The organism is Streptomyces sp. NPDC048278 (genome assembly GCF_040652195.1).
Taxonomy (GTDB): domain Bacteria; phylum Actinomycetota; class Actinomycetes; order Streptomycetales; family Streptomycetaceae; genus Streptomyces.
Genome location: NZ_JBEZLP010000008.1, coordinates 1 through 168,918 on the forward strand (window position 1 = coordinate 1; position 168,918 = coordinate 168,918).

The 168,918-nt window shown below is 71.2% G+C and carries 140 protein-coding genes, 1 tRNA gene, 1 rRNA gene and 1 other RNA gene; 92 read left to right on the forward strand and 51 right to left on the reverse strand.

The genetic code is table 11. The features are described from left to right. A 5S ribosomal RNA gene (gene rrf, locus AB0D74_RS16185) occupies positions 1–95 on the forward strand; the annotation flags it as partial. 102 nt (positions 96–197) lie between these two features. Here the strand turns inward: rrf and AB0D74_RS16190 are convergent. Genes AB0D74_RS16190 through AB0D74_RS16210 form a run of 5 tightly spaced genes read right to left on the reverse strand, consistent with a single transcriptional unit; the run spans position 198 to position 5,895 of the window. Further along, positions 198–1,508, reverse strand: a complete 1,311-nt coding sequence (locus tag AB0D74_RS16190; protein ID WP_362586041.1) for a DUF58 domain-containing protein — start codon at positions 1,506–1,508, stop codon at positions 198–200. Continuing rightward, entirely contained in the window at positions 1,508–2,497 is a 990-nt protein-coding gene (locus AB0D74_RS16195) for a MoxR family ATPase (protein WP_362586830.1), read from the reverse strand. The genes AB0D74_RS16190 and AB0D74_RS16195 overlap by 1 nt, the downstream gene beginning before the upstream one ends. Beyond that, positions 2,497–3,693, reverse strand: coding sequence for a DUF4350 domain-containing protein (locus AB0D74_RS16200; RefSeq protein ID WP_362586043.1), 1,197 nt, complete (start codon positions 3,691–3,693; stop codon positions 2,497–2,499). The genes AB0D74_RS16195 and AB0D74_RS16200 overlap by 1 nt, the downstream gene beginning before the upstream one ends. Then, positions 3,690–4,493 (reverse strand): DUF4129 domain-containing protein, encoded by an 804-nt coding sequence (locus tag AB0D74_RS16205; protein ID WP_362586046.1) that lies wholly within the window; start codon positions 4,491–4,493, stop codon positions 3,690–3,692. The genes AB0D74_RS16200 and AB0D74_RS16205 overlap by 4 nt, the downstream gene beginning before the upstream one ends. Before the next feature lie 4 nt (positions 4,494–4,497). Then, positions 4,498–5,895 carry a hypothetical protein gene (locus AB0D74_RS16210; RefSeq protein WP_362586049.1) on the reverse strand — a complete coding sequence of 466 codons (1,398 nt, stop codon included), beginning with the start codon at positions 5,893–5,895 and terminating at the stop codon, positions 4,498–4,500. Positions 5,896–6,035: 140 nt separating this feature from the next. Between AB0D74_RS16210 and mtnA the strand changes: the two genes are divergently transcribed. The 7 genes from mtnA to AB0D74_RS16245 all read left to right on the forward strand — a co-directional run bounded on the left by mtnA (position 6,036) and on the right by AB0D74_RS16245 (position 15,011). After that, positions 6,036–7,175: an S-methyl-5-thioribose-1-phosphate isomerase gene (mtnA, locus tag AB0D74_RS16215; protein WP_362586051.1), complete on the forward strand. Its 1,140-nt coding sequence runs from the start codon at positions 6,036–6,038 to the stop codon at positions 7,173–7,175. Between the two features lie 217 nt (positions 7,176–7,392). Then, entirely contained in the window at positions 7,393–8,082 is a 690-nt protein-coding gene (gene mtrA, locus AB0D74_RS16220; RefSeq protein ID WP_015659998.1) for a two-component system response regulator MtrA, read from the forward strand. Between the two features lies 1 nt (position 8,083). Further along, positions 8,084–10,126 carry an MtrAB system histidine kinase MtrB gene (gene mtrB / locus AB0D74_RS16225; protein ID WP_362586054.1) on the forward strand — a complete coding sequence of 681 codons (2,043 nt, stop codon included), beginning with the start codon at positions 8,084–8,086 and terminating at the stop codon, positions 10,124–10,126. Further along, positions 10,116–11,954, forward strand: coding sequence for an LpqB family beta-propeller domain-containing protein (locus AB0D74_RS16230; RefSeq protein ID WP_362586057.1), 1,839 nt, complete (start codon positions 10,116–10,118; stop codon positions 11,952–11,954). Before mtrB ends, AB0D74_RS16230 begins: the two co-directional genes overlap by 11 nt. Before the next feature lie 196 nt (positions 11,955–12,150). Next, entirely contained in the window at positions 12,151–13,047 is an 897-nt protein-coding gene (locus tag AB0D74_RS16235) for a phosphoribosyltransferase family protein (protein ID WP_362586060.1), read from the forward strand. A gap of 281 nt (positions 13,048–13,328) precedes the next feature. Beyond that, positions 13,329–14,054, forward strand: coding sequence for a ribosome-associated translation inhibitor RaiA (gene raiA, locus AB0D74_RS16240; RefSeq protein WP_362586063.1), 726 nt, complete (start codon positions 13,329–13,331; stop codon positions 14,052–14,054). Between the two features lie 207 nt (positions 14,055–14,261). Further along, positions 14,262–15,011, forward strand: a complete 750-nt coding sequence (locus AB0D74_RS16245) for a response regulator transcription factor (RefSeq protein ID WP_362586066.1) — start codon at positions 14,262–14,264, stop codon at positions 15,009–15,011. Between the two features lie 41 nt (positions 15,012–15,052). Here AB0D74_RS16245 and AB0D74_RS16250 read toward each other — a convergent pair whose 3' ends face one another. Together AB0D74_RS16250 and AB0D74_RS16255 are read right to left on the reverse strand one after the other, a co-directional pair. Next, positions 15,053–16,270, reverse strand: coding sequence for a crosslink repair DNA glycosylase YcaQ family protein (locus AB0D74_RS16250; protein WP_362586069.1), 1,218 nt, complete (start codon positions 16,268–16,270; stop codon positions 15,053–15,055). 49 nt (positions 16,271–16,319) lie between these two features. Then, a complete protein-coding gene (locus AB0D74_RS16255; RefSeq protein ID WP_362586072.1) occupies positions 16,320–16,895 on the reverse strand; it encodes a GNAT family N-acetyltransferase in 576 nt (191 codons plus the stop codon). 291 nt (positions 16,896–17,186) lie between these two features. Between AB0D74_RS16255 and secA the strand changes: the two genes are divergently transcribed. Next, positions 17,187–20,030, forward strand: a complete 2,844-nt coding sequence (gene secA / locus AB0D74_RS16260) for a preprotein translocase subunit SecA (protein ID WP_362586075.1) — start codon at positions 17,187–17,189, stop codon at positions 20,028–20,030. 130 nt (positions 20,031–20,160) lie between these two features. Here the strand turns inward: secA and AB0D74_RS16265 are convergent, their stop codons facing one another. After that, positions 20,161–20,640, reverse strand: coding sequence for an Rv3235 family protein (locus AB0D74_RS16265; protein ID WP_362586078.1), 480 nt, complete (start codon positions 20,638–20,640; stop codon positions 20,161–20,163). A gap of 357 nt (positions 20,641–20,997) precedes the next feature. Between AB0D74_RS16265 and AB0D74_RS16270 the strand changes: the two genes are divergently transcribed. The 3 genes from AB0D74_RS16270 (at position 20,998) to AB0D74_RS16280 (ending at position 27,823) form a co-directional block, all read left to right on the forward strand. Beyond that, complete coding sequence (locus tag AB0D74_RS16270) at positions 20,998–21,513, forward strand: hypothetical protein (protein WP_362586081.1); 516 nt, start codon at positions 20,998–21,000, stop codon at positions 21,511–21,513. A 111-nt stretch (positions 21,514–21,624) separates the two neighbouring features. Then, positions 21,625–22,290 (forward strand): HAD family hydrolase, encoded by a 666-nt coding sequence (locus AB0D74_RS16275; protein WP_362586085.1) that lies wholly within the window; start codon positions 21,625–21,627, stop codon positions 22,288–22,290. Between the two features lie 595 nt (positions 22,291–22,885). Then, complete coding sequence (locus tag AB0D74_RS16280; RefSeq protein WP_362586088.1) at positions 22,886–27,823, forward strand: NAD-glutamate dehydrogenase; 4,938 nt, start codon at positions 22,886–22,888, stop codon at positions 27,821–27,823. A 67-nt stretch (positions 27,824–27,890) separates the two neighbouring features. Here AB0D74_RS16280 and AB0D74_RS16285 read toward each other — a convergent pair whose 3' ends face one another. Next, positions 27,891–28,796, reverse strand: coding sequence for an ABC transporter ATP-binding protein (locus AB0D74_RS16285; protein ID WP_362586833.1), 906 nt, complete (start codon positions 28,794–28,796; stop codon positions 27,891–27,893). Between the two features lie 22 nt (positions 28,797–28,818). Then, positions 28,819–29,736: an ABC transporter permease gene (locus AB0D74_RS16290; RefSeq protein ID WP_362586091.1), complete on the reverse strand. Its 918-nt coding sequence runs from the start codon at positions 29,734–29,736 to the stop codon at positions 28,819–28,821. Between the two features lie 401 nt (positions 29,737–30,137). Here AB0D74_RS16290 and AB0D74_RS16295 point away from each other — a divergent pair, with 401 nt between their 5' ends. From AB0D74_RS16295 to AB0D74_RS16305, 3 genes are all read left to right on the forward strand, one after another. Continuing rightward, the gene (locus AB0D74_RS16295) at positions 30,138–30,776 is read left to right on the forward strand and encodes a TetR/AcrR family transcriptional regulator (RefSeq protein ID WP_362586094.1); all 639 of its coding nucleotides are present in this window, start codon (positions 30,138–30,140) and stop codon (positions 30,774–30,776) included. 79 nt (positions 30,777–30,855) lie between these two features. Next, the gene (locus tag AB0D74_RS16300; protein ID WP_362586096.1) at positions 30,856–31,233 is read left to right on the forward strand and encodes a DoxX family protein; all 378 of its coding nucleotides are present in this window, start codon (positions 30,856–30,858) and stop codon (positions 31,231–31,233) included. Positions 31,234–31,336: 103 nt separating this feature from the next. Continuing rightward, on the forward strand, positions 31,337–32,269 hold the full coding sequence (locus tag AB0D74_RS16305) for an RNA polymerase sigma-70 factor (RefSeq protein WP_362586099.1): 933 nt from the start codon (positions 31,337–31,339) through the stop codon (positions 32,267–32,269). 77 nt (positions 32,270–32,346) lie between these two features. On the opposite strand, the gene galE is transcribed toward AB0D74_RS16305, so the two are convergent. Further along, complete coding sequence (gene galE, locus AB0D74_RS16310) at positions 32,347–33,327, reverse strand: UDP-glucose 4-epimerase GalE (protein WP_362586102.1); 981 nt, start codon at positions 33,325–33,327, stop codon at positions 32,347–32,349. A 52-nt stretch (positions 33,328–33,379) separates the two neighbouring features. Then, complete coding sequence (locus AB0D74_RS16315) at positions 33,380–34,597, reverse strand: glycosyltransferase family 87 protein (protein ID WP_362586836.1); 1,218 nt, start codon at positions 34,595–34,597, stop codon at positions 33,380–33,382. Between the two features lie 316 nt (positions 34,598–34,913). Here AB0D74_RS16315 and AB0D74_RS16320 point away from each other — a divergent pair, with 316 nt between their 5' ends. Beyond that, on the forward strand, positions 34,914–36,524 hold the full coding sequence (locus AB0D74_RS16320) for a glycosyltransferase family 39 protein (RefSeq protein WP_362586105.1): 1,611 nt from the start codon (positions 34,914–34,916) through the stop codon (positions 36,522–36,524). A 40-nt stretch (positions 36,525–36,564) separates the two neighbouring features. Here AB0D74_RS16320 and AB0D74_RS16325 read toward each other — a convergent pair whose 3' ends face one another. After that, complete coding sequence (locus AB0D74_RS16325; RefSeq protein WP_362586108.1) at positions 36,565–37,053, reverse strand: MarR family transcriptional regulator; 489 nt, start codon at positions 37,051–37,053, stop codon at positions 36,565–36,567. A gap of 136 nt (positions 37,054–37,189) precedes the next feature. Here AB0D74_RS16325 and AB0D74_RS16330 point away from each other — a divergent pair, with 136 nt between their 5' ends. Beyond that, positions 37,190–37,606: an organic hydroperoxide resistance protein gene (locus AB0D74_RS16330; RefSeq protein ID WP_362586111.1), complete on the forward strand. Its 417-nt coding sequence runs from the start codon at positions 37,190–37,192 to the stop codon at positions 37,604–37,606. Here the strand turns inward: AB0D74_RS16330 and AB0D74_RS16335 are convergent. The 9 genes from AB0D74_RS16335 to AB0D74_RS16375 all read right to left on the reverse strand — a co-directional run bounded on the left by AB0D74_RS16335 (position 37,596) and on the right by AB0D74_RS16375 (position 55,277). Beyond that, positions 37,596–39,167: a hypothetical protein gene (locus AB0D74_RS16335; RefSeq protein WP_362586114.1), complete on the reverse strand. Its 1,572-nt coding sequence runs from the start codon at positions 39,165–39,167 to the stop codon at positions 37,596–37,598. The two genes, AB0D74_RS16330 and AB0D74_RS16335, sit on opposite strands and share 11 nt — an antisense overlap. Before the next feature lie 72 nt (positions 39,168–39,239). After that, positions 39,240–40,646, reverse strand: a complete 1,407-nt coding sequence (locus AB0D74_RS16340) for a hypothetical protein (RefSeq protein ID WP_362586117.1) — start codon at positions 40,644–40,646, stop codon at positions 39,240–39,242. Continuing rightward, positions 40,643–42,886, reverse strand: coding sequence for a CDP-glycerol glycerophosphotransferase family protein (locus AB0D74_RS16345; RefSeq protein WP_362586119.1), 2,244 nt, complete (start codon positions 42,884–42,886; stop codon positions 40,643–40,645). Before AB0D74_RS16345 ends, AB0D74_RS16340 begins: the two co-directional genes overlap by 4 nt. 2 nt (positions 42,887–42,888) lie before the next feature. Next, on the reverse strand, positions 42,889–45,081 hold the full coding sequence (locus tag AB0D74_RS16350) for a bifunctional glycosyltransferase family 2 protein/CDP-glycerol:glycerophosphate glycerophosphotransferase (protein ID WP_362586122.1): 2,193 nt from the start codon (positions 45,079–45,081) through the stop codon (positions 42,889–42,891). 124 nt (positions 45,082–45,205) lie between these two features. Beyond that, positions 45,206–47,467: a bifunctional glycosyltransferase family 2 protein/CDP-glycerol:glycerophosphate glycerophosphotransferase gene (locus AB0D74_RS16355; protein WP_362586125.1), complete on the reverse strand. Its 2,262-nt coding sequence runs from the start codon at positions 47,465–47,467 to the stop codon at positions 45,206–45,208. A gap of 155 nt (positions 47,468–47,622) precedes the next feature. Next, positions 47,623–48,462, reverse strand: a complete 840-nt coding sequence (locus AB0D74_RS16360; protein WP_362586128.1) for a carbohydrate ABC transporter permease — start codon at positions 48,460–48,462, stop codon at positions 47,623–47,625. Beyond that, complete coding sequence (locus AB0D74_RS16365; protein WP_362586131.1) at positions 48,459–49,790, reverse strand: sugar ABC transporter permease; 1,332 nt, start codon at positions 49,788–49,790, stop codon at positions 48,459–48,461. Before AB0D74_RS16365 ends, AB0D74_RS16360 begins: the two co-directional genes overlap by 4 nt. A gap of 7 nt (positions 49,791–49,797) precedes the next feature. Next, entirely contained in the window at positions 49,798–51,174 is a 1,377-nt protein-coding gene (locus AB0D74_RS16370) for an ABC transporter substrate-binding protein (RefSeq protein ID WP_362586134.1), read from the reverse strand. Between the two features lie 173 nt (positions 51,175–51,347). Beyond that, positions 51,348–55,277, reverse strand: coding sequence for an FHA domain-containing protein (locus AB0D74_RS16375; protein ID WP_362586137.1), 3,930 nt, complete (start codon positions 55,275–55,277; stop codon positions 51,348–51,350). Positions 55,278–55,708: 431 nt separating this feature from the next. Here AB0D74_RS16375 and AB0D74_RS16380 point away from each other — a divergent pair, with 431 nt between their 5' ends. The 4 genes from AB0D74_RS16380 (at position 55,709) to AB0D74_RS16395 (ending at position 61,645) form a co-directional block, all read left to right on the forward strand. Then, positions 55,709–57,457 (forward strand): serine/threonine-protein kinase, encoded by a 1,749-nt coding sequence (locus tag AB0D74_RS16380; protein WP_362586140.1) that lies wholly within the window; start codon positions 55,709–55,711, stop codon positions 57,455–57,457. Positions 57,458–57,607: 150 nt separating this feature from the next. After that, entirely contained in the window at positions 57,608–58,843 is a 1,236-nt protein-coding gene (locus AB0D74_RS16385) for a serine/threonine-protein kinase (RefSeq protein ID WP_362586143.1), read from the forward strand. 591 nt (positions 58,844–59,434) lie between these two features. Then, positions 59,435–60,541, forward strand: coding sequence for a peptide chain release factor 2 (prfB, locus tag AB0D74_RS16390; protein WP_362586146.1), 1,107 nt, complete (start codon positions 59,435–59,437; stop codon positions 60,539–60,541). 303 nt (positions 60,542–60,844) lie between these two features. Beyond that, on the forward strand, positions 60,845–61,645 hold the full coding sequence (locus tag AB0D74_RS16395) for a hypothetical protein (protein WP_362586149.1): 801 nt from the start codon (positions 60,845–60,847) through the stop codon (positions 61,643–61,645). Between the two features lie 110 nt (positions 61,646–61,755). Here the strand turns inward: AB0D74_RS16395 and AB0D74_RS16400 are convergent, their stop codons facing one another. After that, a complete protein-coding gene (locus AB0D74_RS16400) occupies positions 61,756–61,950 on the reverse strand; it encodes a hypothetical protein (protein WP_351718154.1) in 195 nt (64 codons plus the stop codon). A gap of 257 nt (positions 61,951–62,207) precedes the next feature. Between AB0D74_RS16400 and ftsE the strand changes: the two genes are divergently transcribed. The 6 genes from ftsE to AB0D74_RS16430 all read left to right on the forward strand — a co-directional run bounded on the left by ftsE (position 62,208) and on the right by AB0D74_RS16430 (position 67,669). After that, positions 62,208–62,897, forward strand: a complete 690-nt coding sequence (ftsE, locus tag AB0D74_RS16405; protein WP_187749347.1) for a cell division ATP-binding protein FtsE — start codon at positions 62,208–62,210, stop codon at positions 62,895–62,897. A 22-nt stretch (positions 62,898–62,919) separates the two neighbouring features. Beyond that, complete coding sequence (ftsX, locus tag AB0D74_RS16410) at positions 62,920–63,837, forward strand: permease-like cell division protein FtsX (protein WP_362586153.1); 918 nt, start codon at positions 62,920–62,922, stop codon at positions 63,835–63,837. A 68-nt stretch (positions 63,838–63,905) separates the two neighbouring features. Then, complete coding sequence (locus AB0D74_RS16415) at positions 63,906–65,075, forward strand: S41 family peptidase (protein ID WP_362586156.1); 1,170 nt, start codon at positions 63,906–63,908, stop codon at positions 65,073–65,075. 83 nt (positions 65,076–65,158) lie between these two features. Next, entirely contained in the window at positions 65,159–65,701 is a 543-nt protein-coding gene (smpB, locus tag AB0D74_RS16420) for an SsrA-binding protein SmpB (protein ID WP_362586839.1), read from the forward strand. A gap of 111 nt (positions 65,702–65,812) precedes the next feature. Continuing rightward, positions 65,813–66,199, forward strand: a transfer-messenger RNA (tmRNA) gene (gene ssrA, locus AB0D74_RS16425). A 168-nt stretch (positions 66,200–66,367) separates the two neighbouring features. Continuing rightward, complete coding sequence (locus tag AB0D74_RS16430) at positions 66,368–67,669, forward strand: hypothetical protein (protein ID WP_362586159.1); 1,302 nt, start codon at positions 66,368–66,370, stop codon at positions 67,667–67,669. Between the two features lie 22 nt (positions 67,670–67,691). On the opposite strand, the gene AB0D74_RS16435 is transcribed toward AB0D74_RS16430, so the two are convergent. The 6 genes from AB0D74_RS16435 to AB0D74_RS16460 all read right to left on the reverse strand — a co-directional run bounded on the left by AB0D74_RS16435 (position 67,692) and on the right by AB0D74_RS16460 (position 75,550). Further along, positions 67,692–68,705: a LacI family DNA-binding transcriptional regulator gene (locus AB0D74_RS16435; protein ID WP_362586162.1), complete on the reverse strand. Its 1,014-nt coding sequence runs from the start codon at positions 68,703–68,705 to the stop codon at positions 67,692–67,694. Continuing rightward, on the reverse strand, positions 68,705–70,957 hold the full coding sequence (gene yicI, locus AB0D74_RS16440; RefSeq protein ID WP_362586166.1) for an alpha-xylosidase: 2,253 nt from the start codon (positions 70,955–70,957) through the stop codon (positions 68,705–68,707). Before yicI ends, AB0D74_RS16435 begins: the two co-directional genes overlap by 1 nt. Before the next feature lie 11 nt (positions 70,958–70,968). Further along, positions 70,969–71,790 (reverse strand): carbohydrate ABC transporter permease, encoded by an 822-nt coding sequence (locus AB0D74_RS16445; RefSeq protein ID WP_362586169.1) that lies wholly within the window; start codon positions 71,788–71,790, stop codon positions 70,969–70,971. After that, positions 71,787–72,674: a sugar ABC transporter permease gene (locus AB0D74_RS16450; protein WP_362586172.1), complete on the reverse strand. Its 888-nt coding sequence runs from the start codon at positions 72,672–72,674 to the stop codon at positions 71,787–71,789. Before AB0D74_RS16450 ends, AB0D74_RS16445 begins: the two co-directional genes overlap by 4 nt. Continuing rightward, the gene (locus tag AB0D74_RS16455) at positions 72,671–73,957 is read right to left on the reverse strand and encodes an extracellular solute-binding protein (RefSeq protein ID WP_362586175.1); all 1,287 of its coding nucleotides are present in this window, start codon (positions 73,955–73,957) and stop codon (positions 72,671–72,673) included. The genes AB0D74_RS16450 and AB0D74_RS16455 overlap by 4 nt, the downstream gene beginning before the upstream one ends. 111 nt (positions 73,958–74,068) lie before the next feature. After that, positions 74,069–75,550, reverse strand: a complete 1,482-nt coding sequence (locus AB0D74_RS16460; RefSeq protein ID WP_362586178.1) for an MFS transporter — start codon at positions 75,548–75,550, stop codon at positions 74,069–74,071. An 84-nt stretch (positions 75,551–75,634) separates the two neighbouring features. Here AB0D74_RS16460 and AB0D74_RS16465 point away from each other — a divergent pair, with 84 nt between their 5' ends. Then, the gene (locus AB0D74_RS16465) at positions 75,635–76,615 is read left to right on the forward strand and encodes a LysR family transcriptional regulator (RefSeq protein ID WP_362586181.1); all 981 of its coding nucleotides are present in this window, start codon (positions 75,635–75,637) and stop codon (positions 76,613–76,615) included. A gap of 927 nt (positions 76,616–77,542) precedes the next feature. Here the strand turns inward: AB0D74_RS16465 and AB0D74_RS16470 are convergent. Continuing rightward, on the reverse strand, positions 77,543–78,016 hold the full coding sequence (locus tag AB0D74_RS16470; RefSeq protein ID WP_362586183.1) for a hypothetical protein: 474 nt from the start codon (positions 78,014–78,016) through the stop codon (positions 77,543–77,545). Positions 78,017–78,160: 144 nt separating this feature from the next. On the opposite strand from AB0D74_RS16470, the gene AB0D74_RS16475 reads away from it, so the two are divergent. From AB0D74_RS16475 to AB0D74_RS16490, 4 genes are all read left to right on the forward strand, one after another. Then, a complete protein-coding gene (locus AB0D74_RS16475) occupies positions 78,161–80,263 on the forward strand; it encodes a glycosyltransferase (protein WP_362586842.1) in 2,103 nt (700 codons plus the stop codon). After that, the gene (locus AB0D74_RS16480; RefSeq protein WP_362586186.1) at positions 80,260–81,450 is read left to right on the forward strand and encodes an acyltransferase; all 1,191 of its coding nucleotides are present in this window, start codon (positions 80,260–80,262) and stop codon (positions 81,448–81,450) included. The genes AB0D74_RS16475 and AB0D74_RS16480 overlap by 4 nt, the downstream gene beginning before the upstream one ends. Positions 81,451–81,535: 85 nt before the next feature. Beyond that, positions 81,536–81,949, forward strand: coding sequence for a hypothetical protein (locus AB0D74_RS16485; protein WP_362586189.1), 414 nt, complete (start codon positions 81,536–81,538; stop codon positions 81,947–81,949). Then, complete coding sequence (locus AB0D74_RS16490) at positions 81,946–83,163, forward strand: hypothetical protein (protein WP_362586192.1); 1,218 nt, start codon at positions 81,946–81,948, stop codon at positions 83,161–83,163. The genes AB0D74_RS16485 and AB0D74_RS16490 overlap by 4 nt, the downstream gene beginning before the upstream one ends. 71 nt (positions 83,164–83,234) lie before the next feature. On the opposite strand, the gene AB0D74_RS16495 is transcribed toward AB0D74_RS16490, so the two are convergent. Continuing rightward, positions 83,235–83,702: a hypothetical protein gene (locus AB0D74_RS16495; RefSeq protein ID WP_362586195.1), complete on the reverse strand. Its 468-nt coding sequence runs from the start codon at positions 83,700–83,702 to the stop codon at positions 83,235–83,237. A 28-nt stretch (positions 83,703–83,730) separates the two neighbouring features. After that, positions 83,731–88,317 (reverse strand): RHS repeat-associated core domain-containing protein, encoded by a 4,587-nt coding sequence (locus AB0D74_RS16500; RefSeq protein WP_362586197.1) that lies wholly within the window; start codon positions 88,315–88,317, stop codon positions 83,731–83,733. A gap of 372 nt (positions 88,318–88,689) precedes the next feature. Between AB0D74_RS16500 and AB0D74_RS16505 the strand changes: the two genes are divergently transcribed. The 6 genes from AB0D74_RS16505 to AB0D74_RS16530 all read left to right on the forward strand — a co-directional run bounded on the left by AB0D74_RS16505 (position 88,690) and on the right by AB0D74_RS16530 (position 92,993). Continuing rightward, positions 88,690–89,352 carry a hypothetical protein gene (locus AB0D74_RS16505; RefSeq protein ID WP_362586200.1) on the forward strand — a complete coding sequence of 221 codons (663 nt, stop codon included), beginning with the start codon at positions 88,690–88,692 and terminating at the stop codon, positions 89,350–89,352. Positions 89,353–89,423: 71 nt separating this feature from the next. Then, positions 89,424–90,386 carry a hypothetical protein gene (locus AB0D74_RS16510; protein WP_362586844.1) on the forward strand — a complete coding sequence of 321 codons (963 nt, stop codon included), beginning with the start codon at positions 89,424–89,426 and terminating at the stop codon, positions 90,384–90,386. Positions 90,387–90,616: 230 nt separating this feature from the next. Then, a complete protein-coding gene (locus AB0D74_RS16515; protein ID WP_362586203.1) occupies positions 90,617–91,072 on the forward strand; it encodes a hypothetical protein in 456 nt (151 codons plus the stop codon). A 64-nt stretch (positions 91,073–91,136) separates the two neighbouring features. Then, complete coding sequence (locus AB0D74_RS16520) at positions 91,137–91,808, forward strand: hypothetical protein (RefSeq protein WP_362586206.1); 672 nt, start codon at positions 91,137–91,139, stop codon at positions 91,806–91,808. Further along, the gene (locus tag AB0D74_RS16525) at positions 91,796–92,440 is read left to right on the forward strand and encodes a hypothetical protein (protein ID WP_362586209.1); all 645 of its coding nucleotides are present in this window, start codon (positions 91,796–91,798) and stop codon (positions 92,438–92,440) included. The genes AB0D74_RS16520 and AB0D74_RS16525 overlap by 13 nt, the downstream gene beginning before the upstream one ends. Positions 92,441–92,777: 337 nt before the next feature. Next, positions 92,778–92,993, forward strand: coding sequence for a hypothetical protein (locus AB0D74_RS16530; protein ID WP_362586212.1), 216 nt, complete (start codon positions 92,778–92,780; stop codon positions 92,991–92,993). 22 nt (positions 92,994–93,015) lie between these two features. Here the strand turns inward: AB0D74_RS16530 and AB0D74_RS16535 are convergent, their stop codons facing one another. The 3 genes from AB0D74_RS16535 to AB0D74_RS16545 are packed head-to-tail and all read right to left on the reverse strand — an operon-like array spanning position 93,016 to position 94,704. Then, on the reverse strand, positions 93,016–93,651 hold the full coding sequence (locus AB0D74_RS16535; protein WP_362586214.1) for a hypothetical protein: 636 nt from the start codon (positions 93,649–93,651) through the stop codon (positions 93,016–93,018). A gap of 4 nt (positions 93,652–93,655) precedes the next feature. Continuing rightward, complete coding sequence (locus AB0D74_RS16540; protein WP_362586216.1) at positions 93,656–93,841, reverse strand: DUF397 domain-containing protein; 186 nt, start codon at positions 93,839–93,841, stop codon at positions 93,656–93,658. Between the two features lie 11 nt (positions 93,842–93,852). Beyond that, positions 93,853–94,704 (reverse strand): helix-turn-helix transcriptional regulator, encoded by an 852-nt coding sequence (locus tag AB0D74_RS16545; protein WP_362586219.1) that lies wholly within the window; start codon positions 94,702–94,704, stop codon positions 93,853–93,855. Positions 94,705–94,924: 220 nt separating this feature from the next. Between AB0D74_RS16545 and AB0D74_RS16550 the strand changes: the two genes are divergently transcribed. The 3 genes from AB0D74_RS16550 to AB0D74_RS16560 all read left to right on the forward strand — a co-directional run bounded on the left by AB0D74_RS16550 (position 94,925) and on the right by AB0D74_RS16560 (position 96,095). Further along, positions 94,925–95,404, forward strand: a complete 480-nt coding sequence (locus AB0D74_RS16550) for an ATP-binding protein (RefSeq protein ID WP_362586221.1) — start codon at positions 94,925–94,927, stop codon at positions 95,402–95,404. 86 nt (positions 95,405–95,490) lie between these two features. Continuing rightward, entirely contained in the window at positions 95,491–95,847 is a 357-nt protein-coding gene (locus AB0D74_RS16555) for a hypothetical protein (protein ID WP_362586224.1), read from the forward strand. After that, entirely contained in the window at positions 95,844–96,095 is a 252-nt protein-coding gene (locus tag AB0D74_RS16560) for a hypothetical protein (RefSeq protein ID WP_362586227.1), read from the forward strand. Before AB0D74_RS16555 ends, AB0D74_RS16560 begins: the two co-directional genes overlap by 4 nt. Positions 96,096–96,129: 34 nt before the next feature. On the opposite strand, the gene AB0D74_RS16565 is transcribed toward AB0D74_RS16560, so the two are convergent. The 3 genes from AB0D74_RS16565 to AB0D74_RS16575 form a co-directional block, all read right to left on the reverse strand. Further along, a complete protein-coding gene (locus AB0D74_RS16565; protein ID WP_362586230.1) occupies positions 96,130–97,293 on the reverse strand; it encodes a uroporphyrinogen-III synthase in 1,164 nt (387 codons plus the stop codon). An 87-nt stretch (positions 97,294–97,380) separates the two neighbouring features. Beyond that, positions 97,381–98,748 (reverse strand): nitrate/nitrite transporter, encoded by a 1,368-nt coding sequence (locus AB0D74_RS16570; protein ID WP_362586233.1) that lies wholly within the window; start codon positions 98,746–98,748, stop codon positions 97,381–97,383. A 159-nt stretch (positions 98,749–98,907) separates the two neighbouring features. Next, a complete protein-coding gene (locus AB0D74_RS16575; RefSeq protein ID WP_362586236.1) occupies positions 98,908–99,807 on the reverse strand; it encodes a hypothetical protein in 900 nt (299 codons plus the stop codon). 128 nt (positions 99,808–99,935) lie between these two features. On the opposite strand from AB0D74_RS16575, the gene AB0D74_RS16580 reads away from it, so the two are divergent. After that, a complete protein-coding gene (locus tag AB0D74_RS16580) occupies positions 99,936–100,280 on the forward strand; it encodes a hypothetical protein (RefSeq protein ID WP_362586239.1) in 345 nt (114 codons plus the stop codon). A gap of 237 nt (positions 100,281–100,517) precedes the next feature. Continuing rightward, the gene (locus AB0D74_RS16585; RefSeq protein WP_362586242.1) at positions 100,518–101,204 is read left to right on the forward strand and encodes a helix-turn-helix transcriptional regulator; all 687 of its coding nucleotides are present in this window, start codon (positions 100,518–100,520) and stop codon (positions 101,202–101,204) included. Here the strand turns inward: AB0D74_RS16585 and AB0D74_RS16590 are convergent. Further along, the gene (locus tag AB0D74_RS16590) at positions 101,155–101,691 is read right to left on the reverse strand and encodes a peptidoglycan-binding domain-containing protein (protein WP_362586245.1); all 537 of its coding nucleotides are present in this window, start codon (positions 101,689–101,691) and stop codon (positions 101,155–101,157) included. The two genes, AB0D74_RS16585 and AB0D74_RS16590, sit on opposite strands and share 50 nt — an antisense overlap. Positions 101,692–101,995: 304 nt before the next feature. Here AB0D74_RS16590 and AB0D74_RS16595 point away from each other — a divergent pair, with 304 nt between their 5' ends. The 6 genes from AB0D74_RS16595 (at position 101,996) to AB0D74_RS16620 (ending at position 109,104) form a co-directional block, all read left to right on the forward strand. Beyond that, positions 101,996–102,592, forward strand: coding sequence for a CGNR zinc finger domain-containing protein (locus tag AB0D74_RS16595; RefSeq protein WP_362586248.1), 597 nt, complete (start codon positions 101,996–101,998; stop codon positions 102,590–102,592). A gap of 394 nt (positions 102,593–102,986) precedes the next feature. Continuing rightward, on the forward strand, positions 102,987–103,508 hold the full coding sequence (locus AB0D74_RS16600) for a sigma-70 family RNA polymerase sigma factor (protein WP_010039908.1): 522 nt from the start codon (positions 102,987–102,989) through the stop codon (positions 103,506–103,508). Then, positions 103,508–104,329, forward strand: coding sequence for a zf-HC2 domain-containing protein (locus tag AB0D74_RS16605; protein WP_362586251.1), 822 nt, complete (start codon positions 103,508–103,510; stop codon positions 104,327–104,329). The genes AB0D74_RS16600 and AB0D74_RS16605 overlap by 1 nt, the downstream gene beginning before the upstream one ends. A gap of 180 nt (positions 104,330–104,509) precedes the next feature. Continuing rightward, positions 104,510–106,741 (forward strand): UvrD-helicase domain-containing protein, encoded by a 2,232-nt coding sequence (locus AB0D74_RS16610; RefSeq protein WP_362586847.1) that lies wholly within the window; start codon positions 104,510–104,512, stop codon positions 106,739–106,741. A gap of 378 nt (positions 106,742–107,119) precedes the next feature. Continuing rightward, on the forward strand, positions 107,120–108,523 hold the full coding sequence (locus tag AB0D74_RS16615; RefSeq protein WP_362586254.1) for an NAD-dependent malic enzyme: 1,404 nt from the start codon (positions 107,120–107,122) through the stop codon (positions 108,521–108,523). 299 nt (positions 108,524–108,822) lie between these two features. Next, a complete protein-coding gene (locus AB0D74_RS16620) occupies positions 108,823–109,104 on the forward strand; it encodes an HU family DNA-binding protein (RefSeq protein WP_189268239.1) in 282 nt (93 codons plus the stop codon). 176 nt (positions 109,105–109,280) lie between these two features. Here the strand turns inward: AB0D74_RS16620 and murA are convergent, their stop codons facing one another. Beyond that, the gene (gene murA, locus AB0D74_RS16625) at positions 109,281–110,627 is read right to left on the reverse strand and encodes a UDP-N-acetylglucosamine 1-carboxyvinyltransferase (protein WP_362586258.1); all 1,347 of its coding nucleotides are present in this window, start codon (positions 110,625–110,627) and stop codon (positions 109,281–109,283) included. A 251-nt stretch (positions 110,628–110,878) separates the two neighbouring features. Here murA and AB0D74_RS16630 point away from each other — a divergent pair, with 251 nt between their 5' ends. From AB0D74_RS16630 to AB0D74_RS16680, 11 genes are all read left to right on the forward strand, one after another. Then, positions 110,879–111,451, forward strand: a complete 573-nt coding sequence (locus tag AB0D74_RS16630; protein ID WP_217545775.1) for a YqgE/AlgH family protein — start codon at positions 110,879–110,881, stop codon at positions 111,449–111,451. A 52-nt stretch (positions 111,452–111,503) separates the two neighbouring features. Further along, positions 111,504–111,782: a DUF3039 domain-containing protein gene (locus tag AB0D74_RS16635; protein WP_362586261.1), complete on the forward strand. Its 279-nt coding sequence runs from the start codon at positions 111,504–111,506 to the stop codon at positions 111,780–111,782. Positions 111,783–112,016: 234 nt separating this feature from the next. After that, a complete protein-coding gene (locus tag AB0D74_RS16640) occupies positions 112,017–113,309 on the forward strand; it encodes an extracellular solute-binding protein (protein ID WP_362586264.1) in 1,293 nt (430 codons plus the stop codon). Then, a complete protein-coding gene (locus AB0D74_RS16645; protein WP_362586267.1) occupies positions 113,306–114,262 on the forward strand; it encodes a sugar ABC transporter permease in 957 nt (318 codons plus the stop codon). The genes AB0D74_RS16640 and AB0D74_RS16645 overlap by 4 nt, the downstream gene beginning before the upstream one ends. 5 nt (positions 114,263–114,267) lie before the next feature. Beyond that, positions 114,268–115,113, forward strand: coding sequence for a carbohydrate ABC transporter permease (locus tag AB0D74_RS16650; RefSeq protein WP_362586270.1), 846 nt, complete (start codon positions 114,268–114,270; stop codon positions 115,111–115,113). Positions 115,114–115,126: 13 nt separating this feature from the next. Further along, positions 115,127–116,749 carry a beta-N-acetylhexosaminidase gene (locus tag AB0D74_RS16655; protein ID WP_362586273.1) on the forward strand — a complete coding sequence of 541 codons (1,623 nt, stop codon included), beginning with the start codon at positions 115,127–115,129 and terminating at the stop codon, positions 116,747–116,749. Positions 116,750–117,035: 286 nt separating this feature from the next. Further along, the gene (locus AB0D74_RS16660) at positions 117,036–117,929 is read left to right on the forward strand and encodes an FAD binding domain-containing protein (protein WP_362586276.1); all 894 of its coding nucleotides are present in this window, start codon (positions 117,036–117,038) and stop codon (positions 117,927–117,929) included. After that, positions 117,926–119,671: a 2Fe-2S iron-sulfur cluster-binding protein gene (locus AB0D74_RS16665; protein WP_362586279.1), complete on the forward strand. Its 1,746-nt coding sequence runs from the start codon at positions 117,926–117,928 to the stop codon at positions 119,669–119,671. The genes AB0D74_RS16660 and AB0D74_RS16665 overlap by 4 nt, the downstream gene beginning before the upstream one ends. After that, a complete protein-coding gene (locus AB0D74_RS16670) occupies positions 119,668–121,980 on the forward strand; it encodes a molybdopterin cofactor-binding domain-containing protein (protein ID WP_362586282.1) in 2,313 nt (770 codons plus the stop codon). The genes AB0D74_RS16665 and AB0D74_RS16670 overlap by 4 nt, the downstream gene beginning before the upstream one ends. Before the next feature lie 38 nt (positions 121,981–122,018). Then, the gene (locus tag AB0D74_RS16675; RefSeq protein ID WP_362586851.1) at positions 122,019–122,519 is read left to right on the forward strand and encodes an AAA family ATPase; all 501 of its coding nucleotides are present in this window, start codon (positions 122,019–122,021) and stop codon (positions 122,517–122,519) included. A gap of 144 nt (positions 122,520–122,663) precedes the next feature. After that, on the forward strand, positions 122,664–123,833 hold the full coding sequence (locus AB0D74_RS16680) for an SUKH-4 family immunity protein (protein WP_362586285.1): 1,170 nt from the start codon (positions 122,664–122,666) through the stop codon (positions 123,831–123,833). A 21-nt stretch (positions 123,834–123,854) separates the two neighbouring features. Here the strand turns inward: AB0D74_RS16680 and AB0D74_RS16685 are convergent, their stop codons facing one another. Genes AB0D74_RS16685 through AB0D74_RS16695 form a run of 3 tightly spaced genes read right to left on the reverse strand, consistent with a single transcriptional unit; the run spans position 123,855 to position 126,645 of the window. Beyond that, complete coding sequence (locus AB0D74_RS16685; RefSeq protein WP_362586288.1) at positions 123,855–124,628, reverse strand: response regulator transcription factor; 774 nt, start codon at positions 124,626–124,628, stop codon at positions 123,855–123,857. After that, a complete protein-coding gene (locus AB0D74_RS16690) occupies positions 124,625–125,809 on the reverse strand; it encodes a histidine kinase (RefSeq protein ID WP_362586291.1) in 1,185 nt (394 codons plus the stop codon). The genes AB0D74_RS16685 and AB0D74_RS16690 overlap by 4 nt, the downstream gene beginning before the upstream one ends. After that, complete coding sequence (locus AB0D74_RS16695; RefSeq protein WP_362586294.1) at positions 125,806–126,645, reverse strand: type II CAAX endopeptidase family protein; 840 nt, start codon at positions 126,643–126,645, stop codon at positions 125,806–125,808. The genes AB0D74_RS16690 and AB0D74_RS16695 overlap by 4 nt, the downstream gene beginning before the upstream one ends. A gap of 239 nt (positions 126,646–126,884) precedes the next feature. Here AB0D74_RS16695 and AB0D74_RS16700 point away from each other — a divergent pair, with 239 nt between their 5' ends. Beyond that, the gene (locus tag AB0D74_RS16700) at positions 126,885–127,442 is read left to right on the forward strand and encodes a DUF3566 domain-containing protein (protein ID WP_362586297.1); all 558 of its coding nucleotides are present in this window, start codon (positions 126,885–126,887) and stop codon (positions 127,440–127,442) included. 1,459 nt (positions 127,443–128,901) lie between these two features. Beyond that, the gene (locus AB0D74_RS16705; protein WP_362586300.1) at positions 128,902–130,524 is read left to right on the forward strand and encodes a DUF6119 family protein; all 1,623 of its coding nucleotides are present in this window, start codon (positions 128,902–128,904) and stop codon (positions 130,522–130,524) included. Positions 130,525–130,640: 116 nt separating this feature from the next. Here the strand turns inward: AB0D74_RS16705 and AB0D74_RS16710 are convergent, their stop codons facing one another. Together AB0D74_RS16710 and AB0D74_RS16715 are read right to left on the reverse strand one after the other, a co-directional pair. Continuing rightward, positions 130,641–131,888, reverse strand: coding sequence for an XRE family transcriptional regulator (locus AB0D74_RS16710; RefSeq protein ID WP_362586303.1), 1,248 nt, complete (start codon positions 131,886–131,888; stop codon positions 130,641–130,643). A gap of 158 nt (positions 131,889–132,046) precedes the next feature. Then, positions 132,047–132,382, reverse strand: coding sequence for a winged helix-turn-helix domain-containing protein (locus AB0D74_RS16715; protein ID WP_362586306.1), 336 nt, complete (start codon positions 132,380–132,382; stop codon positions 132,047–132,049). 429 nt (positions 132,383–132,811) lie between these two features. Here AB0D74_RS16715 and AB0D74_RS16720 point away from each other — a divergent pair, with 429 nt between their 5' ends. The 16 genes from AB0D74_RS16720 (at position 132,812) to AB0D74_RS16795 (ending at position 145,332) form a co-directional block, all read left to right on the forward strand. After that, positions 132,812–133,189 (forward strand): RNase adapter RapZ, encoded by a 378-nt coding sequence (locus tag AB0D74_RS16720; RefSeq protein WP_362586854.1) that lies wholly within the window; start codon positions 132,812–132,814, stop codon positions 133,187–133,189. Positions 133,190–133,374: 185 nt separating this feature from the next. Further along, positions 133,375–133,665 carry a hypothetical protein gene (locus tag AB0D74_RS16725; protein WP_362586857.1) on the forward strand — a complete coding sequence of 97 codons (291 nt, stop codon included), beginning with the start codon at positions 133,375–133,377 and terminating at the stop codon, positions 133,663–133,665. Next, positions 133,662–134,015: a hypothetical protein gene (locus tag AB0D74_RS16730; protein WP_362586309.1), complete on the forward strand. Its 354-nt coding sequence runs from the start codon at positions 133,662–133,664 to the stop codon at positions 134,013–134,015. Before AB0D74_RS16725 ends, AB0D74_RS16730 begins: the two co-directional genes overlap by 4 nt. After that, positions 134,012–135,130: a conjugal transfer protein gene (locus AB0D74_RS16735; protein WP_362586313.1), complete on the forward strand. Its 1,119-nt coding sequence runs from the start codon at positions 134,012–134,014 to the stop codon at positions 135,128–135,130. Before AB0D74_RS16730 ends, AB0D74_RS16735 begins: the two co-directional genes overlap by 4 nt. Further along, on the forward strand, positions 135,127–135,741 hold the full coding sequence (locus AB0D74_RS16740) for a GGDEF domain-containing protein (RefSeq protein WP_362586316.1): 615 nt from the start codon (positions 135,127–135,129) through the stop codon (positions 135,739–135,741). Before AB0D74_RS16735 ends, AB0D74_RS16740 begins: the two co-directional genes overlap by 4 nt. Further along, on the forward strand, positions 135,738–136,079 hold the full coding sequence (locus AB0D74_RS16745) for an RRQRL motif-containing zinc-binding protein (RefSeq protein ID WP_362586319.1): 342 nt from the start codon (positions 135,738–135,740) through the stop codon (positions 136,077–136,079). Before AB0D74_RS16740 ends, AB0D74_RS16745 begins: the two co-directional genes overlap by 4 nt. Positions 136,080–136,163: 84 nt before the next feature. After that, positions 136,164–138,395, forward strand: coding sequence for a cell division protein FtsK (locus tag AB0D74_RS16750; RefSeq protein WP_362586322.1), 2,232 nt, complete (start codon positions 136,164–136,166; stop codon positions 138,393–138,395). A gap of 141 nt (positions 138,396–138,536) precedes the next feature. Next, positions 138,537–138,788, forward strand: a complete 252-nt coding sequence (locus AB0D74_RS16755) for a hypothetical protein (RefSeq protein WP_362586325.1) — start codon at positions 138,537–138,539, stop codon at positions 138,786–138,788. Positions 138,789–138,806: 18 nt separating this feature from the next. Continuing rightward, positions 138,807–139,001 (forward strand): hypothetical protein, encoded by a 195-nt coding sequence (locus AB0D74_RS16760; protein WP_362586328.1) that lies wholly within the window; start codon positions 138,807–138,809, stop codon positions 138,999–139,001. Between the two features lie 20 nt (positions 139,002–139,021). Next, a complete protein-coding gene (locus tag AB0D74_RS16765; protein ID WP_362586331.1) occupies positions 139,022–139,489 on the forward strand; it encodes a hypothetical protein in 468 nt (155 codons plus the stop codon). Between the two features lie 16 nt (positions 139,490–139,505). Next, entirely contained in the window at positions 139,506–139,796 is a 291-nt protein-coding gene (locus tag AB0D74_RS16770) for a hypothetical protein (RefSeq protein ID WP_362586334.1), read from the forward strand. Between the two features lie 201 nt (positions 139,797–139,997). Continuing rightward, positions 139,998–140,645 (forward strand): DNA methylase, encoded by a 648-nt coding sequence (locus AB0D74_RS16775; protein WP_362586860.1) that lies wholly within the window; start codon positions 139,998–140,000, stop codon positions 140,643–140,645. Further along, a complete protein-coding gene (locus AB0D74_RS16780; protein ID WP_362586337.1) occupies positions 140,642–141,520 on the forward strand; it encodes a bifunctional DNA primase/polymerase in 879 nt (292 codons plus the stop codon). The genes AB0D74_RS16775 and AB0D74_RS16780 overlap by 4 nt, the downstream gene beginning before the upstream one ends. A 331-nt stretch (positions 141,521–141,851) precedes the next feature. Next, the gene (locus AB0D74_RS16785; RefSeq protein ID WP_362586863.1) at positions 141,852–143,396 is read left to right on the forward strand and encodes a YfjI family protein; all 1,545 of its coding nucleotides are present in this window, start codon (positions 141,852–141,854) and stop codon (positions 143,394–143,396) included. 340 nt (positions 143,397–143,736) lie between these two features. Then, on the forward strand, positions 143,737–143,964 hold the full coding sequence (locus tag AB0D74_RS16790; RefSeq protein ID WP_362586340.1) for an excisionase family DNA-binding protein: 228 nt from the start codon (positions 143,737–143,739) through the stop codon (positions 143,962–143,964). Positions 143,965–144,048: 84 nt separating this feature from the next. Then, positions 144,049–145,332 carry a site-specific integrase gene (locus AB0D74_RS16795; RefSeq protein ID WP_362586344.1) on the forward strand — a complete coding sequence of 428 codons (1,284 nt, stop codon included), beginning with the start codon at positions 144,049–144,051 and terminating at the stop codon, positions 145,330–145,332. Between the two features lie 82 nt (positions 145,333–145,414). On the opposite strand, the gene AB0D74_RS16800 is transcribed toward AB0D74_RS16795, so the two are convergent. Further along, positions 145,415–145,486: transfer RNA gene (locus AB0D74_RS16800), tRNA-Cys, on the reverse strand. 180 nt (positions 145,487–145,666) lie between these two features. Between AB0D74_RS16800 and AB0D74_RS16805 the strand changes: the two genes are divergently transcribed. The 5 genes from AB0D74_RS16805 (at position 145,667) to dapE (ending at position 152,807) form a co-directional block, all read left to right on the forward strand. Next, positions 145,667–147,103 (forward strand): MFS transporter, encoded by a 1,437-nt coding sequence (locus AB0D74_RS16805; protein WP_362586347.1) that lies wholly within the window; start codon positions 145,667–145,669, stop codon positions 147,101–147,103. A 134-nt stretch (positions 147,104–147,237) separates the two neighbouring features. Further along, positions 147,238–149,046, forward strand: a complete 1,809-nt coding sequence (locus AB0D74_RS16810) for a DEAD/DEAH box helicase (protein ID WP_362586350.1) — start codon at positions 147,238–147,240, stop codon at positions 149,044–149,046. A gap of 358 nt (positions 149,047–149,404) precedes the next feature. Next, positions 149,405–150,046, forward strand: a complete 642-nt coding sequence (locus AB0D74_RS16815) for a helix-turn-helix domain-containing protein (RefSeq protein WP_362586353.1) — start codon at positions 149,405–149,407, stop codon at positions 150,044–150,046. 275 nt (positions 150,047–150,321) lie between these two features. Further along, entirely contained in the window at positions 150,322–151,755 is a 1,434-nt protein-coding gene (locus tag AB0D74_RS16820) for an amino acid permease (protein WP_362586356.1), read from the forward strand. Next, positions 151,752–152,807, forward strand: a complete 1,056-nt coding sequence (dapE, locus tag AB0D74_RS16825; RefSeq protein ID WP_362586359.1) for a succinyl-diaminopimelate desuccinylase — start codon at positions 151,752–151,754, stop codon at positions 152,805–152,807. Before AB0D74_RS16820 ends, dapE begins: the two co-directional genes overlap by 4 nt. On the opposite strand, the gene AB0D74_RS16830 is transcribed toward dapE, so the two are convergent. Continuing rightward, on the reverse strand, positions 152,785–154,332 hold the full coding sequence (locus AB0D74_RS16830) for a helix-turn-helix domain-containing protein (RefSeq protein WP_362586362.1): 1,548 nt from the start codon (positions 154,330–154,332) through the stop codon (positions 152,785–152,787). The genes dapE and AB0D74_RS16830 overlap by 23 nt on opposite strands. A 117-nt stretch (positions 154,333–154,449) precedes the next feature. On the opposite strand from AB0D74_RS16830, the gene AB0D74_RS16835 reads away from it, so the two are divergent. From AB0D74_RS16835 to AB0D74_RS16845, 3 genes are all read left to right on the forward strand, one after another. Beyond that, a complete protein-coding gene (locus AB0D74_RS16835) occupies positions 154,450–155,226 on the forward strand; it encodes a chorismate synthase (RefSeq protein ID WP_362586364.1) in 777 nt (258 codons plus the stop codon). Then, positions 155,223–156,332, forward strand: coding sequence for an o-succinylbenzoate synthase (gene menC / locus AB0D74_RS16840; RefSeq protein ID WP_362586367.1), 1,110 nt, complete (start codon positions 155,223–155,225; stop codon positions 156,330–156,332). The genes AB0D74_RS16835 and menC overlap by 4 nt, the downstream gene beginning before the upstream one ends. 99 nt (positions 156,333–156,431) lie before the next feature. Continuing rightward, on the forward strand, positions 156,432–157,220 hold the full coding sequence (locus AB0D74_RS16845; RefSeq protein WP_362586370.1) for a S16 family serine protease: 789 nt from the start codon (positions 156,432–156,434) through the stop codon (positions 157,218–157,220). Between the two features lie 109 nt (positions 157,221–157,329). Here AB0D74_RS16845 and AB0D74_RS16850 read toward each other — a convergent pair whose 3' ends face one another. Further along, positions 157,330–157,806 carry an Lrp/AsnC family transcriptional regulator gene (locus AB0D74_RS16850; protein WP_362586373.1) on the reverse strand — a complete coding sequence of 159 codons (477 nt, stop codon included), beginning with the start codon at positions 157,804–157,806 and terminating at the stop codon, positions 157,330–157,332. Between the two features lie 121 nt (positions 157,807–157,927). On the opposite strand from AB0D74_RS16850, the gene hppD reads away from it, so the two are divergent. Beyond that, positions 157,928–159,076, forward strand: coding sequence for a 4-hydroxyphenylpyruvate dioxygenase (hppD, locus tag AB0D74_RS16855; RefSeq protein ID WP_362586376.1), 1,149 nt, complete (start codon positions 157,928–157,930; stop codon positions 159,074–159,076). 128 nt (positions 159,077–159,204) lie between these two features. Here the strand turns inward: hppD and AB0D74_RS16860 are convergent, their stop codons facing one another. After that, positions 159,205–160,698, reverse strand: a complete 1,494-nt coding sequence (locus tag AB0D74_RS16860; protein ID WP_362586378.1) for a tetratricopeptide repeat protein — start codon at positions 160,696–160,698, stop codon at positions 159,205–159,207. A gap of 92 nt (positions 160,699–160,790) precedes the next feature. Between AB0D74_RS16860 and AB0D74_RS16865 the strand changes: the two genes are divergently transcribed. Beyond that, positions 160,791–162,197, forward strand: a complete 1,407-nt coding sequence (locus AB0D74_RS16865) for an FAD-linked oxidase C-terminal domain-containing protein (RefSeq protein WP_362586381.1) — start codon at positions 160,791–160,793, stop codon at positions 162,195–162,197. Positions 162,198–162,215: 18 nt separating this feature from the next. Here AB0D74_RS16865 and AB0D74_RS16870 read toward each other — a convergent pair whose 3' ends face one another. Continuing rightward, a complete protein-coding gene (locus tag AB0D74_RS16870; RefSeq protein ID WP_362586384.1) occupies positions 162,216–162,629 on the reverse strand; it encodes an SsgA family sporulation/cell division regulator in 414 nt (137 codons plus the stop codon). Positions 162,630–162,895: 266 nt separating this feature from the next. On the opposite strand from AB0D74_RS16870, the gene AB0D74_RS16875 reads away from it, so the two are divergent. Both AB0D74_RS16875 and AB0D74_RS16880 read left to right on the forward strand, forming a co-directional pair. Further along, the gene (locus AB0D74_RS16875) at positions 162,896–164,263 is read left to right on the forward strand and encodes an RDD family protein (RefSeq protein ID WP_362586387.1); all 1,368 of its coding nucleotides are present in this window, start codon (positions 162,896–162,898) and stop codon (positions 164,261–164,263) included. 132 nt (positions 164,264–164,395) lie between these two features. Continuing rightward, the gene (locus AB0D74_RS16880; RefSeq protein ID WP_362586390.1) at positions 164,396–165,130 is read left to right on the forward strand and encodes an RDD family protein; all 735 of its coding nucleotides are present in this window, start codon (positions 164,396–164,398) and stop codon (positions 165,128–165,130) included. Positions 165,131–165,214: 84 nt separating this feature from the next. Here AB0D74_RS16880 and AB0D74_RS16885 read toward each other — a convergent pair whose 3' ends face one another. Then, entirely contained in the window at positions 165,215–165,508 is a 294-nt protein-coding gene (locus AB0D74_RS16885) for a hypothetical protein (protein WP_362586393.1), read from the reverse strand. 424 nt (positions 165,509–165,932) lie between these two features. On the opposite strand from AB0D74_RS16885, the gene AB0D74_RS16890 reads away from it, so the two are divergent. Together AB0D74_RS16890 and AB0D74_RS16895 are read left to right on the forward strand one after the other, a co-directional pair. Continuing rightward, on the forward strand, positions 165,933–168,296 hold the full coding sequence (locus tag AB0D74_RS16890) for an immune inhibitor A domain-containing protein (protein ID WP_362586396.1): 2,364 nt from the start codon (positions 165,933–165,935) through the stop codon (positions 168,294–168,296). Positions 168,297–168,417: 121 nt separating this feature from the next. After that, positions 168,418–168,747, forward strand: coding sequence for a hypothetical protein (locus AB0D74_RS16895; RefSeq protein WP_362586399.1), 330 nt, complete (start codon positions 168,418–168,420; stop codon positions 168,745–168,747). The last annotated feature ends 171 nt before the right edge of the window (positions 168,748–168,918 follow it).

Sequence of the window (168,918 nt, forward strand, 5' to 3'; positions counted from 1 at the left end):
AAACGCCCGGTTACATTCCGAACCCGGAAGCTAAGCCTTACAGCGCCGATGGTACTGCAGGGGGGACCCTGTGGGAGAGTAGGACACCGCCGAACAATTCTTGGGGAAGGCCCACGCCGTATGGCGTGGGCCTTTCTGCATTTAAGGACTCGGAGCGAAATCGGCAGGGGCCGGTCGCGGCCCCTGCCATTCGGGAATCAGAGTCGGCCCGCTGCTTTCAGGGCCAGATACGCATCCGCCAACGCAGGAGCGAGATCATCAGGCGTCGCGTCCACGACCGTCACACCGTGCCGGCGGAGTTGTTCCGCGGTCCGATGCCGTTCGCTCTGGGCCTGTGCGGCTGCCGCTGCCTCGTACACCGCGTCGGCGTTTCCGCGGGCCGTCGCCATGCGGGCGATGTGCGGGTCGGCCACTGAAGCGAGCAGAACTGTGTGCCGTTGGGTCAGTTGGGAGAGCACGGGAAGCAGACCCTGTTCGACCGGAGCGGTGTCGAGCGTCGTGAGCAGGACGATCAGGGAACGGCGTGGAGCTGTTCGGAGCGCGGTTGCGGTCAGGCCGCGGGCGTCCGTTTCGACGAGCTCGGGCTCCAGCGTGGCCATTGCGTTGACCAGGGAGGGCAGGACGTCGCCCGCGGCGCGGCCCTGGACCAGAGCGCGGACCCGGCGGTCGTAGGCGAGGAGATCCACACGGTCGCCCGCCCGCGAGGCGAGGGCCGCGAGGAGGAGTGCGGCGTCCATGGATGCGTCCAGGCGCGGCGCGTCGCCGACTCGGCCGGCGGAGGTGCGCCCGGTGTCGAGGACGAGCAGGATGCGCCGGTCGCGCTCAGGACGCCAGGTGCGTACCGCGACCGCGGACTGCCGCGCCGTTGCCCGCCAGTCGATGGAGCGGGTGTCGTCGCCGGGGACGTACTCGCGGAGGCTGTCGAATTCCGTGCCCTCGCCGCGGGTCAGGACGCTGGTGCGGCCGTCGAGTTCACGCAGTCGGGCGAGTTTCGACGGCAGATGCTTGCGGCTGGTGAAGGGGGGCAGAACCCGTACGGTCCAGGGCACTTTGTGGCCGCCCTGGCGGGAGAACAGGCCGAGGGGGCCGTAGGAGCGGATCGTGACGCGGTCCGCCTGGCGGTCACCGCGGCGGGTGGGGCGCAGGCGGGTCGTGACGCGCCGGCGTTCGCCCGGGGGGACGGTCAGCTGGTGGCGTGAGGCCTCGACCTCCGTGCCGGGCTGCCAACTACTGGGTGGCCAGCCGTCCCTGAAGCGGGCCCGGAGAGGGCGCCCGGACGGGTTGGTCACCGTCAGGGTGACGTCCGCGGTCTCGCCCAGGCGGGCGGACGTGTCGCCGGAGCGGGTCAGTACGAGGCGTCGTACCGGAGCCGCCAGGGCGAAGTCACAGGCGCAGGCCAGAGCCAGTGGGCCGTCGACGGCGAGGATGCCGGTCCAGCTCGGCCCCCAGATGCCGATGGGGATCGAGCCGATGGCCGCGATGAGGGCGGCGCGTCCGGTGAGGGGCATCAGCGGGGGACCGGGACGTGGGCGAGGATCGCGTTGATGACGGAGTCGGCGGTCACGCCCTCCATCTCGGCCTCGGGGCGGAGTTGGACGCGGTGGCGGAGGGTGGGCAGGGCGAGGGCCTTGACGTCGTCGGGGATGACGTAGTCGCGGCCGGTCAGCCAGGCCCAGGCGCGTGCGGTGGCGAGGAGGGCGGTGGCGCCGCGCGGGGAGACGCCGAGGGTGAGGGACGGCGACTCGCGGGTGGCACGGCAGATGTCGACCACATAGGCGGTGATCTCGGGCGAGACATTCGTCTTGGCGACGGCCGCGCGGGCGGCTTCGAGGTCGGCGGGGCCCGCGACGGGGCGTACGCCGGCGGCGCGCAGGTCGCGTGGGTTGAAGCCCTCGGCGTGGCGGGTGAGGACGGCGATCTCGTCCTGGCGGGAGGGGAGCGGGATCGTCAGTTTGAGGAGGAAACGGTCGAGCTGGGCTTCGGGGAGGGGGTAGGTGCCCTCGTACTCGACGGGGTTCTGGGTCGCGGCGACCAGGAAGGGATCGGGGAGCAGGCGCGGGACGCCGTCGACGGTGACCTGGCGTTCCTCCATGGCTTCGAGGAGGGACGACTGGGTCTTGGGCGGGGTGCGGTTGATCTCGTCCGCGAGGAGGAGGTTGGTGAAGACCGGGCCGGGCTGGAAGGAGAACTCGGCGGTGCGGGTGTCGTAGACGAGGGAGCCCGTGACGTCGCTCGGCATGAGGTCGGGGGTGAACTGGACGCGCTTGGTGTCCAGTTCGAGCGCGGATGCGAGGGCGCGGACGAGCAACGTTTTGGCGACTCCGGGGACTCCTTCAAGGAGAACGTGTCCGCGGCAGAGGAGAGCGACGACGAGACCGGTCACGGCGGAGTCCTGGCCGACCACGGCTTTGGCGATCTCCGTGCGCAGGGCCTCCAGGGAGGCCCGGGCGTCGGCCGGGTTCCCGGTGTTCCCGGCGTTGTCAGTGGTCGGGTCCATCATGGACGGCGTACCTCTCTTTCGAGGGCGTCGAGCTGGTCGGTGAGGGTGATGAGGGCCGCGTCGTCGCCGGGCGGCGGTCCGAAGAGCAGGGCTTGCAGGGTCTGTCCGTCGCCGTGCAGATGGGCGGAGAGGGCGGGGAGCAGGGCCTCGGGCGCGTGCGCCTGGGAGACGGGGACGCCTACGAGGGGGGCGAGGCGGGTGCGGGTGGTGGAGCGAAGAGCGCCGGCCGCGCGGTCGCGGGCGCTGGCCTTGCGGTAGAGGCGGGCGCGGCCTTCGACGGTTTCGGAGGCGCGGATCGCCACGGGGAGTTTCTCGGGCACGAGGGGGCCGAGCCTGCGTGCCCGCCAGAAGGCGGCGAGGGCTGCGGCGATGAAGAGCTGCAGTGTGCCCCAGAGCCAGCCGGACGGGAGCAGGTCGAACAGGGATTTCTGGTCGCCGGTACCGGTGGCCGTGGCGTCGGAGAGCGAGGGGAGGTACCAGACCAGATGCGGGCGGGAGCCGAGGAGTTGGAGGGCGAGCGAGGCGTTGCCCTGCTTGTCGAGGCGGTCGTTGAGCAGGATGTCGGGCGCGCCGAGGACGACGGTGTCGCCGCTTCCGGAGGCCGCGGGGATGCGCAGGAGCGTGGCCAGGCGCTGGCTGGGGTAGCAGGAGTCGGCGTCGAGGTGGGTGGTGGTGTAGCGGATGCCACCGGTGTCGGCGCTGCCCGCCCGCCGGGCCGCGGCCAGCGTGCAGTGGGGGTCGAGCGTGGACCGGACGCTGTTGGCTGGGTCTGCGGTGACGCCGGGAGCGAGCCGTTCGACGGACGTGCTGCCGGCGGCGACCAGGACGGTGCGGCCACCCGACCGGGCCGTCGACTTCTGCAGGAGCGACTGCTGATGCGGGGTCAGCAGGTCCGGGACGGCCACGAGAAGCGTGGTGTCGCGGCCGGCCGCGGCGCGTGCCTCGGTCAGCGTGGTGACCACGCGGGTGTCCACGCCCCGGTCGGCGAGGAGTTCGGCGACGGCGCGGCTGCCGTAGGGGTCGGCGGAGCGTGGGTCGAGGTCGCCGTGCCTGGTGTCGGAGCGGATGACGGCGATCGCCACGGCACCGGCGAGGATCAGCACCACGGCGAGGACGATGCCCCGGGTCCTGGTCCACACCTGGCGGGTGGTGGGCGCGGTGGAGGTGGCCGGGATGGCGACGCCGGTGGTCATTCGGCGGCTCCCTGGCGGCTGTTGTGGGTCGTGCTGTCGGTGCTGCTGGAGCTGTTGACGCTGCCGGCCAGGATCGGCTTGGCGCGCTCCAGGTCGCGGTCGAGGTCGGCGATGCGCTCGTACGACGCCTGGGTAGCCCGGCGCCCGCCGTACGTCACGTCGTCGAACTCCCGGGCTGCGGTGCGCAGCCGGTCGGTGTGGGCGGGCAGGGCGCGGCCGGCGTCGGCGGCGGCCTCGTCGGCGGTGCGGCCGGGGCGGACGTCGAGGAGGGCGCGTTCCTCCAGGGCGCGGACGACGGCGCGCATGCGTTCCTGGAGGGCCTGGTTCCAGTGGCCTTGGGCGGCGTGTGCCTCGGCGGCTGCGCGGTGTTCGGCGGCGCTGCGGGGGCGGTCGTCGAACAGGGTGGCGGCGGAGACGGGTTGGCGGCGGGGGGCGCCCAGGCGCCACCACAGGGCGCCCAGCACCGCGAGGACGGCCAGGACGACGACGACCAGGCCCAGTGCGCCTCCGGGTGTCGCGGACGCGGCGGCGGAGAGCAGGCGGTCGACCCAGTCCAGGACGGCGTTCAGGGCGCGCTGGAACAGGCCGGGGTCGTTCTCGTGGTACATCCGCTTGGCCAGTTCACGCCGTGCCGCCTTCTGCGCCGGGTCGCGTGGGATGGTCACGGGCGGTTGGCCGTCCGAGCCGGTCAGCGCCAGCAGTGCCGTGTCCCGGACCCGCGACAGGCCTCGTACGGCCTCGTCGGCGGCGCGTGGCAGGGTTGCGGGCACCGCTGTGAGGACTCCCCCCGTCGGGCTCACCGCATCAGCTCCCCGGGACGGTGCCGGGGGTGCCGGCGCCGTAGTTCTCGACGCCTGCGGCGCGGGCCAGTTCGAGGTCGAGGGCCTCGCGGCGGATGCGCTGGTCGATGTAGAGGAGCACGGTGACGCCCGCGTTGATCGGGAAGGTGAGCATGGAGCCGATCACCGAGCCGATGCCGCTGATGACGAGGAACGTCCAGCCGTAGTTGTCGTTGGTGTTCTCCAGGAAGCCGGTCAGGCCGTGGCCGCCGGCGTAGGCCCCGATCAGGGTGAAGGGGACCACGGCGAGCGACGAGACGATGTTGGCGATGATCGAGGCGAGGAACTGGATGCCGAAGACCCGCCACCAGGTGCCGCGGACGAGTTTGGTGGAGCGGCCCAGCGACTTGGTGATGCTCTGCTTCTCCAGCATCAGCGCGGGCGAGGCCAGCGAGAAGCGGACCATCAGCCACACGGTGACGACGGCACCGGCGAGGATGCCGAGGACGAGCAGGGCGGCGATGGCGCCGCCCGGGCCGCCGGCGATCGCGACGACGATGCCGGGCAGTGCGCCGACGAGCAGGACGCCGACCGCGATGAGCCCGGTCAGGAGGATGAGGCCGCACAGCTTGAGGACCTGCGGGCGGGCGTCGCGCCAGGCCTCGGCGATGGTCACGGACTTGCCGAGCACGGCGCGGCTGGTGACGGTCGTCAGCAGGGCTGTCGCGATGATGGTGCCGACCAGGGTGATCAGCAGGACGGCGCCCGAGCTGAGGGCGACCTCTCCGGCGGCACGGCTGATCTCGGTGAGGGAGGCGCTCGGGTCGTTGAGGGCGTCGGTGGTCTCGGTGTCGTTCAGGACGAGGCCCTGCAGGAGGATCACCGCGACCTCGGTGATGACGGCGACCGTCAGCGAGATGCCGAGGACCGTGCGCCAGTAGGTGCGCATGGTGGAGACGGCGCCGTCGAGGATCTCGCCGACGCCGAGCGGGCGGAGCGGGATCACGCCGGGCTTGGCGGCGGGCGGGGGACCGCCCCAGCCGCCGCCCCAGGCTCCGTATCCGCCGGGTCCGCCGTATCCGCCGGGCGGGCCGTATCCGCCCGGTCCTCCGCCGTAGCCTCCGGGTCCGCCGTAGCCTCCGTAACCGCCGCCGGGGGGACGGCCGCCCCAGCCGGGGCCGGGGGGTGGGGGCGGCGGTGCTTGGCCTGGTGCCGGGGCGCCGGTGGGCGCGGACCACTGGCCGGGCGGCGGCTGTTCCTTGGACCACTGCGAGCCGGTGCCCTGTGGATCCGTGCCCGGCTGTTCGGCGGGCGGTTCGACGGGCCCTGCGGGGACGGGGCGGTCGGCAGGGGCGGACGCGCCGGGTTCCTGCCCGTCGGACGGGGCGGATCCGGGCGAGGCCCAGCCCGGAGTGTCGTTCATCGAAGCTCCTTCACGGTGCCCGTCCGCGAGCGCGGTGGCAGGTTGGCTGCCATCGTGCCATGGGGTGGGCGCCCAGTGACCGGCCGCGGTAGCGGCTGCGCACCTTCAATTGTCCGCCGGATACGGGGCAGACTGAACGCATGGCTGATCAGTACGCGCGAACCGGCGAGGACAAGCGGCCGACGGGAATGCCGGTGATCCGGTGGGAGGAGCCACCCGAAGGTCCTGTGGTGGTCCTCCTCGACCAGACCAGACTGCCGGCGGAGGAGGTCGAGCTGGTGTGCACGGACGCGTCGGCGCTGGTCGAGGCGATCCGTTCGCTCGCGGTGCGCGGGGCGCCGTTGCTGGGGATAGCGGGCGCGTACGGTGTGGCGCTCGCCGCGGTGCGGGGCTTCGACGTGGACGAGGCCGCGGTGGCGCTGTCGGGCGCCCGGCCCACGGCGGTGAACCTGTCCGTCGGCGTGCACCGGGCCGTGTCGGCGTACCGGTCCGCCCTGGCCGAGGGCGGGGACAGCGGGGTGGCGGCCGTGGCGGCGCTGGTTGCGGCGCGGGCGCTGCACCGGGAGGATGCCGAGGCCAGCGCCCGGATGGCCGAGCACGGGCTGGCGCTGCTGGAGGAACTGCTGCCCGGCGGAGGGCACCGGATCCTCACCCACTGCAACACCGGTTCGCTGGTGTCGGGCGGTGAGGGCACGGCGTTCGCGGTGGCCCTCGGGGCGCACCGGGCGGGGCGGCTGCGGCGGCTCTGGGTGGACGAAACGCGGCCGTTGCTGCAGGGTGCGCGCCTGACGGCGTACGAGGCGGCTCGCAGCGGCATGGCGTACACCCTGCTCACCGACAACGCGGCCGGTTCGCTGTTCGCGGCGGGGGAGGTGGACGCGGTGCTGATCGGGGCGGACCGGATCGCGGCCGACGGATCGGTGGCGAACAAGGTGGGGAGCTATCCGCTCGCGGTGCTCGCGCGCTACCACCATGTGCCGTTCATCGTGGTGGCGCCGTTGACGACGGTGGATCCGGAGACACCTGACGGGGCGTCCATCGAGGTCGAACAGCGCCCCGGATACGAGGTGACCGAGGTCACAGTGGTGCAGGCGCCGGTGGCGGGAGCGGGCGGCGGGATTCCGGTGGCGCCCCTGGGGACGCAGGCGTACAACCCGGCGTTCGACGTGACGCCGCCCGAGTTGGTGACGGCGATCGTCACCGAGGCAGGCGTCGTTTCGCCCGTGACGGCCGAGGCTCTTGCGGAGCTGTGTGCCCGGCCACGCCACGTTCTGGGCTGATCCGGGGTGGGCGCTACTTCCGGACAGACCACGGCTGACCGCCGATGCGGCCACCGAGGCGTGAGCCCGGGGCCGTCCGTCACGGTCCGGGCGGGCTGACATCCGTCGCTGACATCGGCGACGACGGACGGGGGCAGACAGTGACCGCCCGGTACGGCTAAGGTCACAGGCCGGTGACCCTGGTCACCTGCGCAACCTTCACTGTTATGAGAATGGGATGATGTCGTTTATGAAGGGACGAGTCCTTGTCGTCGACGACGACACCGCACTGGCCGAGATGCTCGGCATCGTGCTGCGTGGTGAAGGTTTTGAGCCGTCTTTCGTAGCCGACGGTGACAAGGCGCTGGCCGCTTTCCGTGAGACCAAGCCCGACCTGGTGCTGCTGGACCTGATGCTGCCCGGCCGGGACGGTATCGAGGTGTGCCGTCTGATCAGGGCGGAGTCCGGGGTGCCGATCGTGATGCTCACGGCGAAGAGCGACACCGTCGACGTGGTCGTGGGCCTGGAGTCGGGCGCGGACGACTACATCGTGAAGCCGTTCAAGCCGAAGGAGCTGGTCGCCCGGATCCGGGCCCGGCTGCGGAGGTCGGAGGAGCCGGCGCCGGAGCAGCTCGCCATAGGTGACCTGGTCATCGACGTGGCCGGGCACTCGGTGAAGCGGGACGGGCAGTCGATCGCGCTGACCCCGCTGGAGTTCGACCTGCTGGTCGCGCTCGCCCGCAAGCCGTGGCAGGTGTTCACCCGTGAGGTGCTCCTGGAGCAGGTCTGGGGCTACCGGCACGCGGCCGACACCCGCCTCGTCAATGTTCACGTCCAGCGGCTGCGCTCCAAGGTCGAGAAGGACCCGGAGCGGCCGGAGATCGTGGTGACCGTGCGTGGTGTCGGATACAAGGCGGGACCGAGCTGACATGTCCGGTGACAGTGCCGCTTCGGCCCCCGGCCGGTCCGGGGACCGTCCGGAGCGGCCTGCCGGCGGGAAGCGGTTCGGTTCGCGCTGGCGGCTGCTCTTCGAGGGCGGCCTGCTCCAGGGCGGGGTTCAGGGCAGCCCGGTGCTGCGCCTGTTCATGCGCTGGGTGCGGCGGCCGTTGCTGCCGGTCATGCGGCTGTGGCGGCGCAACATCCAGCTCAAGGTCGTCGTCACGACTCTGCTGATGTCGCTGGGCGTCGTCCTGCTGCTCGGTTTCGTCGTCATCGGGCAGGTGCGCAACGGCCTGCTGGACGCCAAGGTGAAGGCCTCGCAGAGCCAGGCCACCGGTGGGTTCGCGGTGGCCAAGCAGAAGGCCGACGAGGCCGCGACCGGCACCGGTGACACCGCGGAGTCGGTGGACGGGCGGCAGTCGCAGAACGTCACCTCGTGGATGAGTGACCTCGTCGAGTCCCTCTCCAGCGGCGGCCAGGGCGCCTTCGACGTGGTCACGCTGCCCGCGGGCGACAACAACAGCGGCGGCGGGCGCACCCGGGCCTCCGGGCAGGTCGACCCGACGGCCAGCGTGCCCGACGACCTGCGCACGCGGGTCAACGGCAACACGACGGCCGCGCAGAGCTATACCCGGATCATCTACACGGACGACAAGGAGTCGCAGCCCGCGCTGGTCATCGGCAAGCAGGTCAGCGATCCGAACAACGACCCGTACGAGCTGTACTACCTCTTCCCGCTCACCCAGGAGGAGAAGTCCCTCAGCCTGGTCAAGGGCACGCTGGCGACTGCCGGGCTGTTCGTCGTCGTCCTTCTCGGGGCCATCGCCTGGCTCGTCGTACGGCAGGTCGTCACGCCGGTGCGGATGGCGGCCGGGATCGCCGAGCGGCTGTCGGCCGGGCGGCTCCAGGAGCGGATGAAGGTCACCGGCGAGGACGACATCGCGCGGCTCGGCGAGGCCTTCAACAAGATGGCGCAGAACCTCCAGCTGAAGATCCAGCAGCTGGAGGACCTGTCGCGGATGCAGCGCCGGTTCGTGTCGGACGTCTCGCACGAGCTGCGGACGCCGTTGACGACCGTCCGGATGGCGGCCGACGTCATCCACGAGGCCCGCGAGGACTTCGACCCGGTGACCGCGCGGTCCGCGGAGCTGCTCGCCGACCAGCTGGACCGGTTCGAGTCGCTCCTCGCCGACCTGCTGGAGATCAGCCGCTTCGACGCGGGTGCGGCGGCGCTGGAGGCCGAGCCGATAGACCTCAGGGAGGTCGTGCGGCGGGTGGTCAGCGGGGCCGCGCCGCTCGCGGAGCGCAAGGGCACGCACATACGCGTGCTCGGCGATCTGCAGCCCGTGGTGGCCGAGGCGGACGCCCGGCGCGTCGAGCGGGTGCTGCGCAACCTGGTCGTCAACGCCGTCGAGCACGGCGAGGGCAAGGACGTCGTCGTCAAACTGGCCTCGGCCGGCGGGGCGGTCGCGATCGCGGTACGCGACTACGGGGTCGGGCTCAAGCCCGGCGAGGCGACCCGGGTCTTCAGCCGTTTCTGGCGGGCCGACCCGGCACGCGCGCGTACCACGGGCGGTACGGGCCTGGGGCTGTCGATCGCCCTGGAGGACGCGCGGCTGCACGGCGGCTGGCTGCAGGCGTGGGGGGAACCGGGCGGCGGCTCGCAGTTCCGGCTGACGCTCCCCAGGACGGCGGACGAGCCGTTGCGGGGTTCGCCGATACCCCTGGAGCCCAAGGACTCCCGGCGCAACCGGGGACTCGGCGAGGCAGGTCTGCCGGGCGGCGGCGAGGACAAGCGGGCCACCGTGCCGGTGCAGCCCGGCGGCGGTCAGGCGTCGTCGCTCGCGCCGATGGCACAGCGGATGGCCGCCGTGGCCCCCACCGCCGACCCGACCGCGCTGCCCGGCAACGGCGCGCGCGTGGTGCCCCGCCCGGCGCAGGGCGCCCGGCGTCAGGAGGGCACGCCCGAGCCGGGCCAGGGCGGCGGGGCGGACGAGTCGAACAAGCCAGGGGAGGCATTTCGTGGGCGCTGACCGCGAGGGGAGCGCCCGGCGCCGGCCGGCGCGCGCGGTGGCGTACGCCGCCTGTGGGGTCGTGGTTCTGGCGGGCTGTGCCTCCATGCCGGACAGCGGCGACCTGCGGGACGTCGAGTCGACGCCACGGCAGGACACGCAGGTGCGGGTCTTCGCCATGCCGCCGCAGCAGGACGCGTCGTCCACGGAGATCGTGCAGGGTTTCCTGGAGGCCCTGACCAGCGACGACCCGAACTACGACACGGCGCGCAAGTACCTGACCAAGGCGGCTGCGAAGTCCTGGGAGCCGGAGTCGCAGGCGATGGTGCTGGCGAACGGGCCGAGCATCCAGACGGACCCGCGGCCGGCGAACCGTGAGGGCACGAACAGCATCACCTACATGCTGCAGGGCAGCCGGGTGGCCACCGTCGACGCGCAGCAGGCGTACGCGCCCGCGGACGGGGCGTACCGCAGGACGGTGCATCTGACGAGGGACGCCAAGAGCGGCCAGTGGCGGATCGACTCCTTGCCGCAGGGAGTCGTGATGGGCAAGTCCGACTTCCAGCGCAACTACACGTCGGTCGACAAGTACTACTTCGCCTCGGACACGTCCGCCGGGGAGACCGGGCAGCCGGTGGCGGTCGCGGATCCCGTCTTCGTGCGCAGCCGGGTGGATCCGACGACCCAGCTGGTGCGCTCGCTGCTCAGCGGTCCCACCGCCTGGCTCGGCCCGGTGGTCCGGTCGAGTTTCCCGACCGGCACGGCGCTGAAGAAGGGCGTGTCCGGGCTGACGCCGGACGACCAGAACCAGCTCACGGTGCCGCTGAACGTCAAGGCGTCCCGGATCGGCTCCGCCAAGTGCGGCGAGATGGCGACCCAGTTGCTCTTCACCTTGCGCAACCTGACGCCCACCGTGGACTCGGTGGCGCTGCGGTCCGTCAACGGCGCCCACATGTGCGAGGTCACCGAGGAGCAGGCCGAGGCGACCGCCTGGCGGGCCTCCACCAAGCGCCCCGACTACCTGTACTTCCTCGACGGCAAGCACCGGCTGGTGCGGATGACGACCGGTGGCACCAGCACGACTGCGGTGGCGGTGCCCGGCCCGTTCGGCGCGGGCACCAAGCCGCTGCGGTCGGTGGCGGTCGCCCGCGACGAGCGGACCGCGGCCGGGGTCGGCAGCGACGGCAGGGCGCTGTACGTCACCTCGCTCGCGTCGGACGGTTCGCTGGGCGGCGCCGTGCTCACCAGTCACGGTGCGACCGAGAAGGACCGGCTGACGGCGCCGAGCTGGGACGCCCGCGGTGACCTGTGGGTGGCCGACCGGGACCCCGCCAAGCCGCAGCTGTACATGCTGGCGCAGGGGGTCGGCCAGCCTGTGGCCGTGCAGATCCCCGAACTGGACGGCCGTATCGAGGACGTGCGGGTCGCCGCGGACGGGGTGCGGATCGCGCTCGTCGTCGAGAAGGACGGCAAGCAGTCGCTGCTCGTCGGGCGGATCGAGCGCACCAAGTCCGACGACCAGCAGGAGGTCTCGGTCCTCGAGCTGCGCTCCGCGACCCCCGGATCCGAGGAGGTCACCGCGATGTCCTGGGCGGGGGACAGCAGGCTCGTGGTGGTCGGGCGCGAGCAGGGCGGCGTGCAGCAGACGCGGTACGTCCAGGTCGACGGCTCCACGCCGGACGGGCCCGCGCCCGCGGCGCTCACGGGTGTCCTGGCGATCGCCGCGTCCGAGGACGACCGGGTGCCGCTGGTGGCCGACTCGCAGGACGACGGGATCGTCCGGCTGCCGTCCGGGGACCAGTGGCAGAAGGTGGTCAAGGACGGGTCGGCGCCGGTCTATCCGGGCTGAGTCCCGAGCCGTGCGTGAGCGGCCGTCCCGGTCCGGCGTCGAGCCGGCGGGGCGGCCGTTTTCGTGGGCGGCAACGCGCTCCTTCTCACCCGTGCTCACCCGTGTGGGTGACGAGGTGTGCGTGCCGCACGGAGTTGTCCACAGGCGGTTGTCCACAGGGGTGGCCGGTCGGGCCGGTCGTTGGCACAGTGGGCACATGCGGGGGTGGTGGCAGGACCTCACCGACCTGGTGCTACCGGCCGAGTGCGGAGGCTGTGGGACGCCTCGCACGGTGCTCTGCGACGCGTGCCGTGCCGCCCTGGACGGGGCCGTACCGCGCCGGGTGCGACCGGTGCCGGAGCCGCCCGGGCTGCCGGCGGTGTACGCGGCGGCGCCTTACGCGGACGAGGTACGGACGGCTCTCCTCGCCCACAAGGAGCGCGGTGCGCTGGCGCTCGCCGGGGCGCTGGGCACGGCGCTCGCGGGAGCGGTGCGGGCCGGGCTGCGCGATGGTCGGACCGTGCGGATCGTCGCCTCGTGGAGCGGTACGGAGGGTGGCGCGGGTGCCTCCGGGCCCGTGCTGCTCGTGCCCGTGCCGTCGGCGCCGTGGGCCGTGCGGGCGCGGGGGCACGACCCGGTGCGGCGGATCGCCCTCGCGGCAGCCGCGGAGCTGCGGCGCTCCGGGGCCGCAGCCCGGGTGGTCCCGGTGCTGCGGCAGCGGAGGGCCGTCGCCGACCAGTCGGGGCTCAACGCCCGGCAGCGGTTCGTGAATCTCGCGGGCGCGCTGGAGGTGACGGCGGGCGGTGCCCGGCTGCTGGCCGGGGGCCGGGTGGTCCTCGTCGACGACCTCGTCACCACGGGCGCCACCCTCGCCGAGGCGGCGCGTGCGATGCGGGAGGCTGCCGGGGCCGAAGGGACGGGAGAAGCGACAACGGCTGTGTATCGGCGCGCGGCTTGGGAAGGAAGGGAGGAACGGAAGACCGGACCAGGGGAAGAGCGAGCGAAGTGGGCACGGAACGTATCGGGAATGGCCCAGGTGAACGGCCTTGCGGGGCCGGTCCGTGCCGCTGTGGTCGCGGCGGCACCGGATTCTTTCGAAATGAACCGGAACTGACCGTGGACGTACATCGTTGCAGGTAGTGACGGGGTCAATTCACCTGAATGGAGGTACGCATCAGTAGAGGGTGACGACATCCGTCCGGGCGAGATATGTTCGGTTGTGAGGGAGAAAGCCGCAGGCCATGTCTCCCCTATCCGAATGCCGTGCCGCGGGTTTTCCGCAATCATCGCGGTGCTGGGGTGCAGATCTTGCCCATGGGGGAGGAGGAGGTGAAGTCGCCGAGTCCGAGGCTCCGGGGTTCACCGGAGCTGGGTGCAAAAGGGAGATGCTCCGCAGTGCAGCGGAGTGATCCGGGAACGGAGTTCTGCGTGGACATCGTCGTCAAGGGCCGCAAGACCGAGGTGCCCGAGCGGTTCCGCAAGCACGTGGCCGAGAAGCTGAAGCTGGAGAAGATCCAGAAGCTCGACGGCAAGGTGATCAGCCTCGACGTCGAGGTGTCCAAGGAGCCCAACCCCCGACAGGCCGACCGTTGCGATCGAGTGGAGATCACGCTCCGCTCCCGCGGTCCGGTGATCCGGGCGGAGGCAGCGGCCAGTGACCCGTACGCGGCACTCGACCTGGCGGCGGAGAAGCTGGACGCGCGGCTGCGCAAGCAGCACGACAAGCGGTTCTCGCGCCGCGGCGCACGGCGGATCCCGGCCGCCGAGGTCGCCGACCACGTCCCGGGCGCGGCGACGCTCAACGGGAACGGCAGCCCCGTCCACTCCGAGGACGCGGACGGAGTGCCCACCAAGAAGATGGGCTCCCTCGAGGTGCAGGGCGAAGGCCCCCTCATCGTCCGCGAGAAGACGCATGTCGCCGCCCCGATGACCCTCGACCAGGCTCTCTACGAGATGGAGCTGGTCGGACACGACTTCTACCTGTTCGTCGACTCCGAGACCAAGGAGCCGAGTGTCGTCTACCGGCGGCACGCGTACGACTACGGCGTCATCCACCTGAACACGGACCCGATGGTCGCCCAGGCGCAACCGCCCGCGGCGGGAGGCACGTTGGGCGGCTGACCGGCCCGGTCGGCAGCTGAGCCTGTGCCCCTGGAAGCGCGTGTGCGCCCCCAGGGGCACCGGTGTGCGACCACTTCGCGCCCCGCTCGGTCACCCCGTTGTCGCCCGGGCATGGAATCATGGCCAGGGTGGCCCAACCGGTGGGCCACTGCCTTGGGTTGGCGGATGGCACAGCACCACAGGCCACAGCCTTCAGGGGGAGGAACGATGGCGGACAGCTTCGGACCGATGCGGGACGGTGATGCCGACGGCGGCGTCGTCGGCATGGGCCCGGACGCGGGCGGTACTCCACGCAAGGAACCGATCAGAGTCCTTGTCGTCGACGACCATGCCCTCTTCCGCCGCGGCCTGGAGATCGTGCTCGCCGCCGAGGAGGACATCCAGGTCGTCGGGGAGGCGGGCGACGGCGCGGAGGCCGTCGACAAGGCCGCCGACCTGCTGCCCGACATCGTGCTGATGGACGTCCGGATGCCCAAGCGCGGCGGTATCGAGGCCTGCACCTCCATCAAGGAGGTCGCACCCAGCGCGAAGATCATCATGCTGACGATCAGCGACGAAGAGGCCGACCTCTACGAGGCGATCAAGGCGGGCGCGACCGGATACCTCCTCAAGGAGATCTCCACCGACGAGGTGGCCACCGCGATTCGCGCGGTGGCCGACGGACAGTCGCAGATCAGCCCGTCCATGGCGTCGAAACTCCTCACCGAGTTCAAGTCGATGATCCAGCGCACCGACGAGCGCCGGCTGGTGCCGGCGCCGCGGCTGACCGACCGTGAACTCGAAGTGCTCAAGCTGGTCGCCACGGGAATGAACAACCGCGATATCGCGAAGGAGTTGTTCATCTCCGAGAACACCGTGAAGAACCATGTGCGCAACATCCTGGAGAAGCTGCAGCTGCACTCCAGGATGGAGGCGGTGGTCTACGCGATGCGGGAGAAGATCCTCGAGATCCGCTGAGGCCGTCGGCGTCGGCGCCGGGTGCCGGCGCCGGAACCGGTTCAGCGCAGCGCGGCGATCAGGGCGCGGGTCACTTCCTTGAGGAGCGGCTCGCGCAGCTCGGGGGCGTCCACGCGCTCCACGCGCACCGTCATGCAGTCCACCCAGCTCGCCGCCTCGACCAGCGCCTCCGCCACCGCCGGGACCGCCTTCGGGCCGTCCAGCGTGACCTGGCGGGCCACCAGGATGCCGCCGGCCTCGCGCGCCGGGTCCACCCGGCCCACCAGCCGGCCGCCGGCCAGCACCGGCATCGCGTAGTAGCCGTGCACCCGCTTCGGCTTCGGGACGTAGGCCTCCAGGCGGTGGGTGAAGCCGAAGATCCGCTCCGTGCGCGCCCGGTCCCAGATCAGCGAGTCGAACGGGGAGAGCAGCGTCGTACGGTGCCGGCCGCGCGGGGGCGCGGCCAGGGCCGCCGGGTCCGCCCAGGCGGGCTTGCCCCACCCCTCCACCTCCACCGGGACCAGACCGGAGTCGGCGATCACCGCGTCGACCTGTTCGCCCTTGAGCCGGTGGTAGTCGGCGATGTCCGCGCGCGTGCCGACGCCGAGCGACTGCCCGGCCAGCCGGACCAGGCGGCGCAGGCACTCGGTGTCGTCCAGCTCGTCGTGGAGCAGCTCACCCGGGACCGCGCGCTCGGCCAGGTCGTACACCCGCTTCCAGCCGCGCCGCTCGACGCACACCACCTCGCCGTACATCAGCGCGCGCTCCACGGCGACCTTGGTGCCGGACCAGTCCCACCACTCGCTGGTCCTCTTCGCGCCGCCCAGCTCCGTCGCGGTGAGCGGGCCTTCGCCGCGCAGCTGCTTGATGACCTGGTCGTAGACGCCGTCGGGGAGATCGTGGTTCCAGTGCGGGCGGCCACGGTAGGCGCGGCGGCGGAAGGCGAAGTGCGGCCACTCCTCGATGGGGAGGATGCAGGCCGCGTGCGACCAGTACTCGAAGGCGTGCGGTCGTGCCGGTGACGCGCCCGGAGATCCGGCCTGCCAGTAGGCGTCCTCGACCGCCTTGCGGCCGACGCGGCCGAGGCGGGCGTACGGGATCAGCTCGTGAGAGCGGGCGAGGACCGAGATGGTGTCCAGCTGGACCGCGCCGAGGTGGCGGAGCACGCCCCGGACGCCGGAGCGGCGGTCGGGGGCACCGAGGAAGCCCTGTGCCTTCAGCGCGATTCGGCGGGCCTCGTCCGCCGAGAGGGCGGCGGCGGGGCGCGGGAGGGTCGTCATGGGTCGGACGATAGAGGGTGGCACTGACAGCCCGGCACGAGCAGGGGTTTCAGCCCTGTGAGGGGGCCGGCAGGTAGGGCGCCGCGGAGGGCAGGCCCAGGTCCGAGGGGAGCAGGGAGCCGACCCAGCAGTCGCGTCGTACGCCCTTGTTGTTGAGGGAGGAGCGCAGGGTGCCCTCGACGGTGAAGCCCGCGCGTTCGGCGACCGCGCGGGAGGCGTGGTTGCCGACCTCGGCACGCCATTCGACCCGGTCGATCGCCATCCGTGTGAACGCCCAGCGGGCGGCGCCGAGGGTGGCCTCGACGGTGTAGCCGTGGCCGCGGTGCTCCTTGGCGGTCCAGAAACCCACCTCGGCCGTCCCCAGCGAGCGCATGGTCAGGGCGAGCATCCCGGCCAGCCCGCCCGTCGGCAGGAAGACGCCGAAGGTGAACATCGAGCCCTCCGCCCAGCCGTCGGGGACCATCTGCTCCGTGAAGCTCCGGGCATGCTCGGCGAGGTAGGGCGAGGGAATCGTCGTCCAGCGCTGGATGTCGGGGTCCTGGACGGCCGCGTACACCGCGTCGGTGTCCTGCGGGCCGACCGCGCGCAGCAGCAGACGAGGGGTGGTGAGCGTGACGGGTTCCATCGGCTGATTCTGCTCGCCGGGGCATCCGCTACGCCATCGTTTTCGCTCTCCGTGAGCGAGTGATCACATTTCGCGCAATTCCTGGCTCCCGCGCGGCACTATCCGCCTGCCCCGGCCGTTGTCCCGGATGAAGCGTGAAACGGGCTCGCAGGGCCCTCAGGAAAGCGGCGGACGGCCGTCGGGCCGACAGGCCTCCCGACACGGCCGGGTCCTCGCATACGATGGCCGTTGCTCAGTACGTCAAATGGAAACCGACCCTCCCAGGCCCGACCGGCAAGGAGACAAACCCCCGTGTCCGTCCTCTCGAAGATCATGCGTGCAGGCGAAGGCAAGATCCTGCGCAAGCTGCACCGCATCGCGGACCAGGTCAACTCCATCGAAGAGGACTTCGTCGACCTCTCCGACGCCGAGCTGCGGGCCCTCACCGATGAGTACAAGCAGCGGTACGAAGACGGCGAGAGCCTTGACGACCTGCTCCCCGAGGCCTTCGCCACCGTCCGCGAGGCCGCCAAGCGCGCCCTCGGCCAGCGCCACTACGACGTGCAGATCATGGGCGGCGCGGCCCTCCACCTGGGCTACGTGGCCGAGATGAAGACCGGTGAGGGCAAGACCCTCGTCGGCACCCTGCCCGCGTACCTCAACGCGCTGGCGGGCAAGGGCGTCCACCTCATCACGGTCAACGACTACCTGGCCGAGCGCGACTCCGAGATGATGGGCCGCGTCCACAAGTTCCTGGGCCTCTCCGTCGGCTGCATCCTCGCCAACATGACGCCGGCCCAGCGCCGCGACCAGTACGCGTGCGACATCACGTACGGCACGAACAACGAGTTCGGCTTCGACTACCTGCGCGACAACATGGCGTGGGCCCAGGACGAGCTCGTCCAGCGCGGCCACAACTTCGCCATCGTCGACGAGGTCGACTCCATCCTGGTCGACGAGGCCCGTACGCCGCTGATCATCTCCGGCCCGGCCGACCAGGCCACCAAGTGGTACGGCGACTTCGCCAAGCTGGTCCTGCGCCTGAAGAAGGGCGAGGCCGGCAACCCGCTCAAGGGCCAGGAGGAGACCGGCGACTACGACGTCGACGAGAAGAAGCGCACCGTCGCCATCCACGAGTCCGGTGTCTCCAAGGTCGAGGACTGGCTGGGCATCGACAACCTCTACGAGTCGGTGAACACGCCTCTGGTGGGCTACCTGAACAACGCCATCAAGGCGAAGGAGCTCTTCAAGAAGGACAAGGACTACGTCGTCATGGACGGCGAGGTCATGATCGTCGACGAGCACACCGGCCGTATCCTCGCCGGCCGCCGCTACAACGAGGGCATGCACCAGGCGATCGAGGCGAAGGAAGGGGTGGACATCAAGGACGAGAACCAGACGCTCGCCACGATCACCCTGCAGAACTTCTTCCGCCTCTACAAGCGCCACGACCACAACGGCAAGGAACAGCCCGGCCTGTCCGGCATGACCGGTACGGCCATGACCGAGGCCGCAGAGTTCCACCAGATCTACAAGCTCGGCGTGGTCCCGATCCCGACGAACCGGCCGATGGTCCGCAAGGACCAGTCGGACCTGATCTACCGCACCGAGATCGCCAAGTTCGAGGCGGTCGTCGACGACATCGCGGACAAGCACGAGAAGGGCCAGCCGATCCTGGTCGGCACGACCTCCGTCGAGAAGTCGGAGTACCTCTCGCAGCAGCTCTCCAAGCGCGGCATCCAGCACGAGGTGCTCAACGCCAAGCACCACGAGCGCGAGGCCTCGATCGTCGCCCAGGCCGGCCGCAAGGGCGCCGTCACGGTGGCCACCAACATGGCCGGCCGTGGTACGGACATCAAGCTCGGCGGCAACCCCGAGGACCTCGCCGAGGCGGAGCTGCGTCAGCGCGGCCTCGACCCCGAGGAGCACATCGAGGAGTGGGCGCAGGCGCTGCCCGCCGCCCTGGAGAAGGCCGAGCAGGCGGTCAAGGCCGAGTTCGAGGAGGTCAAGGACCTCGGCGGGCTCTACGTCCTCGGTACCGAGCGGCACGAGTCGCGCCGGATCGACAACCAGCTGCGTGGCCGTTCCGGCCGTCAGGGCGACCCCGGCGAGTCCCGCTTCTACCTCTCCCTCGGCGACGACCTGATGCGCCTGTTCAAGGCCCAGATGGTCGAGCGCGTGATGTCCATGGCCAACGTGCCGGACGACGTGCCGATCGAGAACAAGATGGTCACCCGCGCGATCGCCTCCGCGCAGTCGCAGGTCGAGCAGCAGAACTTCGAGACGCGTAAGAACGTCCTGAAGTACGACGAGGTGCTCAACCGGCAGCGCGAGGTCATCTACGGCGAGCGCCGCCGCGTCCTGGAGGGCGAGGACCTGCAGGAGCAGATCCAGCACTTCACGGACGACACGATCGACGCGTACGTCGGCGCGGAGACCGCCGAGGGCTTCCCGGAGGACTGGGACCTCGACCGCCTGTGGGGCGCCTTCAAGCAGCTCTACCCGGTCAAGGTCACCGTCGACGAGCTGGAGGAGGCGGCCGGCGACCGCGCGGGCCTGACCGCCGAGTACATCTCCGAGTCCATCAAGGACGACATCCACGAGCAGTACGAGTCGCGCGAGACGCAGCTCGGCTCCGAGATCATGCGTGAGCTGGAGCGCCGGGTCGTGCTGTCGGTCCTGGACCGCAAGTGGCGCGAGCACCTCTACGAGATGGACTACCTCCAGGAGGGCATCGGCCTGCGCGCGATGGCCCAGAAGGACCCGCTGGTCGAGTACCAGCGCGAGGGCTTCGACATGTTCACCGCCATGATGGACGGCATCAAGGAGGAGTCCGTCGGCTACCTGTTCAACCTGGAGGTCCAGGTCGAGCAGCAGGTCGAGGAGGTCCCGGTCGAGGACACCGAGACCGCGGAGGGCGTCCAGGACGCGGTGCCGGCCCAGGCGGGCTCCCGTCCCGAGATCCGCGCGAAGGGTCTTGAGGCGCCGCAGCGCCGGGGCATGCACTTCTCGGCGGCCACGGTGGACGGCGAGGGCGGCCTCGTCGAGGGCGACTTCGACTACGACGAGGACGAGCCGGCCCGCTCCGAGGCCGACGGCCTGACCCGCGCCGAGCGCCGCAAGCAGGCGAAGAGCCGCCGGGGCCGCAGGAAGTAACCCGGCGCCGACGAGACGAGCGCTTCGCAAGGGCCGGTCACCCCTGGAGAGGGGGGCCGGCCCTTCGGCTTGCGGTAGTTGTGGCGTGCGGCCCGGCCCGGCCGAGCCGCGTCGCGTCGCGCCGCGATCATCAGTCGTCGTACGGTGCGCGTGGGTCGCGAGGGCCGTGAGGGCCGCCCATCTCCACCGCCGTGCAGCGCCAGCGCAGGTCCGCGCCCTGTTCCAGGCGGAAGGCCAGCGCGCGCAGCCGGTCGCCCGCGGCGATGCGGGCGAAGACCTCCAGGGCGCCGGCGCGCGGGACGTAGTAGCCGATGTCGCGGACGACGGGGTCGCTGCCGCGGGCGCGCAGGGGGCCGCGTTCGGCGAGCCGGGCCAGGTCGTCGTAGGCGTGTCCCGCCGTGTGCCGGAGCATCCAGTGGACCGGGCGGCGACCGCTCAGGACGGCCAGCAGACGCTCCGCGAAGAGGTCGGTAGGGCGCGGGCCCGGCGGGGCCGCCGGAGGCGTGAGCGGCCGACGGGAGGCGGGGGCGCCAGGGCGGCGCGAGTCGCGGCGGCCGGGCGGGCGGCCGGCCGGGCGGAGCTGGACGGTCCTGGTCATGACCTTGTTCACGGTGGTCCCCGTTCGGCGGGGCCCGGCGAGTACCGGGCGGTAACTTTCGGTTACGGATCTTGTACGGACGGAGACGGCGGCAGCAAGGCGATGGCGGTCCGTGTCGGAGGTCCAGGAATGTTCACCTATCCGAGTGGTCCGGGGTGCCGGAAACCCGCTGGGCGCGCGGCCGTACAGGGTGAATCGCGGGGCGTCGGGTGGACGCCTCCGACGTCACCTCCCGGGACCCGAAAGGGGACGCCCGCACGTATCCTGAAGGCCCTCCGGAAGGCGCCAGGCCTGCCGCGGGGCGCAGTGCCGAAGCAGAGTCGAGAGTCGACGGCAGAGTCGACGAGTCCGGAAGAGAGCGGCCCAGCCATGCGCGTGTACGTCCCCCTGACCCTCCCCGGGCTCGCCGAGGCGCACAGGACGGGCGAGCTGGGGACCGGTCCCTTCGTCGCCTACGCCGTCACACCCGCGCTGCGCGAGTGGTACCTCTCCGACGACATAGAGGAACTGGAGTACGCCGCGCTCAACCGGGCCGCGCTGGCCTCCCTGCGGCTGCTGGCCGCCGACCCGGACGCGATGCGGCGCCGGGTCGTGGTCGCCGTCGACGTGCCCGACGGTACGGCGGCGGCCGACCCGGACCGCGGGCTCGACCCGGTGGCGCTGGGCGAGGTCCGGGTGACCGGCACCGTGGCGCTGGCCAAGGCGGCCTCGGTGCACGTCGACTCCGACGACGCGGAGCAGGACGTGACGGCGGCGGCCGTCGCCCTGGAGGCGGCGGACGGCGGGGACGACGACGCGCAGTTCGTCGTGGACGGGGCCGAGGACCACGAACTGCTCTGGTACGCCACGCAGGAGATCCCGAACCTGGTGGGGACCGACGGCTGAAGCGGGCCGACGGGGGCCGGCAAGGGGTGACAGGGGCCGGCGGAGCGTCTGTGAGCTGCGGTGATGTGCCCGTGGTCTTGATTGTCAGTGGCGGCGGGTAGCGTTTTTGGCATGGGGAAGCACGAAAGCGCACACATTGTCTGGGACTGGAACGGGACGCTGTTCCACGACAACGACGCGATCATCGGGGCGACGAACGCGGCCTCGGCCGAGCTGGGCCTCGCGCCGATCACGCTGGAGCAGTACCGGGCGCTGTACTGCGTGCCGGTGCCGAAGTTCTACGAGCGGCTGATGGGGCGGCTGCCGACGGACGCCGAGTGGGAGGTCATGGACGTGATCTTCCACCGGTACTACGCCGAGCACCGCGCCAGGTGCGGGCTGACCGAGGGGGCGGCCGAGCTGCTGGCCGGCTGGCGTTCGGCGGGGCGCAGCCAGTCGCTGCTGAGCATGTACGTGCATGACGAACTGGTCCCGCTGGTGCGGGGGTTCGGGATCGAGCCGCACTTCGTACGGGTGGAGGGGCGGGTCGGGCCGTCCGGGGGCAGCAAGGCCGAGCACATGGTGCGGCATCTGCGGCAGCTGGAGGACGTGGCCCCGGGGCGGACCGTGGTGATCGGGGACGCGGCGGACGACGCGGTGGCGGCGCGGGCGGCGGGGGCGCGGGCGGTGCTGTACACCGGGGGGTCGCACGGGAGGGCGAGTCTGGAGGAGGTCGGGGTACCGGTCGTGGACTCGCTCGCGGAGGCGGTGGAGGAGGCGGAGCGGCTGGTGGCGTGAGCCGGTGCCGGTGCCGGTGCCGGTGGGCTGGGGCCGGGGGTGGGGACGCTCACCGGCGCTGGCCGGGTGCCGCTGCGCCCACCCGTGCCGCCCTGCGGCACGCCTGCCCGCAGCTGGGTAGCGCCCGCACCATCGCCGTCCGTTTTCAGCCACCCCCCGCTCCTATGTCGGCCAAGCCCGCGCAGCGCCCTGTGCAGAACGTCAAAGTTCCGCCCCCTGTTTTGTACACATACGGCTCATGACGGCCCCCCGGTCGGGAGCGATAGCCTTGGTGGCGTGATCAGCGCGATAGTTCGCGGGGGCATCGGTGCCCCTGCCCTGCGCCCGGTGAGCACGGAACACCTCCGTGACCGGGCGGCGGTCGCTGGTCTTCCCGGGCGGAGGGCGCCGAAGGCGGCCCAGGCAGGAGCGCTGCCGAGAGCAGCATCACACCTGCCGAGCAGCTCAAATATGGCTCAATACCCCCCGCTCGTCTCACCCTGCGGCATAGCGTCGGAGCAGACCGGAGAACCCGGCCGTGGCGTCGAGCCGCAGGGGGAAGAGCCCGTACTTCCTTCTACGTCACGCAATGGCGCGCGACAGGAGCCAGAGGACAATGCAGACCAAGCTGGACGAAGCCAAGGCCGAGCTGCTCGATCGGGCCGCCCGGGTAGCTGAGAACAGCCCGGCCGGGGGGCACCTACCGACTGGGACGACGGGAGAGGCGGACCGGGAGTCCGTCTTCGCGTTCCTCCAGCGCTACTACCTGCACACCGCACCGGAGGACCTGGCCGACCGCGACCCGGTCGACGTCTTCGGCGCGGCCGTCTCGCACTACCGTCTCGCCGAGACCCGCCCGCAGGGCACCGCGAACGTCCGGGTGCACACCCCGAGCGTCGAGGAGAACGGCTGGACCTGCACCCACACGGTGGTGGAGGTCGTCACCGACGACATGCCCTTCCTCGTGGACTCGGTCACCAACGAGCTGACCCGGCAGGGCCGCGGGATCCACGTCGTCATTCACCCGCAGATCGCCGTCCGCCGCGACCTCACCGGCAAGCTGATCGAGGTGCTGCCCACCCCGGCCGTCGGCGAGGAACTGCCGCACGACACGTACACCGAGTCCTGGATCCACGTCGAGATCGACCGGGAGACCGACCGCTCCGACCTCAAGCAGATCACCGCCGACCTGCTGCGCGTGCTCTCCGACGTCCGTGAGGCCGTCGAGGACTGGGAGAAGATGCGCGAGGCGGCCGTCCGCGTCGCCGAGGACCTCGGCGAGGAGCCGGTCCCCGCCGACCTGCCGCGCCCCGAGGTCGAGGAGGCCCGCGAGCTGCTGCGCTGGCTGGCCGACGACCACTTCACCTTCCTCGGCTTCCGCGAGTACCAGCTGCGCGACGACGACTCGCTGGCCGCCGTACCCGGCACCGGACTCGGCATCCTGCGCTCCGACCCGCAGCACTCCGGCGAGGAGGGCCACCCGGTCAGCCCCTCCTTCGAGCGGCTCCCGGCCGACGCGCGCGCCAAGGCCCGTGAGCACAAGCTCCTCGTCCTGACCAAGGCCAACAGCCGGGCGACCGTGCACCGGCCGTCGTACCTGGACTACGTCGGCGTCAAGAAGTTCGACGCGGACGGCAACGTGGTGGGTGAGCGGCGCTTCCTGGGCCTGTTCTCGTCGGCCGCCTACACCGAGTCGGTGCGCCGGGTGCCGGTGATCCGCCGCAAGGTCGACGCCGTGCTGGAGCGGGCGGGCTTCTCGCCCAACAGCCACGACGGCCGTGACCTGATGCAGATCATGGAGACCTACCCGCGCGACGACATGTTCCAGACCCCGGTCCCGGAGCTGGAGTCGATCGTCACGAGCGTGCTCTACCTCCAGGAGCGCCGCCGGCTGCGGCTCTACCTGCGCCAGGACGAGTACGGCCGCTACTACTCGGCCCTCGTCTACCTCCCGCGCGACCGCTACACCACCGGCGTCCGGCTGCGGATCATCGACATCCTGAAGGAGGAGCTCGGCGGCATCAGCGTCGACTTCACGGCCTGGAACACCGAGTCGATCCTCTCCCGGCTGCACTTCGTCGTGCGCGTCCCGCAGGGCACCGAGCTGCCCGAGCTCTCCGACACCGACAAGGACCGCATCGAGGCCCGCCTGGTCGAGGCGGCCCGCTCCTGGGCCGACGCGTTCGCCGAGGCGCTCAACGCCGAGTGCGGCGAGGAGCGCGCGGCCGAGCTGCAGCGCCGCTACACCAACTCCTTCCCCGAGGGCTACAAGGCCGACCACACCCCGCGCGCGGCGGTCGCCGACCTGGTCCACCTGGAGCGCCTCACCGAGGAGCCGGGCAACGACTTCGCGCTCAGCCTCTACGAGCCGGTGGGCGCCGCTCCCGGCGAGCGCCGCTTCAAGATCTACCGCAAGGGCGCGGCGATCTCCCTCTCGGCCGTGCTGCCGGTGCTGAACCGGCTGGGCGTCGAGGTGATCGACGAGCGGCCGTACGAACTGCGTTGCGCGGACCGGACGACCGCGTGGATCTACGACTTCGGGCTGCGCATGCCGAAGGTGTCCGGCGGCGGCAACGGCGACTACCTCGGCGACGACGGCCGGGAGCGTTTCCAGGACGCGTTCGCGGCGACCTGGACCGGCCTCGCGGAGAACGACGGCTTCAACGCGTTGGTGCTGAGCGCCGGGCTGACCTGGCGGCAGGCGATGGTGCTGCGGGCGTACGCGAAGTACCTGCGGCAGGCCGGTTCCACGTTCAGCCAGGACTACATGGAGACCACCCTCCGCAACAACGTCCACACCACCCGGCTGCTCGTCTCCCTGTTCGAGGCGCGGATGTCGCCGGACCGGCAGAAGGCCGGCCTGGAGATCACCGACGCCCTCCTGGAGGAGCTGGACGCGGCCCTCGACCAGGTGGCGAGTCTCGACGAGGACCGCATCCTGCGTTCCTTCCTGACCGTCATCAAGGCGACGCTGCGCACCAACTTCTTCCAGGAGACGGCCGAGGGCAAGCCGCACTCCTACGTCTCCATGAAGTTCGACCCGCAGGCCATCCCGGACCTCCCGGCGCCCCGCCCGGCGTTCGAGATCTGGGTGTACTCGCCGCGGGTCGAGGGCGTGCACCTGCGCTTCGGCAAGGTCGCGCGCGGCGGTCTGCGCTGGTCCGACCGGCGTGAGGACTTCCGTACCGAGATCCTCGGCCTGGTCAAGGCGCAGATGGTGAAGAACACCGTCATCGTGCCGGTCGGCGCCAAGGGCGGCTTCGTCGCCAAGCAGCTGCCCGACCCGGGCGTGGACCGGGACGCGTGGCTCGCCGAGGGCATCGCCAGCTACAAGACGTTCATCTCGGCGCTGCTCGACATCACCGACAACATGGTGGCCGGCGAGGTCGTGCCCCCGCAGGACGTGGTCCGGCACGACGAGGACGACACCTACCTGGTGGTCGCGGCCGACAAGGGCACGGCGACGTTCTCCGACATCGCCAACGAGGTCGCCGAGAGCTACAACTTCTGGCTCGGCGACGCCTTCGCCTCCGGCGGCTCCGCGGGCTACGACCACAAGGGCATGGGCATCACCGCGCGCGGCGCCTGGGAGTCCGTGAAGCGGCACTTCCGCGAGCTGGGCGTCGACACCCAGAGCGAGGACTTCACGGTCGTCGGCATCGGCGACATGTCCGGTGACGTGTTCGGCAACGGCATGCTGCTCAGCGAGCACATCCGCCTGGTCGCCGCCTTCGACCACCGGCACATCTTCATCGACCCGAACCCGGACGCGGCCACCTCCTACGCCGAGCGCCGCCGCCTGTTCGACCTGCCCCGCTCCAGCTGGGGCGACTACAACACCGACCTGCTCTCGGCGGGCGGCGGGATCTTCCCGCGCAGCGCCAAGGCCATCCCGGTCAACGGCCACATCCGCGAGGTCCTCGGCATCGAGGAGAAGGTCGCCAAGCTGACCCCGGCCGACCTGATGAAGGCGATCCTCGGGGCGCCGGTCGACCTGCTGTGGAACGGCGGCATCGGCACCTACGTCAAGGCGTCGACCGAGTCCAACGCGGACGTCGGCGACAAGGCCAACGACGCCATCCGCGTCGACGGCGCCGACCTGCGCGTCAAGGTCGTCGGCGAGGGCGGCAACCTGGGCCTGACCCAGCTGGGCCGGATCGAGTTCGCCCGCCAGGGCGGCAAGATCAACACCGACGCCATCGACAACAGCGCCGGCGTGGACACCTCCGACCACGAGGTGAACATCAAGATCCTGCTCAACGGCGTGGTCGCGGACGGCGACATGACGGTCAAGCAGCGCAACAAGCTGCTCGCCGAGATGACCGACGAGGTCGGCGCCCTGGTGCTGCGCAACAACTACGCGCAGAACGTGGCGATCGCCAACGCGCTCGCCCAGTCCGGGGACATGCTCCACGCCCAGCAGCGCTTCCTGCGCCACCTGGTCAGGGAGGGCCACCTCGACCGGGCCCTGGAGTTCCTGCCCACCGACCGCCAGATCCGCGAGCGCATCGGCACCGGCCAGGGCCTGACCGGCCCGGAGACGGCCGTCCTGCTGGCGTACACGAAGATCACGGTCGCCGACGAGCTGCTGGCCACCTCGCTGCCGGACGACCCGTACCTGAGCAGCCTGCTGCACGCGTACTTCCCGACGGCCCTGCGCGACCGGTTCGCCGCCGCGCTCGCCACCCACCCGCTGCGCCGCGAGATCACCACCACGGTCCTGGTCAACGACACCGTCAACACCGGTGGCACGACCTACCTGCACCGGCTGCGCGAGGAGACCGGGGCCTCCCTGGAGGAGATCGTCCGGGCGCAGACCGCGGCCCGCGCGATCTTCCGCTCGGCCCCGGTGTGGGACGCGGTGGAGGAACTGGACAACAAGGTCGACGCGGCCGTCCAGACCCGGATCCGGCTGCACTCCCGCCGCCTGGTGGAGCGCGGCACCCGCTGGCTGCTGAACAACCGGCCGCAGCCGCTCCAGCTCCTGGAGACCGTCGACTTCTTCTCCGAGCGGGTCGAACAGGTCTGGCAGCAGCTGCCGAAGCTGCTGCGCGGCGCGGACCTGGAGTGGTACCAGCACGTGTACGACGAGCTGTCCGGCGCCGGCGTGCCGGCCGAGGTCGCGACCCGCGTGGCCGGCTTCTCCTCCGCCTTCCCGGCGCTGGACATCGTCTCGGTGGCCGACCGCACGGGCAAGGAGCCGCTGGACGTCGCCGAGGTCTACTACGACCTCGCCGACCGGCTCGGCGTCACCCAGCTGATGGACCGCATCATCGAGCTCCCGCGGGCCGACCGCTGGCAGTCGATGGCCCGCGCCTCCATCCGCGAGGACCTGTACGCGGCCCACGCGATGCTCACCGCCGACGTCCTCGCCGCGGGCAACGGCACGTCGACGCCTGAGCAGCGGTACGAGGCCTGGGAGCAGAAGAACACCGCGATCCTGGGCCGGGCCCGCACCACCCTGGAGGAGATCCGCAGCTCGGACTCCTTCGACCTGGCCAACCTCTCGGTGGCCATGCGGACGATGCGGACGCTGCTGCGCACGCACTCGTAGCCGTACGACAGAGAGAGGCGCCCCGGACCGGTGAGGTCCGGGGCGCCTCTCTCTGTCGCTGACCGGGTCAGGAAGGCTGGGCGATCCTCGGGGCGTCGGCCTGCGCCGGGGGCGTGGTTTTCGGCTTCGGCTTCGGCTTGGGCTTCGCCTTGGTCTTGTCGGACTTGTCGCCGGTGAAGGCCTCGTACTCGGCGAGGACGTCCTCGGTCAGCCCGTCCATGCGCAGCACGCCGCGCTCCAGCCACAGCACCCGCTCGCAGGTGTCGCGGATGGACTTGTTGTTGTGGCTGACCAGGAAGACCGTGCCCGCGTGCTGGCGCAGTTCGCGGATGCGCTCCTCGGACCGCATGCGGAAGGACGCGTCACCGGTGGCCAGGGCCTCGTCGATGAGCAGGACGTCGTGGTCCTTGGCGGCGGCGATGGAGAAGCGCAGCCGGGCGCCCATGCCGGAGGAGTAGGTCCGCATCGGGAGGGTGATGAAGTCGCCCTTCTCGTTGATGCCGGAGAAGTCGACGATGTCCTGGTAGCGCTCCTTGATCTCCTCGCGGGACATGCCCATGGCGAGGCCGCCGAGGTAGACGTTCTTCTCGCCGGTCAGGTCGCCCATCAGGGCCGCGTTGACGCCGAGGAGGGAGGGCTGGCCGTCGGTGTAGATGGCGCCGTTCTCCACGGGGAGCAGGCCGGCGACCGCCTTGAGCAGGGTCGACTTGCCGGAGCCGTTGCTGCCGATCAGGCCGATCGCCTCGCCCTTGTAGGCGACGAAGGAGACGTTCTTGACCGCGTGCACCGTGCGGACGCCCGCCGCGTTCTCGGCCCGCTTCTTGCCGCGCAGCATGCGGTTGAGGGCGGCGGTGGCGGAGCCGCGTCCGGCGCCGGTGCCGTTGACCCGGTAGATGATGTCGACGCCGTCGCAGACGACGGTGGGGATGTCGCTCACGGTGCGGGGCTCACGATCGACGGGTGCCTCGTCCATGCCGGGGGTGTCGCTCAGGTTCTCAGCCACGGCCGTACGTCTCCTCAGCCTTCCAGAAGTAGATGAACCCGCCGACTCCGACGACCACGGCCCAGCCGGTCGCGACGAGCCACACGTGCGGCGGCAGCTGGCTGCCGTGGAAGCTGTCGATCAGGGAGTAGCGCATCAGGTCGATGTAGACGGCGGCCGGGTTGTCCTTGAGGACCGGACCCACCCAGTCCGGCATGCCCTTGTGCTTGCCGGTCAGCTTGTCGATGCTCCACATGACGCCGGAGATGTACATCCAGGTGCGCAGCACGAACGGCATCAGCTGGGAGATGTCCGGGGTCTTGGCGCCCCAGCGGGCCATGATCAGCGACATGCCGGTGTTGAACATGAACTGCAGGAGCAGCGCCGGGATGGCCAGCACCCAGGAGGCGGAGACCGGCACGCCGAAGCAGAGCAGGATGACGACCAGGGCGCACATGGAGAACAGCAGCTGCTGGAGCTGCTGGAGGCAGAAGGAGATCGGGAGCGCGGCCCGCGGGAAGTGCAGGGCGCGGACGAGACCGAGGTTGCCGGCGATCGCGCGGGTGCCGGTCATGATCGAGCTCGACGTGAACGTCCAGATGAACACGCCCGTGACCAGGAACGGGATGTAGTCCGGCACACCCTTCTTGGACTCCAGCAGGATGCCGAAGATGAAGTAGTACACCGTGGCGTTCAGCAGCGGGGTCATGACCTGCCAGACCTGGCCGAGCTTCGCCTGGGCGTACTGGGCGGTGAGCTTGGCGGTGGCGAACGCGACGATGAAGTGCCGTCGGGCCCACAGCTGGCCGATGTACTGGGGCAGGGAGGGACGGGCGCCGCTGACCGAGAGACCGTGCCGGGCGGCGAGTGCCGCGAGGTCGTCCTCGGCCGTGACCGGGGCCGGGGGCGGTGTGTGGAGAACCTGGGTCACATCCGCTGCTTTCACTCGGAGGGTGGGGGTGCGGCGTCCGGCGGGGGCCGGGCCCGTACATCCGGCGTTTGCTTACGCTTCTCTTCACGTTTTCTTACGTCGGGACGGGACCGTATCGTCGCAACGGGAGCGTAGGCCGAGTTGGCGTCGGAACGCAACCGTTTCGTCGTCACGGAAGGATGTGTGCCGTAACACTTTCGAGGTCGGGGCGCGACCGATTCGTTGTGGTGTGTTGCGGTCACGTGTTCGGTACGGCGGTGAGCTGGGGCGTGTTCAGTGCGACCGCGTCGTGACCGCACTGCGGCCGTGCCGCGACCGTGCCGCGACCGCGTTGCGGCGTTCGGGTGGCGGCACGGTGTCGGTGTGTCGTCGGAACGCAACCGTTTCGTCGTTACGCCCCTATGCTGGGAGACATGACGACGAACGCCGAGGAGTCCCAGACGCGTCCGCGCCGACGAGCCCCCGCCGGGGCGGCCGTCCTCCGCGAGGACGTGACCGAGGCCATCCGGGCCGCCGTCTTCGAGGAGCTCGCGGCGGTCGGGTATGCCCGGATGTCGATCGAGGGCATCGCGCGCCGGGCCGGCGTCGGCAAGACCGCCGTCTACCGCCGCTGGCGCTCCAAGCTGCACCTGGTCCTCGACGTCGTCTCGGCCCTCGCCGTGATGGGCCTGCCGGTGCCCGACACCGGCTCCCTCGAGGGCGACCTGCGGCTGCTGTACGAGGTCACGTCCCGTGCGCTGCGCCATCCGGTCGCCTCCCAGATCATCCCGGACCTGCAGGCCGAGGCGGCACGCAACCCCGACATCGCCGAGGCCATGCAGAAGACGCTGCGCGAGGGCCAGGAGGGCGTCGCCAGCAAGATCATCGAGGCGGCGCAGCGGCGCGGTGAGCTCGCCGAGGGCCTCGACGACGACCTGGCCATGGACCTGATCTCCGGGCCGCTGTACTGGCGCTCGGTGGTGATCCGCACCCCGAAGCTGCCGAAGGGGTACCTGGCGGCGCTGGCCCGCGGGACCACGGAGGCGCTCAAGGCGCTGTAACCACTCGGGCGCGGATGTCACAGGCGCGGCGGCCGTCTCGTCGTAGAGGGCGCAGACATCCTCGATCAGGGAGTGGACGATGAACCTTGCGCTGTGGATCACCGCCGGGCTGCTCGCGGCGGTGGCGCTGGCCGGCGGGATCAGCAAGACGTTCGTGCCGCGGGAGAAGCTGGCCGCGGCGCACGGCGGCGGCTGGACCGGTGACGTCGGCGACGGTTTCGTGCGGACGCTCGGCGTCCTCGAACTCCTGGCCGCGGCGGGCCTGGTCCTGCCCGCCGTCACCGGCATCGCGCCGGTGCTGGTGCCGGTGACCGCCACCGCCTGGATCCTGCTGATGATCGGCGCGATGATCACCCATGGCCGGCGCGGCGAGCGGGCGTTCGTGGCGCTGAACCTGTTCTACCTGGCGCTGGCGCTGGCCGTCGCGGTGGGCCGGTTCGGCCCGGGCGCCTTCTGACAGGGCACCGGAACCGACCGGGCGCCGGGCCTGACCGGGCACCGGGACATGGGGTACATCGGGCTTGCGGAAGCGGGGGAGTGGACATGGCGGGGGAGTGGACATGAAGGACAGGGCCAGGGCCGAGGAGTTCCAGGAGCTGCGACCGCTGCTGTTCTCGATCGCGTACCGGCTGCTGGGCAGCGTCGGCGAGGCCGAGGACGCCGTCCAGGAGGCCTGGCTGCGCTTCGCCGGCTCGCCGACCGAGGTCAGGTCGCCGAAGGCGTTCCTGTCGGCGGCGGTGACCCGGATCTCGATCGACGTGCTGCGCTCGGCCCGGGTCCGGCGCGAGGAGTACGTCGGCCCGTGGTTCCCCGAGCCGCTGCTCGCCGACCCCTACGAGGATCCGGTGCGGTCGGCGGAGCTGGCCGACTCGGTGTCGATGGCGGCCCTGCTGCTCCTGGAGCGGCTCAGCCCGCTGGAGCGTGCGGTCTTCGTCCTGCGCGAGGTGTTCGACTTCGGCTTCCCCGAGGTCGCGTCGGCGGTCGGCCGCTCGGAGGCCGCCTGCCGCCAGCTGGCGGTCCGGGCCCGGCGCCACATGGCCGACGGCCGCCCCCGCTTCGAGGCGGACCGCAGGGAGCGCGACGAACTGGCCGCACGTTTCTTCGAGGCCCTCCACGAAGGTGACCTGGCCGGCCTGCGGGACCTGCTCGCCGCCGACGTGTCGCTGGTCGGCGACGCCGGCGGCAAGGCCCCGCAGCTGGCCCGCGCGGTGCTGGGCGCCCAGAACGTGGCCCGCCTCCTCGCCGCCGTCGTCCCGCTGCTGTTCCGGATCGACGTCACCTGCGAGCAGCACGAGGTCAACGGCCAGCCCGGCGCGATCTTCCGCGACCGGAACGGCAAGGTCCTCCAGACCTTCGCCCTCGACATCCTCGACGGCCACGTCCAGGCGATCCGCCTCGTCCTCAACCCCGACAAACTCGCCCACGTGGGCCCGGTGGCGGACGCCTGGGCCATCACCGAGGAGATCAAACAGGCCCGCAGACCCACGGAGTGACAGAGCCTCAGGCGACAGGGTCGTCGGGCCGGTGGTCGGGGTCGTGGTGCGGTGGGCCCGGCGGTTCGGGTGGTGTGTCAGTCGTGGGTCGCTTCCGGATGGAGGCGTACCCAGCCGTCCCAGGCGGAGGTGATCATGTCGTGGACGTCGTGTTTGGCCTTCCAGCCGAGTTCGGTGGTGATGCGGTCGGCGGAGGCGACGACGCGGGCCGGGTCGCCGGGGCGGCGGGGGGCGACGGCAGGGGGGAGGTCGTAGCCGGTGACGGCGTTGATGCGGTCGATCATCTCGCGGACCGAGACACCCTCGCCGCGCCCGATGTTGAGCGTGAGCGCACGGCCCGGCTCGGCCTGGAGGGCGCGGGCCGCGGCCACGTGGGCCTCGGCGAGGTCGACCACGTGGATGTAGTCGCGGACGCAGGTGCCGTCCGGGGTCGCGTAGTCGTCGCCGAAGATGCGCGGCGCCGCGTGCTCCGTGAGCTTCTCGAAGACCATCGGGACGAGGTTGTAGACGCCGACGTCGGCGAGTTCGGGGCGGGCCGCGCCGGCCACGTTGAAGTAGCGGAGCGAGGCGGTGGACAGGCCGGTGGCCCGGCCCGTCGCGCGGACCAGCCACTCGCCCGCCAGCTTCGTCTCGCCGTACGGCGACATCGGCACGCACGGCGTCTCCTCCGTCACCAGGTCGACGTCCGGCATGCCGTAGACCGCCGCGGAGGAGGAGAACACGAAGGACGGGACCTGGGCCTCCGTCACGGCCCGGAGCAGGACGCGCAGGCCTTCGACGTTCTCGTGGTAGTAGTGCAGCGGGCGGTCCACCGACTCCCCGACCTGCTTCTTCGCGGCCAGGTGCACGACCCCGGTCACCTCGTGCTCGGCCAGGACCCGCGCGACCTTCTCACCGTCCAGTGTGGAGCCCGTCACCAGCGGCACGTCCTCCGGCAGGCGCTCGGCGATGCCGGTGGACAGGTCGTCGTACACCACCGTCCGCTCGCCCGCCTCCGCCATCGCGCGTACGACATGCGCCCCGATGTAGCCGGCGCCGCCGGTGATCAGCCAGGTCATGTGTGGCCGTCCCCTCCGTGAGTTGGCCCGTGGTGTTGGCCCGTGGTGTTCGTCAGCCGCGGTCACTCCTCAGTGAACCAGGTGCCGCCGACATCTGTGGACGGGCCGTGTGACGTACCGCGGTCATGCGGACACCTGCCGTGTTCTCGCGGCGGCGGGTGGCGCGCCACAGCCGGGTCAGGGAGAGCACGGCGGCCGTGGCGAGCAGCCCGTTGCGGGCGAGCATCAGCAGGCAGCCGGTCCAGGTGCAGTGGACGACCTCGGCGTAGAACGCGGGGTAGGCGACGGCACTCAGCGCGGTCGCCGCCAGGACGAGCGCGGCGACCGGACGCTGGGTGGTGTGCCGGGAGGTCAGGCAGACGGCGGCCAGGCCGAGCAGCCAGATCATGTACTGCGGACTGATCACCCGGCTGGTGACGGTGAACAGGAGTACGGCGCTCAGCGCCGCGTCGTACGGCGTGGCCGGGGACCAGTGCCGGGCCCGGACCCGCCACAGCACCAGCAGCGCGAAGGCGACCGCGGTGAGCGCGAGGGAGACGGTCGCGACCGCGTGCACGTGCGGGCCGACCAGCTCGATCGCGCCGTACTGGTAGCGGGTGGTGCCCCGCCAGCCGGCGTGCCGCGCGAGGCTCAGCGCGGTCCCGCCGAGCGACTCGATCTGCACGCCCCGGCCGCCCTGCTGACGGAGGAAGGCGAGCGGGTTGCGGAAGGACACCACGAAGACGGCGAGGGTCACGGCCCCCGTCAGGGCCGCGGTCAGCCACGCCCCGCGGGTCGGACGTCCGCGCTCCAGGCCCAGCAGCACCAGCGCCGGCCACACCTTCACCAGCGCGCCCAGTGCCGCGAGCGCACCGCACGCGCGCGTGGAGCGCGACAGCGCCAGCAGCGAGAGCACGGCGAAAGCGGTGACCTCCACGTCGTAGCGGGCCAGCGGGAGGTGCAGGAGGAGCGGCAGACCGCCGGTCCACAGGGCCGCGCCGAGGAGCGTGCGGCCGGGGCGCCGGCCCGCGCGGGCGAGAGCCGCCGTGACCAGCGCGTCGGTGGCCAGGGTGAGCGCCACGAACGCCTGGAAATAGCTGAGTCCGGGCACCAGCCCCGGCGCGAGCAGCACCGCGCCGGCACCCGGCGGGTACTGCCACAACGTGTCGTGGGCCGGGAACGCGCCGTGCGACAGCACGCCGTACCAGTGGAAGTACAGCCGCCACACTTCGCGCGCGACCGATCCGTGCCCCAGCGACCGCTCGTTGTTGTGGGCGAGGAGCCACAGCATCACCGCGCGCGTGACCGCCCAGGCGACGGCGAGGCGGAGCAGCGGCGGGAAGAGGCGGGGGGGAAGGCGCGGGAGTCGAACAGGCGGGGCGAACGGGACGCGCGGAAGCGGAGTGTACGGGTGGCGGTTCATCGACCGCGAGCGTAAGCCGCGCGGATGGTGTATCCATGCCGATACGCCGTCAATACCCGGCAAAGGTTGGCTAATCGCAAAAGATCGGGCCGTGGTGAGTATCGGGCCTCTCGTAAGAACACATCCGCGTACGACACGAACAGAAGACGACAGCCGGCCGGCTCCACGGAGTCGGCCGCGCCCGTTGGGCGGCCCGCCCCGGTGGCCGCGGGCCGCCCGGCTCCTCGCCGTGGCCGTCCCGGCCGCGGCGATGCTCGCCGTCGGGTTCTGGGGGCTGCACCGCGGCGGCATGTGGCGCGACGAGGCCGTCACCTACCAGGTCGCCCGGCGCACGGTGCCGCAGATCTGGCGGCTGCTGCACGACGTCGACGCGGTGCACGGCCTGTACTACCTGCTGATGCACCTCGTTCTAGGTGCCGACCCCGGCCACCCCGGCGAGGTCGTCCTGCGGCTGCCCTCGGTGTGCGCGGCGGCCGTCACCGCCGCCCTGGTGGCCGTCCTCGGCAGCCGCCTGGCCCGGCCCCGGGTCGGCCTGTGGGCCGGGCTGCTGTACGCGGTCACCCCGCTGGTCGGCCACTACGCGCAGGAGGGCCGCTCGTACGCCCTGGTCGCCGCGGGCGCCACCGGCGCGACGCTGCTCCTCGTCCGGGCGGTGCGGGGGGAGGGGCGGCGGGCCTGGTGGTGGTACGGCGCCGTCCTCGGAGTCACCTGCTGGCTGCACGAGTTCGCCGTCCTGCTGCTGCTCGCGCACGCGGGAACTCTGGCGCTGGCCCGTTCGTCGGGAAGGGTGTGGCGGGGGTGGGGCTGCGCGGCCGGGGGCGTGGCGCTGTCGCTGCTGCCGATGGTCGTGGTCTCGCACGGGCAGTCGGCCCAGGTGGCCTGGTTGCGGGAGCCGGACGTGGAGACCGCGCAGGAGTTGCTGCGCCAGTACCTCGGACCGGCCGACGGGGTGTACTGGGTGTGCCTGGCGCTGGGACTGCTCGGGCTGACGCGGCTGGTGGGCCGGCGCGGCGAGGTGACCCTCGCGGCGGTCGCGCTGCCGCTCGCGGTGCTGCCACCGGTGGCACTGATGCTGGCCTCGCAGCTCACACCGCTCTACGTCGACCGGTACGTGCTGTACGCGCTCGCCGGTGCCCCGCTGCTGGTGGCGCTCGGCGCGGACCAGGTCGCCCGGGTGCTCGGCCGGCTCTGGTCCCACGGCACGCAGACGGCGCCCCGGTCGCCCGCGCTCACCCTGGCCGGGGTCCTGGCGGTGCTCCTCGCCTTCACCCACCAGGTGCCGCTGCTGCGGGCGGACCGGGTGCCGGGCACCCGTCCGGACGACCTCGGGGCGGTCGCGGCGGCGGTGGCCCGGGTGCTGCGGCCCGGCGACCCCGTGCTGTTCCTGCCGGCCCACGCGCGCGGGGCGGAGCTCGCGTATCCCGCCGACTTCAAGGGCACGTGGGACGTCGCACTGGCCGAACCGGGGGCGGAGTCCGGGACGTTGTACGGGCGGGAGGTGGGGGCGGGGGTGCTGCGGCGGCGGTTGGCGGGGGTCGACGAGGTGTGGGCCGTGATGGAGAAGTACGCGCTGGTGAGCGGGTACCGGCCGCGGCTGGGGACGGAGCGGGCCAAGTTCGCCGTGCTGAACCAGCAGTTCGTGCTGCGCCAGGAGATGGTGATCGACCGGGTTGCGCTGAGGTTGTACGTGCGGCCGATCCGGGTGGGCTCGGACGAGTCCGGGCTGCGGGTGGGTGGGGGCTTGTCGCGCCCACGCGGCGCCAGCCGCACATCGGCAGCAGCCCCGCGCCCCTGAAAGACGCGCAGTTCCCCGCGCCCCCAGAAGAAGGGGCGCGTCAGGACGAGCCTTCTTCCAGCGCCGCCGCGTCCAGCGTCCCCGTCAGCTGGTCGAGCCGCGTCTTCAGGTCCCGGATCTCCTCGACGTCGAAGCCCGTCGCCGCCACGATCCTCCGCGGCACCTCCAGCGCCCGCTCGCGCAGCGCGGTGCCCTCCTCCGTGAGCCGTACCTCCACCGAGCGTTCGTCGCGCGTGCTGCGTTCGCGGCGCACCAGGCCCGCCGCCTCCAGGCGCTTGAGCAGCGGGGAGAGGGTGCCGGAGTCCAGACGCAGGTGTTCGCCGAGCTTCTTGACCGGCAGGTCGCCCTGCTCCCACAGCACGAGCATCACCAGGTACTGCGGGTAGGTGAGCCCGAGGTCCTTGAGGATCACGCGGTAGACGCCGTTGAAGGCGCGGGACGCGGCGTGCAGGGAGAAGCAGATCTGGCGGTCCAGGTGGAGCCACTCGGCCTCGGGGGCGGGGCCGGCGGTCGGGGTCGTCGCGGTCATGGCTCAATCGTAGCGCTTGTGGGTCATTTAGTTGTGAGCAATTGAATTGTGTGCTCTACTTGTGGTCGTGAGGGCGGCCGGAACGGGAGCCGCCGGAACACGGATACGTCGAGTACGTCGAGAGGGACGGTCTTCCATGGACGCCATCTACACCGCAGCCGCCACCGCCACCGGCCGGGAAGGACGGGCGGTCAGCTCGGACGGCCAGCTGGACCTCACGCTGGCGTTCCCGCCCGCGCTGGGCGGCAACGGCCAGGGCACCAACCCCGAGCAGCTCTTCGCCGCCGGTTACGCCGCCTGCTTCGCCAGCGCCCTCGGCGCCATCGGCCGCCAGGCCAAGGTCGACACCGGCGAGATCTCCGTCACCGCCGAGGTCGGCATCGGCAAGGACGAGTCCGACGGCGGCTTCGCGCTCAAGGTCACCCTGCGCGTCGAGCTTCCCGAGGCGCTCGCCAACGAGACCGGCGAGAAGCTGGTCCACCAGGCCCACGCCTTCTGCCCCTACTCCAAGGCCACCAAGGGCAACATCCCGGTCGAGCTCGTCATCGAGTAACCGATCGGGTGACCAGCGGCACCGGGGACATGTCCCCCGTCCGGGTGAGCCGCGCGAGCACCTCCCCGGTTCGCCGGCTCCAGTCCACCACCACCGCCTCCGCGGGCAGCCGCTCCTGCCGCGTCAGCAGCAGCCAGCGCACCCGGGGGCGGTGGTCGTGGCCGTCGGCCAGGTCGATGCCGTACCCGGGGAGCAGCCGGACGGCGTAGTAGGCGTCCGTGACCACCGGTTCCCCCGGGCCGATGTGCCGGGCCGCCCAGTCGTACGACGGCCAGCGCGGCGGCTGCACGAAGCCGACCGGGTCCACCGAGCGCGGCACGACCGCCCCGGCCTGCGCGGCCAGAAAGCCCAGGCAGACCGCGCCGGCGGCGGCCCAGCCCAGCGCCCGCCGCCACCTGCACCAGGGCCGCTCCGCCGCCAGCTCCACGGCGAGCGCACACTGCGGCGCCAGCAGCACGAGCCCGAGCAGCCCGGCGAGCCGCCCGCACACCAGCACCAGGCACTCCAGCGCGAACAACAGCACCAACGGATCACGCCAGGCCGCAGGCCACGCCGTCGGCCGCACCGGCCCGCGCCGCCTTGGCCCGTCCGGCATCGGCCCGTCCGGCATCGGCCCGTCCGGCATCGGCCCGTCCGGCGTCGGCCCGCGCCGCACCGGCCCGCCCGCCGTCGCCCCGCCCGCCCGCCGTGCCCGCAGCCACAGTGCCGGCAGTCCGAGCAGGGCCAGCCAGCACTGGCCGGCCCACCCGCCCGGGTCGGCGTACGACCCGTAGGGCGACGACGGCAGCACGCGGGCGTGCGTCCCGCAGGCGAGTACGGCCGCCGCCACCGTGCACAGCAGCGCCCACCGCCCCCACACCGCCCCCCGCCACCCCCGCTGCCAGCCCGCCACGAAGGCCACCGCCCCGGCCGCCGCGCCCACCCCGGTCACCGGGTCGACCAGCGCCACCGTCCCGTACAGCAGACCGAGCCCCGCGTATCCGGACAGGCTGCGCAGGCCGCTCGGGCCGACGTAGCGCACCCGGCGCAGGTCGCGGGCGCGGGCGCCGGTCAGGGCCCAGGCCCAGAGGGTGAGGCCGAGGGCGAACGCGGACGGATAGCCGAGGCTGCCGGTCAGCGGCAGCAGGGCCAGCGAGCCCCCGCCCCATGCCGGCCGCGTGCCCCACAGCACGGACAGGAAGGCCAGCGCCAGCACCGGCGCCCACGGGCGCGGGGTGAGGACGCGGACCAGCCGGCCGAGGCCCGTCAGCAGCACCAGCAGGTTCAGCGGGCCGCACACCCGCAGCAGCTGCCACCCCGTCAGTCCGGTCAGCCGGGCGAGCGCGCCCTGGGCGATCACGTACGGGGAGGCGCCGGTGTCCGTCAGGCCCGCCCGCAGCCGTGCCACCGCCGCCGCGTGCACCCCGGCCTCGCAGCAGGGCGGCACCCGCCAGTACGCCAGCGTCATCAGCAGCCAGAACAGCAGGCCGAACACCTGGTAGGGGGTGAGTCTGCGGACGCGACCGCCGCGCAGGGCGGTGGAGCCACGGGTGGCGCGCCGGACCAGGGCGCCGGTGCTCACCGGAGGAAACGGACGGGACGGACCATTTGCCAAGTGTTCCCGTCCGCCCCGACCGCGCTGCCGTCCGTCACCTCATCGAGTGATGCCGACCGCCCTGGGTGATCCCTGCACGGGAACCGGGGCCGACCGGTGCGCCAGCGGTTCGAGGAGCAGCGGCACGCCCACCACCGGCAGCAGCCACGCCAGCACGATCAGCCGGTCGCCGAAGACGGTGATGTCGGGGTGCCCGGCCTGGGTGAGGATCCCCGTCCCGGCCGCCGCCAGCAGGAAGACGCCGAAGGCGGGCCGCCGCCGCGCTCCCCACGCCCCGGCCGCCAGCGCGGCCGGGAACAGCGGGGCCGTCAGCTGCCGCCGCAGCCACTCCGCCCAGAAGTCGAACTCCAGGTGGAGGAACTCCCGCCACGGGTGGGCCCGGTCCGGGTGGGTGTAGTGGCCGGTCAGCAGGTCCTGCACGCTCTCCGCCTCGGAGGGGTACCGCAACACCCGGGCGAGCAGCAGAGTGCCGACCACCGCCCCGCACCCCACCACCGCGATCACGGCCACCCCACGCCCGGGACCCTGCCCACGCCCGGGACCCTGCCCGCGCCCGGGACCCTGCCCGCGCCCGGGACCCTGCCCGCGCCCGGGCCCCTGCCCACGCCCGGGACCCCGCCCACGCCCGGGACCCCGCCCACGCCCGGGACCCCGCCCGTACCGGCGCCGTCGCCACAGTGCGACCACCGCCGCGGCCCCGGCCAGGCACGCACCGAGGAAGAGCGCCTGCGAGTGCTTCACGGCGAACAGCGCGAGCAATGCACCCGCCACCAGGACCGCCCCCACCCCCACCCGCCCGGTCAGGACCCGTGCGCACCCCCACAGCGCCGTCAGGGTCAGGGCCAGCATCAGGCCCTCCGTCATCGGACGCATCGCGGTCGTGCCGACCGGCAGGACGTAGTACAGGGCCTGCCCGGTCAGGGCGAGCGGTACCGGTACCGACACCGTGCGCAGCACCAGGAAGACCAGCACCCCGCCCGCGCCCGCGACCAGCACACCCGCCAGCCACACCCCCCACGTCACCCCGAACACGGTGACGAACGGCACCAGGAACACCGGATACCCCGGCCGCACCTCGAAGATCTGCCGCAGCCGAGGGGCCACGAACGGCACGACGTAGCCGTCCGTCTGCGCGCCCCCGGCTCGCAACCGCCGTTCCACCCGCGGCAGTTCACCGGTTCGGCACTCCGCGAACACCCGGCCCGCCGGACTGGGCGCGTGGAAGTGCAGCACGTCCACGCGCTGCGCACGCTCCGCCGCCGACGCCTTGCCCGCGCACACCCAGTCGACCGTCTCGGCCGCCGCCTCCCGCTTGCCCGCCCCGGCCAGGGTGAGCGCGTACGACACGTAGTTCTTGGAGTCCGGGGTGTCCCGGCCGGTCACGTTCGCGAGTTGCAGCACCGCGAAGACGGCGGCCAGCACCAGCACCCAGGTGCGCGGTCTCACGTCGACGCCAGCAGGTCGCGCGCGCCGGCCGGACCGGGCACCCGGGCCGGCGGCTCCGGCATCGGCTCGCCGAGCAGCAGCGTCCGTACGACCCGTTCGGCGGCCCGGCCGTCGTCGAACTCGCAGAACCGGGACCGGAAGTCGGCCCGCAGCCGCGCCGACTCCTCGTCCCGCCAGCCGCCCGAGGCGAACAGCCAGGCCAACTCCCGGTACGAGCGCGAGACATGGCCCGGCGCCTCGGCGGTGATGTCGAGATAGGCGCCCCGGCTCGCGGTGTACGCGGCCCAGTCGTCGGCGTGGACGACGATCGGCCGGTCCAGGTTGGCGTAGTCGAACATGAGGGAGGAGTAGTCGGTGACCAGGGCGTCCGAGGCCAGCATGACCTCCTCGGCGTGCGGTTCGCCGGTCGCGTCGACCACGATGCCGCGCCGGTGCAGCTCGGCCAGGCCCATCCCGCGCGCAGGACCGGTGGCAAGCGCCGGATGCAGGCGGACCACCAGGGTGTGCCCCTCGCCGAGGTCGGCGGCGAACCGGGCCAGGTCGATCCGGTCGACGTGCCCGCCCCGGACGTAGTCGCGGCGGGTCGGCGCGTAGAGCACGACGGTGTGGTCGGCCGGGATGCCGTGCCGGGCCCGGAAGTCCGTCGGGCCGCCGGTGACCAGGACGTCGTTGCGCGGGCTGCCGGTGCGGGCCGACGCGAAGTGGCAGGGGTAGACCCGCTCCCACACCAGCTCCGAGTGGCGGTTGGCGACCAGGCTGTGGTCCCAGCGGTCGGCCCGGCGCAGCATCTGCGGCACGTCGAAACCGAGCCGGGCACCCGGCTTGCCCAGCAGGTCGGCGCCCAGGTACTTCAGCGGGGTGCCCCGGTGGGTGTGGACGTGCACGCTGCCGGGCCGTTTCACCAGCGCGCCGGGCCAGTTGACGTCGTTGACGAAGAACTTCGCGCGGGCGGTCAGCCGCAGGTACTCCGGGGAGTCGAGGAGCACGTGCGCCACCCCGTCCGGCAGCCCCGCCGCGACCTCCGCGTCCCGCACCACCCAGACGCCGCGCAGCTGCGGGGCGAGCTCCCGGGCCGCCCGGTACACGGCCGCCGGGTCGCCCCGCAGCCCCTGGTGCGAGGCCGCCGAGTACAGGACCAGGTTCTCGTCCGGCGACCGCAGGCCACGGAGCCCGGTCAGCGCGCGCCGGGCCCGGGCTCCGGCCGCGCGCCGCACCCGCAGCGCCTGCCTGCCGCCCGCCCGTCCGGCCCGCCCGGCCTGCTCCCGCAGCAGGTACGACGCGTACGACCCGTCCAGCACACCGAGGCCGGGCGCCGCGGCCCCGGCTGCCCCGGCCGCCTCGGCAGATCCGACGGCGCCCGGGGTCTCGTCCGGCCGGAACGCCCGGTACAGCTCCGCGGTCCGCCGGAAGAACTCGCCCCGGGCGGCGGGCGGCAGCCGGTCCGGCTTGGCGAGGATGTCCAGGCAGTGCTCGCCCATCTTCCGGTGCAGGCAGGGGCGCCAGCCGTTCAGTTCCGGGTGGGCGTCGACGAAGGCGAAGACCCGCTTGTACTGCTCGTGGACGTCGAAGTGCTTGCGGCTGGTGGTGGAGAGGATGTTGCCCTGGCGGCGCTGCCGGTAGTTCACACAGATCCGGTCGAGGGTGGCGATCCGGGCCGCGGTGAGCATGACCGGGAAGGTCCAGGGGGTGTCCTCGTAGTAGCCCGGCGGGAAGGCGAAGCCGTTCTCCTCGACGAAGTCCCGCCGGTAGGCCTTGTTCCACACCACCATCAACAGGTCGAGGATCTCCGGGCGTTCGGCCGCGGTGAAGACGCCGTCGGTCGAAGCCAGCAGCTCCGCGAGGGCGTTGCGCCGGGTACCGCCCCACCAGTAGGTGCGGGCGTAGTCGAAGACCAGCACGTCCGGGTCGCCGGTCTCCGCCAGCCGGTCGGCGACCGCGCGCAGCGCGCCCGGCGTGAGGGTGTCGTCGCTGTCGAGGAAGAGGAGGAAGTCGCCGGTGGCGTGCGGGAGTCCGGCGTTGCGGGCGCGGCCGAGGCCGACGTTCTCCGGCAGGTGCAGGACCTTCACGCGCGGGTCGCGGTCCGCGTACTCGTCGAGGATCGCGCCGCAGCCGTCCGGGGAGCGGTCGTCGACGGCGATCACCTCGACGTCGTGGAAGGACTGCTCCAGGACCGAGTCTAGGCACTCGCGGAGGAAGCCCTGCACCTGGAAACAGGGGACGATCACACTGAGTCGGGGCACGGTCAGCTCCTGACGAGGGTCGCGGCCGGGGCGGGCAGGCGTTCGGCGAGCGGGATCACCGTCGGGATGTCCTCCGGCGGCCGGCCGAGGAACACCCGCCGCACCACCCGCTCGGCGGCCAGGCCGTCGTCGAACTGGCAGAAGCGCGAGCGGAACGCGGCCCGCAGCCGACGGGACTCCGGGCCCCGGTAGGAGCCGTCACGGAAGATCCGGGCCAGCTCCTCGGGGGTGTGGGCGACCGGTCCGGGCGGCTCGGCCATCAGGTCGAAGTAGACGCCCCGGGTCTGCCGGTAGACCTCCCAGTCGTCGGCGTAGACCACGATCGGCCGGTCCAGGTTGGCGTAGTCGAACATGATGGAGGAGTAGTCGGTGACCAGCGCGTCCGCGGCCAGGCACACGTCCTCGGCGGAGCGGTGCGCGGTGACGTCGATGACCCGGCCGGTGCCCGCCGGACGGCCCCGGTCGTAGAAGTAGTGCGCGCGCAGCAGCACGACGACGTCCTCGCCGGCCGCCTCGCAGAACGCCTCCAGGTCGAGGCCGGACTCGAAGCCGGTGTGGTGGTCGCGGTGGGTGGGCGCGTACAGCACGGCCGTCCTGCCGTCGGGCACACCCAGCCTGCGGCGGGCCCGGACCACGTCGTGGGCGGACGCCGTGTAGTAGACATCGTTGCGCGGATAGCCGTACTCCAGGGTCCGGTAGGAGCCGGGGAAGGCGCGTTCCCAGGTCTGGGTGGAGTGGCGGTTGGCGGAGAGGTTGAAGTCCCAGCGGTCGACGCGGCCGAGGAGCCTGGTGAAGCTGCCGGTCTGCGCGGCGACCACCGGGTACGTCGACTGGTCGACGCCCATCTTCTTCAGCGGGGTGCCGTGCTGCGTCTGGACGTGCACGCTGCCCGCCCGCTTGACGACCCCCTCGGCGAAGTTGGCGTTGTTGACCAGGTACTTGGCGCGGGCCAGCACCTCCCAGTACCGGCGGCTGCCGATCACCGCGCACTCCACGTCGTCCGGCACGCCGTGTTCCTGGCCGGCCTCGACCAGGAACACCGAGCGGACGTGCGGGGCGAGTTCGCGGGCCACGGCGTGGATCGCGGCCGGGTTGCAGACGTAGCCGCGCCCCCAGTAGGCGCAGTACACGGCGAGGTTCGCATCCAGCGGGCGGCGCAGGTCGAGGGCGTACCGCAGCCGGGTCAGCGGCAGGTGCGGGCGGGGCAGCCGTCCGGCGGCACCGGCGGCGATCCGGTTGGCGCCGCGGAGCACGCGGAACGCGGTGTAGGCGCCGGCCGCGAGGAGCCGGTGCTGGACGCCCACGCTCCCGCCCGGCATCCGGAACCCGTCCGGCCGGTGCGTGCGGTGCAGCCGGGCCGCCCGCCGGAAGAACGCCCGGTGCCCGGACGGCATCCGCTCCGGCCGCGCTGCCGTGCGCAGCACCACCGCGAACACCTGCTCGAACAGCGCCCGCGCCCGGTCGCCCGGCAGCGCGGCGGCCCGCTCGAGCACCAGCTCCGCCTGGTCGAGGAGCTCGTGCTGGTGCGGTCCCGGCAGGTTCAGGTGGCTGCCCTGGCGGCGCAGCCGGTGCCGTACGACCACCGAGCGCAGCACCGCGATCCGCTCGGCGGCGACCGAGGTCAGGCCGCCCCAGCCGAGGTCGGTGAAGTGCCCGTCCGGGAAGCGCAGCCGCCGCTCGGTGAGGAAGTCACGGCGGTAGACCGCGCTCCAGGCCGGCAGGGCCACGCCCGTCAGCCGCGGCGCCCGGTCCGGGGTGAACGCGCCGCCCGGGAGACCGGCCAGCAGGGGAGCCGTCGGATTGGCCGGCTCGCCCTCCCACCAGGGCGTCCGCTCGTGCTCGGCGTACAGGACGTCCACGTCGCCGGTGTCGGCGAGCCGGGCGTCGAGCAGCGCCAGCGCGCCCGGGACCAGTACGTCGTCGCCGTCGAGGAAGAGCAGGTAGGTGCCGCCCGCCGCCCGCATGCCGGTGTTCCGGGCCCCGCTCAGCCCGGCCGACGGCGGTGAGTGCACCGGGGCCACCCGGGAGTCCCGGTCGGCGTAGGCGGCGGCGACCTGGGCGGCCGGGGCGTCGGGCGCGTCGCAGACCGGGATCAGCTCCAGGTCGCCGAAGGACTGGGCGAGGACCGAGTCCAGCGCCTGGGAGAGCCGGCCGGCGACCCCGTGGGACGGGACGATGATGCTGAAGCGGGGCATGCTGCTCTTTCTCAGGTGTGCATGCGGCCCGGCCTTCCCGTCGGCCGCCAGGTGGACGGCCGGGACGGAGTGGGCCGCGAGGTGTTGGGGGGCATGAGGGAACTCCCTGCAAGGCAAACGGCGTTCAGCGGCCCTCGGTGACGGGCGGATGTCCGGAAGGTTGCGGAACAGTGGCCAGCGGGGGGTGGGCGAGCCCCGAGGCGGCCGAGGGCACGGGGTGCCGATCCGCGAGCGGGACGACCTCCGGCAGCCCGGCCGGCTCGCCGAGCACCACGTGCCGTACGACCCGCTCGGCGGCGCGTCCGTCGTCGTACCGGCAGAACCGCTCCCGGAACGCGGCGCGCAGCTCGGCGGAGCGGGAGCCGCGCCAGTGGCCGCCGGCGAAGATGTCGATCAGCTCGTCCTCGGTGCGGGCGACCGCGCCGGGCGGGCTGGACCGCAGGTCGAAGTAGGTGCCGCGGGCCGCGTGGTAGGCGTCCCAGTCCTCGGTGTGCACGACGATCGGCCGGTCCAGGTTGGCGTAGTCGAACATGAGGGAGGAGTAGTCGGTGACCAGCGCGTCCGCGGCCAGGCAGAGCGACTCCACGCAGGGGTGGTCGCTGACGTCGATCACCCGGTCCCCGGCGGCGAGCGGGCCGCCGTGCCAGTAGTGGGCGCGGGCCAGGATCACGAACCGCGGGCCGAGCCGGCGCACGATCCGGTCCAGGTCGAGGGCGGGGGACTGGGTGCGCCGGTAGTCGCGGTGGGTGGGGGCGTACAGCAGGGCGACCGCGCCCTCGGGGACGCCGAGCGACTCCCGGATCCGGGTGACGTCGGCCGAGGTGGCCTGCTGGAAGACGTCGTTGCGCGGGTAGCCGTACTCCAGGGTCCGGTAGCCGCCGGGGTAGACCCGCTCCCAGGTCAGGGTGGTGTGGCGGTTGGCGGACAGGACGTAGTCCCACTTGTCGACGCCCCGCAGCAGCTCCTCGAAGTCCATCCCGGCGGCGGCAGCGGGATGTTCCTGGAGGTCGAGGCCCATGTGCTTGAGCGGGGTGCCGTGCTGGGTCTGCACGAACACCTGGCCGGGGCGCTTCTTCAGCCGCCGGTCGAAGTTGACGTTGTTGACCAGGTACGTGGAGCGGGCCAGCGCCGTCCAGTAGCCGAAGGAGCCCGGCCGCAGCCGGCGCGGGCCCGGTGGGATCGTGTGGTGGTGTTCCGGGCGGGCGATCCACGTGGTGCGGATGTGCGGGGCGTGGGTGCGGAACGCCTGCTCCAGCGCGCCCGGGTTGCAGCCGTGCCCGCGGTTCCAGTAGGCGGCGAAGACCGCCCGGTCGGCGCGCAGCGGGAGCCGCAACTGGATCCGGTAGTGCAGCTGGAGCAGGGCCGAGCGCAGACCGCGGACGGACTTCACACCGGCCTTGACCGTGCGGCGACGGACGGACATCGCCGACTGGAGGGCGCGGTAGGTGCGGTGCAGTCCGTAGTGGACGAGGGCGTGGCGCAGTCGGGTGCGGAGCGGGACCTGCGCGCCCCCGGCGTGATGGCGCCGGTAGTGGGCGCGGGCCGTGCGCAGGAACGCGGCACGGCTGCCCTTCGGGAGCCGGTCCCGGCTGGTGAACACCGTCGTGAAGTGGTCGACCATGCGGCCGAACAACACCGGCCGCCAGTGGGCCAGTTCGGGCCGCTCCTCGATGAACGCGAAGACCCGGTCGTACTGTTCGAAGATGTCGAAGTGCCTGCGGCTGGTGGTGGAGAGGATGCTGCCCCGCCGCCGCTGCCGGTAGTGCACGCAGACCCGGTCGAGGGTCGCGATCGTCCCGGCGGTCATCAGGACCGGGTAGGTCCAGGGCGTGTCCTCGTAGTAGCCGGGCGGGAAGGCGAACCCGTGCTCCTCGACGAACTCCCGCCGGTACGCCTTGTTCCAGGCCACCATGAGCACCCGCAGCAGACCGGGCCGCTCGTCGAGCCGGAACGGTGCCGGGCCCTCTTCGGTCAGGTGCGACGCGACCTTGTTGCGCTCCGCCCGGCCCGTCCAGAACGTCCGCGCGTAGTCGTGGACCAGCACGTCCGGGTCGCCGGTCTCCTTGATCCGGTCGGCGATCGCCCGCAGCGCGTCCGGCGTGAGCGTGTCGTCGCCGTCCAGGAAGAGCAGGTAGTCGCCGCGCGCCTGCGCCATCCCCGCGTTGCGGGCACCGCCCAGGCCCTGGTTCTCCGGCAGGTGCAGGGCCTTCACGCGCGCGTCCCGGGCCGCGTACTCGTCGATGATCGTGCCGCAGGCGTCCGGCGAGCGGTCGTCCACGGCGATCAGTTCGAGATCGGGGTACGACTGCGAGAGCACCGAGTCCAGGCACTCGGGCAGATACGCCTGGACCTGGTACGCGGGGACGATGACACTGAACCTGGGCAAGGGGCATCCATGGGTCGGTCGGCGCGGGCGTTCTGCCCGGGAACGGCCAATGGAGTGATTCGGTTACGGTTCGTTACGGCATGTGAGTGACCGCAGGTGAACGGCGGAGGGCGAGCCGGTGGCCGACTCGCCCTCCTTCCATGCCTCTTGTGTGGTTATTTGACCGCGCCTGCCATCACGCCGGTCACGAACTGCCGCTGGAACGCGAAGAACACGGCCAGCGGGATCACCATCGAGATGAAGGCGCCGGGCGCGAGGACGTCGACGTTGTTGCCGAACTGGCGCACCTGGGTCTGGAGCGCGACCGTGATCGGCTGGGTGCCCGACTTGGTGAACACCAGCGCGACCAGCATGTCGTTCCACACCCACAGGAACTGGAAGATGCCGAGGCTCGCGATGGCCGGACCGCCCAGCGGCATCACCACCCGGGTGAACAGCCGCAGTTCACCGGCGCCGTCGAGACGGGCCGCCTCCAGCAGCTCGCGCGGGATCTCCGCGAAGAAGTTCCGCAGCAGGAACACCGCGAACGGCAGCCCGAAGCCGACGTGGAAGAGGATCACCCCGAAGATCGTCCCGAACAGGCCGATCCTGCCGAAGAGTTCGGCGATCGGGATCAGCGCCACCTGGACGGGCACGACCAGGAGACTGACCACGACCAGGAACCACCAGTCCCGGCCCGGGAACTCCATCCACGCGAACGCGTAACCCGCCAGCGCCCCGATGATCACGACCAGGACCGTCGCCGGAACGGTGATCAGGACCGTGTTCCACAGGGAGTGGGTGATGTCGCCGTTCTCCAGAAGCTTCCGGTAGCTGTCGAACGTCAGCTGGGACGGCTTGGCGAACACGTGCCACCAGCCGCTCGCGCTCATGTCCTCCGGGGACCGGAGGGAGGACGCGAGCAGCCCGATCGTCGGCACCAGCCAGAACAGGGCGACGACGATCAGGAAGACCCGGACCAGACCGCTGTTGAGCTTCTCCAGCACCCAGCTCATCGCCGCTCCTCCCGCCGCAGCCGACGCACGTTGAACCACATCACCGGGATGACGAGGAGCAGCAGGAAGACCGCGATGGCGCTCGCGATGCCCGGCTGGCCCTCCGAGAAGCCCTTGCGGTACAGCTCCAGGGCGAGCACGTTCGCGTCGTCCTGGGAGGAGCCCGGCGCGATGATGTACACGAGGTCGAAGACCTTCAGCACGTTGATCATCAGGGTCACGGTGACCACCGCGAGGACCGGCGCGAGGAGCGGCACGGTGACCTTCCGGAACACCTGCCACTCGGTCGCCCCGTCGACCCGCGCCGCCTCCAGGAGCTCCCGGGGCACCCCGGCCAGCCCGGCCGCGATCAGCACCATCGCGAAGCCGGCCCACATCCAGACGTACGACCCGATGATGGCCGGGGTGACGAGGGACGGGCCGAGCCAGTCGACGCCGTTGTAGGGCTGTTTGAAGTTGCTCGCGGGGAGCCGGAGCCGGGCGCCGTCCGCGGTGGCGGGGAGCGTGAAGGTGCCGTCGGCCGCCGCCTTCGTCGACGCCACCACCGTGCCGTTCTTCACCGCCTCGATCCGCATCCCGTCGTAGCCGAGCTCGGAGGGGTCGGGGGCGCCGAGTTTTCCGACGCCCTTGCCGCGGGTGAAGTCCTGCCAGGTGGTGCCGGTGATCTTCCCCGGGTCCGCCTCGGCCGCCACGGCCTTCTTCGCGCCGTCGGGCATCTGGTCGGGGGCGACCCCGACGAGCGGGAGGGCGACGGTCTGGCCGGTGTGGACGGTGGCCGTGGTGATGAAGCCGCCCTGGTCCGCCTTGAGGGGCGACTCGCGGCCCGGGTGGGCGTTCGGGAACGCGGAGGACTGCGCGAAGGTGTCGTGGATCCCGACCCAGACCGCGTTGGCGACCCCCTTGTCCGGATCCTGGTCGTAGACGAGCCGGAAGATGATCCCGGCGGCCAGCATCGAGATCGCCATCGGCATGAAGACGACCAGCTTGAACGCCGTGCCCCAGCGCACCCGTTCGGTCAGCACCGCGAAGATCAGGCCGAGGGCGGTGGAGACCGTCGGCGCGAACACCACCCAGATGATGTTGTTCTTCAGGGCGGTGCGGATGCCGTCGTCCGTGAAGATCGCCTTGTAGTTGTCGAAGCCGGCGAAACCGTCGCCGTTCGCGGTGTAGAAGCTGCGGATCAGCGAGTACCCGATCGGGTAGACCACGAGCGCGCCGAGCAGCACCAGGGCGGGCAGGAGGAAGAGCACCGCCACGCCCCTGCGGGTGCCGGTCACGCTTCTGCGGCGGCCCGGTGGAGCGGGGGCCGTGGTCGAGGGTGCGGCCATCGCCGGGTCAGCTTCCGCTGCCGTAGGCGGCTGCCGCGTCCTTCTCCAGTTTCGCCTGGGTGCCCGCGACGTCCGTGGGGTTCTGCAGGAAGTCCTGGAGGTCCTTCCACTCGCCCTTGCCCGGGGTGCCGCCGAACGCCTGCGGGGCCTGGTCGGACATGTCGAAGCGGAAGTCGTCGCCGGACGCGATCAGGGACTTGGCGATCGTGCGCTGCACCTCGTTCGGATACGCCGAGTTCGGCACGTTCTTGTTCGGCGAGAGATAGCCGCCGAGCTTCGCCTGGATCGTCGCCGCGTCCGGGGAGGCCAGGAACTTCGCCAGCGCCTGGGCGCCCTTGGAGTCCTTGAAGACCACCGCCGCGTCGCCGCCGGAGACCACGGGGGCCGTGGAGCCGACCGCCGGGAACGGGAACACCTTGGCGTCCGTGCCCACCTTCGCCTTGGTCTCACCGATGTTGACCTGCACGAAGTCGCCCTCGTACACCATGGCCGCCTTCGGCTGGTCGCCGCCGGTGAAGGTCTGGGTCACCGAGGCTGGGAACTCCGTCTGGAGCGCGCCGGACGCGTTGCCCGCGACGTACCCCTTCTTGCCCCAGACCTGCACGAGTGTCGTCAGCGCCTGCTTGACGCTCGGGTCCGTCCACTTGATCTTGTGCTGGGCGAGCTGGTCGTACTTCTCCGGGCCCGCCTGGGAGAGGTAGACGTTCTCGAACCAGTCGGTCAGCGTCCAGCCGTCGGCGCCGCCGACCGAGAACGGGGTGACGCCCGAGTCGTACACCGCCTGCGCCGTCGTCAGCAGCTCCGGCCAGGTCTTGGGCTCCTTGGCGCCCGCGTTCTCGAAGACCTTCGCGTTGTACCAGATCAGCGACTTGTTGGCGGCCTTGTAGTAGACGCCGTACTGCTTCCCGCCGACCTTGCCGATGTCCTGCCAGCCCGGCGAGTAGTTCTTCTGCACCTCCGTGAGCGTGTCCGCGCTCAGCGGCTTCGCCCAGCCCTTCTGCACGGCCTGCTTGATCGCGCCGGGCTGCGGCAGCAGCGCGATGTCCGGCGGCTGGCCGCCCGCGATCTTCGATCCCAGGAAGTTGATGATCGGGTCCTGGGCGGGCACGAAGGTGACCTTCGCGCCGGTGCGCTTCTCGAACTCCGCCAGCACCTGCTTGAAGTTCTTCTGCTCCTGCCCCGTCCACACGGCGGCCACCTCGAGGGTGGTGCCGTCGAGCTTCGGGAGGCTGAGGGTGCTGGACTCGGTGGCGCCGGTGCCGGTGTCGCCGTCGGACTTCTTGTCGCTGCTTCCGCACGCGGTGAGTGCGAGGGATCCCGCGAGCAGGGCGGCGAGTGTGGCGAGGGCCCTGTGTGTCCGGATGGTGTTGCTCATGACGCGCATCACTTCCCCGTTCGTCGTTCCTCATTGAACGTCAGAACTCTGTCCCGTGCGCTCCGGTGTACGCGGGGGCCGCGTACGCGGCAAGTAGGCCTACAGGTCAGCGCGGGGGATCGTGATCGCGTTGTGATCGGTGACGCGGTGGACGCGGGACGGGCCGAAGGAGGTTCCCCCGCTCACAGAAGCGAGGGCACCTCCGCCGCCGAGACCTCCTTCGCCGCCCGCTCCACCGCGCTCGCCAGCAGGGCGAGGTCCGTCGGGCCGTTGCCCAGCTCGCGGACCGGGCGGCGGGCCGGGGGATCGCCCATGCGGTGCCAGTCGAGGGCGACCACCGTGGGGCGCTGGGTCGCCGTGCGGGGGATGCGGCCCGTGACGCGGCCCGTCTGGAACTCCGTGGTCCGGCCGTCCGGGGTGGTCAGCCGGCCCCGGCCCGGCGCCGGTTCGTCGGGGCCGCCGGCCGGGGTGTCCAGGGCGATGCGCAGGGTGGCCTGCCGGGCCGGCTCCGTCTCCGCCGTACGGCCGCCGGTGCCGGCCGCCGCGACCAGGTGGACGCCGAGCCGCTCGCCCTCCTTCGCCACCGCCTCCAGCGCCCGCATCACGGAACCGGCGGCCGGGCGGCCCGGTGAACCGAGCGCGGGGGAGACCAGGGCGTCCAGATCGTCGACCACGACCACGAGACGGGGCAGCGGGGGCGGCGGCGCCTCCGTACGCTCACGGGCCGCGGCACCGGCCGACGGGCGCAGCCGGAGCGTCGAACTCGGCGGGGCCTCTATGTCGGCGGCGCCCGACGCGGCGGGGCGGGCGCGCTGCGGCACGATACGGCCGGAGATCTCCCGCCGCGCGTGCCAGTCGGCGAAGTCGGAACGGCCCAGCAGCTCGGCCCGCCGCTTCAGCTCGGCGCTCAGGGACTGCGCCAGCTCCCGCATCCGCACCGGGTCGTTGGCCGTCAGGTGGGTGGTGACATGCGGTATGTCCGTACAGACCCGCAGGCCCTCGCCGTGCCCGGCGCCCGTGCCGACGCCGTCCCGGCCGTCGATCAGGACGATCCCGAGCCGGTCGGGGCGCTCGGCGGCGGCCAGCGAGGCCACCACCGCCCGCAACAGCTCCGTACGGCCGCTGCCGGGCGGGCCCTCGATCAGCAGATGCGGACCCTCGGCCACCAGGTCGGCGGTGAGCGGGCCGCGCGGTCCGGCGCCGAGCACCGCCCGGGCCCGGCCGCCCAGCGACTCGGTGTCGTCGGCCGCGTCCGCCCAGCGGGCCATCAGCGAGGCCGGGGTGGCCCGCGCCAGCCCCAGCTCGTCCAGCAGCCGGGCGGACTGGGGCAGCGGGGCGGCCATGCGCGAGTGCCGGTCGGCGCCCGGGCCGTCGGGGCGCAGCGGGGCCAGCGCCCGCGCGAACCGCTCCGCCCAGGCGGGGGAGACCGCGTCCACCGCGGCCAGGGTGCCGGGGCCGACCGGGCCGATCAGGCCCGGGCCGCCGGGACCTGCGTGGCCGGAACGGCCGCCGGCCGAGACCCGCATGAGGTGCAGCGCCGTCGCCACGTCCCCGCTGAGCAGGGCCACCGCCCCGCACTCCCGGAACGTCGGCGTCACCGCGCACGCCTCCTCGTAGGTCCGGTCGACCGGGGAGGTGGACGAGGTGGGGGCCGTCTCCGCGAGGCAGACGACGTGCACGCCGGCCCGCGGTCCGGCCACGGCCAGCCGCGCCACCGCGTCACGCAGCGCGGAGCCACCGGGATCGCCGTCCACGACGACGACCGTGTACGGGCCCGGGAAGCCGCCCTTGCCGTCGTCGGCGCCGAGGTCGTGGCGGGCCCAGGAAGGGCCCCCGGCGGCTTCGGGGGACGCGGCGTCCGCTGCCGTACGGGCCGCGGGGACCGGAGCGGGGCGGTCGGACGGGGTGGCCGGCCTGCGGGCGACGGACAGCTCCTCCGTCCGCCGCAGCAGTTCCTCCACGCGGGCCGCCGCCTGTTCACGGTCGTAGGCCAGCAGCAGGCGGCAGTCCTGGCCGTGCCCCGGGCGGACGTGCGGGAGCCAGCCGAGCCAGGACCACTCGGCCGTGCGCTCCTCCAGGGGGCGGGCCCGGTCCGCGCTGATCAGCACGATCTCCAGCAGATCGGGCGAGTGCAGGGCGGCGAGCTGGGCCAGGACCGCGCGGGCGAGGCCGGCCAGGCGGGTGCGCGGACCGGCCAGACCGAGGGCGCCGGCCTCGCGCAGATCGGCGGTGACCGGGACGGCGGGGAGCAGGCCCGAGCCGTCGGGCGTCGAGCGGTCCGCCGTGCCGAGCCGCACGGTGAGCGCCTCCGGGTGACCGGGGCCGCGCTCCCAGAGGCGGGGGCCGGGGCCGAGCGCGGTCAGCAGCAGGGCGGCGGGGTCGGGCCAGGTCTCCGGCTGGGCGGGCACGGCGGCGGACACGGCGCCGCCGCCGTCCTGCGCCACGGTCTCCTCGTCGGCGGCCGACGGGGGCTCACCGCGCCCGCCGGCCAGCCGCCGCGCCCAGGCCCCGAGCCCGCCGCGCCTGCGCGCTCCGGGCAGGGCGGGGGCTTCGGTGCCGCGGAGGGGGGTGCCTTTGCGCCGGGGGGAGGGGGCGGGGTCTTCGGTGGGGCCGTGGGCGGGGTCGTCGTGGGCAAGGGTGCCGCCGTCGGCGGAGGCCCGGCCGGGGCTTCCCGCGCCTGCGGCGGTGGAACGCCGGCCGCTTCCGACGCCTCCGGCACGTGCGGAGGGGGCCGGGCGATCGTCGAGCACTCCGGATCGGCCGGCGTGGGTGTCGCCGTGACCGTGCTCGACGGCGGGTCCTGGGGCGGTGCGGGGCGCGGACCCGGGTGTGGTGCCGGGCGCGGAGGCAGGGCCTTGCGCGGCGTCGGGGCCGTACGCGGTTCCTGATCCGTGCGGCGCGCTCGTGCCGTACGCGGCGCCCGCCCCGTGGGGCGCGCCGGCGCCGTACGCGGCCTCGGATCCGTGGGTGGGGACGGGGCCGTACGCGGCGCCCGACCCGTACGCGGCGTCGGAAGCGCCGCGCGGGTCCGGCAGCGTGCCGCGGTTCCCGGTGTTCCCGGTCGGCGGGTAGCCGTGCCGGTCGCTGTCGTACCCGCGCCGGTCCCCGTCGTGTCCGCGCCCGGCCGAGGGCTGCTCGGTCCCGTGGCCGGTGGGCGACGGAAATCCGTCGCCGGCCGGTCGGCCGCCTGCTCGTCCGGTCCGTGGCGGCCCGTCGTCAGCGCCGGCCGCCGACCGCGCGCCCCGGCTCTCGATCCTCGGTGCGGCCCCCTGGGCCGGCACGACCGGTGGCTGCGCCGGGCCGTGCCCCTGGCCCCCGGCGGCGCCGCTCGCGGCTCCCCAGCCGGCGGTCCCGTAGGCGTGATGGGTACGGCCGGCCGGTGCCGTCGTACCGCCCGCGGGGGCTGCGGAGAGGCCGCCGCCGGTCTCCTCGCCGCCCGTCAGTACCCGCACGCACCCCTCTCCGTCGGGTGTGGTGCCCACCCGGGCCCCGGGTCCCCCGGACGGCGTAAGCCGCAGGGCCGATTCCCCTATGCGCAGGAGCGAGCCCGGGGTCAGGCGGACCGGGCGGTCGGTGACGCGGGTGCCGTCCAGGGCCGTGCCGTTGGTGGAGTGCAGGTCGGCGACCGAGACCCGGCCGTCGGCGGCGACCGTGACCGCGCAGTGCAGCCGGGAGACGTCCGGGTCGTCCAGCGGGACGTCGGCGTCGGCGGAGCGGCCGATGGTGATCTGGCCGCCGTGCAGGAGGTGGACCCCGCCCGCGTCCGGGCCCGCGACCACGTGCAGCTGGGTCGGGGCGTCGTCCAGCTCGGGGTGCGGCTCGGGGGCGGCGGGGGCGCCCAGGGACAGCACCGCGCCGTCGACCAGCGGGGGCTCGCCCAGGATGCGGCGGCGGGCGTCCAGCCGCTCCACCCCGGCGTACAGCACGACCGGGGCGCCGCTCGGCTCCCGGCCGCCCAGGCTGCCGTCCCCGGTGACCGCCGAGGCCAGCCCCGACGCCACCGCGGCCAGGTCCGTGCCCGCGGGCGCCGTCACCAGCACGTCCCGGCTCACGGCCCGGCCCCGCTGCGCGGCAGGGCCCAGCGGGTCTACGACGGTCAGCCGGATCTGCATCGCCGTCAGCGGTCCCTTCTGCGCGGGCGCGGAATTCCCCCCACCGCCACGAGCACGTCGGCCAGTTCTGCTGTCAAACGCATCCTCGCACCTGCCACTGACAACGCGCCCACGCCCCGATGGTAAGTGATCTTGATTGGTCAGCTCTGCCCCCAAAGTGCCTGACCAATACCGTGCGCACGATCACTTGAGATCGGTCACGTCCGAGCGCGGCAACCAGCGGACCGAAGCGAGCGTCTTTCCATCGAACGCAGGCCGGAACGCCAACGTATGGGGATACGTCGGGACGCTTATCGACTCCCTACGAGGGAGGGGAAAGCACAGCCGGACGACCGCCCGGTCCCGGGCACCACGGCACTACAGTGGGTCGGACACATGGGTCGGAGACATTCAGCATCCAGCCATTCAGTGAGCAGCAGGGAGCGCATGACGTGCGGCCGGTAGGCAGCAAGTACCTCCTGGAGGAGCCGCTGGGACGCGGCGCCACCGGTACCGTCTGGCGTGCCCGCCAGCGGGAGACCGCGGGCGCCGAGGCGGCCGTGCCCGGCCAGCCCGGCGAGACCGTCGCGATCAAGGTGCTCAAGGAAGAGCTCGCGAGCGACCCCGACATCGTGATGCGTTTCCTGCGGGAGCGCTCGGTCCTGCTCCGGCTCACCCACCCGAACATCGTCCGGGTCCGGGACCTCGTCGTGGAGGGCGATCTCCTCGCCCTCGTCATGGACCTCGTCGACGGCCCCGACCTGCACCGCTACCTGCGCGAGAACGGCCCCTTCACGCCGGTCGCCGCCGCCCTGCTCACCGCCCAGGTCGCCGACGCGCTCGCCGCCAGCCACGCCGACGGCGTGGTGCACCGCGACCTGAAGCCCGCCAACGTGCTGCTCGCGCAGTACAACGGCCAGATGCACCCGCTGCTGACCGACTTCGGCATCGCCCGGCTCGCCGACTCCCCGGGCCTGACCCGGACCCAGGAGTTCGTCGGCACGCCCGCGTACGTCGCCCCGGAGTCCGCCGAGGGCCGCCCGCAGACCTCCGCCGTCGACATCTACGGCGCCGGCATCCTGCTGTACGAGCTGGTCACCGGCCGCCCGCCGTTCTCCGGCGGCAGCGCCCTGGAAGTCCTCCACCAGCACCTCAGCGCCGAGCCCCGGCGCCCCTCCACCGTCCCCGACCCGCTGTGGACGGTCATAGAACGCTGCCTGCGCAAGAACCCCGACGACCGCCCGAGCGCCGAGAACCTCGCGCGCGGCCTGCGGGTCGTCGCCGAGGGCGTCGGCGTGCACGCGAACTCCGCGCAGATCGCGGCGGCCGAGGGCGTCGGCGCGCTGCTCGCCCCCGACCCGGCGCCGACCGCCGTACCGGGCGCGGCCGACCCGACCCAGGTGCTGCCGAACACCGGCGCGCCGATGGGCGCGTACGACCCGAACGCCGCGACCAGCGTCCTGCCGCACACCGGCCCGCCGGGGGCGTTCGGCGCCGCCGACCCGACCGCCGTACTCCCGAACACCGGCGCCGCCGACCCGACGGCCGTCATGCCGCCGATGCCCCAGGGGCAGCCCGGCCAGCCGGGGCAGTCCGGTCAGCAGCAGCCCGAGCAGCCGCACCCCTGGCAGACCCAGCTCCGCGCGGCCCGTGACCGCAACGAGCAGACCCAGGTCCAGTACCTCGACCCGGGCGAGGACCCGCTGCGCCGCCGCCCCCAGCGTCAGGTGGCCCGGCCGCAGCAGCAGCCGCCGCGCCAGGCCCCGCAGCAGCAGCCGGTCCGCCGGCCGCAGCCGCGCGGGCAGGGCGGGCCGCAGGGCGGCCAGGGCGGGTACGGCCAGCAGCCCGCCGGATACGGCCAGCAGCAGCCGGCCGGGTACGGCGGCGGCCGGCCGCAGCAGCAGTACGCCCCGCCGCAGCAGCCCCAGCAGCGGTACGCGCCCCCCGCCGAGCCGCAGCAGCGGGCCCCGCGCGAGCCGCGGCAGCGCAGCGCCAACCCGATGCGGATCCCCGGGCTCGGCTGCCTCAAGGGCTGCCTGTTCCTGGTCGTCATCCTGTTCGTCGCGGGCTGGCTGATCTGGGACCTGACCCCGGTGCACACGTGGGTGGGGCAGGGCAAGGGCTACTGGCACCAGCTGAGCGACTGGGTGAGCTCGGTCAGCAACTTCATCGGCGACCTGGGCAACGGCTCCGGCAACTGACGGCGGGAACCGGCCGCGGGCGCCGACCGCGGGAACCGGCCGTGAGTTTGGGGATTTGTCGACACCTGGCGGGTGATTTCCGCCTCCGTGGTGAAGGTTGGCTCTTCGGACGCGTACTTTTATCGGCAACACGCGTCTGTAGGAGCAGTCTTGGCACGGAAGATCGGCAGCCGGTACACCGCCAACCAGATCCTGGGGCGGGGCAGCGCCGGCACGGTGTGGCTGGGCGAGGGGCCGGAGGGGCCCGTCGCCATCAAGCTGCTGCGCGAGGATCTCGCGTCCGACGAGGAGCTGGTGGGCCGCTTCGTGCAGGAGCGCACGGCCCTGCTGGGCCTCGACCACCCGCACGTGGTGTCCGTCCGTGACCTCGTCGTCGACGGCAACGACCTCGCCCTCGTCATGGACCTGGTCCGGGGCACGGATCTGCGCACCCGCCTGGACCGGGAGCGGCGGCTCGCGCCCGAGGCGGCCGTCGCGATCGTCGCGGACGTCGCGGACGGGCTGGCGGCGGCGCACGCGGCGGGCATCGTCCACCGGGACGTCAAGCCGGAGAACGTCCTCCTGGACATGCAGGGCCCGCTGGGCCCCGGCGGCTCCCATCCCGCCCTGCTGACCGACTTCGGCGTCGCGAAGCTCATCGACTCCCCGAAGCGGACCCGGGCCACGAAGATCATCGGTACGCCGGACTACCTGGCCCCGGAGATCGTCGAGGGCCTGCCACCCCGCGCGTCGGTGGACATCTACGCGCTCGCGACGGTCCTGTACGAGCTGCTCGCGGGCTTCACCCCGTTCGGCGGCGGCCACCCCGGCGCGGTGCTCCGCCGCCACGTCACCGAGACCGTCGTCCCGCTCCCCGGCATCCCCGAGGAGCTCTGGCAGCTGCTCGTGCAGTGCCTGGCGAAGGCGCCGGCGTCCCGGCTGCGGGCCTCCGAGCTGGCGGCGCGGCTGCGGGAGCAGCTGCCGACGCTGGCGGGGATGCCGCCGCTGGACGTCGACGAGCCGGAGACGGAGACGCCGGAGGAGGCCGAGGAGACGGCCGCCGCCGCGGCTCCGGCCGCGGAGGAGCAGCGGGTACGGCGCCGGGGGGCCGTCTCCCTGGTGCCGGGCGCGAAGCCGGACTCCAACCGGGACACGCACACGTCGATGCGGGTGCCGGGCCCCGACGAGCTGGCGGGCGGCGCCCGGGGGACGGCGCGGGCGCCGCGGGCGGCGGGGGCGGCGCGGCCGGGGTCGGCGCGGCACCGGGTCGCTGCGCGGCGGCGGAGGGTGACGTTCGCGGTGGCGGGGGTCGCGGTGGCCGCGGCCGTCGGCGTCGGTGCGTGGCTCGCCTCCTCCGGCGACGACTCGGCTCCGCCCCAGGAGACACACACCTCATCGACCCCGTGACCTGCCGTTTCTTCCCCACCCACCTGACTCGGTAGGCCACAGAGCCCCCCGCCACGGGGCTCCGCCCCGGACCCCGAGAGGGGGGAGACACCTGCTCGGCTCGGTAGGCGTCAGGGGCATTGCCGCGGGGCTCCGCCTCGGACCCCGAGAGGGGGGAGACACCTGCTCGGCTCGGTAGGCGTCAGGGGCATTGCCGCGGGGCTCCGCCTCGGACCCCGAGGGGGAGCGGACACCTGCTCGGCTCGGTAGGCCACAGGGTCATGCCATGGCGCTTTGCCCCGGGCGGCGAGGGGGAGCGGTCGGCTGACCGGTTCGGTAGTGGGTGCCTGTCCGGCTCGGTAGGCGGCAATCCACCGCCATGGGGCTCCGCCCCGGATCGCTCGGCCGGGTAGGCCGTGGGGCCGCCGGCGCGGGGCTCTGCTCCGGACCCCGTCGCAGAAGTGGTCGTCGGCCCGGATCGGTGGGTGACAAGGGGTAGCGGCACGGACCCGGTGGAGAGCGGACCCCGTCAGGGGCCGGGTCCGGTCGGGGCCGGGTGGGTGGGGATGCCCGTCGGCCATGCTCGGTTGGCGGAGCCGTTACGCTGGAGGCGTGGCAGTCGTCGATGTATCCGAAGAGCTCAAGTCCCTCTCCTCGACCATGGAGTCGATCGAGGCCGTTCTGGACCTCGACAAGCTGAGGGCAGACATCGCCGTGCTCGAGGAGCAGGCGGCCGCGCCGTCCCTGTGGGACAACCCGGACGAGGCGCAGAAGATCACCAGCAAGCTGAGCCACCTCCAGGCCGAGGTCAGGAAGGCGGAGGCGCTGCGCGGACGGATCGACGATCTCTCCGTGCTCTTCGAGATGGCCGACGAGGAGGACGACCCGGACACCCGCGCCGAGGCCGAGTCCGAGCTCTCCGCCGTCAAGAAGGCGCTGGACGAGATGGAGGTCCGCACCCTGCTCAGCGGGGAGTACGACTCCCGCGAGGCGCTCGTGAACATCCGCGCCGAGGCCGGTGGCGTCGACGCCGCCGACTTCGCCGAGAAGCTGCAGCGCATGTACCTGCGGTGGGCGGAGCAGAAGGGCTACAAGACGGAGCTCATCGAGACGTCGTACGCCGAAGAGGCCGGCATCAAGTCGACCACCTTCGCCGTGCAGGTGCCGTACGCCTACGGCACCCTCTCCGTGGAGCAGGGCACCCACCGGCTCGTCCGGATCTCGCCCTACGACAACCAGGGCCGGCGCCAGACCTCCTTCGCGGGCGTCGAGGTGCTGCCCGTGGTCGAGCAGACCGACCACATCGAGATCGACGAGTCCGAGCTGCGGGTGGACGTCTACCGGTCCTCCGGGCCCGGCGGCCAGGGCGTGAACACCACCGACTCCGCGGTGCGCCTCACCCACCTCCCCACCGGCATCGTGGTCTCCTGCCAGAACGAGCGGTCGCAGATCCAGAACAAGGCCACCGCGATGAACGTCCTCCAGGCCAAGCTCCTCGAACGGCGCCGCCAGGAGGAACAGGCCAAGATGGATGCCCTCAAGGGCGACGGCGGCAACTCCTGGGGCAACCAGATGCGGTCGTACGTGCTGCACCCGTACCAGATGGTCAAGGACCTGCGGACCGAGTACGAAGTCGGCAACCCCGAGGCCGTGTTCAATGGCGAGATCGACGGCTTCCTGGAGGCCGGAATTCGCTGGCGCAAGCAGCAGGAGAAGTAACTTTGTCGACTTGCCCACGGTGAGTCGACCGACCCGGAACTGCCGCCCCAGTGGCGGCAGTTCTCGTATGTCTGGGTTTTACGTCACACTCACACACTTCAACTCCCGGCATTGGGTGCGCAACTGGACATCGCGCGCGCAACGCCCTTGACGTGCTCTTGGAAAATGGGAAGGGTGAAGTCTGGCATGCGTATCTCTGGGGCGCATGTGAACCGGGGGCCTTGAATATTCGTAGCTGTCTCCGTCGAGCACCGGCCCCGAGCGCCGCCGCACAGACGATCAGCTACTGGGGGTAGCAACCATATGACGAAGAAGACGCGTCTCCGCGTCGCGCGGATAGCCGCCGGCGCAGTGATCGCAGCCGGCGCCTCTCTCACGGCCGCCGGTGCCGCTTCCGCCCTGGACATCGGCGTGAGCGTGACCGACAGCGGTGTCAGCGCGACCGTGGACACCGGCGACGACGACGGCGGCACGGGCTCGCCCTGCGACATCGTCGTCGACCCGACCTGCAACGACACCGGTGGTACCGACACGGGTGGTACGGACACCGGCGGTACCGACACCGGTGGCACGGACACCGGCGGTACCGACACGGGTGGTACCGACACGGGTGGTACGGACACCGGTGGCACCGACACTGGCGGCACCGACACCGGTGGTACCGACACCGGTGGTACCGACACCGGTGGTACCGACACCGGTGGTACCGACACCGGTGGTACGGACACCGGCGGTTCGACCACGGGTGGCTCGACCACCGGTGGTTCGACCACCGGCGGCAGCGGTGACAGCGGCGGGTCGACGAGCGGCGGGTCGTCCACGGGTGGCTCGTCCACCGGTGGGTCCTCCACCGGCGGCTCGACCTCCGGCGGTACCGGCACCGACGGCAACTCCGGTACCTCCGCGCAGGAGGCCGGCTCCTCCGCCCTCACCGACACCGGGTCCTCGAACACCGAGGCCCAGGGTGGCGGCAAGCAGCTCGCCGAGACCGGTGCCGGGCAGACGGCCTTCCTCCTCGTCGGTGCCGCCACGATGATCGCCGGCGGTATCGGCTTCCGCATCCTGCCGCGCCTCGTGGGCGGCCGTGGCGGCGCTGCCGTCTGACGGTAGCCGGACGCTCACGGAGCGTACGCGCCTCGTAGCGGACGAAGGGCCCCGAGCAATGGCTCAGGGCCCTTCGGTCGCTCCTGGGTGAGCGTCGCGTGTGAGCTTCGTTACGCGGTCTGGTGCGCCGCCAGCAGCGCCACCGCGGCGATCAGTACCGCCAGCAGCCCGATGAGTGCCATCGGGTTCAGACCGCCGAGGAAATTCTCCTGCTGAAGACGCTCGCGATTGGCACGGCACACGGGGCACCGGCCTTCGCTCACGGGCGCCGCGCAGTTCGCGCACACCAACCGGTCGTACGTCATGCGCTCACCCTCCTTGCACCGGCCAATACCCATCCAACGCTCCGCGGAACGAGAACGTTCCCCTCCCACTGTGCCAGGTTCCCCCGGAAAGAGCGCGGCCGTCCGCGGACCTCGCCCCGGCACTCCAGGGCGCTCCGGAAGGACTGCCCCGGAACAAAACCGCACAAGCCTCACCCAACCGTGACCGGCGCCTGCGCTTCCTCACCCGACTCGCGTATGGTCACGCTCATCTACCCCCGGCGACCCGTGGTGCATCCGTGATCCGATTCGACAATGTCTCCAAGGTCTACCCCAAGCAGACCCACCCCGCACTCAGGGATGTCTCCCTGGAAGTGGAGAAGGGCGAGTTCGTCTTCCTCGTGGGGTCCTCCGGCTCCGGAAAGTCCACCTTCCTGCGGCTGATCCTCCGCGAGGAGCGGTGCAGCCACGGCCAGGTGCACGTCCTCGGCAAGGACCTCGCCCGGCTGTCCAACTGGAAGGTGCCGCAGATGCGCCGCCAGCTCGGGACGGTCTTCCAGGACTTCCGCCTGCTGCCCAACAAGACGGTCGCCGAGAACGTGGCCTTCGCCCAGGAGGTCATCGGCAAGTCGAAGGGCGAGATCCGCAAGTCCGTGCCCCAGGTGCTCGACCTCGTCGGGCTCGGCGGCAAGGAGGACCGCAGGCCCGGCGAGCTGTCCGGCGGCGAGCAGCAGCGTGTGGCCATCGCGCGTGCCTTCGTGAACCGGCCCAAGCTGCTGATCGCGGACGAGCCGACGGGCAACCTCGACCCGCAGACCTCGGTCGGCATCATGAAGCTGCTGGACCGCATCAACCGGACCGGCACCACCGTGATCATGGCCACCCACGACCAGAACATCGTCGACCAGATGCGCAAGCGCGTCATCGAGCTGGAGAAGGGCCGTCTCGTCCGCGACCAGGCCCGCGGCGTCTACGGCTACCAGCACTGACGGAAAGGCATAACCCGACGCCATGCGCGCCTCGTTCGTAATGTCGGAGATCGGAGTCGGTCTCCGCCGCAATCTGACGATGACCTTCGCGGTCGTCGTCTCGGTCGCCCTGTCCCTGGCGCTCTTCGGCGGTTCGCTCCTGATGAGCGACCAGGTCAACACCATGAAGGGCTACTGGTACGACAAGGTCAACGTCTCGATCTTCCTCTGCAACAAGAGCGACGCCGAGTCCGACCCCAACTGTGCCAAGGGCGCGGTGACCGAGGACCAGAAGAAGCAGATCCAGGCCGACCTCGGCAAGATGACCGTGGTCGAGAAGGTCACCTACGAGTCGCAGGACGAGGCGTACAAGCACTACAAGGAGCAGTTCGGCGACTCGCCGCTCGCCGACTCCCTCACGCCGGACCAGATGCAGGAGTCGTACCGGATCAAGCTCAAGGACCCGGAGAAGTACCAGGTCGTGGCGACCGCCTTCGACGGGCGTGACGGCGTCCAGTCGGTCCAGGACCAGAAGGGCATCCTCGACAACCTCTTCGGCCTGCTCAACGGCATGAACTGGGCGGCCCGCATGGTCATGGCCCTGATGCTGGTGGTCGCCCTGATGCTGATCGTCAACACGGTGCGCGTCTCCGCGTTCAGCCGTCGGCGCGAGACCGGCATCATGCGCCTGGTCGGCGCCTCCGGCTTCTACATCCAGGCCCCGTTCATCGCGGAGGCCGCCGTCGCCGGCCTGATCGGCGGCACGGTCGCCTGCGGATTCCTGGTGATCGCCCGGTACTTCATCATCGACCACGGCCTGGACCTGTCCCACAAGCTGAACTTGATCAACTTCATCGGCTGGGACGCGGTGTTGACCAAGCTCCCGCTCATCCTCGCAACGAGCCTGCTGATGCCCGCGCTTGCCGCGTTCTTCGCGCTGCGCAAGTACCTGAAGGTGTGACGCACGACAAGAGGGTCGTACGGGCAACAGCCCGTGCGGCCCTCTTGCCTTGTCCTAGACTCACCGGCATGTCAGGCCGAGAGCTGTTCTGTCAGCCCCGCCGGGTTCGCCGGGGGGCGGCTCTGACGTTGGTGTTCGCAGGGCTGTTGGTGACCGGGGCGGCCACCGGGGCGTTTCCCGACCCCGGGCAGTCGGACCGCAAGACGCCCGCCGGGGCCGCCCGCGCGACCGCCGGGCACGAGGACGTCGCGAAGGCCGCCGCCGAGGCGATGGCCGACGGCAAGTCCCCCATGGAGGCCGCCGAACGGGCGGTCAGCCGCAGCGGGGACCGGTGGGCCGCGGTCTACTCCGAGGGCGAGTACCAGGAGTTCGAGGAAGCGCTCGACGGCCAGTACACGGGCGTGGGGCTGTGGGCCCGGCGGACGGCGGACGGGCGGATCGACGTGACCAAGGTGCAGGCCGGCTCGCCCGCGGCCGAGGCGGGCATCAGCAAGGGCGACCGGCTGCGCAGCATCGACGGCGAGGACGTCGACGGGCGGCCCGTCACCGACGTCGTCTCGTTACTGCGCGGTGACGCCACCGACGCCCGCGCCGGTACGACCGTCACCCTCGGTCTCGAACGCGGCACGCGCGCGTGGAGCGAGACGCTGCGCCGGGCCCTGCTGTCGACGGACTCGGTGACCGTCCGCAAGCTGAGCGCCGGCATCACCGTCATCAGAATCTCGGCCTTCACCAGGGGCTCCGGGGAGCTGGTGCGCACCGCGGTCCGGCAGGCCCCGGCCGACGGCGGGATCGTCCTCGACCTGCGCGGCAACTCCGGCGGTCTGGTCAGCGAGGCCGTCACCGCCGCCTCCGCCTTCCTCGACGGCGGCCTGGTCGCCACCTACGACGTCGACGGCGCCGAGCGCTCCCTGCACGCGGAGCCCGGCGGCGACACCGCGAGACCCCTGGTCGCGCTGGTCGACGGCGGCACGATGAGCGCGGCCGAGATGCTCACCGGCGCCCTCCAGGACCGCGGCCGTGCGGTCGTCCTCGGCTCCCGCACCTTCGGCAAGGGCTCCATCCAGATGCCGACCCGGCTCCCCGACGGCTCGGTCGCCGAGCTCACCGTCGGCCACTACCGCACCCCGTCCGGCCACACCGTCGACGGCCGGGGCATCACCCCCGACCTGGAGGTGTCCTCCGGGGCGCTGGAGCGGGCGGAGACCGTGCTGAGCGGCCTGGGCGATCCGTCGTAGGGGCGGCTGCGGGACCCGCCGCTAATCCGCTTCCCCCGCACCCCCTCCGTAGTGCGAAAATGGAGGGCACTATGGCCAAGGGAATGTACGTACCGAAAGAGTCCCAGCAGAAGCAGCAGGGGACGGCCGCCAAAGCCAGGGACGGCGAGAAGGGCGGCAAGCGCAAGATCGTCGCGCAGAACAAGAAGGCGCGGCACGACTACGCGATCATCGACACCTACGAGGCCGGCATCGTGCTGTCCGGCACCGAGGTGAAGTCGCTGCGTCAGGGCCGCACCTCGCTCACCGACGGCTTCGTGCAGATCGACGGGAACGAGGCGTGGCTGCACAACGCCCACATCCCCGAGTACAGCCAGGGCACCTGGACCAACCACTCGGTGCGCCGCAAGCGCAAGCTGCTGCTGCACCGGGAGGAGATCGACAAGCTGGAGGCCCAGTCCCAGGAGACCGGTCATACGATCGTGCCCCTCGCGATCTACTTCAAGGACGGCCGGGCCAAGGCCGAGATCGCGCTCGCGCGAGGCAAGAAGGAGTACGACAAGCGGCAGACCCTGCGGGAGCAGCAGGACCGGCGGGAGTCGGACCGCGCGATCGCGGCGGCCAAGCGCAGGCAGCGGGGCTCGTAGGGCGGAACACCGCCGGAATACGGTGGCCACGTCGCTCGTTGTTCACGTACGATGGCACTGCACCTCACAGCGGGTGCGCACCCTCCTCGGAGGGGTTTGAAAAAACAACATGGGGATGATCGGTTTCGACAGCGGATGTCGAAGCAGGGGAAGCGTGTCGAGGAAGCGGCAATGATCTCGTTAACCATATGTCGCAACCAATAATCGCCAATTCCAAGAGCGATTCCCGCGCCTTCGCCCTCGCTGCCTAATAAGCAGTGAGTGAAGGCCCTAACGGGTGTCAGACCGGGGATGTTCCCGACCCGGACCCTGGCATAATCTAGGGGACTAAACCATCCGGCCCGGTCACGGGGTCGGATGGGAAATCAAACAGTGACTGGGCCCGTCGGCGACTTGTTCGCGTGATTGCCGGGGCCGAGAAAATCACAGCGAACTGCACACGGAGAAGCCCTGATTCTGCACCGTTGGACGCGGGTTCGATTCCCGCCATCTCCACAATCTCCATGTTGCGAGGGCCCGGTGGTCACCGACCACCGGGCCCTCGTCGTGTCCGCGCACGACGTCCGAAGAACCAGGGAGCCTGCTCGTGCAGGCGCGGGGCGAGCCGTCTCCGCTGCACGAGCCGGAGGATCCGGCGGCCCACGAAGACCTCTCCGAGAGGAACCCATGGAAGAACCACGGGAAGCACGCTTCTGGAACTTCGAGGGGGACTTCGGGATCAGCCTGCTGATCGCGAAGCCTGGGACGAGTCTGACACCCATGGGGCCGGACGGGGACGCCGACGACGCCCGTGCCCTGCGGGACGATGCCCGGCTGCTGCTGGACTCCGGCCTTCCGGCCGAAACCCTCCGGACGGTGTGGCGGGCCGGAGCGGGCGAGGACCCCGGGCCGGACGTTCCCGCCCTGCTCCGCCGGATCGTGGAGTCGGCCGAGGACCGGATCGCCCGGGAAGCCGCCGGCCTCCCCTCGGATGACACGTTCCTCGACGGCATACCGCCCATGGTCACGGTGGACGAACCGGCGACGAGGAAAGCCGTGTGCGCCGAGGTGAGAGCCGTGTCGCACCTGCTGACGGGCCCGGACGTCGGGGCCGCGCTGGAACGCGTGGCCGCCGAAGTGGATGCCGACCTCGGTTTCCGGCTGTTCCTGCGGGTCATGAAGGAGACCCCGGTCGCCGTCTCCCTGGAGCGGTACGACCGGTACCTGACGATCGGCGAGGCGTTCGGCTACCCGGGGTTCCTCGTGCACGTCGGGCTCGATGTGCGCTGGCCCCGCTACGACGACGTCTCGCTGCCGCGGCGTTTCGAGTACGACTTCGGGTTCTCGTACCTCGCCGGCCGATTCGACGGCGAGTGGCAGTACTCCTACACGGTCGACGAGGGCATTCGCGGTGTGGCCTCCGACTACGTCGGCCTTGTGCCGGGTACCTCGGCGTACGCGCTGCTGCAGGACGCACTGCGGCTGTCCCGGTCACCGATGTCCGACGACGCCCTCACCGCGCTCTGGCTGGTGGCGTCGGTCCGTGGCTACATCCCGCAGGACGAGGGTGTGGGAGCGCGGCAGTGGCTCCACCGGATCGCGGAGGTGTGCGCCGGACTCCTTCGGGAGATAGACCCCGGGTTCACCGTCGGCGCACCCCCGCCGGTCGGCCCGGAGACGCTGGACGTGGTCCTGCGGGAACTGGGCGAGATCGCCCCCGCCCTGACCCGCGCCGTGCACGACTTCCCCTGGTACGGCGCCTGCACCAGCCCGTGGTTCGAACGCTCCCGCACGGTGGTTCCCGCGCTTGAGCAGGTCGTCGAGCAGGTCGATCCCGACCTCGGCTTCCGTCTGCTGCTCCGATACGTCAGGGCCTACGACGTACGGGTCACCGACGAGCAGTACGCCCGCTGGACGGCACTCGGCGACCGGTTCGGCTACGGCCGGGAACACGTCGCCGACCTGGCCGATCCGCACGCCGAACGCTGACCGATCCCTCGGAGGCGTGCGGTCAGGGAGCCTGGCGCGGTGCCGTGCTCGCCCGTTCCGTCAGTCGGGGCGCCAGCAGTGTCGCCTCGGGCACGTCCGGGTCGCCGTCGAGCTTGCGCATCAGCAACTCCGCCGCCCGTTCGCCGAGTTCCGCGGCGGGCAGAGCCACGGAGGTCACCGGTACACGCAGCTCCGCCGCCAGGTCGTCCGGGCAGATCGCGGTGACCGACAGGTCGGTGGGGACGCGGAGGCCGAGGTGCTCGAAGGCGTCGATCAACGGCTCCAGGACCGCCTCGTTGTGGACGACGACTCCCGTCAACGCCGGTTGCTCGCGCAGGAGTTGCTCGGCGACCTGCCTCGCCCCCGACGGGGTCGCCTCGCACGGGTGGACCAAGGACGCCATGCCGTTGCGGTCCGCGGCGGCCGTGAAGCCCTGGACGACCCGCTGGGCGAACGCGGTCTCCCGGACGTACACCTCCGGCGGCGAGCCGACCAGCGCGACCACCCGGTGCCCGAGCCCCGCCAGCCGCTCCACGCACAGCTCGCCGGCGGCCCGGAAGTCAAGGTCGACGCAGGTCAGGCCCTCGGCGGCGGCAGGGAAGCCGATCAGCACCGATGGGCGTTCCAGGGCGCGCAGCAGCGGCAGCCGAGGGTCGTGGAGCTGGACGTCCATCACGATCAGCGCGTCGACGAGTGCCGTGTCGGCGACCCGGTGCAGGCCCTCCTCGCCCTCCTCCTGGGTCAGGAGGAGCACGTCGTGGTCGTAGCGGCGGGCCGTAGTCACCACGGACACCGCGAACTGCATCACCACCGGGACGTGGATGCCGGTGCGCAGCGGGATCACCAGGGCGAGGACGTTGGCGCGGCTGCTGGCGAGCGCGCGGGCGCCGGCGTGCGGGCGGTAGCCCAGTTCGCGGATGGACGCCTCGATACGGCGCCGGGTCTCGTCGGAGATCGGGCGTTTGCCGCTGAGCGCGTAGGACACGGTGCTGGGGGAGACCCCGGCGTGCCGGGCCACGTCGGTGATCTTCACCATCAGCCCAGCTCCAGCGAGAGGAACCCGGTGCCTGCCGCGGCCCGCGCCGTTCGCTCCCCGGCCGCCAGCGCCCAGGGCGCCGCCGGGTCGCTGCACGAGGCCCGCAGGGTGTCCCCCTCGCGTACGACGGTGAAGGTGACGTCCCCGACCGGCACCGTGACCTGGGCGCCCCGGTCGAGGCCGAACGCCCGCAGGGTCACCCCGTCGGCGTGGTCGTAGTCGGGGCGGTCGGCCACCGCGCCGACCGGGATCACCGCGCCGGGACGGACCAGGAGGGGGACGCTGAGGAAGTCGTGCTGCTCGCGGACCCAGCCGGGGCCGGTGACCGTGCGGCCGGTCAGGAAGTGCGTCCAGGTGCCTCGCGGACAGTAATAGGTCACATACCCCCCGTCGTCGAACACCGGTGCCACCAGCACATCCGCCCCCAGCATGTACTGCCGCTCCACATGCGCGCACCCCGGATCGTCCGGGAACTCCAGCACCATCGCCCGCATCACCGGCACCCCCTCCGCCGAGGCGGTGCGCGCGGCCTCGTACAGGTACGGCATCAGGCTCAGCTTCAGCCGCGTGAAGTGCCGCAGCACGTCCACGGCCTCCTCGTCGAACAGCCACGGCACCCGGTACGACGACGACCCGTGCAGCCTGCTGTGCGAGGAGAGCAGCCCGAAGGCCAGCCACCGCTTGAACAGCGCCGGTGACGGGGTGCCCTCGAAGCCGCCGATGTCGTGGCTCCAGTAGCCGAACCCGGACAGGCCGAGCGAGAGCCCGCCGCGCAGTGACTCGGCCATCGACTCGTAGGTCGCCTCGCAGTCCCCGCCCCAGTGCACCGGGAACTTCTGGCTCCCGGCCGTCGCCGACCGCGCGAAGACCACCGCCTCCGCCTCCCCCCGGTGCTTGCGCAGCACCTCGAAGACGGTCCGGTTGTACAGGTACGTGTAGTAGTTGTGCATCCGCTCCGGGTCCGAGCCGTCGGACCAGGCCACGTCCACCGGGACCCGTTCCCCGAAGTCGGTCTTGAAGCAGTCGACCCCCTGGGCGAGCAGCGCCTCCAGCTTGGCCGCGTACCAGTCGCGCGCCGCCGGGGACGTGAAGTCCACCAGCGCCATCCCCGGCTGCCACAGATCCCACTGCCACACGCTCCCGTCCGGTCGCCGCAGTAGGTGTCCCAGCTCCTTCCCCTCGGCGAACAGCGGCGACCGCTGCGCGATGTATGGGTTGATCCACACGCACACCCGCAGCCCGCGCTCGTGCAGCCGCCCCAGCATCCCCTCCGGGTCCGGGAACACCCGCGGGTCCCACCGGAAGTCGCACCAGTTGAACTCCCGCATCCAGAAGCAGTCGAAGTGGAAGACGGAGAGCGGGAGTTCGCGCTCCCGCATGCCGTCGATGAAGGACGTCACCGTCTTCTCGTCGTAGGAGGTGGTGAAGGAGGTCGACAGCCACAGGCCGAAGGACCAGGCGGGCGGCAGCGCCGGGCGGCCGGTCAGGGCCGTGTACTTGCGCAGGATGTCCTTCGGGGTCGGGCCGTGGATGACGTAGTACGTCAACTGCTGCGACTCCACGCTGAACTGGACCCGCGACACCGCCTCGGAGCCGACCTCGAACGACACCTTCCCCGGGTGGTCGACGAAGACGCCGTAGCCCGCGTCGGTGAGGTAGAAGGGGACGTTCTTGTAGGCCTGTTCGGTGGCCGTGCCGCCGTCGGCGTTCCAGATGTCGACGACCTGGCCGTTCTTGACCAGCGGGCCGAAGCGTTCGCCGAGCCCGTAGACGGACGTGCCGACGCCGAGGCCGAGTTGCTCGCGCAGATAGTGGGCGCCCGTCGCCGCGTCTCGCATGATGCCCATGCCCTTGGGGCCGCTGGAGGTGAGGGTGCGGCCGGCGGAGCGGAAGTCCAGCCGCCAGGGCGCGGTCCGGCTCAGCCGCAGGGTCAGCGAGCCGGAGGTCAGGGTCGCGTACTCGTCGTCGTACGACACCTGGGAGGCGAAGTCGGCCCGCCGCAGCTCGAACTGCGGGCCGCGTGGCCGCTCGCCCTCGAAGTGGGTGAAGGTGACGCCGATGACGTCGGGCATCGGGGTGTGCGCGCTGATCGTCAGGACCGGTCCCTTCAGCAGGTCGCCGCGGTGGCGGATGGGCTGGGTCGGCGCGTGGATCTCCAGGGCGCCTTCCGTGGCCGTGACGTCGAGGACCTCGACCGGGTGGGCCGCGGTGACGCCCTCGCGCAGCAGCCAGTAGCCGTCGGTGAACTTCACGCACGAACCTCCTATTTGACGGCTCCCACGGCGATCCCCCGGGTGAGCGTCCGCTGGAAGACGAGGAAGAAGACGATGGCCGGGAGCACGCCGAGCAGCGCGGCTGCATTGGTCATGGTGGCGTCCATCAGGCGCTGGCCCTGGAGGACGCCGAGGGCGACGGACACCGTCTGGTTGTCGTTGGAGACGAGCATGACCAGCGGGAGCAGGAACTCGTTCCAGGTCCAGATGAAGAAGAAGACCAGGAGCACGCCGAGGGTGGGGCGGCTGACGGGTACGACGATCCGGACCAGGATCTGCCACTTGTTCGCGCCGTCGATCCGGGCCGCCTCGACGATCTCGCGCGGGAACTGCCCCAGGACGGCGGAGAGCAGATACGTGCCGAACGCCGACTGGATCACCGTGAACACGATGATCACGCTGAGCCGGGTGTCGTAGAGGCCGGCCTGCTTGCTGAGGTAGTACAGCGGGTAGACCAGGGCCTCCTGCGGCAGCATGTTGGCGAGCACGAAGAAGGCCAGCACCCAGGTACGGCCCCGGATCCGGCCGACGCCGATCGCGTAGGCGTTGAGGACGGACAGGGCGGTGCCGAGCAGGGCCACCGAGCCGCTGATGAGGACCGAGTTGACCAGCTTCCGGCTGTAGTCGACGCGCTGCCAGAAGTCCTTGAGGCCGTCGAGGTAGAGGCCGTGGGGGAGGCTCAGCGGGCCGTTCTGCGAGTACTCCGCCGGGGACTTCACCGCGTTGACCGCCACGATCAGGAACGGGACGACCATGAAGAGGGCGGCGAGGCAGAGGGCGAGGAGGACCGGGTAGCGGCGCAGGGCGGTCATGACTCCTCCACCCGGCTCTGCAGCTTCAGGCCCAGCACGGCCAGGGCCAGGATGATCACCGTGAGGACGGTGGAGATCGCCGAGCCGTAGCCGACCTGGGTCTTCTCGAAGAACGTGGTGAAGGAGAAGTAGGAGGGCACGTCGGTGGCGCCGCCCGGGCCGCCCTTGGTCAGCACGTACACCGCGCCGAAGACCTTGAGCGCGGCGATCGTGCACCAGGTCAGGACGACGTACACCTCGGGGCGGAGCTGCGGCAGCGTGATGTGCCGGAAGCGGCGCCACCAGCCGGCGCCGTCCAGCTCGGCCGCCTCGTACAGCTGGGGGTCGACGCGGCCGAGCCCGGCCATGAAGACGACCAGCGGGAAGCCGAGTTGGACCCAGACGAGGACGCCCATGACCGTGTACAGGGCGAGGTCGGGGTCGCCGAGCCAGTCCTGCTGCCAGGAGCCCAGACCGACCGCCTTGAGGAGGGCGTTGAGGGAGCCGTCGTCCGGGGCCAGGATCCAGCTCCAGACGATGCCGGCGACCGCGACCGGCAGCACCTGGGGGAGGTAGAAGCAGGCACGCAGGACGGCCGCGATCCGGGTGCCGAAGTGCTTGCCGACGTAGTCGAACAGGGCGGCGGCGAGGAGGAGTCCGAGCGCGGTCGGGAGCGCGGCCATCGCCACGACCATGAAGAGGCTGTGCCGGAACGACGCCCAGAACTCCGTGTCGTCCAGCAGCTCACGGTAGTTGGCGAGCCCGGACCAGTGCGGGCTGCCCACACCCTGCCAGTCGGTGAAGCTCACGCCCGTGTTCATCAGGAACGGCACGACCACGACCGCGAGGAAGGCGAGGGCGCCGGGAAGGAGGAACAGGGCGTACGAGTCCCGGCGCACCCTCACTTGGTGCCCTTGTCGTACGCCGTCTGGAGGTTGCTCAGGTAGGCGTCCGGCTTCTCGCTGCCGGTGATCAGCTTCTGGGTCTCGGAGACGAGGGTGTCGTAGAAGCCGGCGACCGGCCAGTCGGGGTAGAAGGCGAGGCCGTCCCGCTTGCTGACGGTGTTGAAATCGGCGATGAGTTCCTTGGACTTGGGGTCGGTGATGGCGCTCGCGTCCGCCGCGACCGGGACTCCGCCCTTGTTGCCGAGCAGGTTCTGGATCTTCTTCGACATGGTGATGTCGATGAAGTCGTAGGCGAGGTCCTTGTTCCCGGAGTTCTTCGGTACGACCCACAGGTTGCCGCCGGAGCCGAGGGTGAGGTTCGAGCCGGGCCACAGGAAGCTGCCCCAGCCGAACTTGGCCTCCGACTGGAAGCGGCCGTACCACCAGCTGCCGGAGAACAGGATCGGTGACCTGCCCTGGATGAAGGAGACCCCGGCCTGCTCGGCGGTCGTGCCGGAGGACGTCTTCGCGAGGTAGCCCTTCTTCACCCAGTCGGCGAAGGTGTCCGCCGCGTAGGTCCAGGCCTGGTCGTGGAAGTCGACCTTGCCCTGGTACAGCTCGTAGGCGTCGACCCACGAGCGGTCGGCCTTCGAGAGCGCCAGCTGGTAGAGGTACTGCTGGGCCACGTACTCGGAACCGGCGTTCGCGAGCGGGGTGACCCCCTTCGCGACGAACGTGTCCATCGCCGCGGTCAGGTCGTCGAACGTCTTCGGCTCGGCGATCCCGTACTTCGCGAACAGGTCCTTGTTGTAATAAACCATGGTGTACTCGGCGTAGTTGGGCACTCCGTACCACTTGCCGGAGCCCATCACGCCGTCGGCGTCGTACTGGCTGGTGGTGCGCACGCCCGCGCTGAGCTTCCTGTCCCAGCCGCGCTTGGCCGCCTCGGCGGTCAGATCGGTGAGGAGCCCCTGCTTGGAGAGGAGCCCCGCCGTCGCGTTGCCCTTGTTGTACTCCATGATGTCGGGGGCGTCGGAGGAGTTCAGGACCATCTGCGCGGTCTTCTGGATCTGCTCGAAGCTCTTCTCCTCGTACTTCACCTTCACGCCCGGATGGGTCGCCTCGAACTCCTTGATGGCCTCGTTCCAGGCGATGCCCATCGCGCTGTTCGGGGCCTCGTAGTGCCACAGCCGCAGCGTCTTCGCGTCGGACGTGCTGCCGCCCGAGCCGCCGCAGGAGGCGAGGAGCAGCGATCCGGCGAGGATCACCGCCGCGGTCGCGGTCCGCCTTCGTGCCGTCAACATCCAATGCCTCCAGGGGAGTCGGCTGGATGGTGCTCGTCCCGCGTCGAATCGGTTCGAGGCGGAACGTCGAAGCGCTTCGACGCAGGACGGTAGGTGCGGGCTGTGAGACCGTCAATGGGTGCGGCGGGAATTGAGCGAAGCGATTCGACTGACGGCCTGCACCGCGAGGGCCGTGCCGGCCGCCGCGGCCGGGGTGGCGAAGGCGGCCGTCGGCGAGACGTGGTCCGCCGCCCAGCCGCCGAGCGCGGAGCCGCAGGCGATGCCGGTCAGCAGGGCGGTGACGACCAGGCTCATCCCCTCGTTGAGCCGGCCCTCGGGGGCCCGGTCCTGGACCAGCGTCATCGCGGTCACCATGGTCGGGGCGGTCGCCATGCCGGCCACGAGCAGCGCGGGGGCGAGAGCCCAGAAGCTGTCGAACGCGCGCGCGGCGAGCAGCGGCAGGCACATCAGGGCCGCCATCGCCGACAGGCAGACAGGGAGCCTGCGTTCGGCCGGTCCACTCGGCCTCAGCGCCCCGTAGACCAGGCCCGCCGCGCACGAACCGGCCGCCTGGAGGGCGAGCACGGCACCGGCCGCCGAGCGGTGGCCCTGGGCGTCGGCGAAGGCGATGGTGACCACCTCCATCGAACCGAACACCGCGCCGGTCGCGACGAAGCAGACCAGGAGCGGGCCGATGCGCAGCGGGGTGCGTGCGGTGGCCGGCCCGGTCCGGGGCGGCGGCTCGGTGGCCCGCTGGGCGGCGAACAGCAGCGCGCCGGTGAGCAGCAGCACCGCTCCGGCCAGCGTGCCGGCCTCCGGGAAGAACGCGCCGGTCAGGAAGGAGGCGAGGACCGGGCCGAGCATGAAACACAGCTCGTCTGCGGCCTGTTCGAAGGAGTTCGCGGTGTGCAGGGCACCCGGGTCCGCGCGCAGCAGGTGGGCCCAGCGGGCACGGGACATGCCGCCGAGGTTGGGGGTGGTGGCGGTGGCCGCGTAGGCCGCGAACAGGGTCCAGTCCGGGGCGCCGTAGCGGACGCAGAGCAGCAGGGCGAGGCTGCCGAGCACGGCGGTGACGGTCGCGGGCACGGCGACCCGGGCCTGCCCGTACCGGTCCACGAGCCGGGCGATCCAGGGCCCGGCGAGACCGGTGGCGGCGAGGCCGGTCGCGGTGACGGCACCGGCCAGGGCGTACGAGCCGCGCGACCCGGCGATCATCACGACCGCGCTCACGCTGAACATGCCCATGGGGAGCCGGGCCAGCAGGTTCCCGGCGGTGAAGGCCCGGGTGCCCGGGAGCGCGAAGAGGCGGCGATAGGGGCCGGGCGGGCGGCGGGGGCGGGGACTTGAACGGGGGCGGCCGTCGAAGCGGGGGCCGGAACGGGGGCGGGAGCGACCGTCGAAGCGGGGGCTGAAGTCGACGGCGACGAGGGAGTCCGCCGTGACGGTGTGGAGGAGCTGCGGAGAGGTCCGTTCGGGCGGGGCGGTCGAAGCGGTCGAAGCGATGGGAGTGGTGGGATCGGTCGAAGCGGTGGGCGCGGTGGGCGCGGTGGGCGCGGTGGGCGCGGTGGGATCGGTGGGAGTGGTGGGAGCGGTCGGATTGGTCGGTTGTGGCATGGACACCACCGTCGCGCGGAACGGATCAAGGGGTCCAACACCTGCTCGGCACCGATTCACGCACCTGTGTTGTAAATTCGCGTGATGTCAGCGCCCGCCTCGCCCGCCCACATCGAACCCCGCCTGCTGCGTGTCTTCGTGACCGTCGCCGAGGAACTGCACTTCACCCGCGCCGCCGCCCGGCTGTACGTCGCCCAGCAGGCGCTCAGCCGTGATGTGCGGCGGCTGGAGCGGGAGTTGGGCGCCGAGCTGTTCCTCCGCAGTACCCGGCAGGTCAGCCTCACCGCCGACGGCACCCGGCTGCTGCCGTACGCCCGCCGGGTGCTGGCCGCCCAGGACGCCCTGCTCGCCGCGTTCGGGCAGGCCCGCCCGCTGCTGGTGGACCTCAACTCCCCGGGTCTGGAGACCGCCCGCCGCGTCCTGTACCGGGCCCGCGAACTCGCCCCCGACTGCGAGCTGATGGCCCGCTACGAGAGCGGGCTCACCGGAGCGGCGGCCGAACTCCTCGCGGGGCGGCTCGACGTGTCCTTCGGGCGGTTCGCGGGACTGGATCCGGCGCTGCGCTCCGGGCTCGAACACCAGCCCGTACGACTCGAACCCATGGCCGTAATTCTCCCCTCCGAACACCGGCTCGCGGACCTGGACGCGGTCCCGCTGGCCGCGCTCGCGGGCGAGACGGTCTACGCCGGCGCCGGGAACGAACGCACCCTGGAATGGACTGACCTGGCCTTTCGTCTCTTCGAGGGACGGGGCATCGCGGTCGCGCCGCCGCTGCCGCTGGCCGTCGGGGAGGAGGAGTTCCAGCGAGTCATGGCCAAGGATCGGTATCCCGTTCTCGCGGTAGCGGGTTTTCCGGCCATACCTGGAAGCGTGTCGCGGCCGTTGGTCGATCCGGTCCCGTTGTCGCCCGTGTCGCTCGTGTGGCGAAAGGGGCTGGTCCATCCGGGAGTCGATGCGTTGCGGCGGGCGGCCGTGGAGATCGGGCGTGCGGAACGGTGGCTTCAGTGGCCTGCCGATGGGTGGATTCCGGCCAGTGATCAGGAGGTGATGGACAACCACAAATGACACATCGGGAACACCGATCTCCCCCGTGCGCTAGCTTCATGGACCCGAGTACGGAGAGCCGCAAGGGGGCGCTCGGAGCGGGTGGGGGCCCGTTCCGTCGACGTGTGCTCGGGTTCGTCAGTGCGCCCGGAACAGTCCCGTGGGGGGATGTACGCGCGTGAAAAATTGGCGAGAAGAAACCCAACCCGAGCTGCCGCAGGTGGTCCTGGATGCCCGGGATGTGCCGGTGGCGGGGGAGGACCGGGTCGATGAGGACGGCGGGGTCGCTGGGGACGACAGGGGCAACGGGCAGGACGGGGTGGAGGCGGGCGCCGCGGACGCCGACGGCGGCGGGGCCGTAGGGGCCGCAGGGGCCGGCGGGTCGGCGGGAGTCGCTGGGGTCGGCGGGGCGGCCGGGGTCAGTAGGGCGTCGGGGGTCGGCGGGGCGGCTGGGGCCGCCGGGGCCGCCGAAGCCGCCGGGGCGACCGAGGTGTTGCGGGCCGGGGCGTTACGGGACCCGTGGAGCGTGGTCGAGCCACCGATCCCGGTGTTTCTGCGCGACCCGGCTCCGGGCCTCGTCCACGACCCCGACGAGGTGACCGTCCAGAACGACGTCGGTGCCGTACGAATACGGCCGACAGGGCGGGTGGGGTCGGCGGGGTGGGCGGGGACGGCACGGTCGGCAGGGCCGATACGGTCCGCCGCCGCGGGGGCCTCCGCCGATTTCGGAAGCTCGGGCGCCTCGGGGGCCTCTGGCACATCCGGAGCCTTGGGCGCATCCGGAGCCTCGGGCGCGCCCGGAAGCTCGGGCGCCTCGGGAGGCTTGGGCGCGCCCGGAGGCCCCGGCGCTGCCGACGATGTCCCCGTCCCCGTCTTCGTGGACGAGTCGGGGCGCCGCAGCCGCCGGTTCCGCAGGTTCGGGATGGCCGTCGGCCTCGCCTGTGCGGTCTACGCGGTCGTCATCGTCGTCACCCTGCTGTCCGGGAGTTCCGACGCGCCCTGGCTGCCGGTACCCGGGCAGAACGCCGACAGGCCCGCCGGCAAGGTCGACGACTCGCCGCGGCCCGCCCGGTCGCCGCGCTCCTCGGACGACGGCGCCTCGGTGGCGGGCTCGACCGTGAGCGGCGGTACGACCCCGTCGGCCGGCGCCTCCTCCCGGACGTCCGGCACCGGAAAGGGGACCGCGCGGCCGAGCGCGTCGGCGTCCGCACGGGCGACCTCGTCCTCCGGGGTGACGGTCACCTCGCCGAAGCCGGGCTCGCCGTCCGCGTCCGCCTCGCCGTCCGCGGTGGCACCCTCCTCGGACGCGCCGTCCTCGCCCGCCGCGTCGCCGCCTCCGGCCTCGCCCAGCGAGTCGGCCGCCCCGACCGGCGGCCCGGTCGCGGAGGGCCCGGCCCCGCGCACCGGCACCGGCGGTGCCAACGAACCCGCCCGCGTCCTCTGATGGCACCCCGCACCCGACGCCGCCCGGCCGCCACCGGCGCGAACCGGAGCCGCCCGGCCGCCACGGACACTTCCCGACGCCGCCCGGCCGCCGCGGACGCCTCCCGGCGCCGCCGCCTCCCCATGCGTCTGACGCTGCCCGTCCTCCTCCTCGCCGCCCTGATGGCGATGCTGATGCTGCGCGGCTACGTGCACAGCGAGATCCTCGCCGACCACCGCATCCGCCCCGAGGCCGCCGCAGGCAAGGTCCCGGAGAAGATCCTGGACGGCGGCCCGGTCATCGACACCCGGGGCGGCCGTACGACGTCCCTCCGCATCCCCGACCACCGCGTGGTCCTCACCTTCGACGACGGCCCCGACCCGACCTGGACCCCGAAGGTCCTGGACGTCCTGAAGAAGCACCACGCGCACGCCGTCTTCTTCGTCACCGGCACCATGACCTCGCGCCATCCGCAGCTGGTCCGGCGCATGGTGGCCGAGGGCCACGAGGTGGGCGTGCACACCTTCAGCCACCCCGACCTGTCGTACCAGTCGCAGAAGCGCATCGACTGGGAGCTGTCCCAGACCCAGCTGGCGATCACCGGCGCGGCCGGCATCCGTACCTCCCTCTTCCGGCCGCCGTACTCCTCCTCCGCCGACGCGATGGACGACCTCTCCTGGCCGGTGACCCGGTACATCGGCAGCCGCGGCTACATCACCGTCGTCAACGACCGGGACAGCGAGGACTGGCGCAAGCCGGGCGTCGACCGGATCATCCGCAACGCCACCCCGGACGGCGGCAAGGGCGCGATCGTCCTGATGCACGACTCGGGCGGTGACCGCCACCAGACGGTCGAGGCCCTGGACCGCCTGCTGCCCGAACTGGCGGCGCGTGGCTACCGCTTCGACAACCTCACCGAGGCCCTGAACGCGCCGAGCGCCCACACCCCGGTCACCGGCCCCGACCTCTGGCAGGGCAGGGCCTGGATCTTCCTGGTCCAGGCGGCCGACGGCATCACGGACGTGCTGGTGGTCGGCCTGGCGGTGATCGGCGCCTCGGTGCTCGCCCGGTTCGCCCTGATGCTGCTGCTCTCCTTCGCGCACACCCGCAGGGTCCGCCGCAAGGGCTTCCGCTGGGGCCGCCGCCCGGTGACCGAACCGGTCTCGGTGCTCGTCCCCGCCTACAACGAGGCCAAGTGCATAGCGAACACGGTCCGTTCACTGACCGCGAGCGAGCACGCCGTCGAGATCGTCGTCGTCGACGACGGCTCGACGGACGGCACGGCACGGATCGTGGAGAATCTGGGGCTGCCGCGCGTCCGGGTGGTCCGCCAGGAGAACGCGGGCAAGCCCGCCGCCCTCAACCGGGGCCTGCGCAACGCCCGTCACGACATCGTCGTGATGATGGACGGCGACACGGTCTTCGAACCGGCCACGGTACGGGAGCTGGTCCAGCCCTTCGCCGATCCGGCCGTCGGCGCGGTCGCCGGCAACGCCAAGGTCGGCAACCGGGATTCGCTGATCGGCGCCTGGCAGCACATCGAGTACGTGATGGGCTTCAACCTGGACCGGCGGATGTACGACGTGCTGCGCTGCATGCCGACCATCCCCGGCGCGGTCGGCGCGTTCCGCCGTACCGCCCTCGAACAGGTCGGCGGCATGAGCGACGACACCCTCGCCGAGGACACCGACATCACGATGGCGATCCACCGCGCCGGCTGGCGGGTGGTCTACGCGGAACGGGCGCGGGCCTGGACGGAGGCCCCGGAGTCGGTCTCCCAGCTCTGGTCGCAGCGCTACCGCTGGTCGTACGGCACGATGCAGGCGATCTGGAAACACCGGGGCGCCCTGCTGGACCGCGGCCCGTCCGGCCGCTTCGGCCGGGTGGGACTCCCCCTGGTGTCGCTGTTCATGGTCGTGGCACCGCTCCTCGCCCCCCTGATCGACGCGTTCCTCCTCTACGGCATCGTCTTCGGCCCGACGCAGAAGACGATCGGCGCCTGGCTGGGGATCCTGGCGGTCCAGGCGGTCTGCGCGGCCTACGCCTTCCACCTGGACCGCGAACGCATGACCCACCTCGTCTCGCTCCCGCTCCAGCAGATCCTCTACCGGCAGCTCATGTACGTCGTACTCCTCCAGTCCTGGATCACGGCGCTGACCGGAGGCCGGCTGCGCTGGCAGAAGCTGCGGCGGACGGGAGTGGTGGGGGCCGCACCGGGCACCGCGGGGGAGAGGCCGGCGGCATGACACAGGCAGCAGCGACCCCGGTCGCCCCCGACAGGTCCGGCACCGGCGGCGGCCGGGACCGCTACCTCGACCTCCTCCGCTCCCTGGCCCTGCTCCGCGTGGTGGTCTACCACCTCTTCGGCTGGCCCTGGCTGACCGTCCTCTTCCCCTCCATGGGCGTGATGTTCGCGCTGGCCGGCTCCCTGATGGCCCGCAGCCTCGACCGCCCGGCGGGCAGCGTGATCCGCTCCCGGCTCCGCCGCCTCCTCCCACCCCTCTGGCTCTTCGGCGCGGTCCTGCTGACGATGATGTTCACGGCAGGCTGGAACCCCCTCGACGACCCTGACCTGGGCGCCGGTTGGACCGGCCGCGCCCAGCTCCTCGACTACGTCCTCCCGCTCGGCGCCCCGCCGTACCCCGAACACCTCGGCTCGGCATCGGGCCTGCTGGACGACACCTGGGCGGAACAGGCGGCGGGCCCGCTCTGGTACCTCCGCGCGTACCTGTGGTTCGTCCTGCTGTCGCCGTTGCTGCTGCGGGCGTTCCGCAGGTGGCCCCTGCCGACGACCCTGGCCCCCCTGGCGCTGACGGCCGTCCTGGCCACCGGGCTGCTGAGGATCCCCGGCGAAACGGGCAACGCCGTCACGGACTTCGCCGTGTACGGCGGCTGCTGGATCCTCGGCTTCGCCCACCAGGAGGGCGTCCTGACCCGCGTGCCCCGCTACGCGGCCGTCTCCCTCTCCTGCCTGGTCATGGCGGCGGGCCTGTGGTGGGCGTCGGGCCACCGGGGCCCCGACGGCTGGGACCTCAACGACATCCCGCTCGCCCAGGCGTGCTGGTCGTTCGGGGCAGTGGTGATGTTGTTGCAGTACGCCCCGTCCTGGCGCGACCTGCCGGCTCCCTTCCGCCGCTGGGACCGACTCATCACCCTCTCCAACAACCGCGCCGTCACCATCTACCTCTGGCACAACCTGTTGATCATGGCAACGGTCCCCATCATCGACCAGGCCTACAACCTGCCCTTCATGACCTCGGACCGGGCAGCGGGCCTGCTGGACTCCACGTACGGCTTCTGGATGTTCCTGGCGGTCTGGCCCCTCATCGCGGTGGCGGTGGTGGCCTTCGGGTGGGTGGAGGACACGGCGGCGGGAAGGAGGGCGCGGGTGTGGCCGGACAGGGGGCGACGGGGAGGTGTTCGCCGGCGGTGACCATCAGGTCGCGCTGTACTCGCGTCAGGAGAACGTCCTCGCCTGACCGGGTGACAAGCCGGAAGAATATGGGCAGGGAAGCGTCATGGACGATGCCGTGCTCGAATTTGCGGAGATCGACGATTCCGGTGACGTACGAGGCAGCAGCTTCCCGGTCCCTCCGCAGTGGTTCGCCGAGGCGTTCTGTGTCCGTGATGCGCACCCGAGTAGCATCAGGCCCGGCCACACCCGCGGTGATCACTACCACGAGGTTCGCCACGAGATCCTGATCGTCATGCCCGCGGGCAGGTGGTCGCTTCACTGGGATTCGGGGGCCGACACCATGGTCCAGTACCGCAAATTCGAAGGTACTGCCGCCGTGATCATCAAAGTGCCCCCGCTGTCCTCCCATGCGATCCGCAACGACGGCGACACGGACCTGTACGTCATCGGTCTTACCGACGGCCCCTACGATCCGGACAGTCCGGACACATTTCCACGTAAGGTCTCGGGGACATGACCCGCGCTGTCGAGCACACCTTTTCGACGTTCTGCCATATCAGCGAATACGGGGACCACGGATATCAGGACCTGCACACCCTCGTCGCGATCAGCCAGCCGCTCAACTTATGGGCACCGTCCAGCGCGCTGATCAGGCATGTCAGCCGTATTCCACCGAAGGATTTCATCCGCTACGTGGACCAGGGATTCATTCGCATTCTCGCACGCGATCGGTGGCTGACCGACCGCAGGTTCCGTGACGAACACCCCTGGTCCGCCGCGCGCTGGGACCGCGAGATCGACGACGCCCTGAGGTCGATTCTGCGCAATGACCAGGGACTTGAAGGTTCGCAGCGCCGGGTGGTGTCCGCGCCACCCGAAGACGGGGAACGGCACGCGATGGAGTATCTGGAGAGCAATCCTCTCCAGATCACCTATTGGAACAGGGCCTTCCGTAGCCGGAACGCTGCACGAAAAGTGCCTGTGGGCACGCTTGAGACCGCCACGCGTTACACCAGCGAAGGCCCCGCCGCTGTGGCGAAGTGGATTCTCCGTGATGCGTTCAACCACGCCGACGCGTTCGCACTGTCAGGCGCCAGAGCACCGCTTTTCCTCAGCCCGTCCGACCTGAGGTTCATCCGCCTGATCACCAACGCCCCACCGACCACGGGCGTGCCGGCCACCAGCCTCGCGCCTTCAGCCGCCACGGCATCGTCCCAAGCCCGCATCGAACACCTGGCCAGGCAGTTGATCGATGTCCTGCGCCACCTCGACATCCATGCCGGCCGGCGCAGCCTTGATGCCTTCATACGGGGCGAAGGGCGTCAGGAACTACTTGTCTGGATCGACGCTGTCTGCAACCAGTACCAGTACCATCCCCGCCGCGAGATCGACGGCGTCATCATCCGTGAACTCCGCCGGCAATTGAGCCGCGCGCGTCTGCAAGGCCCTTTCGGCCGGTTTCGCGCCCGGACCGCCCTGCCCGCGGTCGTCGGCGCCGTCGACCTTGCCGCCACCACCATAAGTTTCGTCCTGTCACCCGGGGAACCGCTCAACGCAATCGGTATGGCGGCCGGCGTCTTCGGTATCGGCAACGGACTGGCTCAGCAGATGGGGTGGGTGCCCAGCACCTTCGACGGTCCGCAATGGCCGTTCCTGTATTCGTATGCGTCCCGAGCCAAGAAATCACGGCTGCACCGCATGATCGATACCTTGGCCATGTACCGGACTTGAGGAGCAGGGCGATTGGAAAGTCTTGCGGGCGACCACACGTGACGAACTCACGGAACGAGGCGGCGAAATTCTCAGCCGCGGCGTCGCCGCAGGGCCTGCCAGGCATCGCCGGTCACGTCCTGGATGCGATGCCACCAGTACTCCAGCTTGTTGCGCACGGTCACATACACCCACCGGCGTTTGAACCACGGCGGCAGATCCCGGAACGGTACGAAGGCCAGCGTGTCCTTGATGGCGTGGGTGGCGAAGCCATGCGGCCCCTCCGCGCGCAGCGCTTCGTACAACTCCGGCGTGAGTGCGCCGTTGATCCGGGCCGCATCGCCCGCCGCGGTGAACGCGAACCCCCGCTGGCTCGGATCCGGCATCCGCATCGCCTGCACGATCCGGGGGGAAACCTCTGCCAACGGGCAGTTGAGCGCCAGTCCGATCACCGCCGTCCCGAGGTGGTCCTCTCCACGTGTGAACGCGGCGTCCCATTCCGCGGGATCGTCGAGACCGAGCAGGCCTTCGCCACCCGTCCAATCCCATCCGGATGCCATGTCCACTTCCCTCCTCATCCCTGCGCCTTCACCCGTCACACTTGGGCGGAAGCACCCGCTGCTTCTTGGTGTTGTTGATCATGCCCGCCCTCTTCAGCTTGGTCAGATCGCCCTCGTCGATGCTGCTCGACGGGTACGAGGACTGTACGTGGCCGTGGTAGATCTCCTTGACGATGTTGCCGTCCTTGTCCGTGATCGCCCGGTGCCGGTCCAGGACGACGATCTCGTTGTTCACGTGATCCACGCCGAGGCGCCGGGTGACGTTCGGGTTGTTCGGGTCCAGGTCGATGGACCGGTCGAGTGCGGCCTGGCCGTTGGTGGGGGCGCGGCTGACCTCACCCTTGGCGGACGAACTGCTGCCCGAACCGTGCTTGGTGTACTCGGAATCGTCGTAGACCCGAACCGGCTCGGTGCTGTCGCCTTCCAGACCCAACGGGTCGGTCCAGCGCAGCGGGTTGTCCACATAGGCGTGGTGGTTCGGAGCGGGGACCAGTCCCAGCGGGTCGGGTGAGAGGAACTGCGCGGTGTCCGGGTCGTAGTACCGGGCCAGGTTGTAGTGCAGGCCGGTCTCGGGGTCGCGGTACTGGCCCGGGAAGGCCAGCGGGCACAGGCCGTCGTCGTCGCCGGCCAGGGGCCGTCCCCACAGGCTGGTGGCGGCCCGCCAGGCGATCGTGCCGTCCTCGTCGACGAGTTCGCTGGGCGTCCCCACCGAGTCGGTGACGATCGCGTAGAACCGCCTGCTGACCTCGTCGGCGTCCAGGACGCCGCGTCGCCCCCGCGTCTGGGCCGCCGCCCGGTGGGTACCCGGGTCCCAGTCCCACGTGTCCGTCTCCACCACACCGTCCCGGAGCGCCTGCTGCTCCGCGAGGTTGGCTCCGTCCCAGGTGAAGGCAGTCTCGTCGACGGCCGAGCCGTCCTCGTGCACCCGCCATTTGGCGGTACGCCGGCCGAGGACGTCGTAGCGGTACCGCCATACGCCTCGGTCGGGAGTCGCGGCCTCGACGAGCCGGTCGTCGGCGTCCCAGGCGTAGGTCCAGATCCGCCGCAGCCCGGACAGCGTGCGCCGGATCATGCGGACCACGCGTCCTTGGTCGTCGTGCTCGTACGTGGTACGGCCCGCCGAGGTGACCTTCGTGCCGGAGCGTCCGACCGGGCCTTGCGCGTCCTGTCCCGCGGTTCCGGGATGGTTCGCGGTGGCCAGGTTGCCGAGTTCGTCGTACGCGTAGGTCTCGGTCCAGTTCGCGGCGGACACCCGGGTGACGCGGCCGGCCCGGTCCAGGTCGAATCTCCGGGTGCCGGCCAGCCTGTCGTCGACCGAGGTGAGGTGTCCGTCGCCCCGGTAGGCGTAGGAGCGGGCCTGCAGCACCGTGGTGGCATCGGGGCCGGCCGCACCGGTCGCCGAGTGGATGACCTGTTCCACCAGGCGGTGTCCGGCGTCCCAGGATTGGGTCAGCGAGGCGGCGCCGGCCAGCCCGCGGGTGGTTTCCCGGCCGGCCGCGTCGTGGGTGAAGGTGAGCTCGCCTGCCGCGGTCACGAGTGAGACGGGCAGCCCCACGGAGTCGTAGGACCACTGCGAGGCGGCGCCGGAGGGAGTGGTCCGCCGCACCCTGCGGCCCAGCGCGTCGTACGCGCTGGTGACTGTGCGGCCGTCGACGCTTTCGGTGAGCACCCTGCCCACCGCGTCGTAGCCGAAGGCAACCACGCTTTCCGGGCCCGCGGCCTCGACCAGCCGGCCGGCCCGGTCGTAGCGCAGGGAGACGACGGCGCCGCCGTCCGTGCGGGTCTCCACCACGCGACCGGCGTCGTCACGGGTCATCCGGACCGTCTGTCCGATGCCGTTCCTCCGCTCGGTCTGCCGGCCGGTGGGGTCGTGGGCGTAGGCGAGCGTTCGGCCGTCGAAGTCCGCCTCGCCGACGAGACGGCCGGCCGCGTCGTAGTGGTAGCTCCAGATGCCGCCGAGCGGATTGGTCACGCCGATCAGTCGTAGTTCGGCGTCGTGGGTGAAGCGGTAGCGGGTGCCGTCCGGATCCGTCCTGGCGCTGGGAAGATCGAACGCGCCGTACTCGAAGGCGGTGGTGGCCCCGCCGCGGTCACGGTGCTCGGTGAGGTTGCCCTGTGGGTCGTACGACCACGACTCCCGGCCGCCGTCGGCGTGCTCGCGCCACAGCAGTCGGCCCTCCGGGCTCCATCCCTGGCGGAGGGTCCCGCCGACCGGGTCATCGATCCGGACGACGCGGCCGAAGGCGTTCCGCCGCACGGTGACGGTGCTGCCGCGTGGGTCCACGACCCGGACGGGCAGCCCCGCTTCGTCGGTCTCGAAACGGAAGGTGTTGCCGAGCGCGTCGGTCCGTGCGGTCCGGTGGCCGCGCCCGTCATAGGCGTAGCGGCTCACCGCACCGAGCGGATCGGTGCTGGTGAGCAGGTTGCCTCGGTCGTCGTACGTGCACTCCCAACGCGCTCCGTCGGCCTCCGTGACGGCGACGGGCAGACCTTCGTCGCTGTACGCCACTTCGATGACCGTGCCGTCCGGCCGCTCCATCCGGGTCGGCTGGCCGTGGGCGTCAAGAGTGAGGCCAGTGGTGCGGCCCAGCTGGTCGGTGCGTGCGAGCAGCCGTCCGAAACGGTCCCACTCGGAAAGCTCGGTGTGTCCGAGCGGGTCGGTCACGGAGACCGGTTGGTAGAGCTCGTTGTAGCGGTACGTCGTGGTCTGGCCGAGCGCGTCCGTGTAGCACGTCGCGCGCGCTTCGTCGTCGTACTCCACAGTGCAGGACAGGCTGCCGTCGGCACCCTCGCCCCGGACACAGCGGTCCAGTCCGTCGTAACCGAAGCCGTAGCGGTAGCCGTTGCGGTCGGTCCACGACGTGATGCGTCCGCGGGAGTCGTAGGCGAGGCTCATGGGCAGCTCGCCCGAGTCGTGGACGCCGGTCAGATCGCCGGAGGAGCTGTAGTCGAAGCGGCGCAGGACAGTACCGCCGGGGCCGTCCTCAGGATTGCGCAGGCGCAGCGCGGTGACGCGCCCGGCGTCGGTGTCCACATGGAGGTGTCGACCGCCCGAGTCACGTACGGCCACCGGTGTGCCGTCGGCATCACGGTCGAAGTCGATCCGGTAGCCGTTGCGGTCCGTCATCGCCGTGAGAAGCAGGGTGAACGGCTCGTCGATCGGTCCGGGCCGCTGCGGCGGGGCGAAATGACGGGTGACGTCGGTGAGCGGGTCGGTGATCCGTACCGGGGCGCCTGAAGTGCCGTCCCAGTCCAGTGGCCACCTCGGCCCTTCCGCCGGCAGGACCGAGGCCCCGGGTTGCGGCACGGGATAGACGAGGATCATGCCGTCCTCGGTGGCGAAGACGGCACCCTGGTCGTCCAGTTCCAGGCGTTCGTCGAGCGTGCAGGCCCAGGAGGAACCGAACGAGCGGCCCGCGCGGTAGGTCGACAGGTGGGTGCGCCGCAGGAGCAGGGGCAGCAGCCCGGACAGCTCGACATCGGTCTCGGCCATGTACATCTCGCCGGAGACCATGTCGATGGGGTCGCCGTTCAGGCACCGCCCCTTGCCCGGCTTGCTCTTGGCGAGGACATCCTCGGCTTCTTCGGCCTCCTTGCGCAGCCCCTTTTTGCCCAGGCTCTCCGCCATGGCCTTGAGGCCGCCCTTGAGGAACTTCATCTCCTTCACGCCCTTGGCGAGTTTGCCGAGGCTGGTGATGCCCTTGCCGCCAGGTATGCAGTCCAGCGCCGCAAACGCCACATCCCACAGCGACGCCTGCCCTTTTGAGTATTTGTAGAGCGTGTCCGCGAGTACCACGAGTGCGGCGACGAGGACGATCGCGCCGAGGATGGGCCCGCCGATGATCATCGCGATGATGCCGACGACGGCGACGACGACTTTGCAGACGGTGACGATTGTGTCCCAGTTGTCCTCGAACCAGTGGCCGACGTCCTGCCACCAGTGCCGGTTCGGGATCCCGGCGTCGGAGGCCTCGTCGATCTTCCGCTTCGCCTCCCCCGCCGCGTCGTCGCGCATCTTCCGCGCGTCCTCGGCCATCTTCTTCGCGGCGTCGAGGGCGTTCTGCGCGGTGGTGACGTCCGACTGGGCCTGGGTGTGCGCGGACTTCGCGCTCTGCACGTCCCGGGTGGCGGCCCGCACCTTGCCCTCGTCGGGCTTGTCGGCGTCCGACTTGCCGCCGGTGGGGTCGTCCTTGTACTTGTCCGCTTCCTTCGTCGCCCGGGTGACCCACGAATCGGCGGAGGAGAGCCGGGACTTGGCCGAGGACAGATCGGACTGGGCGTCCTTCGCCTTGGCCAGGGCCTTGTCGGCCAGGGCCTGGGCGCGCTCCAGCTTGGGCCAGTAGTCGGCGAGGGCGTCACCGCACAGCTCGTAGGACTTCTTCAGCTTCTTCGGGACGTCCTTGAACTGCTCCTTGAACACCTCCGCCGACTTGCCCGCCCACTGGAGCAGGGTGTCCTCGCCGGCCATGCCCTTGACCAGGCCGAGCGCGTCGGAGACATCGTCGGCGAAGGAGTGCAGCTGCGTGGCGAGGGTACGGACACGCTGCGGATCGCCGGGGGTCGGGTCCCGGTCGAGGTCGAGTGGATGCCAGTCCGCCGGCCGGTAACCCGCCATGATCCCGCAACCCCCGTCGCGTACGCCCCGTCAACAAACCTGTGCACCCGTGAAGTTACAGGTCCGGGTGGTGCGAGGTGAAGGCGGCTCCGTGATCCAGGCTTGGATGCGTGCCCCTGCGGAACGTGTGGAGCATCCGGCCATCCGGGCGCCCGATCCGGCCAGTAGCCTTTGCGGAGGCCAACCGAGGGTCGCGGCGATGTCACGGGACGGCACCAAAGCTGGTGTGGAGGCGGTGAGTTGCCCGGCTATGGTCTGTCGTGCACGTTTCATCAGGCCGGGTCGCAGCAAATCGCTCTGGTGCGTTCCGGACGGACCTCGATACCGTATTCGCTGCTTCGCAGACCCCAACCGCCCCACCAGGAGCCCACCGTGACCCGCCGTTCCCGCCGCCTGCTCACGACAGCCACCGCCGGTGTGACGGCCGCACTGCTGCTTGCCGGTTGCGGCGGAGGCGGCGGAGACAAGTCCGACTCGAACGGGAAGATCGCGGGGGCGGATACGGGGACGTCGGCTTCGGCTTCACCGAGTGCTTCGGCCTCTGAGGCCGCCGGCCGTCCCAAGATCACACTGCCGGCCGGGGACACCCTCACTTTCACCCCTGAAGAGGACTCCGACCCCGTAAAGGACGCGATCCTCAAGGACAACGCCGAGTTCGTCCGAGCGTTGGACGCGGCCATCGGTGCCCAGAACCCGAGGTTTCCTGCTCTGGAGTACTACACCGAGGGGGAGGGGGCCGCCGCCGCTCAGCAATGGGTCCAGTCCTTCGTGGACGGGGGACTGACGGTCACGGGAACCGTCCGCTATTACGACCGACAGGTCACGGTGGAGTCCAAGACCAAGGCATCGCTGACCTATTGCGGTGACGAGAGCAAGGGCTACAACAAAGTCATCAAGACCGGTGTCGTCAAGAAGACGAAGACCACCAAGAACAGCTATGTCGTGTATGGCGTCCAGGTTGAGAAGAACGCAAAGGGAGTCTGGGAACTCGTGAAGATTGCGTCTACTCGGGGAGCCGACAAGTGCCAGCCGTGACCGGATTCCGCCGAGGAATCGCAGCGATCGCGCTGGCGGCGTCTGTCTGTGTGCTGTCGGCCGCGCCGGCCATGGCCGACCGTCCTGGAGGGGGCGGATCGGTCGGCGGTGGGTCTGGATCGGACACCAATACCTCCGGCGGAGCAGATGGCGACACCATCAACTCGACGGTCGGCGCTGTCGTGTTCGACCGGTCAAAGAACGGATCCGGTACCTCCGTGGGCCCGGTTGCCTCCACTACGTCCTGGACGCCCCCGGCCTGCTGGTACGCCCCCAAGTACAGTCCCGCCGCGCTCCAGGCGTACCTGGAACCGATCTGGGCGGCGGACTCGACGGGGTACGAGTGGGACGCCCAGCAGCGCGACCGCTACGTGAACGGTCATCCCTATAAGGACTTCAACAAGGACAAGGCCGGAAAAGGCTACTGGTGGGATTCGTACGTCAACAAGTCTTTCCCGCCCGGCTGGGACAAGTGCGACGAACCCTATTTCTGGGTGGACACGGGCGATGCCCCGCCCGCTGACATCCCGAACACCATATCCACGAAGATCCTCGGCGAACTCGCCTACAACGAGATCCGTGTCCCCACCAAAGAAGTGAGCCTGAAGCCCGCGGGTACGACCAAGGTCAACCTCGCCACCTGGGCCTGGCTGGACAAGACGACTTTCAAACCGGTGTCGGTCACTGCCAGCGTCCCGCTGCTCGGCCTCTCGGCGACTACCACCGCCGAACCCGTGTCCCTCCGTATCGACCCGGGTACCTCCGACGCGGTCACTTACCCTGCCTCCGGCGTCTGCGAGTTCAACAACGGCAGTATCGGAGAGGAGTACACCGCGGGCGATGCCGGGAGGACGCCGCCTTGTGGGGTGAAGTACCTCCACTCGTCCGGCAGCGGCTCGTACCAGCTCAAGGCGACGGTTACCTGGAAGATCCACTGGACTGGAAGCGACGGCAACGGCGACGACCTCCCCGACGGCACCTTTGGCAGGCCTCAGGACGTCATTGTGCAGGAGATCCAGTCCGTCAACAGGTAAGACCACATCGCCCCAGCAGGAGTTACACAGTGAGCCGTCGGCCCCGTCTGTCCGTACGCACACTCACGGGAGCCGCCGTCGCGCTACTCGTCGGAGGTTGTGGTGGCAGCGGGGGGTCCTCTGCGGGTGCCGACCACGCGGCGGCCGGTACGGGACAGGCCGGCAGCGCGTCCGCATCGCCGAGCGTGTCGGCCGGAACGGACCGTCCCAGGGTCACGTTGCCGTCGGACGTGACGGATGAGTACGTCGGCTGGAAGACGGGCGATGCGGCGAAGGACGCCGTACTCGCGGACGTCGCCGCACGCATCGACTCGACGAACGATGCCATCCTGCGCGGCGACACGAGTGCGCCCGGCCTGTCCTTCTACTACCGGGACAAAGCGTTGAGCGGTGCCGTCGCCTGGATCCAGGCGTATCTGGACGCCGACCTCTCCTTCACGGGCACCACCCGCTACTACGTCCCCAAGGTCACCCTGTCCTCCGGAAAGACCACGGCGACGGTTCTCTACTGCTCCGACGAGAGCAAGGGCTTCAACAAGAACCGTAAGACCGGCAAGGTCGACCGGACGCCCTCGGACCAGAGCCCGTACGTCGCGTACAGCACGCGCGTCGAGAAGAACGACTCAGGCGTGTGGCAGACCACCGCTCTGACCTCGCACCGCGGCGACAAAGCCTGCGTCGGCTAGCCGACGAGCCGTGTGTTCTCGGTACCTCGTGTACCCATTCCAGCCGTCCTACCAGGAGTCATTCGTGAACCCCCGTTCCCGCCTGTCCACGACAGCCGTAGCCGGTCTGACCGCCGTACTCCTCCTCGCGGGCTGCGGCGGGGGCGACGGCGACGACGGAGCGAAGGCCGCGGACAAGACCTCGTTCGCGCCCACGACGACTAGGGCGTCTGCTTCGGCCTCGCCGAGTGTGTCGGCTTCGACATCGTCCGACGGCCGCCCGAAGATCACGTTGCCGTCGGATGTGACCTTGACCTTCGAGGGCGGCCGGACCGGGGATGCGGTGAAGGACGCCGTACTCGCGGACAGTGCGGAAATGACGCGGGCGGTCGACGCCGCCATCGCCGGGACGGATCCCAAGGGCGAGGCGATGGGCTACTACACCACGGGCAAAGCCCTTGAGGCATCGGTGTCCTGGGTCGCCCAGTTCAAGAAGGCCGACGTCACGATCACCGGCGTCGTCCGGTACTACGACCGCAAGGTGACGCTGGAGAGCAAGACGGCGGCGGTCCTCACCTACTGCGGCGACGAGAGCAAGGGCTTCAGCAAGGACAAGAAGACCCACAAGGTCAACAGGACGCCTGTCACCAAGGACAGCTACGTCACGTACAACACCAGGCTCGACAAGAACTCCGACGGCGTCTGGCAGACGTCACAGATCATTTCCACCAGGGGGGCGGCTCAGTGCCAGCCGTAGCGCGGGCAGCCGGCGTCGGTGTGGTGGCGGTGCTGCTTCTTGCCGGATGCGGGGGCGGAGAGTCGAAGTCCGGCGACAGGTTGGCAAGGGCGACAGAGACCACTTCCAAGCCCTCGACTTCGTCTGGTTCCTCGGCGGCAAGCGCGGCTGAACGGCCGGAAATCAAGCTGCCGTCCGATCTGTCCTACGCCTTCGAGTGGCCGAAGACGGGCGACGAGAAGAAGGACGCGGTCCTCGGCGACACCGAGCAGTTCATCAAGGCGGTGGACATGGCGATCGCCGACCAGGACCCCCTCGACAAGGCATACCGCTTTTATTCCGAGGGCACGGCGGCGGCTGGGAGCCAGAAGTTCATTCAGGAGTTCGTGGACTACAAGGATCGGATCACCGGTACGAAGCGCTTCTTCGACGCCAAGGTGAAGATCAACGCGGACGGTACGGCCGGTCTCGTGTACTGCGAAGACCAGACCAAGGCGTACAACAAGAGCCTGACGACCGGGAAGACCGACGTGGACGCGCCTTCCAGCGACAGCTACGTCCTCTATCGCAGTCTGCTTCGGACCGGCGAGCAAGGTGTCTGGATCACCGAGAAGCTGACATCCCAGAGAGGGAGCGCCGAGTGCCGGCCCTGAGTTCACCTGCCTCACGCCCCTCCATCACTGCCACCGGCGGTGCCGTGGCAGCCGTACTGCTGCTCGCGGGATGTGGTGGCGGCGAAGGAGATGCGAAGGCGAGTAGTCAGAGCCCGGACGCGACGCGGTCGGCGTCGGCAACGCCGACTTCCTCGCAGTCAACTGCCCCCAGGCGCCCTGAGATCACGTTTCCCAGTACCGCCAAGAACGTCTTCGAGGACACGAAGACCGGAGACGCGACGAAGGACGCGGTTCTCGCGGACAGCGCACTGAGCGTGAACTCCGTGGACGAGGCGATCCTCACTGGATCGGGGAGACCCGCTTCTTCGACCGCAAGGTGACCCTGTCCAGGGCCGACAAGGCATACGTCACCTATTGCTCCGACGAGAGCAGGTCGTTCATCAAGAACAGGACCACCGGAAAGGTCGACCGGACCCCGACCACTTCGCAGTCCTACGTGCTCTACCACACCGTGCTCGCCAAGAACGCCGACGGCGTCTGGCAGACCAGCGACATCGTTTCGAACAGGGGTGACAAGGCGTGCCAGCCGTGACAACGGCCGCTTGAGAAGGCCGCTACTCGTCGAACCACGCCACCAGCCGTACGTTCCCCTCCCCGTGCACCCCCGCCAGGGTCTCCATCACCGTCCACACCGGCGCCCACGGGCCGTCCTCCGGGACCGCGTCGCGGCGGCGGGCGCGTTCGGCTCGGTAGAGCGTGGTGCCGGTGGTCCACTCCGTGCCTTCGGGGCAGAAGTCGGCCAGGTCGGCCGGGGACGTGGTCAGCGTGTTGATGCCGCTCGCCCGGGCGAAGCCTCTGCTCCAGTCGTGGCGGTGGATCAGGCGGAGGGTGCCGTCCGGGGTGCGGTGGTAGCGGGTGATGTGGGTGGTGCGGGGGATTGCCGGTTCCGACCAGTCGATCGCCCTCGCCTCCGGCCAGGTGAGCCAGGTCTCCGCGAATGCGGAGGGTGCCCAGATGGCGTGTTCCTCGCGGACCTCGGGGGAGGTGTCCGGCGGCAGGCCTCGGTTCGCCGCCACCGGGTGCCACGTGGCGTCGAAGTCGCGTACGCCGAAGAGGCAGGCGAAGCCGTCGTAGTCCCTCGGCATCCCCAGCATCGGCAGGTTGATCGCCGGGGACCACGCCGTCTCGTCGTGGTTCAGGCCCTCCCGCCAGGTCCGGCACTCGATCCAGCCGTGGATGTCCGTTCCCATGCGGTCATCGTGGGTGTGGCTGTGCCACGCCGGAGACGAAGTGGGCCCAGGCGGCGGGCGCGACGGTGAGGTGGGGGCCCGTGGTGTGCTTCGAGTCGCGGATGCGGATGGTCGAGGGGACGCTGGCCACCTCGACGCAGTTGGAAGCGTCACCGCTGTAGGTGGACTTCTGCCAAGTGGGTTCGGGCATGGCGGGATTCCTCAGAGTTCCTGGGTGATGCGGTGGATGAGGTCTCGGGACGCTTGAGGGCTGAGCCCACTCGCCTCCATGTGGTCGACCACTGATCGGTACTTGGTCAATTGCGCCTCCCCGTCCAGGAATTCGCAACCGTGGTGGGTGTCCAGCTGGACCGTGTCGAGTTGCGGCACCGCCCCCGCGACATAGTCGATGCCTTGGCCTGTGCCGTGAAAACTCGCTTCACCGAAGGGGATGACCCGGACGGTGATGTGGGCGAGTTCGCTCATGGCGACAAGGTGCTTGAGCTGAGCGGCGGCCACGTCTCGGCCGCCGAAACCCATTCTGAGCGCCGCCTCGTGAATGGTCGCCGTGTAGGGGGTGGGATCCTCTCCGTGGAGGATGCCCTGGCGCTTGATGCGGTGAGTGAGGCGGTGTTCGATCTCGTACTGCCGGAGCGGGGGAAAGACCGTACGGAAGAGGGCGCGTGCGTGGTCCGTCGTCTGCAGCAGGGCCGGGACATGGATGGCCAGGGCGACGCGCAACTCGGTCGCGTAGTGCTCCAGTTCGGCCAGGTCGATGAACCCGGCGGGCAGATGATCCCGGTACTCGCCCCACCAGCCGCGTTTGCGCCCGCCGGTCATCGCGGCGAGGGCTTCGACCAGAGCAGGGTTGGCGCAACTGTACGTACGGGCAATGCTGCGTACGCGGTCGGCGCTCACGGCATAGCGGCCCGATTCGATATTGCTGATCTGCGCCTGTTTGAGGCCGAGCAGACCTGCGGCTGCGGTGGATGTGAGCCCGGAGTGCTCCCTGAGCTTGCGCAGCTCGGCGCCGAGACGTTGTTGGCGCAAGGTGGGGGTGGAGCTGGGCGGCACTGAGCCCTCTCTCGTCATCGCGTTACCCGTGAGTCACTCACAAGAGGCAAATGTCAGAGCTTTCCCTCAATTGATGTCAATTATTACATCGCGACGCTCTATGGTGATTCTGCGTCGCCCAACTCCCCGCCCGTAGGCCGGAAGCGCACCCCTGTGGCACAGCCACCGCCCGGCGCGGTAGTTGAGCGAACCCGAGTCCCGTCTCTCGTCGGAGGCCCTCGTGAACACCGTATCCCTGCCCGACACCTGGACGTACGCCCTTCGCCTGCCCCATGATCCGCGCGCGGCACGCGTCGCACGCATGACCGTACGGGCGGCACTCAGTGGTCATGGCAGGCACGAAGTTCTGGACACCGCCGAGCTGCTGACCTCCGAGATGGTCACCAATGCCTACCGGCACGCGAACGGCCCCGCCTCACTGCGGTTGACCGCCCTGCCCGGCGGCCGGCTGCGGGTCGGGGTCTGGGACAGCCACCCGCGAATCCCCGCCCCGTTCGGTGCACCACCCGGGGACCGCGTCCCGCTCACCCCGGCGGATGCCGAGAACGGGCGCGGGCTGCACCTCGTGCAGGCGTACGCGGACTCGTGGGGCGGCTGGGCCGTCGGCGACGGCGGTCCGCTGGACCGCGGTGCCGGGAAGCTGTTGTGGTTCGAGGTGGGGTCCCGGGGACCCGAAGGAACGCGGAAGGCCGTCGCATGATGTGGCAGGTGCGCCGTGAGACCCCACCGTTGTCCGTGGTGCCCAGTACGGTGGGGGAAGGAAGCGAAGGACAGAGGAGCCGCCGCATGACCACACACCCCGACCATGGTCATGAGCTGATTCCGCGCCCCGAGCCGACGCCGGACGCGGTTCGGGTCGCGCTGGCACGCATCGCCCCGCACCGGCTGTCCGAGATGGAACAGCAGAAGGAGCAGGCGCTTGCAGCCGCGCTCCAGGACGGCAGGATCGGCCACCTCCGGCACTGGCTGGCCTACTGGCAGGCACAGGTGGAGATCGAACGACGGCCCGATCTCCATTCCCGGCACCAGGCCGCCCTCGCGGCCGTACATGCCACCGACAGCCGTGATGACCCCGGCTTCCGGGCGGCGACGGCGGAGCTGCGCGCTGTCGAGGCCGAGGCTCAACAGGCGGTGGCCGGGTGACCTGGAGGTGGGAGTACGACCCGGCCGAGGAGCACGTTGTCGGCGGCTCGCCGCCTGCTCTTGTCGCCGAGATCGAGAAAAGAGCAGACGAGCTGGTCCGGGCCGCGTCCGCCTTCTATCTCGACGGCGCCTCCTACCAGGAGGCCGGGCCCAAAGGGAACGTCGCGCACGTCCCTGGCGGGTTCTTCCTCTATCTGGTTGTCCCGCGGCACGAGTGTCTCTACATCCACCAGGTGACCTACCTGTGAAAAGGGCAGGCCGGTTGGCGCTTCCGGCTGTCCCTTACGTGTCCGCGTACTTCGCGTCCGCCGCCGGGTCCAGTGCCAGCCGGTAGCCGCGCTTGACGACGGTCTGGATCAGCTTCGGCGCGCCCAGGGCCGTACGGAGGCGGGCCATCGCCGTCTCCACCGCGTGCTCGTCGCGGCCCGCGCCCGGCAGGGCCCGGAGCAGTTCGGCGCGGGCCACCACCCAGCCCGGCCGCCGGGACAGCGCCCGCAGCAGGGACATCCCGGCCGGCGGTACCGGCTTCAGCGCTCCGTCGACGAGGACCGCGTGCCCGCGGATCTCGACGCGGTGCCCGGCGATCGGCAACGCCCGGGCCCGCGAGGGCAGTTCCTGGCAGAGCAGCTGGACGAGGGGCCCGAGCCGGAAGCGTTCCGGCTGGACGGTGTCGACGCCGAGGGCCTGGAGCGGCAGCGCCGTCACCGGGCCGACGCAGGCGGGGACGACGTCGTGGCCGAGGGCGGCCAGCAGGTCGCCGAGCAGCCCGCGGTGCTCGGCGCGGGAGACGAGGGACGCCGCGGCGGGCGCGCTGGTGAAGGTGATCGCGTCGACCGAGCGGGAGACGACGGCGTCCAGCAGCCGGTCCACCGGGCCCAGGTCCTCCGGCGGCATCCACCGGTACACCGGCACCGGCACCACCTCCGCGCCGGCCGCCCGCAACGACTCCACGAACCCCGGCAGCGGCTCCCCGTGCAGCTGCACGGCGATCCGGCGGCCCTCGACGCCCTCCTCCAGGAGCCGGTCGAGCACCTCGGCCATGGACTCGGAGGACGGCGACCACTCCTCGGTCAGCCCGGCGGCCCGGATGGCCCCCTTGACCTTGGGTCCGCGGGCGAGCAGCTCGACGTTGCGCAGCCTCTGCAGCAGCTGCTCGCCGAAACCCCATCCGTCCGCGGCCTCGACCCACCCCCGGAACCCGATCGCGGTGGTCGCCACGACGATGTCCGGCGCCTGGTCGATGATCTCCTTGGTGGCGCCGAGCAGTTCCCCGTCGTCCGCGAGCGGCACGATGCGCAGGGCAGGGGCGTGCAGCACGACGGCACCGCGCCGCTGCAGCAGTGCCCCGAGCTCGTCGGCGCGGCGCGCGGCCGTGACCCCCACGGTGAACCCCGCGAGAGGGCCGTGCGGACCGGGCTCCGGCCGCTGCTGCTGTTCCTCGTCCATGCTGCTCTCCTAGCTGCCCCGCATGCCGAACGAGCCTGTCAACGGTGCGTGACAGGCTCGGTTCGGGTTCATGTCACCAGTGTTACGTCACACCTCGGCGTAGCTGAGCTGCGCCTTTGCCTCGGTGGCGGTCGCGGACCGCCGCTGCGCGGCCGGCCGGCGAAGGTATACGGCCCAGGTCACCGCGAAGCACAGGCCGTAGAAGACCAGGAAGGCGACGAAGGCGCCGGTGCCCGAACCGTAGGAGAGGTACGACTGCCGGAAGGCGAGGTTGATGCCGACGCCGCCGAGCGCGCCGACCGCGCCGATGAGCCCCATGGAGGCCCCGGACAGCCGCCTCCCGTAGGCGGCTGCTTCGTCGCCCTCCAGCCCCTTGGCGAGAGCCTTGGCCTGGAAGATTCCGGGGATCATCTTGTACGTCGACCCGTTGCCGAGCCCGCTGAGCGCGAACAGTACGACGAAGACCGTGACGAACATGGGCAGCGACTTCTGCATGCTGGCGACGACGAGGAGGGCGGTGGCGGCGGCCATGCCGATGTAGTTCCAGAGGGTGATCCGCGCCCCGCCGTACCGGTCGGCGAGCCAGCCGCCGACGGGCCGGATCAGGGAGCCGAGCAGCGGGCCGATGAAGGTGAGGTAGGCGGCCTGCAGCGGGGTCCGCCCGAACTGCACCTGGAGCACCTGCCCGAAGGCGAAGGCGTACCCGATGAACGACCCGAACGTCCCGACGTAGAGGAAGGACATGATCCAGGTGTGGCCGTCCTTGGCGGCGTCGATCGCGGCGCCGGTGTCGTTCTTCACGGTGGCGAGGTTGTCCATGAAGAGGGCGGCGAGGACGGCGGCGACGACGATCAGCGGGATGTAGATCCCGAGCAGCACCCGCGGCCCGCCGCTCGCCCCGATGATCGCGAGGGCGACCAGCTGGATCACGGGCACGCCGATGTTTCCGCCGCCGGCGTTGAGCCCGAGCGCCCACCCCTTCTTCCTCATCGGGAAGAAGGCGTTGATGTTGGTCATGCTGCTGGCGAAGTTCCCGCCGCCGATACCGGCCAGCAGCCCCACCAGCAGGAACGTGTCGAACGACGTCCCCGGCTTCATCACCGTGAACGCGGCGACGGTCGGGACGAGGAGGAGGGCCGCGGAGACGATCGTCCAGTTCCGGCCGCCGAAGACCGCCACGGCGAAGGTGTACGGCACCCGCACGACCGCGCCGACCAGCGTGACCATCGAGGTCAGCAGGAACTTGTCGGCCGGGGTGAGCCCGTACTCCGGCCCCATGAACAGCACCAGCACGGACCACATGGTCCAGATCGAGAACCCGATGTGCTCGGAGAGGACGGAAAACACCAGGTTCCGCCGGGCGACCTTCTCACCGGTCGCGTTCCAGAACGCCTCGTCCTCCGGATCCCACTCCTGGATCCAGCGACTACGTGAAGTAGGGGCTGGGGCTGTCATGACGCCTCCACGGTGCTCCGCGTGCTCGGTCTGCTACGAGTGACTAGGCCACGAAGGTAGGCAGGCGTCGTTTCCGCACTGTGGCTGTGGGTGACCGGAAGGGAACGTTGCTCTCACCCTGGGGGGAGGGCGGGTGAGAGGTCGCCGCCGGGCGGCGGGTCAGGGGGTGGGGTACGGCGGCTGCGGGGGCTGCTGGTGGTAGGGGCCGGGGGCGTAGGGGCCGGTGGGCTGCTGGGGCGGGGAGTAGGGACCCGGGGCGTAGGGAGCAGGGGGCTGCTGACCGTAACCGGGGGCGGCGGGAGGCCGGCCGCCGTAAGGGCCGTAACCGCTCTGGCCGCTCTGGCCGCCGTACGGGCCGTAGGGGCCGGACTGCTGCGGAGGCTGGTACAGGGGCTGCTGGTACTGGGGCTGCTGCATGGGGCCCTGTTGCATGGGGTGCATGGGGTGCATGGGGTGCATGGGTACGGGTGTGCCGGGCGGCAGGTATCGCACCCGCCCTCCCTCGCCTGTCACCGGCACGAACCCGGCGGCCTGGAGTCGCTGCGCGAACTTGGCGTTGCGCCCGCGCGTGACGAAGAACCCGAGCCCCATGACCGCCATCAGGAGCACCCATACGACACCGGAGACGAGAAAGACGCCGTTGCTCCCACCCGCGCGCGCCGCGGCCAGCACCAGCCCGAGGGTGATACCACCGGCCCCGAGCAGCAACCGCTTCTCGGTGTTCTTCCCGGTGAGGTCGAACTGGATCCGGGCCTTGAGCAGTTCGACGGCATCGGGCACGAGCGGCGGCAGCGACACCCCGTCCCCGGCATTCGGGTACTGCGCCCAGTTCTGCGCGGCCCGCGCCCGTCCCTGGGGGCTGTGATCCGGCACGATCAGGAGCTTGAGCACGTTGTTGCGGGAGCCGGTGTGGCGGGCGTCGGCGTACTCGTACCCGAACTGCTGGGCGAAGAAGGCGAGCCGCGCGAGCTTCTTCACGGAGGCCCAGGCGTTGGTGAGCTCGACGGGCTCGCCGCCGGCCATCAGTTGGAACATCTTCCGTACCTGCCGCGCGCTCATCGCATCCGCTCCCCGTCGGTCGAGCCACTCGTTTCACTTCTGCAACCCAGGAAGTGTTCCATGGGACATGCCGTGAGGGGATGGCCACCGAGCGGATCGATCCGAGCGGGCTCAGGAGGGCAAGGGGTTTGGACGAGAGAACGCGGGGCGACGGCTTCGTCGCTGCGAACAGCCCTTCCTGGTACGGCGTCCGATGCGTCTTCCGGCACCGCGCTCTCGGTGTGTACGAGGAGCGGGTCACGCTGTGGACCGCCGGTTCGCCGGACGAGGCGATCGACCGTGCCGAGGCCGAGGCGGCCGAGTACTGCGAAGCGCTCGACGAGGTCGAGTACGCGGGCTTCGCCGAGGCGTTCCGTGCCGACGGGGTGCCGGGGGAGGGGGCCGAGGTGTTCTCCCTCATGCGGGAGAGCGGGCTGCCGCCGGGGGAGTACGTACGGCGGTTCTTCGCCACGGGCGATGAGCGGACCGGCTGACCGGCGTACGACGTTCTGGGGAGCCGGTTCCGGCAGCGGGCCGTAGGAGGCGGCTCGTGGTCCGTCACTTCGGTCCGTTCCTTCCCGGGCACGCCGGGCCGTCCCGTGCGACCGCGCGCGGGCCACGGGTCGTGCCCCGCTCCGCGGGTGTGCGCTCTGCCGGATCCCGGCCGGCGGGCGGCACGCTGGCGCCGGACCCACGGCACACGCGGGCCGGGACGGGGACGGGGACGGAACATGACACGCTGGCAGCCCTTGCCGGCCGCGTTGCCGCGCGAGGCCCGGCACCTGGTCGAGCAACTGCGGGTCCTCAAGGGCCGTACCGGCCTCAGCCTTGCCGGACTGGCCCGGCGTACCGCGTACAGCAAGTCGTCCTGGCAGCGTTACCTGAACGGCGACCGACTGCCACCGCGGGCAGCCGCGCAGGTGCTGTGCCGGCTGGCCGGCGGGGACCAGCCGCGGCTCCTGGCGCTGTGGGAGCTGGCCGAACAGGCATGGCCGCAGGGCGTGGCATGGCCGCAGGGTGGAGCCACGTCCGGACCGGCGGGGGGCAAAGGCACCTCCGGACCGGCGGGCGGAGCCACAGTCGGAGCGGCGGGCGAGCCCGGCGAGCCCGGTGAGTCGGCCGGGCCGCTCAAGTCATCCAGGTCACCTACGTCATCCGAGCCGACCGAGCCGATCAAGTCGACCAAGTCGACCAAGTCGACCAAGTCGGCTAATCCACCCGGGTCGCCCAAGTCCCCCGCAGGACAGCGGCGATGGCGGATCGCCGCGCTCGTCGCGTCCGGCCTCGCCGCGGTGCTGGCCGCGGGGCTGCTGTGGGCGCTGCCCCGCAGGGCGGGCGACGGTGGCGTCGCCCGCCCCGGGGGTTCGCTCAGCCGCGCTGGTCGTAGTACGCGATCTTCCAGGAACCGGTGCCCTTGATCCGCACCCGGTACTTGCTGCTGATCCGCTTGAGCGTGGCGTTGTGCGCGGTGCCGTGGAACGTGACGGCGCTGCCCGCGGTCGGGCCGGTCAGCCGCTGCTGGGCGAAGGTCCAGCTCTGCTCGGTGACCACGCCGTCGTTGTCGGACAGGCCGAAGTGCTCCTGCCACCACTGGGTGGCCGACTCGGTCTCCGGGCCGAACGAGCCGTCGATCTTGCTCTTCTCGAACGGGTGTGAGTCGCCGTCGTCGTCCTGGTACTGGGCGCCGTCCGCCCACAGGACGGTCTCCCACAGGGCCGTGGCGTTGCTCTGGGCGTAGTCGTCGACGCCGAGGTTCTCCTCGTCCTGCCAGTCGTCGGTGACGGCGCCGCCGCCGTCGATGCCGTGGTACGGCGCGGCGGCGCTCGCGGCCGGCGCCAGGGCCAGGCCACCGGCGCCCAGCAGTACGGCCGACGCCATCGCGACGACCCGGGTGCGCATGCTCATGAACGTGTCCCTTCTGAACCGCCGTCCCTCACGGGTCCCCCCTGGGGCGGCTCGCTGTGCGTTCGCAGGACACAGGGTCACGGTCCGGAGCAGGGGGTGGCGAGGCCCGCCGGGGTATCCGGACCGAACGGGGACGGCCCGGGCGCCGGGCACCGGTGTCCCCGCCCGGAGCGGGGTCGTACGGAACCGCACGGAACCACCGGACGCGAACGGAACACCGGTACGAGGACTTCCGGCCGCCCGCCGCACCGGGCACTGTGAACAGAACGGTTCCCCTGTCCTAGGCGTAGGCGGTGACAGGCACATGGCACTGGGTACGGCCGCGTCCGCGTACGAGCTGCGCTTCGACGCCGGGCGGATCTGTCTCGATCTGCTCGCGACCACGCATCCCGGCGAACGGCTCGACGGGCTCGAACCGTTGCGGGCCTGGATCACCGGATCCGGACTCGTCCCGCCGGGCACCCCGCTGGCCCACGCCGACGCGGGCTGGCTCGTCGGCTTCCGCGAACTGCGGGGACATGTGGGGCAGTTGGTGCGCGGTCGGCACGCCCCGGGGGTCCGGCCGTACGACCTCGCGCTCGCCCGCGTCAACGACCTCGCCGGCGCCGCCGCGCCCCCGGCCCCGCGCGCCGTACCCGACGAGGACGGCCTCCTGGTGCGGGAGTTGGCCAGGCCGCCGGGCAGCGCGGCGCTGCTGGCCGCCGTCGCCCGGGACACCGTGGAGCTGCTCACCGACCCCGTCGCGCGGGCCGCGATCCGGGAGTGCGAGGGCGACAACTGCCCGCTGGTGTACCTGGACACCTCCCGGGGACGCAGACGCCGCTGGTGTTCCAGCGAGGTCTGCGGGAACCGTGAACGGGTGGCCCGGCACCGGCGCCGCGCCGCCCTCGCCCGCGCGTGAGCGTTCGCGCGCGTTCGTGAGCGTCCGTGAACGCGCGTGACCGCCGTCACTCGGCGCGCCAACTCCCGTCCCATTCGCGGCTTCTGCCGGATCTTCATCGAAGCTCCGTGAAAGTGATTTCGACAACACTCCGTTTGGTGACGGGTGAGTACGGGCAGCCCGACCGCTCTCGACGTTGTGTCGGAAATGTAAAGATCACGCGGTGGGAATGTGGGGTCATGTCCCGCTCGTCATGTCAGCTCGCGGAAAAATGTGGGGTCTTGTTGAACACACCGCGAGCCACTTCCGTACCGGTGGGGGAGCGACCGACTGGGGGAACCCCCGGACACCGGAGGTGGGCGTGCGCAAGGATGCGGCCGTGGCCAATGAACGTGGATCGAGGGCCCGACATCGCATGTCCCAGCCCTCGGAGCCCGATGAGGAGCTGATGCGTGCCCTCTACCGAGAGCACGCCGGACCTCTCCTTGCGTATGTCCTTCGGCTGGTCGCCGGTGATCGGCAACGCGCCGAGGACGTCGTGCAAGAGACACTCATCCGTGCCTGGAAGAACGCCGGCCAGCTCAATCGAGCGACCGGATCTGTACGCCCCTGGCTGGTGACGGTCGCTCGCCGCATCGTCATCGACGGTCACCGCAGCCGGCAGGCCCGGCCGCAGGAGGTCGATCCGTCGCCGCTGGAGGTCATCCCCGCGGAGGACGAGATCGACAAGGCGCTGTGGCTGATGACGCTGTCTGACGCGCTCGACGACCTGACCCCGGCCCACCGGGAGGTGCTCGTCGAGACGTACTTCAAGGGGCGTACCGTCAACGAGGCGGCCGAAACGCTGGGTATACCCAGCGGCACCGTGCGTTCGCGGGTGTTCTATGCCCTCAGGTCGATGAAGCTGGCTCTGGAGGAGCGGGGGGTGACGGCGTGATGAGTGTGTACGGGGGACACGGCGGGTTCGGCACAGGTGGTTCGGGTATGTCTGGTGCTATGCAGGAATCTCCGGTGCCCAATGAGCACGAGACTGTCGGCGCGTATGCGCTCGGGATTCTCGACGACGCCGAGGCAACCGCTTTCGAGGTCCATCTGGCCGGGTGCGAATGGTGCGCCCAGCAGCTCGACGAGCTGGCCGGGATGGAGCCGATGCTGGCGGCCCTGGCGGATCTGCCGGGCTCCGGATCCACCCCGTCCATCGGGGAGTCGCTGTCCGCGAAGCCCAGCCCGCGGATGGTCGAGAAACTCGTCGTCGAGGTCTCCGAGAAGCGCAAGGTCCGCAGCAGGAGGAACGTCTTCGCACTGGCCGCCTCCGTCGTGCTGATCGCCGGCGGCACCGCGGCCGGCGTGGCGCTGAGCGGCAGCTCGGACAGCGGCACCGCGGACATGGCCATGGGGCCCGCCCAGGCGGCCTTCCAGACCATGAGCGACAAGAAGACGGCCACGGACCCGACGACCCACGTCACCGCGACCGTCGCCGTCGAGAAGAAGGACTGGGGCACCCACGCGGTCCTCCAGCTCAAGAACGTCACCGGCCCGAAGAAGTGCTCGCTGATCGCCGTCGGCAAGAACGGCGAACGCGAGACGGTGACCTCCTGGTCCGTCCCGACCTGGGGTTACGGCATCACCGACGCCAAGACGGAGAAGGCCAAGGAGCCCCTCTACGTGCACGGCGGGGCCGCCTTCACCCCCAACCAGATCGACCACTTCGAGGTCATGACCTTCGACGGCAAGAAGCTCGTCTCGGTCAGCGCGTAGCTTCAGCGGGCCCCCTTCGCGTACGGTTGACGGCTGCCCAGCACGTCAGAAGGGGGCCCGGTGGCCGCTCAGGCTCAGCAATCCGCGGTCGGCTCTCACGGCTCGGATCGGGATTCCGCACAGGAGTCCGTCCCGGATGTACTCCGGGACGGGGTCCAGGACTCCGTCCGAGACCGTGAGATCAGCGTCGAACAGGTACACCTCGACCGGGTGTACCGCCGTCTCGAGGAGAAGATCCACGAGGCGGAGTTCCTGATGAACGACGCGGCCAAGCGCGGTCAGGTAGGGACACCCGGTGCGCTCGCCGAACGCGACGCGCAGGTCTTCCGGGCAGGCGTCCACCTGAACCGGCTCAACAACGAGTTCGAGGACTTCCTCTTCGGCCGGATCGACCTGCTGCCGGGGAAGGACGGCAAGAAAGGGCCCGACGGCGCCTACACCGCCGTGGAGCCCGCCGAGGGCGCGGTCCGCGGCGACAACACCGCCGACATCGCCGAGACCCTGCACATCGGCCGCATCGGCGTCCTCGACCAGGACTACGCCCCCCTGGTCATCGACTGGCGGGCCCCGGCCGCGGCCCCCTTCTACAGGTCCACTCCGGTGGATCCCGGGCGTGTCGTACGACGCCGGGTGATCCGTTCCAGGGGCCGCCGGGTGCTCGGGGTCGAGGACGACCTGATGCGCCCCGAGCTGACCGCCTTCCTCGACGGCGACACGCTGCCCGTCATCGGCGACGGCGCCCTGATGGCCGCCCTCGGCCAGGCCCGCAGCCACACCATGCGGGACATCGTCGCCTCCATCCAGGCCGAGCAGGACCTGGTCATCCGCGCCCCCGCCGCCTCGGTCACGTATGTCGAGGGCGGCCCGGGGACCGGGAAGACGGCCGTCGCCCTGCACCGGGCCGCGTACCTGCTGTACCAGGACCGGCGGCGTTACGCGGGCGGCATCCTGATCGTCTCCCCGACCCCGCTGCTCGTCGCGTACACCGAGGGCGTGCTCCCGTCGCTCGGCGAGGAGGGCCAGGTCGCCATCCGCGCCATCGGCTCCCTCGTCGACGGCGCCGAGGCCACGCTCTACGACACGCCGGCCACCGCCCGCGCCAAGGGTTCCTCCCGGATGCTCCGGGTGCTGCGCAAGGCCGCCCGCGGCGCCCTGGAGCTGAACGACTCACCGGCCCGGCTCAGGGTCGTCGCCTTCAACCGCCGCCTGGAGCTGGAGGCCGAGGACCTCGACCGGATCAGACACAACGCGCTCGGCGGCACCGCCCCGGTCAACCTGCTGCGCCCCCGCGCCCGCAAGCTGCTCCTCGACGCCCTGTGGGCCCGCTCCGGCGCGGCCGGCCGGCACACCGACCCGGAGCTCGCCGCCGAGCTGCGCTCCTCCTTCGACGAGGACCTGCTCACCGAGGACTCCTTCATCGAGTTCCTCGACGCCTGGTGGCCCGAGCTGACCCCGCAGGCCGTCCTCACGGCGATGGCCGACGAGCGACGCCTCGGCCGCTGGGCCCGCCGCGTCCTCAACCCGGGCGAGGTCCGCCGGGTGGCCCGCTCCCTGAAGCGGGACGGCCGCACCGTCCACGACATCGCCATGCTGGACGAGCTCCAGGCCGTCCTCGGCACCCCCGCCCGCCCCCGCAAGAAGCGCGAGGCGGACCCGCTGGACCAGCTCACCGGCCTGGAGGAGCTGATGCCGGTGCGCGAGGAGTCGCAGCGCGAGCGCGCCGAGCGGCTCGCCCAGGAACGGGTCGAGTACGCCCACGTCATCGTCGACGAGGCGCAGGACCTCACCCCGATGCAGTGGCGGATGGTCGGCCGCCGCGGCCGGCACGCCACCTGGACGGTCGTCGGCGACCCGGCCCAGTCCTCCTGGTCCGACCCCGACGAGGCCGCCGAGGCCCGCGACGAGGCCCTGGGCACGCGCCCGCGCCGCCGTTTCGAGCTCACGGTCAACTACCGCAACCCGTCCGAGATCGCCGACCTCGCGGCCAAGGTCCTGGCCCTCGCCATGCCCGGCGCCAAGTCCCCCTCGGCCGTCCGCTCCACCGGCGTCGAGCCCCGCTTCCGTGTCGTCCGCGACGCGATGGAGAAGACCGTGCGCGCCGAGGCCGAACGCCTCCTCGACCTGGTCGACGGCACCGTCGGCGTGGTCGTCGCCATGGACCGGCGCGCCGAGGCCGCCCGCTGGCTGGCCGGGCTCGGCGACCGGGTGGTGGCCCTCGGCAGCCTGGAGGCCAAGGGCCTGGAGTACGACGCCACGGTCGTCGTCTCGCCCGCCGAGATCGCCGACGAGTCCCCGGCCGGGCTGCGCGTGCTGTACGTGGCCCTCACCCGGGCGACGCAGCAGCTGACGGTGGTCTCCGGCGAGCGGGACGTGCCGGACGCGGCGGGGGTGCCGGACCTGCTCAGGGACTGACGGGAGGCCTGCCCCGCACGGCCCGGGGCAGGCCCGTTCGGCTGGTTCCGCCGGGGTTTTCCTGTGAAGTCCCCGGACGGGAATGGCCGCGCGGGATCTGTTTGTTAGCCTTGTCGTGACACCGGCTCGATCCAAGCCCCCGGGCCCAACCTTCGTCGCTACGAGCGACCACTTGCCGCGAGGCGAGCATGGCGGGTCGGTGTCATGAACGTAGAAGGAGGTCCACGTCACTTGTGACGTGGACCTCTTTTTTGCGCGAACAATACGTACGCAATCAGGCCCGGCTAACGCCTACCCGACGGTAGGTGCGACGATCGGACGGCAAAACCAGCGACACGGTGAAACCGCGACACGGTGAAACAACGAAGGAAGTCGGCCATGGCAACGGCGCCCAGCGTCTCCTACTCGATGACCATCCGGCTGGAGGTGCCCGCGAGCGGAACCGCCGTCTCGCAGCTCACCACCGCCGTGGAGTCCTCCGGAGGCTCGGTCACCGGCCTCGACGTCACCGCGTCCGGCCACGAGAAGCTCCGGATCGACGTCACCATCGCGGCCAGCTCGACCGCGCACGCCGACCAGATCGTGCAGCAGCTCCGCCAGATCGAGGGCGTCACCCTCGGCAAGGTCTCCGACCGTACGTTCCTGATGCACCTCGGCGGCAAGATCGAGATGGCGTCCAAGCACCCCATCCGCAACCGTGACGACCTCTCCATGATCTACACCCCGGGCGTGGCCCGCGTGTGCATGGCGATCGCGGAGAACCCCGAGGACGCGCGCCGCCTCACCATCAAGCGCAACTCCGTTGCGGTCGTGACGGACGGCTCCGCGGTCCTCGGCCTCGGCAACATCGGCCCGAAGGCCGCCCTGCCGGTCATGGAGGGCAAGGCGGCCCTCTTCAAGCGGTTCGCCGGCATCGACGCCTGGCCGCTCTGCCTCGACACCCAGGACACCGACGCGATCGTCGAGATCGTCAAGGCGATCGCCCCCGGGTTCGCCGGCATCAACCTGGAGGACATCTCCGCGCCCCGCTGCTTCGAGATCGAGGCGCGACTGCGCGAGGCCCTCGACATCCCCGTCTTCCACGACGACCAGCACGGCACCGCGATCGTCGTCCTCGCCGCCCTGACGAACGCACTTCGCGTCACCGGCAAGGCGATTGAGAACATCCGGGTCGTCATGTCCGGCGCCGGCGCGGCCGGTACGGCCATCCTCAAGCTGCTGCTCGCGGCCGGCGTGAAGAACGCCGTCGTCGCCGACATCCACGGGGTCGTGCACTCTGCCCGCGAGGACCTGGTGGGCGCCCCCGCCGACTCGCCGCTGCGCTGGATCGCCGACAACACCAACCCGGAGAACCTCACCGGCACCCTCAAGGAGGCCGTGCGCGGCGCCGAGGTCTTCATCGGCGTCTCCGCCCCGAACGTCCTCGACGGCGACGACGTGGCCGCCATGGCCGAGGGCGCGATCGTGTTCGCACTCGCGAATCCCGACCCCGAGGTGGACCCGGCGATCGCCCGCCAGACGGCCGCCGTGGTGGCCACCGGCCGCTCCGACTTCCCGAACCAGATCAACAACGTGCTGGTCTTCCCGGGTGTCTTCCGCGGCCTCCTGGACGCCCAGTCCCGTACGGTGAACACCGACATGATGCTCGCGGCAGCGAAGGCCCTCGCCGACGTGGTCACGGAGGACGAGCTGAACCCGAACTACATCATCCCCAGCGTCTTCAACGAGAAGGTCGCGGGAGCGGTGGCGGGCGCGGTACGGGAGGCCGCGAAGGGCGCGTAGCGCCCCTTCCGGGGCGCCCCGCAAGGGGCGGGGCTGTACCGATGTGCGGCTACCGCCGCGCGGGCGCGGGCACCCCCCACCGGCCGTCCGCCGAAACTCAACCCAGGCAAACGTTTGTGAAACTTGCCACGCCATCCGATCGGCGCGTCGCGAAACCCCTCCTTCGGCCCACCCGTAGGGTATTGGCGGCACCCGGATTGGCGTTCCCGCCGCAGGTGGGGGCAGGATGCGTCCCGGCCCAACATGCGGCTCCGCCGCGTGGCACGCCTCAATGGCAAGAAGAACACGGGAGTAACAACATGAACCGCAGTGAGCTGGTGGCCGCGCTGGCCGACCGTGCCGAGGTGACTCGCAAGGACGCCGACGCCGTGCTGGCCGCTTTCGCCGATGTCGTCGGCGACATCGTCTCCAAGGGCGACGAGAAGGTCACCATCCCCGGCTTCCTGACCTTCGAGCGCACCCACCGTGCCGCTCGCACCGCGCGCAACCCGCAGACCGGCGAGCCGATCAACATCCCGGCCGGCTTCAGCGTGAAGGTCTCCGCGGGCTCGAAGCTCAAGGAATCCGCGAAGGGCAAGTAGGCCGAAGTGCTTCGGCGCCGTGGTCGACTGCGGGCCCGCCGTGGCTGGTCGCGCAGTTCCCCGCGCCCCTGACGGGGCGCTTCCGCCGAGGGCGTGAAAACGGTCGCCGAGCAACGGCACACGACGATGGGGCGGCCCCTTTCCAAAGGGGCCGCCCCATCGTCGTACCGGTGGTGTTATCCGAGCGCCTTGCCCGGCAGCTCTACCTTTGCGCCGAGCTCGACGAGCTTCTCCATGAAGTTCTCGTAGCCGCGGTTGATGAGGTCGATGCCGTGGACGCGGGAGGTGCCCTGGGCCGCGAGGGCGGCGATGAGGTAGGAGAAGCCGCCGCGGAGGTCGGGGATGACCAGGTCGGCGCCCTGGAGCTTGGTGGGGCCGGAGACGACCGCGGAGTGCAGGAAGTTGCGCTGGCCGAAGCGACAGGCCGAGCCGCCCAGGCACTCGCGGTAGAGCTGGATGTGAGCACCCATCTGGTTCAGCGCGGAGGTGAAGCCGAGGCGGGACTCGTAGACCGTCTCGTGGACGATCGACAGGCCGGTGGCCTGGGTCAGGGCGACGACGAGCGGCTGCTGCCAGTCGGTCTGGAAGCCCGGGTGCACGTCCGTCTCCAGCGCGATGGACTTCAGCTGGCCGCCGGGGTGCCAGAAGCGGATGCCCTCGTCGTCGATCTCGAAGGCACCGCCCACCTTCCGGTAGGTGTTCAGGAACGTCATCATCGAGCGCTGCTGGGCGCCCCGGACGTAGATGTCGCCCTCGGTCGCCAGCGCCGCCGACGCCCAGGACGCGGCCTCCAGGCGGTCCGACAGGGCGCGGTGGGTGTAGCCGCCGAGCTTGTCCACGCCGGTGATGCGGATCGTGCGGTCGGTGTCGATCGCGATGATCGAGCCCATCTTCTGCAGCACGCAGATGAGGTCCTCGATCTCCGGCTCGACCGCCGCGTTGGACAACTCGGTGACGCCCTCGGCGAGAACGGCCGTCAGCAGCACCTGCTCGGTCGCGCCGACCGACGGGTACGGCAGCCGGATCTTCGTGCCGCGCAGCCCCTTCGGCGCCTCCAGGTACTGGCCGTCCGCGCGCTTCTCGATGGTCGCGCCGAACTGCCGCAGCACGTCGAAGTGGAAGTCGATGGGCCGGCCGCCGATGTCGCAGCCGCCGAGGCCCGGGATGAAGGCGTGGCCCAGGCGGTGCAGCAGCGGGCCGCAGAACAGGATCGGGATCCGGCTGGACCCCGCGTGGGCATCGATGTCAGCGACGTTCGCGCTCTCCACGTACGTCGGGTCGAGCACCAGCTCACCGGGCTCCTCACCCGGCCGTACCGTCACCCCGTGCAGTTGCAGCAGACCGCGTACGACCCGCACGTCACGGATGTCCGGAACGTTGCGCAGCCGACTGGGTGCACTGCCCAGCAGGGCGGCGACCATGGCCTTGGGTACGAGGTTCTTCGCACCGCGGACACGGATCTCGCCCTCCAGCGGGGTGCCGCCGTGGACAAGCAGTACGTCGTCGGAACCGTTGACGGTCATGAATCTCGCGTTCCATGGAGGTGGGCAGGGCAGGAAAGACAGAGTAATCGCCCAGCGGCCCCCTCCCGTAAGCCCACGGACCACCCAGCTACGTCATAGCTGTGTCACAACACGAACGGTGCCTAATCGGACACATGGGGTCACCGGCCGTGTCCGTGCGCCGGGGGCGCTTCCTTCCGCCCTGAGCTGCATTCACCCGCGGACCCGGATTGGCTCCCCATGCGGCGGGAAGATGCGGGATCATGTCTGCCATGACCGAGGTGTCCTCGCTCACAGGGCGGCTGCTCGTGGCCACGCCCGCCCTGGCGGACCCGAACTTCGACCGTGCGGTGGTGCTCCTTCTCGACCACGACGAGGAGGGCTCCCTCGGTGTCGTCCTCAACCGCCCCACCCCGGTGGACGTCGGCGACATCCTGGAGGGCTGGGCCTCCCTCGCGGGCGAGCCGGGGGTCGTCTTCCAGGGCGGCCCGGTCTCCCTGGACTCCGCGCTCGGCGTCGCGGTCATCCCCGGCGGGGCCAACGGCGACCGCGCCCCGCTCGGCTGGCGCCGGGTGCACGGCGCGATCGGCCTGGTCGACCTGGAGGCGCCGCCGGAACTGCTCGCCTCGGCCCTCGGCTCCTTGCGGATCTTCGCCGGTTACGCCGGCTGGGGCCCCGGCCAGCTGGAGGACGAACTGGTCGAGGGCGCCTGGTACGTCGTCGAGTCCGAACCCGGGGACGTCTCCTCGCCGTCCCCGGAAAGACTCTGGCGCGAGGTCCTGCGCCGCCAGCGCAACGAGCTCGCGATGGTGGCCACCTATCCGGACGACCCCTCGCTCAACTGACGGACGGCCTTCTCGCAACCGTTGTCCGGACGCTTCAGTACCCTTGGCACTTATGAGCACTCTTGAGCCCGAGCGCGGGACTGGTACGGGGACCCTCGTAGAACCGACACCGCAGGTGTCCCACGGCGACGGCGACCACGAGCGCTTCGCCCACTACGTCCAGAAGGACAAGATCATGGCGAGCGCCCTCGACGGGACCCCCGTCGTGGCGCTGTGCGGCAAGGTGTGGGTGCCCGGCCGCGACCCGAAGAAGTACCCCGTGTGCCCCATGTGCAAGGAGATCTACGAATCCATGGGCAGCGGCGGCGACGGCGAGGGCCAGGACAAGTAACCCGCAGGTTCGACAGCTCGGCTCTCAAAGGCCCCGGGCACGCTTTGGCGTGCTCCGGGGCCTTTGTCGTACCCGTGCGTTGCACGGAGTGCGTCGTGCGGTCACAGAGTGGTTGAGACCTCTTGTCGACGTGTTCATGTTGTCCCTAGCCTCCGTGGTGTTGTGCAGAGCGAAATAGCCGTTGCACATACTGCAACGCCCCCGTGCTTGAGCGCGCTCCCGGAGGGTCACTCCATGAAGCTCCCCGTCCCCGCACTCCTCGTCGGCGCCCTGTTCCTCGCCGCCGCGTGCGCCCCGCAGACCTCTTCCAACTCCGCCTCCGACAAGGACGACAAGAGCGGCACCCTGCGGGTGTGGCTCTTCCAGGAGGTCGGCAACGACCCGAAGCAGAAGGTCGTCGACTCGGTCGTCGCCGCCTTCGAGAAGGCGCACAGCGGCACCAAGGTCGACGTGGAGTACATCCCGGTCGACACCCGCGCCCAGCGCGTCAAGGCCGCCTTCAACGACCCGGCCTCGGCCCCCGACGTCATGGAGTACGGCAACACCGACACCGCCGGCTACGTCCACGACGGCGGACTCCTCGACGTCACGAAGGACTTCGGTGCCTGGAGCGAGGCCAAGGACACCGACCCGACGGCCCGGCAGTCGGTGACCGTCGGCGGCAAGGTCTACGGCGCCCCCTTCTACGTCGGCGTCCGCGCCCTCTACTACCGCACCGACGTCTTCAGGGAACTCGGCCTGAAACCGCCGGCCACCCTGACCGAGCTGGCCGCCACCGCCCGCAAGATCCGCGCCGCGAAGCCCGGCCTGTACGGCCTGGTCGTCGGCGGCGCCTACACCTACGGCGCGATGCCCTTCATCTGGGCCGAGGGCGGCGAGCTGGCGACGGACAAGGGCGGCGCGTACACCTCGGCGATCGACAGCGCGGCGGCCCAGAAGGGCATCAAGGAGTACACGTCCCTCTTCGGCGACGACAACTGTCCGGCCGCCAAGTGCGCGGGCTTCGGCGGCAACGACACGGTCACCGCGTTCGCCGCGGGCAAGGCGGGCATGGCGATCGGGGGCGACTTCAGCCATGCCGCCGTGGAGGCGGGGAGCGTCAAGGGCAAGTACGCGGTGGTGCCGCTGCCGGGGGTCACGGCCGGTTCCGTCGCGCCGGCCTTCGCGGGCGGCAACAACATCGGGGTGCTGAAGAGCACGACGCACCGCACGCTGGCCGTCCAGTTGATGGAGGAGCTGACCTCCAAGAAGACGCAGGCGGCGATGTTCGACGCGATGGGATTCCTGCCGACGTTCAAGGACGTCCGTGACCAGGCCGCCGCGAAGGAGCCGTTCGTGAAGCCGTTCGTGGCGACCCTGGCCGCCGGGACGAAGTTCGTGCCCGCGTCGGCGGGGTGGTCGCAGATCGACTCGTCGCTGGTGCTGCCGACGATGTTCCAGGAGGTCGTCAGCGGCAAGAAGAGCGTGGGGGCTGCTTCGCAGGAGGCGGCGAAGAAGATGGACGCGGCGTTCGGCTCCGCCGGATGACGCCGACGGTGGGGGTGGCCGGGGAGCGTGGGCGGGTGCGGGCGCGTGGGGGTTCGCCGCGCAGTTCCCCGCGCCCCTTGGCAAGTTGGACTGTGCCTTGGCTGTATCTCGCGCCCGCTTTGGTCGTCCTCGGTGGGCTGCTGCTCTACCCCATCTACCAGCTCGGGCTGATCTCCGTCTTCCGGTACACCCAGGCTCAGGTCAGTGGTGGGGAGCCGACCGCGTTCGTCGGGTTCGGGAACTATGCGGACGTCTTCCGGGACGACCAGTTCTGGTCGGTGCTGCTGGCCACCGTCGGGTTCGCCGCCGCCTGTGTCGTGTCGACGCTCGCTGTCGGGTGTGCGCTCGCCGTGCTGCTGACGCGGGTGCGGGCGGTGCCGCGGCTGGCGCTGATGCTGGCGGCGCTGGGGGCGTGGGCGACCCCGGCCGTCACCGGGTCCACGGTGTGGCTGTTCCTCTTCGACCCGGACTTCGGGCCGGTCGACCGGGTGCTCGGGCTCGGCGACCACTCCTGGACGTACGGGCGTTACTCCGCCTTCTTCCTGGTCCTGCTCGAAGTGGTGTGGTGCTCCTTCCCGTTCGTCATGGTCACCGTGTACGCCGGGATCCGCGCCGTACCGTCCGAGGTGCTGGAGGCCGCCGCGCTGGACGGGGCCTCGCAGTGGCGGATCTGGCGGTCGGTGCTGGCGCCGATGCTCCGGCCGATCCTCATGGTCGTCACCATCCAGTCGGTGATCTGGGACTTCAAGATCTTCACGCAGATCTACGTCATGACCGGCGGGGGCGGCATCGCCGGGCAGAACCTGGTGCTCAACGTGTACGCCTACCAGCAGGCCTTCGCCTCCTCGCAGTACGGGCTGGGCGCGGCCATCGGTGTCGTCACGCTGCTGGTGCTGCTCGCCGTCACCCTGGTCTACCTGCGGCTGCTGCGCCGGCAGGGGGAGGAGCTGTGACCGTCGTGAATCTTGTGCGCGGGTTCGTCCGGCGGCCGGGGCGGCTGGCCGCCGAGGGGGCGGCGCTGGCGATCGCCGTACTCGTCGCCTTCCCGCTGTACTGGATGGTGCTGGGTGCCTTCAAACCGGCCGGGGAGATCGAGTCGGACCGGCCCCGGCCGTGGACGCTCTCGCCCTCTCTGGACTCCTTCCGGCGAGTCTTCGGGCAGCAGGAATTCGGCCGTTACTTCGTCAACAGCCTGGTCGTCGCGGGCAGTGTGGTCGTCGTCTCGGCGCTGATCGCCTTTCTCGCGGCGACCGCCGTGACCCGATTCCGGTTCCGCTTCCGGACCACCCTGCTGATCATGTTCCTTGTGGCCCAGATGGTGCCCGTGGAGGCCCTCACCATCCCCCTCTTCTTCCAGATGCGGGACCTCGGTCTGCTGAACACGCTGGGCTCCCTGGTCCTGCCCCACATCGCCTTCTCGCTGCCCTTCGCGATCTGGATGCTGCGGGGGTTCGTGAAAGGCGTGCCGGAGGCGCTGGAGGAGGCCGCGTACATCGACGGGGCGAGCCGGTCGCGCTTTCTCTGGCAGATCCTTTTCCCGCTCGTCCTGCCGGGCCTGGTGGCCACGAGCGTGTTTTCCTTCATCTCCGCCTGGAACGACTTCCTGTTCGCCAAGTCGTTCATCATCAGCGACACCTCGCAGTCGACGCTGCCGATGGCGCTCCTGGTGTTCTTCAAGCCGGACGACCCCGACTGGGGCGGGGTGATGGCGGCCTCCACCGTGATGACGATTCCGGTGCTGGTGTTCTTCGTACTCGTACAGCGACGCCTGGTCTCGGGACTGGGCGGAGCGGTCAAGGACTGAGGTGATTTCGGTGATGGATCTGATTCCCGCGCCGCGCAGTGTCGTCGCCGGTTCCGGCGAGGTGCGGCTGACGGCGCACTCACAGCTCTATGCCGGTCCGGGCGCGGAGAGCGTCGGCCGCCGGCTGCGCACCGCCCTCTGGGCGGCCACCGGCCTGCCGCTGCGCGAGGGGCGGGAACTCGACGACACCGAGGGCGACGGCATCGGGCTGGTGCTCGACCCGCGCCTCGGCCCCGAGGAGTACCGCCTCGTCAGCGGCCCGGACGGCGTTCTGGTCGAGGGCGGCAGCGCGGCGGGCGTCTTCTGGGGCGCGCAGACGCTGCGCCAGCTCCTGGGCCCCGCCGCGTATCGCAGGGCCGCCCTGGAACCCGACCGAACCTGGACCGTGCCGCATGTCACGATCGAGGACTCCCCCCGATTCCCCTGGCGCGGCTTCATGCTCGACGTCGCCCGGCACTTCACGCCCAAGGAAGGCGTCCTGCGCCACCTCGATCTCATGGCGGCGCACAAACTCAACGTCTTCCACTTCCATCTGACGGACGACCAGGGCTGGCGGCTCCAGATCGAGCGCTACCCCCGGCTCACCGAGGTCGGCTCCTGGCGGGCCCGCACGAAATTCGGCCACCGGGCCTCACCGCTGTGGGAGGAGAAGCCGCACGGTGGCTTCTACACCCAGGACGACATCCGGGAGATCGTCGCCTACGCGGCCGAGCGGCATATCACGGTCGTCCCCGAAATCGACGTGCCGGGACACTCGCAGGCCGCCATCGCCGCGTATCCGGAACTCGGCAACACCGACGTCATCGACACCACCGCCCTCTCCGTCTGGGACTCCTGGGGGATCTCTCCGAACGTACTCGCCCCCACTGACAACACCCTGCGCTTCTACGAGGGGGTGTTCGAGGAAGTGCTGGAGCTGTTCCCCTCGGAGTTCGTTCACGTCGGCGGCGACGAATGCGCCAAGGACCAGTGGCAGGCGTCCCCGGCCGCCAAGGCGCGCATCGCGGAACTCGGGCTGGCCGACGAGGACGAGTTGCAGTCGTGGTTCATCGGCCACTTCGCGAAGTGGCTTTCCGCGCGCGGGCGTCGGCTCATCGGGTGGGACGAGATCCTGGAGGGCGGCATCGCCGAGGGCGCGGCCGTCTCGTCGTGGCGCGGTTACGGCGGCGGGATCGCGGCGGCGCGGGCCGGCCACGACGTCGTCATGTGCCCCGAGCAGTACGTGTACCTGGACCACCGGCAGGCCGGCGGCGCCGACGAACCGGTGCCGATCGGTTACGTCCGCACCCTGGAGGACGTCTACCGGTTCGAGCCCGTTCCACCGGGCCTGGACGAATCCCAGGCGCGGCGCATCCTGGGCACCCAGGCCAACGTCTGGACCGAGGTGATGGAGGACCACGCGCGCGTGGACTACCAGGCCTTCCCCCGGCTCGCCGCCTTCGCCGAGGTCGCCTGGAGCGCCCTCCCGGCCCCGGCGGAGCGGGACTTCGCCGGCTTCGAGCAGCGGATGGCCGAGCATTACCGGCGGCTCGACGCCCTCGGGGTCGCCTACCGCCCGCCGACCGGACCCCTGCCCTGGCAGCAGCGCCCCGGCGTCCTCGGCCGCCCCCTCGACGGCCCGCCCCCGAACCGCTGACCCCGCCGCCCCTGTCCCCGCCGCCCCTGCCCCGCCCCCTGTCCCGGCTCCGAACGCGTAAGGGAAAAAGACCCCAAGGATCACCGAAGAGTGTCAATCGGTGTGCACCGGCGATGCTGGAAGAAAACGGACCAAGTCGCCGATGAGGTGGGCGAATGCCTCCTAGCGGACCCGTGCGTTCGAGGCTTGCGAAGATGTGCCAGAGTTGCCACGTCCGCCCTGTGAGCACGTACCGTACGGCCACACAGGTGGGACCAGGTGGGGCAGCGGGAAGGGGCAGCCGGTTTTGACCACGCACGCACCGCAGGCGGGGCAGTCCGTCACGCTGCCCACGACGCTGAACGAGGCCGTCGCGGCCCTCACCGACATGCCCGCCGCGGTCCCGGTCGCGGGCGGCACCGATCTGATGGCCGCCGTCAACGCCGGACAGCTCAGGCCCGCCGCCCTGGTCGGCCTCGGCCGGATCAGCGAGATCCGCGGCTGGCAGTACCAGGACGGCAACGCGCTGCTCGGCGCCGGTCTCACGCACGCGCGCATGGGCCGCCCCGACTTCGCGGCGCTGATCCCGGCGCTCGCCGCCGCCGCGCGGTCCGCCGGTCCGCCGCACATCCGCAACGCCGGCACCCTGGGCGGCAACATCGCCACGGCCGCGCCCACCGGCGACGCCCTGCCGGTGCTCGCCGCCCTGGAGGCGACGCTGATCATCGCGGGGCCGGGCGGATCCCGCCGGGAGATCCCGGTCTCGCACCTGCTGGCCGGCGTCGAGATGCTCCGCGGGGGCGAGCTGATCGGCTTCGTGCGGGTGCCGCTGCTGCACGCCCCGCAGGTCTTCCTGAAGGCGACGGGACGCACCGGACCGGGCCGTTCGGTGGCCTCCGTCGCGCTCGTCCTCGACCCCGCGCGGCGCGGGGTCAGATGCGCCGTCGGGGCCATAGCGCCGATGCCGCTCAGGCCCCTGGACGCCGAGCAGTGGGTGGCCCGGCTGATCGACTGGGACAACGACCGCGCGCTCGTCCCGGAGGCGCTGGCCGCCTTCGGCGAGTACGTCGCCGCCGCCTGCATCCCGGACCCGGCCCCCGAGCCCGACGGCTCGGTGCCGGCGCTTCCGCCCGCCGTACTGCACCTGCGGCGCACCGTCGCCGCGCTGGCCCGACGAGCACTGGGGAGGGCGCTGTCATGACCGACGACCAGCACGGAGAGGGCGCGCCCGCGAGCGGTGGCGGACGCTGGGACCCGCTGCCCCAGGGTGACTACGACGACGGCGCGACCGCGTTCGTGAAGCTCCCCGAGGGCGGCATCGAGGCCCTGCTGTCCGCCGACAGCCCGCTGGCCGCCCCCGGACACGGCTATGTGCCGCCGCAGATAGCGTCCGCCCCCGGCACCGACACCTGGGGCGCGCCGGCCGACGGCACCCGGTGGCCCGACCCGAACACGGTCCCGCGGGAGCAGCACGCGGACGACCGGTTCACGTACAACCCGGCCTCGACGCAGCAGTGGACGTACGAGGAGCCGCCGCCCGCGCCCGGTCACGACGTGACCGGGCAGTGGTCGATCCCCGTCGCGACCGGCGACGCTCCGGACGAATCGGGCGAGTTCACCACATCCGCGCTCATGGAGCAGTGGGGCGGCACGCCGCCGGCGACCCTGCCGGGCGGCGCCTCCGCGCCCTGGGTCACGGATGCCCAGGGCTGGGAACACCCCACGGAGGTCCCTGGATCGCCCGCTGAGCCCCCCGCGGGCCACGGTGGCATGGCGCATCCCGGAGCCGCCCCCCGGGCCGCCGGTGCGCCGCCTGTGGCCGACGCGCCGACGGGTGACGCGGGGGGCGAACGGGGTGAACGGCGCGAAGCGGCGGAAATCGGCGAACCGTACGCGGTCGGCCGGCCGTCCGGCACCGGCGAGCCGCACCCGGCCGACACGGCGCACGGCGGCGGACCGGACACGACCGGTCGACGGGCCGACGCCGGCGAGGCCGACGCGCCCCATGACGCCCCCGGCCCGCACCCCGCCCACGACCCGCGGGCCGCCGACGGCGAGTCCGCCCCGCAGGAGCCCACCGCGGCCGACGGCGAAGGCGGCACGGGCGATGCGGCGGACCAACCCGCCGAGGGCGAGGCCGAGGCGGTCGACGACCACCCCCTCGCCTCCTACGTCCTGCGCGTCAACGGCGCCGACCGCCCCGTCACCGACGCCTGGATCGGCGAGTCCCTCCTGTACGTCCTCCGCGAGCGCCTGGGCCTCGCCGGCGCCAAGGACGGCTGCTCGCAAGGCGAGTGCGGCGCCTGCAACGTCCAGGTCGACGGCCGCCTGGTCGCCTCCTGCCTGGTCCCCGCGGTCACCGCCGCCGGCAGCGAGGTCCGCACGGTCGAGGGCCTGGCCCAGGACGGCCGCCCCTCCGACGTGCAGCGCGCCCTGGCCCGCTGCGGTGCCGTCCAGTGCGGCTTCTGCGTCCCCGGCATGGCGATGACCGTCCACGACCTGCTGGAGGGCAACCCGGCCCCCACCGAGCTGGAGACCCGCCAGGCCCTGTGCGGCAACCTCTGCCGCTGCTCCGGCTACCGGGGCGTCCTGGACGCCGTCAGCGAGGTCGTCGCCGAACGCGAGGCACATGCCGCCGCCGACGCTGAGACGGACGGCGACGAGGCCCGTATTCCGCATCAGGCGGGACCGGGCGCCGGCGGCGTCAACGCGTCGGCGTTCGAGTCCCCGCGCACCTTCGGGGCCGGAATCCAGATCCCGCACGAGCAGACGTACGACCAGTCGTACGGTGGCAACCAGTCGTTCGGCGGCGACCAGTCGTACGGCGGGAACCAGACCTTCGGTGGGAACCAGACCTTCGGCGGCAACCAGTCGTTCGAGGACCAGAGCCAGAGTCACAGCTACGACGACCAGCCCTACGGCCCGGACGGAGGCCAGGCGTGACCAACGAGACCGTCACCACGACCACCGCCGCGGAGACCCCCGTCCCCGCCGCCGAACCGCTCCCGCACGGCCTCGGCGTGTCGCTGCCGGCCGCCGACGCCGGCGCGAAGACCGAGGGCACCTTCCCGTACGCGGCCGACCTGTGGGCCGAGGGCCTGCTGTGGGCGGCCGTGCTGCGCTCCCCGCACCCGCACGCGCGCATCGTGTCGATCGACACCAGCCACGCGCGCGAGATGCCCGGCGTACGGGCCGTGATCACCCACGAGGACGTCCCCGGCACCCCGCGCCACGGCCGCGGCACCCCGGACCGCCCGGTCTTCGCCTCCGAGGTCGTACGGCACCACGGCGAGCCCATCGCGGCCGTCGCCGCCGACCACCCGGACACGGCCCGCATGGCCGCCGCCGCCGTCATCGTCGAGTACGAGGTGCTCGACCCGGTCATCGACCCCGAGCAGTCGTTCGAGGCCGAGCCGCTGCACCCCGACGGCAACCTGATCCGGCACATCCCGCTCCAGCAGGGCGACCCGGACGCGACCGGCGAGATCGTCGTCGAGGGCCAGTACCGCATCGGCCGCGCCGACCCCGCCCCCATCGGCGCCGAGGCCGGACTCGCCGTGCCCCGCCCCGACGGCGGCGTCGAGCTCTACCTGGCCTCCACGGACCCGCACACGGACCGCAACACGGCCGCCGCCTGCTACGGCCTGTCCCTCGAACAGGTGAAGATCGTCGTCACCGGCGTGCCGGGCGCGACCGCCGACCGCGAGGACCAGGGCTTCCAGCTCCCGCTCGGCCTGCTCGCCCTCAAGACCGGCTGCCCGGTCAAACTCACCGCCACGCGCGAGGAGTCGTTCCTCGGCCACGCCCACCGCCACCCCACCCTGCTCCGCTACCGGCACCACGCCGACGCCGAGGGCAACCTCGTCAAGGTCGAGGCGCAGATCCTGCTCGACGCGGGCGCCTACGCCGACACCTCCGCGGAGTCCCTGGCCGCCGCCGTCTCCTTCGCCTGCGGCCCCTACGTCGTCCCCAACGCCTTCATCGAGGGCTGGGCCGTCCGCACCAACAACCCGCCGTCCGGCCATGTCCGCGGCGAGGGCGCCATGCAGGTGTGCGCCGCCTACGAGGCGCAGATGGACAAGCTGGCGAAGAAGCTCGGCCTCGACCCGGCCGAGATCCGCCTGCGCAACGCGCTCGCCACCGGCGACCTCCTGCCCATCGGCCAGACGGTGACCTGCCCGGCCCCGGTCGCCGAACTCCTCCAGGCGGTACGGGACTTCCCGCTCCCGCAGCTGCCCAAGGACACCCCCGAGGACGAGTGGCTGCTGCCCGGCGGCCCCGAGGGCGCGGGCGAACCGGGCGCGGTGCGCCGGGGCGTCGGCTACGGCCTCGGCATGGTGCACATGCTCGGCGCGGAGGGCGCCGACGAGGTCTCGACGGCCACGGTCAAGGTCCACGACGGCATCGCGACCGTGCTCTGCGCGGCCGTGGAGACCGGCCAGGGCTTCACCACGCTGGCCCGCCAGATCGTCCAGGAGACCCTCGGTGTCGACGAGGTCCACGTGGCCCCCGTCGACACCGACCAGCCGCCGGCCGGCCCCGGCTGCCGCGGTCGCCACACCTGGGTCTCCGGCGGCGCCGTCGAACGCGCCGCCAAGATGGTCCGCACCCAGCTCCTGCAGCCCCTGGCGCACAAGTTCGGCATGTCCACCGAGCTGCTCCAGATCACCGACGGCAAGATCACGTCGTACGACGGCGTCCTGTCGACCACCGTCACCGAGGCGCTGGACGGCAAGGAGCTGTGGGCCACCGCCCAGTGCCGGCCGCATCCGACCGAGCCCCTGAACGCCGACGGCCAGGGTGACGCCTTCGTCGGCCTCGCCTTCTGCGCGATCCGCGCGGTCGTCGACGTCGACATCGAGCTGGGCTCGGTGCGGGTCGTGGAGCTGGCGGTCGCCCAGGACGTCGGCCGGATCCTCAACCCGGCGCAGCTCAACGCCCGGATCGAGGCCGGGGTCACGCAGGGCGTCGGCATCGCCCTGACCGAGAACCTGCGCACCCCGCGCGGCCTGATCCGCCACCCCGACCTCACCGGCTACGCCCTGCCGACCGCCCTCGACGCGCCGGACATCCGGATCGTCAAGCTCGTCGAGGAACGGGACGTGGTCGCCCCCTTCGGCGCCAAGTCGGTCAGCGCGGTGCCGGTCGTGACCTCGCCCGCGGCCATCGCCTCCGCCGTCCGCGCGGCGACCGGCCGCCCGGTCAACCGCCTCCCGATCCGCCCGCAGGCGGCGGTGGTCACGGGCCAGTGAGCCTGTCCCTGTCCGGGGTCGTGGTGATCGCGGGCGTGATGGCGTCCGGCAAGTCGACGGTCGCGCAGGCGCTCGCAGAGAGGCTGCCGCGCGCCGCGCACGTCCGCGGCGACCTCTTCCGCCGCATGATCGTCTCGGGGCGCCGGGACTTCACCCCCGACGCCGCCGAGGAGGCCACCGCCCAGCTCCACCTCCGGTACCGCCTCTCGGCGGCGACGGCGGACGCCTACGCCGAGGCCGGCTTCACCGCGATCGTCCAGGACGTGCTGCTGGGCCCCGAACTGACGTCGTACGTCGAGCGGATCCGCAGCCGCCCCCTGCACGTCGTCGTCCTCGCCCCCAGCCCCGCGGCCGTGGCGGAGCGGGAGGCGGGGCGGTCGAAGAGCGGGTACGGGTCCGCGTGGACGATCGCCGACCTGGACGCGGAACTCCGCCTGCGTACCCAGCCGTTGGGGCTGTGGCTGGACACGTCGGCGCTCACCGTGGAACAGACGGTGCAAGCGATTCTCGCCGGGACGGAACGGTCCAGGGTCGCCTGACGTCTCTTCTGCGGGGCGTTGTCAGTGCCGCGGCGTAGTGTTCTGGTCAGTGGGGGACACCCGTTCAACGGACTCCCCGCCAGACTTTTCATCAGACTTCTCATACGACGTGATTTTTTGAACTCTCTGATCGCGGGGGCGGCGATGAGCACGACCAGCACGACCGGCAGCGGGGCGCCGACGATCACGCTGACCGAGGCCGAACTGGACCGGTACATCACGCACGAACCCACCCGCAGCTGGCTCACCGGCCCCGGACTGCCCGACGGCGGAGGCCTGCTGACGTTCGAACCGCTGCGCACGGCCGGCCTGCGCACCCTGGCGGACGTCGCGGACGGCCCGGCCCGGCTCGCCGAGGAGCTCCGGGACCGGCTGGTGATCGGCGAACTGCTGGCCCCCGTCGGCCTGGACACCGAGTCGATCCTCCTCGACGGCGGCACCGGCGAGATCAGCACGGCCTACCTGCTCGACCCCACCGACCCGCGCCCGCTGGCGCCCTCGCTGGAGACGCTGCTCCGCTTCGCCGCGGTCACCGAGGAACTGACGGGCCTGCGCGGCCGTTTCGCCTCCCTCGCCGGGACGCACGGCACGAAGGCGGCGACCGAGGCCTCCCGCAGGCTCCTGGAGCTCTTCGAGGAGGGTACGGCCGGCCGCGTCCCGCCGTACTGGAAGGCGACGGCCCTGATCCGCCCCCTCAGCCTGATCGCGGGCCCCGGCACGGACTCCGGGCTGGCCGTCGACCTGCCGGCCCGGCTGCTGGACCAGGAGTTCGGGCAGGGCCGGGTGGCCCGCTTCGAGGAGGTCGACTTCCCGCCCACGCTCACCCACGAGCCGACCCGCCGCTTCCTGCGCGAGAGCGGCCTCCCGGAGGACGCGGTCGTCTTCCACCTCGACCCGGACGCCCCGCTCCCCACGCTCTGGGAGTACTTCACCGACATCCACACCGGCGACTTCCCCCTGGACGGCCTCCCGCCCCACGCCGACCGGCTCATACGCCTCGGCTACCTGGTCGAGGACAACAGCCTGGTCGTGGACGGCACCACGGGCGCGATCCTCAACTTCTCCGAGCCCGAGGCGACCCTCTACCCCCTCAACACGGACATCTCCACGCTCGCCTACACCCTCTGGCTCCTGCACCACGAGCGCACCATCGACGAGCACCTGAACCACGAACTCACCACCGAGGCCTACGACCAGCTCGCCGCCACCATGCTCCACACCCTCGCGACCATCGACCCCACCCCGGTCACGACGGACGCCGACTGGCACTACTGGACGGAGCTGTTCCAGGACGAGGCCGGCGGGGTGCTGTAGCCGGGCCCAGGAACGGTCAGGTCAGGTCACCAGGCCCTGGCGGTAGGCGTAGACGACGGCCTGGACGCGGTCGCGCAGACCGAGCTTGGTGAGGATGCGGGACACGAAGGTCTTGACGGTCTCCGGGCTGAGCACGAGGGCCGCCGCGATCTCTCCGTTGGAGAGGCCGTCCGCGATCAGCCGCAGCACCTCCAGCTCCCGCGGGGTCAGCGGAACGTTCTGCGGGGTGCCGCCGTCGGCGGGGCGGATCCGGGCGGCGTAGCGGCCCACGAGCTGCCGGGTCACCTCGGGGTCCAGCAGGGCCGCGCCCGTGGCCACGGTCCGGATGCCGTGCAGCAGCCGGTCCGGCGGCGCGTCCTTGAGCAGGAAGCCGCTGGCGCCCGCGCGCAGGGCCTCGTAGACGTACTCGTCCAGGTTGAACGTCGTCACCACGAGCACCTTCACCGGATGCGGCACCCCGGCACCGGCGAGCAGCCGGGTGGCCTCGATCCCGTCGAGGACCGGCATCCGGACATCCATCACCACGACGTCCGGACGCAGCCGGCCGGCCAGGTCGACCGCGGCCTGCCCGTCCCCGCACTCGCCCACCACCGCCAGGTCGGGCTGGGCGTCGATGATCGTCGCCAGCCCGGTGCGGATCAGCACCTGGTCGTCGCAGACCAGGACACGGATCGGCGCCTCACCACCACCGCCGGCGCCGGTGGCACCGCCGGCCCCGGTGCCGGCGCCGATCCCGGTGCCACCGTCGGCGCCGGGGACGCCGTTCACGCCGTGCATGCCGGTCGCGCCTGTCATGCCGGGCTCCCCGCGGGTATCCGGGCCCGGACGACGAAGCGGCCGTCGTCCGCGGGCCCGGCGCTGAACTCGCCGCCCAGCACGGCCACGCGCTCCCGGAGACCGGCCAGGCCCCGCCCGCTCCCGCCCGGGGACGCCGTGGCCGGGCCGGACCCGTCCGTGCCGACCTCCACCGTGATCTCCTTCCCGCCGTGCCGCACCCGGACCGAAGTACGGCTGCCGTGGGCGTACTTGAGGGCGTTCGTCAGAGCCTCCTGCACCACCCGGTAGGCCACCAGGTCGGCGCTGCCCGCCGACGGGGTCGGCGTGCCCTCCTCGGTGAACTCCACCGGCTGCCCGGCCCGCCGCGTCTGCTCCACGAGCGTGAGCAGCCGGCCGGCCGGCGGTGTCCTGCCGCCATTGCCACCGGTGTGGGGATCGGTATCGGCCCCGTGGCCGGGATCGAGCAGGTCGAGCAGATGGCGCAGGTCGGAGATGGCCCGCCGCCCGGTGTCGGTGACCGCGGTCAGCGCCTGGTCGAGACGGTCCGGCGCGGCGGTCAGATACCGGGCCGCCTCCGCCTGCACGACCATCGCCGTCACATGGTGGGTCACCACGTCGTGCAACTCACGGGCGATCCGTGTGCGTTCGGCGGTACGGGTGTCCTCGGCGACCCGTCGCCGCCGTTCCGCCTCCGCGACCCGGGTGGAGCGCAGCCACGCCCCGATGCCCCAGGCGAGCACCAGCACCAGATAGAACGTCACGAACCCGCTCACCGTCTCGCCCCCCGACCCCAGCCGGTACAGCGCGACCGCCAACGGCACGTAGGCGACGGAGAGCACCAGCGCGGTGGCCCGCCGGTGCCGTGCCAGATGGGCGCCGGTGCTGATCAGGGCGAGCGGGAGTGCGGTGCCCGCGACCGAGTGGTAGCCGCGCAGCTGGTCGATCGCGAAGCCGAGGGACACCAGCGCCAGCGAGAGGGCCGGCCACCGGCGGCGCCCCGCGAGCGGCAGGCACTCCAGGGCCAGCACCGCGATCGTCAGCGCGTCGAAGGGGCGGGTCGGCAGGTCCCCGACCTGGGTGCCCTTGCCGTGCAGCGCCGGCAGGAACGACCCGGCCAGGAGCAGCAGCCCGAGCGGCAGATCCCGTACCGTGACGTCGAGTTGGTGCCACCAGTCGGGCGCCCGCCGAGGACCGATCACCGGGGCAGTGTAGCGACGGCACCGGCCGGCACGTCCCGGCGCCGACGCGGCACCACGTGCCCGCGCCGCCTGGCCAGCCACAGGAACGCGACCGTCACCAGCAGCCCCAGCAGCACCGAGTACACGCTCGCCTCCGGCCCGAACTGCCCGCCGGTGACCAGCTCCGCCCCCGAGGTGGTGGCGTCGAGCAGCCCCTTCTGCGTTCCGCCGCTGCCGGAGACCTCGGTGCCGAAGATGCCGGACTCGGCGAAGTTCCAGCCGAAGTGCAGGCCGATCGGCAGCCAGAGCGTGCGGGTCGCGACGTACGCCGCCCCGAGCATGCCGCCGGCCTCGATCGCGATGGCCAGGGCGCCCCACACGGTCGCGTCCTTGTTGAGCAGATGCATCATCCCGAACAGCACACCGGTCGACGTGAGCGCGATCCACGTCCCGAAGCGCTGCTCGACGATCCGCAACAGCACGCCCCTGAACAGCAGTTCCTCGGTCACCGCGGCGGCGGCCATGTACCCGACCAGGCCCACCGCACCCGTCACCGACCCCGCGCCACGGACCGTGTAGTCCCCGAGGAGGGCGATGTTCCCGATGACACACGCGAAGGTCGCCACCCCTATGAGCGCCCCGCGCCCGAACGCGGCCCGCGCACCGTCCCGCGCCACTTCACTGCTCGGCCGGTGCTCGGTCCGCCGTACCACCCACCGGTAGACCAGCACCGCGACCACGGCGGTGAGCAGGCCGAGGACCAGGGTGAGGAACCAGTTGCCCTGCACCGCGGCGACCCCCTGCCCCCCGACGAAGGCGACCGCCGCGACCGCCAGGAGCTGCCAGACCAGCCTCATGATGACTCCTTCACAGGATCCGCGGCCGAGCGCCGCGACTGGCCCGAACGCTACGGATCCGCCGCCCCGGGATCGTCACCGCTCAGTGGACACCTGGGTGTAGCTCGCACGGGGGACAACCCCGAACGCCCGTCACCAACCGGGCCGGCGCGCTCCCGCTCACTCACCGTCACCGCCAGGGATGCGGGACCGCACTCCTCCGCATAACGTCGCAGGTGAGGACCAGCGAGGGAGCGGACATGAGCCGAACCAAGCGCAGCAGGACCCGCGGCACGGCCCGTAAGCCGGCGCCGAGGATCTCGTCCCGCATGGTGACGTCACCGACGGCGCCCACTCCGACGGCACCCGAACGCGGCTCGCCGCAGCCGGCGCCGCCCCGTGACCACGACTTCCCGCACGGCCCACCGCGTCGCCCCACCCGCATGCGCATATCCGGGACCAACCCGTGGTCGGTCACCGTGATGAGCTTCTTCTTCCTGACGGGCCTGGGCGTCTGCGTCCTCGGCGCCGCACTCGCCACGTCGGTGCTGCTGGACCTCGTGGCCCCCGGCGAGTGGCCGAACCCGTGGGAGACCCTGATCATCGCGACGGGCGTCGTCTCCCTGGAGATCTTCCTGGGCACCGTCCTGGCCTGCCTGTGCGGCTTCATGTACAACTACACCGCCCGCTTCAGCGGAGGCGTCGAAGTAGCCCTCACCCCCGACCTCACCGACCCCCCACCGGCCGCCCAGGCCCTCCAACTCCTGACCCGCCTGCACGCCCGCGCCCGCCGCCACCTCAACACCCGAAAGCCATAGCCACCACGCCAACGAGGGCGGCCCCCCTCCCGAGGCACCGCCCTCTCGCTCTGCCTGGTCAGGCAGTCAGAGGCCGTGGCGGGAATCGAACCCACGTGCCTCGCTTTGCAGGTCTGTCTGTGCTGGTCAGAGCGTGATCCGGACTCGTTCAGCGGTGTTCAATCCCGTGCGGACGTAAAAGTCGGCGGGCTGAGTGAACGGTCCCGAACGGCCGCGTACGGCTACGAACGAGACGGAAACTGAGACGGGCGCCGCGCCCTTGTGAGCCTGGACAGACCAGGGCAACGGGCGGTTCAGAGTCGAGGGACGACGCCACCGACCCCCCGGCCTCTGCCGATCATGTGGATACGCCAGGATTCGCTACCCTCGTAAGCCCGTGACCAGCGCATTCCTGTTTCGCCACTTGGCGCGCCACCCCGTTCGCAAGGCGGATTCGCTACCTAAAGTGGGGCAAACTGCCGAGCGTATCTTGACCATGCTTGAGTACACCGTCGACTTGCGGTTATCTCGTCTGGTGACGTCGGGCGAAGCAGCCGCCCGACGCGATGACTTCCCGCGTACGCAGAAGGCCCGGCCTCGGGATGCACCCCGTGGCCGGGCCAGTGCGCGGGGACAGGGTGGGTCCGGCCGAGTAAGCAGCGGTCGGGCCCACTCGCCCTGACCGGCCGTCCGGCTCACCCTCTTACGCGTCACATGAAGTGATCAACGCATCCCGCAATGGCAGTGACCGCCGTGAGGAAAAGGGCCGCTAACTGCACCCAGTCCGCCCACTGGCGTCGCCGTCGGCGCCTTCTCCGTCTCGTCGATCGCTCCATCTCGCCGATCTCCCATCTCTCTGCGTTCCCAATCTTGTTGGGACCTGCCGATCCGGCAGGCGTTCCAGGAGAGACACATCGGCCTCTGGCAACCTACCGGCGCGCCAGGGGCCCGCACGACCAGACGCACCCGTTCGCCAGGCTTCGCCAGGGTTAACTTCGGGGACCGCTACCGGGACAACGAACAGTGCTGGACGGGACGGGGTCTAGGAGAGACGGGCGTCAGAGGGCGGACTGTCGACCGGCGCAGCCTTCGGGGTCGAGTCGCCGGATGATGCGAGGCTCCAATTGGTGGATGCCCCCAACACGCTTTCCAACTGTCCGCGCGGCTGTACGGAGGCGTTCGCTGAGGTTCGCGGGGCAGGTCAGCTGGGGTGTGCGTACGTCGGTGAACGGTGGCGGCCGTCGGCGTGCTGGACAAAGACCAGGGCAGCGAAGCGTGCCGAGCGGCATGTGAACCGCAGGCCGGCGCAGGGCTGTTGACTCTCTCGCCGCTACTGGATGCCTGGCCATCGGCACAACCCATTTCGAAACAGAAAATACGTTCGATTAATGTGCTTTATCCTTGCACTTCCCATTGAACACAACTGCGCTTATCGTGAAGGTCAGGGTGTTACGCGCGTGGGCTACGTGTAAGGGGAGTCATGAAGCTGACGGTGCATCTTGCTCGGGAAGACGTTGCTGATTTCTCTGAACTCATCAGGCCCGTCTATATCGAGAGCCTTGGACTTGAAGAGCTAGACCCTACTGATTCCCTTGGATTCCCCGCGCAGGCGTACATCCAACAGGACAAGCCGACTCAACCTAAATGGCTCGCCTTTCTGAAGCCTCATTTCGACGTTTCCGATATTTGGAATACGTCAACTTCGTTTGTCCTGTTGGTCAAGGTGTCCGAGCGAATATTCGCGCTCACTTTTGGTATGTCAGGTTATAGCGCACTGGACCCTGCAAGACTGGAAAAGGGGTTTGGTTTGCGAGTTTCTGCCAACTCGGTGGACGAAGATGACCTAATCACCGTGGATACGCGCAACCTTGACGCGGTGACCCGTCAACAGCGTACCCATCTGAGTACCGGGAGTAGAATCTCGGAATTCTCTATCCCCCTGGAGCAGGATTGGGTGCGTCGAATCCAGGGGAAGACCGACAAGCTTTCCTATGTCAGCAGCCTGGCCGGAGCGGACTCGCTTCAAATCAATCTCTCCGCTCCCTTGAAGCGGCTTCCAGATGTTCTCACCGAACTTCTAGAGCGGTACGAAGCCACGGATTATAAGAGAGGCTTCCCGTTCTTGGATTACTTCCAACCCCTCAGTGCGGGCTCTGAAGTAGTTTCGGCCCTTGATGAAATGCTGCTCGAATGGGTGAAGGGGCGGAGAGAGGGGAAGATATCGCTAGCAATGCCGCAAATTATTGACGATGAGCAAGTTAACCACTTCGAGATTTCTGCCCGACGGAAAGTGGTTGAACTTGACGAAGTTACTTTGAGTAGCGCATACAGATTCCTGGATGAGTGCTACGAAGGTGAAGACCCCCTAGTTGATACGAAAATTGTTCCCATCGCGGATTCAGGCCAGGCGTCAGGGAAGAAGCGCACCCTGCGCGATTGGGTGGTTTGCGAGTTGGAGCACTCGGGGAAGACGTACGTGCTGTCACTCGGGGATTGGTATGAGGTAAATAGAGATTACGTCACGTCGGTTAACGATGCCATTCGCAAGATCCCCGACATGACGGATGAGTTCAACTTCGAGGAATGGGATCCGAAGGAGAAAGAAGGTGACTATAACGATCGAGTAGCAAAGAAGCGGAAGTGGGTTCTACTGGACAAGGATAATTACTACATCGGCGGGCCCTCGCAGAAGATCGAGATTTGCGATCTACTGAGCAAGGATATGCACCTAATCTGCGTGAAGCAGCAATCGAGTTCGGCAACCCTCTCTCACTTGTTTAGCCAAGGTAGCGTCTCGGCGGAACTCTACAGGGGCGAACAGGATTACAAGGATCGCATCTATCGAGATGCCTCGGAGTACTGGCAGGAAGTTATAGAGGAGCCCGCCGACGGCCCTGTAATCGTTTATGCGATAGCTAACGATCGTACAGGAAGTCTCGCGGACACCCTGTTTTTCTTCAGCAAGATAAGCCTTCTCTTCAATGCGCGGATAGTGCAGCGGCTTGGGCTGGGTGTAGCTTTGGCGCGCATCCCGATGCCTGAGGGATCGCTTCGGCGTAAGAAGAGAAAGCCTCGCAAGAAGCCGGCACCGCAGCCAAGCTAGTGGCCGGGTTAACTGGCTACCGGGCGCACAGAAAATCACGAAACGGGCCGAGCGGAACGGAAAATGTGACGGGCGCGGTCTCCTTTAGAGGCCGCGCCCGTTGTATTTTGTGCCACTCAGGAAGGGAGGAATCCCGGCTTCTCACGGCCCAGCTCTTGCAGATTGTTCAGGTAGTTCTGCGCCGCCGGTTCCTTGCTATAGCGCTGCCGCATCACGGCCGCGAGTTCCCGGCTGGTCATGATGAGGGAAGGGACGGACTGCCGGTCGCCTTGTAGTGCCCGCTCGCCGTGGATGAGTGCTTGTTCGAGGTCGCCCTCACGTGCTGCGGTCACTCCGAGCGTCACCCGCGCTTCGGCGTTCCGCATGGGTGAACGTTCCGTGCCGTCGAAGTCCGTTCCGGCACGTAGAACCTCGTCCGCGAGCGTCCGAGCAAGCCGGTCCTCGCCTACCAGCCGGTAGCAGTCCATCGAGTAGAAATCGAACTTGGCGGGGTCCACCACAAAATGGTTGTCCAGGTTCTCGGGATGCGGCATCCCTTCAAGCAGCCGGCGTCCCTTGTCCAGGGCCACCTCAACCTGTCGGCGGTCTCCGAGCCGCGCCCATGCCTTGGCTTCCTGGCCCGCGAGCTGCACGGCAACGCCGTGGTTCGGCGCTGCCTCCGATCCGGCCTGTGCTGCCGCGATGACACCGCGATAGTCGCCGGTCGTGAGGGCGAACCACGCCCGCATCTCGTGAGCCCACCCCGCCACCTCGGGGTGCTCTGCCTCCGTCGCGAGCGACAGGGCGGCACGCCGCGTCGACTCGGCCGCGTGACGGTCTCCCGTGTCGTACTCGACGCATCCGACCAGCAAGGCTAGCCAGCCCGACAGTGCGAGTACTTCCCGGTGCTGGGCGAGCGTGAGGTTCTTCCCGGTCAGGTCAACGACGCGGCGAAGCCACTGACGCCCCTCAATGAGGAGCTGACCGCTTGGCATGTAGGGATACTCAGAGCAGAGACGGTCAGTGGTGATCCGGAGGGCATCGAGGGTTGCTGCGTCGACATCGGACCGGTTCAGGCGACTCACGATCTCCAGAGTTTCCATCCCGCTCGCCGTCAAGATCTCCTTGTCACCGTCCCGGCGTGACGGAACAGGGAAGAGGGCGTGTGTCACCGTGCCGAACACTGCCGCGATGATCGGTTGATAGAAGTCGTTCGGTGTCTGGCCGGACTCCCAGCGCTTCCACTGTCGAATCATGCTGTCCTCGGCCGGCAGCTCTGTGGGTGCGTGCGCACGTAGGGCCCTGACCGCGTCACGCTGTGACCAGTTGCGCGCCTGTCGTTCGGCGGCCATGCGTCGCGCCCATGCGGGCCTGTCGTCAGTCATGCGCCCTCCTCCGAGTGCCTACTCCGAGTCTCGCGCGCGGGCAGGGGGGACAGGGAAGGGGACAGAGGGGTGTCACTGGACATGTCCCCACCTCCCATTCGCCGTCCCCTGGCTGTCACTTACCTCACACACTCCGTTACTCCCATGCTGGTTGCAGATCAAGCGCCACCCGGTACGGAGCGGCCTTCCAGCGCTTCGAGCCGTTCGGTCAACGCCTTGAGTTGGGAGCGGATTTCCTTGATGTCGTCACGTACGTCGCCACCCGTGGCAGACCCGTCACTGACGAAGTTGCCCAGGTTCCCCGCCGACACGATGAGCCCTTCGGTCCGGAGTGCGGCTAGTCCGTTCTGGATGGTCTGGCTGGCGTATCCGAAGCGGTCCATCAGCTCGCGCTGAGACGGGAGTTTCTCCCCCGGCTGCATCTTCTTGATGTCGTCGCGCAGCGCGTCTGCGACCTGCACAGCCTTCGGTTTGGGCCCTCCTGCGGCAGTCATGCCTTGAGGGTACCCACCACAGCGAACTAGTGCGCATCACCTCGCAGGGGTTGTGCACCACAGCAGACTAGTGCAAGCTAGTCAGTAAGAGGTCGCCCCGACTCAAGGGGAAACCGCTTGACCTGCACAAACAGCGTCCGGAGGAAAGCCCGAGGGGGTGAGTACGAAGGAAACGCCTGTTCCTTCAGAACTCAACAGAGTGCTTTGAGATTGGCGGGGCCTGACCCCGCCCCCGTGGCGGCCGGGTGTTGACCGTCGGCCCCGGTATCCAGCCGTGAGGGCGCGGATTCGACGTCCGCCCGGGGTCACTTGGCCCATCGCGACGTGCGGCGTTGGCCTTATCTCCGGTCGTGGCGGCACTCCCGGACAGGACAGCTCGCCGCGCCGGATCTCTCTGTCCCGACGTAGTCAGGAGTGAGCGTGACCCGCATTGACGTTGAGATCGTCTCGTTCGGTTACCTGCACGATGCGCCCCCGGCGGCGCATCTCACCATCGACTTGCGCCACCACTTCCGTGACCCGCACGTCAGCCCGGAACTGCGCTACATGACCGCTGACGACGAGCCGGTACGGGCCGCCGTGATGGCCACCCCCGGTATCGCTGCTCTGGTCGACGCCACGGCAAGGGCGGTCGCCGCGTTCGCGGCCGGTCCCAGCGCCGGAACCGTGACGATCGCCGACGGCTGCGCCGGCGGCCGCCACCGCGCACCCACCTTCGCCCGCGCCCTCGCCGACCGGCTGACCGCCGCCGGCCACACGGTGAACGTCCGCCACCGCGACATGGGCAAGGACGTCGTCCAGCGCTGACCCCTCTCGCTCCACCGCCCCGGCAACCAGCCGTGAAGGGCGCCGGTTCGAAGCCGGCCCGGGGCACTTGGTCCGCCGTGACGCGCGGCGTTGGCCTCATCTCCGGTCGTGGCGGCACTCCCGGACAGGACAGCCCGCCGCGCCGGATCTCCATCCCGACGTTCAAGGAGAGATCCACCATGCGTATGCGCATGTTCGTCGCTGGCCAGGAAGCGCACGGCGACACGGAGTTCGCGGAACTGGCGCTCGGCATCGACGTCGACCTGTTCCGGGGCCCGCTGGAGTTCGAGACGGACGGCGAGCGGGCCGCCCGCGAGGACGCGGCCCGTGACATCCTCGCCGACCTGCGGGCGGAGGCGGAGGCCGGTGACGAGATCGCCGGTTGGGACGCCCTGTACGCCGACGCCCTGACCCGCACGGTGCCGTTCCTGCGCGCCGCTCGCGGCTACCGGCCGGGGACGGGGGAAGCGGCATGAGCTACGCCCTCACCCTGGAAGAGATGACGCCCGCGCTGCGGGTGTTGCGGCTCATCGCTGCCGAGTGCGCGCATCTGCCGGCCCCGTTCGTGCACCTGACGCCCATCGAACCTGAGCGGCTGGAGCTCTCGTTGCACGACGTGGACCTGACCGGCGACACCTTCAACGTGTTCGAGCTGTGGCGGGAAGCGCTCGGCATCGACCCCGACCAGGTGACTTTCCGCGTCCAGGGCAACGGCCGTACCCGCGTCCTGCGTGCGACCGGCCCCTACGGCGGTGCCGACGTCACGCTGACCGCCTACGCGGACGCCCCGGCCGCCGTCACGACCACGACGGGGGGTGCGGCATGAGCGGGACCGGTAGGCCTCTGACGTGGACTCAGATCGGTGTTCTGACGGCTGCGTTCTTGCCGATGCTGGCCACGGGTGTGGTCGGCGGGTTCGGTACGTACAGCAACATCGGTCACGCCTACGGCACGGGGACCGCGCTCGGTGCCCTGGGGGCCGGTGAAGGCGCCACGGCCGTTCTCGCCCTGGTCCTGCTGGGGTTGACCCTGCTGGGGCAGTCCTCGCCGCGCGTCGTGCGGATCGGGCTGTGGGCGCTGCCGGCCGCCGCTGCCGTCATGGGCGCCATGGCCGCACCCGACCCCGGCCGCACCGTGATCTATGCCCTGACCCCGCTGGGCATGTCGGTGTCGGCGGAGGGCATGGCGTTCCTGGCCCGCCGGATCGTCGTCCACACGGACGGACGCGACGCGGAACACGAGCAGCGCACCGCCGACATCGTGCAGGCCCTCGCCTACCACCGGGCGCGTGCCGCCCATCACCCGGTGAGCCGGGTTCGTAAGCGCTCGGATCGGGCGTCGTGGCGGTTGGCCCGCAAGGTCGGTGTCGGTGACGTGGTGCTCGGATCGAGGCTGTTGGACGTGCAGCGCGACCGGATCACGGACGGCGCGGACGCGGCTCTCGCCTCGATGTTCGGCACGCCCGCCGCGATCCCCGCCGTGATCGCAAATGCGGAGGAATCGATCGGAAATAGTCGAGAACGGTCTACCTCTGACCTGCCCGTATCGAGCACGCCCACGGTCGTGGTCACGCGGCTTTCGGTGCCCGATCCGGCGCCGGTCGACCTCGGCAAGTCGGGTGTCGGCATGAAGCCGATGCCCGCCGTCGCCCCGGCCGTGAAGCCAGTTCCGATCGCTCCGGCGCCCGCCCGTCCGGTGCCGGCCGCGTCGACCCCGCCCCGTCGGGCGACGGGCCGTGTCCCGGTCGCCGCCAAGTCGACCCCCACCCGCCGCACCCCCGAACAGCTCATGGAGCAAGCGCGGAAGGCGACGGCCGGATGGACGGACGCTGAGGTGACCGGGGAGGGTATCCGCCGGGCCCTGCGCACCTCGCCCGCCAACGCCCGCATGCTGCGTGACGCGCTGCTCGCCGAACGCGCCACCGTGGCGGTGACGCCGTGAGCAGCCTCGCCGCGCTCTTACCGGCCGTGCCCGCTCTCGGGTGGGCGGTCCATGCCCGGTGGCTGCACTCACGGTTGACCACGGCCCGCCGTGACCCGCTCACCGGGTTGTGGACGCGGGACGCATTCACCCGCCGGGCCCGCCGCCTGCTGCGCGACTCCCGCGCCGTGGTCGTGCTGGCCGACGTCGACCACTTCAAGCAGATCAACGACCGTCACGGCCACGCGGCCGGTGACGCGCTGCTCGCCACCGTCGCCGCCCGCCTCGCCCACGGCACCACCCCCGGCGGTGTCGCGGGCCGGCTCGGTGGGGACGAGTTCGCCGCCGTGGTCATCGACCGCGACGGCACGATGCCGGACCGGCTGCACACCCTAGCCCGGGTCCTGGCCCGGCCAGCCGACACCGCCCCCGACGTGCACACCACGGTGTCCCTGGGGTGGGTACGGGCCGGTGACCATCCGGGCGAGGACCTGTCGACGCTGCTGCGCCGCGCCGATGAGGCCATGTACGCCGCCAAACGGTCCGGCCAGTCCGGCCCCCGCCGGGCCCGCCTCGGGCGGCTGCTCGGATCGGTGGCCGGCCGCCGCCCCGGACGGCGCGGCGCGGCGTGAGCACGCTGCCGGTCTACCGGTGGCACCTCGCCCCCGACGGCTACGCCACCCGCCGCCAACTGCGGGCCCGCAACCTGCGCCCCGGCGGTCAGGACGTCGCCGCCCAGATCGAACGCCCCCGGCGGCGGGGCCGGCCGCCCCTGGTCGCCTACCTGTACCGCGTCGACCTTGCGAAGCCGGTCCGGCCGATGACAGCGGGCCGGTGGCGGGCCCATGCCGCGATGATGCGGGCCCGCCGCACCTGCCCCGAGTGCCGCCGGGACGCCGGATACGTCATCCCGCCCACGCTCGGAACCTGCGTGACCTGCGCCTATCCCGAAGAACAGCGCGTCGCTTGAACCGCCCTGCATCCCGGGTCCGGCCGCCCGACCTTCCACAGCAAGCTGGCCGGACCCTTCGACTCCCGAAGGAGTACGCACATCGTGACGGAAACCACCGCCTTCACGCCCCCCGGGGACCCGGAGGGCACCGAACAGTCGACGGCCGACGTGCTGCCGTTCCCGCTGATCAAGACCACCACCGACCCCGCCCCGACCGCCCCGAGCGAGGGTGTGGTGAAGCCGGGGGAGTGGGAGGCCGAACTCCCCGACACCGACGACCCCGAGGCCGAAGGGCTGAGTGACGGGGCGCCGGTCGACCCGCCGCGCGAGGTCTACCCGCCCTCGGTCGCGGAATGGATGGAGGCCAAGGACAAGGCCCGTCTGCCGGTGCTGCCAGACTGGGTCAAGCTCCCCGACCAGCGCACGGCCGTCCGCAAGTGGGCGATCCGGCACTACTCCGCCGTGGCCGGGTATCACGCGATCCGGCTGCCGCTGGTCTACACCCCGAAGATCTGCATGTACTCGCCGCGCGGCGCGTGGCGGTGGTCCACCGCGATCGGCCGGTGGGTGTCGGACGCAGAAGGCAAGTCGCTGCGCCTGGCGGCCGTGGCCGACGAGAACGCGGCGGACTACCTGAAGCTGTCGCGGCAGCGCAACGACCGCGTGAGGCTGCGGGGAATCGTGGCGACCATCGGCGGATTCATCGGCCTCGCCGCCGCGCTGACCCTCTATGTCATGGCCCCGTCGTGGCTGCTCGCACTGGTCGTGGCGACGCTGACCACCACCCTCGGGGCGGTGGGGGCACCGGCCGACCGGCCGCTCATCGACATGGCCAAGGTGACGTTTCGCAAGCGCAAGCTGTCCTCCGACATCGTCATCCGCGCCCACGAGGTGGCCGGGCTAACCAGCCGCGACCAGTCGGTTGCCTTCCCGCGTCCCATCGGCCGGGACGGCGACGGCTGGCGGGTCGTGGTGGACCTGCCCTACGGCAAGACGTTCGAGGACGCGGTGAAGGCTCACGCGCGGCTCGCCTCGGGTATGGACATCGCCCCGACCCAACTCTTCCTGGACAAGGACGAGACGAGCGGGCGGCGGGTGTCGTACTGGATCGCCGACCGTGACCCGCTCGCCGTGCCGTCGGGCAAGTCGCCGTTGCTGGGGGCGACCCGGGTGGACTTCTGGAAGCCGTTCCCGTGGGGCGTGGACGAGCGCGGCAACCCGGTCATGGCCACGATGCTGTGGCTGTCGCTGCTGGTCGGTGCCGTGCCGCGTCAGGGCAAGACGTTCTCCGCCCGCACCATCGCGCTCGCCGCCGCGCTGGACCCGTACGTCAGGTTGTACCTGTTCGACGGGAAGGCGTCGCCGGACTGGCGGAAGTTCGCGCTGGTCGCGCACCGGATCGGGTTCGGGATCGTGCCGAAGAACGGGTTCGACCCGGTTCAGCATCTGCTCGCCTCGCTGCGGGAGTTGAAGGCGGACGTCGAAGACCGCTACCACCGGCTGTCCGAACTGCCCTTGCACGTCTGCCCGGAGGGCAAGCTCACCCCGGAGATCAGCCGGGACAAGAAGCTGAACATGCCGCTCACGCTATTCGTGGTGGATGAGGTGCAGGAGTACCTGACCCACCCCGAGCACGGCAAGGAGATCCTGTCCTTGCTGGTCTACCTCGCCCGGGTCGCCCCCGCGGTCGGTGTCTCGGTGATGACGTCGACGCAGAAGCCGGACGACAAGGCATGCCCCTCCGAGTTGCGTGACCAGCACCAGGCCCGGTTCGCCCTGCGGGTCGGCGCTTACCAGGTCTCTGACGTCATCCTTGGCGCGGGCTCGTACTCCGAGGGCTTGGACGCGTCCAAGCTGCTCAAGTCCCACAAGGGCGTCGGTCTACTCAAGGGCATGTCCGACGACGCGGGGATCGTGCGCACCTACCTCGCCGACGGCCGCGACGCCGAACGCATCCTGACCCGTGCCGCCGCGCTGCGCGAGGCGGAGGGCACGCTGTCCGGCGACGCGGCCGGCGAGGCCCCGGCCCCGGAGACGTCCGCGACGATCCTGGACGACGTCGCGGCCGTGCTCGGCAAGGGCGAGGCCAAGGTGTGGTCCGAAACCATTGTGGACCGCCTTGCTGACCTGCGCCCGGAGGTCTACGGGCCGTGGGCCGAACTGGAGCCCAAGCCCAAGGCCGAAGCGCTCACCGCCGCCCTCAAGCCGTTCGGCATCAACACCGTCCAGATCAGCCGCCGCGTCGACGGCGAGCAGGTCAACAAGCGCGGTATCAAGCGCGACGACCTCGCCACCGCGATTACGGAGCGCAACAACAAGAGGGACGCCGGATAGGTCCCCGACGGTGCTACCGGTAGCGGCAGGCCTCGCTACCGGTAGCAACCCTGCTAGCAACCCAAACCGCCCCTGATCAGGTCGCTAGCACGTAGCACCCCACCTGCGAAAACCCCTCCAAAGCCCGCTGAGAGGCCCCTGATGAGCCTTGCCGCCCTCGCTACCTCCTTCCTACTCGCCGTCACCCTGTGTTACGGCGTCAAGTGCTGGCTGAGCCCGTTCGGGGACTGCCGCAAGTGCGCCGGCATGGGCCACGCCATCACCACGAACCGCAAGGGCAAGACCAAGCGCGGCCGGGACTGCCGCCGCTGCGACGCCACCGGCAAGCGCATACGCGTCGGCCGCTGGATCTACAACCGCGCCGCGCGCACCTACCGCGCCGGCCACCGCTGAGACCCGCCGGGAGACACCGTGACCCTCACCATCCCCCTCGTTCTGCTGCTCGCCGTCGTCGTCGTGCTGCTGCTGCGGTTCAAGGCCGTCGGCGGCGGAGCGCTGGTCGTCGTCGCCCTGTTCGGCTTCTACCTCGCCCACACCGGCGCGGCCGGCACCGTCAACCAACTCGTCACCGCCCTCGCCGACGCCCTGCCCGGCATCAGCCGCTGACCCGAACGGAGACCAGGACCGTGAACGAACCGATCGCGTACGGCCGCCCGGCCGGACGGGAGACGGCGGCCGTGGAAGTCCACACCCCCACCCCGCTCACCCCCGCACACACCGCCCCGCCCCTGCCCGTGCAGCCGGGGACAATCCCGACCGTGGCGAGCGTGGTCCTGCCCGACGGCCGGGTCATCACCGGTTACGCCATCGAACCCGCCAAGCCCGAACCGGCCGCCGCCAAGCCGGCCGTCTCCGTGGCGGCGGTGAACATCGCGCTCGGGGGCGTGGGGTTCCTCGCCGTGTGCGGCGGACTGTTCCTGCTGACCGCGTTCATCACCGCCCTGACCGCGCTCATCACCCAACTGATCGTCCTCGCCGCCGTCATCTTCGGCGGCTGGATCGCCGTGCAGGTGTTCACCGGCGGCGGCCACCAGGGCGGGACCACGGTCAACATCCGCAAGGCCGTCATCAAGCGCAACAAGTTCTACGGCTGACAGGAGACAAGCACCCATGCTCAGGCTGCGTATCTGGCGCACTGCGCTGCCCCGCAACCGGCTGATCCTGACGGACACGCCCCGCCCGGACTGCCGCGACTGTGAGGGCGCCGGTGGCATCGAGCACGACTACGGCGACCACGAGACCGGCGAGTGGGCCGGTACCGAGTGGGAGTTCTGCGGGTGCTGGACGTCGTGGTCCATGACCCTGCTGCCGCTCCCGCACCGGCCCCGGTGGCTGCGCCGCCGCGACACCGGCCGTGACCCGTGGGGCCCCGACGGCTACAGCGACGAACCGCCCTTCTAGCTACGCCCGTGGGCGGCGGCACTCCCGGACAGGACAGCCCGCCACCCACGGTCTCCGAGTCCCGACGTAGCAGAACAGGAGACCTACAGCATGACCCAACTGCGCGTTTTCGGCGAGGGCCCTTCGGCCCCGGCCACCCTTTCGGGGCGAGTGCCCCGGCCGCGTCTGCTGGATCTGTTCTCGTGTGCCGGTGGTGCCGCCATGGGCTACCAGCGTGCCGGGTTCGACGTGGACGGCTGCGACGTCGCCGACCGCCCGAACTACCCGTTCCCGTACCACCGGGGCGACGCCCTCACCTACCTCGCCCTCCTGATCGCGTCGGGCGAGATCCACCGGTACGCGTTCGTCCACGCCTCCCCGCCGTGCCAGCACGGATGCGCCCTGACCGTGGGCACCAACGCGTCCCAGGGATGGGGGCGCGCCCACGTCGACCTGGTGGCGCCTGTCCGCGACCTCTTGGACGCGACCGGCCTGCCGTACGTCATCGAGCAGCCCAACGGCCGCGCGAAGATCCGCAAGGACCTCACCCTGTGCGGCGAGATGTACGGGCTCGCGGTCATCCGGCACCGCAATTTCGAGTTGGGCGGCTGGACGACCGAACAGCCGGCGCACGTCCCGCACCGGGGCCGCGTACGCGGCTACCGACACGGCCGGTTTTACGACGGTCCGTACGTCGCCGCCTACGGCAACGGCGGCGGCAAGCCGACCGTGCCGGAACTCCAGACGGCCATGGGCGTCACGTGGACCGATGTCCGCGAGGAACTGACCGAGGCGATCCCGCCCGCCTACTCCGAGTTCATCGGCCGCTCCTACCTCGCCACCGTGGCGACGTCGGAGGCGGCGGCATGAGCGCGGACACCGAACCCCTGCGGGTCGCCCTCGCCCTCGCGGAGGCCGGCGTCCCGGTCCTGCCCCTGCGCGCGGGCAAGGTCCCGTTCGGCAACTGCCGCACCTGCAAGGACGGCGCGTGCGGCGGCCGACCCAACATGAAGGCCGCGGGCCCCTGCCGGTGCCCCGCGCCCTGCCACGCGTGGGCCGCCGCAACCATCGACCCGCACGTCCTCACCTCGCCCGAGTGGACTCAGGTGTGGCGTGAGGCCGTGGCCGTCGCCTACCACCCCGGCGGGGCCGGGCTGACCGTGGTCGACCTGGACAACGCGGCGGCCGTTGCATGGGCCCGCGAGACCCTGCCCGCCACCCGCACCGTGCCCACGACGCGCGGCGAACACTGGATCTACCGGGGCGCCATGCCGTCATTGAACGCGGTGCGGCCGGGCGTCGACGTCAAGTCTCTGGTCCAGTACGCCCGGTGGCTCGGCCCCGGAACCGGCCGCATGGCCGCGCTCCCGGCGGCCGTCCGTGTCCTGGTCGTGAAGGAAGACACCACCCCCGCCCGGCGGGGGGTGGCCTCTTCTCTCTCCACCCGCGCCCCGTGGGGCCGGTCGGTCGCCATCGGGTGCCGCCACACCGAGCGCTACGTCCGCACCGGACTGGAACGCGGCCTCGCCCTCGTGAGGGCCCGCACCGAATCCGGCGCCGGCTCACAGGCGTTCGGCGTCGCCCGGTTCCTCGCCGCGCAGCACACCGCGTGCCCCGGCCCCTGCGGACTCACGGAGATCGGCGAGGAGATCACAGTCGCCGCCGTCTCCGTGGGCGTCCCGGAGGCCTACGCGCGCCGCGCGGTCACCAACGGCCTTGAGGCGGCTGTGGAGCGCGCGGCATGAACAAAGCATGCCGAACCCCCGCGAACGGCCCTCAGGGCGCCGTGCAGGGCCCGCCACGGCCGACCGGGGGCGAACCGAAGGTCGCCGCCCGCAAGGGCGTCCGTATCGCTGTTGGTTCTGACCCGCAGACGGTCACGGTCACCGGCATCACCCCGGGGCTTCAGATCCAGTGCGAGGGCGTCCCCGTCGCGGACTGGCTCTGTGCCTGCGGGCACCACGAACGCGCCCGGGGCCGTGCAGCCGTCATCAGGCTGACCGCCCGCGTCCGCGTCGGCGTCTGCCCTCACATCACCACCGCCGAAGGGAGGGCGGCCTCATGACTCCACAGCCTGTGGACAACGACCTGTGGGCCGGACTGCCCGCCCTGGAAGACCCGCCGGCTGAGGACGACGCGGCACCGGATGTGTGGGAGGACCCCATTCCCCTCACCGGTCAGCGCCGGCGTCCGCCGTTCCCCGCCCACGTCTTCCCCGCGTGGTTGGGGGAGTTCGTGGCGGCCGTCGCGGAAGAGACGCAGACCCCGGTGGACCTCGCCGGTTCGGTCGCCCTCGCCGTGCTCGCCACGGCGGCCGGCGGCCGGTCGGTGGTCCACGTGCGCGGCAACTGGCGCGAGCCCACCAACCTCTACACCGTGGTCGCGCTCCCGCCCGGCAACCGTAAGACCGCCGTGTTCACGCTGCTGACCAATCCCCTCTATGAGGCGGAGAAGCAGCTCAAGGCGGCCATGAAGCCGGTGATCGTGGAAGCGGAGTTGACGGCGAGGCTGGCCAAGGAAGCAGCCGACAAGGCCGCCGCCAAGGCCGCGTCCGCCGACGGCGACAAGCGCGATGAGGTCGTGGCCACGGCCATCGGTCTCGCGCAGACCGCCGACACCCTCACCGTGCCGGCCGAACCCCTGTTGCTGGCGGACGACTGCACCCCGGAGACGGTCACCTCGCTCATCGCGGAACAGGGCGGGCGGCTGTCGGTGATGAGCGATGAGGGCGGAATCTTCGACATCATCGCCGGCCGCTACTCGGGCAGTCCCAACATGGAAGTCTTCCTCAAAGGCCATGCCGGAGGGCGTCTGAGGGTGAACCGGCAAACCCGCCGCGAGTACGTCGACGCCCCCGCGCTGACCATGGGATTGGCTGTTCAGCCCGATGTGCTGGTGGACATGGGGAAGATCAAGGGTGGGAAGGGGCGCGGTCTGCTGGGCCGCTTCCTGTACTCGCTGCCGGTGTCGACGGTCGGCGAACGGAAGGTCATCACCGATCCGGTTCCCGAACAGACGGCCGCCACCTACACCGCCCGGATCATCGACCTCACCCTGTCCCTCGCGGGATGGACCGACCCGGCCCTGATCCAGCTCACCCCCGAGGCGAGCGCGGCCCTGATCGCCTATCAGGAACGGGTGGAGCCGTCGCTCAAGGAGCGCGGCGGGAAGCTGGGCCACATCACCGACTGGGCCGGAAAACTCGTCGGAGCGACCGCCCGCATGGCTGCGCTGCTGCACCTCGCCGACCACGGCGGCAACGGCTACGCCCACCCGGTCACCGAAGACACCATGCGCGCGGCCATCGAGCTGGGGGAGTACTACACCACCCACGCTCTCGCCGTGTTCGACGCCATGGGCGCCGACCCCGTGGTCGGCCGGGCCCGCAGCGTCCTGGAAGCCTTGAGGGACAACGGGTGGGAGGACGTCAGCCGGCGGGACGTCTTCAGCGTCCTGTCCCGCAGCGAGGTTCCCACCGTCGCGGACCTGGAACCGGCCCTCGCGCTGCTGGAAGACCACGGCTATCTGCGGTCCTACCAGCCCGAGCGCACCGGCAAGCGCGGACGCCCACCGGCCCCCCGTCTCACCGCCCACCCGTTCCTGCGCCACGGCGGCCGGTGACCCCCGCCCGCGCGGACAATCCCTCCCGCACAAACCGCAAAATCCGCGGAAACCCTCGGGCACCGCGCTGACCTGCGACGGGTCCCCGCACCGCGCCCGGACGGGGTCCGTCGCACAATCCCGCGATATTCCGCAAAAAACCGAGTGCCGCCCCGCCCATGGGGACCGGTCGACGGCCGCCCCTGATTTTTGCGGAATATCGCGGGTTTCTGCGGAGCACCACTCACCACCGCCCGCGCACCGCATCACCGCAGGTCAACCACCATCCCCGGGTTTTCTGCGGATATTGCGGTTTGTGCGGCGGCACTTGCCCATGAACTCAGTCTCACAGGAGTGAGCCGTGGACGAACCCACCACCCTTCCCCTCGCCCCCGCTGACGATCCGACCCTTGTCCTCCTCAAGGTCGAAGAGGCCGCTCGCCGACTCCGTGTCGGCCGCACTACCTGTTACGCCCTCATCCGAACCGGCGAACTGGAATCCGTGATGGTCGGGGCTCTGCGCAGGGTCCCGGCCGCCGCCGTTCCCGAGTACGTCACCCGTCTCCGCACCGCCCAACGCGCCGCTTGACGACGCCCGGGGCGGCGGCACTCCCGGACAGGACAGCCCGCCGCCCCGGTCACCATCCCGACACCCAGAAACAGGAGCCTGCCTGTGGCAGAGGACAACAAGAAGCGCACCCGCCAGCCCAACGGCCGCAGCTCGATCTACTTCGGCAAGGACGGCAAATGGCACGGCCGCGTCACCGTCGGCGTGCGCGACGATGGCACGCCGGACCGTCGCCATGTCGAGCGCAAGACCAAGACCGAAGTAGCGGAGGCCGTTCGAGAGCTGGAGAAACAGCGCGACGCCAAGACGGTGAGGAAGCCCGGCAAGGCGTGGACGGTCAAGGCGTGGCTGACGCACTGGGTTGAGAACGTCGCGCCCCTCGCAGTCAACGACAACACGATGGTCGGGTACGGCGTTGCGGTCCGGAAGCACCTCATCCCCGGCTTGGGTGCTCACCGGCTCGACAGGCTCAAGCCCGAGCACATCGAGACGTTCTACGCCAAGATGCAGGCCAACGGCAGTAAGCCCGCCACCGCTCACCAGGTGCACCGAACCTTGCGCACCGCCCTCAATGAGGCCGTACGGCGCGGCCATCTCGGCAAGAACCCCGTCCTGTTGGCCAAGGCACCGAAGACGGGGGATTACGAGGTGGAGCCCTACAGCGTCCAAGAGGTGCAGCGACTGTTGAAGGCCGCTGACCAGCATCGCAACTCCGCACGATGGGCCGTCGCGCTCGCTCTCGGACTACGTCAAGGCGAGGTGCTGGGGCTGACATGGGATGACGTGGACCTTGAGGGCGGATTCCTCGTTGTCCGTCGTAGTCGCCACCGTCCGCAGTACGCCCACGGGTGCACAGAGCCCTGCGGACGCAAGGCTGCCGGGTACTGCCCCCAGAGGCGACGGACCAACCCCGAGTTGTCCACCACCAAGTCGCGCGCCGGCCGTCGCGCGGTCGGTCTCCCCGATCAGCTCGTTGACCTACTCCGTGTGCACCTCAAGGCGCAGGGAGCGGAGCGAACGAGGGCCGGGAAGCGCTGGGAGGACAACGGCTTGGTCTTCCCGGATGAGTACGGCCGTAGCCCGTCCCACCGCCGGGACTGGACCGAGTGGAAGGCTCTACTGACAGAGGCGAAAGTGCGGGACGGGCGTTTGCACGACGCGCGCCACACGGCCGCCACGGTCCTGCTCATCCTCGGTGTCCCCGAGCGGGCCGTCATGGGCCTCATGGGGTGGTCGACCACGGCCATGGCCGCCCGCTATCAGCACATGGTGGATGCCGTGCGGACGGACATCGCGCGACAGGTGGACGGCCTGATCTGGAAGCCCGAGACGGACCGGCCGGACGACCCCGACGACGGGGCGGTCGGCGTGCTCGTACCGGCCAACTGAGACGGCAACTGAGACGGACGACCAAAAGGGCGGCACCCCGCATGGAGTGCCGCCCTTTCCTTTTGCCTGGTCAGGCAGTCGGAGGCCGTGGCGGGAATCGAACCCACGTAACTCGCTTTGCAGGCGAGTCCCTAAACCACTCGGGCACACGGCCGTGTCCGTGAGTTGACGGTAGGGGGGTGTGGGGGAGGGGCTCAAGGGGAGCGGCGGGGCTGCAACGGGACTGCCATACGGCGTTCATGAAAGGGGGGCTCGCGGCGTACGACCAAGGTCCGAGGTGGGGTGGGGCTTGCGACAGGGGTCAGGGTGGGGAAGGGGACTTACCGTGGTCACCATGACCGCCCTTGAACCGAACGACGCCGTTGTCGTGGACGAGACCGCCGACCGAGCCGACGAGGCCGGCGGGGTGCTGGGGCGGTCGTATCGGGCGTTGAGCGTGGGGATCGTCTCCGTGGTGCTGCTCATCGCCTTCGAGGCGACGGCCGTCGGAACGGCGATGCCTGTCGCGGCCCGGGAGCTGGACGGGCTGTCGCTGTACGCGTTCGCCTTCTCCGGGTACTTCACGACCAGCCTGTTCGGGATGGTGCTGGCCGGGCAGTGGTCGGACCGCAGGGGGCCGCTCGGGGCGCTGACGACGGGCATCGGGGCGTTCGCCGCCGGGCTGGTGGTGGCCGGGACCGCGCAGGGCATGTGGGTGTTCGTCGCGGGACGGGCCGTGCAGGGGTTCGGCGGCGGGCTGGTGATCGTCGCGCTGTACGTCGTGGTGGGGCGGGCCTACCCGGAGCGGTTGCGGCCCGCGATCATGGCCGCCTTCGCCGCGGGCTGGGTGGTGCCGTCGATCGTCGGGCCGCTGGCCGCGGGCACGGTGACCGAGCAGCTCGGGTGGCGGTGGGTGTTCCTCGGGATCCCGGTGCTCGTGGTCTTCCCGGTGGCGCTGGCCCTGCCGCAGATACGGCGCCGGGCGGGCGGGCCGGTGGCGGCGGAGGGGGGTCAGGGAGCCTTCGACCGGCGGCGGATCCGGCTCGCGTTCGGTATCTCGCTGGGTGCGGGGCTGTTGCAGTACGCGGCCCAGGACCTGCGGTGGGTGTCGGTGGTCCCGGGACTGGCCGGCGGTGCGCTGCTGGTGCCCGCCGTGCTCGGGCTGCTGCCCCGCGGCACGTACCGGGCGGCGCGGGGCCTGCCCTCTGTCGTCCTGCTGCGCGGGGTCGCGGCCGGTGCCTTCATCTCCGCCGAGTCCTTCGTGCCGTTGATGCTCGTCACGCAGCGGGGCCTGTCGCCCACCCTCGCCGGGTTCTCGCTGGCGGCCGGCGGGGTGACCTGGGCGGTGGGTTCGTGGGTGCAGGCGCGGCCCCGCATGGAGCCGTACCGGGAGCGGCTGATGACCGTGGGGATGGTGCTGGTGGCGGCGGCGGTCGCGACGGCGCCGACGGTGCTCGTGCCCGGTGTGCCGGTGTGGACCGTCGCCGTCGCCTGGGCCTTCGGCTGCTTCGGGATGGGCCTGGTGATCGCCTCGGCCAGCGTGCTGATGCTCCGGCTCTCCGCGCCCGCCGAGGCCGGTGCCAACTCGGCCGCCCTGCAGATCTCCGACGCCCTCTCGAACGTCGTCCTGCTGGCCGTGGCCGGCGCGGCCTTCGCCTCCCTCGGTGGCGGCAGCATGTCGGGGGCGGCGGGCTCGGGCTCCCATCCGGCGGCCTTCGCCGCGGTGTTCCTGCCGATGGCGGGGGTGGCCCTCGCCGGGGCCTGGGTGACGACCCGGCTTCGTGATCTGTGACGTGAGTCCCACCCGGGGGTGAGGCGGCCTTGTCCGCACGTTGACCGCCGGGGCGCGCCGGTAGGGTGGCCCGGTTGTCATACGTAGCCGCCCGACCCCCGGTACCGCCGCCCGACCCCTTTTCTACGGAGACCGTGACTACCACCGCCGCTTCCTCCGCTGCCGCTTCCTCCTCCCATCACCTCTCGCCGGCCTTCCCGGGCCGGGCGCCCTGGGGTACCGCCAGCAAGCTGCGTGCCTGGCAGCAGGGGGCCATGGAGAAGTACGTCCAGGAGCAGCCGCGCGACTTCCTGGCCGTGGCCACGCCCGGCGCCGGGAAGACGACGTTCGCGCTGACGCTCGCCTCCTGGCTGCTGCACCACCATGTCGTGCAGCAGGTCACCGTCGTCGCCCCCACCGAGCACCTGAAGAAGCAGTGGGCGGAGGCCGCGGCCCGGATAGGGATCAAGCTCGACCCCGAGTACAGCGCCGGGCCGCTCAGCCGTGAGTACGACGGGGTCGCCGTGACGTACGCCGGTGTCGGCGTGCGGCCGATGCTGCACCGCAACCGCTCCGAGCAGCGCAAGACGCTTGTCATCCTCGACGAGATCCACCACGCCGGTGACTCCAAGTCCTGGGGCGAGGCGTGCCTGGAGGCGTTCGAGCCGGCGACCCGGCGGCTGGCCCTGACCGGTACGCCGTTCCGGTCGGACACCAACCCCATCCCCTTCGTGACGTACGAGGAGGGGCAGGACGGGATCCGGCGATCGTCCGCCGACTACACCTACGGATACGGCAACGCGCTCGCCGACCACGTCGTGCGCCCCGTCATCTTCCTCTCCTACAGCGGCAACATGCGCTGGCGGACGAAGGCCGGTGACGAGATCGCCGCGCGCCTCGGCGAGCCCATGACCAAGGACGCCGTCAGCCAGGCCTGGCGTACGGCGCTCGACGCGCGCGGTGAGTGGATGCCGGCCGTGCTGCGCGCCGCCGACCAGCGGCTGACCGAGGTGCGCAAGGGCATCCCCGACGCCGGGGCCCTCGTCATCGCCTCCGACCAGGACTCGGCCCGCGCCTACGCCAAGCTGATCCGCGAGATCACGGGGACGAAGGCGACCGTTGTCCTCTCCGACGACACCGGTGCCTCGAAGCGGATCGACGACTTCAGCGCGAGCGACGACCGGTGGATGGTCGCGGTGCGGATGGTGTCCGAGGGCGTCGACGTGCCCCGGCTGGCGGTGGGGGTCTACGCCACGACCATCTCGACACCCCTCTTCTTCGCCCAGGCCGTCGGGCGTTTCGTGCGGTCCCGGCGGCGCGGCGAGACCGCGTCCGTGTTCCTGCCGACCGTCCCGGACCTGCTGACCTTCGCCAACGAGATGGAGGTCGAGCGCGACCACGCTCTCGACAAGCCGAAGAAGGACGGCGAGGAGGACCCGTACGCCGAGTCCGAGAAGGAGATGGAGGAGGCGAACAAGGAGCAGGACGAGGACACCGGCGAGCAGGAGCAGTTCGCCTTCGAGGCGCTGGAGTCCGAGGCCGTCTTCGACCGGGTCCTCTACGACGGCGCCGAGTTCGGCATGCAGGCGCACCCGGGGAGCGAGGAGGAGCAGGACTACCTCGGCATCCCGGGGCTCCTCGAACCCGACCAGGTGCAGCTGCTGTTGCAGAAGCGGCAGGCCCGGCAGATCGCGCACAGCCGCAAGAAGCCGGACGACGAGGCGGACCTGCTCGAACTGCCCGCGGAACGGCGGCCCGTGGTCTCCCACAAGGAGATGATGGAGCTGCGGAAGCAGCTGAACACGATGGTCAGCGCGTATGTGCATCAGAGCGGGAAGCCGCACGGGGTGATTCACACGGAGCTGCGCAGGGTGTGCGGGGGGCCGCCGAGCGCGGAGGCGACCGCGGGGCAGTTGCGGCAGCGGATCGCGAAGGTGCAGGAGTGGGCCACGCGGATGCGGTGACTTCGGCTGCGGCCGAGTGGGGGCTGGTCACGCAGTTCCTCCCGCCCCTTTCGGGGCGCTCATGCGAGGGCGCCGGGTACTTGCTGTGCGCATACCGGTTCAAACCGAAGTAGTCCATACCGGTGTGTGACCGGATTCTGGACGGAGGCTTCCGCTCAGCGAACCCGCACCGCTACTGTCCGCCTACGCACACGCCCCGTGGCAGCGCCGCCGCGGAGCGCAGCCGTGAAGCGACTGGGCCCGGAGCCGCCGGGCCGTCCTGCCGATCGGCGGCCTCTGAAGCGCGTCGCTGACGGGACTCGGCGACGCACCCGCCGCGTCGGAGGTTGCCGGCCTCACCACCTAAGGAGTGGGCGTCGTGACCGCGGAGACCTCTCAGACGCTCGACCGGGGACTACGCGTCCTCAAACTGCTGGCCGACACGGACCACGGGCTGACCGTCACCGAGCTTTCCACCAAACTGGGCGTGAACCGGACCGTGGTGTACCGGTTGCTCGCCACGCTTGAGCAGCATGCGCTGGTACGGCGTGACCTGGGCGGGCGAGCCCGGGTCGGGCTGGGGGTGCTGCGGCTCGGCCGGCAGGTGCATCCGCTGGTACGGGAAGCAGCCCTGCCGGCGCTGCGGTCGCTCGCCGAGGACATCGGGGCGACGGCGCACCTGACCCTGGTCGACGGGACCGAGGCGCTCGCCGTCGCGGTCGTCGAGCCGACCTGGACCGACTACCACGTGGCCTACCGGGCCGGGTTCCGGCATCCGCTGGACCGCGGCGCCGCCGGCCGGGCGATCCTGGCCGCCCGGCACTCCGCACACGACGACCCCGGGTACACGCTGACCCACGGCGAACTGGAGGCCGGGGCGAGCGGGGCCGCGGCACCGCTGCTCGGGGTCACCGGCGTCGAGGGCAGCGTCGGCGTCGTGATGCTCGCGGATTCCGTGCCGGAGCGGGTCGGGACGCGAGTGATGGACGCGGCACGGGAGGTCGCGGAGGCGCTGCGGTAGAGCTGGGGGCGGGGGGGCGCTCACCCGCGCCGGCCGGGTGCCGCTGCGTGAGCCCCGTAAGGGGCGCGGGGAACTGCGCGAGCAACCCCCGCGCACCCGCAGATCGCACACCACCGAACCACCCCCTTTGTTTCGGCCACCCACCCGCATTGGCCGATCCGCCAATCCCACCCCTCAACCTCTGACCGATCCCCCCAGTCGCCCATGCCCGTTCCCTCCGCATCATCAGGGGCCAGACAAGAGCCCACGGCGGAGGGAACGGCACAGTGGAGACAGTGGGTACACGGCCCCGGCAACAAGTCGGCACCGCAGGGCGGCTCACCCGGCGGCAGTCCGTCCGCGCCCTCGTCGGCGAGGCGGACGCGAGTCCGCTGAAGCGGACCATGGGCGTCACGCAGCTCACCCTGCTGAGCGTCGGCGCAACCCTCGGCACCGGCATCTTCGTCGTGCTCGGGCAGGCCGTGCCCGAGGCCGGCCCGGCGATCGTCGTCTCCTTCGTACTGGCCGGTGTCACCGCCCTGTTCTCGGCCCTGTCGTACGCCGAGCTCGCCGGCATGATCCCCGGCTCGGGGTCGTCGTACAGCTACGCCTACGCCACCCTCGGCGAACTCGTCGCCTGGGTCTGCGGGTGGTGTCTGATCCTGGAGTACGGCGTGTCGGTGGCCGCCGTCGCCGTCGGCTGGGGGCAGTACGTCAACGAACTGCTCGGCCTCGCCTTCGGCGTCACCCTGCCGGACTCGCTCAGCGCCCCGCCCGGCGCCGGCGGCACGCTCAACGTGCCGGCCGCGCTCATCGTCGTCCTCGCGATGGTCGTGCTGCTGCGCGGGGCCAAGGAGAGCGCCGTCGCCAACGTCGTCATGGTCGGGGTGAAGATCGCGGCGCTCGTGATGTTCTGCGCCGTCGCCTTCACCGCGTTCCACGCCGGCAACTTCCAGCCGCTCTTCCCGCTCGGCGCCGCCGGGATGAGCGCGGGAGCCGCCTCGCTCTTCTTCTCCTACATCGGCTTCGACGCCGCGAGCACCGCCGGGGAGGAGGCCCGCAACCCGCAGCGCGACCTGCCGCGGGCGATCATCCTCTCCCTCGTCCTGGTCACGGCCCTGTACGTCCTGGTGGCGGTCGCCGCGCTCGGTGCGATGCCGTGGAAGCAGTTCGCGGGGACCGAGGCGACGCTCAGCGAGGTGCTCGTGCGGGCGGTCGGCGGCGGCGACCTGTGGCCGATCCTGCTCTCCGTCGGGGCCGTGGTCGCCACCACCAGCGTCGTCCTCACCGTGCAGTACGGGCAGATCCGGATCCTGTACGCGATGTCCCGGGACGGGCTTGTGCCACCGCTGTTCGCCAAGGTCCACCCGCGCACCGGGGTGCCGCGCGCCAACACCGTGATCGTCTCCTCCTTCATCGCCGTCCTCGCCGCCCTGGTGCCGCTCGGCAGCCTCGCGGACGCCACCAGCATCGGCACCCTCTTCGCGTTCATGCTGGTCAACGTGGCCGTGGTGATCCTGCGACGGCGCGACCCCGAGGCGCCCCGCTCCTTCAGGGTGCCGTTCTCCCCGGTCGTGCCCGTCCTCGGCATCGGCTTCTGCGGCTACCTGCTGTTCAGCCTCGGCGCCGACACCTGGATCGCCTTCGGGCTGTGGATGGCCGTCGGCCTCGTCGTCTACGGCTGCTACGGCATCCGCCACTCCAAGCTCGCCGACCGGGACCTGGTATGACCGCCCTCGACCTCACCGCCGACGTCGTCGACCTCACCCGGGCCCTGGTCGACCTCCCCTCCGAGAGCGGGGCGGAGGACCGGATCGCGGACGCGGTGGAGCACGCGCTGCGCGGACTCGGCCACCTCAAGGTCGACCGGGTCGGCAACACCGTGGTTGCCCGTACCGCCCTCGGCCGGGACCGGCGGGTCCTGATCGCCGGTCACCTGGACACGGTCCCGGCCGCCGGGAACCTGCCCTCCCGGCTCGCCGACGCATGCGTGCACGGCCTGGGCGCCTGCGACATGAAGGGCGGGGTGGCGGTCGCCCTGCGGCTGGCCGCCACCGTCCGGGAACCGGCCGTCGACCTCACCTTCGTCCTCTACGAGTGCGAGGAGGTGGCGGGGGAGCGCAACGGGCTCAACCACCTGCCCCCCGGGATGCTCGACGCCGATTTCGCCGTCCTCATGGAGCCCTCGGACGCCGGGGTGGAGGCCGGCTGCCAGGGGTACCTGAGCGCCGACGTCGTCGTGCGCGGGCGGCGGGCGCACACCGCCCGCGCCTGGCAGGGCGTCAACGCCGCCCACCGGGCCGCCCGGGTGCTCCAGCGGCTCGACGACCACACCGCCGAGCGGATCGTGATCGACGGTCTTGAGTACCGGGAGGGGCTGAGCGCGGTCGCCGTGCGGGCGGGGGTCGCCGGGAACGTCGTGCCCGACGAGTGCGTCGTCACCGTCAACTACCGGTTTGCGCCCAGTCGTTCGGCGGCGGACGCGGAGGCGTACGTGCGCGGGCTGTTCGCGGAGTACCCGGAGTACGAGATCCGGGTCACCGAGGTGGTCGCCGGTGCGCTGCCCCGCCTGGACCGGGTCGCCGGGTTCGTCGAGGCGCTCGGGGCCGTGCCCCGGCCCAAGTTGGGGTGGACCGACGTCGCCCGGTTCGCGGCGCTGGACGTGCCCGCGCTCAACTACGGCCCCGGGGACCCCTCCCTCGCGCACACCGCGGGGGAGTACGTGCCGGTCGGGCAGTTGCGGGCCTGCGAGGAGCGCCTCAGGGCGTGGTTGCTGCGCTGAGCCCGGCCAGCACCCGCAACTGCAGCCACAGCACCAGCCGTTCGTCGGGATCGTCCAGGTCGATCCCGACGTGCTGCCGGAGCTGGCGCAGCCGGTAGCGGCAGGTGTTGGGGTGGACGGCGAGCAGTTCGGCCGCGCCCGCCATGTCGCAGCCCGCGTCGAACCAGCAGACCAGGGTGCGGGCGTACTCGGTGCCGTGCCCGGCGTCGTACGCCAGCACCCGCTGCCAGGCCCCCGCGGTCAACTCCCTTCGCTCGCCGAGCACGTCGGCCAGCCGGAGCAGGGTGACCCGGGGGCGCACCTCGTCCACGGTGGCCACCGGCGACCGCGCGTCCAGCACCCGCAGCACCAGGTCCGCGTCCGCCCGGGAACCGGTCACCCCGCTCACGTCCGCGACCAGCTCGCCGAGCCCGGCCCGCACCGGAACCCGCAGCGCCAGCCCGGCCCGCCGCACGATGTCCTCGGCCAGCGGCCGGTGCCGGGCCCCCGGGCCGGGCAGCAGCGCGTACACCACCCCGTCGACCAGCACACACGCCTGCCGCCCGTAACGCGCCTCGCACTGCAGCCGTACGACGTCCAGCAGGCGCAGCGCGGTGCGTTCGGCGTCCGGCACGTTCGCGGCGGTGTCGAGTGCGAACGCGGCCACCCGTACCTCGCCGTCGACCCCGAGGCGGGCCGCGGCGGCCGGGGCGTCCGCCGTGCCGTCGAGGAGCCGGCGCAGCAGGTCGCCGCTCTGGTGCCGGGCCAGTTCCTGCGCCGCGCGGGCCCGCAGCAGGAGCAGGGCGGCGGTGGCGGCGCCCTGCGCGAGGGTCTCCTCGGCGTCCGGCGCGAGCGTCCCGCCGTCGACCACCCAGACCGAGCCGAGCGTCTCGCCGCCGGCCCGTACCGCCATCGCCAGCCGGGGCAGGTCGGTGTCCCGCAACGCCGGGAGCCGGACCGGCCGTTCGGCCGAGAACAGGGTCCGGTACTGCTCGGTGTTCTCGGCGCTGGCCGGTACCTGGAGGCCGAGGATGCCCTGCCTGCGGTCCTCGTCGACGGGCTGCCCGGCGACGGTGGAGTAGGCGAGGATGCGCTGCCGGGGGTCCTCGATCGCGGTGGCCCCGCCGACCCCCGCCGCGATCGCGTCGGCCAGCGCGAACAGGTCGCCGAGCCCGCTGCCGGGGGCCGCCGGACGGGCGCCGATCGCCGAGGCCAGCAGCAGGTGGACGTGGTGCCAGGCGGCGTCCTCGTCGACCGACAGCAGCGCGATCCCGTGCGTCTCCGCCTCCCCGACCGGCCCGTCCGCGCCCCGCACGACCACCCCGGTCAGCCCCGCCTCGGCCGCCGCCCGCACCAGCGGCCCGGCCGCCGCCGCGCGCACCCCGACCGCCAGCAGCAGTGCCCCGGGCCGCGGGGGCAGCGGGGCGTGGGCGTCGTACAGCAGCGTCTCGGTCACCGGCACGGCCAGCCCGGCGGGGGCCGTGTGCAGCCGGACGGAGGGACCGCCGACGACGTCGAGCAGGTCGCCGAGGGTGCAGGCGTCCATGGGAGTCCTCAGGGAAACGGGAAACAGGGGATGCTTGGCCGATCTCCTCACGAAGATAGGCATTCCTTGTCCGTCCGCACAACACGCGAGAGGGGGGTCGGCTCGGAGACTCGGATCATGACCCTGACCGTGACCGGAGTCGGCATCCGTACCGTCCACGACGTGGCCGGGCTCGCGGCCGTGACCGACTACTTCAGCGACGTCTGGCAGACACCCCGCAGCGCCCCGCCCTACCCGGCCGAGGTCCTGCACAGCCTGGTCCACGCGGGCGGCGCCGTGCACGCCGCCTACGACGGCACGCGGCTGGCCGGGGCGGCCGTCGCCGTGTTCGGCCCGGACCGCGACACCTACTCCCTCGTCGCCGCCGCCGACCGGGGCCTCGGGCACGCGGTGAAGCGGGCCCAGCGCGACTGGGCCCTGGAGCGCGGCGCCCGCACCATGCGCTGGACCTTCGACCCGCTGGTCGGCCGCAACGCCCGCTTCAACCTGGTCAAGCTGGGCGCCACCGGCACCGAGTACCTCGTCGACTTCTACGGCCCGATGGCCGACGGCGTGAACGACGGCGACGAGAGCGACCGGCTGACGGTGACCTGGGACCTGACGGCGGACCCCGTGCCGTCCGGTGCCTCCCTCGTGCCGGGGGACGCCCCGGTCAGCCACCGCGGCCCCGACGGCGAGGTCCTCGCCCGCCGCGACCCCGGCGACCGGGCCGTGTGGTGCCGGGTGCCGGAGGACGTCGTACGGCTGCGGGCCGCCGACCCGGCGCTCGCGCTGCGCTGGCGGTACGCCGTCCGCGAGGTGTTCACGGCGGCCTTCGCCGAGGGTTTCCGGGCCGTGGGGATGTCCCGGGACGGCTGGTACACGCTCGCCCGCACGACGGAGGACACGGTATGAAACTGGAGCGCGTGGAGATCGTGCATGTCGCGATCCCGCTGGTCACGCCCTTCCGTACGTCCTTCGGGACCATGACGGCCAAGGACACCTTCCTCCTCCACGTCGTCACCGACACCGCCGAGGGCTGGTCGGAGTTCGCCGCCGACCCCGAGCCGCTGTACTGCTCGGAGTTCGTCGCCGGCGCGGAGATCGTGCTGCGCGACTTCCTGGTGCCGCGCGTGGCGGCGCTGCGGGACCTCACCGCCGCCGCCGTCGGCCCGGCGACCGCGAAGATCAAGGGGCACGAGCTGGCGAAGGCCACGCTGGAGACGGCGGTGCTCGACGCGGAGCTGCGGACCTACGGGATGCCGCTGTCGGTGTTCCTGGGATCGGTGCGGGACCGGGTGCCGGCGGGTGTCTCGGTCGGCATCAAGGACTCGGTCGGCGAGCTGCTGGACGACGTCGAGCGGTACCTGGCCGAGGGGTACGTCCGGATCAAGTTGAAGATCGAGCCCGGCTGGGACGTCGAGCCGGTCCGGGCGGTGCGCGAGCGGTTCGGGGACGCGCTGCCGCTCCAGGTCGACGCGAACACGGCGTACGGCCTCGCCGACGCGGAACACCTGCGGCGGCTCGACGAGTTCGGGCTGCTGCTGATCGAGGAGCCGCTGGAGGAGGACAACCTGCACGGCCATGCCCGGCTGCAACGCCGGATCGCGACGCCGGTCTGTCTCGACGAGTCCCTGCACAGCGCGCGGGACACGGCCGCCGCGATCGCCATGGACGCGTGCCGGGTGGTGAACGTCAAGCCCGCCCGGGTCGGCGGCTATCTGGAGGCCCGCCGCGTCCACGACGTGGCGCGCGCCCACGGGGTGCCGGTGTGGTGCGGGGGCATGCTGGAGACCGGGATCGGGCGGGCGCCCAACCTGGCGCTCGCGGCGCTGCCCGGGTTCACGCTGCCGGGCGACACCTCGGCGTCCGGCCGGTACTTCGCGGAGGACATCACCGAGCCGTTCGTCCTGGACGACGGACACCTCCCGGTGCCGACCGGTCCCGGGATCGGCATCGAGCCGCTGCCGGACGCGCTGCGCCGGTTCACCCGCGAACGCCGCGAGCTGCTCCCGCGCTGACCGGGGCGGGGCCGGGGCGGGGTCGGGGTGGTGCGGGGGCGGTACCGGGGGTGGTGCCGGGGCGGTGGCCTGAACAGGTCGTCGCGTTAGATTGACTCCGTGCTCTCACGTCTCACGCGTCTCCAGGCCGTCGCCGTCTGTGCGGTTCCCGTCGTGGCCCTGATCGGTACGGCCGTCTTCGCGCCGCTGCCGTTCTCGGTGGCCCAGCCCGGGATGACGGCGAACGTGCTCGGCGCCAACAGGGGCACCCCGGTGATCAGCGTCTCCGGGGCGCCCATCCGCACCACCAGCGGGCAGTTGCGGATGACGACGATCGAGGCGACCGGGCCGGACGCGCGGGTCTCGCTCGGGGACGTGATCGGCAACTGGTTCCGGACGGACCGGGCCGTGATGCCGCGCGACTCGGTCTACCCGAGCGGCAACAGCGTCCAGGAGATCGAGCAGCACAACACCGAGCAGATGGAGCAGTCGCAGGACGCGGCGACCCAGGCCGCGCTGAAGTACCTCGACCTGAGCGCGAGCAAGGTCAAGGTGACCCTGAAGCTGGCGGACGTGGGCGGGCCGAGCGCGGGGTTGCTGTTCTCGCTCGGGATCATCGACAAGCTGGACGGCAACGGCAGCGGGGGCGATCTCACCGGGGGCCGGAACATCGCCGGCACGGGGACCATCAGTGCGGACGGCGCGGTGGGCGCCGTGGGCGGGGTCGCGCTGAAGACGCAGGCCGCGCGGCGGGACGGGGCGACGGTGTTCCTGGTGCCGAAGGGTGAATGCGCCGATGCGAAGGCGGAGTTGCCGAAGGGGCTGAGGTTGGTGCCGGTGACCTCGCTGAAGGGGGCCGTGTCCGATCTGGTGGCGTTGGAGAAGGGGGAGAAGGTCCCCGGCTGTTGAGTTTCGGGTGCGGGTGCGGGTGCGGGTGCGGGTGCGTGGGGGTTGCTCGCGCCCACGCGGCGGAGCCGCACATCGATACAGCCCCGCGCCCCTTACGGGGCGCTCTTGCTTAGGGGGCGCTGTCCGACGCCGCCTGTTCCACCAAGGGGATGATCCGCAGCGGAACCGGGTTCTCCATGACGATCGCCGTCGAGGCGCGGACGATGCCTTCGAAGCCGACGACCCGGTCGATGACCCGCTGGAGGTCGGCGTTGGAGCGGGCGACCAGGCGGCACTGCATGTCGCCGGTGCCGGTGGTGGTGTGCAGTTCCAGCACCTCCGGGACGGTCGCCAGGTGTGCTCGTACGTCGGGGCCCTGGCCCTGCCGGATCTGCAGGGTGGCGAACGCGGTGACCGGGTAGCCGAGGGCCGCGGGGTCGACCTGGGGGCCGAACCCCTGGATCACGCCGTTCGACTGGAGCCGGTCCAGGCGCGCCTGCACGGTTCCCCGGGCCACGCCCAGTCTGCGGGACATCTCCAGGACCCCGATGCGGGGCTCCCGGGCCAGCAGCACCAGGATCTGCCCGTCGAGATGATCGATCGCCATGCCCGCCTCCGAATGGTCACCCTGTACAGAAAGTCCGCCGATACGGCTGTACTGCCGAGCATATTGCCCAGTAGAAACGGTATCTGTTGCGCACCTTGTGGGCCGGGTTCACCCTTCGGACATGACGCAGACCACACAGCACACGCCCGACGCGACCGTCCGGCAGAGCGACCCCTTCCCGGTCAAGGGAATGGACGCGGTCGTCTTCGCCGTGGGCAACGCCAAGCAGGCGGCCCACTACTACTCCACCGCCTTCGGCATGCGGCTGGTCGCGTACTCCGGTCCGGAGACGGGCAGCCGCGAGACCGCGAGCTACGTCCTGGAGAACGGCTCGGCGCGGTTCGTCCTCACCTCCGTCGTCCGGGCGGAGACGGAGTGGGGCACCTTCCTGTCCCGGCACGTGGCCGAGCACGGCGACGGCGTCGTCGACCTCGCCATCGAGGTGCCGGACGCCCGTGCCGCGTACGCCTACGCCGTCGAGCACGGCGCGCGGCCGGTGGCCGAGCCGTACGAGCTGAAGGACGAGCACGGCACGGTGGTGCTGGCCGCGATCGCCACGTACGGGGAGACCCGGCACACCCTCGTCGAGCGGACCGGCTACGACGGCCCGTACCTCCCGGGGTTCGTCGCCGCGTCCCCGATCGTCGCACCGCCCGCCCGCCGCACCTTCCAGGCCGTCGACCACTGCGTCGGCAACGTCGAACTCGGCCGGATGAACGAATGGGTCGGCTTCTACAACAAGGTCATGGGCTTCACGAACATGAAGGAGTTCGTGGGCGACGACATCGCCACCGAGTACAGCGCGCTGATGTCGAAGGTGGTCGCCGACGGCACCCTCAAGGTCAAGTTCCCGATCAACGAACCGGCGGTCGCGAAGAAGAAGTCCCAGATCGACGAGTACCTGGAGTTCTACGGCGGGGCCGGCGTCCAGCACATCGCGCTCAACACCAACGACATCGTCGAGACGGTACGGACCATGCGCGCGGCCGGCGTCGAGTTCCTGGACACCCCGGGCAGCTACTACGACACCCTCGGCGAGTGGGTCGGCGACACCCGCGTCCCGGTCGGCACCCTGCGCGAGCTGAAGATCCTCGCCGACCGGGACGAGGACGGCTACCTGCTCCAGATCTTCACCAAGCCGGTCCAGGACCGTCCGACGGTCTTCTTCGAGATCATCGAACGCCACGGGTCGATGGGCTTCGGCAAGGGCAACTTCAAGGCCCTCTTCGAGGCGATCGAACGAGAACAGGACCGCCGCGGAAATCTGTGAGCCGACGGGGGCAGCCGGTGGTCAGCCGCGGGCCGGTGGGGGCTGGTCGCGCAGTTCCCCGCGCCCCTTCACGTCTGCTGCCCCAACGGGCAGCTTTCACCTGCTGGCCGGAATTCCCCGCGCCCCTGTCAGCCCGGGAGGGGTTCCTCCGGTGGCTGGCTGCCCAGGGTCGTGAGGGCGGCGTGGGCCGCCGGGGCCTGGAGCGGGGAGAAGTACTGGTTGGTCCGGAGGGCGTCCTGGAGGTGGCGGCGGGCCGGGGCGTCCAGGTCGAGCTCGCGTTCGATCATGCCCCGGTGGAAGGCGTACAGCGCGCTGCGCACCCCGCCGCCCTTCGTGGAGTCCGTCGCGATCGAGGCGTAGCCCAGCGCCTCCTTGTCGTCGCCGGCCCGGTGCAGCGCCCACCCCAGGGAGTCCGCGACCTCGATGCCGGGCTGGCGCTCCCACTCGGCGGTGAGCCGCTCCACCGCCTCCTGGACGTCCCCGTGGTCCGCCTCGTACCGCCCGATCACCAGATCGTCGTCGACCCCGGACTCCAGCTCCCGCCGCACCTGCGTCCGCATCAACTCGTACTGCGCCTCCGCCTGCTGCCCCATCCCCAGCGACTCGTACAACTCGCCGAACTCCAGGGCGACCTGCGGAGTCGGCCGGTGCGCGAGCGACCCCTGGTAGGCGGTCAGCGCCTCCTGCGTCCGGCCCAGCGCGGCCAGCGCCCGCCCCTGCCCGGCCCGCGCGGCCGACTGGTCGGGGTCCAGGCGTACGGCCGCCGTGAAGTGCCGCAGCGCGTCCTCCCGGTCGCCCCGCTCCCAGGCCAGCTGCCCGGCCTGGCACAGGTACGCGGCCTGCTCGGCGGGCGTCCGGGCGGCAGCCGCCGCGTCGGTCACCTGGGCCGCCGCGTCCTCGCGCCAGCCCCGGTCCCGGTACACCGCGGAGGCCCGCGCCATCACCGCCGGCTTCACGTCGGCCCCGACCTTCAGCGCCATCAGCTTGTCCAGCGCGGACCGGGCCGCCTTGTAGTCGCCGAGCCCGTTGTAGGCGTCGATCAGCACCGGGTACGCCGACCACCGCTTCGGCGCCGCCTTCAGCGCGTCCTCGCCGTACCGCCGGGCGCCCGCGAAGTCCCGGCGCGCCACGGCCAGCCCCGCCAGCCCGTCCAGCGCCTCGGTGTTGTTCTTCCCGGCCGCCTTGAGGGAGGTCTGGAGCGCGCGTTCGGCGCGCGGATAGTCGCCGGTGTCGGCGGTCCGGCGGGCCCGCTCCACGTACGCGGTCCCGAGCACCGCCCAGGCCGCCGCGTCCTTCGGCTGCGCCCGCACCCGCGCCTCGCGGGCGCCGATCAGCGTCGTGAGGTCGGGCAGCGCGGCGGGCAGGCCGTTCAGGACGGCCGTCTGCGCCGCCGCGAGGGCCGCCGCCCGCGCGGCCGTCCGGGCCTTCGGCCCGGCGGCCGGGGCCGGTGCGGCGCGGTGCGGCTCGTGCGGCCACAGCAGCAGCGTGCCGCCGGCCGCCACCCCGGCCGACAGTGCGACGGTCAGCAGCCGTACCAGCACCCGGCCGCGGCGGCGCGGCGGCGCCGGTTCCGGGAGCAGCGAGGTGGCGGGTGGGGACGGTCGGTTATCCAGCGCGCACATGACGTTCACTGTGCGTCAGTACGACGACCGCATCCGGGCGGCCCAAGGACGGCACCTGTGGGGTTCACACCGATGGCCCCGGGTGCGACGCTGTGATCATGAGCCGTATCGAAGCGCCTCGGGACGAGGCCACCAGCAACCTCACCGACCGGCTCCTCGCGGGTCTGCCGGCCGACGCGGTCCTCGTCGACCCCGACGTGACCGTCTCCTACGCCAACGACATGGCGAGCTTCTGCCCGGCCGGCACCCCGGCCGTCGTCGTGCTGCCGCGCACGGTCGAGCAGGTCCAGCACGTCCTGCGCGTCGCCACCGAACTGCGCGTCCCGGTCGTCCCGCAGGGCGCCCGCACCGGCCTGTCCGGCGCGGCCAACGCCACCGACGGCTGCATCGTGCTCTCCCTGACCAGGATGGACCGGATCCTGGAGATCTCCGCGGTGGACCGTATCGCGGTCGTCGAGCCCGGCGTCGTCAACGCCGCCTTCTCCCGCGCGGTCGAGGAACACGGCCTCCACTACCCGCCGGACCCCTCCAGCTGGGAGATGTGCACGATCGGCGGCAACATCGGGACCGCGTCCGGTGGCCTGTGCTGCGTGAAGTACGGGGTGACCGCCGAGTACGTGCTGGGCCTGGACGTCGTCCTCGCCGACGGCCGCCTGCTGTCCACCGGCCGCCGTACCGCGAAGGGGGTCGCGGGGTACGACCTCACCCGCCTCTTCGTCGGCTCCGAGGGCTCGCTCGGCGTCGTGGTGCGGGCCGTGCTCGCGCTGAAGCCCAAGCCGCCGCAGCAGCTGGTGCTGGCCGCCGAGTTCGGCTCCGTGGCCGCCGCCTGCGAGGCGGTGTGCCGGATCATGGAGGGCGGCCATGTGCCGTCCCTGCTCGAACTGATGGACCGTACGACCGTGAAGGCGGTCAACGAACTCACCCGCATGGGCCTGCCGGAGTCCACCGAGGCGCTGCTGCTCGCCGCCTTCGACACCCCGGACCCGGCCGCCGACCTCGCCGCCGTCGGCAAGCTCTGCGAGGACGCGGGCGCCACCCAGGTGGTCCCGGCCGACGACGCCGCCGAGTCCGAACTCCTGCTCCAGGCCCGCCGGTCCTCGCTCGTCGCCCTGGAGGCCGTCAAGGGCACCACCATGATCGACGACGTGTGCGTGCCCCGCTCCCGGCTCGGCGACATGATCGAGGGCGTCGAGCGCATCGCGGCCAGGCACCGGCTGACCATCGGGGTCGTCGCGCACGCCGGAGACGGCAACACCCACCCCACGGTCTGCTTCGACGCCCAGGACCCCGACGAATGCCGCCGCGCCCGCGAGTCCTTCGACGAGATCATGGGCCTCGGCCTGGAACTCGGCGGCACCATCACCGGCGAACACGGCGTCGGCGTCCTGAAGAAGGAGTGGCTGGCCCGGGAGATCGGGCCGGTGGGAGTGGAGATGCAGCGGGCCGTGAAACAGGTCTTCGACCCGCTGGGCATCCTCAATCCCGGCAAGCTGTTCTGATCCCATCCGCCGGCGGCCTCACTGGGCGAGCAGCTGGTCGAGCGCGTCGTCGATCCCGAGCTGCCCGCCCTCACTCCCCGGGGGCACCACCCGCAGCGTCCGCTCCAGCCAGGCGGACACCTGGGGGACCGGGGCTTCGAGCAGGGCGTCGCCGTCGGGCGAACTCAGCGCCATCAGCACGACGCTGCGGCCCTCCGCCTTCGTCGGCCACACCCGTACGTCCCCCTGCCCGCACGGCCGGAACACCCCCTCCACGAGCAGGTCGCGGGCGAAGGTCCAGTTGACGGGCTGCTCGGAGTTGATGTGGAAGCTGACGTGCACGGCGTACGGGTCGTCGGAGCGGTAGGTCAGCCGGGCCGGGACCGGGATGCTCCGCTCGGGGGACAGGATGAGCCGCAGCTCCAGTTCACGTTCCACCACGGTGTGATGCATGACGTGCGTTTCCTCTCTCGGTCAGTCGTACGGGCGCCTGCGGGTGGGCCCGTACGAGTGGAGAGGGGCTGGGGCCGCGAGCATTACGCGGGTTCCGGGAAATTTTTTTCCGGTGCGGTGACCGGTGCGGTGACCGGTGCGGTGAAGGGCGTGCACAGGGCTGCCCGGAAAGGGGCGGGTCCTGCGGGACTGGCGGTGCCGGGCATCCGGGTCTGATAGATGTGGAGCCTCCCACACGACCCCCGAGCAGATACGGGATGACGGACATGACCGCCCCAACCCCGGCACCCGGTGACGAACGGCCCCGCGAGGGCTACTACCCGGACCCGTCCATCCCCGGCTACGTCCGTTACTGGAACGGCGCCGCGTGGGTGCCGGGCACCAGCCGCCCGGCCCCGTCCGACGGCGAACCGCTCGTCCCGCCGCCGGGGTCGCACCCCGCCGGGCCCGCGGCCCCGGCGGCGGTCGAGGAGACCGGCCCGCACTTCTTCGACGAGGACCCGCAGCCGGGCGGCGCGTCCGGCTGGACGGCGGAGGGGAGCGCCTGGGGCAACGACCCCCGGGCGGCGGGCTCCCCGGCCCGCACGGACGGCACGGCGTCGATCCCGCCGGCGGACCAGACGGACGGGACGGACCAGGGGGGCCAGGGGGACCTCGACTCCGGGGGCACGTTCATCTTCCGCAGGCCGACGGTCGGCCCGGCGGGGACCCCGCCGCCCATGGACGACGGCACGCTGACCTTCCGGCCGGTCCGCGGCGAGGGCACGCCGAACCCCGGTGGCGCGGCCGGTCCCGGTACGCAGGGTCCGGTCAGCGCTCCCGGCACCGCCGGTTCCGCGCGCCCCGGCTTCGGCGCCGGAAAGGCGGCAGCCGCCCGCGCCGCCGCGGCCCAGGCACCCGCGGCCCAGCAACCTTCTGCCCAGCCCCCGGCACCCGCCGCGGCTCCCCAGCCCGCCGCCCCGGCCGTGCCCCCGCAGCAGTCCGCCGCGCCCCGGTCCCCGGCGGCCTCCGCCACCCCGATGGCCGCCGGCGCCGGCGGCGGGCAGTCCTCCTGGGCCCAGCAGGTGCACCAGCTCGCCGGTGACCCGCAGGTCGCCCCGTGGAAGCCGCCGGTGGAGGACGTCTTCCAGGCCGCCGCCCGGCGGCAGGCGGCGGCCCGGCCGGCCGGGCTCGGCAAGCGGTTCGCCGCCCGGCTCGTCGACAGCCTGGTCGTCGGCACGGTGACCGCGGTTGCCGCCGTGCCGTTCGGGGCCAAGGCCGCCGACCACGTGCAGGACAAGATCGACGTGGCCAAGCTCTCCGGGCGTACCGAGACCGTCTGGCTGCTGGACGGCACGACCGGCCTGTACCTCGGCATCGTGCTCGCGGTCCTGCTCGTCGCCGGCGTCCTCTACGAGGTGCTGCCGACCGCCCGATGGGGCCGCACCCTCGGCAAGAAGCTGTTCGGCCTGGAGGTACGGGACATCGAGGGCCACGAGCCCCCCGCCTTCGGTGCCGCCCTGCGCCGCTGGCTGGTGTACACCGTGCCCGGGCTGCTCGGCATCGGGATCGTCGGCGTCGCCTGGTGCCTGTTCGACCGCCCCTGGCACCAGTGCTGGCACGACAAGGCGGCGCACACCTTCGTCGCCGGCTGAGCACTTCGCCGGTCGCGCAGTTCCTCCCCGTGCCTCTTTCGGGGCGCTGCCGTCCGGCCCGTTCGCAGCGGTCGTACCCCGTACGGCCGCTCGCCGGATGCGGGCCAGGCCGCCTCGCGGTGCACTCGGGCCATGAGCACCGAACCGCCCCCGCCCCCGGGCTCGGGAGAGCCGCCGGAGGACGACCCGTTCAGGAAGCAGCCTCCGCCGGGCCCGAGCGAGGGCGCGGGAGGGAGCCAGGGGCCTGGCTCGGGCTCGCCGTACGACACCCCGTACGGCGGCTCGCAGCCCCCGCCGCCCTCCTACGGCGGCGGCCCCTACGGCGCGGGCGGCGGCGGCCCCTACGGAGGCGGTGGCGGCGGCCCCTACGGAGGCGGTGGCGGTACCGGCGGCTACCCGGCGGATCCGCTCGCCGGGATGCCGCCCCTCGCCGACAGCGGCAGGCGCACCCTCGCGCGGATCATCGACATGATCCTGGTGGGCATCGTGGTCGTCCTGCTCACCCTGGCGTTCGGGGTGAGCGAGTACCAGATGGACGGCGGCAAGATCTCGGCCGGCCGGTCCCTCGCCCAGTCGCTGGTCGCCGCCGTCCTGTTCGTCGCGTACGACACCCTGCTGATCGCCAGGTCGGGGCAGACCCTCGGCATGAAGTGGCTCCGCATGCGGGTCGCCAACCTGTCCGACGGCTCCACCCCCTCCACCCAGACCTCGCTGCTGCGGGCCCTGGTGCTGTGGGTGCCGTTCGCCTTCTGCTGCGCCTGTATCTGGACGGTGATCTGCGGCGGCTGGAGCTTCTTCGACAAGCCGTACAAACAGGGGCTGCACGACAAGGCCGCGAAGACGGTCGTGGTCAGCACGGGCTCGTAGCGGGGCCGCCGGTACCGGGGGCGCACAAGCAGTCGGCGGGTCCGTCAGTCTCACGGACCCGCCGACTTCACTGGTGTGCGTGTGTCAGGGCGCGGTGGGCTCCCGTACGGGTTCGGCCGCGGCGGCGGCCACGGTCTCCCGGTGCAGGGGCACCCGCACCTCGGGCGGTGCGATCGGGGCGGGCAGGGACTGGGCGACCGTGCGCGGCCGGGGGAGCGGGACCGTCATGGCCACCAGCAGTCCCAGACCGAGCGCGGCGAGCGCGATGACCGCGATCCCGATGCCCGAACTCGTCTGTGACAGCAGCAGCATGGCGAGCGTCGAGCAGATCACGGTGGCCGAACCGTAGACGAGCTGTGCCGGGGTCGGACGAGGCATGGCAATCGTGTCCTCGGAAGATTTGGGGGTGAGACGGGGAACCGGCCTTGGTTTCCACCGGCTTCCGGGCGTTCCACCGTTCGACTCTATTCGCGTGCATGCCCGAGAGGAACGTCCGGTAAGCGTGACCTAACCCACGGTACCGGTGCACAGGGGGCGCACGGTCGCATGGCATACGGCAACCGGAGGCATATGCGCGCCGGTTGGGCGAGGTCGTTCCGGGGTACCCCGGTGCCCCGGCGTCCGTAAAGCGAACTTCCGCTCCGCATAGTGCAGTTGAACGGTCTGAGTCAAGGTCTGTCTTTTCTCGTAAACCAGTAGTCAAATATCGTCACTTGAATCGACGCGTTGAACGTGCGCGCACGGACCCCCAACCATCACCCGGTCCTCCTTGCCGTGCGCGCGGCGCGGGGGAGGAACTCAAGTGACCAGCAGACCCTGGACGTTCAGAGCGCTCGCCGTCGGAGTGACGCTCGCGACCGCCTCCGTAGGCTTCGCCACCTTCGCGGTTGCGGTGCCCACGACCTCGGCGGCGACCGCCGGCACCGTCGACCGGCACGACCCGTCGACGAAGCAGGAGGAGCACGACCTCGACGGCCCCCTGAGCAAGACCCAGGAGGCCCAGCGCCAGGAGGCCCTCGACCAGGTCATATCCGGCAAGGCCCAGGTCAAGGAGCGCGACGGTTCCAAGGTCGTCCAGCTCAAGGGCAAGAAGGGCGACAGCAAGTACGTCGAACTCGGCCGCGAGAAGACGGACCGGATCTTCACGATCCTGGTGGAGTTCGGCGACCAGACGGACCCGCGGTACGGCGGCACGACCGGCCCGCTGCACAACCAGATAGCCGCGCCGGACCGCACCAAGGACAACTCCACGGCCTGGCAGGCGGACTACAACCAGCAGCACTTCCAGGACCTCTACTTCGGCACCGGCAAGAGCACCGAGTCGCTGAAGAAGTACTACGAGAAGCAGTCCTCGGGCCGCTACTCGGTCGACGGCGAGGTCACCGACTGGGTCAAGGTCCCCTACAACGAGGCCCGTTACGGCAACAACGCCTGCGGCTCCACCACCTGCTCCAGCGTCTGGAACCTGGTGAAGGACGGCGTGAACGCCTGGGTCGCCGACCAGGAGGCGGCCGGCGTGTCCGCCGCCGACATCAAGACGGACCTCGCCCAGTACGACCAGTGGGACCGTTACGACTACGACGGCGACGGCAACTTCAACGAGCCCGACGGCTACATCGACCACTTCCAGATCGTGCACGCCGGCGAGGACGAGTCCGCGGGCGGCGGTGCCCAGGGCACCGACGCGATCTGGGCGCACCGCTGGTACGCCTTCGGCACCGACGCCGGCTCCACCGGCCCGGCCGACAACAAGCTCGGCGGCACCCAGGTCGGCGACACCGGCATCTGGGTCGGCGACTACACCATGCAGCCGGAGAACGGCGGACTCGGCGTCTACGCCCACGAGTACGGCCACGACCTCGGCCTGCCGGACGAGTACGACACCGACGGCGGCGAGAACTCCACCGGTTTCTGGACCCTGATGTCCTCCGGTTCCTGGCTGGGCACCGGCAAGGAGGCCATCGGCGACCTGCCCGGTGACATGAACGCCTGGGACAAGCTCCAGCTCGGCTGGCTCAACTACGACGTGGCCAAGGCCGGCACGAAGTCCAGCCACAAGCTGGGCGTCGCCGAGTACAACACGAAGAACAAGCAGGCCCTCGTGGTCACGCTCCCCGACAAGGCGGTCACGACCACGGTCGTCACCCCGGCCGAGGGCTCGACCCAGTGGTGGAGCGGCAGCGGCGACAACCTCAAGAACACGCTGACCCGTGACGTCGACCTGACCGGCAAGTCGTCGGCCACGCTGTCGCTCGACGGCTGGTACGACATCGAGTCGGGCTACGACTACCTCTACACCGAGGTCTCCACCGACGGCGGCGCCAACTGGACCCCGCTGGACGGCACGGTGAACGGGGCGGCCCTCCCGCGCGACGGCAGCGACAAGCCGGCGCTCACCGGTTCGATCGACGCGTACGCCAAGCTGGCGTACCCGCTGGACGCCTACGCCGGCCAGAAGATCCAGCTCCGGTTCCGCTACCAGACCGACGGCGGTGTGGCGCTGAAGGGCTTCGCGGCCGACGAGATCACGCTGACCGCGGACGGCTCGACCGTCTTCTCCGACAACGCCGAGTCCGCGGACGCGGCTTGGACCGCGTCCGGCTTCTCCCGCATCGGCGCGTCCTTCACCAAGGACTACGCGCAGTACTACATCGCGGAGAACCGCCAGTACGTGTCGTACGACAAGACCCTCAAGACCGGCCCGTACAACTTCGGCTTCTCGACGACCCGTCCGGACTGGGTGGAGCACTACGCGTACCAGAACGGCCTGTTGATCTGGAAGTGGGACACCTCCCAGGCGGACAACAACACGCACACGGGCGACGGCGGTCACCCGGGCACCGGTCTGATCCTCCCGATCGACTCGCACCCGACGGCGCTGAAGTGGTCCGACGGCACGCTGATGCGCAACCGCATCCAGGCCTACGACTCGCCGTTCAGCCTCTACGCGAGCGACGGCATGACCCTCCACAAGGCGGACGTCGCGGCGAAGATCAGGCAGTCCTCCGGGGTGTCGGTCTTCAACGACCACAAGAGCGACTACTACGACGCCTCGAACCCGGCCGCCGGCGTCAAGATCACTGACACCAACACGAAGATCAACATCGTGACGGAGGCCCGGGACGGCTCGACGATCTCCCTCCAGGTCGGCCCCGCGGTGAAGTAATCCACATTTCCGCAGGTCAGACACGTATCGGCGGCGACCCCTTGGCGGGTCGCCGCCGCTCGTGCTTAGGTGCGTCCTGTGGCTTTCTTATTGACACCGACGCACACGGGGGTGTGACCGCATGGCCGCAGGAGGGTTCTGCAAGCTGCCGAACGGCAGGGTGGTGGTGGCGCTCAACCTGCCCAGCCCCGCCACCACGGACGGCCCGTCCGCCGTCCGCGTACTCGTCCACGCCCAGAACCGCGCCCGAGCCCTGACGAGGCTCCGCAACCTGGGCATGCGAGCCGTCTACCTGCGGGGCAACGCCGCCCCACCCACCCCCGACGAGATCACCGCCGTCCTCCACCACCCCGACGGCCTCATATGGCGAACCACCCCTGACAACGGTGTCACCCCCCCACAACTCTGGAGACCCATCAGATCCCTCCTCCACAGACCGACAGCAGCCTGACCACCCTTTCCACCCCAGGACGCGTCCCCCAACCCAGGGGGCGCGGGGAACTGCGCGACTCCGGCGCCGCCGAAATCCGCCGTCGTGGTGGAGCGCCGCTGCGGCGGGTAAAGGGTGACGGCGCTGAACGCTGAGCGGCGGGAGGGGCAGCCCACCCAGGGGCGCGGGGAC

Coding starts and splice junctions, on each gene's coding strand:
- AB0D74_RS16585 (WP_362586242.1), top strand. CDS start 100,518: ATGACACGCTGGCAGCCCTTGCCGGCCGCGTTGCCGCGCGAGGCCCGG.
- AB0D74_RS16360 (WP_362586128.1), bottom strand. CDS start 48,462: ATGAGCTGGGTGCTGGAGAAGCTCAACAGCGGTCTGGTCCGGGTCTTC.
- AB0D74_RS16830 (WP_362586362.1), bottom strand. CDS start 154,332: ATGGACGCCTGCACCCTCGGCGACCTGCTCGACGTCGTCGGCGGTCCC.
- AB0D74_RS16775 (WP_362586860.1), top strand. CDS start 139,998: ATGGGCTACCAGCGTGCCGGGTTCGACGTGGACGGCTGCGACGTCGCC.
- AB0D74_RS16695 (WP_362586294.1), bottom strand. CDS start 126,645: ATGAGGCTGGTCTGGCAGCTCCTGGCGGTCGCGGCGGTCGCCTTCGTC.
- AB0D74_RS16590 (WP_362586245.1), bottom strand. CDS start 101,691: ATGAGCATGCGCACCCGGGTCGTCGCGATGGCGTCGGCCGTACTGCTG.
- AB0D74_RS16600 (WP_010039908.1), top strand. CDS start 102,987: ATGTCCCAGCCCTCGGAGCCCGATGAGGAGCTGATGCGTGCCCTCTAC.
- AB0D74_RS16295 (WP_362586094.1), top strand. CDS start 30,138: ATGCTGGGAGACATGACGACGAACGCCGAGGAGTCCCAGACGCGTCCG.
- hppD (WP_362586376.1), top strand. CDS start 157,928: ATGACGCAGACCACACAGCACACGCCCGACGCGACCGTCCGGCAGAGC.
- AB0D74_RS16210 (WP_362586049.1), bottom strand. CDS start 5,895: ATGAACGACACTCCGGGCTGGGCCTCGCCCGGATCCGCCCCGTCCGAC.
- AB0D74_RS16680 (WP_362586285.1), top strand. CDS start 122,664: ATGAGCACGACCAGCACGACCGGCAGCGGGGCGCCGACGATCACGCTG.
- mtrA (WP_015659998.1), top strand. CDS start 7,393: ATGATGTCGTTTATGAAGGGACGAGTCCTTGTCGTCGACGACGACACC.
- AB0D74_RS16710 (WP_362586303.1), bottom strand. CDS start 131,888: ATGACTGACGACAGGCCCGCATGGGCGCGACGCATGGCCGCCGAACGA.
- AB0D74_RS16305 (WP_362586099.1), top strand. CDS start 31,337: ATGAAGGACAGGGCCAGGGCCGAGGAGTTCCAGGAGCTGCGACCGCTG.
- AB0D74_RS16635 (WP_362586261.1), top strand. CDS start 111,504: ATGAGCACTCTTGAGCCCGAGCGCGGGACTGGTACGGGGACCCTCGTA.
- AB0D74_RS16195 (WP_362586830.1), bottom strand. CDS start 2,497: ATGGACCCGACCACTGACAACGCCGGGAACACCGGGAACCCGGCCGAC.
- AB0D74_RS16605 (WP_362586251.1), top strand. CDS start 103,508: ATGAGTGTGTACGGGGGACACGGCGGGTTCGGCACAGGTGGTTCGGGT.
- AB0D74_RS16285 (WP_362586833.1), bottom strand. CDS start 28,796: ATGGACGAGGCACCCGTCGATCGTGAGCCCCGCACCGTGAGCGACATC.
- AB0D74_RS16460 (WP_362586178.1), bottom strand. CDS start 75,550: ATGCCACAACCGACCAATCCGACCGCTCCCACCACTCCCACCGATCCC.
- AB0D74_RS16255 (WP_362586072.1), bottom strand. CDS start 16,895: ATGGAACCCGTCACGCTCACCACCCCTCGTCTGCTGCTGCGCGCGGTC.
- AB0D74_RS16190 (WP_362586041.1), bottom strand. CDS start 1,508: ATGCCCCTCACCGGACGCGCCGCCCTCATCGCGGCCATCGGCTCGATC.
- AB0D74_RS16860 (WP_362586378.1), bottom strand. CDS start 160,698: ATGTGCGCGCTGGATAACCGACCGTCCCCACCCGCCACCTCGCTGCTC.
- AB0D74_RS16280 (WP_362586088.1), top strand. CDS start 22,886: ATGCAGACCAAGCTGGACGAAGCCAAGGCCGAGCTGCTCGATCGGGCC.
- AB0D74_RS16445 (WP_362586169.1), bottom strand. CDS start 71,790: ATGACCGCCCTGCGCCGCTACCCGGTCCTCCTCGCCCTCTGCCTCGCC.
- menC (WP_362586367.1), top strand. CDS start 155,223: ATGAAACTGGAGCGCGTGGAGATCGTGCATGTCGCGATCCCGCTGGTC.
- AB0D74_RS16575 (WP_362586236.1), bottom strand. CDS start 99,807: ATGAGCGCGCGGCAGGTACGGAAGATGTTCCAACTGATGGCCGGCGGC.
- AB0D74_RS16270 (WP_362586081.1), top strand. CDS start 20,998: ATGCGCGTGTACGTCCCCCTGACCCTCCCCGGGCTCGCCGAGGCGCAC.
- AB0D74_RS16475 (WP_362586842.1), top strand. CDS start 78,161: ATGCGTCTGACGCTGCCCGTCCTCCTCCTCGCCGCCCTGATGGCGATG.
- AB0D74_RS16375 (WP_362586137.1), bottom strand. CDS start 55,277: ATGCAGATCCGGCTGACCGTCGTAGACCCGCTGGGCCCTGCCGCGCAG.
- AB0D74_RS16555 (WP_362586224.1), top strand. CDS start 95,491: ATGACCACACACCCCGACCATGGTCATGAGCTGATTCCGCGCCCCGAG.
- murA (WP_362586258.1), bottom strand. CDS start 110,627: ATGACCGTCAACGGTTCCGACGACGTACTGCTTGTCCACGGCGGCACC.
- AB0D74_RS16235 (WP_362586060.1), top strand. CDS start 12,151: ATGCGGGGGTGGTGGCAGGACCTCACCGACCTGGTGCTACCGGCCGAG.
- AB0D74_RS16595 (WP_362586248.1), top strand. CDS start 101,996: ATGGCACTGGGTACGGCCGCGTCCGCGTACGAGCTGCGCTTCGACGCC.
- AB0D74_RS16615 (WP_362586254.1), top strand. CDS start 107,120: ATGGCAACGGCGCCCAGCGTCTCCTACTCGATGACCATCCGGCTGGAG.
- AB0D74_RS16895 (WP_362586399.1), top strand. CDS start 168,418: ATGGCCGCAGGAGGGTTCTGCAAGCTGCCGAACGGCAGGGTGGTGGTG.
- dapE (WP_362586359.1), top strand. CDS start 151,752: ATGACCGCCCTCGACCTCACCGCCGACGTCGTCGACCTCACCCGGGCC.
- AB0D74_RS16630 (WP_217545775.1), top strand. CDS start 110,879: ATGACCGAGGTGTCCTCGCTCACAGGGCGGCTGCTCGTGGCCACGCCC.
- AB0D74_RS16645 (WP_362586267.1), top strand. CDS start 113,306: ATGACGCCGACGGTGGGGGTGGCCGGGGAGCGTGGGCGGGTGCGGGCG.
- AB0D74_RS16370 (WP_362586134.1), bottom strand. CDS start 51,174: ATGCGCGTCATGAGCAACACCATCCGGACACACAGGGCCCTCGCCACA.
- AB0D74_RS16510 (WP_362586844.1), top strand. CDS start 89,424: ATGGCCGACCGTCCTGGAGGGGGCGGATCGGTCGGCGGTGGGTCTGGA.
- AB0D74_RS16655 (WP_362586273.1), top strand. CDS start 115,127: ATGGATCTGATTCCCGCGCCGCGCAGTGTCGTCGCCGGTTCCGGCGAG.
- AB0D74_RS16395 (WP_362586149.1), top strand. CDS start 60,845: ATGACGAAGAAGACGCGTCTCCGCGTCGCGCGGATAGCCGCCGGCGCA.
- AB0D74_RS16330 (WP_362586111.1), top strand. CDS start 37,190: ATGGACGCCATCTACACCGCAGCCGCCACCGCCACCGGCCGGGAAGGA.
- ftsX (WP_362586153.1), top strand. CDS start 62,920: ATGCGCGCCTCGTTCGTAATGTCGGAGATCGGAGTCGGTCTCCGCCGC.
- AB0D74_RS16780 (WP_362586337.1), top strand. CDS start 140,642: ATGAGCGCGGACACCGAACCCCTGCGGGTCGCCCTCGCCCTCGCGGAG.
- AB0D74_RS16755 (WP_362586325.1), top strand. CDS start 138,537: ATGAGCCTTGCCGCCCTCGCTACCTCCTTCCTACTCGCCGTCACCCTG.
- AB0D74_RS16250 (WP_362586069.1), bottom strand. CDS start 16,270: ATGACGACCCTCCCGCGCCCCGCCGCCGCCCTCTCGGCGGACGAGGCC.
- AB0D74_RS16675 (WP_362586851.1), top strand. CDS start 122,019: ATGGCGTCCGGCAAGTCGACGGTCGCGCAGGCGCTCGCAGAGAGGCTG.
- galE (WP_362586102.1), bottom strand. CDS start 33,327: ATGACCTGGCTGATCACCGGCGGCGCCGGCTACATCGGGGCGCATGTC.
- AB0D74_RS16705 (WP_362586300.1), top strand. CDS start 128,902: ATGAAGCTGACGGTGCATCTTGCTCGGGAAGACGTTGCTGATTTCTCT.
- AB0D74_RS16725 (WP_362586857.1), top strand. CDS start 133,375: ATGCGCATGTTCGTCGCTGGCCAGGAAGCGCACGGCGACACGGAGTTC.
- AB0D74_RS16430 (WP_362586159.1), top strand. CDS start 66,368: ATGGAAGAACCACGGGAAGCACGCTTCTGGAACTTCGAGGGGGACTTC.
- AB0D74_RS16565 (WP_362586230.1), bottom strand. CDS start 97,293: ATGGACGAGGAACAGCAGCAGCGGCCGGAGCCCGGTCCGCACGGCCCT.
- AB0D74_RS16200 (WP_362586043.1), bottom strand. CDS start 3,693: ATGACCACCGGCGTCGCCATCCCGGCCACCTCCACCGCGCCCACCACC.
- AB0D74_RS16885 (WP_362586393.1), bottom strand. CDS start 165,508: ATGCCTCGTCCGACCCCGGCACAGCTCGTCTACGGTTCGGCCACCGTG.
- AB0D74_RS16350 (WP_362586122.1), bottom strand. CDS start 45,081: ATGCCCCGCTTCAGCATCATCGTCCCGTCCCACGGGGTCGCCGGCCGG.
- AB0D74_RS16400 (WP_351718154.1), bottom strand. CDS start 61,950: ATGACGTACGACCGGTTGGTGTGCGCGAACTGCGCGGCGCCCGTGAGC.
- AB0D74_RS16500 (WP_362586197.1), bottom strand. CDS start 88,317: ATGGCGGGTTACCGGCCGGCGGACTGGCATCCACTCGACCTCGACCGG.
- AB0D74_RS16495 (WP_362586195.1), bottom strand. CDS start 83,702: ATGGCATCCGGATGGGATTGGACGGGTGGCGAAGGCCTGCTCGGTCTC.
- AB0D74_RS16700 (WP_362586297.1), top strand. CDS start 126,885: ATGAGCCGAACCAAGCGCAGCAGGACCCGCGGCACGGCCCGTAAGCCG.
- AB0D74_RS16570 (WP_362586233.1), bottom strand. CDS start 98,748: ATGACAGCCCCAGCCCCTACTTCACGTAGTCGCTGGATCCAGGAGTGG.
- AB0D74_RS16875 (WP_362586387.1), top strand. CDS start 162,896: ATGACCGCCCCAACCCCGGCACCCGGTGACGAACGGCCCCGCGAGGGC.
- AB0D74_RS16850 (WP_362586373.1), bottom strand. CDS start 157,806: ATGGCGATCGATCATCTCGACGGGCAGATCCTGGTGCTGCTGGCCCGG.
- smpB (WP_362586839.1), top strand. CDS start 65,159: ATGTACGTACCGAAAGAGTCCCAGCAGAAGCAGCAGGGGACGGCCGCC.
- mtrB (WP_362586054.1), top strand. CDS start 8,084: ATGTCCGGTGACAGTGCCGCTTCGGCCCCCGGCCGGTCCGGGGACCGT.
- AB0D74_RS16730 (WP_362586309.1), top strand. CDS start 133,662: ATGAGCTACGCCCTCACCCTGGAAGAGATGACGCCCGCGCTGCGGGTG.
- AB0D74_RS16435 (WP_362586162.1), bottom strand. CDS start 68,705: ATGGTGAAGATCACCGACGTGGCCCGGCACGCCGGGGTCTCCCCCAGC.
- AB0D74_RS16770 (WP_362586334.1), top strand. CDS start 139,506: ATGCTCAGGCTGCGTATCTGGCGCACTGCGCTGCCCCGCAACCGGCTG.
- AB0D74_RS16870 (WP_362586384.1), bottom strand. CDS start 162,629: ATGCATCACACCGTGGTGGAACGTGAACTGGAGCTGCGGCTCATCCTG.
- AB0D74_RS16620 (WP_189268239.1), top strand. CDS start 108,823: ATGAACCGCAGTGAGCTGGTGGCCGCGCTGGCCGACCGTGCCGAGGTG.
- AB0D74_RS16325 (WP_362586108.1), bottom strand. CDS start 37,053: ATGACCGCGACGACCCCGACCGCCGGCCCCGCCCCCGAGGCCGAGTGG.
- AB0D74_RS16315 (WP_362586836.1), bottom strand. CDS start 34,597: ATGCTGTGGCTCCTCGCCCACAACAACGAGCGGTCGCTGGGGCACGGA.
- AB0D74_RS16805 (WP_362586347.1), top strand. CDS start 145,667: ATGACCGCCCTTGAACCGAACGACGCCGTTGTCGTGGACGAGACCGCC.
- AB0D74_RS16485 (WP_362586189.1), top strand. CDS start 81,536: ATGGACGATGCCGTGCTCGAATTTGCGGAGATCGACGATTCCGGTGAC.
- AB0D74_RS16535 (WP_362586214.1), bottom strand. CDS start 93,651: ATGGGAACGGACATCCACGGCTGGATCGAGTGCCGGACCTGGCGGGAG.
- AB0D74_RS16300 (WP_362586096.1), top strand. CDS start 30,856: ATGAACCTTGCGCTGTGGATCACCGCCGGGCTGCTCGCGGCGGTGGCG.
- AB0D74_RS16665 (WP_362586279.1), top strand. CDS start 117,926: ATGACCGACGACCAGCACGGAGAGGGCGCGCCCGCGAGCGGTGGCGGA.
- AB0D74_RS16365 (WP_362586131.1), bottom strand. CDS start 49,790: ATGGCCGCACCCTCGACCACGGCCCCCGCTCCACCGGGCCGCCGCAGA.
- AB0D74_RS16480 (WP_362586186.1), top strand. CDS start 80,260: ATGACACAGGCAGCAGCGACCCCGGTCGCCCCCGACAGGTCCGGCACC.
- AB0D74_RS16490 (WP_362586192.1), top strand. CDS start 81,946: ATGACCCGCGCTGTCGAGCACACCTTTTCGACGTTCTGCCATATCAGC.
- AB0D74_RS16880 (WP_362586390.1), top strand. CDS start 164,396: ATGAGCACCGAACCGCCCCCGCCCCCGGGCTCGGGAGAGCCGCCGGAG.
- AB0D74_RS16685 (WP_362586288.1), bottom strand. CDS start 124,628: ATGACAGGCGCGACCGGCATGCACGGCGTGAACGGCGTCCCCGGCGCC.
- AB0D74_RS16835 (WP_362586364.1), top strand. CDS start 154,450: ATGACCCTGACCGTGACCGGAGTCGGCATCCGTACCGTCCACGACGTG.
- AB0D74_RS16735 (WP_362586313.1), top strand. CDS start 134,012: ATGAGCGGGACCGGTAGGCCTCTGACGTGGACTCAGATCGGTGTTCTG.
- AB0D74_RS16465 (WP_362586181.1), top strand. CDS start 75,635: ATGTCAGCGCCCGCCTCGCCCGCCCACATCGAACCCCGCCTGCTGCGT.
- AB0D74_RS16715 (WP_362586306.1), bottom strand. CDS start 132,382: ATGACTGCCGCAGGAGGGCCCAAACCGAAGGCTGTGCAGGTCGCAGAC.
- AB0D74_RS16540 (WP_362586216.1), bottom strand. CDS start 93,841: ATGCCCGAACCCACTTGGCAGAAGTCCACCTACAGCGGTGACGCTTCC.
- AB0D74_RS16245 (WP_362586066.1), top strand. CDS start 14,262: ATGGCGGACAGCTTCGGACCGATGCGGGACGGTGATGCCGACGGCGGC.
- AB0D74_RS16275 (WP_362586085.1), top strand. CDS start 21,625: ATGGGGAAGCACGAAAGCGCACACATTGTCTGGGACTGGAACGGGACG.
- AB0D74_RS16455 (WP_362586175.1), bottom strand. CDS start 73,957: ATGTTGACGGCACGAAGGCGGACCGCGACCGCGGCGGTGATCCTCGCC.
- AB0D74_RS16640 (WP_362586264.1), top strand. CDS start 112,017: ATGAAGCTCCCCGTCCCCGCACTCCTCGTCGGCGCCCTGTTCCTCGCC.
- mtnA (WP_362586051.1), top strand. CDS start 6,036: ATGGCTGATCAGTACGCGCGAACCGGCGAGGACAAGCGGCCGACGGGA.
- AB0D74_RS16415 (WP_362586156.1), top strand. CDS start 63,906: ATGTCAGGCCGAGAGCTGTTCTGTCAGCCCCGCCGGGTTCGCCGGGGG.